The following is a 194,356-nucleotide window of genomic DNA, read 5'->3' as shown; positions in this document are numbered from 1 at the left end:
ACGAAGTTGCATGGTGGATGCCTCTTGCCAGGACACAGGTCATCTCCTTGATGATGAGCAATGTGCCTATTAAAAAGTGTCCACCATGTCTCCGAACACCTGTCCACCATGTGTCCGGTACATACACTCCCAGAGGGAGAGGGGACTGACCGAGTTGTTCAGGCGAGGTACGCCGACGTGAAAGTCCGAGTCGAACTCAGGATTTGCAAACCACACAAAATCGGCCCCCTCTCCCTCGGGAGAGGGCTGGGGTGAGGGGCAGTGCAGCGAAGCAAACCGGAGCCGCTGCGCCCGGATCAGTCCCGGAGCGAAGGGACCCGAGCCTGCGAGGGCCGAACGTAGGAGCAAGCCTTTTCGGTTACCTTTTTGCTGGGCCGGCACTCCGGCGTTTGAAAAAGGTGACTCGCCGTAAGGGCGAAACCGCCAGCCGCAGCACCCGCAGCAACGGATATTCACCAAAATCAAAACAAAACCAAGACCAACAAAAAACCCGCAGACAATCACTCATCTGCGGGTCTCCCGTTCAAGCAGCAAAGAAGATCAGAAATCCTCCAGCCGCCACACCTCATAAGCCGGCGTCTCATACGGATGACTGAGCTTCAACGCCGCCACAACAGCCACAATCAACTCATCCGCCACGACAAGCTCAACCTTCCATTCCTCGACACGCTCAACCTGCCCCGCCTCGCCAATAAACGGCTGACTGCCATCCAAAGGCCGAAACTGACCAGAGCCAAGCACCTGCCAGGCACAGTGGTCATAGTCACCGATCCGCCCACCACCGGCAGCGAACACAGCCCCTTTGACCACCTCGACATGACTGTCAGGAACAAAAAACGCCAGCTTGTACACAGGCCTCAATTCACCCAGACGCGAGCATTACGGAACATGCGCATCCAAGGTGCGTCCTCGTTCCAGTCTTCGGAACGCCACGAGTTCTGCACCGCGCGGAACACACGCTCCGGGTGCGGCATCATGATCGTCACGCGACCGTCACGGCTGGTGAGGCCGGTGATCCCGCGCGGCGAGCCGTTCGGGTTGGCCGGGTAGGCTTCGGTGACCTTGCCGTGGTTGTCGACAAAACGCATCGCCACGCAACCGGACAGATCGGCTTCCAGCAGTGCTTCTTCGCTGGCGAATTCGGCGTGTCCTTCACCGTGGGCGATAGCGATCGGCATGCGCGAACCGGCCATGCCCTGCAGGAAGATCGAGTTCGATTCCTGGATCTGCACCATGGCCACGCGCGCTTCGAACTGCTCGGAGCGGTTGCGCACGAAGTGCGGCCAGAACTCGCTGCCCGGGATCAGCTCGTGCAGGTTGGACATCATCTGGCAACCGTTGCACACGCCCAGCGTGAAGCTGTCGTTACGCTCGAAGAAGCCCTGGAACGCATCGCGGGCGCGGCTGTTGAACAGCGCCGACTTGGCCCAGCCTTCACCGGCGCCGAGCACGTCGCCGTAGGAGAAACCACCGCAGGCCACCAGGCCTTTGAACTCGTTGAGGTCGACACGACCGGCGAGGATGTCGCTCATGTGCACGTCGATCGCGCTGAAACCGGCGCGGTCGAACGCGGCGGCCATTTCCACCTGACCGTTGACGCCCTGCTCACGCAGCACGGCAACCTGTGGGCGGATGCCTTTCTTGATGTAAGGCGCGGCGATGTCCTGATTGACGTCGTAGCTGAGCTTGACGCTCAGGCCCGGGTTGTCTTCTTCCAGCAGCGCGTCGAATTCCTGCTCGGCGCAGTCGGCGTTGTCGCGCAGACGCTGGATCTGGTAGCTGGTCTCGGCCCACTGACGCTGCAGCAGACGACGCTGGCCTTCGAACACGGTGTCACCGTTGAAGGTGATGTTGATCTGGCCATTGTTGATCGGCTGACCGATCACCGACACGCAGTCGCCCAGACCGGCGGCGCTGAATTGCGCGAGGATGTCCGGGGTGGCGTCCTGACGAACCTGGATCACCGCACCGAGTTCTTCGTTGAACAGGATCGCGGCGATTTCCGAAGCGGATTCGGCAACGCTGTCCAGGTTCAGGCTCAGACCGCAGTGGCCGGCAAAGGCCATTTCCACCACGGAGGTCAGCAGACCACCGTCGGAACGGTCGTGGTAGGCCAGCAGATGACCGTCGGCGTTGAGGCCCTGGATCACCGCGAAGAAGGCCTTCAGGTCTTCGGCATCATCGACGTCCGGCGCATGCTGGCCGAGTTTGCCGTGGACCTGCGCGAGGATCGATGCACCCATGCGGTTCTGGCCGCGACCGAGGTCGATCAGGATCAGGTCGGTGGTGCCCTTGTCCATGCGCAGTTCCGGGGTCAGGGTCTGACGGATGTCAGCCACTGGCGCGAAACCGGTGACGATCAGCGACATTGGCGAGGTGACGGTCTTGTCTTCGCCGTTGTCATTCCAGCGCGTGGCCATGGACATCGAGTCCTTGCCCACCGGAATGGTGATGCCCAGCTCAGGGCACAGCTCCATGCCGACCGCTTTCACGGTGTCGTACAGACGCGCGTCTTCGCCCGGGTGGCCGGCAGCGGACATCCAGTTCGCCGACAGTTTGATGTCGGAGAGCTTGTTGATGCGCGAGGCAGCAATGTTGGTGATGGTTTCGCCGATGGCCATGCGGCCCGAGGCCGGCGCGTCCAGCAGAGCCAGCGGAGTACGCTCGCCCATCGCCATGGCTTCACCGGTGTAGACGTCGAAACTGGTGGCGGTGACGGCAACGTCGGCCACCGGCACTTGCCATGGGCCGACCATCTGGTCACGGGCAACGAGGCCGGTGATGGTGCGGTCGCCGATGGTGATCAGGAAGCTTTTGCTGGCCACGGCCGGGTGATGCAGAACGCGTTCGATGGACTCGCTGATGTCGAGGTTCGACGGATCGAAGTCATCGCCCAGCTCGGCTTCGCGAACCACCGAACGGTGCATGCGCGGCGCCTTGCCCAGCAACACTTCCAGCGGCATGTCCACCGGGTTGTTGCCGAAGTGGCTGTCGGTCACGGTCAGTTGCGGTTCGGCAGTGGCTTCCCCGACTACGGCAAACGGGCAACGCTCGCGTTCGCAGATCGCCTGGAAGCGCTCGAAGTCTTCCGGGCCGACTGCCAGCACGTAACGTTCCTGGGATTCGTTCGACCAGATTTCGTGCGGGGCCATGCCCGGCTCGTCATTCGGGATGTTGCGCAGTTCGAAACGACCACCGCGATCGCCGTCGTTGACCAGTTCCGGGAAGGCGTTGGACAGACCGCCCGCACCGACGTCGTGGATGAAGCTGATCGGGTTCTTGTCACCGAGTTGCCAGCAACGGTCGATGACTTCCTGGCAACGACGCTCCATTTCAGGGTTTTCACGCTGCACGGAAGCAAAATCCAGATCCGCCGAGCTGGTGCCGGTGGCCATCGACGAAGCCGCGCCGCCACCGAGACCGATCAACATCGCCGGGCCGCCGAGCACGATCAGCTTGGAGCCGACGACGATCTCGCCCTTCTTGACGTGTTCTTCGCGGATGTTGCCCATGCCGCCAGCGAGCATGATCGGCTTGTGATAACCGCGCACTTCGTCACCGTGCGGAGTGGTGATCGACTGTTCGAAGGTACGGAAGTAGCCGGTCAGCGCCGGACGACCGAATTCGTTGTTGAACGCCGCGCCGCCGAGCGGGCCTTCGATCATGATGTCCAGCGCGGTGACGATGCGCTCAGGCTTGCCGTACGGCACTTCCCACGGCTGTTCGAAGCCCGGGATCTGCAGGTTCGATACGGTGAAACCGGTCAGGCCAGCCTTTGGCTTGGCGCCGCGACCGGTTGCCCCTTCGTCACGGATCTCGCCGCCGGAACCGGTCGATGCGCCCGGGAACGGGGCAATCGCGGTCGGGTGGTTGTGGGTTTCAACCTTCATCAGGATGTGCACCGGCTCCTGCACCGCGCCGTACTGGCGGGTTTCAGGATTCGGGAAGAAGCGGCCGGCGACGTTGCCGACGATCACCGAAGCGTTGTCCTTGTAAGCGGACAGCACGCCTTCGCTGTGCATCTGATAGGTGTTCTTGATCATGCCGAACAGGCTTTTTTCCTGGCTCTGGCCGTCAATGTCCCAACTGGCGTTGAAGATCTTGTGGCGGCAGTGCTCGGAGTTGGCCTGGGCGAACATCATCAATTCGATGTCGTGCGGGTTGCGCTTCAGACCGTTGAAGGCGTTGACCAGATAGTCGATCTCGTCTTCGGCCAGGGCCAGGCCCAGCTCGGTGTTGGCCTTTTCCAGCGCGGCGCGGCCGCCACCGAGGATGTCGATGGCGGTCAGCGGCTTCGGCTCGGCATGGCTGAACAGACCGGCGGCCTGCTCGAGGTTGGCCAGCACGATCTGGGTCATGCGGTCATGCAGCGCGTCCGAAATCAGTTGGGCTTCGGCTTCGCTGAACTGCCCTGCCACATAGAAAGCGATACCGCGTTCCAGGCGCTGGATCTTGCTCAGGCCGCAGTTGCGGGCGATGTCGCTGGCCTTGCTCGACCACGGCGAGATGGTGCCGAAACGCGGCAACACCAGAAACAGACGGCCGGTAGGCTCTTGAACCGGAACACTTGGGCCGTACTTCAGAAGGCGCGCTAGCACCTGCTGTTCGTCGCCGGTCAGGACGCCGGTGACTTCGGCGAAGTGAGCGAATTCAGCATACAGGCCACTGACAGCTGGAACCTTCTGGCTCAGTTGCTCAAGGAGTTTGCTGTGGCGAAAGGCAGAAAGGGCAGGAGCGCCGCGCAGGATCAACATCTTCGGGACAGCCTCGGGAAGGGGTGTGCTTTGAGGCCGTGCATTCTAGCCTAAACCGACCTCAACATCACCCGAAACGCTACGCACGGTTGCACTCGGGTAGCAATCTGTGTTTCTGCCTTCGGGGTCAGGTAAATCGAGCGTTTCAGCATGGCTTATTTTTACTGTAACAAAATGCCCTGAAGGCCCGTATTCAAGGGATTTCGCTCGGATTTGTGATCGCTAGCAGACTAGTCCTACGCTGTCGAGATATGGCGCTCGTGGCCGTTTGCGTATACTGCGCAGATGTTTTTCCCAACGGCTTTGCGTCCGCGATACGCCAAATGGCTGATCGCAACCGGACTCTTCCTGGTGCTCGGTGGCTGTGTTGATAAACCCAACACACTCGAGCGCGTAAAGGAGGATGGTGTGCTGCGCGTGGTTACCCGCAACAGCCCCGCCACCTACTTTCAGGATCGCAGCGGTGAAACCGGCTTTGAATACGAGCTGGTGAAGCGCTTCGCCGACGATTTGGGCGTCGAATTGAAGATCGAGACCGCCGACAACCTCGATGACCTGTTCAACCAGGTCGGCAAGCCAAACGGCCCGGTACTCGCGGCCGCCGGTCTGGTCAGCAGCGATGAACGCAAGAAGCAGGTGCGGTTCTCCCACTCCTACCTCGAAGTCACCCCGCAGATCATCTACCGCAACGGCCAGTCGCGCCCCACCGATCCGGCGGATCTGGTCGGCAAGAAGATCACCGTGCTCAAGGGCAGCACCCACGCCGAGCAACTGGCCGCGCTGAAACAGAAATATCCCGGCATCGAGTACGAAGAATCCGACGCGGTTGAAGTGGTCGATCTGCTGCGCATGGTCGATGAGGGCCAGATTGATCTGACACTGGTCGACTCCAACGAAGTGGCGATGAATCAGGTGTACTTCACCAATATCCGCGTGGCCTTCGACCTCGGTGACGCGCGCAGTCAGAGCTGGGCGGTGGGCCCGGGCGAAGACAACAGCCTGCTCAATGAAATCAACGCCTATCTGGACAAGGTGCAGAAGAACGGCACCCTGCAACGCCTGAAGGACCGCTACTACGGCCACGTCGATGTGCTTGGCTACATGGGCGCCACCACCTTCGCTCAGCACTTGCAGCAGCGCCTGCCGAAATACGAACAGCACTTCAAGAACTACGCGAAGAAAGAGAAAGTCGACTGGCGCCTGCTGGCGGCCATCGGTTATCAGGAATCGCTGTGGCAGCCGACGGTGACCTCGAAAACCGGCGTACGCGGCTTGATGATGCTGACCCAGAACACCGCGCAGGCGATGGGCGTATCGAACCGCCTCGATCCCAAGCAGAGCATCATGGGCGGCGCCAAGTACCTGGCTTATATGAAAGATCAGCTCGACGATTCGATCCAGGAACCGGATCGCACCTGGTTCGCCCTGGCGGCGTACAACGTCGGCAGCGGCCATCTGGATGACGCGCGCAAACTGGCGGCGAAGGAAGGCCTGAATCCGGACAAGTGGCTGGACGTGAAAAAGATCCTGCCGCGCCTCTCGCAGAAGCAGTGGTACAGCAAGACCCGCTACGGTTACGCCCGTGGCGGCGAGCCAGTGCACTTCGTAGCGAACATCCGTCGCTACTACGACATCCTGACCTGGGTGACCCAGCCGCAGCTTGAAGGCGATCAGGTGGCCGAGGGCAACCTGCATGTGCCAGCCATCGACAAGTCAAAACCCGCGCAAGAACCTGCCCCGCTCTAACCCACACCTCAAATCCAACTGTGGGAGCGAGCCTGCTCGCGAAAGCGTCGTGTCAGTCGACATTATCTTTGACTGATACATCGTTTTCGCGAGCAGGCTCGCTCCCACAGGAGTTTTGTGTAGCTGCTCAGGATTTGGCGGCAGCCAGAATCAGCGCTTTCATTTCCGATACGGCAGACTTGAAGCCAACGAACAACGCGTGCGCCACCAGCGCGTGGCCGATGTTCAGCTCGTTGATGCCTTTGATCGCAGCCACGGCTTCAACGTTGTGGTAATGCAAGCCGTGACCGGCGTTAACGATCAAGCCTTGGGCCAGACCAAACGCAACGCCATCCGCCACACGCTTCAATTCCTCGGCCACTTCAGTCGGGGTTTCGGCATCGGCGTAGCGCCCGGTGTGCAGCTCGATGGCCGGTGCACCGACGCGCTTGGAGGCGGCGATCTGGCGCTCGTCGGCGTCGATGAACAGCGACACTTCGCTGCCGATCTTCGACAAGCGCTCGACCGCAGCCCTGATGCGTTCTTCCTGCCCCGCCACATCCAGGCCACCTTCGGTAGTCAGTTCCTGACGGGTTTCCGGGACCAGGCAGATGTGCGCCGGGCGAATACGCTCGGCGAACGCCATCATTTCTTCGGTGACGCCCATTTCGAAATTCATGCGCGTTTGCAGCACATCCTTTAGCAGCAACACGTCGCGCTCCTGGATGTGCCGGCGGTCTTCGCGCAGGTGCACGGTGATGCCATCGGCGCCCGCCTCTTCTGCATCCAGCGCCGCCTTGACCGGATCCGGGTAGCGCGTGCCACGGGCCTGACGCAGGGTGGCGACGTGGTCGATGTTCACGCCGAGAAGAATGCGATTGCTGCTGGTCACGGATGCGCTCCTGAATTGAGAGGTTCGGCGCACAGCATATCAGGGCTTGCGAAACAGCTCGCGACTGACAAGCGGACGCCCGCCCAAATGCACCGCCAGGGCCTGGCGCATCAGACGCTTGGCCGCCGACAGCGCACCGGGCGCCGACCAGTCGGCTTCGGCCATGGCCAGCAGTTCGGTACCGTTGAACAAGCCTGGTTGCAGCAGATAAACCCGCTCGAGTCCGGCGTCCACTTGCAAGCGATAGAGGCCGTCAGCAGCGACGGGCTCACCGTGGATGTCAGTGTTCATCGAGAAGCCGTAGCCGAGATCATCCAGCAATCGCCATTCGAAGGAGCGCAACAAAGGCTCCAGCGGTCGACCTTCGGCCAGCGCCAGCAAGGTCGCGGCGTAATGATCAAACACTGCGGGATGCGGATCTTCGGCAGGCAACAGGCGAATCAACAGTTCGTTGAGGTAGAGACCGCTGAACAGCGCCTCGCCGTTGAGCCACGCAGAGGAGCCAGAACTCTCCATGCGCCCGACATTCTTCAGCTCGCCCTTGCCACGGAACTCGACCTCCAGCGCCACGAACGGCCGCGCCAGCGTCCCGGCCTTGCCTCGCGCACTGCGCAACACCGCCCGCAGCCGACCTTGCGGCGTGAGGAAATCGACCAGTGCGCTGGTTTCGCGATAGGCGCGCGAATGCAGGACGTAGGCGGGTTGGGCGGGAGGCGGGTTTTGCGACATTGAGTTCTCGATGAAGAAACGCGGTTTTACATACAACCCAAAACCACTGTGGGAGCGAGCCTGCTCGCGAAAGCGGAGTGACAGTCAACATCAATGCTGAATGTTACGTCCTCTTCGCGAGCAGGCTCGCTCCCACAGTGAGTAGCGGTGTTTTCGAGATCGCTGCTTACAGATCGCCATAACCCAGCGAACGCAGCGCGCGCTCGTCATCGGACCAGCCGCCCTTCACCTTGACCCACAGGTTGAGCATGATCTTGGAGTCGAACAGCAGCTCCATGTCCTTGCGCGCTTCGGTGCCGATGCGCTTGATGCGCTCGCCCTTGTCGCCAATGATGATTTTCTTCTGGCCGTCACGCTCGACGAGAATCAGCGCGTGGATGTGCAGGGTCTTGCCCTGCTGCTTGAATTCTTCGATTTCGACGGTGATCTGGTACGGCAGCTCGGCGCCCATCTGGCGCATGATTTTCTCGCGCACCAGTTCGGCGGCAAGGAAACGGCTGCTGCGGTCGGTGATCTGGTCTTCCGGGAAAAAGTGATCATTCTCCGGCAAGTGATCGGCGATGACCTTTTCCAGCGCTTCGAGGTTGTGCCCGTGCTGCGCGGAAATCGGGATGATCTGCGCGTTTGGCAGCTGTTCCTGCAACCAGCTCAGGTGCGGCATCAGCTCGGCTTTGTCTTCGATACGATCGGTCTTGTTCAGCGCGACGATCAACGGGCCGGTCACGTATTGCACACGCTCCAGAACCATCTGGTCTTCGTCGGTCCACTTGGTGCGGTCGACGACGAAGATCACCACATCGACGTCTTTCAACGCCGCCGAAGCGGTTTTGTTCATGTAGCGGTTCAGGGCCTTTTCGCCACCCTTGTGCATGCCCGGGGTGTCGACGTAGATCGCCTGCACGTCGCCCTCGGTCTTGATCCCGAGCATGTTGTGGCGGGTGGTCTGCGGCTTGCGCGAAGTGATCGCGAGCTTCTGGCCAAGGATGTGGTTGAGCAACGTCGACTTGCCGACGTTGGGACGGCCGACGATGGCAACGTAGCCACAGCGAGTTGCGTTTGTATCAGTCATTGCCATTCTCCACGCCCAGGGCAATCAGTGCTGCGGCGGCCGCTACCTGTTCGGCAATACGACGGCTCACACCCTGACCTCGGCTTTTTTCATTCAGTAAGACCACTTCGCATTCGACGAAGAAGGTTCGGCAGTGCGGTTCGCCCTGGATATCCACCACTTCGTAGCGTGGCAGTTCGCAACCGCGCGATTGCAGGTGTTCCTGCAAGCGGGTTTTCGGATCCTTGTTGGTGTCGACCAGCGTCAGCCCTTCGAATTCGCCGGCCAGCCAGGCCAGCACGCGCTCGCGGGCGACGTCCATGCCGGCATCGAGGTAGATCGCACCGATCAGAGCTTCGAGGGCATCGGCCAGAATCGATTCACGGCGGAAACCACCGCTCTTCAGTTCACCCGAACCCAGGCGCAGATAATCGCCGAGGTCGAAACCGCGAGCGAGTACGGCCAGCGTCTCACCTTTTACCAGCCGTGCGCGCAAACGTGACAACTGGCCTTCGCGGGCCAGCGGGAAGCGATCGAACAGCGCCTCGCCAGCGACGAAGTTGAGGATGGCATCACCGAGGAATTCCAGACGCTCGTTGTTGCGCCCGGCAAAACTGCGGTGCGTGAGGGCCAGCAGCATCAGCTCCTGGTCCTTGAAGGTGTAACCGAGCTGGCGCTCGAGACGGCTAAGAGAAACGCTCACGGTTTACCCACGCTGAGTTCGTGGCTGGTTTCCACTGCCATCGCCGGGGTACGGCGCAGGCCTGGGACAATTAGCGCTGTGTTCAAAAAATAAATCCTGGCGATTGCGAAGCCGATTGTGCCGGCTCCAGAAATGCATTCGGCGCTGTGGTCAACAGCGCCGTGTTTGATTACTTGATCAGGCCAACCCGCGAGAAATTCGGCAGGTGGCTGAGTTTCGGCTCCGGCCAGCTCATCCAGACCGCGAAGGCCTTGCCGACAATATTCTTGTCGGGAACCATGCCCAGCAGATCCTTGGGAATGTTCGGATCATCCCAGTAGCGGCTGTCATTCGAATTGTCGCGGTTGTCGCCCATCATGAAGTAGTGCCCGGCAGGCACTGTCCACGAACGGTCCGGGGTGGCGCGGTAACGGCTCATTTCCTTGCGGATCAGGTGCTCGGCTGCGCCGAGTTTTTCCTGATAGAGCTCCGCGCTGCCCAGCGAACCCGCTTCAGCGCCGACCATCTTCTCGGCAATCGATTCGCCGTTGACGAACAGGCGCTTGTCGGCGGTGTAACGCACCGTGTCACCCGGCAGGCCGACCACACGCTTGATGTAGTTGACGTTCGGGTCGCTCGGGTAGCGGAACACCATCACATCGCCGCGCTGCGGGTCACCGACTTCGATGATCTTCTTGTCGATCACCGGCAGACGGATGCCGTAGGAAAACTTGTTCACCAGAATGAAGTCGCCGACATCCAGGGTCGGTTTCATCGAGCCGGACGGGATCTGGAACGGCTCCACCAGGAACGAACGCAGCACCAGCACGATGAACAGCACCGGAAAGAACGACTTGCCGTATTCAACCAGCAGCGGCTCTTTGTTCAGCTTCTCGACCACCACAGGCTCGGGCTGGCTGACACTGCCTTGATAAGAGGCAATGGCAGCACGCCGACGCGGTGCCAGGAACAGCAGATCAAGCAACGCCAACAGGCCGCAGACGAACACGGCGATGACCAGCAACAGCGGGAAATTTAGCGACATAGGACCTGATTATTCCAACCTGAGCACGGCGAGGAAGGCTTCCTGTGGATTTTCCCCGTTGCCGCCCTGTTTCATGCGTTTCTTCCCGGCCTTCTGCTTCTCGAGCAGCTTCTTCTTACGACTGACGTCACCGCCGTAGCATTTGGCCAATACGTTCTTTCTGAGCGCCTTGACGGTTGTCCGCGCCACGATCTGACCACCGATGGCGGCCTGGATCGCCACGTCGAACATCTGACGAGGAATCAGTTCTTTCATCTTCTCGGTCAACTGGCGACCTTTGAAGTGCGAATTGTCACGGTGCACGATCAATGCCAGGGCATCGACCTTGTCGCCGTTGATCAGCACGTCCAGTTTCACCAGATTAGCCGATTGGTAACGATCGAAATGGTAGTCCAGCGAAGCATAGCCGCGGCTGGTGGATTTGAGACGGTCGAAGAAGTCCAGGACCACTTCGTTCATCGGCAGGTCGTAGGTCACTTGCACCTGATTGCCGAGGAACAGCATGTCGACCTGAACGCCGCGTTTCTCGATGCACAGGGTGATCACGTTGCCCAGGTGTTCCTGCGGTACGAGGATATTGGCGCGCACGATTGGCTCGCGCATGTCCTCGATCGCCGACACGTCCGGAAGCTTCGACGGGTTGTCGACGTAAATCGTTTCACCGGTTTTCAGCAACAGCTCGAAAATTACCGTCGGCGCGGTGGTGATCAGGTCCAGGTCGTATTCGCGCTCGAGGCGCTCCTGGATGATTTCCATGTGCAGCATGCCGAGGAAGCCGCAACGGAAGCCGAAGCCCAGGGCGTCGGAGCTTTCCGGGGTGTACTGCAGCGACGAGTCGTTCAGGGTCAGCTTCTGCAGCGCTTCGCGGAAATCCTCGAAGTCGTCGGAACTGACCGGGAACAGACCGGCGTAAACCTGTGGCTGAATGCGTTTGAAGCCCGGCAGCACCGGCACGTCCGGCGTTGAGCTCAAGGTCAGGGTGTCACCGACCGGCGCACCGTGAATGTCCTTGATGCTGGCGATGATGAAGCCCACTTCGCCGGCCTTCAGATCAACGGTGGCGGTGTGTTTCGGGTTGAACACGCCTACGCTGTCGACCAGGTGCACCTTGCCGGTGGACTTGACCAGAATCTTGTCGCCCTTCTTCACACGGCCGTGGCGCACGCGTACCAGGGAAACAACGCCCAGGTAGTTGTCGAACCAGGAGTCGATGATCAACGCTTGCAGCGGATCTTCGATGTTGCCGGTCGGCGCAGGAATGGTGTGCACCAGACGCTCGAGCACTTCGTCGACACCCAGACCGGTCTTGGCGCTGCAGGTGACGGCGTCGGTAGCGTCGATGCCGATGATCTTCTCGATCTCGTCCTTGACGCGATCCGGCTCGGCCTGTGGCAGGTCGATCTTGTTCAGGACCGGCATGACCTCCAGGCCCTGCTCGATGGCGGTGTAGCAGTTGGCCACGGACTGGGCTTCGACGCCCTGCCCCGCATCGACCACCAGCAAGGCACCTTCGCACGCGGCCAGGGAACGGCTGACTTCGTAGGTGAAGTCGACGTGGCCCGGGGTGTCAATGAAGTTCAGTTGATAGGTGATGCCGTCTTTGGCTTTGTAATAGAGGGTAACGCTGTGGGCCTTGATGGTGATCCCGCGTTCACGCTCAAGATCCATGGAATCCAGTACCTGGGCTTCCATTTCACGCTCGGCCAGGCCGCCGCACATCTGGATGAAACGGTCAGCCAGCGTCGACTTGCCATGGTCAATGTGGGCGATGATGGAGAAATTGCGGATATGACTCAAATCACTCACGGATCAACACTCAAAAAGGCTGCAGGCTTGGCCCGCCGAAAAATAGCCGGGAATTGTACCTGATACACGGCGCAAGCGTCACGTTCGCCTGTCACCCGGATCGCATGCAAAAACGCCCCGGTCTGGCGACCGAGGCGTTTTCCGGGTTCAAGCGCTCAATGAAAGCTTGTTCATCAGCCCGCGCGTCTGAGCAGCCAGACACCCGCCAGCGCACACACGCCGGCCGGCACCAGCACCGCAAACAGCGGCGAGAAACCGAACACCAGACTCGATGGCCCCAGCAGATCCTGGACGATGCGGAAGGTGAAGCCCACCAGCACGCCGGTGAAAACACGCTGACCGAGGGTCACCGAACGCAGCGGGCCGAAGATGAACGAGATCGCCATCAGGACCAGCGCGGCGGTCACCAGCGGCTGCAACACCTTGACCCAAAATGCCAGCCAGTAACGGCCATTGCTCAGGCCCTGCTCGGCCAGATAATGGATGTAGCCCCACAGACCGCTGATCGACAGCGATTCCGGCGCCATGACCACGGTGCTGAGCAGCTGCGGGCTCAACGCCACGTCCCACTCCTCGGTCGGGGCATTGACGACCTCGGTGCTGCGCTCGTGGAACAGCGTGGTGGCAACGTCAGTGAGCTGCCACTTGCTGCCGTCAAACTCAGCCTTTTTGGCGAAGCTGGAGCTGAGCAGATGGCGCTCCTTGTCGAAGTGATAGCGCGTCACGCCGTACAACAGACCGTTCGGCTGAACCGCGTTGATGTGGATGAATTCTTCACCCTGACGGTGCCACATACCGTGCTTTGCGCTTTGCGCGTCGCCGCTGCCCTGGGCCAGCGAGCGATTGGCCTGGGCCATGCTCTCGGTGGCCGGGGCGACGTATTCGCCGATCAGCACGCCGGCGAGCATCAGCACCAGCATCGGCTTCATGACAGCCCAGACGATACGGCCGATCGACACGCCAGCAGCGCGCATGACCGTCAGCTCACTGCTGCTGGCCAGACTGCCGAGACCGATCAGGCAGCCGATCAATGCCGCCATCGGCAGCATTTCATAGAGCCGGCGCGGTGCGGTCAGCAATACAAAACCGAGCACGTCGACCAGGGTGTAGGTGTCGCTGACGTCACCCATTTCATCGATGAAGGCAAACAGCGTCGCCAGGCCGAGGATGATCGCCAGCACGGCGATGATCGCCATGAATACGCTGCTGCCGATGTAGCGGTCGAGTTTAACCACGGGCCACCTCCAGCGCGGCGCTGCGACGGCTGGCCAGCTTCAGGCGCAGCGGCTCCCAATACAGCAGGCCGAGGCCGATCACCAGGAAGATCGCGTGCACCCACCACAGGCCGAGGGCCGGCGGAATCTTGCCTTTTTCAAGGGCGCCGCGAGCGGCAATCAGGATGGTCAGGTAAGCCATATAAAGAAGAATCGCCGGCAGCAGCTTGAGGAAACGCCCCTGACGCGGATTCACCCGCGACAGCGGCACCGCCATCAGGGTCACGATGAATACCAGCAACGGCAGCGACATACGCCATTGCAGTTCGGTTTTCGAACGGATGTCGTCGCTGCCCCACAGGGACGAGGTCGGCATCGCATCGCGATCGGTGACTTCTTCGCTGACGTCCGGCTTGGGCAGCAGCACGCCGTAGGTTTCGTAATGAATGGCGCGGTAATCGGCCTGCCCCGGGCTGCCGTCATAGCGATAGCCGTTGTCGAGAATCAGGTAACGATTGCCGTCGGGGCGAATTTCCTGACGGCCCGACTCGGCCACCAGCACGGAAATCCCGCGGTCCTTTTTATCGGCGCCGAGGTTCTTCTGCGAGATGAACACGCTGCCGAGATTGACGCGGTCGTCGCTCAGGGTTTCGGTGTAAGTCACTCGGGTGCCGTCGCGCAAGGCCTGGAAGCGTCCCGGTTCGAGGGTATCGAACTCGGTCAGCGCGTCCTGCTTGTTCAGCAGCAGCTGGAACTGGTTGGCGCCCTGCGGAGCAAGGCCGAGGCTCAGCCACGCCACCACCAGTGCCACCAGCGTTGCCGGAAACAGGGTCATGCGAAACAGCTTCTGCTGGCTCATGCCGGTGGCCGAGAGCACGGTCATTTCGCTTTCGAGGTACAGGCGACCGTAGGCCAGCAGGATCCCGAGGAACAGGCCCAGCGGCAGAATCAGTTGCAGGAAACCTGGCAGACGAAAGCCCATGATCAGGAACAGCGAGCCCGGATCGAGCTGACCGGCCGCAGCCTGCGCCAGGTATTTGATGAAGCGACCGCTCATGATGATGACCAGCAGCACGGCACTTACGGCGCTGAGGGTCAACAGGACTTCGCGGGACAGATAACGGAAGACGATCAAACCAGACACTCCAGGGTTGTCAGGCTAAGGCGGCCAAACAAGCAAACACATCGACCGGCCCGCCATGCAGAGCGGTCGAAAAAAGATGCGGCATTATCCTGTGATTGGGTGCGCCTGTCACTGCGCACACTCATCCATCGCTGTAATCCTTTGCTGAGGGTTGTCAGGCGCGGGGAGCGAGGTTCAAACTGCGGCCCTTGTCGCAGGCTTTGGCCTGCGCTTCTTCTACCTATAAGCAGGCGACTGCGGACAACGTCGAACGCCTGCGTGTTGACCATTCATTCAGGGATCCGGACATGGAACTGGTTGTAAAAAGCGTTAGCCCAGAAACGTTGAAAACCGCCACCCTGGTGGTTGCCGTCGGCGAAGGCCGCAAACTCGGTGTCGCCGCCAGACTGGTCGACGAGTCGAGCGGCGGTGCGATCAGCGCCGTGCTCAAGCGTGGCGACCTGGCTGGCAAGGTCGGTCAGAGCCTGCTGCTGCACAGCTTGCCGAACCTGAAAGCCGAGCGCGTGTTGCTGGTCGGCGTGGGCAAGGACGAAGAACTGGGCGACCGTCCGTTCCGCAAAATCGTTGCTGGCATCCTCAACACCCTCAAAGGCCTGGGCGGCGGTGATGCCGTGCTGGCGCTGGATGAAGTCATCGTCAAAGGTCGCGACAGCTACGGCAAGACTCGCCTGCTGGCAGAAACCCTGGTCGACGGCGGCTACACCTTCGACCAGTTCAAGAGCCAGAAAGCCGAACCGCGCGCTCTGAAGAAAATCACCCTGCTGACCATCAAGGCTGCGCAAGCCGAAGTGCAGCGCGCCGTGAGTCACGCCACCGCGATTGCCAACGGCATGGCCTTCACCCGCGATCTGGGCAACCTGCCACCGAACATCTGCCACCCGACCTTCATGGGGGAACAGGCGAAGAACCTGGGCAAAGAGTTCAAGGATCTGAAAGTCGAAGTACTCGACGAGAAGAAGATCAAATCCCTCGGCATGGGCTCGTTCTACGCCGTGGGCCAGGGCAGCGCCCAGCCACCGCGCCTGATCGTCATGCAATACAACGGCGGCAAGAAATCCGAGAAGCCATACGCGCTGGTCGGCAAGGGCATCACCTTCGACACTGGCGGCATCAGCCTGAAGCCGGGCGCCGGCATGGACGAGATGAAGTACGACATGGGCGGCGCTGCCTCCGTGTTCGGGACCTTGCGCGCAGTGCTTGAGCTGAAACTGCCGATCAATCTGGTGTGCATCCTCGCCTGCGCCGAAAACATGCCGAGCGGCAATGCTTCGCGGCCGGGCGATATCGTCACCACCATGAGCGGCCAGACCGTGGAAATCCTCAACACCGACGCTGAAGGCCGTCTGGTGCTGTGCGATGCGCTGACCTACGCCGAGCGCTTCAAGCCACAAGCGGTGATCGACATCGCCACCCTGACCGGTGCTTGCGTAGTGGCCCTGGGCGCACACACGTCTGGCCTGCTGGGCAACAACGACGAACTGATCGACCAGTTGCTCAGCGCCGGCAAGGCTGCCGATGACCGCGCCTGGCAACTGCCGCTGTTCGATGAGTATCAAGAGCAGCTGGACAGCCCGTTCGCCGACATCGCCAACATTGGCGGGCCGAAGGCCGGCACCATCACTGCCGCCTGCTTCCTGTCGCGCTTCACCAAGAACCTCAACTGGGCGCATCTGGACATCGCCGGCACCGCGTGGACCAGCGGCGGCAAGGACAAAGGCGCCACTGGCCGCCCGGTTCCACTGCTGACCCAGTACCTGCTCGATCGCGCCAAGGCCTGAAACCGCTGAAAGGTGGCGTCACTCTCGGGTGACGCCACTTGCCGCTCTGGAACCGCAATGACCAAAGTCGACTTCTATATCCTGCCCAGCGCCGATCCTTCAGCGCGTCTGGATTTTGCTTGCAAACTCACCGAGAAAGCCTGGCGCATGGGCCACCGCATCTACCTGCATTGCAGCGATGCGGCCCAGCGTGATGATCTCGATGCGCGTCTGTGGGCATTCAAGGGCGAAAGCTTCGTGCCCCACGGCCCGGCCGACAGCGAACCGGACGGTTTGATCGTGCTGGGACTTGGAGACGACTGCGGTGAGCATCAGGATCTGCTGGTCAATCTCGACCTGAAAGTCCCGGCTTTCGCCAGCAAGTTCGCCCGCGTGGCGGAAGTGGTAGTCGAAGATCCAGCCATCCGCGCAGCGGCGCGGGAGAGTTTCCGTTTCTACCGCGAACAGGGCTATTCTCTGCAAGACCACCGTTTACAGCGACTCTGAGCACTCCAATGGACACTCCGAAACCGCAACAGAAGTCCGCACATCTGCTGGACGATCTTGAATCGATCCGCCAGTTGCTCGGCGACGACAACCTGCACCCGCCGCTCTTGACCGATACGGTCGATGACGGTGAACAGGAACAGATTCCGATGCTGTTCGACTCCGTCGGCAATCCGCCGGCGGCCGTCGAGCCGCCACCAGCGCCTCCGGCTGCCCCGGCTGCCGCACCGGTCGATAAAGGCCCGGACGCTTTGCTGCACCTGGACAGCGAACTGCGCGCCGCCGCGCAATTGATCATGCAAGACGTGATCGACGACTTCGCCCCGCACATCGAAACCGAAATCAAACGCCGCCTCGATGCGCGGATGGAGCGGCTGCTCAGCCAGTACGAGTAAGCCGCTGGTGCAGGAGCTGCCGAAGGCTGCGATCTTTTGACTTTGCTTTCACAAAAAACAAGATCAAAAGATCGCAGCCTTCGTCAGCTCCTGCATTTAGATCTCCGCCAGACCTCCCCCGCTCGCCCTCGGCACCATGCCCCGCTATACTTCCCGGCTTTTCCTGAATAAATGCCAATAGGGTCCCGCCGCGCATGGATAAGACCTACCAGCCGCACGCCATTGAAACTTCCTGGTACAAGACCTGGGAGTCCGAGAACTACTTCGCCCCGCAAGGCGCGGGCGAGTCCTACACCATCATGATCCCGCCGCCGAACGTCACCGGCAGCCTGCACATGGGTCACGGCTTCAACAACGCGATCATGGACGCGTTGATCCGTTTCCGCCGCATGCAGGGTCGCGACACCCTGTGGCAGCCGGGCACCGACCACGCCGGTATCGCCACGCAGATGCTGGTTGAGCGCCAACTCGAAGCCCAGGGCCAGAATCGTCACGATCTGGGCCGGGAAAAATTTCTCGAGAAAGTCTGGGAGTGGAAAGATCAGTCCGGCGGCAACATCAGCCGGCAGATCCGCCGCCTCGGCTCGTCCGTTGACTGGAGCCGCGAGCGCTTCACCATGGACGACGGCCTCTCGGAAGCGGTCAAGGAAGCCTTCGTGCGCCTGCATGAAGACGGCCTGATCTATCGCGGCAAGCGTCTGGTCAACTGGGACACCAAACTGCACACGGCGATTTCCGACCTCGAAGTGGAAAACCACGAAGAGAAAGGCTTTCTGTGGAACCTGAAATACCCATTGGCCGATGGTGTGAAAACCGCCGAGGGCAATGACTTCCTGATCGTCGCCACCACCCGTCCGGAAACCATGCTCGGCGACTCCGCCGTCGCGGTTAACCCGAACGACGAGCGCTACAAAGCGCTGATCGGCAAATTCGTCGAGCTGCCACTGGTTGGCCGGCGCATCCCGATCATCGCCGACGATTATTGCGACCCTGAATTCGGCACCGGCTGCGTGAAAATCACCCCGGCCCACGATTTCAACGACTACGAAGTCGGCAAGCGCCACAACCTGCCGCTGCTGAACATCTTCGACAAGAACGCCAACGTGCTGCCTGCCGCCCAGGTGTTCAACCTCGACGGCACGCTGAACGAGAGCATCGACGGCAAGATTCCGGCGGAGTTCGCCGGCCTTGAGCGTTTCGAAGCGCGCAAGCAGATCGTCGCCGCGTTCGACGCCGCCGGCCTGCTGGTGAGTGTCAACGATCACAACCTGAAAACGCCGAAAGGCGATCGCTCCGGCACGGTCATCGAGCCGTGGCTGACCGACCAGTGGTACGTATCGACCAAGCCTCTGGCCGAGCCGGCGATTGCTGCCGTTGAGGACGGTCGCATCCAGTTCGTGCCCAAGCAGTACGAAAACATGTACTTTTCGTGGATGCGCGACATCCAGGACTGGTGCATCAGCCGTCAGCTGTGGTGGGGCCACCGGATTCCGGCCTGGTACGACGAGTCGGGCAAGGTCTACGTCGGTCGCGACGAAGCCGAAGTGCGTGCCAAGCACAACCTCCGCCCGGACGTTGCGCTGCAACAGGACAACGACGTACTCGACACCTGGTTCAGCTCCGGGCTGTGGACCTTCTCGACCCTGGGCTGGCCTGAGCAGACCGAGTTCCTGAAGAAATTCCACTCCACCGACGTGCTGGTCACCGGTTTCGACATCATTTTCTTCTGGGTTGCCCGGATGATCATGATGACCATGCACCTGATGAAGAACGAAGACGGCACGCCGCAGGTTCCGTTCAAGACTGTGTACGTACACGGTCTGGTACGCGACGGCCAGGGCCAGAAGATGTCCAAGTCCAAGGGCAACGTCCTTGACCCACTGGACATCATCGACGGCATCGACCTGGAAACCCTGGTGCAGAAGCGCACCTCGGGCCTGATGCAACCGAAACTGGCGAAGAAGATCGAGAAAGCCACCCGCGAAGAATTCGCCAACGGCATCGACAGCTACGGCACCGACGCCCTGCGCTTCACCTTCTGCTCGCTGGCCTCGACCGGTCGCGACATCAAGTTCGACATGGGTCGCGTCGAAGGCTATCGCAACTTCTGCAACAAGATCTGGAACGCCGCGCGTTACGTTCTGGACAAGGGCGAAGACTGCGGCCAGAACGGCGAAGCCTACGAGCTGTCGCTGGCAGATCGCTGGATCATCTCGCAGCTGCAACGCACCGAAGCCGAAGTGACCCGCCAACTGGATCAGTTCCGTTTCGACCTCGCCGCACAAGCGCTGTACGAGTTCATCTGGAATCAGTACTGCGACTGGTATCTGGAACTGTCCAAGCCTGTGCTGTGGGACGAGAACGCGCCGGTCGAACGTCAGCGCGGCACTCGCCGGACGCTGGTACGCGTGCTGGAAGTGGCGCTGCGTCTGGCGCATCCGTTCATGCCGTTCATCACTGAAGAAATCTGGCAGCGCATCGCGCCGCTGGCCGGTATTCAGGGCAAAACGATCATGCTGCAGCCTTGGCCGGTGGCCAACGAAGAGCGCATCGATCCGGCGGCGGAAAACGATATCGAATGGCTCAAGGAACTGATGCTCGGCACGCGTAACATTCGTGGCGAGATGAACATCGGCCCGGGCAAGCCACTGCCGATCTTCCTGAAGAACGTCAGCGCTGACGACCAGCGCCGCCTGAGCGAGAACGAAGCGCTGCTGAAGAAGCTGGCGCGTCTGGAATCGATCACTGTTCTGGCGGCAGGCGAAGAGGCACCGCTGTCCGCCACCGCGCTGGTCGGCGAGATGGAGGTATTGGTGCCAATGGCCGGTCTGATCGACAAAGGCGCCGAACTGGCGCGTCTGGACAAGGAAATCCTGCGTTTGCAGGGTGAAGTCCAGCGGGTTGGCGGCAAACTGTCCAACGCAGGTTTCGTCGACAAGGCCCCGGCCGAAGTCATCGAAAAGGAACGCGCCAAACTGGCCGAGGCCGAACAGGCCCTGGGCAAACTGGCCGAGCAGCATGCGCGGATTGCCAGCCTTTAACGGCAGATCGCATTGAAAGAGGGAGGCCGCAATGGCCTCCCTTTGTTTCATCCTGCTTTCAACCCTTCACTTTCCTGGTACTCCTTCGCAATCTTCCCCCGCATTATTGATTAACTTCACGTGAACGCTCTCGTGCTGTGGATTGCCGCGATTAAGCGTGAAAGTCACTTTTCCCCATCCTATTCGAATGGGTCTGATGTGAAGAAAATAATCGCCAATCGTTCTTTTTAAGCCTTCGGTCGTGTCTGTTTCCGTGACAAAGTCTTTGAGCGGTGGTGTCTGCGTTCCCTCTACCGGTTGCGTAAGTTCTGCATCTCTAAATCCCTCCCATACCAGCTCCCACGGCGAGCCGACCTGAGCTCCTGGCAAGGCGACTTTGACCTCGATTCCCTTTTGCGGATTCGATTTGCAAGTGATCATCCCGAAATCTGCACCGGGAAATGTAATTGATTGTGTCATGAGTGTTTTCCTTAACTTTAAAATGATAAGTTTTGGACGACTGCGTTGATTAGGATTGCCCTGACAGTAAACTTGAATAAAACGACAATACACACTGTCAAATATGACAGTGTTTTAGACCATTTAGGCATAAGCAATCGCTATCGCTGAACATGTGGGACAATACCCGCCACTTTCAGCCATACCCGAATCGACCACGCCCATGACCGCCCCCCGCACACCCAAACCTGCGCGCAAGAAGCCTGACGCCGTGTCCCCGAACAAAGCCGTCGAGCCGCGCGAAAAGGCCAGCCTGCATCCGCGCAATCGCCATCAGGGTCGTTATGACTTCCCGGCGCTGATCAAGACCACGCCGGAACTGGCCAGGTTCGTGATCACCAACCCGTACGGCAAGGAAAGCATCGATTTCGCCAGCCCCGATGCGGTGCGCGTGTTCAACCGGGCGCTGCTCAAGGCGTTCTACGGCATTCAGCATTGGGATATCCCGGCGGACTACCTCTGCCCTCCGGTGCCGGGTCGTGCCGATTACGTGCATTTTCTCGCGGATCTGCTGGCGAGCATGAACGACGGCAAGGTGCCGCGCGGCGCGATCGTCAATGTGCTGGACATCGGCATGGGCGCCAACTGCGTTTATCCGCTGATTGGCAACAGCGAATACCGCTGGCACTTCCTCGGCTCGGAGATCGACCCGACGGCAGTGGCGGCTGCCCGAGCCATCGTGCAGTCCAACGATCTGAGCAAGGTCATCCAGCTGCGTCAGCAGGAAAACCGCAAGCACATCCTCATCGGCTTGCTGGAGCCGGGCGAGCGTTTCGACCTGACCATGTGCAACCCGCCGTTCCACGCTTCGATGGAAGAAGCGACCAAGGGCAGCGAGCGCAAGTGGCGCGCCTTGGGCAAGGCCGACCCGAAACGCAAGCTGCCGGTGCTGAACTTCGGCGGGCAATCGGCGGAGCTGTGGTGTGAAGGCGGTGAAGCGCGCTTCGTGACGCAGTTGATTGCCGAGAGCGCGAACTTCCAGCACAAGGTGTTGTGGTTCAGCACCCTGGTGTCGAAGGCCTCGAACCTGCCGGCCATCGAGACGGCACTGAAGAAGGCTGGCGTGCTGGAGAGCCAGGTCGTGGAGATGTCGCAGGGGCAGAAGCAGAGCCGCTTTGTCGCCTGGACCTTCCAGACCAAGTCCGAGCAGCAGATCTGGCGGCGCGAGCGCTGGGTGCGCTAAGACACAGCAGATCCCCCTGTGGGAGCGAGCCTGCTCGCGAAGGCAGCGTGTCAGTCAGCTTCAATATCGACTGACCCACCGCTTTCGCGAGCAGGCTCGCTCCCACATTTGCCCGCGACTTGACCGTCAAATCGCAGACACAAAAAACCGTGCCCCGGATCACTCCGAAGCACGGTTTTTTTTATCGCTGCGTCTTACTTGTTCACAGCGTCGGTCAGGCCTTTGGCCACAACCAGCTTGATCACTTTCTTTGCAGGGATTTCGATGGCAGCGCCAGTCGAAGGGTTACGGCCGGTGCGGGCAGGACGCTCGGTCACTTTCAGCTTGCCGATACCTGGCAAGGTGATTTCGCCGCCGTTTTCCAGCTGATCGGCAACGATTTGGCCCAGTTGGTCCAGAGCGTTACGCGCGGTGGTTTTCGGCGCGTCGATAGCTTCAGCGATGTCGGCGATCAGTTGGTCTTTAGTAAGAGCCATGTAGTGTTCCTTCCCTATCAAATTCATATGGATTGCAGAGTGCAGTGTCAGCCATCGAGCCCGATCTTCTGGATCTGGCACCCTCGGCGATAACCACGACGAGTCGGGTTATAGATGCCGAAATCAGGGTTTGGTTCGACCTGACAAATGCTGAATGCACGCTTAACGCAGTGACTTCGCGTAAGACCGGGCAAAACTAGCACAGCGACAAGGAAATATCCGCCTCTAGCTACCCATTTGGTCAGCTTTATTGCGCTAAATCGGTAAAAAACCGCATAAGGCCGGCCTCTTGCCCCGGTTTTGCCCTTCGCCCCCCGCCAAAACCAGTGGTTGCGGTACACTGAGCGCTTTTTCGGGGGAGCCTGCCCTCCTCCCTTCCAACAGCCGAGAAGCCCATGCCGATCCGCCATTGCATCGTCCACCTGATCGACAAAAAACCCGACGGCACGCCCGCAGTTCTGCACGCCCGTGACTCTGAACTGGCCGAGTCCGCAGCCATCGAAAACATGCTCGCCGACCTCAACGAAAGCTACAACGCCAAACAGGGCAAAGCCTGGGGCCTGTTCCATCCGGAATCCGGCGCGTTCCCCTTCAGCGGCTGGCTGAAGGAGTACATGGACGGCGGCCGTGACTTCACCGCGTTCAGTAAAGTGGCGGTCGAGCATCTGCAGAAGCTGATGGAAGAATCCAACCTGTCGGTGGGCGGCCACGTGCTGTTCGCCCACTATCAGCAAGGCATGACCGACTACCTGGCGATCGCCCTGCTGCACCACAGCGAAGGCGTGGCGGTGACCGATGAGCTCGACGTAACGCCTTCGCGCCATCTCGACCTTGGCCAATTGCATCTGGCCGCGCGGATCAACGTTTCCGAGTGGCAGAACAACAAGCAGTCCAAACAGTACATTTCGTTCATCAAGGGCAAGAATGGCAAGAAGGTCTCGGAATACTTCCGCGACTTCATCGGCTGCCAGGAAGGCGTCGACGGCCCCGGCGAGACCCGCACCCTGCTCAAAGCCTTCAGTGACTTTGTCGAGAGCGAAGACCTGCCGGAAGACTCGGCCCGCGAGAAAACCAAGACTCTGGTCGACTACGCCAGCAGCCAGGCCAAGCTCGGCGAACCGATGGGCCTTGAGGAGCTGTCGGAACTGATCGACGAAGAACGCCCGAAGGCCTTCTACGATCACATTCGCAACAAGGACTACGGCCTGTCGCCGGAGATCCCGGCAGACAAGCGCACCCTCAATCAATTCCGCCGCTTCACCGGCCGCGCCGAAGGCCTGTCGATCAGCTTCGAAGCGCACCTGCTGGGTTCGAAGATCGAGTACGACGAAGAGAACGGCACCCTGATCATCAAAGGCCTGCCGACTTCGCTGACCGATCAGCTGAAGCGGCGTAACTGATGCTTGGCAATGTGCTGAAAAAGGTCGCCCTGGTACTGCTGGTGGTCGTGGTCTATCAAAACTGGGGCAAGATCGAGCGAGTGTTCAATCCCTCGCAGATGGTCACGCAGCAGACCCGGGCGCAAGCCAATGTCGTGCTCTATGCCACCGACTGGTGCGGCTACTGCAAACAGACCAAACGCTTTCTCGACAGCAAGGGCATACCGTTCAAGGAGTACGACATCGAGAAGGATGCCGATGCGCGCAAGGCGTATGAGGCATTGGGTGGACGCGGGATTCCGCTGATCGATGTGAACGGCACCTTGATTCGCGGGTTCGATCCGGAAGAAATCCTCGCAGCCCTGAAATAATCAACTGTTGGAGCGAGCCTGCTCGCGAATGCGGCGGATCAGTCAACTTTTCAGCGACTGACACAGCGCTTTCGCGAGCAGGCTCGCTCCCACAGGTTTAGCTGGCGATTCCAGCGATCAGTGTGCTTCGATACGGAAACCAAAGCGCGGGAAGTGCACGTGCACCACGCCGCCACGCTCGTCTTCACGACGAATGATCAACTCTTCGCTACCGGCAAACAGCAACTCACCGACCACCGGGTCGACGCCGTAATCGATGGCGGCAATCGCCACTTGCTGACCTGCCTTGAAGCCGTTCGGATCAACGAACCGCTCATCCGGCAATGCCGCTGGCGTCGCGTTATGCGCGACCTCCAGTGCCTCGGCGGAAGACATCTCGCTCGCCGCGCCATGGCCGAACCCCAGCACCCGACCCAGCCACGCCGCGACCGCCGGATATTCATCCACCAGCGGCGCCGTGACGTGGGTCGCCTTGAGGAACCACAGCGGATGCGCCAGGGCGAAGTCGGCAATCGATGGCTCGCCGAAGAGGAAGTCGCCCTGCTCGCGCTGCAACTGCTGTTCCAGTCGCGCCATGATCGTCGGCCACTGATGTTTGGCCTGCTCGGCGGACAGACGCGTGGCGCTGCCACCGCTGAACAAACCGGCGCGGTCGGCCAGGAATGCCTTGATCGCTTCCGGCGGCAATTTGCCGAAACGCACCGCCACCGATTCCGGCTGGAACACCAGGCTCACCGCGTGCTGGAACACCACCGAATCGGCCCACGCCGCAAAACTGGCGCTGGTCATTTCCTGACCTTCGGGGAAGAACGCCGGCAGGGCTTTTTCCTGTTCCAGGCGTCGAGCGATCAGTGCGGTGTCGCAATAGATGTCAGCACCGATCTGCAACACTGGAGTCTTGCGATAGCCACCGGTCAACGCCGTCAGATCCGGCTTTGGCATCACCGGGGAAATATGCACCGAACGCCAGGACAGGCCTTTGAAACCCAGCAGCAGGCGGGCCTTCTCGGCGAATGGAGAGGTCGGGTAATGGTGCAGAATCAACTCGGACATGCTCGGCTCCGCCGCTCAGATAGTGAGCTGGCAGCTTAGCGTGCATTTGCTTAGCAGCCTACAGATCTGCCTGATGGGAACCAATCAGTCAAATTGATAAGACGCCACCAGGCATTCCTTGGCGCTCTTCTTGAGCTTTTTGATCAGCCGTTCCTGGCGCAAAGCATCACTTTTGTCGCGGCACAGTTCGGTGTAGACCAGCGCCATCGCCGGGCTGGAAAGAAAGAACCGCGCGCCCTTGCCGCTCTGATGCTTGGCGAAACGCCGCACCGGGTCGTCGCTGATTCCGCAGTACAACGAGCCGTTGGCGGCACGCACGAGGTAGACGAACCAGGATTTGCTCACTGGTTCGGCAACATCGACGGTTTTTTCGCTAAGGCTGGTCACTTGGGTGATCTGAACGTGTAGGAAAACAGGCTGCGATCTTATCAGCGCCCGGCCTGAAATGCCTTCAGTCCCTTGCGCGCCTGGGCACGTACGGCGTTGCGCACCAGCGGCGTCCAGCCCAGCAGCAGGCCTTTGAAACCGAGCGCCTGCCGCGACCAGCGCCACAGATCGAAGTGGTCGTGATGCTCGCAGATCTTGCCGTCACGGAACACGAAGCGCGCCTGGATATCGTTGATGACGATGTTGCCGGTCTGGCTGAACAGGTAGGTCGCGACCCAGTGTGCGCCGCCGCTACGTTCGTCGGCGCGGACGTCGTCGAAGGTCAGGGAGAAATCCTTGGCGCGGGTAGTCAGCATGCGCCACATGTCGCCGGCATCGCGCCCGCGCAGTTCACCAAAGGCCGGATCGCTGAAGACCACGTCATCGGTGTAGCAGGCGGCCATGGCATCGGCGTCGAGGCGCTGAAAAGCTTGGTAGAAGCGGGTGATCAGGGCGCTATGGGCTTCGCTCAAGGCAGTCTCCAAAGAAATAGGTACAGATTGCCAGCACCATAATCTGCCGCGCGCAGAAACACTATCGGCAATACGCAAAACCCTTGTGGGAGCAAGCCTGCTCGCGAAGGCAATTCAACATTCAACATCTTTGTTGACCGAACACCGCTTTCGCGAGCAGGCTCGCTCCCACATTTGCAGCCAGTGCATTCAGATCTTTTCGCTTTGCACCTGCACATAGAGCGCACGCCCGGCACCCAGCCCGGCGAGGATTGCACCGGCGCCGATAATGCCGAAAATCCAGCCCAGAGCATTCCAGCCGCCGGTCCAGTCATGCACCACGCCCACGGCAAACGGCCCCATGGACGCCAGGGTGTAGCCAAAACCCTGGGACATGCTCGACAGATTCGCCGCGACATGGGAATCACGCGAGCGCAGGACGATCAGGGTCAGGGCCAGACTGAACGTACCGCCCTGCCCCAGCCCGAGCAGAATCGCCCAGCCCCATAGACCTTCGATCGGTGCGTACAGGCAGCCGAACAGGCCGGCCAGGGTCAGCGCCATCACCACGACGATCGCCAGACGCTGATCCTTGCCACGGGTCGCCAGCCACGGCGCGGCCAGCGAACTGGCCAGTTGAATGATCACCGAACCGGACAGCACCAATCCGGCCTGAGTCGGTGTCAGCCCGCGACCGATGAGGATTGACGGCAACCAGCCAAACACAATGTAGGCCAGCGACGATTGCAGGCCCATGTACAAGGTCACCTGCCAGGCCAGCGGATCACGCAGCAACCCGCGCACGCGATAGGCGACGTTGTGTGCGCCATGTTTGGAGCCGACTTGTGGCAGCCAGAAAACCGCCGCCACCAATGCCGGAATCACCCAGAAGCCCAGGCCCATCGCCCAGCTGTTGCCGAAGTGTTCACTCAGCGGCACGGTCGAACCCGCCGCCATCGCTGCGCCCAGGCACAGCGCCATGGCGGAGACGCCGGTCATCGTCCCGGCGTGTTTGGCGAAGTCGCGCTTGACGATGCCCGGCAACAGCACGCCGACGATGCCGATGCTGGCGCCGCCAAGGACGCTGCCGGCGAACAGGCCGATCTCGCCGAAATTGCTGCGCAGGATGATGCCGCCGGCCAGTGTCAGCAGAATCCCCAGCACCACGCGCTCAGCACCGAAACGCCGCGCCAGAATCGGCGCCAGCGGTGCGAACAAGCCCAGGCACAGCACCGGCAACGTGGTCAGCAATCCCGCCTGCGCCGCAGACAGCCCGAGGCTTCTGGAGACCTCGCTGAGCAATGGCGCCATGCTCGACAACGCCGGGCGCAGGTTGAGCGCTACCAGAATCAGCCCGAGCAGCAGCAACCAGGGACGTTTCACCAACGGATGGCTTTGCTGCACCTGCTCGTCATCAGCCTCGGCATCGATCAGCAGCTCTTCAAGTTCGGGGGTGCGTTTCGACGCTGTGGATAACTCACTGCGGGACATGGCTTTCTCGGTTTCAAGGTTCATTGATCAACTGCCTCGACAAGGCTTTGGCCCGTTCCGGGTCGCGTTGCTCGACCGCATCGAGCAAGTCGATGTGCAGATCGAACACTTCCTGACGGCGCGGGGAGATATTCAGGGTCTGACGCAATTGCGCGCCGACGATGCTGGAGAAGTAGCGATACAACTCGCTGAGGGTCGGGTTGTGCGCGGCGTCGACCAGTCGGCGATGGAACACCAGATCGCAGGCGATGTAGGTGTCGAGATCGCCGTGGTAGTGGCTGCCGCTGGTGCCGAGCGCTTCACGCAGCGCCGCCAGATCCTCATCGGTACGGCGCAATGCCGCCAGGCCGATGGCCTCGACTTCAAGGATGTGTCGGGTCTCCCGGGCCTGCTCCAACGAACAACGCGATAGCGCTTTAAGTGTGTCGAGCGGGTCGACCACCGCACGAAGATAACTGCCGTCGCCTTGGCGAATTTCGATCAACCCCGAGAACGCCAGAACACGCATCGCCTCACGCACCGTGTTGCGGCTGATGCCCAGCTCGGCGCACAGCTCAGGCTCGGTCGGCAGCCGCTCGCCGACCTGCCACGCACCGCTGTTGATGCGCTGACGCAGTTGATCCAAAGCCTGATCGACCAGGGATCGCTTGATCAAAGGGGAAATTTCGGACATGAGCCTCGCCTTTTCATCCAATCATAGGATGAATTTTCCGACATGTTAGTCAGACCCATGTAGGACGGCAACCACCTAGGGTCAATCGGAGACACATGGAGCGGCATTTTCGATTGGTCAAAATTACCCTTTAAGGGTAGTTTCAGGGACAGGGTTTTGGCTTCTTATGGAAAAGAACACACCCCATTACGACTTGGCAGTCGTGAAGGCCGAAGTAATTAGACGAGGCAAAGAAGCCTTTACACGTTATGCACTTGAGACAGGTCGGGACATGGGCATGTCCTGGAAAGTGATGATGCAGGTTGTGGCAACGCTTGAGCGGCGGATGCTCTACAAATCCATGACCTCTTATTCCAACCATCGGAACTGGCACGACGTCTATCACGTATCGTTTCGAAATCGGGAGATCTACATCAAAGTGACCTACTGCACCAGCGGTGGTTCTCCGGTGATCTCCTTCAAGGAGAAAAACACATGAGCAAGAGGCAATGCCTGAGTTGCGGCACCGAACACGCAATGCACCACTTTCAAGATCGCAGTCTCGACGTCAATTACAAACAGTTTTCGCGGCCCGTACACCTTCTCGCCGGCTGGGAGTGCAGGGTCTGTGGCGAAATCATTTTTGACAGTGGTACCGACAGTGCCGAGCGCTACGTAGATGCCGGCGATCAATTACTCGAAGACGTACTTGGGCTGATCGGTACCGAAATGAAGCGTATACGCCGAAAGCTCCATCTCACTCAAAGAAGTGCGGTGAAGTGGCTGTCAGGAGGTGGGCATAATGCGTTTTCACGATATGAACGCGGCGAACTGGCTCCGCCGCAGCCGTTGTTCACACTGATGCGGCTTCTGGATCGTCATCCCGATCTGCTAGAGGAAATTCAGGCACTTCACACAGACGACGGTCTCAAACAGCTTCTGGAAACTCGTTACCCGGAGCCGGAACCTGTTCTGGCCAGATGAGCCCAGATAAAACAAACCCGGAACTGAGTCCGGGTTTTTTTCAGTGCCTGACTGGCATCAATGCAAAATCTGACTCAAGAACAACTTGGTCCGATCATTCTGCGGATTATCAAAGAAGTCGTTCGGCGCCGCCTGTTCAACGATTTCGCCCTTGTCCATGAAGATCACGCGGTTGGCCACGGTGCGGGCGAAGCCCATTTCGTGGGTCACGCAGAGCATGGTCATGCCGTCTTCGGCCAGACCGATCATGGTGTCGAGAACCTCTTTCACCATTTCCGGATCGAGCGCTGAAGTCGGCTCGTCGAACAGCATGATTTTCGGCTTCATGCACAGGGCGCGGGCGATCGCCACACGCTGTTGCTGGCCGCCGGACAGTTGCCCCGGATACTTGTGCGCCTGCTCCGGAATGCGTACGCGTTCCAGGTAATGCATGGCGATTTCTTCGGCCTTGCGCTTGGGCATCTTGCGCACCCACATCGGCGCCAGGGTGCAGTTCTGCAGGATGGTCAGGTGCGGGAACAGGTTGAAGTGCTGGAACACCATGCCGACTTCGCGGCGGATCGCTTCGATTTGCTTGAGGTCGTTGGTCAGTTCCACGCCATCGACGACGATGCGCCCTTGCTGGTGTTCTTCCAGACGATTGAGGCAACGGATCGTGGTCGATTTACCGGAACCCGACGGGCCGCACAGGACGATGCGCTCTCCCTGTTTTACGTTGAGGTTGATGTCCTTGAGTACGTGAAACTGGCCGTACCACTTGTTCACGCCCTGCATCTGGATGATGCCTTCCGGACCCACAGGCTTTTTGATTGCTTCGCTCATTTACAGAGAACTCCTAACGCTTGTGGCCAGTGTCGAGCTTGCGTTCCAGATGCATGGAATAGCGCGACATACCAAAACAGAAAATCCAGAACACCAGGGCGGCGAACACGTAGCCTTCGGTGGCCATGCCCAGCCATTTCGGGTCGGCGGCGGCTTGCTTGACACTGTTGAGCAGGTCAAAGAGGCCGATGATGATCACCAGGCTGGTGTCCTTGAACAGCGCAATGAACGTGTTGACGATGCCGGGAATCACCAGCTTCAGAGCTTGCGGCAGAATCACCAGGCCCATCGAACGCCAGTAACCGAGGCCCATCGCCGCAGCCGCTTCGTACTGCCCTTTGGGAATCGCTTGCAGACCACCGCGCACCACTTCGGCGACGTAGGCCGACTGGAACAGGATCACGCCGATCAGCGCCCGCAGCAGCTTGTCGAAGTTCATGCCTTCGGGCAGGAACAGCGGCAGCATCACCGAGGACATGAACAACACTGTAATCAACGGCACGCCGCGCCAGAACTCGATGAAGGTCACGCAGACCACACGAATCGCCGGCATATTGGAGCGCCGTCCCAGCGCCAGCACGATGCCCAGCGGCAATGCTCCGGCGATGCCGACGGTGGCGATCACCAGGGTCAGCATCAGGCCGCCCCACTGGCTGGTCGGCACGGTGGTCAGACCGAAACCGCCGTGCAACAAGATGAAGGCGATGATCGGGTACAGCACCAGGAAGCTCAGGCCGTACACCGCTTTACGCGGCATGCGCGAGATGAACAGCGGTGCTGCGCCAATGACCGCCAGCCACACGGTCAGGTCGACGCGCCAGCGCAGTTCGGTCGGGTAGTAGCCGTACATGAACTGGCCGAAACGCTGCTGAATGAACACCCAGCAGGCGCCTTCCTTGGTGCAGTCGGCGCGGGTGGTGCCGACCCAGTTGGCATCGACGATCGCCCAACTGAGGATCGGTGGCACGACCAGGTAGATCAGGTAGAACGCAAACAGCGTCAGCAGGGTGTTGAGCCAGCTGGAGAACATGTTCGCGCGCATCCACGCCACCACGCCGATGCTGCTGTTGGGTGGGGGCATGTCGGGTTTGAAAGTATGAGTACTCATGCGCTTTTCCTTACCGCTCGATCAGCGCAATGCGCTTGTTGTACCAGTTCATCAGCAGGGAAATGCTGATACTGATCGCCAGGTACACGCTCATGGTGATGGCAATCACTTCGATAGCCTGCCCGGTCTGGTTGAGCACGGTGCCGGCGAACAGCGAAACCATTTCCGGGTAACCGATACCGGCGGCCAGCGAGGAGTTCTTCGCAAGGTTCAGGTATTGGCTGGTCAGCGGCGGAATGATCACGCGCAGGGCTTGCGGGATGATCACCTTGCGCAGGGTCGGGCCGTTGCGCAGGCCAAGCGAACGCGCTGCTTCGGTCTGGCCGTGGCTGACCGACTTGATCCCGGAACGTACGATCTCGGCGATGAACGCTGCGGTGTACACGGTGAGCGCCAGGGTCAATGCCAGCAGTTCAGGGATCAGCACCCAGCCACCGACAAAGTTGAAGCCCTTGAGCTCGGGCATTTCCCAGTGCAGCGGAGCGCCGAAGATCAGCGCGCACAGGGTCGGGATCACCAGCGCAATTGCCAGGCCGGTCCAGAACTTGTGGAACGGTACGCCGGTTTCTTCGAAGCGCTTGTTGGCCCAGCGGCACATCAGCACGATGCCGACAAAGGCCAGGACGATGCTGATCACGAGCGCCCAGAGGCCGTCGGCAGCGAGTGCGGCCGGCATGTTCAGGCCACGGCTGCTGACGAAGAAGGTGTCACCGAAGTTGTGGCTGTTACGCGGCCCCGGCATGGTCAGGAACACCGCGAAGTACCAGAACAGGATCTGCAGCAGCGGCGGAATGTTGCGGAATACTTCCACATACACCGTCGCCAGTTTGGCGATGATCCAGTTCTGCGACAGCCGCGCCACGCCGACGATGAAACCGAGAATCGTCGCCAGGATCACGCCGATAAAGGTCACCAACAGGGTGTTGAGCAGGCCGATGACAAACACCCGCGCGTAACTGTCCGCTTCGGTGTAGTCGATCAGGGTTTGAGCGATGCCGAATCCGGCACTGCGCTCCAGAAAGCTGAAACCGGAGGTGATGCCCCGGTGCTGAAGGTTGGTTTGCGTATTGTCGAACAGGTACCAGCCAAGCGAGACCACCGCCACAACCGTGATGATCTGGAATAGCCACGCACGCACTCGTGGATCGCTGAGGCTGAGCCTCTGCTTTGGTGCGCCGATTGAATTTTGCATGAAGTGCCCCGGAAGAAATGGAACAAGAACATCACCCGGCGGTTGGCCCGCCGGGCGACAGAACCATTAGCGCACTGGTGGTGCGTACTGAATGCCGCCGTTGTTCCACAGGGCGTTCAGGCCACGGTCGATTTCCAGCGGAGTGCTCTTGCCGAGGTTTTTCTCGAAGATTTCGCCGTAGTTGCCGACCTGCTTGACGATCTGCACAACCCAGTCTTTCGGCAGCTTCAGGTCTTTGCCGTACTCGCCGTCAGCGCCGAGCATACGGGCCACGTCCGGGTTCTTGGTGGACTTGGCTTCAGCTTCGACGTTCTTCGAAGTGATGCCGGCTTCTTCGGCATTGAGCAGCGCGTAGCCGACCCAACGCACGATCGCCAGCCACTCGTCGTCGCCGTTACGTACGACCGGGCCCAGTGGTTCTTTGGAAATAGTTTCCGGCAACACCACGTAGTCCTTCGGCGAAGCCAGCTTGCTGCGCTGGGCGAACAGCTGGGACTTGTCGGAGGTCAGCACGTCGCAACGACCGGATTCCAGCGACTTGGCGCTTTCATCGGAGGTGTCGAAGGTGATCGGGGTGTATTTCAGACCGTTGCCACGGAAGTAGTCGGAAACGTTCAGTTCGGTGGTGGTACCGGCCTGGATGCAGATGGTCGCGCCGTCGAGCTCTTTGGCACTTTTCACGCCCAGCTTGTTGTTCACCAAAAAGCCGATGCCGTCGTAGTAGGTGATGAAGCCCGGGAATTTCAGGCCCATGCCCGCGTCACGGGAACTGGTCATGGTGGTGTTGCGCGACAGGATGTCGATCTCGCCGGACTGCAGCGCGGTGAAGCGCTCCTTGGCGTTCAACTGGCTGAACTTGACCTTGTTGGCGTCGCCGAAAACGGCTGCGGCCACAGCGCGGCAGACGTCGGCGTCGATGCCGAGGATCTTGCCGGTCGCATCCGGTACCGAGAAGCCCGGCAGACCGTCGCTCACGCCACACTGCACGAAACCTTTTTTCTGTACCGCATCCAGGGTTGCACCCGCCTGAGCGAACCCGCTGACGCCGAGTACTGCTGCAGCAGTCACGACCGCCAGAGTGGATTTCAACATCTTCATTCAAACCTCCAGTTTTGCTCTTGTTGTGTCGGAGCTTGAGTCCTGTCGCACCCTTTTGAGGCGTTGTTGACCCGTGTTGGCTTTTTTTGGGGTCAACCGACGTAAGACCTTCGCTATGAGTCTAGTAGGAGAAAATCCACATCATGGATCACTCACTTCTCACCAATCGGCCGAACGGGCTGTAGCCCTTTCACGTTCGCTAAGCCCGTTGCGGCCATTGGCGAACATCCATCACCGGATTCGTTGCTGTCCCATCGCGCGACGTAGACTGATAGTGTTACCGCCACGCGTAAGACGCTTCGTACAGAAACCTCCGTAGCAAACGCCGTACCACACCGCTTGCGAAAGTGATTGCGCGACACGTCAATAGCTAAACTTGTAACCTTGCGACATCTTGTTAACGGATCAACCGGGCGCGCACTTCAATCACGCACTTAATGAGAGCGCCCGCACATTTTTGGAGCAGACATGACCGAGCCCTTGATTCTTCAGCCTGTTAAGCCCGCGGATGCCTGCGTGATCTGGCTGCACGGCCTCGGCGCCGACCGTTACGACTTCCTGCCGGTGGCCGAGGCGTTGCAGGAAAGTCTGTTGAGCACACGCTTTGTGCTGCCGCAGGCACCGACCCGTCCAGTGACGATAAATGGCGGATATGCCATGCCCAGCTGGTACGACATCAAGGCCATGAGTCCAGCGCGGGCGATCGACCGTGACCAGCTGCAAGCGTCGGCAGAGCGCATCATCGAACTGATCGAAAACGAGCGCGCCAGCGGAATAGACGCCTCGCGGATTTTTCTTGCCGGGTTTTCCCAAGGCGGCGCAGTGGTGCTGCACACCGCTTTTCTGAAATGGCAGGGACCGTTGGGCGGGGTGCTGGCGTTGTCGACGTACGCACCGACATTCAGCGACGAACTGGAGTTATCCGCCAGTCAGCAGCGTATTCCGGTGCTGTGTCTGCACGGGCAGTTCGATGGTGTGGTGCAGAACTCGATGGGTCGCAGCGCTTACGAGCATCTGAAGAAGCATGGTGTCACCGTGACATGGCAGGAATACCCAATGGAGCACGAAGTGTTACCTGAAGAGATTCGCGACGTCGGCGTCTGGCTGAGCGAACGCCTGCGCTGATTTGCGAGCAATGTCCGCCCATTGATCCCTCCTACTACGCCGCGCCCGATTCTTGCATTACACTGGCCGGCGTACATTCCTTAACCAACTGATGAGATGACCGTGCTCAAAGCACTCAAGAAGATGTTCGGTAAAAGCGAGGCTGAGCAGCTCGCGCCAGTTCCCAGTGCGCCGTCGCACGCCCCCGGTCATCGCACCGATGCCCCGCAGGCCGACCGCCCCGCTCCCGCAGCCGCACCGAAGCCAGAAGAAATACCCGCTGCGCCAGCGCCAATTGCCGTAGAGCCTGCAACCAGCGAAGCGCCGAAACCGGCCAGGTCACGTCGCGAACCGAAGCCCCAGGCACCGGTCATTCCATGGAAACTCGAAGACTTCGTCGTCGAGCCGCAGGAAGGCAAAACCCGCTTTCACGATTTCAAGCTTGCTCCGGAACTGATGCACGCCATCCAGGACCTGGGCTTTCCGTACTGCACGCCGATCCAGGCGCAGGTGCTGGGTTTCACCCTCGCCGGCAAAGACGCCATTGGCCGCGCGCAGACCGGCACCGGCAAGACCGCCGCGTTCCTGATCTCGATCATCACCCAGTTGCTGCAGACGCCGCCGCCGAAAGAGCGCTACATGGGCGAACCGCGCGCACTGATCATCGCGCCGACCCGCGAGCTGGTGGTGCAGATCGCCAAGGACGCCGCTGACCTGACCAAGTACACCGGCCTCAACGTAATGACCTTCGTCGGTGGCATGGACTTCGACAAACAGCTCAAACACCTCGAAGCGCGCCACTGCGACATTCTCGTTGCAACACCGGGGCGCCTGCTCGACTTCAACCAGCGCGGCGACGTGCATTTGGACATGGTCGAAGTGATGGTGCTGGACGAAGCCGACCGCATGCTCGACATGGGTTTCATCCCGCAAGTGCGGCAGATCATTCGCCAGACCCCGCCGAAGTCCGAACGCCAGACTTTGCTGTTCTCCGCGACCTTCACCGAAGACGTGATGAACCTGGCCAAGCAGTGGACCACCGACCCGTCCATTGTCGAGATCGAATCACTCAACGTCGCCAGCGACAACGTCGAGCAACACATCTACGCCGTGGCCGGTGCCGACAAGTACAAGCTGCTCTTCAACCTGATCAACGACAACGGTTGGGAGCGCGTGATGGTGTTCGCCAACCGCAAGGACGAAGTGCGCCGCATCGAAGAACGTCTGGTGCGCGACGGTGTGAACGCTGCGCAACTGTCCGGTGACGTACCGCAGCACAAGCGCATCAAGACTCTGGAAGGCTTCCGCGAAGGCAAGATTCGCGTGCTGGTGGCCACCGATGTCGCCGGTCGCGGCATCCACATCGACGGCATCAGCCACGTGATCAACTTCACCCTGCCGGAAGTGCCGGACGACTACGTGCACCGCATTGGCCGTACCGGTCGTGCCGGCGCTGACGGTGTGTCGATCAGCTTTGCCGGCGAGGACGACTCCTACCAGTTGCCGTCCATCGAAGAAAAACTTGGTCGCAAGATCAGCTGCGAAACCCCGCCGACGCATCTGCTGCGTGCGGTTGAGCGAAAGCGTCCGCAGTAAGCTCCGCTATATGAGAAAGCGCAGCCGGAAACGGACTGCGCTTTTTTTATGCTCGATGGTTGCTAGCCAGAACTAAAAGTCCATAATGGAAAAATAAGTTTAGTTTCGGAGCGCGAAATGTCCAGTACGCCTTATGTGATCGATCAAGCCCAGGCCCATGAGCTATTGGCGCGTATCGATGTTCCGCAAATCCTGCGCAAGCTGTTCCGCGATCTGGCGGCCGGTAACGCCGTACAGCCGGCGCAGCAATTGGTCGAGTTCGCCAAGGGCGCCGGCGACTTCATCAATTATCTGGGCGTGCTGGCCGAGGATGGCGTGTACGGAGTGAAGACTTCGCCGTACATCGTCCGTGAGCAGGGTGCGCTGGTGACGGCATGGACATTGTTGATGTCGATGAAAACCGGCCAGCCGCTGCTGCTCTGTGATGCCGGCGAGCTGACCACCGCGCGCACCGCCGCGACCACGGCAGTGGCGGTCGACGCCCTCGCGCCGTTGAATGCCCAGCGACTGGCGATCATCGGCAGCGGCAAGGTTGCTCAAGCGCATCTGCATTACGCCAAAGCGCTGCGCGACTGGCAGAGCATCAGCCTGTATTCGCCGTCGCTGCTGGAAGATGCGGAAACACAGACTGTGTTGAAGTCCATCGCGCCGTCACTGAAGTTTGCCGACAGCCGCGAGACCGCCATCTCCGATGCTGACGTGATCATGCTCTGCACCTCGTCGGCCGGGCCGGTGATTGATCCGGCGCAACTGCACAAACCGGCGCTGATCACCTCGATCAGCACCAACGCCCCGCGCGCTCATGAAGTACCGCCGCAAAGCCTCAACGACATGCAGGTGTTCTGCGACTATCGTCTGACCACGCCCGGTTCGGCAGGTGAGATGCTGATTGCCGCCGAACAGCATGGCTGGGACAAGGATTCGATTGTCGGCGACCTCGCCGACTTGCTCGGCGAAAAAGTGCAGCGCCCGGGTTACGACCGTCACGTGTTCTTCCGTTCAATCGGCTTGGGCCTGGAAGACATCGCCCTCGCCAATGCGGTTTATCACTTAACCCATTAACGCCAAAAATCCCCTGTGGGAGCGAGCCTGCTCGCGAATGCGGTCTGACATTCACCGAAGATGTCGACTGATACACCGCTTTCGCGAGCAGGCTCGCTCCCACAAGGGACTAGCGAACGCCTTGATATTGGTACCCACTGGAGACCTACATGAACCACGCAGATTTCATCATCATCGGCGGCGGGATTGCCGGCGCTTCTACCGGGTTCTGGCTGGCGCCGCACGGCAAAGTGATCGTGCTCGAGCGTGAAACCCATCCGGGCTATCACTCCACCGGTCGCTCCGCCGCGCTGTACACCGCCGCCTACGGCACCGCACAGGTCCGCGCACTGACTCAGGCCAGCCGCGCGTTTTTCGACAGCCCTCCAAGCGGCTTCTGCGAGCACCCGCTGCTGACCCCACGCGGCGAAATGACCGTCGACTTCATCGGTGATCCCGCCGAACTGAACAACCAATACCTCAGCGCCAAAGCCACCGTGCCGCAGATGCAACTGCTCAGCGCCGACGAAGCCTGCGCGCGCCTGCCGATCCTGCGCCGGGAAAAAGTCCACGGTGCGATCTACGATCCATCGGCCTGCGACATCGACACCGACGCGCTGCATCAAGGCTACCTGCGCGGCATTCGGCGCAATCACGGCGAAGTCCGCACCGATTGCGAGGTGCTCGGCTTGAGCCGCGATGCCGATGGCCTGTGGATCGTGCAGACCAACGGCGAGACATTCAGCGCACCGGTGCTCATCAACGCTGCCGGTGCCTGGGCCGACAAGATCGCTGCCCTGGCCGGAGCGCAGCCGCTGGGGCTGCAACCGAAGCGCCGCGCCGCATTTATCTTTGCCGGCCCGGAAGGCGTGGACACTCATCACTGGCCAATGCTGGTCAGCCTCGACGAATCCTTCTACATGAAGCCCGACGCCGGCATGTTCCTCGGCTCGCCGGCCAACGCCGATCCGGTCGAACCGCACGACGTGCAGCCGGAAGAACTCGACATCGCCATGGGCATCTATCAGATCGAAGAGGCCACCACGCTGACCATCCGCCGCCCGACCCGCACGTGGGCAGGCCTGCGCAGTTTCGTTGCCGACGGTGATCTGCTCAGCGGCTTCGATCCGCAAGTTCCGGGGCTGTTCTGGGTCGCCGCGCAGGGCGGTTACGGCATCCAGACGTCGCCAGCGATGGGCCAGGCCAGCGCGGCGCTGGTCCGCGGCGAGCCGTTTCCCGAGCACCTGCATCAATTCGGTCTGGACAGCGCCATGCTCTCCCCGGCCCGACTGGCTTGATCGCATCGACTCGTCGAAAAGATTGCGGCACACTCGCAGCGCCCCGGCACAAGGGGCGCTGACGCTGCCTGGAGCTCCACTGTCATGACTGCCCCCGAATTCGATCCGGCGCTGGATAACTTCCGCGCCATCGCCGACGCCATCGCCACGCTGTTCTTTCCCCACGCCGAGGTGGTGCTGCACGACCTGCGCACGCAGAAGGTCGACTACATCGCCAATAACCTGTCCAAGCGCGAAATCGGCGACGACTCGTCGCTGGAAGACATGCTCAGCGAGGATGTCAGCGACAGGAACATCGGCCCGTACGAAAAGCTCAACTGGGACGGTCAGAAAATTCGCAGCCTGAGCACTGTGCTGCGCGACAGCGAAAGTCGTCCGCTGGCGGTGCTGTGCATCAATCTGAATATCTCGCTGTTCGAGAACGCCAAGGCGGCGCTGGATCTGTTCCTGTCACCGAGCAAACTGATTCCGCAGCCGGACTCGCTGTTCCGTGATGACTGGCAGGAGCGCATCAACACCTTCCTCCACGCCTGGTTGCGCGAGCGGCAGTTGAGCCTGAATCTGCTGACCCGTGACCACAAACGCGAGCTGGTGCTGGCGCTGCACGCCGAGGGCGCGTTCAAGGGCAAGAGCGCTTCGAACTACGTGGCCAATGTGCTGAACATGGGACGGGCGACGGTGTACAAGCATTTGAAGGAACTGAAGGGCTGAAGATTTGCATCGCTAGCGCTGGCCTCTTCGCGAGCAGGCTCGCTCCCACATTTGGAATGCGTTACCCCTGTGGGAGCGAGCCTGCTCGCGAAAGCGCTTGATCAATCGCCGTAGATATCAGCTTTGAAATACTTCTCGGAAATCTTCTGGTACTCGCCATTCGCGCGAATCCCGTCGATGGCGCGGTTCAACTGGCTGACCAGTTCACCGTTGCCCTTGCGCACGGCAATCCCCGCGCCCTCGCCGACGTACTTCGGATCCTTCAGCTCCGGCCCGACAAACGCATAACCTTTGCCACGCGGCATCGACAGGAAGTCATTGAGCGGAATGGTGTCGGCAAAAATCGCATCAAGGCGCCCCGCCGCCAGGTCCATGTAGATTTCTTCGTTGTTGCTGTAGCGCTTGACGTTGATGCCCTTGGGTTCGAACACCTCGGTGGCGTAACGATCAGTGGTGGTCGCGCGCTGCACGCCGACGTTCTTGCCTTTGAGGCTGGCGTACTGATCATCCACCGTAGCGCCTTCCTTCATCACCAGACGCGAAGAAGTGAAGTAATACTTGTGGCTGAAATCCACCGACTTCTTGCGATCTTCGTTGATGGTCATCGACGACAGCGCCATGTCGATCTTCTTCACTTTCAGCGAAGGAATCAGCCCGTCGAACTCACCTTCAACCCACACGCACTTGACCTTCATCTGCGCACACAGGGCATTGCCGATGTCGTAGTCGAAACCGACGATTTCACCTTTGTCGGTTTTCGAAGCGAACGGTGGGTAAGCCGCTTCGATGCCGATGCGCAAGGTCTTCTCGGCGGCAAAGGTGCTGGCACAGGCCAGCAGGCTGAAGGCAAGGCCGGTGATGAGGGGGAGTTTCTTCATGTTCGTTCTCTCGCGGATTGTTGTTGGTTTGGCGAAGAAGAGCAGCTACAAGCGGCAAGCTGATAGCTGCAAGACAGAAGCTTTTTTGTACTTGGAAATCCATACTGGACTCTCAGGTACAAATCGTCAATCGGGTAGAAAGGGAAGGACTTTCGGTGTCGCAGATGACGCCTTCGCGAGCAGGCTCGCTCCCACAGGGGAACGCATTTCAAATGTGGGAGCGAGCCTGCTCGCGAAGACTGACTGGAGGGCGCTACAGAAATTACTTTTTCCAGCGATCGGCGGCGGCATGATCACTGTCCCGCCCTTCGACCCAACGTGGTCCATCGCTGGTGTTTTCTTTCTTCCAGAACGGCGCGCGGGTTTTCAGGTAGTCCATGACGAAGGCGCAGGCATCGAAAGCGGCCTGGCGGTGGGCGCTGGCGGCGCCGACGAAGACGATCGGCTCGCCCGGCTCCAGCGCGCCAATGCGGTGCAGCACTTCCAGCTTGAGCAGCGGCCAGCGCTGCTCGGCTTCGACAGCGATCTTGCCGAGGGCTTTTTCGGTCATGCCCGGATAGTGTTCGAGGAACATCCCGGCCACGTCGAGACCGTCGTTGAAGTCGCGCACGTAACCGACAAAGCTCACCACCGCGCCAACGCCGACATTGGCCGCGTGCATCGCATTGACTTCAGCGCCCGGATCGAACGGCGTGGCCTGCACGCGAATCGCCATGTTCAGCCTCCGGTCACGGTGGGGAAAAACGCCACTTCGTCGCCATCGACCACCGGCTCGTCGAGCTGGCAGAGGTCTTCGTTACGTGCGCACATCAGGTTCTGCTCGCTCAGCACTTCGGCGCCATCACGTTGCGCCAACAGTGCGCGAACGTCATCGACGGTGGCGAAATCGCCTTCAACCGCAACCGAATCCACGCCCAACGCTTCACGGTAACGGGCAAAAAACTTCACGGTCAGTTTCATGGCTGCTCCGCCTGGAAGTGGCCGCTCTTGCCGCCGACCTTCTCCAGCAGCCGCACGCTCTCGATGGTCATGCCACGATCCACGGCTTTGCACATGTCGTAAATGGTCAGGGCGGCGACGCTGGCGGCGGTCAGCGCTTCCATCTCGACACCGGTCTGCCCGGACAGCTTGCAGCGAGCGACAATGCGCACGCTGTCCTCACCCTCGGCGCTGAGTTCGACTTTGACGCCGGTCAGCATCAGCGGATGGCACAGGGGAATCAGATCGCTGGTTTTCTTCGCCGCCTGAATCCCGGCAATGCGCGCCACGGCGAACACATCGCCCTTGGGGTGGCCGCCGCTGACGATCATCTGCAGGGTTTCAGGGAGCATGCGCACCAGCGCTTGAGCGGTCGCTTCACGGAACGTCACGGCTTTTTCAGTGACGTCGACCATGTTGGCGCGACCTTGGGAATCGAGATGAGTCAGCACGGGATTACTCCTGATCAGGAGCGTGGATTGTAAACCTGTGGGTCAGATATCCGCATCACTGATTATGAAATCACCGTTGCCCCCTGTGGGAGCGAGCCTGCTCGCGAAAGCGGATTCAGATTCACTATAGATGTCGACTGATACACCGCATTCGCGAGCAGGCTCGCTCCCACAGGAGATATGCATTCATCCATAAAAAAACCGGGCGGCTTTAAGGGCCGCCCGGTCTTGTGGGAAGGGTTACAGATGCGATTCGGCGTATTCGGCCAGGATCGAGCGAGGCACCCCTTGCAGGGTGATGTGCACACCGTTGGGGAAATCCTTGAAGCGTTCGGTCAGGTAGGTCAGCCCGGAGCTGGTCGCGGACAGGTATGGGGTGTCGATCTGCGCCAGGTTGCCCAGGCACACCACTTTGGAACCGGCGCCGGCACGGGTGATGATGGTTTTCATCTGGTGCGGCGTGAGGTTCTGGCATTCGTCGATCAGGATCAGGCTCTGCTGGAAGCTGCGACCGCGAATGTAGTTGAGCGATTTGAACTGCAACGGCACTTTGCTGAGGATGTAGTCGACGCTGCCATGGGTGTTTTCGTCATCCATGTGCAAGGCTTCGAGGTTGTCGGTGATGGCGCCCAGCCAAGGCTCCATTTTCTCCGCTTCGGTGCCGGGCAGGAAACCGATTTCCTGGTCCAGGCCCTGCACGCTGCGGGTGGCGATAATGCGCCGATAACGTTTGCTGACCATGGTCTGCTCGATCGCAGCGGCCAGCGCCAGAATGGTTTTACCGGAACCGGCGGCGCCGGACAGGTTGACCAGATGAATGTCCGGATCAAGCAACGCATACAGGGCCAGACTCTGATAGATGTCGCGCGGCTTCAGGCCCCAGGCCTCCTGATGCAGCAGCGGTTCCTGGTGCAGGTCGAGGATCAGCAGGCGGTCTTCCTGGATTTCCTTGATCCAGCCGACAAAGCCCTGCTCGTCGATGATGAACTCGTTGATGTGCACGGCCGGCAGGTTGTCGATCAGTTGCACCTGATGCCAGGTGCGGCCGTGGTCCTGACGGGTTTCGACCTTGCTCACGCGGTCCCAGAAGGAGCCGGTCATGTTGTGGTAGCCGTTGGGCAGCAGGGACACGTCATCGACCAACTGGTCGGTGCTGTAGTCCTCGGCATCGATGCCACAGGCGCGCGCCTTGAGGCGCATGTTGATGTCTTTGGTGACCAGCACCACCGGTTTCTGCGGATCGCGGGTGTGCAGATCAATCAGTTGGTTGATGATTTTGTTGTCGTTCAGATGCTCGGGCAGAATCAGGTTCGACTCGGCCTGCTTGCTCATCAGAATTGACAGCAAGCCTTTCGGCCCGCCCTTGCCGCGCTGGATCGGCACACCCAGTTCGACGTCCTCGGGGGACGCATCGCCCAGGGTTTTGTCGATCAGGCGGATCGCCTGACGGCATTCGGCGGCCACGCTGTGATGGCCGCTCTTGAGCTTGTCCAGCTCTTCCAGCACGGTCATCGGGATGGCGACGTGGTGTTCTTCGAAATTCAGCAGGGCATTTGGATCGTGAATCAATACGTTGGTATCGAGTACATACAGGATTGGCTGGTTGGAGGAAGGGCTGCGTCCGTGATCATCCATACTCGGTCACCTTTGTGGGAGCCATTCGACGCAATACCTTGACAGTGCTGCGCCTCGAGGTGACTGCCGAATTCATCCACGAGGGCCTGGATGAACTGCACACAATAGGAGTCTGGGAAGACGCCACCTGTGTTGCAGGTTTCGGCGGTCTGTCTTCGTAATACTCCAAAACCGATGACATAAAAAAGCACTTTGACGGTTTTTTTAAGTTTATTTTGCAGAGTGACGAAAAGCCCTTGGCGGACTCCCCGTACCCCGCTAAAGTCGGAAGTCCGCCTGCATCGAATTCTTCCTGGAAATTACCCCAAGCCCAATGTTTACGGGCTTTTTGTCGTTTCTCAACGAAACGCGTCCTGACAGTCTTCCCAGCCAATGCCGCTCTGCGCAGTCTGTGTGATCAGCCACGGCAAGGACGTCTTCACCGCATCCTGTTTCATGTTGAAATTGATCACTCCATGACGCCACAGCAGCATCAGGGTCAACACTCGCTGCGCGCTCGCCGGGCCCTTGAGCTTGCCGGCACCGTCCTGAGCATCAATGTCCCACAGCGCCACTTGCAGGCCCTGGCTATTGAAAAAACCTTGCGCGTCACTGCGGCGCTGGCCATCCGGCGGACGGAACAGCGGCACGTAGTTTTCCGGCAGTTTGTTTTTCACCAGATCGGCGCTGCGCCGTACCGAATCCTGCCAGTCCTGCCAATGGCTGTGGGAGCGGAACTCCCAGCCCTGCACGCCCACGCACTGCCGGGAGAAACTCGCCTGCAGGCTGCTGACCGAACGGCCGGTGAGTCGCGCCTGAATATCCTTGCCCAGGACAAAGAATGTCCCGCTCAGATTGGACTTGCGCAAGTACTCGGTCAGCCAGTCGGTGTTGTCCGGTTGCGCGTTGGCGGCGCTGTCGAAGGTCAGCAGAAACAGCCGATCATGCATGTCGTCGCCGTTGCGCTCGTAGTCGCCAAAACGATCGAATTCGTTACTGGTTTGCGGTGACAGCGCGGCCTTGCGCATCAACTCGTCGAGGTACTGCAAATGGAAGATCCGGCTCGGCTCGGCCCATTTGGTGTAATAACTGTCGTCGCTGACGACGAACTTGGCCGCCTGCTCGCGCAGGGTCGGCAGGTCTTCGACGAGGAAGCAGAACGAGGCGTCCTGATCGCAGCTTTGCTGGGCCTGGTTGTAGTTGCTCAGCAAGCGCTGCCAGAGGCGCTGGCGCAGTTGATTGACCGCATCGATATTGACCGTGCGCAGGCCCAGGCGCTGGGCCAGTGCCGCCTCGTCGATGGACTCGGTGCCGAGCAGGCCGCGAGCGAACATGAGGATTTCCGCCCGCGACGCGACGTCGAACAGGGTCGGGTTGCTGAGCTGCTCCGGCCAGGTCGTGCGATCCAGCGTCGCCGCGTCACCGGGCGCCGCCATGGCCGCGAAGCTCAGCAGCCACGCGGTGAATAAAAGAACAATGCGCAAAGGGATGTCTCCATAACAAAACCCGCGCGGCACTATAGCTGATGTGCAAGATTCAAGGTCGTCACCCTCACCCCAGCCCTCTCCCAGAGGGAGAGGGAGCTGACCGAGCGGTTCTTTCGATATCCGTCTACCTGAGCTATCGAGTCGAACTCAAATATGAATCCAGCGAACATCGGCCCCCTCTCCCTCTGGGAGAGGGCTGGGGTGAGGGTAAAATCCACCAACCGTCGCAAATCCCGGCACTTGCACCGACCTATAACCCCCATAGCTGGAGTCAACAAGAACAACCCCCTAGAATCGCCCCCACGATTAAAGGAGACGACTTCATGCTGATGGTGATTTCCCCCGCCAAGACCCTCGACTACGAAACACCGCCGGCGACCCAGCGCTTTACCCAGCCGCAGTACCTCGATCATTCCCAGGAATTGATCCAGCAGTTGCGCGAGCTGAGTCCGGCGCAGATCAGCGAGTTGATGCACGTGTCCGACAAGATCGGTGGCCTCAACGCCGCGCGTTTCGGCAGTTGGACACCCGCCTTCACCCCGGACAACGCCAAACAGGCGCTGCTTGCCTTCAAGGGCGATGTGTACACCGGCCTGGATGCTCAGTCCTTCAGCGAAGCGCAATTCGATTACGCGCAAAAACACCTGCGCATGCTCTCCGGCCTTTATGGCCTGCTGCGGCCGCTGGACCTGATGCAACCCTATCGCCTGGAAATGGGCACCAAACTGGCCAACGCCCGTGGCAAGGATCTGTATGCGTTCTGGGGCACGCGCATCAGCGAGTGGCTGAATGAAGCGCTGGCCGATCAGGGCGATGACGTACTGCTCAACCTTGCTTCCAACGAATACTTTTCTGCGGTCAAGCGCAGCGCGTTGAAGGCGCGGATCATCAATACCGAGTTCAAGGATCAGAAGAACGGCCAGTACAAGATCATCAGTTTCTACGCGAAGAAAGCGCGCGGCCTGATGAGCCGTTTTGTGATCCAGGAACGCATCAACGACCCGGCTCAGCTCAAGCAATTCGATGTACAGGGTTATCGCTACAGCGCCGAGCAGTCGAAACCCGACAATCTGGTGTTTTTGCGCGACCACGCCCCGGAATAAAGCATGCCCTTTGCACGACTCTTTTCCTCAGGAGTCGTGCAGTCCGCCCGAAGTCAAAATCCCCCCGCGACATATCGCCAAATTCATGGCGCCAATAAAACCACACTCAATTTTCTAATTTTAGTTTCACTCGACACTGAAGTTTTTTTTCAGTAGTGGCACCTAAATTTTTTACCCGTAGTGGCACAAAACTATCGGCCCCGGTTCCGCCCCGATAACTAAAGGGCGAAATCGTTAGTGCTATCAATTTGCACCCAGTGCCATCTTCATCAATATTTCAAAAAATTTCGGCTGGCACGATGAGCGGGCTGGAACTATGTCCAAATGCGTTGCTCATACCACCGGTAACGATTCTCACCGAGTTTGTACGAGATAACTTACGCAGAGCTGATAGCCATGTAACCAAGTTGTCACAGCAACTTGCCTGAGTGACTAACGAGTCTCAAAACAATCGAAGGACAGGAGATACGCACCATTAATATCCCCTACAAAGGCCAAGGCCGCGCCCCTATAAACGTGCTCGCCTGAGCACCTAACTGCTTGATTTACCGGCTCCCTACCGGACGTCGAGCAGGCTACACGACTGCACTAGAGTCTTCCCGCACGGAAGATCGGCTGCATAACAGGGCAAGTCATAACAACAAGGCCTAGTTGCGCACATCTTGAGTGCACTTATTAGACACTCGGAACTTTGTATGCCTGCACACGGCATTGTGGCGCCTGTAAGCCGCACTTCCGAGTGCACTAGTGACCGCTGAACACCATTAACTCCGGCCTTCTAAGGCCTGATATATACAGAGGTAATTGCGATGCGCATCAGCATATTTGGTTTGGGTTACGTTGGCGCAGTATGTGCCGGTTGCCTGTCTGCACGGGGCCATGACGTAGTTGGCGTCGATGTTGCCAAAGACAAGATCGACATGATTAACGCCGGCAAATCGCCGATCGTTGAACCGGGCCTGGGCGAACTGCTGCAGCAGGGTATCCAGACCGGTCGTCTGCGCGGCACGACCAACTTCGCCGAGGCGATTCGTGATACCGACCTGTCGATGATCTGCGTCGGCACGCCAAGCAAGAAGAACGGCGACCTGGAACTTAACTACATCGAGGCCGTGTGCCGCGAGATCGGTTTTGTCCTGCGTGAAAAAACCACCCGTCACACCATCGTCGTGCGCAGCACCGTGTTGCCAGGCACCGTGGCCAACGTGGTCATCCCGATTCTGGAAGACTGCTCGGGCAAGAAGGCTGGCGTCGATTTTGGCGTAGCGGTCAACCCGGAATTCCTCCGCGAATCCACCGCCATCGCTGACTACGATCAGCCACCGATGACCGTTATCGGCGAGTTCGATACCGCCTCAGGCGACGTTCTGCAATCGCTGTACGAAGAACTCGACGCACCGATCATCCGCAAGGACATCGCCGTTGCCGAGATGATCAAGTACACCTGCAACGTCTGGCACGCGACCAAAGTGACCTTCGCCAACGAGATCGGCAACATCGCCAAAGCCGTCGGCGTCGATGGTCGTGAAGTGATGGAAGTGGTTTGCCAGGACAAGACTCTGAACCTGTCCCAGTACTACATGCGCCCGGGCTTCGCCTTCGGCGGTTCGTGCCTGCCCAAAGACGTGCGTGCGCTGACCTACCGCGCCGGCTCCCTGGACGTCGAAGCGCCGCTGCTCAACTCGCTGATGCGCAGTAACGAATCGCAAGTGCAGAACGCTTTCGACATCGTTGAAAGCCATGAAAAACGCAAAGTCGCCCTGCTCGGTCTGAGCTTCAAGGCCGGCACCGACGACCTGCGCGAAAGCCCGCTGGTCGAACTGGCGGAAATGCTGATCGGCAAGGGTTACGACCTGAGTATCTACGACAGCAACGTCGAATACGCCCGTGTCCACGGTGCGAACAAGGACTACATCGAATCGAAGATTCCGCACGTATCGTCCCTGCTCAACTCCGACTTCGACTCGGTGATCGACAACTCCGACGTGATCATCCTCGGCAACCGCGACGAGAAATTCCGTTCGCTGGCCCAGGAAGCGCCGCAGGGCAAGCAAGTCATCGACCTGGTGGGCTTCATGTCCAAGCCCACCAGCGCCGGTAGCCGCACCGAAGGCATTTGCTGGTAACGCAGCCCCAAGCGACAAGCGTCGAGCTGCAAGTCAACGCGATTGGCTTGCAGCTTGAAGCTTGCAACTTGCAGCTTCCCTTACCTTCGGATGACGGTTATGACCAAGCTCAAACATTTTTTTCTGCAATCAGCCGGCTGGCTTTTTTATCTCAGTCTGCTGATGGGCCTGGCCTTGATGCTGCCCACGTCCACATTCGACTCCGAGTCGAAGGACTTCATTTTCCTGATTGGCGCCGTAGGTATCTGGCGCTACTCGATGGGTGCAACGCACTTTGTGCGCGGCATGATTTTTCTCTACATCGTTTACCCGCACCTGCGTCGCAAAGTACGCAAGCTGGGTAAAGCGGCCGACCCGTCGCATGTGTTTCTGATGGTCACCAGCTTTCGTATTGACGCGCTGACCACCGCGCAGGTCTACAGCTCGGTGATCCGCGAAGCCATCGACTGCGAACTGCCGACCACCATTGTCTGCTCGATCGTGGAAATGTCCGACGAGCTGCTGGTCAAGGCGTTGTGGGCGCGGATGAATCCGCCGGAGCGGGTCAAGCTCGACTTCGTGCGTATCCCCGGTACCGGCAAGCGCGATGGTCTGGCCTTCGGTTTCCGCGCGATCTCCCGTCACCTGCCGGACGACCGTGCCGTGGTGGCCGTGATCGACGGCGACACCGTGCTCGGCGAAGGCGTCGTGCGCAAGACCGTGCCGTGGTTCCAGCTGTTCGGCAATGTCGGCGGCCTGACCACCAACGAGTTTTGCGAAGTGCGCGGCGGCTACATCATGAGCGAATGGCACAAGCTGCGTTTCGCCCAGCGCCACATCAACATGTGCTCGATGGCCCTGTCCAAGCGCGTACTGACCATGACCGGTCGGATGTCGGTATTCAAAGCCTCCGTGGTGACCAATCCGGAATTCATCGCCGACGTTGAAAGCGACTCGCTGCAACACTGGCGCCTGGGCCGCTTCAAGTTCCTGACCGGTGACGACAAGTCGAGCTGGTTCAGCCTGATGCGCCTGGGTTACGACACCTTCTACGTGCCGGACGCCGCGATCAACACCGTTGAGCATCCGCCGGAAAAGAGCTTCATCAAGGCCAGCCGCAAGCTGATGTTCCGCTGGTACGGCAACAACCTGCGCCAGAACTCGCGCGCACTGGGCCTGGGTATCCGTCGCCTCGGCGCGTTCACCTCGGTGGTACTGTTCGACCAGCGCGTGTCGATGTGGACCTCGCTGCTCGGCCTGACCGTCGCACTGATCGCCAGCTTCAAGTACGGCACCGCGTTCATCCTCGTGTACCTGCTGTGGATCGGTATCACCCGCCTGATCCTGACGCTGTTGCTGTCGTGTTCCGGTCACCGCATCGGCCCTGCTTACCCGGCGATTCTGTATTACAACCAGATCGTTGGTGCCCTGGTGAAGATCTACGTGTTCTTCCGCCTCGACCAACAATCCTGGACTCGCCAGCCCACATCCCTGACCCGTGATCTCGCCAGCTTTCAACGTTGGTTCAACACCTGGTCGTCTCGGACCATGACCTTCTCCGCCGGCAGCATTTTTGTCGCCGTGCTGCTGATGATGGTCTGACCCGCTCCTATTGAATTAACAAGGAAATCGCCCCTATGAATACCGCCGTCAACGTCAACGTAGTGCATGAATCCGAAGCCCAGCGCCAGCACGCTCGCGTGAAAATCCCGGCCAAGCTGCGTTTCTTCGGCCCTGACCGGACTCCGCTCGAAGCGCGGGTCCTCGATCTGTCGGCTGGCGGTCTGGCGTTCAACGCCGGGCAGATGCCGCTGACCATCGGCGAGGTGTACAAGGCGCGTCTGCAATTTGTCATCGACAATCTCGGCCTGGCCATGGACGTTGAACTGCAGGTGCGTTCCTTCGATCGCGCCACCGGCCGCGCCGGCTGCCAGTTCCAGAACCTCGAGCCGCAGGACATTTCCACCCTGCGCCACCTGATCACTTCGCACCTGGCTGGCGACATCGTCAGCATCGGCGAAGTGCTGGCGACCCTGCAGCGCGACAACTTCACCAAGGCGCGCAAGAACAAGACCAACGATACCGGCATGCCCCCGTTCGGCCGCCTGAAAGCCGTGACCTTCAGCGCCGGTATTTTCGCTGTTGGTCTGGTCGCTGCCGGTTTCATCTTCAAGTCGGTGTACGGCATGTACTTCGTCAGCCACGCCCAGGCCGGTCTGGTCAGCGTGCCGGGGATGAACATCACCATGCCGCGCGACGGCACCGTACAAAGCCTGGTCAAGTCCGACGGCGTTGCCGCCAAAGGCGCACCGCTGGCGACCTTCAGCACCAGCATGCTCGACGTACTCAAGGGCCATCTGGCCGAAGACCAACTGGCCCCGGCCAAGGTTGAAGAACTGTTCGGCAAGCAAATGACCGGCACCCTGACCTCGCCGTGCGATTGCACCGTGGCCCAGCAACTGGTGGCTGACGGTCAGTACGCGAGCAAGGGCGACGTGATCTTCCAACTGGTGCCGCGCAACACCCAGGCCAACGTTGAAGCACGCTTCTCCTATCGCCAGTTCGGTGACGTGCGTCCAGGCACTCCGGTGAGCTTCCAGATCGCCGGCGAAGACAAGACCCGCACCGGCAAGATCGTCAGCAGCACCAGCCTGAAGAGCGCCGACCTGTCCTCCGACATCCGCGTACAGATCCAGCCAGACGAGCCGCTCGACAGCAGCCTGGCCGGCCGCCCGGTGGAAGTGAACAGCGACCGTGGCCCGAATCTGAACTGGCTGATCGACAAAGCCATGGCTGCCGGTCTTTAAGTCGAGGACATGCCTGTGACTACGCATAACTTGAACACACCGCCGACCCTGTGGGAGCGAGCCTGCTCGCGAAAGGGCCAGCGCGGTTTGTCTGAAGTACCGAGTCGACTGCTTCGCGAGCAGGTCGGATCGCCGCACCGTCGCTCCCACATGGGATTGATGGTGTGCTCGCTGGCACTGGCAGTTTCTCTGGCCGGTTGCGCCGGGCTGCCCGATCAGCGTCTGGCCAACGAAGCGCTCAAGCGTGGCGACACCGCCACCGCTGCGCAGAACTACCAGCAACTGGCCGATCTGGGTTACAGCGAGGCGCAAGTCGGCCTGGCCGATATCCAGGTCGACAGCCGCGACCCGGCGCAGATGAAACAGGCCGAGGCGACTTACCGCGCAGCGGCCAGCGTGTCGCCGCGTGCCCAGGCACGTCTCGGTCGTCTGCTGGTGGCCAAGCCGGGCTCCACCGAAGCCGAGCACCACGAAGCCGAAACCCTGCTGAAAAAAGCCGCCGCCAATGGCGAAGGCAACACGTTGATCCCGCTGGCGATGCTGTATCTGCAATACCCGCACAGCTTCCCGAACATCAACGCCCAGCAGCAGATCGATCAGTGGCGCAAATCCGGTTACCCGGAAGCCGGTCTGGCGCAGGTGCTGCTGTATCGCACCCAAGGCACCTACGACCAGCACCTGGATGACGTGGAAAAAATCTGCAAGGCCGCGCTCAACACCACCGACATCTGCTACGTCGAACTGGCCACCGTCTACCAGAAACGTGGCCAGCCGGAGCAACAGGCCGAGCTGATCAAGCAGATGCAGGCCGGTTACAGCCGTGGCACCGTCACCGCGCAGCGTGTCGATTCCGTGGCCCGCGTGCTGGCCGATTCGACCCTGGGCAAGACCGACGAAAAAACCGCGCAGGCGCTGCTCGAGCCGATCGCTCCGGGCTACCCGGCGTCGTGGGTCACCCTCGCGCAATTGCTTTACGACTTCCCCGAACTGGGCGACGTCGACCAGATGATGAAGTACCTGGACAACGGCCGCGCCGCCGACCAGCCGCGCGCCGAACTGCTGCTGGGCAAGGTCTACTACGAAGGCAAAATGGTCCCGGCCGACGCGAAAGTTGCCGAGGAACATTTCCAGAAAGCCGTGGGCCGCGAAGTCGCTGCCGATTACTACCTCGGCCAGATCTACCGTCGTGGCTACCTGGGCAAGGTCTATCCGCAGAAAGCTCTCGACCATCTGCTGACCGCTGCGCGCAACGGCCAGAACAGTGCCGACTTCGCCATCGCCCAGTTGTTCTCGCAAGGCAAGGGCACCAAGCCCGACCCGCTGAACGCTTACGTGTTCAGCCAATTGGCCAAGGCGCAGAACACCCCGCAAGCCGATGAACTGGCAGCGACCCTCGAGGCTCAACTGCCGCCCGAGCGCCTGCCCGAAGCCCGCCGCCTGTTGCAACAGGAACAGGCCAGCCGTGGCGCCCTGAACTCGAACACGCTGCAACTGCACGCCCTGCAAGAAGAAGACGGCGAGGAAAAACTATGAAGCTGAACCCATTCGTGAAGGCCGGTATTGGCCTCACCTTCGCGCTGCTCTGGTCTTGCCCGACACTGGCTGCGATGACTGAAAGCAAGAACTTCGGTCTGGAAGTGAAACTCACCGGCCAGTCCGAAGACGACCGTGACCTCGGCACTGCCGGCGGCGGCGACGTCAATGGCGTGGGCCTCGACCTGCGTCCGTGGATCTACGGCGAAAGCGGCGCGTGGAGCGCCTACGCGATGGGTCAGGCCGTGACCTCGACCGACATCATCGAGACCGACACCCTGCAACAATCGGACGGCGAACAGGCCACCGACAGCGGTGATCGCGAAACCAAGAAAAACTACCTGGCGATGCGCGAGTTCTGGGTCGGCTACAGCGGCTTCACGCCCTACCCTGGCGAGATCCTCAAGTTCGGTCGTCAGCGTCTGCGCAATGACGACGGCCAATGGCGCGACACCAACATCGAAGCGCTGAACTGGACCTTCGACACCACACTGCTGCGGGCCAACGCCGGTGTTGCCGAGCGTTTCAGCGAGTACCGCACCGACTTGAAAGAGCTGGCGCCGAAAGACAAGGATCGCCTGCACGCCTACGCCGACGCCGCTTACCAGTGGACGCCGGGCCAGTGGGTCGGCATTCGCGGTCACCATACCCACGATGACGGCAAACTCGATTACGCCGAGCCGGGCGTCCCGCGCGACTCGCTGGACAAGACCGAGAACGGCGACATCAGCTGGATCGGCCTGACCGCCGACAGCGACGCCTACAACTGGCGCAACACCAACACCGTCAACTACTGGGGCAGCATCACCGGCATGAGCGGCGACCGCGACACGGTCAACGCGCTGAACGCCGACGGCACGCGCCCGACCCAAGCCAAGCGCAGCGATGACATCAGCGGCTGGGCAGCCGACGTCGGCGTACGTCTGCGCCTCGATCCGCAGTGGCAAGTCGGCGGTGCCTACGCCCGCGCCAGTGCCGATTACGAACAGAACGGTCTGGAGAGCAACCGCTCCAACTACACCGGTACCCGCTCGCGCGTGCACCGTTTCGGCGAAGCGTTCCGTGGCGAAATGAACAACATGCAGACCGCCACCCTGTTCGGTTCGTGGATGGTCAACGACGAGTACGACGCCAGCCTGATCTACCACAAGTTCTGGCGTGTCGACGGCAACAAGCCGGTCGGCAGCAACGGCATCAACGCGGTGGAAAACAACACCGACGACGTCACCGGCGCGATCCTCTCCAGCACATCCTTGCCGCTTGAAGATGGCAACAAGGACCTGGGTCAGGAAATGGACCTGGTCGTCACCAAGTACTTCAAGCAAGGCCTGTTGCCGGCGGCGTTGAGCCAGTCGATCGACGAGCCTTCGGCACTGGTGCGTTTCCGTGGCGGTGTGTTCAAACCGGGCGATGCCTATGGCAGCCAGGTTGATTCCTACATGCACCGCGCATTCATTGACGTGATCTGGCGCTTCTGATGCAAACCGCCAAGGGAGTGCCCGACATGATCAGCACCAGAACAGGCTCACTCAGCCTGCTGGCCGGCGCGATGCTGCTGGCCAGCGCCAGCGCCTTCGCCAGTGTTGAACCGGCCAAACCTGCGACCGTGGCCAAAGAACTGCAACAGGCCAAGACCTACACCGTCAGCAGCGCGCCGACCGACGCGCTGAAACTGGCCAAGCCGACGCTGCCCGACCTGTCCGGCTTCACCGCCGAAGCCGCTGCCGCGAAGATCGTGCGCAGCAAGCCGGGCAAGATCAGCGTGCGCCGGATGATGCAGGAAAACGCCCTGAAGGACTTCATCGGCGGCGATAACAAGATGGCCGAATGGGTGGTGCGTCAGCACGGCATCCCGCAGGCGATCTTCATCGACGACGGCTACATGAACCTCAAGGATCTGGCGAAAAAACTGCCCAAGCAGTATTTCAGCGAGACGTCCCCGGGCGTGTACCTGGCCAAATTGCCGATCGTGGTCGGCGAGAAAGGCATCCTCGAAATCGACGGCCAGACCCAGGAACTGCGCCTGTCCCAAGAGGCCGGTTCGTTCCTGGTCAACGACGGCAAACTGTTCGTGCGTGACACCAAAGTCACCGGCTGGCGCGAGAAGGACAACGGCCCGGCGACCTTCCGTTCGCCGAAGGAATTCCGTCCGTTCCTGCTCGCCTGGGGCGGCACCGAGACCTACATCGTCAACAGCAAGATGGCCAGCTTCGGTTACGCCAACAGTAAGTCGTACGGGGTGAGTATTTCCCAGTACACGCCGAACATGGCCAAGGTCCTCAAGCGCCCGGAACCGACCGGCTGGATCGTCGGCTCCGAGTTCTCGGACATGTGGTACGGCTTCTACTGCTACGAAACCAGCGACTTTGTGGTCAAGGGCAACACCTACAAAGACAACATCGTCTACGGCATCGACCCGCATGACCGCTCGCACCGTCTGATCATTGCCGAGAACACCGTTCACGGCACGAAGAAGAAGCACGGGATCATTATTTCCCGTGAGGTCAACGACAGCTTCATCTTCAACAACAAGAGTTTCGACAACAAGTTGTCGGGCCTGGTGATCGACCGTAACAGCGTCAACAACATCATTGCCTACAACGAGATCTACAAGAACCACACCGACGGCATCACGCTCTACGAGTCTGCCGACAACCTGCTGTGGGGCAACAAGGTCATCAGCAATACCCGTCACGGCATTCGTATCCGTAACAGCGTGAACATCCGCCTCTACGAAAACGTTGCCATGACCAACGGCCTGACCGGTATCTACGGCCACATCAAGGACCTGACCGACACCGACCGTGACATCAAGCTCGACCCGTTCGACGCGCAGGTCTCGCTGATCGTCGTCGGCGGCGAGCTGGCGGCCAATGGCAGCGGCCCGCTGTCGATCGACTCGCCGCTGAGTGTCGAGCTGTATCGCGTGTCGATGCTGGCGCCGACCAAGTCCAGCGGGATCAGCTTCAACGGCATCCTCGGCGAGCGCCAGGATGAAATTCTCGATCTGTTGGTGCGCCAGCAGAAAGCCGTGCTGATCGACCCTGTCGAACGCCAGACCGAATTGCAGGACTGAGGATAATTTTTATGCACCCACACATGATCAAACTGCTCAGCCTCTCGGCCCTGACCCTCGGCATTCTCGCTGCCGGTAACGCCCGCGCCGACGCTGACGGCGCAAGCGTCACGCCACCGAAGTTCACCGCCGAGCCGTGCTGCAACCTGTGCCCGGCGGCCCATGACGCGAAGAACTACACCACGCGTTATCAGCAGAACTTCACCACGCTGGTGCAGGCCCAGGGCGACTGGTTGTTCCGTACCCAGGAAGACCTGCGTACCGAGTTCAACACCACACCAGCCGGCTACAAGCGCTTGCAACAGTTGCACGATGCGTTCAAGAGCAAAGGCGTCGAGCTGGTAATCGTCTACCAGCCGACCCGTGGCCTGGTGAACCGCAACAAGCTCAACCCGCAGGAAAAAGCCGCGTTCGATTACGAGAAAGCGCTGGGCAACTACAAGACCATGCTCGGCCGTTTCGCCAAGATGGGTTACGTGGTGCCGGACCTGTCGCCACTGACCAACGAATCGCTGCCCGACACCCTGCCCGCCCACGACTTCTACTTCCGTGGCGACCAGCACTGGACCCCTTATGGTGCCCAGCGCACGGCAAAAATCGTTGCCGAGAAGGTCAAGCAAATCCCGGCCTTCGCCGACATTCCCAAGCGTGAATTCGAGACCAAGAAGTCCGGGCGCATGGGCAAGACCGGCACCCTGCACAACATGGCCGGGCAGCTGTGCGGCACCAGCTACGCGATCCAGTACATGGACCAGTTCACCACCGAGCCGAAAGGCGAAGCGGGTGACGGCGATCTGTTCGGCGATTCCGGCAATCCGCAGATCACCCTGGTCGGTACGTCGCACAGCGGCAAGAACTACAACTTCGCCGGTTTCCTCGAAGAAGCCATCGGCGCCGACATTCTCAACGTGGCCTTCCCCGGCGGCGGTTTCGAAGGCTCGATGCTGCAGTACCTGGGCAGCGAAGAATTCCAGAAGACCCCGCCGAAGATTCTCATCTGGGAGTTCTCGCCGCTGTACCGCCTCGACCAGGAAACCATCTATCGCCAGATGATGGCCCTGCTCGACAACGGTTGCGAAGGCAAAGACGCGCAGATGTCCGCCAGTGCCACGCTGAAGCCAGGCAGCAAGCAAGAACTGCTGGTCAACAGCAAGAACCTGAACCTGCAAAACGCCAACCATCAGGTCGACATCCGCTTCGCCGACACCTCGGTGAAAACCCTGCAAGCCACCCTCTGGTACATGAACGGTCGCCACGAGGACATCAAGATCGAGAAACCGGAAACCTCCGATACCGACGGTCGTTTCGCCTTTGAGCTGCGCACGGACGAAGACTGGGCCTCGCAAAATCTGCTGGCCGTTGAAGTTCAGGGTCCTGAAGCCGGACCTGACGCCGCGCCACAAAAAGTCGAAGCGAAAATCTGCAAACGCAACGTATTCCCGGGCGTCGGTCAACAGACCGCGCAGCTCGGGCAATGAGGTCTGCTATGCGAAATCCGAAACTGAAAAACCTGTTGGTACCGACCCTCCTGAGCCTGGCGATGTTCGCCGGGGCAACTCAGGCCGCCGCGCCATTGCGTCCACCGCAGGGCTACTTCGCCCCGGTGGATAAATTCAAGACCGGCGACAAGAGCGATGGCTGCGACGCCATGCCGGCGCCGTACACCGGTCCGCTGCAATTTCGCAGCAAATACGAAGGTTCGGACAAGGCTCGCGCGACGCTGAATGTGCAGTCGGAAAAAGCCTTTCGCGACACCACCAAAGACATCACCACGCTGGAACGCGGCACCGCCAAGCGCGTCATGCAGTTCATGCGCGACGGTCGCCCGGAGCAGCTCGAATGCACGCTCAACTGGCTCACCGCGTGGGCCAAGGCTGACGCGTTGATGTCCAAAGACTTCAACCACACCGGCAAGTCGATGCGCAAATGGGCGCTGGGCAGCATGGCCTCGTCGTACATTCGCCTGAAGTTCTCCGACTCGCATCCACTGGCCCAGCACCAGCAGGAAGCACAGGTGATCGAAGCCTGGTTCAGCAAAATGGCTGATCAGGTGGTCAGCGACTGGGACAACCTGCCGCTGGAAAAAACCAACAACCACTCGTACTGGGCTGCCTGGTCGGTGATGGCCACCGCCGTCGCCACCAACCGCCGCGACCTGTTCGACTGGGCCGTCAAGGAATACAAGGTCGGCGTCAATCAAGTCGATGCCGATGGCTTCCTGCCCAACGAGCTCAAGCGCCAGCAACGCGCCCTCGCCTATCACAACTACGCCCTGCCGCCGCTGGCAATGATCGCAAGTTTCGCCCAGGTCAACGGTGTCGATCTGCGTCAGGAAAACAACGGCGCGCTCAAGCGCCTGGGTGACCGGGTGTTGGCCGGCGTGAAGGACCCTGATGAGTTCAAAGAAAAGAACGGCAAAAAGCAGGACATGACCGACCTGAAAGAGGACATGAAATTCGCCTGGCTCGAACCGTTCTGCACGCTCTACACCTGTGCGCCGGATGTGATCGAGAAGAAGCGCGACATGCAGCCGTTCAAGACCTTCCGTCTTGGCGGCGACCTGACCAAGGTCTACGACCCGTCGCATGAAAAGGGCAACAAGGGTTCGTAAGGCCAGACGCAAAACCCTGTAGGAATCGGTGTCAGGTTTGAGATTTTTGAGTTGACCCTCCGGTTTTACGTGGGGGGTTTGGGGGGGCTTTGGCCCTTGACTGTTGGTTCAAACATGGAGAGATCGGGATGGTATTTTCATCCAACGTGTTCCTGTTTCTGTTCTTGCCGATCTTTCTCGGCTTGTACTACCTGAGCGGGCAACGCTATCGCAACCTGCTGCTGCTGATCGCCAGCTACGTGTTCTACGCCTGGTGGCGGGTGGACTTCCTCGCGCTGTTCGCAGCGGTCACGCTGTGGAACTACTGGATCGGCCTCAAGGTCGGTGCTGCCGGCGTGCGAACCAAACCGGCGCAGCGCTGGCTGCTGCTCGGCGTGGCCGTCGACCTGTGCATTCTCGGCTACTTCAAGTACGCCAACTTCGGCGTCGACAGCATCAACGAGATCATGACTTCGTTCGGTCTCGAGCCGTTCATCCTCACCCACGTGCTGCTGCCGATCGGTATTTCGTTCTACATCTTCGAATCGATCAGCTACATCATCGACGTGTACCGTGGCGACACGCCGGCGACGCGCAACCTGATCGACTTCGCGGCATTCGTGGCGATCTTCCCGCACCTGATTGCCGGCCCGGTCCTGCGCTTCCGCGACCTCGCCGATCAGTTCAACAACCGCACGCACACCCTCGACAAGTTCTCCGAGGGCTGCACACGGTTCATGCAGGGTTTCATCAAGAAGGTCTTCATCGCCGACACCCTCGCCGTGGTCGCCGACCATTGCTTCGCCCTGCAGAATCCGACTACGGGTGATGCCTGGCTCGGTGCGCTGGCGTACACCGCGCAGCTGTATTTCGACTTCTCCGGTTACAGCGACATGGCCATCGGCCTGGGCTTGATGATGGGTTTCCGTTTCATGGAAAACTTCAAGCAGCCGTACATCAGCCAGTCGATCACCGAGTTCTGGCGCCGCTGGCACATCAGCCTGTCCACCTGGCTGCGTGACTACCTGTACATCACCCTCGGCGGTAACCGTAAAGGCACGCTGATGACCTATCGCAACCTGTTCCTGACCATGCTTCTGGGTGGTCTGTGGCACGGCGCGAACATCACTTACATCATCTGGGGCGCCTGGCACGGCATGTGGCTGGCGATCGAAAAAATGCTCGGCCTGAACACTTCGCCGCGCAGCCTCAACCCGATCCGCTGGGCACTGACTTTCCTGCTGGTGGTGATGGGCTGGGTGATCTTCCGTGCCGAGAACCTGCACGTTGCCGGGCGCATGTACGGCGCGATGTTCAGCTTCGGCGACTGGTCGCTGTCGGAACTCAATCAGGCCAGCCTCACCGGTCTGCAAGTAGCGACTCTGGTGGTGGCTTACGTAACCCTGGCGTTCTTCGGCCTGCGTGATCTGTACACCAATCAGCCGCCAGCCAAGACCAAACCCGAAGTCAACGTCGAGGCCGATGGCCCTGCCACTGCGACCCCGGGAATGATCAAGGCAGCACCTGGTGAAAATCCAGCGAGCATCCATGAACCGGGCTACACCGTCGGCGTCGAAGCCCAGGTGCAACCGGCCTACTGGACTGCGGACTGGTCGCGCTACGTGATGCGCGGGCTGATCCTGCTGCTGTTCATCGCCTCGATTCTCAAACTCTCGGCGCAAAGCTTCTCGCCGTTCCTTTACTTCCAGTTCTGAGGGATCTGACATGACCCGCTCATTACGCATCTTCTACATCGCCCTGTTCCTGGTGACCCTGTTGGTCCTGGGTCTGTGGTCGGTTCGCAGCTTCTTCGGCTTCAGCACCAACGCCGACGCGACGGTGCTCAATGGCCGCTGGACCAAGGCGGTGGAAACCCACTACGACGATGAATTCCCGATCAAGCGTCTGGGCACCAACCTCTGGGCCGCGCTGGATTTCAAACTGTTCAACGAAGGTCGTCCGGGCGTCGTGCTCGGCCGCGACCAGTGGTTGTACAGCGATGAAGAATTCAACCCGATCGTCAACGAACAGCAGAACCTGCAAGGCAACTACGCGCTGGTCGAAGGCGTGCGCCAGACCCTGAAAGAGAAAGGCGTGAAACTGGTGATGGCGATCGTGCCGGCCAAGGTGCGTCTGTATCCGGAGCATCTGGATGAAGTGAAGCCTTCGAGCATTCACCAGAACCTGTATCAGGATTTCCACGCCCGTGTCGCGGCCGACAAGATCCTCGCCCCTGACCTGCTCGGCCCGCTGCAACAGGCCAAGCAGAACGGTCAGCAAGTGTTCCTGCGCACCGACACCCACTGGACGCCGGAAGGCGCCGAGATCGCCGCCAACACGCTGGCGAAAACCATTGTCGAGAAATTCCCGCTGAGCGGCGAGCCACAGCGCTTCGTTACCACGCCAGCAGAGAAGGTCACGCACAAGGGCGATCTGCGTCTGTTCCTGCCGCTCGACCCACTGTTTGAAAACATGATGCCGGCGCCTGAGCCGCTGCTCAAACGCAACACCGTTGCCGCCGAGCAGCCTGCCGGTGACGACGCCCTGTTCGCCAACAGCGAAGTTCCGGTCGCGCTGATCGGCACCAGCTACAGCGCCAACCCGAACTGGAACTTCGTCGGTGCGCTCAAGCAAGCGCTGCACAGTGACGTCGTCAACTACGCCGAAGACGGCCATGGCCCGATTCTGCCGATGCTCAGCTACCTGAAAAGCGATGACTTCAAGAACAGCCCGCCACAAGTGCTGATCTGGGAGTTTCCTGAACGATATCTGCCTGTGAACAACGAAATCGGCGACGCCGACCCACAGTGGGTCGCAGAGCTCAAACAAGCCGGCGCCCGCCAACAAAACGTAGCCATCAACACTAAATCCGAGACGCCCGATCGGGCGCAAAACTGAAAGAGAGGTACACCATGACTTTCACTACTACGCATCAAAGTCTCGTGAAAAGCTTCGCACTGGTTGCTGGCCTCAGCGTACTTTCCGTCCCAGCCTTCGCCGGCGGCGACGCCGCGCTGTACGGCCCGACCGCACCGAAAGGCTCGACCTTCGTGCGTGTCTACAACGCCAGCAACGCTGAAGTCAGCGCGACTGTCGGCAGCACCAACCTGAGCGACATCGCGCCACTGGCCAGCAGCGACTTCAGCTTCATGCCGGGCGGCGACTACAGCGCCAAGGTCGGCAGCCAGACCCTGCCGGTCAAACTCGCTGGTGACCACTACTACACCCTGGTCAACAACGCTTCCGGCGCGCCGCAACTGATCGAAGAGCCGCCGTTCAAGAACAAGCAGAAGTCCCTGGTGCGTGTACAGAACCTCAGCGACAAATCGCTGACCCTGAAAACCGCCGACGGCAAGACCGAAGTGGTGCCGAACGTGGCAGCCAAGGGCCGTGGCGAACGTGAAATCAACCCGGTGAAAGTCAGCCTGGCACTGTACGAAGGCGACAAGAAAGTCGGCGACGTGAAACCAGTCGCCCTGGAGCGTGGTGAGGCAGCGGTGCTGTACGTCACCGGCAACGGCAGCAACCTGTCGCCAGTCTGGGTGAAACGCCCGGTGTCGACTCGCTAATCCTTTTGTGAACTGACGCAGTACCCCTTGTGGGAGCGAGCCTGCTCGCGAATACGGTCTGACATGCAACATCAATGTCGACTGAGCCATCGCCATCGCGAGCAGGCTCGCTCCCACAGGGCTCTAACCAAATTGATTTTATGGAGTAAACATTATGATTCCGGTGATCTTGTCAGGTGGTAGCGGTTCGCGTCTGTGGCCTCTTTCGCGCAAGCAATTCCCCAAGCAATTTCTCGCCCTGACCGGCGAACACACACTGTTTCAGCAAACCCTCGAGCGCCTGGTGTTCGAAGGCATGGACACGCCGATCGTGGTCTGCAACAAGGAACACCGTTTCATCGTCAACGAGCAACTGGCCGCGCGCAATCTGGAATGCCAGCGCATCCTGATGGAACCGTTCGGCCGCAACACGTCGCCGGCCGTGGCCCTGACCGCGATGATGCTGGTCAATGAAGGCCGTGACGAATTGATGCTGGTGCTGCCGGCCGACCACGTGCTGGAAGACCAGAAAGCCCTGCAACGCGCGCTGGCCCTGGCCACCGTCGCAGCCGAGAACGGCGAGATGGTCCTGTTCGGCGTGCCAGCGACCAAGCCGGAAACCGGCTACGGCTACATCAAGTCCACCGCCGACTCGCTGCTGCCGGAAGGCGTCAGCCGCGTCTCGCACTTCGTCGAAAAACCGGACGTCAAACGTGCCACCGAATACGTTGAATCCGGCGGTTACTACTGGAACAGCGGCATGTTCCTGTTCCGCGCCAGCCGCTTCCTCGAAGAGCTGAAAAAACACGATCCGGACATCTACGACACCTGCCTGCTGACTCTCGAGCGCAGCCAGCAGGACGCCGACACCGTGACCCTGGACGAAGCCACTTTCGCCTGCTGCCCGGACAATTCGATCGACTACTCGGTGATGGAAAAAACCCAGCGCGCCTGCGTGGTGCCACTGAGCGCCGGCTGGAGCGATGTCGGTTGCTGGTCGTCGCTGTGGGAAGTCAACGAGAAAGACGCCAACGGCAACGTCAGCAAAGGCGACGTGGTCATCCAGGACAGCAAGAACTGCATGATCCACGGCAACGGCAAACTGGTCTCGGTGATCGGTCTGGAAAACATCGTCGTGGTCGAAACCAAGGACGCGATGATGATTGCCCACAAGGACAAGGTCCAGGGCGTCAAGCAGATGGTCAACACCCTCAATGCCCAGGGCCGCAGCGAAACCCAGAACCACTGCGAAGTCTATCGTCCGTGGGGCTCGTACGACTCGGTGGACATGGGCGGGCGTTTCCAGGTCAAGCACATCTCGGTCAAGCCGGGCGCGTGCCTGTCGCTGCAGATGCACCACCACCGCGCCGAACACTGGATCGTGGTCAGCGGCACCGCCGAAGTGACCTGCGACGAGAACGTGTTCCTGCTTACCGAAAACCAGTCGACCTACATCCCGATCGCCTCGGTGCATCGCCTGCGCAACCCGGGCAAGATCCCGCTGGAAATCATCGAAGTGCAGTCGGGTTCGTACTTGGGTGAAGACGATATCGAGCGTTTCGAAGATATCTACGGCCGCTCCACCCCGATCGAACGCGGCGTGTCGGTGAAGACCATCGCGCAGTGATCGATCACTAAAACGAGAAGCCCTCGTCCAGCCCGTTGCGTTCCCTATCCGCAGCGGGCTGGGCGGGGGCTTTTTTTCGTCTAGCCGAAGCCCGAGTTTCGGCGAGATCTGTTCATCCACTTGTCTTCGGCGGTTGCGCCATCAATCGCATGAACACCCTCCAACGGCGCGGTAAAACCGGCAGCCAAAAGTTGTTGCGTCCACAAGCTTGGGGCTGTGCGCTGCTCTGGGAGCTGCGCTTGATGCCGCGCAGACGATGGCTGGTTCAACGACTGAAAGTCTATTGCGGGCGTACTCAAAGGCGCTGACAAGGGCGCATTGACGGGGCTGCTGAGCACTCTATGTTGAATGCGCGTCTGCGCCTCTGAAATATGCATCGCATTGCCCATGGCTACACCCATTGCCCCAACCAACTGCGCGGCAGGATTGGAGGTGTGCATCAATAGCTTCCCACCGCCCTTGAACAAGTTGGCTACAGCCCCGCGTCGAGCAGCCAATACGTCGGGATCTTCCACAGGGCTATTGAAAGCAACAGACAAGGGACCCATTACTCGACTGGTAATCTGCTCACCCACCACTCGATTCATTGCTGACGAAACCAGCTCGCCGGAGTGATACAGCACGGCACCGGACGGCGATGCCGTGTTCGTCCGGGCGGCAGCAATAACGTGCGCCTGATGGGTGTTGAGCACAGACTTGTCCTTTGCACCCAACTCAGCCAGCACTATGGGTATTTCGTTGCGATAGGCCTGAACACCGGGGTTCGGATCGTTCTCGAAGTAAAGTCGGACAGGCTGCATGCCAGCAGCCTGGACCGTATTCACCAGTCCCTGATCCGCCATATCGTGATAGCGCCGATCCTTTGGCGCGCTTTGCGCCTTGTCCGGGTCAAGACCGTCACTGTCTCGATAGACCGCCGGGTTGTTGCGCATGGCCCGGTAGCGGTTATGGCCGTCAACGGGCCCAGCCGGATCGGGATTCAACCAGCGCTGGCGCCACGGCATGTAATAGCGATAGCCGTAGTAATAGAGCCCGGTCGCGTCGCGCTCCTTGCCTGAATAACGCACGGTTTTATAACTGACATCGGGCTCATCGACCCACGCAGTCGCACCGAACAGATAGAAATACTCGCGGCTGATCAGTTGTGCGTCAGCGTCCAGCTCAAGACTGATCGAGCCCAGATGATCGCTGAAACTGTATCGGTAGAGGTCGTTGATACCCATCGGGGGCGGGCTTTCCCAGTGCAGAACGCGGACGTTGTTGAGGCCGGTCTGCACGGTGATGACTTGCAGGTTCTCGCCCGTACCCATGTCGGTGCGCAACTCCAGCGCCGGCAGATAACGGACGTCCGTGAGCAGGTTGCGCGCGTTGGTCCGGGATGACCCCGATTTACGCACACGCTGACCGGCGCCGTCATAAAGATACCTTTCGCAATCATCAACGCCTGATCCGCGTTGCACGGCCGCTACTGAATCCAGCTGATTGCGCAGATTCCATTGCAACTGGCGTCCCTGATCCAGCAACAGCAAATTGCCTCGAGCATCGAATGCTGCGCCGATCTCTGCCTCGTCGGGCGGCACGCCATTGCGCCACGGCAGGCAACGATTGCTGTAGCGCGCGGCCTGTAGTTGATGCCCAGGACTTTGTGCGCCAACGTGAGTCAGCTTGAGCAGATTGCCGCCAGTATCGTAGTGATAGTCCTGCGTGTAATTGGCCACCGCTGTCGGCCCGCCACCGGCAGCGCCGGCCTCCCAGCCAGTGGCGTGGATCAATTGGTAAAGACTGTCGTAGCGATAACGACTGACCGGCTCGATGCGCTGGTTGGCGAACCAGCGCACGGGTAATGCCTGGTCGTGGATGCTCGTTACATTGCCCATCGGGTCGTAGGCATAGAGCAGATGCTGCAGCACATTGCCCTGCTCATCCTCAGCGTGACGCGTGAGCAGGCGGCCGTCTTCGGGTCGGTAGCTCAGCGCTGTCAATACGCCATTGCCTGCCAGTTCATGAGTGACTTGTCCGTAAGCGTCGTAGCGAATATCACTGACGACCGAATAGTCCTGAGTTTGAAGCTTGAGCCGTACGTCAGCCGAGCGTAAATGGCCGTGGAAAGTCAGTGCGAAGGCCTGCCGATTGCCACCGGCATCGAACTGTTCGAGCACAGGTCCCAGCGGCGCATAGCGCCATTGCGTGGTTGCCCCTTCGGGCTCGAGCAATTGCTGTCGATCGACGATGGCCTCGGGCCAATCCGCGGCAACCGGTTTAAGCGTGAAGTGACGGGTGTTTTCACTGCACTGCCCGGTGATTGCAAATTGCGTGAACAGAACACTGCCGCCCGGATCGTCATGGCGGATCAACTGACCGAGCTGATTGCGCAACGGATCACCCGCACCGGGACGGCCGTAGGCGAAACGCTCGGCACTGCGCCGAGGTACGCCAGCGCCTTCTTCGAACACCGCGAGCGGGCGCAGCAAATCATCGTATTCAATATGGCGGCATGTGCCGCGGCTGTCCCAACTGAACAGAATTTCGCCAGCCAAACCGGGTAACTGCACTTCAATGCCGGCATCACTGCTGTCCGAGCGCAGCGGGGTATCGTTGAGGGCGTAGACGCTGGTGACACTGGCGGGCGCCTGCGGATCAATCGCTTGCAGCGCCCACAATCGCGCATCCCATTGTTTGACCGCGCGCCCGGCGGCGTCGCGCAACGTCCGCTCGATCCGCGATTCAGCCTCGCGGGCTTCATCTGCCCGCCAGTAATTCACTGCCAGGATGGCCAAGCCGCGCGGATCGTTCACGGCAAGCATCGGCGTTTTGCTGTGGATGCCCATAGTGCGTCAACGCTCCTGAGTGCCTCTAACCATCAAAACAAACGCCCGCCGATAGGGCTACTGTCAGAAATTACAGTCTCGACCGACGGTATGATCGCCTTCGTCACCAATACCCATCGTGCGAGGCCTTCGGTAGGATGGAGCGCATTCCTCCAAGGAGCGTTCAAGCATGTTCATCGGCATCCTGCTGGTCATCACCTGGCTGATCCTGCTGCTGCGCTACCCGGCCAAGGCCTTGCCGGTGTCGGTGGCCGCTGCCATCGGCCTCGGCTTCGTGGCCATGTGGGTGGTGTGGCTGGACAACCGCGAGATCAGGCAACTGGCGCGTCTGGAACTGCGCATTGCCTACGCTCCCGAACAATGCCCGGCCGACCGTCCGCTGCAATTGAAAATGAACAATGGCAACGACGTGCCGCTGACCGAACTGCGTTGGCGCATCGCCGCTTATGCGCCGGGCGATACGGTCAACCTGGCCGATAATCAATACACCGCCCCGCGCTATCGCGGCCCCGGCGAATTGCAGGCCGGCGCGACCTGGGAAGATTGTTTGCCCTTGCCGCCGCTGCGTCCCGGCTATCGCCCGCAAACCCTGGAGTTTCGCGCCGAGCATTTGCAGGGTAGTTTCTCTGACTGATCCCCTCCCCCGACTTTTTTGCACAAGGAATGCGCCATGCCCGTTGCGTTGATTACCGGTTGTTCCAGCGGCATCGGCCGCGCCTTGGCCGACGCGTTCAAAGCGGCCGGCTACGAAGTCTGGGCCAGTGCGCGCAAGGCTGAAGATGTCAGCGCGCTGGGCGCTGCCGGTTTCACCGCTATCGAGCTGGACGTCAACGATGGCGCCGCGCTGGAGCAACTCGCCGAGCGCCTGAACCAGCAACACGGCGGCCTCGATGTGTTGATCAACAACGCCGGTTACGGCGCGATGGGGCCGCTGCTCGATGGCGGCGTGCAGGCGATGCAGCGCCAGTTCGAAACCAATGTATTTTCGATTGTCGGCGTCACCCGCGCGTTGTTTCCGCTGCTGCGTCCGGCCAAGGGGCTGGTGGTGAATATCGGCAGTGTGTCGGGTGCTTTGGTCACGCCGTTTGCCGGCGCCTACTGCGCGTCCAAAGCGGCGGTGCATGCGCTGAGTGATGCGCTGCGCATGGAACTGGCGCCGTTCGGTATCCGCGTAATGGAAGTTCAGCCAGGCGCAATTGAATCGAGCTTTGCGAAGAATGCCGGACATGAAGCCGAGCAGTTGATCAACGAGCAATCGCCGTGGTTTCCATTGCGTGAAGGCATTCGCGCACGGGCCAAGGCATCGCAGGACAAGCCGACGCCTGCCAATGAGTTTGCCGCCGAGTTGCTCAAGGCTGTGCAGCAGAGCCAACCGCCACGGTTGGTGCGCATCGGCAATGGCAGCCGCGCGTTGCCGTTGTTGGCGGCGTTGCTGCCGAAGGGATTGCTGGAATCGACGTTGATGAAGCGGTTCGGGTTGCGTGGAAATCTTTGATTACAACCGATCAAATTGCCAAGCGGATCAGTACACGTAGAATGCGCGTCACTTGAAGCCTCCAATGCTTGAAGTAACCCCAATAGCGCAAGGAGTCGCTCGGGCAAACATCGAAGCAAGGGAATTGCTGATCCTCTCCTCTCGCGACTGTTCCCGCCCGGAACAGTCGCTGCTTTGTTGACCTGCCTGACGCGAGCCCTGCATACACGCTTCAACTCAGATCAGGAAACAGCTTTTGAAACTCCTCCACGTATTGCCACTGGCACTGCTCACCTTGCTGGCTGGCTGCGCAACCAAAGAACCTTCCCTCAATGACACACTGCCCAAACTGACCCTGCAAAACGTGCTACCGGTCGTTGCCGCCAACGAGCACTGCAATGCGCAGATGGACAGCGACATTCTGTACGGCGTGGGCTACCAGCTATACGAAAACGGCGAGTACAAGGATGCCAAAACCTGCATGGTCATGGCCGCCCCAAAGCACACTCGCGCGTTCTGCTACCTGTCGATGACTACCCGTTACGACAGCACCCTCAGCGCCGACCAACGTAACACTGAAGCCTTCAACTACATGGCTTATGCGGCGATGCAGAACGACTGGTGCGCTGAGTACGGTATGTACGAGAGCTACAAATTCGGCACAGTCGGGGCCAAGAAAGATGTGGCGCTCGCCACTCGTTGGCTCGAGCGCTCCTCGCTGCACGGATATGCCGAATCCCAGCAGATATTGATCGAGCAATATGAGGAGCAGGGCAATCTGAGCGCCGCCTACGCCTGGACCAGAATCATGGCCAATGCCGAAGACACCGCGGCTGGCGATGACCTGAAGGCCAAGATGAACGCCGCTCAGATCGCAGAAGGCGACAAGCTCTACAGCGAGCTCCTGACCCAGGTCACCAGCAAGAAAGCATTGATCGAAGAAGCGCGTGAAGAAGACGTCGGACGATACTCCGCCGATATCTATCAGAACTATCCGGATACCTTCAAAGGAATGTCGTCAGTCGAGCGTTACGACTATGTGAAGCAAACCATGCTGACGGCTATCAAACAGCCGTTCACCAAAAGCCGTGGCGACGTAATGAGCTACATCGTGATCAATCGCGCCGCTCAGCTGAAATTACCTGACGCGAACATCGCGAATGACAAGCGAATCGTCTCGCTGATGGAAGATCAAGAGCTGTCGGTCGACGAAACCATCGAATCCGGATTACGGGTGGTCAGCAAGTTCTACTGATACATACCCAGCTGTGGCGAGGGAGCTTGTTCCGCCGGGCGGCGCGGCGGCCCGCAAAAGGTGAGCGCTGCGCACTCAAGCGGGAGCAAGCGCCCCTCGCCACACTACCCTTGTTGATACTCGCTATTTGATGTCGTCCTGCTTTACGACGACCGTGCAAGTAATTCCCGCCGCCAGCAACACGCCCTCCGGCACCTCATCAATATGAATCCGCACCGGCACGCGCTGCGCCAGGCGTACCCAGTTGAACGTCGGGTTCACATCCGCAATCAGCTCGCGGCTTTCCGGGTTGTCGCGGTCGTAGATGCCGCGGGAAATGCTTTCGACATGGCCCTTGAGCACTTCGCCGCTCATCAATTGCATGTCGGCTTGGTCACCCACTTTGACGTGAGGCAGTTTGGTTTCTTCGAAAAAGCCGTAAACCCAAAATGAATTCATGTCGACCACGGCCATCTTCGCCTCGCCAATGCGCGCGTAGTCGCCGCGATGCACATTGAGGTTGGTCACGTAGCCGTCCACCGCCGCACGCACTTCGGTGCGTTTGAGGTTGAGTTCGGCGGCTTCCAATTGCGCCTGGGCGTGTTGGTAATCGGCCAACGCGGCGTCAGCGATGTTGCTGGCGTCGTCGCGGTTCTCTTTGGAGATCACCAGATTGTCGAGGTCGGCGCGGCGGTGGGCGTTGACCTTGCGCATTTCCCAGGTCGACTTGCGCGAAGCCACCAGTGACTGCGCCTGCTTGACCGCGATGCGGTAGTGCTCGGGGTCGATGCGCATCAGCAGATCGCCCTTCTTCACCAATTGATTGTCGCGCACCGGCACTTCAACCACTTCCCCGGTGACGTCGGCGGCGACGTTGATGATGTCGGCGCGCACGCGGCCATCGCGGGTCCACGGCGTGTTCATGTAGTGCTCCCACAACGTGCGGCCGATCCACAGCGCCAGGGCCAGTACCAGCAGGGTCGCGAGCAGGCTGAAAAACTTTTTCATCAAGATGTTCTCAACGGTAGACAGTCAGCGCCATGGCGCCGAACAGACAGGTAAACAGGCTCAGACGCAGCAGCGCCGGGTGCCAGAAAAAGCGGTACAGGTCGAACCCCGAGAGGAAGCGGTCCACAGCCCAGGCCAATCCCGCAGCAATGAAAAACATCAGGGTCATGGTCGGCATGTACACGCCGTGGAAGGCAATTTCACGAGGCATGGGCGAGTCCTTCGGGCCTGGCGGGAGCGAATTGGGCGAGCGGTGATTGCGGGTCGAGCAGCGAGGTACGGATGAAGTGCAGGTAGCTTTTCACCCGCCGCAACGCCGAGGTATCGAAGTGCGGGGCAAACGGCTCATCGGTGGCGGCGACGCGGCTGATCGCATGATCGACCGCCACCAGTGCACGTTCGAGATTGCTGGCGTTCGGCTGCAGAAACAGGCGCACCAGCGCACGCCCCATCACCCGGATTGCCTGGCGCCACGGCTGCGATTCGGCATAGGCCGGATGCACCGGCAGGATCGCCTGCTCCTTGCGCAATTCGATGATCGCGTGGCCGACTTCGAGCACCACGAACATCCAGCGCAGCAGACTCTTCTGCACCTTCGGTTGCCCTGCCGCGAGGCCGTACGCCTGATGCAGCAGATCGCGGGTGCGGCTCTCGAAACTTGAGGCCAGGCCTTTGAGTCTGCCGCTGATCGCGTAGACCACTTGGCCACGCAAGTCCTGCTCCAGGCGCTGCCACAGCCAGCGACTGTTCGGCGGCAGAATGATCGCCCCCGCCGCCGCACACACGAGCATGCCCATGACCATGGCGATGTAGTCGTTGATGAAGGTGTAGGGGTTGTAAATCGTGAGGTTGTCCGGCACCGAACCGGTGCTGAAAAAGATCAACAACCCGAGGCCGACACCGGCGTATTGCGGTCGTGAGGCGAGGAACGAACCGAGCACGATCACCGGCGCGAGCATCACGCAGAGCAAGGGGAAACCGTCGATCAGCGGGAAGATGAAAAACATCTCGACGAAGCCGATCAGTGCGCCGAGAAACGTGCCGCAGGCCATTTGAAAGGCCATGCGTTTGGGGTTCGGTGTGGCGGCGGAAAGGCCGACGGTGGCGGCGGCGATCAGAGTCATGGTCGCCCCGCTCGGCCACGCGGTGGCCACCCAGTAACTGCCCAGCACAATCAGGATGAATGAGGCACGAATTCCCGACGCGGCTGCGGCCCACCAGTTGGTTTGCGGGGTGAAGGGCTCGTCCCAGCGCTCGCGTTCGTGGCGGTGCTCAGCCAGGGACGCGTGGGTCTGCGCATAGCTGTGCAGGTCATCGACGAAGCGGTAGAGCAATTCGTAGGCGGTGTGGAAATCCAGTTGTTCGGCTTCGCTCGGAGCAGTGTCCTGAAAGATCCCGCGCAGGGTTCGGACACGTGCCGGCAGACCTTCCTTGTAGGTGGCCAACGCGGTCGCCAAACGGGCAGCATCGGGGCTGGTCAGGGCGCGACCGCTGAAGCCGTCGAGCACTTCGGCAAGGTCCTGCAAGCCCGGTTTGATCGCCGCCACGACATGCTCTTCGCCATTGCCGCGCAGGCGTTCAAGCAATTGATGCAAGGCGTTAAAGCGCGTGGTGATGCCCATGAACTCGCTGTTCAATCGGCTCAGGCGGCCGTTGCGCCGGCGCATGTGCGGGTCTTCGAACACGGTCACACTGCGCAGCCCTTCCAAGCCGACGGCTTCGGCGATGAAGCGCACGTTGCTGGCTTCGAACGCCTCGGCTTTGCTGCGCCCGCGCAAGCCACCGGTGACGAACAAGGCGAATACACCGAAGCGCTGATACAAGGCATTGCGCATCGCCGCACTGGCGGTCTGCGGCAGAATCGCCGCGCTGATCAGGGTTGAGCAGAGAATCCCCAGCGAGATCTCCAGCACCCGCCAGACCGCGGCCATGAAGGCGCCGTCGGGATGCGCCAGCGCCGGCAGACCGACCATCGCTGCGGTGTAACCGGCAAGGACAAAACCGTAGGCGCGAAAGTTACGGCAACGTGCGGCACCGGCCGAGCAGATACCGACCCAGATCGCCAGCGAGCCGAGAAACAGCTCCGTGTTTTGTGCGAACAAAGCGATCAGCGTGACCATCATCGCCGACCCGGCCAGCGTGCCGAGCAAGCGATAAAAACTCTTGGCGAACACCTGGCCGCTCTGCGGCTGCATGACGATAAACACCGTGATCATCGCCGTGCGCGGTTGCGGCAACTCCAGACGCATCGCCAGCCACAGGGTGAGAAACGCGGCGAGCAACACCTTGAAGATATACACCCAGGTCACGCCATCGCTGCGTGCCCAGTCGAAAAAACCGCGACGCCATTCCAGGGAGTGGAGCCAGCGCAGGGGTGCGGGCAATGAGGTCATTGAAAATACTCCGGCATGCAATGCGGACTCGAAACCTGTGGGAGCGAGCCTGCTCGCGAAAGCGGCGTGTCAGGCAACATGTTCATTAACTGATACGCCCTCTTCGCGAGCAGGCTCGCTCCCACAATGGATGCTGTGTTCAACGTAAGAGAACCGGGGTTTTCGGGGCTTGGGTCTGCGCGGCTGTCGGCACGTCATCACCGGCACCGAGGCCGCCCCCCAAGGCAGTCACCAGCTCGGCATGCGCACTCAACCGCGCCGCCTGGACCTGCTGCTGCACTTGCTGCTGTTTGAACAGCAAGGTCTGCGCATTCAGCACATTGAGGTAATCGGTGAGGCCACGTTGATAGGCGATCATCGCGATGTCGTAAGTCTTCTGCGCTGCGGCCACGGATTCGGCGGCGAAGTCCTGCTGCTTGTCCATCGACTCGCGGCGGATCAACTGATCGGAAATGTTCTTCAGCGCGTTGATCAGGGTCTGGTTGTAGTGCGCCACAGCAATGTCATATCCGGCCGCCGCTTCACCCAGCTCGCCACGCAAGCGCCCGCCGTCGAAGATCGGCAACGAGATCGCCGGGCCGACGTTGTAGTTGAGTTTCTTGCCGGTCAGAAACTCCAGCGCACCGCCGCCAGTGGCCATGTAGCCGAGGGTGCCGACCAGATCGACATTGGGGTAAAAGCCGCCATGGGCGACATCGATGCCACGCGCCTGCGCCGCCACTTGCCAGCGACTGGCGACCACGTCCGGACGCTGGCCGAGCAGTTCGGCGGGCAATGCCGAGGGCAACTTCAACGGCGCCGCGAGGGACAGCGTCGGCCGTTGCAGTTGCGCAGCGGCGCCCGGGCCTTTACCGGCCAGCGCAGCAATCTGGTTGCGGCTCAGGGCAATTTCCTCGTCCAGCGCATCGAGTTGGCGATGGGTTTCCGGCAACGGCGTTTCGGCCTGGCTGACTTCGAAATGCGTGCCGATGCCACCGCTCAGGCGCTTCTGCGCCAGATTGAGAATCTGCTGTTGCTGCTGGAGCGTCGCGGCGACGATGTCGCGTTGGGCGTAATGCAGCGACAGTTCGATGTAGGCGCGGACGATGTTGCTCTGCAGTTCCAGCTGCGCCAGGCGCGCCTCGGCCACACTCACATGGGCCAGATCCACCGCCCGTTCACTGGCATTGCGCTCGCGGCCCCAGAGGTCGAGGGCGTAGCTGAAGCCGAGCGCGGCGTTGTTGTCCCACGTGGTGGTGTTGGCCAGATCGCCGGGGCCGTAGAACGGATCGGTCGGCCAGTTGTGGCGCTTGAGCGTCGATTCGCCGCTTACTTGCAACGATTCGGCAGCCTCGGCTACACCGGCCATGGCCTTGGCCTGACGCACCCGCGCGGCGGCCATGGCCATGCTCGGGCTGCCTTGCACGGCGAGGTCGATCCAGCGATTGAGTTGCGGGTCGCCAAATGCTTGCCACCAATGCGCAGTGGGCCAATGGGCGTCTTTGGCTGCGTCGGCAATGGCTGCATCGGTGGCCAGTGAATCGGCGGCAAGCGTTTCGCCGTGAGGGGCAATGCCTTGAGTTGAGATGCAGCCGCCGAGAGCCAGGGTTAAAGCCAGAACACTGAGCGGCAAAAGCGCTCTGTTGATGCGACGCGGCACAGCTGCGAATTCCTGAGAGAGGGACAGATCGAGGACCGTGCAGGAGCTGCCGCAGGCTGCGATTTTTTGATCTTGCTTCCCTTAAAACAAAATCAAAAGACCGCAGCCTTCGGCAGCGCCGGCACAGGATCGGCGCAATTCTATGGAGCTGCCTCTGCGGCGATAAGCTGGGATTTCTGTGAATCTTTGTTACGGTTAACGAGATAATCCCTTGGTCGGGGGTCTCAGCCCCTGAAACTTCGTGTCACAATTTGCCATCTCCCTTGAGAGCACCCCATGGACACTTTGCAAAACATGCGCGCCTTCAGTTGTGTTGCCGAAGCGGGCAGCTTCACCGCCGCCGCCGTGCAACTGGACACCACCACCGCCAACGTCTCGCGCGCGGTCTCCAATCTGGAAGCCCACCTGCAAACACGCCTGCTCAATCGCACGACCCGGCGCATCGCCCTGACCGAGGCCGGCAAACGCTACCTGCTGCGCTGCGAACAGATCCTCGCCTACGTCGAAGAAGCCGAAGCGGAAGCCAGCGACGCCCACGCGCGCCCGGCGGGACAGCTGAAAGTTCACACCATGACCGGCATCGGTCAGCACTTCGTCATCGACGCCATCGCCCGCTACCGCAAGACCCACCCCGACGTGACCTTCGACCTGACCCTGGCCAACCGCGTGCCGGACCTGCTCGACGAGGGCTACGACGTGTCCATCGTGCTGGCCAGCGAATTGCCCGATTCCGGCTTCGTTTCGCAACGCCTGGGCATCACCTACAGCATCGTCTGCGCCTCGCCGGCGTACGTGAAAGCCAACGGCGCTGCGCAGAAACCCAGCGACCTGCTCAACCACGCCTGCCTGCGCCTGGTCAGCCCGGTGATCCCCCTGGAGAAATGGGCCTTCGACGGCCCGGACGGCCAGGAAACGGTCACCATCAACAGCTCACCATTCCTGGTGAACTCCGCCGACGCCATGAAAACCGCCATCACCAGCGGCATGGGCGTCGGCGTGCTGCCGGTCTACGCCGCCATCGAAGGCCTGCGCAACGGCACCCTGGTGCGCGTGATGCCGAACTACCGCTCGCAGGAACTCAACCTCTACGCCATCTACCCGTCGCGGCAGTACCTGGATGCCAAGATCAAAACCTGGGTGGAATATTTGCGCGGATCGTTGCCGGAAATATTGGCGGCGCATCAGGCGGAACTGGTTGCTTATGAATTGACCGGGAGCCTGGCGGGCGTCCGCGTTGCGAACTGAGTTTTAAACACTCGCAGGTTTCGTGCAGGAGCTGACGAGTGCAACGAGGCTGCGATCTTTTGATTTTGCTGTTTAAAAATCAAAAGATCGCAGCCTACGACAACTCCTACATCGCGGTGTTTTCAAGGAACTTTCAGACAGAGTTTGCAGGTTGTCCGTCGGACGTGCGCTGGCTAGGATCTGGCGGTTGCTGACGAATCAGCGACCGGGCTTGGTCGTCCGGGTTTAGAATGGCGCACATTTTTAAGCATGCTTAATGGCGAGCTGTGCGTGGGAGGGCCTCGGCCCTGCCGGGTTTCCATTCCCTGGTCGACCAACCCGCGTACGGTTCGCCACCCGATTGCTTGGTCGCAGTCAGTGGCGAACTCCACTTCCAGAATGGAGTTTCACCATGTTCAAACCCACACCCAATCCCCCCGAATCCGAAAGCACCTCACCCTACCAATCCCCCGACTCAACGAAACTCCACGACGCCGCCGAACGCGCACTGGATCACTACCTCAAACCGGCCACCACCGCGCAGCAAAGCCACAAACCCAGCACCATGTTCCAGGTCGCCCCGGACCAGGACAACGAAAGCCTGCTGGCCCACGCCTGCGAATCCCTCGCCTCGGCGAGCATCATGAGCAGCGACATCGCCGCCCACGTCGACAGCCCACAGCGGCACACCATACTGGCCATCCAGCAGGTGATCATGCTGGCGGAACTGGCGGTGAATCGGGTCCTGGATAATTACGAAATACACCAATCCGCGACACACAACTGACCCCTGTGGGAGCGAGGCTGCTCGCGAAGGCTTTGGCATATTCAATATTCGTGTGTCAGATAAACCGCTTTCGCGAGCAGGCTCGCTCCCACAATTCTGGATCGTGTACATCAGCAAGATATGAGTCGGCTGCCAGGCCGCCATCGCTGGCAAGCCAGCTCCCACAGGGGCAGGGTGAATCTGGCAGAGATAGGTTGGCAGTGGAGACGCTTTCGCGAGCAGGCTCGCTCCCACAGTTTGAATCGAGTACATCAGCGAGAAACAGGTCGGCTGTCAGGCCGCCTTCGCTGGCAAGCCAGCTCCCACAGGGGCGGGGTGAATCTGGCAGAGAGAGGTTGGCAGTGGAGACGCTTTCGCGAGCAGGCTCGCTCCTACAAAAGCAAAGGCAAAGCAGCGCAGCTGCCCGCGGCGAAGCCGCCCCACTCAACAATGAGCGCAAGCTCGAGTGCTCTTGATCTTGCTTTTGATCCACCGGCGACGTCGGAAGGCTGAGTGGAGGGATTGATCCGGGCGTGGGAGCGCAGCGACCGTCTGGCGCAGCCAGACACAGCGGAAGGAGGTGCAGCGAAGCAAACCGTAGCCGCTGCGCCCGGATCGATCCCGGAGCGAAGGGACCCGAGCCTGCGAGGGCCGAACGTAGGAGCAAGCGTTTTTTTGCTTACTTTTTTTAGGCGTTTGTAAAAAAAGTGAGTCGCCGTAAGGGCGAAACCGCCAGCCGCAACACCCGAAGAAACGGATATTCACCCAAAACCCCAAGAACCTGGTCGGCCCAGAGGCCGCCAAGACAACCCGAGCGAGAAAATGTTAGCGTGCTTGCAATCAAGCCCCGACGAGCCCAAGCCCAATGAAAAAAACAGTCCTGGCCTTCAGCCGCATCACCCCGCCCATGATCGAACGCCTGCAAGAAGAATTCGACGTCATCGTCCCCAACCCCAAGACCGGTGACATCAACGCCCAGTTCAACGAAGCCCTGCCCCACGCCCACGGCCTCATCGGCGTCGGCCGAAAACTCGGCCGCGCACAACTGGAAAGCGCGACAAAACTCGAAGTGGTCTCCAGCGTCTCGGTCGGCTACGACAACTACGACCTCGACTACTTCAACGAACGCGGGATCATGCTCACCAACACCCCCGACGTGCTCACCGAAAGCACCGCCGACCTCGCCTTCGCCCTGATCATGAGCAGCGCCCGCCGCGTTGCCGAACTCGACGCCTGGACCAAGGCCGGCCAATGGCAAGCCAGCGTCGGCGCCCCGCTGTTCGGCACTGATGTGCACGGCAAGACCCTCGGCATTGTCGGCATGGGCAACATTGGCGCCGCCGTCGCCCGCCGCGGGCGCTTCGGCTTCAACATGCCGATCATCTACAGCGGCAACAGCCGCAAGACCGAACTGGAACAGGAACTCGGCGCACAGTTCCGCAGCCTCGATGAGCTGCTGGCCGAAGCCGATTTTGTCTGCCTGGTAGTGCCGTTGAGCGACAAGACCCGCCACCTGATCAGCCATCGTGAACTGGCGCTGATGAAGCCGAGCGCTATTCTGGTCAACATCTCGCGCGGCCCGGTGGTCGACGAACCGGCACTGATCGAAGCCCTGCAAAACAACCGCATCCGTGGCGCCGGGCTGGACGTCTATGAAAAAGAACCGCTGGCCGAATCGCCGCTGTTCCAGTTGAAAAACGCCGTGACCCTGCCGCACATCGGCTCGGCCACCACCGAGACCCGTGAAGCCATGGCCAACCGCGCACTGACCAACCTGCGCAGCGCCCTGCTCGGCGAACGGCCGCAGGATCTGGTCAACCCGCAAGTCTGGCGCGGCTGAAAAAAAGGCCGGCGCAACATTGCGCCGGCCTTCACCTTACATAACTTGCAACCGAACAAAAACGCCGGACCCAGCAACAGCAATATAAGCTCTCGCAACTTATCAACTTATTGATTAATTGCCATGGAGAGCCAATCCCGTGAACACCCTGACCACCGCCAAACTCATTCGTTACAGCAAAGTCATCTTGATGGCTTATATAAGTTTCTTTGGCTTGCTGGTGATGATTCATAACTTCACTGACTATGAGTCCAACTACACTTACGTTGCACATATCCTGAGCATGGACACCACCAACGCCAGTGAAAACATCATGTACCGCGCGATCGATTCGCCGATGATCCATCACCGGATCTACTGGTTCATCATCACCATGGAAGTCATCTATACCGTGCTTTGCCTGATCGGTACTTACCAGTTGTATCGCTACATCGATGCATCGCCAGCGGCATTCCATGAAGCCAAGAAGTTTTCGATCATGGGCATATTGGTCGCCATTTTCATTTATTACGTTTGTCTACAAACTGTAGGTGTCGAGTGGTTCGACATGGACACTTCGCTATCATGGAATGCCAAGGACTGGGCAAGGCATATTGTCGACTTCATCTTCCCGGTGATGATCTACATCACTTTGAAAGTTGAGCGCTGAAACCCAGCGCTCGCTTTATCAAGCCAACTTCCCTTGACCCGCAGACAACAGCACTTTCGGTTTACGAAACACCAGCACGTTGCCCAGCATCACCAACACCAGCCCGACCAGCGCCGGTGCGGTCCATTGATAACCTTCGGCAAACGCCGACACGTTCAGGGCCACCACCGGGAACAGCACCGTGCAGTAAGCCGCCCGCTCCGGGCCCATGCGCCCGACCAGCGTCAGGTACGCGGTGAAGCCGATCACCGAGCCGGGAATCACCAGATACAACAGTGCCCCGACGTAACGCGGCGACCAATCCATGTCGAAGGGTATGCCCTTGATCAGACACCACACCGTCAGCATCGCCGCGCCGTAGGCCATGCCCCAGGCGTTGGTGGTCAGCGGTCGCAATCCCGCTTTCTGTTGCAGACTCGAGAGCATATTGCCGGCGGAAAAACACAAGGTGCCGCATAACGCCAATCCAAGGCCGAGCAGGGTTTGCGGGCTGGCTTGATGCCCGGCCAGTTCCGGCCAGAACAACAGCCCCAGACCCGACAGCCCCAACGCACCGCCCAGCAACACATTGCGCGCAATGCGCTGGCCGAAGAACACCCGCGCATTCAAGGCGTTCCACAACGTTGCCGTAGAAAACACCACCGCCACCAGACCGCTTGGAATCCACTGACTGGCGGTCAGAAAACACATGAAGTTCACGCAGAACAGACATAACCCTTGAGCCACACAAATCAAATGCCCACGGCGGTTCATCGGTTGCAGGCGTCGGCTGAGCAGCAACAACGCAAACAACACCAACGCGGCGAGGCCGAAGCGATAGACAATCGACACCGGGATTTCGACCACGCCCAATTGCCATTTCAAGGCAATCCAGGTGGTGCCCCAGATCAGCACGGTCAGCAGGTACAACGACAGGTTCATGGCACACTCCTTAAACAGGCCTTGAGTGTCTGCCTCGGGCAGCCTCCGACGCTTGCACAATCTTGCGCTTTTGTCTGGCGGCAGGCTGGCAGGGCGGCGTCTACGGAGTAGGATGCAAGGCGTTGGAGAGAACCGAACATGGCCGCTATCGATACCCTGCAAGTCTTTCAAGCCCTCAACCGCTCGCCGAATGCACGCCTTGTGCACAGCGCCGAGCTCGGTGACGGCATGTCTGCGGCCTTGTGGACCAACCACCACGATGCCCAGGAATACGAAGCGCCAAGTCATCACACGCTGTCGTGCTACGTCGCCGGCGGCACCGGCACATTCCGTCGTGGCCAGCCGGGCCGCAAAGGCGGGCCGGACAAGTTGTGCATCCTGCCGGCCGATCACGAATCGGGCTGGGTGATCAATGGCGACATCCGCTTGGCGCACCTGTATTTCAGCGCCGAACAATTCGCCCTCGGTTGCGTGACTTTGCTCGATCGCGAACCGCGCGAGATGCAGTTGCGCGAGCAGACTTTTCTCGAAGATCCGCAGCAGGCGCAACGCTTCCGGCAATTGCTGAATCTGAACTGGCAAGAGCCGGCCGAGCGCTTGCTGACCAGCAGCCTCGCCCATGAACTGATCAGCCACACGCTGCTCAGCCAGGTAGGTGCGCGTCAGGGCTTGCGCTTGAAGGGCGGACTGGCGCCGCATCAGCGGCGGCAGTTGGTGGAGTTCATCGACAATCAGTTGGTCGAGCCGATCAGCCTCGGGCAACTGGCGGGATTATGTGCGTTGTCGGAATACCACTTCGCGCGCATGTTCCGCATCAGTTTCGGCCTACCGCCGCATCAATATGTACTCGCGCGGCGCTTGAGCCGGGCGCGGGAATTGTTGCGCGGCACGGCGCTGCCGCTGGGCGAGATCGCGCTGGCATGCGGGTTTGCCAGTGCGAGCCATTTTACCAATCGGTTCAGGCAGGTTTTGGGCGGGACGCCCGGCGAGTATCGGCAGGCATTTTTGCGTTGAGCCCTTTTCCCCTCACCCCAGCCCTCTCCCGGAGGGAGAGGTGGCCGACCGAGGTGTCTTGCGGTGTACATCGACCTGAAAAATCGCATCGATTATGGATTCCAAGCATTACTTTCAGGTCGGTGTAGCTCTCGAATATCCCACGGTCAGTCCCCTCTCCCTCCGGGAGAGGGCTAGGGTGAGGGGCTCTTGATCTTGCCTCAAAACTCCAGAGTGCTGGAAAGCGAAACCTGCCGCGAATCCCCCATCGACACAAAGAAGCGGCTCGCCGACGAGGTGTAATAGGTGCGATCAAACAGGTTCTTCACGTTCAACTGAAACTTGACCTTCTGCCCCTCAACCGTGGTGTCGTAAGTGGCAAACGCATCCGCCACGGTGTAGCTCGGCAGGTCAAAATCATTCACCGCGTTGCCGGCACGCTCGCCGACGTACCGGGCACCGGCACCGACACGCAACTGATCGCCGCCAAACACATTGCCGAAGTCATACACCGCCGACAGCGAGCCGGAATTCTTCGCTACGTTTTGCAGGCGCTTGCCTTTGTATTCCGGGTCTTCGGTGACTTCGGCATCGGTGTAGGCATAGCTGCCGATGAGGTTCCAGCGCTCGCTGAGCTGCCCGCCCAGGTCAACTTCAAGCCCGCGTGAACGCACCTCGCCTGCCGCACTGTAAATCGTTGTCGGGCCTTCGGAGTTGGCCACCAGCACGTTGCGTTTCTTGATGTCGAACAACGCGATATTGCCGGTGATGCTGCCGGGCATATCCAGCCGCGCACCCAGCTCCCACGACTTGGCTTCCTCTGGCGCGATGCTGCCGTCGAGCACGGTACTGCTGCCGCTCAGGGGGGCGATGGTCGAGTTGGGTTTGAACGATTCGGTGTAGCTGCCGTAGAACGACAAGGCGTCGGTGTAGCGATACACCAGCCCTGCGCGCGGCACCCACTTCTGCCCATTGCTGTCGGTATTGGCCTTGAACGGCACGCCTTTGCCGGCGTACTGGTCGTACTCTTGAAAACGTCCGCCGGCGACCAGAATCCATTGCTCGTTGAGGTGAATCGAATCCTGCAGGAACAGCGAGTCGCTGCGCAGTTTGTCAGTCTGCGCGCTGTCGGGCGCACTCACCGTAGTGCCCATCACTTCGCGACCATACACCGGGTTGAGATAGCTGAACGTGGTCAGGCTTTTCTGCCGGATCAGATCCTCGCGGTAGATCTTGCGATATTCGTCGTCGACGCCGAACACCAGATCATGCTGCATGCCCAGTACATTCACCTTGCCTTCGAGGCTGGCGGTGGTGAAACGGTCAGTGCTGATTGCGTTTTGCGTGCCGTCCATGCTCCGCGTCAGTGTGCCTTTGTTGGTGTCGATCGACGTCACGCGCACCTGGCTGGCGTCGTAGGTTTCGCGGTTCCAGCTGTAGCCGAAGTGGGCTTTCCAGTCGTCGTTGAGTTCATGGTCGGCTTCGAAATGGTAGAGGTCCGAGCGCCCTTCCATGTCGTTGAACGGCTCATCGAGACGCTGCTTGCGCGAGATATCCAGCGGATGATTGGTGCGCGGATCGATCAAGGTGCCACGGTCGAACGGTGTGAGAAACTCGCGGTGCTCGTAGGCGAACAGCAGCTTGGTGCGCTCGCCGTACCAGGCCAGCGACGGTGCGATCAGCGTCTCGCGATGGGTGCCGAAGTTGCGCCAGTAATCTTCGTCTTCATGATCGACAACCATGCGATAGGCGAAGCCGGAATCGCCCAGCGCGCCGGTGCTGTCGAAGGCGCCACCGCTGCCATTCTTGCCGTCACCGTAGGTCGAACCGCGTACGGTCACGGCGTTGTACTGGGTCAGTTCCGGCTTCTTGCTGACCAGGTTGACCACGCCACCCGGATCCTGAATCCCATAGAGCAACGAGGCCGGGCCCTTGAGCACTTCGACGCGATCTACAGTCGCGTTCATGCCACGGCCCTGCACCAGCGGCATGCCGTCGCGCATGATCGAGCCGTTGCGGTTGTCGCCGAAGCCGCGAGTCATCACCGAGTCCTGGGTACTGCCCAAGGTGTTGCCCTGGGTGATGCCGCTGACATTGGCCAGCGCGTCGTCGAGATTGCGCGGCGCCTGATCGCGAATGACCTGCGCCGGGATGACATTGACCGTCTGCGGAATTTCTTGCAGCGACGCCGATGAGCGCATCACAGAGCTGGATTCCGGCGGCTGATAACTCATCGATTCGTCGCGCGTGGACGTGATGGTAGTTGCGCCGAGGTTGAGCGCGCCTGCGGTCGGCATCGGCTCCAGCGCCAACGTGTGACTGTCGGTGCGGCGAAAGCTCAGGCCGGAGTTGCCGAGCAGGCGTTGCAGGGCCTGTTCGGCGCTCATCTGGCCGTTGACTGCCGGAGCATTGAGGCCGTACGGCGCTTCGTCGGTGTAGACCACGCTTTGCCCGGTCACACGGCTGAAGTCGCTCAGGGCTTGCGGCAGTGGTTTGGCGGCGAGGGCAAAATTGAATTGCTGTTGCGCCTGATTGCTCACCGCTTCTGCCGCCAGCGCGATACTCATCGGCAGCAATGCCAACGCGGAAAAACTCAGCGCCGACATGCCCAACCACTGTTTGACCGAACCGGATTTTGCCCTGGACTTCATTGCTCAATGACCTGTGTAGAACCGCAACGGATGCGAATGGCTCGCAGTTTCAGTCACTACACGGATGGCACTGGGGGTTACCTCACCTTTAATTTGAAAATATTTTTCGGGGAATTTGTTGCCTGGGCTGACGCCTTCGCGGGCAGGCTCGCTCCCACCTTTGGAATGCGTTCCCTGCTCGCGAAGAGGCCGGCAGCCTCAGCGCAAAATAATCAGCTGCCCCAACACCCGATGCTGGTCAAACCCCAACACCCCCTGCAACGAATTGAGCACCGCCTGCGGGTCCTTGCTCGGAAAGCTGCCGCTGACCTTGCGCGCCGCCAGCTCATCGTTGAGCAGCACAATCCGCCCCGGGTAATAGCGGCGCAGATCCTCGACGACATCGGCCAGCGTGGTCTTGTAGTAGGTCAGCCAACCCTGACGCCAGGCCAGTTGCGCTTCACTGTCCACGGCATGCAGTTTTTCCGCAGTGCCGTCGGCGTAGGCAACTTGCTGGCCGGCCGTGAGAATCTGTTGTTGGCCATGCTCATCCGCCGTCACCGCGACACGTCCGGACAATACCGTCACTTGCGCGCCATGAGGTTGCCGGCGCACTTCGAACTGGGTGCCGAGCACCCGCGCCTCGCCCTGCTCCGCCGCCACCACAAACGGATCGCCAGTGTGAGTGACGCTGAAGAAAGCAGCGCCGCGAATCAACTGCACGCGGCGCTGACCGTGGCTGAAATCCACGGCAATCGCGCTATCGGCATCCAGCGTCACTCGCGACTGATCGGCCAGTGTCACCGTGCGAATTTCCCCAGGCGCCGAGACGTGATCGGCGCGCAGATCGTCGAGCCAACGCTGCGCCTGCCACCCCGTGCCGAGACTGACCATCAACAGCAGACACGCGGCCAGCGCCAGCGCGCCTGACCAACGCAACATCGGCGAACGACGCGGGGCATCCATCGCCCGCAGATAACCTTGCAGCGCGAGCGCATCTTCATCGGCCAGCGTGCGCGCGGGGCTTTCGCTGAGTTCCCAGATCACCTGCGCCTGCGCATACGCTTCGGCATGGGCCGGATCGGCGCGCAGCCATTGGCTGAAGGTGAGTTGATCGCCAGTGCTCGGGCGGTCATGCAACAGGCTCAGCCAGGCCAGCGCGGCCTGTTCCTGGGTCGGCGTCGGTGTGATCGGATCGGATGGCTTCACGGTGCTTTCCCTGGCAGACGTGGCGCGGGATCGCGCAGGCTGGCCTTGCAGGCCTCGAGGGCGCGCATCATATGTTTTTCCACGGCACTTTGGGACAGGCCCATGGCCTTGGCGATGTCGGCGTACTTGCGCCCGTGAATGCGATTGAGCAGAAAGATCTGCCGCGTGCGTTCGGGCAAGGCGCGCAATGCTGCTTCGACGTGGCGCAGATCATTGCCGGCTTCGAGTGCGGCCTGGGGTTCGCTGCCATGGCTGTCGGGTTCGTCTGGCTGCCAGCCTTCGTTGACGCGCGTGCGCGTGCCTTCACTGCGCAAATGATCGATGGCGATGTTGCCGGCGCAGCGCAGCAGATAGGTGCTGAGCTCTTCGACCTGGACCAGCGGCCTCCGCCAGAAGCGCAAAAAAAGGTCCTGGACCAGATCTGCCGCCGTCGCCCGACAACCGACGCGCCGGTTCACCAGCGCCTCCATTTGCGCACGCTGGGACAGAAACACCTGGAGAAAATGCGCACGCGCGCCACGTGCTTCATCGTCACGCGATTCCGGTGGCAGACCGATCAGCACTTCAGCACTGCGCCCAGGCGGCAACCGGGCTGGCCAACAGGCTCAAGCCGGCCAGGGCCATGGCCAGACGCGGGCGATACGGCAGCAACAGCACCAATGCCAAAGCGCTGAGCATCAGCACCGCGAACCAGTCGACCAGACCGAAACTCCAGCCACTGGCCGCGACCGCTGCCCACAGCGAAAGCGCCAGCAACAGCCATCCCGCCAGCGCCAGACCCTGACGGCGGCGCGTCGACGGTTTGGCGCCGAGCAATTCGGCGTGATGACGTGGCATCGACAGGCACAACGCGGTGAAGCCGGCATAGGTGAGCAACAGGACCAGCAGCATCAGTTGGCCCCCTGTTCGACTGTGATCGAGCGAGGCGAAGGACTTGCTTTGCGAACGCTGACGGAGTCGCCCGTACGCTGCATCTTGCGCGCAGCCCAGCCGAGAAAAAGCCCCGTCGCCAGACACGTCAGATCAAATCCGGCCAGTGCCCAGTCGCGCTGCATCAGGGTCGCGCCAAGATTCCACGGTGTGGTCAGCGCATTGATCAGCGGCACCGCGATAAACAGCGCAGCGCCGAGCGTCAGCTGTTCGATCCAGGCCTTGCGCCCCGGACGGAAAACCGCGTGCACCACGCTCAAGCCCCAGGCTATGAAGAACGCATTCACTTCCCAGTCGGCCCGCCCCGCCAGACTCACCGGCAGCAGTCGATTGGCCAAAAAGAACACCGCCACCGCTGACACCAGCCCGGCCATGCTGGCGATATTCAGCACCTCGACCAAGCGCAATTCGAGAGGCAGCGCCGCACTTTTAGCGTGCTTGAGCTGCCGCTTGCCGAGCCAGATCACCAGCCCGGTGCCGATCATTGCCGTGCCAGCCAGTCCGCAGATGAAATACAGCCAGCGCAACAGCGGCCCGGCGAAATGGCCCATGTGCAAACCGTAAAACGCGCCACCCACCGCCATCGCCATGGGTTGATCGGGGGGGCTGCTCAGAAGCTGTCCGGTGACGCCGTTGAACGTCACCGCCCGGCCGAAATCATGCACCACCCGATCGCCCGCGCGGGACAGCACCACCGTGGCGCTGGCATCGCCCGGATTGCTCACCGACAGGCGCGCGGTGTGGCCGCCCGACCACTGCTCGCTGGCCTTGGCCAGTAGCGGCGCCATGGCGGTCAGCGGTGCGGCGACATCGGCGCGCTCGGGCGTCTTCGAGGCGGGAAAGACTTCGTCGTAGAACTTGCGCACGTCGCTGCCGTAAGAGGCAACGATGCTCGCCGGCATGACCATCGACATGAAAATCACCAGGCTGCTGTAAGTGATCATCAAGTGAAACGGCAGCACCAGCACACCCACGGCGTTATGCCCGTCGAGCCAGGAACGCTGGCCCTTGCGCGGGCGGAAGGTGAAGAAGTCCTTGAAGATTTTCTTGTGGGTGATGATGCCGCTGATCAGTGCAACGAACATCACCATTGCGGCGATGGTCGCCAGCCAGCGGCCCCACGGGTAAGGCATCTGCAACTGGAAGTGAAAGCGGTAAAAGAACTCGCCGCCCATGCTTTCGCGGCCCTGTACCTCGGCCCCGGTCTGAGCGTCGAGGGTTCTGGATTCGAAGCGGCCGCGCTCGCCGGGGTTGCCCGGCGCCTGTTGCCAGCGCACCGTCAGACCGGGGTCGCGGGCATCGGGCAAATCGATCAGCCAGCGCGAGGCACCGGCGGCGTGTTGCTGCAGATAATCTTGCGCCAGCGCCAGGCTCGCTTCGCTATCAAGCGAATGCGCCGCAATTTCCGGCTGCATCCAGTGGCTGATTTCGTCTTTGAAGTAAGCAAGCGTTCCCGTGAGAAAAATCGCGAACAGCAACCAGCCGAACACCAGCCCGGCCCAGGTGTGCAGCCATGCCATCGCCTGCCGGAAGCCCTCTTTCATGCCAGCCCCAGACCGCGCGCGGCACCGGAAACGGTGGCGAGAATCACGCTCGGCACCAACAGGCCGACCCACGCCGACCACGCGCTGCGGCAGGCAAAACACCAGAGCACCGCGACCAGATAGACCAGAAAGGACACGGTCATGCCAGTGACCACCGCTTCGGCGCGGTTCAGCGGCAGCCACAACGTCAGGGTGACACTGGCCAGCGCCGCCACCAGATAGCCGCCGAAAATCGCCGCCAGCACTCGCGAAGTGACGGCCAGACGATAGGACATGGGAAGGGTGGCGAGTTTGCCTTTCATGTTTCGACCCTGAAACGAAAAACGTTCGGCCGACAAGCCGAATCTACAGGCGAGCAATATTAATGATAAATATTCTCATACGCAAAAGCATCTGATTGCCGGACACTGTCGCCAGCCTCTACAATGCGAACCGTTCTTGTTCTCTAATGCACGTTCTCTACGCAAGTTTTGCGTCCGGAGTCATTTCGTTGCCGCCCGCCCATCCCGTCGAATCGCTCTACCATGCTCATCACAGCTGGCTCACCGGCTGGTTGCGGCGCAAGCTCGGCTGCCCCGACAGCGCGGCGGATCTGGCTCAGGACACGTTCATCAAGGTGCTGACCGCTCGCGAGCCAGCGGTGATCATCGAACCGCGCGCCTTTCTCACCACTTTGGCAAAGCGCGTGCTGTTCAATCATTACCGGCGCCAGGATGTGGAACGCGCCTACCTCGAGACACTGGCGCAGATGCCTGAGATGGTCGCGCCGTCGGAAGAGCACAAAGCGATCATCCTGCAGACGTTGATCGAACTCGATGAGCTGCTCGACGGCTTGCCGCGCCAGATCAAACGCGCTTTCCTGCTCGCTCAGGTCGATGGTCTGACTTATCCACAGATCGCCGCAGAACTGGGAATCTCGGTGGCCACGGTCAAACGCCATCTGAACAAAGCGGCCATGCGCTGCTATTTCGCTTTATGAATCGTGTGCCGGAATTTTCCGCGCAGGTCGCCGAACAGGCGGTGCACTGGCTGCTGGAAATGCAGCAGGGCACGCTGACCCCACGCCAGCAACAGGCCTGGCAACAATGGCTGGATGCACACAGCGAACACCGCCGGGCGTGGGAACACATGCAACGGGTCAACCAGCGCTTGCGCGGCGTGTCGTCGCCGTTGGCCCACGCGGCGTTGAACGGACCGAAGTCCGGCAGCCGCCGTCAGGCGCTGAAAATGTTGCTGATTCTCGGTGCCGGCTCAGCGGCGACCTGGGGCATGCGCGAGCACACGCCGTTGCCGTCGCTGCTCGCCGATTACCGCACGCCGGTCGGCCAGCGGCGCAAGATCGGCTTGGGCGGTGCCGATTCGTTACAGCTCAATACCGCCAGCTCGGTTGATGTTGATGGTGCGCAGCGGTTGATTCGTCTGCTCGAGGGCGAAATGCTGTTGAGCGCTGCAAATCCGTTCGAGATCCGCACGGCACACGGCGTGCTGAAAAGCCAAGGTGCGCGCTTCAATGTGCGGCAGTTTGTTGATCGCACACAGATCGCCCTGTTCGAAGGACGAGTCGAACTCATCGCCAGCCAGCGCGCGCCCCTGCTGCTGCCGGTCGCGCGGCAGTTGAGCTTCACTGCCAGCTCCGTCAGCGAACCCAGACCCCTGGACGCCAACAGCGGTGCGTGGACTGACGGCATGCTGGTCGCCGCCCATATGCGCCTCGGCGACTTCCTCGAGGAGCTTGGCCGCTACCGGCGCGGGCAGCTGCGGTGCGACAGCCAGGTTGCCGATTTGCTGATTTCCGGGACGTATCCACTGGATGACAGCGAGCGGATTCTCGACCTGTTGCAGATCAGTCTGCCGGTCAGAGTGAAGCGCTTTACCCGTTATTGGGTGAGCGTCGAAGCGCGGGTTTAGAAAGCAAGATCAATAGATCGCAGCCTTCGGCGGCTCCTACATTTGGAATGCGTTTTTTCTGTAGGAGCTGCCGAAGGTTGCGATCTTTTGATTCTGAAAAAATAAATGAGCCGTTTTTCAGATCTGGCGTGACAGAGAAGGAAAGCCCCCTTGATTCCACCTTCTCAGGATCATCCACATGCAGCCCACCCGTCTTACGCCACTGGCCCGCAGCCTGCGCAATCTTCTGCTCGGCGCCAGCCTGAGTTTCACCGCCCTGCCCGCTGCGCTGGGCGCCGAGACCAAGGTTTATCACATCGCCCCGGCGTCGCTGGAAACCGCGCTGAACCAGTTTGGCCGTGAAGCCGGCGTGCTGATTTCCTTTGGCTCGCAAGTCACCAGCGGTGTGCAGAGCCGTGGTCTGGAGGGCAATTACACGACGCAACAAGGCCTCGATGCCCTGCTCGAAGGCACCGGCCTGCAAGCCCGCGCCGAAGGCGACAATGCCTTCAGCCTGCAACCGCTGGCTGACGCGGCGCTGGAGCTGGGCACCTCGACCGTAGTCGGCGACTGGCTCGGCGATGCGGCGCAGATCAATGTCTTCGAACACCCCGGGGCGCGTGATGTGATCCGCCGCGAAGAATTCGAACGCCAGGGCGCGACCCAGGCCCGCGATGTGCTCAACCGCATCCCCGGTGTGAATGCGCCGGAGAACAGGGCACCGGCAGCCACGACATGGCACTGAACTTCGGCATTCGTGGTTTGAATCCACGCCTGGCCGCGCGCTCGACAGTATTGATGGACGGCATCCCGGTACCGTTCGCGCCGTATGGTCAGCCGCAGTTGTCGTTCGCGCCGATCAGCATGGGCAACATGGATGCGGTGGACGTGGTGCGTGGCGGCGGTGCGGTACGTTACGGCCCGCAGAACGTCGGCGGCGTGGTCAACTTCGTGACCCGGGCGATTCCGGACGAGCCAACGGTCAAGGGTGGTTTCCAGACCGAAACCAGCCCATCGTCGAGCCACGACGGTTTCAAGACCAGCGCCAATCTGCTGGCCGGCGGCACCAACGCCAACGGCCTTGGTGGTGCGCTGCTGTACTCCGGCACCCGTGGCGGTGACTGGCGCGAACACAGCGATACCGAGATCGACGACCTGATCCTCAAGGGCAAATATCAGCTCGACGAGGCCAACAGCTTCAACGCCATGGCCCAGTATTACGAAGGCAAGGCCGACATGCCCGGCGGTCTCAACGTCGCCGATTACGATGCCGATCCGTATCAATCGACGCGGCCGAAAGATCAGTTCTGGGGGCGCCGCACGATGTTCAACTTCGGCTATCGCTATCAGGAAGATCGCCGCGAATTCACCGCCAACACCTTCTTCACCAAAACCCTGCGCAGCGGTTATCTGGATCAGGGCACATTCCTTTCGCTGTCGCCGCGCGAGTACTGGGTACGTGGCCTGGAAACCCGTTTCGCCCAAGGCTTCGACCTCGGTCCGAGCAGCCACGAAGTCGGCGTCGGCTATCGCTACATCAACGAGGCCGGCCACGAACTGCGTTATCGCACGCCGATCAGCGCCAACGAATACCCGACCACCAGCAGCCGCAACGACCGCGACACTCGCGGTGGTACCGAGGCCAACGCATTCTTCGTCGATGACCGCATCGACATCGGCAAATGGACCATCACCCCGGGTATGCGCTACGAGATGATCGAGTCGCAACAGAACAACAACCTGACCTACGTCAAATACAAGGGCGACTACAACACCGCGCTGCCGGCGCTGAACGTGCTTTATCACCTCACCGACAGCTGGAACCTGTATGCCAACACCGAAGGCTCGTTCGGCAGCGTGCAATACAGCCAGATGCCCAACCGCGTGAGCAGCGGCGAAGTGAAACCGGAAAAGGCCCGCACCTGGGAACTCGGCACGCGCTATGACAACGGTGCCCTGCGCGCGGAAATCGGCGCGTTCCTGATCAACTTCGACAACCAGTACGAAAGCAACCAGACCAACGACTCGGTGATCGCTCGCGGCGAAACCCGCCATCAGGGCATCGAGACCAGCGTCAATTACGCGCTCGACGACTTGAGCCCGGCGCTGGCCGGTTTCGATGTGTACGCCAGTTATGCCTATGTCGATGCGACCATTCGCGAAGACGGGCCGAACAAAGGCAATCGCGTGCCATTTTCCTCCAAACACAAAGGCACGATTGGCGTCGGTTATACCGAAGGGCCATGGAAGCTGAATCTGGACAGCAGCTTCCAGAGCGACCAGTTCGCCGACAACGCCAACACTTCGAAGGAAAGCGCCGATGGCAGCACTGGCAAGATCCCCGGCTACATGCTGTTCAGCAGCCGCGCCGGGTATGACTTCGGACCGCAACTGTCGGATTTGAATGTGGCGGTGGGGGTGAAGAACATCTTCAACACGCAGTACTTCACACGCTCGTTCGATGACAACAACAAGGGCAAGTACGTGGGGGAGCCGCGGACGGTTTATGTGCAGACGTCGGTGGCGTTCTGACCGCAACCCATTGAAGATCAAAAGCCCCTCACCCTAACCCTCTCCCAGAGGGAGAGGGGACAGATTGGGGGATGCTCCAGCTCGCCGCCTACCTGCAAGTGCTTCGCCGAATCCGGATATTTCAAGTTGATGTCTTTCGCAAAGCCACTTGGCCGGATAGCCCCATTATCGACCTGGTAGACTGAAGCCATAATCGACTCGGTGATTCAGGTCGATGCATATCGCCAGACACCTCGGTCGGCCCCTCTCCCTCGGGAGAGGGCTGGGCGGGCGGCGTTCCGATGAGGGGCTACGGTCTTAAACCCTGCGAGCAATCACCAACACCACAAACAAAAAAACGGGCCTGCATCAGCAGGCCCGTTCTCCTTAGTCACTTGTGAAATCAGCGCATCAACTGTTGATCGCTGCCTGTTCATTCTCGTCAAATTCTTCCGCCAACAGCTTGTCGTTGGCCTTGCCGGTAAATGGCACTACAGCGGCGCGTGGTTTACCTCGCAGTTTGCCGAACAGATGATCCAGTTTGTGCTCGAGTTTCTCGGCGGCACCGTCGATCGCCTGTTCCAGCGAATCGGCTTTGTGGGTCACGGAAATCGGTTGGTGGCCTTTTGGCCGCGCTTCCAGTTGGCAGCGCAAGTCATGGGGACCTGGTTTCTCGCCGTTCTCGTCGCTCAGGTGGACTTCGACACGGGTCAGGTCTTCTTCATAACGGTCGAGCGTGCTCTCAATAGTTGTACGTACCCACTCCTCCAGTCGCTTACTGCTTTGAATATGGTTATCGCTGTTGACTTGGATTTGCATAGTTCATCCCTTATTTCAGCTAGCTCGCTGGAGGCCTTGAAGTGAATTTCCTGACCTCCTGGTTACAACAATCGGCCCGAGCGGCGAACATTTCAACCCCTGAAAAAAGAAAAATATTCATTCGCAAAAAAAGCCGGACAACCGAGCGAGGCGCTGTTAATGTCGGGAGTTGGGTCGACCCGCTCCGCAGAAAAATCTACTCACATCTGCTGCTCGTTCAGCGGGTGCAAACTGCGAAAAATCCCCGCCTCCTCCACCAGCCAATCATGCACAGCACGCACGCCCGGATGGCTCAACGCCCCCGGCGCATACAGCAGCACATAGCGTTTATGGTTGGGTACTGACAAGCCGAACGGCACGATCAACGTGCCGCGCTCCAGCTCATCGTTAAGCAACGTGCGCCGGGCAATCGCCACACCCATGCCGGCAATCGCCGCTTCGATGGTCAGGTGATTGCGGTTGAACGTGTGGCCGCGTCGCACATCGGCGCCCTCGAAGCCGATCGCATTCAAATAGAACTCCCATTCCGCATACTCGTAACTGCCACGCCAGGCGGTGATGTCGTGCAGCAACGGGAAATGCACCAGATCCGCCGGCCCGTGCAACGGCGGGCGCCCACGCAGCAGGCTCGGCGCGCACACCGGAAATATCTGCTCGTCGAGCAAGGCTGTGGATAACAATCCGGGATAGCTGCCGTCGTTAAGGTCGATGGCCAGATCGAAATCACCCTCATGCAATGGCACGCTGCTGTCCTCGGCCACCAGGCGCAACTGGATATCCGGAAAGCGTTGCTGCAGACGCGGCAGGCGTGGGGTCAGCCACTTGCCAAGAAACGACGGGATCGAACGCAACCGCAACGTCCCGCTGATCATCCCGGCGTCCAGCCGGCGCAATTCCGCATCGATGCTGCCGTACGCTTCATTGACGGTAATCGCCAGCCGCTGCCCCTGTGCACTCAACTCAACGCCACGCGCGCGCCGATGAAACAGGCGAAAGCCCAGGCGCTCTTCCAATTGGCGGATCTGCTGGCTGACCGCGCCCGGGGTGATGTGCAGTTCTTCGGCACAACGGGTGAACGACAGGTGCCGCGCGGCACAGGCAAACACCTGCAGCCAGACATAGGTCTGGGCATGCAATTGACGACTCATTGTTTAGTCCTGCTAAAGGCTGTCTTAGGAGGTTTCGTTGGTCACCTCGAACCGTGGCAGGCAGTATCGCCGACATTGCGCTTGTCCGACAAAAAATGGCAGCGATTCCTACTCCATTGCTTGTAAGGGTTTAGCATGGCTATCAGTGTTTTCGATCTATTCAAAGTGGGCATCGGCCCGTCCAGTTCCCATACCGTCGGTCCGATGCGTGCAGCGGCGACCTTTGCCCAGGCTCTGGTCGATCAGCATCTGCTCAATGATGTGCGACGTGTGCAGATCCGCCTGTACGGTTCGCTCTCGGCCACCGGCGTTGGCCACGCCACTGACCGCGCAACGGTCATGGGCCTGATGGGCGAGTGGCCGGACAGCATCGATCCTTCGACCATCGATCCACGCATCCAGCAACTGCGCGAGACCGGGCAACTGTCCCTCGCCGGTCAACGTTTAATTGCTTTCGATTGGCAGCACGATCTGCTGCTGCTCGACGAGAGCCTGCCCTACCACCCCAACGCCATGTCGCTGACCGCATTTGGCGAAAGCGCCGAGCTGTTCGCGCAAACCTATTACTCGGTGGGCGGTGGTTTCATCGTCGAAGCGGCTGAAGCCGAATCTGGCGTGGCGCCAACCAGCGACGTGGTGTTGCCCTATGATTTTTCCAGCGCCGCCGAACTGCTCGCCCTGTGCAAACAACACAAGCTGCGCGTGTCCGAACTGATGATGGCCAACGAGCGCGCCTGGCGCAGCGATGCCGAAATCCGTCAGGGCCTGTTGCACATCTGGTCAGTGATGCGCGAGTGCGTCGAACAAGGTTTACGCCACGAAGGCATCCTGCCCGGCGGTCTGAAAGTACCGCGGCGCGCGGCAAAACTGCATCGCAGCCTGTTGGAAATCGGCAAACCGAATGTGATCAGCTCGACCCTGTCGGCGATGGAATGGGTCAACCTGTTCGCCCTCGCCGTCAACGAAGAAAACGCGGCCGGCGGGCGTATGGTCACCGCGCCGACCAATGGTGCCGCCGGGATCATTCCGGCGGTTCTGCACTACTACATGAAATTCAATCCGGATGCGTCTGACGATGATGTCGTCGCGTTCTTTCTCGGCGCAGCCGCTGTCGGGATTTTGTGCAAGAAAAACGCCTCCATCTCCGGTGCCGAGGTCGGCTGTCAGGGCGAAGTCGGTTCGGCTTGCGCCATGGCCGCCGCCGGCCTGGCCGACGTCCTTGGTGCGACACCGGAGCAACTGGAGAACGCTGCCGAAATCGGCCTGGAACACAACCTCGGCCTGACCTGCGATCCGGTCGGTGGTCTGGTGCAAGTGCCGTGCATCGAGCGCAATGCCATCGCGGCGGTGAAGGCGATCAACGCCACGCAAATGGCCTTGCGCGGCGACGGCAATCACTTCATTTCCCTCGACCGGGTGATCCGCACCATGCGCGACACCGGCGCCGACATGCACGACAAATACAAGGAAACCTCGCGGGGCGGGCTGGCGGTGAACTGGGTGGAGTGCTGATCGGCCTGACTGCACTGTCAGCGATCATCGGCTCATTCCTGCCCTGAAAACGCGCCACAAAAAACGGCGAGCCCCGAGGCTCGCCGTTTTTTTTGCCGTGTTTATTGTTCGACAATTTTTCCGGCATGCCCCTTGCTATATCACCCTTGAGGCAAACGGACATTGCAAACCTCAGCGAACGAGATGCCAGTGGTCTGGTGTTGCGAACCAAATCGGATCATGGCCGGTCAACAACTGCACGTTCAATCAGGCGGTGACGCATCATGGACAACCCATTTCAAATCATTACCGATGCCTTCGCGCCGGACTATCAGATCAATCTGAGCATTCAGGGCCTGGACGGCAGCATCATGCTGACCCTGTCCAACGCCGGCCGCATCGTGGCCAAGCGCATGATCAGTGCCGAACAGCGCAACGATCCCGAGCGTTTGAAACGGCTGGTACAAAGCATCCAGTTCGGCATCGCCATCGAACAGGGCCACAGCGCCATGTCGATTCTCGAAGCCATGACCAGCGGCGCCGGGCTCACCCCGCCACCGCCACGGGTCAAAGGCCAGCCCGGCCAGGCGGCGGGCCTTTAGAGTTCGCCCTTCTCCACTTCAGGATGTTCGCTGGAACCCGTGCCGATCTTGCGCTGCGGGTTCTCGATCTTCACCGAAGGGAACTGCGACGAAGCGTAACGCACCACCAGGATCGCAAACGCCAGCAGCAGAATGCCGCCGCACAGGTAGATGATGCCCATGTCCGGCGGGTTGTGGTGCGAGACGTTGGAGATCAGCAGGCGCGTCAGTGCAGTGATCGCCACGTAGATCAGGAAGCGCACCGGCATGTGGTTGGTCTTGAAATAAATCCCGACCATCGCGCCCAATTCCAGATAGATGAACAGCAACAGAATGTCATCAATCTTGATGTGCCCGACTTCGAGCATGCCGAGAAACTCCATCACCGCCGCCCACGCCGTCACCGCACCGATGGCGAACAGCGCCAGATAGTGGAAGGTTTCGACAAACAGGTTGCCTAGGGACTCGGCCAGTTGATGCACGTTACGCCGCAGTTTCTCGGCCCAGTTTATTTTCACGATGAGTTTCCTTAGCCCGTTTCGGGCGGATGATGCGTATCGCACGTGACGGTTTTGCGCGCGCGCCTTGTTGCAACGGTTTTCATGCAGGTTCAGGGCCACGCATCATGGCGATCCGCCGCAAATCCCGCGCCGTGGCGTTTGGTCGCACCGCTGGAGTTTCTGTGGGAGCGAGCCTGCTCGCGAATAGCAGCCACCCCGTCCCCTGACAAACGCCAAATCCGGTCTACATTGAAAAGCCACTACCCATGGCGCAGGGATTCGCTTATCCTTTTCGCTGTATATGGATACAGTAGTCGTCAAGACAACTTAACGTGAAGGCATGTGAGGTGGTGAATGGCCGTCGAAGTGGTATACCGCAGCAGCCGAGATCTGGAGCGCTTGTTCATGGATAAAGCCGAAGCTGATCGTCATGACAAAATGCTCGAACTGGCCGAATATCTGGCCGATGTGCTGCAAAAAGCCGTTCCGTCCCTGACCGAACAGCAAGTGGAAGAAGCCGGGATCTACATGGCGAAGAATCGCGATGTGTTCGCCCGGGCATTCAAGAGCCAGCCCGATGCGCTGTCGGAGCTGATCAATGCGCCGGCCGAGCCTGTCGAAAAAGCTGAAGCGGCAGAACCTGACGAGGCGCCGGCGAAGCCCGCCAAAGCAGCGAAAGCGCCGAAGTAATCAGAAAGATCGTCCGATCGCGGCCCGAGCCTTCGGCAGCTACTGCATTTCGAGTGCAGGAGCTGCCGAAGGCTCGGGCCGCGATCGGACGATCTTTTGCTTTCAGCGATACAAAACCTTTTCCGCCAACTCATCCGCCACCCGCGCCGGCGAACGTTTTTCCGCCTGAGCATGGGCAAAGACTTCGGTCAGCCGCGAACTGATTTTCGACAGATGCGCCGTAATCGTCGGCAACTCCTCGCCACGATGTTTAAGCGAAACGTAAATAAGCCCGCCAGCATTGATCACATAATCCGGCGCGTAAAGAATCCCGCGCCGTTCCAGTTGATCCGCCACATCCAGATGGGAAAGTTGATTGTTCGCCGAACCGGCCACAGCGGAACAGCGCAGTTGCGACACCGAGTGACTGTTGAGCACACCGCCCAACCCACAAGGCGCGAGAATGTCGCACGGCGTGCTGAGCAATGCATCGTTGGCGATCGGGTGAGCATTGAGCTGCTCCATCGCCAGTTGCACCTTGCCGTGGTCGATGTCACTGACCAGCAACTCGGCGCCTGCCGCGTGCAGTTGCTCGGCCAGCGCATATCCGACATTGCCAAGGCCCTGAATGGCAATGCGCAAACCTTCGAGGTTGTCGCTGCCCAGACGCGCCATCGCCGTGGCGCGAATGCCGGTGAACACGCCCATGGCCGCGTGCGGTGCCGGGTCGCCTGCCGAGGTAGTGCTGGTGACATGCCGCGTCTGCTGGGCAATGCAGTCCATATCCGCCACTGACGTACCGCTGTCGATGGCGGTGATGTAGCGACCGTCGAGCTGCTCGATGCAACGGCCGAAAGCCTCGAACAATGCGGCGCGATTCTCGACATGGGCCGGGCGCACGATCACCGCCACCCCGCCGCCCTGCGCAAGACCGGCCAGCGCCGCTTTGTAGCTCATGTTTTGCGCCAGGCGAATGGCGTCCTCGACCGCAGATTCGTCGTTGGGATAGGCAAGGTAACGGCAGCCGCCCAGGGCTGGCCCCAGGCGACTGTCATGAATGGCAATGACCGCCTTCAACCCGGTGACCGGGTCCACGCTCAAGTGCAGCGATTCCAGGCGAGTGCTTTGCATGAGAGCGAACATCGACAGGCTCCCGAATCACTTCTTGTAGAACGCCAGTATAGGCTTGCCCCTGAAAATTGCTGGTGCGCACCGGCATGAGCCGCCGAGCGGACAATGTTGCGCCGCTATAACTCGCGCTCAACGCGCCCGGCACTGGACGAACAACCCGGACGGGGCTAAAACGAGGCATTGGAGGGAGATTCAGATGAGTGCGCGCCAACGCTTTTTCGAATGCCTGCATCGTTCACCGCCGGCCCTGCTGGAAGCTGCGCTGTGGATAAGCGCCGAGCACGACAAAACCCTCGAGCCCGAGGCATGGTTGCGTACCTTCAAGGATCTGCAACTACGCGTCAGCTATGGCTTGCCGATGCTGCCGGTCAGCGAACTGGCGCAACCGCTGTTGCGGCGCATGGTCGATCTCGGTTTCGCACAGGATGATTTCCTGCCGCTGCGCCCGCAGGCGGCGCTGCTGCATCGTGTGTTGCACACCCAGCGCGGTCAGCCGCTGGCATTGGCGTTGATCGCACTGGAGCTGGCGCATGGCCTCGAGATTCCTTTGGTCGGGGTCAACTTCCCCGGGCATTTCCTGTTGCGGGTACCCGGCGCCGACCACTTGCTCGACCCTTGCGGCGGTCGACGCTTGTACCCCAACGACTGTCGCGAACTGTTGCAACGCCAATACGGGCCGAACATGCAGCTCAGCGCCGAGCATCTGCTGACGGCCACGCCAGTGCAGATGCTGCAGCGTCTGTCACGCAACCTGCGCCAATTGCATCTGACCCACGACGATCACATCGCCGCGCTGATCGACGCAGAACGAGTGCTCGAACTGGGTGATGCGAAGGCCTCTGATTACATGGCCCGGGCCAGTCTGTATCAACGGCTGGATTGCCCGAACGCTGAACGCTTCGATCTGGAGCATGCGTTATTGCTCAGCGAAGACCCGATCCAGCGCCTGCGCCTGACCGAACGCCTCGGCCATCTGCCGCCCAACTCCGTCGTGCATTGACCGCTTTTTGCAGGTTTGCCCCCATCCTTGAGGCCCACACAAACCTGTGTGGGAGCGAGCCTGCTCGCGAAAGCGGTGTGTCAGCTGAATGAAAGGCCACTGACACGCCGTCTTCGCGAGCAGGCTCGCTCCCACAGGAATTACGGGGTGTCTGGTTGATTGGCAGGATGCGCCTTGATAAACGCCGGATGTTCAGCCGCCAACGCAGCCACACGGCAAATCTTCGGATACGCCTCCAGGCTGACGTTGAACCGCTCTGCCGCATACAACTGCGGAATCAAATACACATCCGCCACACACGGCCATTCGCCAAAACAGAAACCGCTTTCGCCGATCAACTGCTCCACCGTCGCCAGCCCTTGGCTGATCCAGTGACTGATCCACTCCACCACCTGCGTTTCATCCTGCCCCGCCTGGCGCAGGCGATTGAGCACGCTGACGTTGTGCAGTGGATGCACATCGCAGCCGATCACCGCCGCGACACCGCGCACCTGCGCGCGCGTCAGCAGATCATCCGGCAGCAACGGCACCTGTGGATAACGCTCTTCCAGATACTCGATGATCGCCGGCGATTGAATCAGCAGCGCACCGTCATCGGTGCGCAAGGTTGGCACCCGGCCCTGGGGATTGAGCGCCAGATACGCCGGCTGCCGATGTTCACCACCCGACGGTGCGATCAGGTTGACCGGCAGCGCCTGGTAATCGAGGCCCTTCAACGCCAGTGCGATTCGCACCCGGTACGATGAAGTGGAACGGTAATAGCCATAGAGATCCATAAGCCGCTCCTGTCAGCGCGCAGCGATCACGGTGCCGCGACATTCGCCGAAGCCGATCGAGGCAAAACCTTCGCGGGCGCAGCGAGCGCGCAGGATGATTTCGTCACCGTCCTCAAGGAACTTGCGCACCTCGCCGGAGGCCAGTTCGATCGGTTTCTTACCGCCCTCAGTGATTTCCAGCAAGCTGCCAAACTGGCCGTTTTCCGGGCCGGACAAAGTACCCGAACCAAACAGGTCACCAGCCTGCAACTGGCAACCGTTGACGCTGTGGTGCGCGACCATTTGCGCGACGGTCCAGTACATGTAGCGGGTGTTGCTCAGGGTCAGGCGATGGGCCGGAAGGTTCTGCTCGCGCATGGCTTCGGTACGCAGCAGCACTTCCAGTTCGATGTCGAAGGCGCCGCCGTCCTGATCACGCTTGTCGAGCAGATACGGCAACGGCTGCGGATCACCTTCAGGACGCGCCGGTTGTGCCGTGCGGAACGGCTCGAGCGCTTCGGCTGTCACCACCCAGGGCGAAACACTGGTGATGAAGCTTTTCGACAGAAATGGGCCGAGTGGCTGGTATTCCCAGGCCTGGATATCCCGCGCCGACCAGTCGTTGAGCAGGCAGAAACCGGCGATGTGCTCGGCAGCGTCACCGATGGCAATCGGCTCGCCCATCTCATTGCCCTGGCCGATCCAGATGCCCAGCTCCAGTTCGTAATCCAGACGCGCACATGGGCCGAAGACCGGGTCGGTCTGGCCGGCCGGCAGCGTCTGGCCTTTCGGCCGGCGCACGTCGGTGCCGGACGCTCGCACTGTGGAAGCGCGACCGTGGTAACCGATCGGCACGTGCTTGTAGTTCGGCAACAGCGGGTTATCCGGACGGAACAGTTTGCCGACGTTCTGCGCGTGCTCGATGCCGACGTAGAAGTCGGTGTAATCGCTGATTCGCGCCGGCAGGTGCATCTGGCAATCGGCAGCCAGTGGCAAGACTTTCGCGCCTTGCGCTTCGATGCTGCCGCGCAGGGTACTGCCTTCACTGAACAGTTCGATCAGGCGTTCGCGCAGGGCCACCCGCGCCTCACGGCCAAGTTCGAAGAACGCGTTCAACTGTCCGCCATGCATGGCTTCCACCGCACTGCGCGCCACGCCGTCAAACAGACCAGCCTCAAGCGCCACCTGCAAATCGAAGATGTGCTCGCCGATCGCCACGCCTGCGCGCGAACTGCAATCGTTGAGACTGAACACGCCCAGCGGCAGATTCTGCAAGGGGAAATCGCTGTGACCGTTGGCCGAAGCGACCCAACTGCGGGGGATGGAATTCTGTGTCATGTGTTATCTCCGGGTCGGGTCGAACGTGGCGGGCAGCGAGGCCCAGCAAGCGTCATAACTGGATTGCAATTGAGGGCAGTCGAGGGCGAAACGGCTTGGGCGCAGCACCTGGCTGGTCTCGAACATGAAGGCCATGGTGTTATCGATTTTTGCAGGTGCAAGCTCGGCGTTAATCGCCCGGGTGCAGGTCTCGCCGTCCGGGCCATGGGCGCTCATGCAGCTGTGCAACGAAGCGCCGCCGGGCACGAAGCCTTCGGCCTTGGCGTCGTATTCGCCCTGGATCAGGCCCATGAATTCGTTCATCAGGTTGCGGTGGAACCAAGGTGGCCGGAAGGTGTTTTCGGCGACCATCCAGCGCGGCGGGAAGATCACGAAATCGAGGTTGGCCAGACCGTGCACGCTGGTCGGCGAGGTCAGAACGGTGAAGATCGAAGGATCGGGATGATCGAAACTCACCGTGCCGATTGTATTGAAACGGCGCAGGTCGTATTTGTACGGCACGTTGTTGCCGTGCCAGGCGACCACATTGAGCGGTGAGTGATTGAGTTCGGTGGCCCACAACTGGCCAAGGAATTTCTGCACCAGAGTCGTCGGTTGCTGCAGGTTTTCGTAGGCGGCGACCGGGGTAAGGAAATCCCGGGGATTGGCCAGACCGTTGCTGCCGATCGGTCCCAGATCCGGCAGGCGCAGCGGCGCGCCATGGTTCTCGGCGAGGTAACCGCGTGCCTGCGGGTCGAGCAATTCGACGCGGAATTTCAGGCCACGCGGCAGCACGACGATTTCCAGCGGCGCCACTTCGAGTACGCCCAGTTCGGTGGCGATACGCAGGCGACCGAGTTGCGGCACCAGCAGCATTTCACCGTCAGCGTTGAAGAACACCCGCTCCATCGAACGGTTGGCGGTGTAGTTATAAATGCTGATGCCGGACGGTTTCTCGGCGCCGGCGTTGGCGGCCATGCTGACCAGGCCATCAATGAAATCCGTCGGTTCGGTCGGCAGCTCCAGTGGATTCCAGCGCAGGCGATTGGGCGTCACTTCACCCAACGGTCCGCCGGCCAGTTGCCGTTCCAGTTTGACGAACGCCGGGTGGTTGGCCGATGGCTGAATCCGGTACATCCAGGTGCGGCGCGCTTCGCTGCGCGGCATGGTGAACGCGGTGCCGGAGAACAATTCGGTATACAGGCCGTACGGGGCTTTTTGCGGGGAATTCTGGCCAACGGGCAGCGCGCCGGGCAACGCTTCAGTGCTGAATTCGTTGCCGAAGCCGGACTGGTAAACCAGGTTCTGCGCGGTTGAATCGAGGTTCATGGAGCCTCCTGAACAGGGAGTCGGCAATGGCCCATCGCTCAGGCTCAGAGGTCTCGGCACGCCGGGGTTGTTATTATCGTAATCTGATTACGCATAACGTAATTTGCTCGCTATCCAGCGTCAAGCTATAAAGACGCCCATTCGAACCGGAACCGCCAGCCCCATGGAAAAAACCAGCGACAGCAACGGCAAACAGAAAGTCCGCTCCGCCGAGGTCGGCACCGACATCCTCAAGGCTTTGGCCGAGTTGTCACCGTCGACTTCGCTGTCGCGTCTGGCTGAACACGTGCAGATGCCGGCGAGCAAGGTGCATCGCTATCTGCAGGCGTTGATTGCTTCGGGATTTGCCGAACAGAACGCCGCCACCAACCATTACGGCCTCGGTCGCGAAGCGCTGCGGGTGGGCCTGGCCGCACTCAACAGCATGGACGTGCTGAAAGTCGCCGCCCTGCCGCTGTCCGAGTTGCGCGACGAACTCAACGAAACCTGCTTCCTCGCAGTGTGGGGCAATCAGGGCGCAACCGTTGTGCACATCGAACCGGCGGTGCGCGCGGTAACTGTGGTGACGCAGTTGGGTTCGGTGCTGCCGCTGCTCAGTTCGTCTACCGGGCTGGTGTTCAGCGCTTACCTGCCACACCGGGAAACCGATGAATTGCGCGAGCAGGAAATCGCTGTCGCGGGGCATCCGCTCAAGGATGAAACAGCCTATGCAGCACTGTGTGAACAGATCCGCGAACGCGGTCTGCATCACGTGCATGGTTTGTTGATGCCGGGTGTGGATGCGCTTTCTGCGCCAGTGTTCAACGCGGTCGGACAGATCGCTGCGGTGCTGACCATCGTCGGCCCGACCTCGCTGTTCCACGCCGACGAAAACGGCCCGGCGGCGCAGCGGTTGTTGGCTGCGACGCGGGCCGTGAGTTGGCGCATGGGTTACGAAAGTTAAGTCATGCTAATGTGCGCTCGAAACGACTCACCGCACCGTGGTCTTGCTCAATGCGCTGTCACCCTCTTGCATCAGTGACTTGAAGAACCCGATCAGCTCATCGGCGGGGTCTTCATGGCCGGTGTAATACGTTACGAGTTCCGCGACCGTGCGGGCGTCTTCAAACAGACTTAGAAAGGAGCGTTGCGCACGGGTAAGTTCTTTAGCCGGCGCCCCCGCCGCTGCAGCCTGACCCAATGTCAGCAGTCCGCTCAATACATCCTGCACATGCCCCAGCGCGGCGGAATAATCACCCCGTCGGTGCGACTGCGACGCGTCGTAGATGCTTTTCATCACCTGCACAGCCACCACCACAGTGCCTACGGGGGGCACCAGCAGGCTGACAATGTTTGCGGCCTTCAACAGGTTTTCATAAACCACACCGGCGATTATTTCGTTGAGACTGGTGGTCCGTTCGTCGATGTCACTCAATACACGGCGCACTCGCTCGTCGTGGAAAGTGAACAGATCGGGCAGTAACGAACGCTGCTGCGTGCGAATGACCGGTCGAGCATCAACCGTTGCAACCAGATTATCGAAGTAATCATTGATCACTTTCTGGTCAATCAGCAGTATCCGATCGCTGTAGTAGGTCCTGAACGGGCCTTCTCGAAAACGAATCGAAGGAATGAACTCAGCGATCGGCCGGAAGCTGACTTGATCCGGCGCGTCAGGCGTATAGAGCAAGTCAAAGAAACCTGACGACAACCTCAATCGAAAAATATAAACGCCGCCAACTGTACGGTCCCCGGCAGCTGTCAGACCCAGCGTGCCGATGTTGAATTTATACAGCCCCATGTCGCCTTCGGCGGTGCTGGTCCCTACCGACTGATAACCGCCACTTTCTTTCAGGTTATCGATAACCCTTTGGACAGCAGAGAAAGACTCCGTCGATAATCTGCCGTTGGTAAAGTCGGCAAACGCATTGCGGTACATCTCACAGCGGATTTTCCGGGCGTGTACAGCGCGTTTGAATGAGTAATCAGGATGCGCCTTGTTCTGATATTGCTCTTTGAGCATCGCGGTATATCTGTCGCCGGGACGGAACGTTTTCGACAGCGAGGACAGGTCGCGGATATCCAGTTTTTCAACGATGGGATGGCCATTGACCAAATAGTATTTCGGGCTGAATTTCGTTTCATAGGACGGATGCGCCGCTTCAAAAGCGAGTCCTTCAAGCAAAACGTCGGTAACGCTCTTACGAAAGTCTTCGGTTTGCACAATGATCTGGTCGGGATTGACCGAAACGTTACTGCCACGCGAACGCAAAATGTCTTCGATCTGAGCTTTCACCGAGTCATAAGTGAATTGCTCGAATGTCGGAAAACCATTGTCTCGCGCATCAACCATGGACAGTGCCTTGAATTCGGTGCTCAAACGCGAATAGCGTTTGCGGCCCTCGAAGCCAAGCGCCCGATAACCGGCCGGTGCAATGGCCTTGTGCAAGGCAACTTCGGCGCGGTAAGCGGCATTTGCGTAATCAGCCAGCTGTGCTTTGGGATTCAGACCGAGATCAACCGGTCGACTATCGAGCGTATAGCGATAGCTCAGTTGTGTGCGAGCGCTGCCGAGCAACTCACCCGCTTCGTGCAGATAGTCCGGATGGATCAGCAATGCAGCGTACTCACGATCGGCGGACAACCCCGACTCCAGCCAGCGGTTTGCCGCATAGATATCGGCAAATTTATGCAGCTCGAATTCACCGGCAGGCGTTTTGATCAACATCAGCGACGGTACATATTCTCGGGCCGAAATGATCAGAACCTCTTTCAACGCCGGCACCTGGGATCGGATTCGCATTCCCTGAACGGTCACCGCAGGATCATTGGCCATGGCCCGCGCGATGATATTCGCATCAGTGGAATCCAGTTTCCCGGAGTGGCGAGCAACAAAAGCCGCGAACTCTATCTGACTGAAGAGATAGTTGCGATAAGCCTCTTGATAAGCCACCGAGGGCGAGTATGCAAGACTGCCGGTAAATTCCAGCCGCAGGTTACGATTTTCCAGCCACTGCTCAAGCGCTACTGCCGTCAGCCGACTTCCGGCGGGAGCGCCGATGATAGTCAGAGTCGCTTTGTAACCCGTGTCGTGCAGACCGAAAACAAGAAATTCCGTCAGCGTCCGGGTTTCTTCCTGTTCGATGGTCCGTCCGGCAATTTGCAGACTATACGAGCTATGGACACTGATTGATTCCGGATCCAGTTGTTCACCAAGTACCCTGTCCGCCCATTCGGCGAATGTGCGCACTACATAATCCTTGAATGAAAAACATTCATCGAACGTGTTTGAGTAGACAGCCTGGTATTGATCCCGCGACTCTTCAAGCTCGCTATAGCGTTGTTGCATATCGCTACCTGCGGCATGCAGCCATAGCGGCCAATCGGTGCGTTTCAATGCAGCCCAAAGCAGATAGAAGCGGGTTTCGATGCCGTAACGCAGCACGTGCAGGCCTTGATTGTCCTGCAGCATGGAAGTCAGCGGTTTGGCCAGTTGTTCCTGGCCACCGATCAAGACTGAAACACTTTCAAGCTGACCCTTGAGGTGAGTCTCGACACAAAAGACGTGAGGACTTTGCGCGGCTTTCAGATACCGGATCTGGTCTCCACCCAGGGACAGTCGCTGCTGAAGTTTGCTATGCAGATCGATATTTTTTTCAAAAAATTCAAAGCCGTTTTCCGGCGTATGCAGGAGATAAGAGGTTGACTCATTCACCAGCGGCATTTCTGCATCCGCACGCTCGGCGTTGTCCAGAACGAAACAAGGCTGACGGGACAGCTGGTAATCCTGTTCAGGTTGCAGCCTGACTTCAAACGCTGCGCGACCGCCATCTGCGTCGAGCAGATGAGCGAATCGCTCGCCCAACCAAGCGTCAAAATTGTTGGCCATGACCGACAGCGACAACTCTGCACCGGTGACCACCGCATAGGCTTCTATAAAAGCCTGTTTGTTCGACAGCGGTGCATTGTCGGCATGGACGGGTTTCGCTGGCGCAGCCCAGAACTTTGCGATCTCGGCTCGCAGTGTTTTGTCCAGTCCGGCAGTTACAGCAGCGATCAGATCTTCGACAACAATGGTATTGAGCGCCTGGACTCTGAATTGCTCACTGAACGTATCCGGCAGAAAAAACACTCCATCACCGCCCATGATGTAAGCGGGGCTGACATTGTTATTCAGACAATGGACCGTGACATCCCAAAGAGTGCCCGAGGGCCGATTTTCATCGGCAGGAAAAGCAGGATTCGTATTGATATAGACCTTGTCGATATCAACTGTTTTGCCCAGACGCTTCAATTCACCTTCAAGGATGTTGCGCAGAATATCCAGCACGCTCGGCATGGAATCAATGATCTTGAACAAATCTGTTTTTGCCTGCGTTGCCTTTTCCCACTCTTCGGGCCAGGTAACCTGCTCACCGAAAAAACCACGCATCAAACTTTTATATAACTTGACCACAAACCTTCCTTACTTGATTATCCAGAGCTGCAAGTGCAGCCACTGCTGATAATTGCAAGGTAGTTTCTTTTCCAGCCAACATGAAGCGCGAACAAATTACAAAACATGCCAACATATAATGAAAATAATTTATAGCCACTCCATCCCAGCAAACTAAACCAGTATCCCCATCAACTTGGCTTTCGCCACAGCCTGAGTTCTGCGCTCTACACCCAACTTACCGTTAATCCTCCTCGCATGGGTTTTTACTGTATGTAATGAAATAAACAGTTGCTCGGCAACTTGCTGATTAGAAGCCCCTTGAGCAATCAACATCAGCACTTCGCGTTCGCGCCGACTGAGGCCTGGCGCCTGATCATCGTTATCCCGTGGCCAGGCAGAAACCTTCTTGCCAGACCCAGTGCCGGCGCTGCCTCGGCGTAATTCCCACTCGCGCATGGCTTGCTGCAACCGGCAGCGCTCCGCCAGCATTGCGGCTCGCTGGAAAGCTTGCTGCGCCGCCACCGTGTCTCCGTGCAATTCGGCCAACTGGGCGATGGCCAGCAGCAACTCCGTTTCTGCCGCCAACATGCCCTTGGCCTGAGCGCGTTTCAGCAATCGTTCAATGGTGGGCAGAGCGGTTTCGTCAGGGACCGATTGCGCATTCGCGCAGGCCAGCAGGTATTCGATGCGAATAATCAGTTCGAACGTCGCGGGTGGCGCCTGCAATGCAGAAGGTCCCCGGTAATGCCGTAACAGTCGGCTCAACGCTTCTTGGACAAGATGCGGTCGGCCCTGCTGCAACCAGAACTGGCTGCTGACCTGCAACACAACACCGCGATAGACCGTATCGGGAATCTGCCGCTGCTGCATGACCCTTTCGGCCTCGCGCAGGCGTTCGAAAGCGCAGGCATAATCACCGCGATTGCCGGCCAGCTGCGCCTGCCCCAGATAACCATACAGGACCCGCTTGTCCTGGCTGCGCAAGCAGTCTCCGAGACCTTGGCTGAACAGCTGCGCAGCCTGCTCTTCAAGTCCCATGCACAGCGCCAGTCGTCCGCGTCGCAGGGCGATACGGCCGAGCAGCGGCGTGGGCACCATGCTGCGCTGACGCAGCAAGTGCTCGATCTCCACCAGCAGGCTTTCCGCACGCAAAGGCGCGCCTCGCTGCTCGAGCCATTGCGCATGATCAAGCTCAAGCAACCCTTCGAACAGCAAAGAGCCGTGAGCCCGCGCCAGGCACAGCGCTTCGCGGTTGAGGGCGTGGGCCTGATCGAGTTCACCGCACAGTAACGCCTGCTGGGTCAGTCCCGACAAGCACATCACACGGGCCTGCCAGGCATCGTCAGCCAGTGCGGACAACGCCTCCTGAAAGCAGGCGCGGGCCGGCTCCATTTGCCCTTGCAGGTGGCAAAGCCAACCCTGTTGCGCCTGCCAGCGGGCCAAGAGTTGCTGCTCCAGTTGCGCTGTCGGCTGCGGCATGAAGCGGCCGAGATGGGCCATGCATTGCCCGGCCTGTTGAAATCGCCCGGCAAACAATAAGGCGCCCGTGACCAGTCCGACCAGCTGCGGTGTCATCAGGGTCAGCTCCTGACTTTGCTGCTTGTGCAAGCGCAACAGCAGGACGACCGCCTGGTCCTCGAACAAGTCTTCGAAGTTGAAATGCTGCAACAGGCTGACGGCGGTTTCGTACTCCTCGGCCAACAACGCTTGCTCGAACGCTGCTCGCCAATCCTGCGCCGCAGTGAACCACTGACAGGCGCGCCGGTGCCAGGAGCGGGCACACGGCCAGTGCGACGCCTGCATGATTCGCGACAGCGGCTGGAAGACCTGCAACCAATCGGCGGACTCCTGCCATGGCTCGATAAAGCAGCCCAGCACTTGCAGATCATGCAGCAGCCGGGCGCCTTCGCCGGGGCCGAACAAATGCTCGCACAACGACGCATTGAACCGTGGCAGGTGTGCCAGAACACGCCATGCCTCGTCCTGCTCCGGCGTCAGGTTGCTGAAGAGTTCGTGCTGCAGATAATCCAGAAGAGTGTCGACACGCTGCTGTGGTTGCAGGTTTTGCGACCAGTCACATTTTTGCAGGAGTGCCATGCGCGCGCCCGCGCACCAGCCACCGGTACGCTGAATGATGCGGCCAGCAACACGGTCCGCCTGATCTGGCGGCAAATGGCGCAACACCGATACCACCTCATCGTGAGTCAGCGCCAGGCTGGCGTGTTCGGATTCGTAGAGTTCATCAGCGAGCAACAGGCGCGGCCAGTTGCACTGCGGCCGGCGGCGAGTGCTGATCCACCAGGTGAGCGCCGGGCTGCTGATTGCCAGCAAGCGATCAAACAACGCATCCAGAGCCGGATCCGGCAGACGACTGTAATCGTCGATAAACAGCGAAGTCGGCCTCGACCAATGGGCCAGCTCCGCCATCAGTTGCGTATCGTCAAGGCCTTCGACCAGCCCGAGCGCCCGCGTCAGACGCAGGCAGAATTCTTCAGTGCTGAGCGCCGCTCCCGCCAGCGGCAGCCAGATGGCCTCGCACTCTGCACGCGCCTGAAGAAGACATTCGGTGAGCAGTGCGGTTTTGCCACTGCCCGCGGGCGCGCACAACAGCTTCACCCGCGCGCTGGATGCCAGCAAAGGTGCGCTCAAACGGCTGCGAGGTTGATGATGCGAAGAAAGCCTGGGCAAAAATCCGGGTCGATCCAGGCACGGGGTCATGGCGGTCATCGGGTGAGCCTTCTTATCGTTGTGCGCTCACCCTAGCCCTCTCCCGCGCCCTTGTTGACGAGTATTCAGCACGCTGATTGATGGCCATAAAAAAGGCGACCGTGCGGTCGCCTTTTGTCCACCGGTACAGCAGACCCGTTACCGTACGCCCTCGGCGCGCAGAGCCGACGGGGTGTAATCGGCGGCCTTGGCTTCGAAGCCGAATTCGAAGCTGTGCTTCTCTTCGTTCTTCATGCCCAACGCAATGTAGCGGCCGGCGATGATGTCGTAGAGCGCTTCCAGCGTGTATGCCTGGGCCTGATGATCGTAGTAGTACTGCGCGTGACCTTCGGCAACGCGCCACAGTTGCCCGCGACCGTCGTAGTGATCGGCCAGTGCCACTTGCCAGCTGTCCTCATCGATGTACATGTGGCGCTTGGCGTAGATGTGCCGCTCGTTCGGTTTCACCGTGCCGATCACTTCCCAGACGCGGTGCAGTTCGTAACGGGTCAGGTCCTGATTGATGTGCCCGGCCTTGACGATGTCGTCGTACTTGAGCTTCGGCGAGTCGAGTTTGTAGCTGTTGTAGGGAATGTACATTTCCTTCTTGCCAACCAGTTTCCAGTCATAGCGATCCGGCGCGCCGGAGAACATGTCGAAGTTGTCGGAAGTCCTCAGGCCATCGGCCGCTGTACCCGGACCGTCATAGGCCACTTGCGGCGCCCGACGTACGCGGCGTTGACCGGCGTTGTAGATCCACGCCAGACGCGGTTCCTTCACCTGATCGAGGGTTTCGTGCACCAGCAGCACATTACCGGCCAACCGCGCCGGGGCGGTCACCGATTGCTTGAAGAAGGTCAGCACGTTGGCGGCTTTTTCCGGGTCGATGTCTTTCATCAATTGCGGCACGGCGATCTCTTCTTCGAAGCGGATCGGCGTGTAGCTGCCGTTGGTCTGCGGCGTGACCTGGGTGATGATCCGCCGCAGATTGCCACCGTGGTAGCGGGTGATGTGGTTCCACAGCACCTCGACGCCATTCTTCGGAATCGGGAAGGCGTAGTAGCGGTTGCCGGTGAAATTGGCCAGGCCGTTGCCGTCGTTGATCGCGTTGACGTTGAGCGCGCTGCGCTTGGCCGACTCGTAGATTTCCGCTGGCGCCCCCACGGTGCGGTGGGTCGGGTAGACCGGGATCTTGTAGGTTTCCGGGTAGCGTTTGAACATCGCCACCTGGCCATCGGAGAGCTTGCTTTTGTACTGCTCGACGTTCGCGGCGGTGATGGTGAACAGCGGTTTTTCGTTGGCAAACGGGTCGGCGAGGAAGCCCTTGCTGTCAACTGCGCCGGCGTTTTTCGGGATGCCGCCGGTCCAGGCCGGGATCGAACCGTCCGCATTGCCGGCCTTCTCGGCGCCGAGCGGGGTCAGGCTGGTGCCGAGTTTGTTCGCCTCATCCGGCGACACCGCCGCCATCACGTTGGCCGCCAGCAGACTCAAGGCCAGCACGCCACATTGCAGAATCGTTTTGCGCATTGCAGTCATCCTTCTCGGGCAGATCAGAAGTTCACGCCGAAGCTCAGGGCCACGAAGTCACGGTCTTCGAGGACGTTGTAGTCGCCACCGAAAAAGTCGGTGTAACTCAGGCTTGCGGTGTAGGTGTTGCGGTAGTCGGCATCGACGCCGAAGCTGATGGCTTTCGCACCTTCGTTGAACAGACCGTTGGGGCCGTAACCGGCGACGTCATGGGACCATGACAGGTTGGGCTTGAGGTTGATCCCGCCGATGACGTTGGCGTAATCGAGAATCGCCCGGGCGCGATAGCCCCACGAAGTCGAGGTGACGAAGCCGTCGGTATCGCCGCCGAATCCGTACTGACCGTAGACCGAATCACGGCCGTAACGCAGCTCACTGCGGGACTCCAGACCACCGACATGCACCACCGCCGCTTCGCCGACCACAGTCAAACGTTCGGCGCCGAGCACCTGATCGAAGAAGTGCGTGAGGGTGCTCTGGATTTGCGTGACTTCCTTGCGCCGGTAGCCTTTGTTGTCGGCACCCGGCGAAGTAGCGAGTGGCGATGCGGTGCCGCCGGCAATCGGGTTGACCAGCGCCAGGGTCAGGTCGTTGGTGTTGACCTGCACCGGCGCGTTCGGCCGGTAGCTGACCTCGCCGGTCCACGCGGTGCCGGTGGGCAGCGTGGTGGAGAAACTGGCGCCGTACAGGCGAATGTCTTCCGGATATTCGAGGTAATACTGACCGCGCCCGAGCATCACGCTCTGCGCCAGCCCCGCACCGCTGCCAGGCGCGAGGCCGTTGGCAATGCCGACCATGCCTGGCAACGCCGCCAGTGTCGACAGCCCCGCCGTGGTGGTGCCGACCGTCGGCGTACGGCTGTGGTAGTTCATGAAGTAGAGACCGTATTCGGTGTCTTCGCCGAGCCAGCGCAGCGCCGTGCCCCACTGCCCCGAATCGCGCGCATCGCGATCGCCGCCACGAGGGATCACCACGCCCTCGCGGGTGACCTGAATGCCTTGGCCGAACGCGGTGGTCAGCGGCACCAGTGGCGCCACCGCTGGGCTGCCGACGGTGTAGCCGTTGTTGCAACCGTCAGCCGCCACGTCGACGCCAAAGAACGTGCCGCAGTTATCGAGAACGGTCTGATCCCACTCCAGTTGGTAGAAGCCTTCGACCGAAAGTTTGTCGGTCAGGCTCTGCGAACCAAACAGCATGTTTACCGGAATCAGGCCTTCCTTGATCTCGGCTCCGGGACGGCGAAATGCCGAGACGTCAACCGGGTTGATGCTGTTGATCGAGTTGCCGATAAAGGTACTTTCGCCCCAGCTCACCACCTGCTTGCCGGCCCGCACGGTGCCGGGCAAATCAGCGATGGCGTAGTTGTGATAAACGAAGGCATCGAGGATCTGCGCGCCGGAAGACTTGGCGCCTTCCTTGCGGCCGCTGTCGCTGATCTGTTTGAACTCGCGGTCTTCGTCCTTGAGTTCGAAGTCGTACCAGTATTTGCCCCGCACGAACACGCCGGTATCGCCGTACTTCAGTTCGAGGTCGTGGATACCCTTGAAGATTTTCGAGAAGGTTTCGCCCTTCTTGAAATTCAGGCGCCCGTCATCACCGGTGGACGATTGTCCGCTGCCGCCATTGACCGTGCCGACCAGCGAACTGTCGGCATCGCGCAGGCCCCAGCTCGCGCCGACCGAAAGAGACGAGTCGAAGGTGCCTTCGATTTCGCCGATGTTGAAGGCGACCGCGTGCGCCTGGGCGCCGCAACCCAGAGCCACCGCAGCGGCCAGCGCCTGCGGTGTGAAGATGGCGCGCATTGTTGTTTTTGTCATGCGTCTTCCCCAGTGAGTGACAGAAGGCCCCACCCTACTGCCGGGCGCTGCGGTCGATAAGCGCACCAAGGAGGTATTTGCGTTGTCGCTCGAAAGGATGAATGGCCTTGCACGGCGGGGCCTTGAGCGGTTCATGGGCTGGCTGGATGGCGCATCATCAGCGCCATGCATGGGCACGCCACTGTTGCGCGCCCCGTAACAGTGCATGTCTGGAATCGGTATTTTTACTACACACTCAAGCCCGTATTCTGAGCGCGCTTTCCCGGCACACGCCGCAAAGCGCGAAGCCCGCTACGCTGAATCGCGAGCGACTGGCTACAGATTCTGGATAAATCGATGTTTTCGGTTTACCGCCCCGCTGTTCACTGACGTTGATTTGTAGCTCCTTGATCCAACGTCTTACCTTGGCCGCTGCGTTTGCAGCGGCCTTTTTTATGGGCGTTTAAAAAGGCTGGATAGCGGTTCGGCAAAGCTTGCGATCAGCGCGTCAGACATTTCTTCGAAGCTCGGATGAATACCCTCTGCATCGATAAAAACCCGTGAAAACCCTTTCGACATAACGCCCTGTTACTGACGGGCTTCTCGGATTTGATTACCGCCACTCTGAGGTAACTTGAAACACCTCAACCATTCGCTGGTGACACGGACGTCATCGCCACCCGTGCGCACTTTTCGAGCGAGTGAAAACGCACATTCAAAAGGACATGAATATGCCAAAGCCTCCACCTTTAGAACTGGATCCAGTACATATCAGGGAATTCGGTCCTGATGGCTTCGAACCATTCAAAGAACGCGACATGAATTACTCCTACAGCGGCATGTTCGGCCCTGCCGGCGCCAATCCGCAGACGCGTGAATTGATGCATGAAACGCAAGTCGCCGTGGAACAGGAATTCAACGCAAGAACCGCCTCTATTCCCCAAACCATTGAGGTCGAACTGGCGGCGACCAGGCTGGAAGGACCGACCAATCCTCTGCCACCGGCCGCAGCACTGGCCCGCGAAGTGGGCGTCAGGAACACGTTGATTCAACGCAAGAGCGCCGAGTTTCAACGGCAGACTGCCATCGCCAACCGCTTTTATGGCAGCGATCCACTGGGAAAAACCTTCAAGGATTACCTGAATCAGGCATCGGCCAATCGGCGCGCGCATGGCGCAGCGGTCCGCAGCAGAGCGTTGTGGAGCGAGTCCTTTCGGGCCGCCCACGAAGCGCGGCTGCTGGGCCAGACATTGGCGCTGCTCAACCAGCAACAGGCTGGCGTACTCAATTGGCTGGCCACCGTACAAGCCCAGGATCAGGCCCAGGCGGCAGCAGCAGAGGCACAACGCCAAGCTGCAGAACGTGCCCGCATTGCCGCTGAGCAACAGCGCCAGCGTGACGTTGCCGAAGCGGTGCGCCGGGAGCAGGAAGAAATTCGCGCACGCGAACAGGCGCGTCTGGCCGCGTTGGCGGAGCAACAGCGTCGGGATGCCGAACAGGCTCGATTGGCGGCTGAGACCGCGCGCCTGAATGCTGAGATTGAAGCTCGGGAGAAAGAGCGGCTGGCTGCGTTGAAAATCGCCCAGGCCGAGGCACAAGCCAAAGCTGAAGCACCGGCGCTGGCCCATGCGGCAGAACAGCCTCGGTTACAGGAGGACAGGAAGCATGTCTTTCCGTCCTCTGGAGCAATGGCCAGCAACGGCCCGGCCGTTTCTTTCGCTTCGACAGCCGTCCCGCTCAGCCCGGCTACCTCGGCGGTAATACTCAATGCGCTACGTACCGCAAAAGCGACCCTGACAGCGACGGGCACGGCGCTGTTCGGCAGTCCAGTATTGATGGGGTTCGCAGCGCTATTGATGCCGTCACCTCTGGGCAACGGCGAACGCTTCGCCATGAGCGTTCCACTGGCCGAGTTGTCGTCCGAACCGGCCGAGACGCTACATGAAATCGCGGACCGGCAGGGTAGTTTGGAAATGCAGGTCGGGCTAGGCGTCAGGCGACTCGGGGCTGGCACGCAAGTGTTCGTCGCTACGAGTGATGACTTCCATATTCGCTCAAGTGTGCTGGTCCTCAATGCCGCATACGATTTGCTCAACGACGTATACGAGGTCGCACTATCGGACTCGCCTACCGACTTCCTGACCTGGACGCCGGCAATCTCGCCGGGCGACCAATCGACCGCTTTGCCAATAGTGGATACCGGTTCGCCCGCCTATTCCGGCGCTTCCGTTGTTCCGGTTGAAGGGCGGCTGGATCTGAACCCGATCCTGATTGAAGGCTGGGATCGATTCATCATCGTGTTTCCGGTTGATTCGGGGATTGAGCCGCTTTATGTGGTGTTCAGCAGTCCTTATGAAGGGGCGACCGAAGAGGGGAAGCACAGCGGGCGTAGTTTCAACCCTGACGAGATTGGAGATGAAATATCAGATTTGCAGTGGGCAACAGCCGCTGTTTCATCGGAAGGAACGGACATCGTGAAGTTACACATTTCAAAGTTTCCGCAATCAGCTGCCAATGACGTAATGCTTGATCGCCTGGAGCGAATCGCTCGTGGAGAACTCGAAGCTTCCGACACTGACAAACGTTTCTACACTCACGAGATAAGGGAGTTCGAAAGATTCAGAGCTTTAGGCTTTGGTGATACCGAGATGCCAGAGATCGGGTCACCGATCTGGAATAACGTGCATACGGCAACGTTGGAAGATTTCCAGTTGAAAGACGATCCCGCACTTCTCTACACGCCCGAAGCACTGGCTGCAGCAATGGAGCAGGAAGAACGTGATTACCAGAAATTGCTGAAGGAGATGTGGCAATGAGCACCGTTGAGATGATTGTTAAAAATGAACCTCTGGATGACATAGTCACGGTGTTCGCGTTACTTCAGGCAACGCCACATCTGGACATGATGATCAGACGCCACAATCGAGACCTGATCGACGAGTATGGGACCCTGGAAGCATCGTACGCTCGGCTCTTCGCTGCCGGGATTTTGCTGGAGGGAGAAAAGGGCCTAGCTATCAAAGGACCTAACTGGAAGCCGCCCAAGTTCATGACAGAAAAAAGATACATTTGAAAACTGGAGCCACCCGCCGCGAGGGTTGGTGGCTCCGTTAATTTCAAATCGAATACTTCTGCAAATTCGCCATCATTTCCTTCAACGCTTCGATATTGTCCTTCGGGTGCGCCGCGCCTTCGAAATCGCAAATCTGCTGCCAGTGCGCCGCCACATCCTCTGGCGAGAACCCCTCGCGCGGATCGAAGCCGGCACCGAGACTGCGTTCCCAGCGCACCTTGCCCATCCAGCCGCCGCCGACTTCGAACAGGCCGGACGTTTCCTGGCATTGCTCGCTGGCCAGATACACCACCAGCGGGCTGACCAGTTCCGGCTTCAGTTGCTCGAATACTTGCGGCGGGATCAGGCCCTCGGTCATGCGCGTGCCGCCGGTCGGGGCGATGGCGTTGACCAGAATGTTGTTCTTGCGCCCTTCGATCGCCAGCGTTCGGGTCAACCCGTAAAGCCCGAGTTTGGCCATGCCGTAGTTGGACTGACCGAAATTGCCGTAAATGCCAGAAGTCGACGCAGTGAAAATCACACGACCGTAGTTTTGCTCGCGCAGATGCGGCCAGGCAGCACGGGTAACTTTGTAGGCGCCTTCAACGTGGACGCGATAGACCAGATCCCAGTCGGCGTCGTCCATCTTGTGAAATGACTTGTCGCGCAGGATCCCGGCATTGTTGACTATGACGTCGACGCGGCCGAAGGCATCGAGGGCGTTCTGTACCAGTTTGTCGCCGTCAGTCACCGAGTCGTGGTTGGCTTCGGCAATACCGCCAGCCTCGCGGATTTCCGCCACTACGCGGTCGGCAGCCGAAGCGTTGGCGCCCTCGCCCTGCGTCGAGCCGCCGAGATCGTTGACCAGCACTTTGGCGCCCTGTCTGGCGAACAACAGCGCATGGGCACGCCCGAGGCCGCCACCGGCGCCGGTGACAATCACGACTTTATCTTCGAAACGCACAGGTTCATTCATCGCGGCAACTCCAGCAGGCCAAGAGGTAATGAACCTGAGTGTCAGGCACGACGCTTTGGGTCACAACGAACACGGCTGCGGCTGAATGGTGCGCGATAAGGCTGAGGGATGATCGAGTGTCCGGTCGCCGAGAGCCTGTGCTCTCGGCGAGAATCAGGAGTACGCCACTTTGCGTGGAGGCAATACCAGACGATCGCGAAACGCCAGATAATGCTTGAGCACCAGCGCCGGCGCCTCGGTTTGCGGATAGTGGCCGATGCCTGGCAACAGCACGGTGTCTGCATCAGGGATCAATTCGCGATATCGCTCGACCATGTGCACCCCGGAAATCGGGTCAAATGCGCCGTCGATCACCCGCAAGGGAATGTCACCCTGCTGCATGGCCGTCACCCAGCGCTCACGCTGCATCCGGCGCTCGGGGATGTAAGTGATCAATTTATGCAGAATGCGCGGGCCATGGTTGCTGTCGACCAGACTCCAGTAATCATCCAGTTCGCTTTCGGTCGGCTGGGTCTGCGCGCCGAAGATCTGCCGGAAACCTTTGACCAGCGCCTCACGGCTGAATGCGCGGCCAAGCAGCCAGCCAATCGGACTGAGCAGCAGTTTCTGCATCAGCAGCGGACGATGGGTTTCCGGAAACAGACCGCCATTGAGGAACACGCAACTGGCAACTTCGATGCGTTTTTCGTAATGCCGCGCGAGCAGTTCCTGAGCGACGCTGTCGCCATAGTCGTGGGCAAGAATATGCACCGCTTGTTCAACCTGCAGATGGGCGAGCAGCGCCTGTTGCAGATCGGCCTGTTCCAGCAGGCTATAGGTGTGATTGCGCGGTTTTGCCGAATCGCCGAAACCGAGCATGTCGCAGGCAATCACCTGATAACGCTGCGCCAGCGGCTGCCACAGGTAATGCCAATCCCAACTGGCAGTGGGGAAACCGTGAATCAACAGCAACGGTTCACCCTGCCCGACTGTCCAGTAGCGGATCGACTGGCCATGAAAAACGAATGTCCGGCTGCGCTTGCGCCAGACACTCAGAGGAATCTCGGCGAGCGGCATTAGAATTTATACCCCGGATCCTGCAGGTCGAGTTTGCGCAGCAGCGCCGGCCACACCAGCGCGCCGCCCATGCCTTGAGCGCTCTTAGTGACGCCGGCAATCATTGCCTTGGCGCCGGCGAGAATCTGCGGTTCGATGGCGATCAGTTCGGCCCCTCCAGTCTGCGCCATGACCTGAATGTCGCAGGCACGCTGGAAGGTGAACATCATCAGAAAAGTGTCGGCGATCGTGCCGCCGCAGGTGAGCAGACCGTGGTTGTGCAGCATGAGGAAACTGTTGTCGCCGAGGTCGGCCTGCAGGCGCGCCTTTTCTTCATGATTCAGGGCCACGCCCTCGTAGGCGTGATAGGCCAGGCTCGACAACACGAACAGTGATTGCTGACTGATCGGCAACACCCCCTGCTTTTGCGCCGACACCGCAACGCCTGACGCGGTGTGTGTATGCAGCACGCAAACTACATCGTGGCGCACTTCGTGGACGGCGCTGTGAATGGTGTAGCCGGCGGGGTTGATTTCGTACGGGCTGTCCATGAGTTTGTTGCCGGCCTGATCGACTTTCACCAGGCTTGATGCGGTGATCTCGTGGAACATCAGGCCAAACGGATTGATCAGGAAATCTTCGGTGCCGGGCACCTTGGCCGAGATATGCGTGAAGATCAGATCGTCCCAGCCGTGCAGCGCGACCAGGCGATAACAGGCGGCCAGATCGACACGGGTCTGCCACTCGGCAGCGCTGACCTGATCTTTGACGTTCGGCGACGATTGGACGGGGGCTACGCTCACTGTATGCACCTCTGCGTTCTTCTTGTTCTGCTCGTGTCAGCAGTCTAGTCAGGCGCAGGGCATCGCGTAGTTGCATTGGCAGCCAGCTTGATGACTGAACGAGTCAGCCGGGCAAACAGCCTTGACCCGTTTCAACGCAACAACGCTTAGAAGGTGCAGCGATTATTGCGCGCGATCAGCCCTTGAGCGCTTCAATCAACTGCGCCAGCCACGGCTCGGCATCGGTTTCCGGCGTGACGCTTTCGCTGGCGTCGATGCGCAGCATTTCCTGAACCTCGTTTACCCCCAGTTCGGCAAACAGTTCGCGCATCTGCTCGCCACCGCCGCAGAAGGTGTCGCCGTAGCTGGCATCACCGAGGGCGATCACCGCGCCGGGCAGGCCGCGCAACGAAGCAGGCAACTGATCGCGCAGGGTCGAATACAACGGTTGCAGGTTGTCCGGCAGCTCGCCCATGCCAGTGGTCGAAGTCACAGCGAGAAGGGCCTCGGGACCGAACGCCTGAATATCGGCCAACGCGGCGCGCGAGTTGTAGAAGGTTTCAAAGCCGGCGGCTTTCAGCAGGTTCTGGGCGTGGAGGGCGACTTCTTCGGCGGTGCCGTAGACTGAACCTGAGAGGATGGCGACTTTCATCAATCTGATCCTGGAACTGAAAAAAAGAGCCGCGATAGTAACAGCCCATGCCGCGAAGTTGCGATTGGCTCTCAATGCAAGCGGATGGCCTATAGACAGTCCGCGGCTTTCTTCTAGAATGCCTGCCACTGACACAATGGAAGGGATTCTCGGATGATCAACGCCAGCCTGCTGCAAATGGTGATCAACGCGTCGAATGACGGAATCGTGGTCGCTGAAAAGGAAGGCGAGCAGGACAACATCCTTATTTACGTCAACCCTGCCTTCGAGCGCATGACCGGTTACAGCAGTGAGGAGATCCTCTACCAGGACTGTCGTTTTTTGCAGGCTGGAGACCGTGATCAACCAAGTCTGCAGCTGATTCGCGAGACATTGCGTGAAGGCGGTTCCTGCCGGGAAATCCTGCGCAACTATCGCAAGGATGGCACGCCGTTCTGGAACGAATTGTCATTGTCGACGATAAAAAACGCCGATGACGGGCAGACTTATTTCATCGGCGTGCAAAAAGATGTAACGCTTCAGGTCAAGGCGCAGCAGCGGGTTGCGCAGCTGGAAGCACAAGTGGCAGCGCTGCAAAGCGAGCTAGCGACGTTGAAAGCGACGAACGGCGCAAACAAAACCGCGAACTGATGGTCATTAACTACAATCACCAATGACTTTGTAACTATTCACTTCGAGTTAGCCATGCAGCGCGACGCCCTCCTCACCCAGGACGAGCTGGATTTCATCCAGACCATGCAGCACAACCCGCAACTTAACGTGCGGGATGCGACGTCGAGTCTGCTGGTTAATGGTGGTTCGCAGATCCGTGACCTGCTGACACGTCTGGCTGCTCACGAGCAGGTGACGATCCAGGCCAACTTCGAAAATCAGCAGATGACTTTCCCGCTGCATCTGGTGGAAGACGAGTTCCACGCGCTGCATCTGCGTCTCGGTGTGCCGAGCATCTACGAAGACGGCCCGATGGTGCGCCCATGGCGCCTGGTACTGGAAGAGCCGGTGGCGCTGGAAAACGCCAAAGGCCAGCCCGGCACGCTGTGGGTGCACGAGGTGTCGCACAAAGGCGTGTTGCTGGAAGTGCGCAACAAGACCAAACCACCGAAACATTTCGCCCTGTGGTTCAGCCCTTCCGGTTATGAGCGCATCTCGTTGCGCGGCCATTTCGAGCGTGAAACCGAGCAAGGTTTCTTCGCTTACGAACTGAGCCAGACCGATGCAGACGAAACCGAGCGCTTGCGCCAGTTCATCCTGCAACAGCATCGCCTGACCCACCCCGCCCTGCACGCCTGAGTTTCAGGTATCCAGTTTGCCTGCCATGAATTGTTTCATGCGCTGGCGCATTGTCGCGCCCTCGTTACCGAGGCAGGCCACCGAAGAACCGGCCAGGCTGTCTTCGGCCAGTTCCGAGGCATCGCCGGCCAGCATCAACTGACAGTCGAGGCTCAGTGCCAGACGATTCAGGCGTCGGGGCAGCTCTGTGCCGGGGGCATGATTGGAAAACAGCACAAGTGCGTCAGGCTTGACCTTTTCGCAGACCAGCGTCAATTCATCGAAAGGCTGGCCCGTAGTCAGCACCCGCACGCCAGAATCGTTGCCGCTGAGAAACAGCGCCGCGACCAGCAACTCAAGCTCTCTGCATTGCCCCGCAAGCGCACTGACGACCACCCGGCGCGGTTGAGCCCCCCGCAGCATGATGATGCGCTGCAGCACGCGCGCCCTGAGAAATCCGTCGAGAAACAACCATTCGCTGGTTTGCCCGAAAGCGTCCTGGCGCTGCAGCAATTGCCGCCACAACGGCATGATGATGGCTTCGAACACCACTGGCAGCGTGTACGACGAGAAAATCTGTCCGTAGACGCGATCCAGCTGCTGATCGTCGAACTCACTGACCGCCTGCTGAACCTGCTCCTGCCATTGCTTGTAATCGGCCTGCACATGATCATCGGGGATAAAGTTTGCCAGCACCTTCAGAGGCTCTGTTTTCGCCAGGATCTTGCCGACTTTGCTCACGGCCACGCCGCGATCGATCCAGTCGACGATGCTGCGAACACGCTCGATATCGTTCATGGAATACAAACGATGCCCACTTTCGGTGCGGGTCGGCTGGATGAGTCCGTAACGGCGCTCCCAGGCACGCAGGGTCACCGGGTTGACGCCCGTCAGGCGCGCTACTTCGCGGATGGGGAACAGCTCTTCGCGTTCGAGCGTGCCGGGTGCTGTTGAGGCCGGGCGAGTATCCGTGATTACAGGCATCTGGCGGTCAACTTCCATGTCGGTTTATTGGATCCCATTTTAAACATGATGGACTGGAAACCTTCAAGTAGTGATCTGCGACGAATATGGCTGGTTTAATCGACAAAATCAGGAATAATCCTTGCTTGTTGTAAAGCGCAGGCCTCTACCCCGGCCTGCGTCAGGCGAAGTTCCTACCCGGAACGACGCGCTCGAAATACGGAGATACAAAATGTCTACTTCACCCGTTACGTTGATGGTAGCGCGTCGCGTCGCTGATGGCCGCTATCACGATCTCATTGCATGGTTGCGCGAAGGCGAGCAACTGGCCACCGACTTCCCCGGCTACCTCGGCTCCGGCGTCCTTGCGCCACCGCCCGGTGACAACGAATTCCAGATTATCTTTCGCTTCGTCGATGAGCAGACCCTGCATGCTTGGGAATACTCGGCGTCGCGCACAGCTTGGCTGAACCGCGGCAGCGATTTGTTCGAACATCCTAAAGAGCACCGGGTCAGCGGCATTGAAGGCTGGTTTGGTGCTGCCGGCCAACGCCCGCCGCGCTGGAAACAGGCCGTGGCGATCTGGCTCGCGTTTTTCCCGGTGTCGCTGATTTTCAACTTTATCCTCGGCCCGCTGCTCGCTGAGTTGAGCCTGTTGCCGCGGATATTGATCGGCACGGCGTGCCTGACGCCGCTGATGGTGTATTTCTTCATCCCGTTGTCGACGCGCCTGCTGGCGAACTGGTTGAACAGCACGCCGACGCGGCCATTGGCTGGCGCACCGTCGGCGCAGAATCGCTGATCTGCAGCGGGCGGCGAGCCTGTTATAGTTTTGGCTTCAACCGCGATGCGAGCCGCCCATGCCAGATTCCGCAGCCCCGATCCTCATCACCGGCGCCGGCCAGCGTGTCGGTTTGCACTGCGCGCAGCGCTTGATCGAGGACGGCCACCCGCTGATTTTCACCTACCGCACCGAGCGACCGGGAGTGCAGGCCCTACGCGATCTTGGCGCGACAGCGCTGTTCGCGGACTTTTCCAGCGAGGCCGGGATTCTTGCCTTCATCGACGCGCTGAAAGCCCACACCGACAGCTTGCGCGCCGTCGTGCACAACGCCTCCGAATGGCTGGCAGAAACCCAGGGCAGCGAAGCACAAGCCTTCAATCGCATGTTCAACATTCACATGCTCGCGCCTTACCTGATCAACCTGCACTGCGCCGAGTTGCTGCAGCATTCAACGCCAGCCGACATCATCCACATCAGCGACGACGTCACCCGCAAGGGCAGCAGCAAACACATCGGTTATTGCGCCAGCAAGGCCGGGCTCGACAGTCTGACCCTGTCGTTTGCCGCGCGCTTTGCGCCGGCCATCAAGGTCAACGGCATCGCTCCGGCGCTGTTATTGTTCAACCCCGACGATGACGCGGCGTACCGCACCAAGGCGCTGGCCAAGTCCGCCTTGGGTATCGAGCCCGGCAGCGAGGTGATCTACCAGAGCCTGCGCTATCTGCTCGACAATCCCTATGTCACCGGCACGACCCTCACCGTCAACGGCGGACGGCACGTCAAATAGGCCGTCCCGCTTCGGCCGCGAGTCGAGTAAGATCCACCAGAACGCCTGCAATAGACTGGACGGAGCAAATCAATGCCACAACTTCAACCGGGAATGGCGCGCATCCGGGTCAAGGATCTGCGCCTGCGCACCTTTATCGGCATCAACGAGGACGAAATCCTCAACAAGCAGGATGTGCTGATCAACCTGACCATTCTGTACGCAGCGCAGGAGGCGGTGCGTGACAACGACATCGACCACGCGCTGAATTACCGCACCATCACCAAAGCGATCATCGCCCACGTCGAAGGTAACCGCTTCGCGCTGCTCGAACGCCTGACCCAGGAATTGCTCGACCTGGTGATGACCAATGCATCGGTGCTGTACGCCGAAGTCGAAGTCGACAAACCGCACGCCCTGCGCTTCGCCGAGTCGGTATCGATTACGCTCGCGGCGAGTCGCTAGCTTCAAGCCTCAAGCCGCAAGCTGTAAACTTTGCTCACAGACACCCATCTTGCAGCTTGAAGCTTGCCGCTCAAAGCTGTCTCGAAGAGACCCCCATGACTGATCAACAACGCCTGGAACTCGAAGCCGCCGCCTTTCGCCGACTGGTCGCCCACCTCGACAGCCGCAAGGACGTGCAGAACATCGACCTGATGAACCTCGCCGGGTTCTGCCGCAACTGCCTGTCGAAGTGGTACAAGGCCGAAGCCGATCAACGCCAGATCGAGGTCAGCCTCGATGACGCCCGCGAAGTGGTGTACGGCATGCCTTACGCCGAGTGGAAAGCCCAATACCAGCAAGAAGCCAGCGCCGAACAACAAGCGGCGTTTGCCAAAGGAAAACCCAATGACTGATCTGAACACCCTGCGCGCCAGCCTCAAGAGTGGCGAGCATGCTTTCGCCGACACCCTGGCGTTCATCGCCGCCGGTTACGACTACCAGCCGCAAGCATTCAACAACGGCGGCGTGGAAAACGCTGCCGGCCAGAATGAAGGCTCCTGCAAGACCCTGGGTCTGGCACTGCTGGAAGGTCTGAGCGATGAAGAAGCGCTGCTGGCGTTCGGCGAGCATTACCGTTCGGTACTGGCGACGCCTGAGGGCAGCGATCACGGCAATATTCGCGCGTTGATCAAGCACGGCCTGGCTGGGGTGAAATTCACCGCACACCCCCTGACCCGCCGCTGATCCCAATAGCCACACCTACCCCTGTGGGAGCGAGCCTGCTCGCGAAGACGGACTGACATTCGTCGATGATGTCGACTGATACACCGCTTCGCGAGCAGGCTCGCTCCCACATGGATGCGTGGCGACTGCGAATCTCGGGCATAAAAAAACCGGCCAATCTCTGGCCGGTTTTTTTGTGCCCTGCGGTCTTAGAACGTGGCGTTCTGCAGGCCGTCCAGGTAGCGTTCGGTGTCCAGTGCCGCCATGCAACCGGCGCCGGCCGAGGTGATGGCCTGACGGTAAACGTGGTCAGCCACGTCACCGGCAGCGAAGATGCCTTCGACGCTGGTGGCCGTCGCATTGCCTTCGCGGCCGCCCTGCACAACCAGGTAACCGTCTTTCAGGGTCAACTGGCCCTCGAACAGCGAAGTGTTCGGGGTGTGGCCGATGGCGATGAACACGCCGTCGACTTTGATTTCGTCGAAGCTGCCATCGTTATTGCGCAGACGCGCACCGGTGACGCCCATGTTGTCGCCGAGGACTTCGTCCAGGTTGGCGTTCAACTTGAGGATAATCTTGCCTTCAGCCACACGGGCGTTGAGCTTGTCGATCAGGATCTTCTCGGCGCGGAAGGTTTCGCGACGGTGGATCAGAGTCACGGTGCTGGCGATGTTGGCCAGGTACAGCGCTTCTTCGACAGCGGTGTTGCCACCGCCAACCACAGCGACCGGCTTGTTGCGATAGAAGAAACCGTCGCAGGTCGCGCAGGCCGACACGCCTTTGCCCATGAACGCTTCTTCCGACGGCAGACCCAGGTAGCGGGCGCTGGCACCGGTGGCGATGATCAGTGCATCGCAGGTATAGACGGCGCTGTCGCCGGTCAGGGTGTACGGCTTGGCAGCGAAGTCCACGGCGTTGATGTGATCGAAAACGATCTCGGTCTCGAAACGCTCGGCGTGCTCGCGCATGCGCTCCATCAGCACCGGGCCGGTCAGACCATGAACATCACCCGGCCAGTTGTCGACTTCGGTGGTGGTGGTCAGTTGACCGCCGGCCTGCATGCCGGTGATCAGCAGTGGCTTGAGGTTGGCGCGGGCCGCGTAGACCGCAGCGCTGTAGCCGGCGGGGCCGGAACCGAGAATGATCACTCGCGAATGACGGACTTCAGACATGAATCTGCTCCTGTTGGCCGGCCATGAAAAATCTGGCGCGGACGCCGGACGGCCGGCGGAATAAAAAAGGACCGTGGACACCTTGGGGAAGGCTTGAACTCGACAGTCCTGTAAAAAGTTGGGTGCAGCGTATCGAGGGGGGCAAGATTAAGGAAATACGGTTTAACAATCCAGCTCATAGGTGGTCTCTATGCCGAGACGCTGACGAGATAGACCTCTTTGTTACAGTGAATGTCGATTGCTCTGCCGCGCTTTCGCCGCTGTGGCAAAGCCGGTAACGTCGGCGCGTTTTCCCTTGCTTCGGAGCACCTTATGCCCGCCCCTGTTCTGTCCGGCCCGCAATACCTGCGCGAAGGCCTCAAACTGGTCCTGAGCCCTGGCCTGCGCCTGTTCGTGTTGTTGCCGCTGGCGATCAACCTGGTGCTGTTCGTCGGATTGATCTATCTGGCCGGCCACCAGTTCAGCCTGTGGGTCGACACGCTGATGCCGTCGTTGCCTGAATGGCTGAGTTTCCTCAGCTATATCCTCTGGCCGCTGTTCGTGGTCCTGGTGGCCTTGATGGTGTTTTTCACCTTCACCATGCTCGCCAACATCATTGCCGCACCGTTCAACGGCTTCCTCGCGGAGAAAGTCGAAGTGGTGGTGCGCGGCACCGATGATTTCCCGGCGTTCAGTTGGGGCGAACTGATCGCGATGATCCCGCGCACCCTATCCCGGGAAATGCGCAAGCTCGGCTACTTCCTGCCGCGCGCCATCGGCCTGTTCATCCTGTCGTTCATCCCAGTGGTGAATATCGTCGCCGCGCCGTTATGGCTGCTGTTCGGCGTGTGGATGATGGCCATCCAGTACATCGACTACCCGGCGGACAACCACAAACTCGGCTGGAACGAGATGCTCGCCTGGCTGCGGCAGAAGCGCTGGCAGAGCATGAGTTTTGGCGGGATCGTCTATCTGGTGTTGCTGATTCCGGTGGTCAACATCCTGATGATGCCGGCGGCGGTAGCCGGGGCGACGTTGTTCTGGGTGCGTGAACGTGGTGCCGAAAATCTGGTGATCCAGCACTGACCGCGTCACAAATCCATCATCCGACCGTAACAAGCTCGACATGGCCTCAGCCGACACTGAGGTCATGACGACAGCTCTACATATCACCCTCATCAGCGAAACCTTCCCACCGGAAATCAACGGCGTGGCCAATACCCTTGGCCGCTTGTGCGAGGGTTTGCGCGCACGTGGGCATCAGGTGGAGCTTGTACGCCCGCGCCAGGCCACCGATCCGCAACGCAGCGAAGACGATGCGCTGTTGCTGTGTCGCGGATGGCCATTACCGGGCTATCCGGGGCTGCAATGGGGCCAGTCGTCGATGCATAAACTGCTGCGGCGCTGGAAACGTCAGCGGCCGGATGTGCTGTACATCGCCACGGAAGGCCCACTCGGGTTGTCGGCACTGCGCGCCGCACGGCGCCTGGGGATTGCGGTGGTGAGCGGTTTTCACACCAACTTCCAGCAATACACCAGCCAGTACGGCCTCGGCCTGCTGACGCGGATGCTCACTCATTACCTGCGCTGGTTTCACAATCGTTCGGCAATGACTCTGGTGCCGAGCGTCAGTCAGCGCCTGGAACTGGAGCGGCGGCATTTCGAGCGGCTGGCGTTGTTGTCGCGGGGCGTGGACAGCCAGTTGTTTCATCCGAGCAAACGTCAGAGCGCGTTGCGTGAGCAATGGGGACTCTCTGATAAAGATATCGCGGTCATCCACGTAGGAAGACTCGCCCCGGAGAAAAATCTGGGCCTGCTCAAACGCTGCTTTGAAGGTCTGCGCGAAACTTATCCACAGCGCCATCTGAAGCTGATCGTGGTCGGAGATGGCCCGCAGCGTTCAGCGCTGGAAAAAGAACTGCCGGAGGCGATCTTCTGCGGCGCGCAGCGGGGAGAAGCATTGGCGGCGCACTACGCCTCAGGGGATCTGTTCGTATTTCCCAGCCTGACCGAAACCTTCGGCAATGTGGTGCTGGAAGCCCTGGCTTCGGGACTCGGCGTCGTTGCCTATGATCAGGCAGCCGCGGCGCAGCATATTCGCCACGGCTACAACGGCGTGTCAGCCATGCCCGGCGATGAGCAGGCATTTTGCGAGGCGGCGGCGTGGTTGCTGGAGGAGGATGAGCGGTTACGCTGTGTGCGGCTGAATGCGCGGCAGCATGGCAGTCGCCAGGGCTGGGCAGCGATTATCGAGCAGTTCGAGAGGTATTTGCGGGGGGCTTGTGCGGGGGAGCTGGTGGTGCCTGGGGCGCAGACACAACCTTAGATTTTCGGCGACATAGAAACAGCTTTCGCGAGCAGGCTCGCTCCCACATGGGTACTGCATTCTTTCAGATGGAATGCGGTCGAAGGTGGGAGCGAGCCTGCTCGCGAATGGTTCGAACTGGCGCCGCTTAGACCAGGGTCATCAACGCCTCACGACTGAACGGCAGAATGTCCTGCTCACGCCCTTCACGGACTTTCTGCGCCCAGTCCGGATCGACCAGCAGCGCGCGGCCCACTGCTACCAGGTCAAACTCTTCTTTGTTCAGACGCTCCAGCAGGTTTTCCAGACTGGCCGGTTGCGCAACTTTATCGGTGTTGACCATGAACTGCAGGAACTCGCCGTCCAGGCCGACGCTGCCCACGGTGATGGTCGGTTTGCCGGTCAGCTTGCGGGTCCAGCCAGCAAGGTTCAGATCCGAACCGTCGAACTCCGGCTCCCAGAAGCGTCGGGTCGAGCAGTGGAAAATGTCCACGCCAGCGTCGGACAGCGGCTTGAGAAACTCGCCCAGCGCTTCGGGAGTTAGTACCAGACGCGCGGTGTAATCCTGCTGCTTCCATTGCGAGAAGCGGAAGATGATCGGGAAACCCTCACCGACGGCTGCGCGCACCGCTTGAATCATTTCGATGGCAAAACGCGAACGATTGGCCAGGCTGCCACCGTATTCGTCGCTGCGCTGGTTGCTGCCTTCCCAGAAGAACTGGTCGATCAGATAGCCGTGGGCGCCGTGGATTTCCACGCCATCCATGCCGATGCTTTGCGCATCTTTGGCAGCCTGGGCGAACGCACCGATCACGTCCTGAATGTCCTGTTTGGTCATGCCGTGCACCACGACCTGACCGTCCTTGAGTTTCTCCGATGGACCGTAGCCCGGCACGCTGGCGTCCGGCTCGGTGCCGAGGCGGCGTACGCTGCCGACGTGCCACAGTTGCGGAACGATCTTGCCGCCCTCGGCGTGCACGGCGTCGACAACTTTTTTCCAGCCGGCCAGCGGCGCGTCACCGAAAAATTGCGGCACGTTTGGATAGCCGTTGGACGCGATGTGGCCGACGGTGGTGCCTTCGGTGATGATCAGACCAACCCCAGCGGCCGCACGACGGCGATAGTACTCAATGACTTTGGAATTCGGCACACCGCCCGGCGAAAACGAACGGGTCATTGGCGCCATGACCACGCGGGTCGGCAGTTCGAGGGCACCGAGGTGGAACGGTTTGAACAGGGCTTGAACAGGCATCGAGAGGCTCCACGAAAAACGTTGGCGACAGGCATTAATCGATATGACGGCGATAATATCCGCCACGTTCTTCGCGTGACAGCACTATTGATCTAAATGATTAAGGGTCAAAAGGCAGGCAAAAAAAATCGCAGCTCAACGCTGCGATTTTCTGATTCAGGCCAAGGCTTTTTCGATCGCGGCAATCACTGTCGGATCATCCGGCGCGGTGCGCGGCGAGAACCGCGCCAGCACCCGGCCATCCTTGCCGAGCAGAAACTTTTCGAAGTTCCAGGTGATGTCACCGGGAAACTCGGCGCCCTCGCCCGCCAGCAGGCGATACAACTGATGCCGCTCGTGGCCGTTGACTTCGAGCTTGCTCGACAACGGAAAGGTCACGCCATAGTTGAGGCTGCAAAACTCCTGGATTTCTTTCTCCGAGCCTGGCTCCTGACCGGCAAACTGGTTGCACGGCAGGCCCAGCACAGCAAAGCCTTTATCTTTGTATTGCTGGTAGAGGTTTTCCAGTGCCGCGTACTGAGGGGTCAAGCCGCATTTGGAGGCCACGTTGACCACCAGCACGACTTGGCCCTTGAACGGCGCCAGCGGTAGCTCCTGACCATCCAGGGCTGTCAACTTAAGGTCGTGAAAAGCACTCATGCCGAACTCCAGGATTCTCGTGTTCTACTCGAAACAGCCACTTGGCGAGGCCACCAAGGACAGCCGCGGACTAAAAAGGCGCCCACAGGCGCCTCTCCAGTACTCGAAGCTTAGCGCAGAAAATCAGTGGTGATGGCCACCTTCGCCATGGACGTGACCATGAGCGATTTCTTCCTGGCTGGCGTCACGGATATCAACGATCTTCACTTCGAAGTTCAGGCGCTGACCGGCCAGAGGGTGGTTGCCATCAACGGTGACGTCGTCGCCGTCCAGATCACGGATGGTGACGATCTGCATCTGGCCGTCCGGCGCCGAAGCGTGGAACTGCATGCCTACTTCCAGCTCGTCAACGCCTTCGAACATGCTGCGGCTCAGGGTGCTGACCAGTTCAGCGGCGTATTCACCGTAAGCATCTTCCGGCTCAACGGCTACTTTCAGCTCGTCGCCGACAGCTTTGCCTTCAAGGGCTTTTTCCAGGCCCGGGATGATGTTGCCTGCGCCTTGCAGGTAAACCAGCGGAGCGCCGCCGGCGGAGCTGTCGATGACCTCACCAGCGTCGTTGGTCAGGGTATAGTCGATGGAGACAGCCTTATTGGCGGCGATCAGCATGGGGCGAGACCTTTTGCATAAGAATATAGAAAGGCCAAGTTTAGCGAAGCAATCGCGTGAAAGCGACCACAACCCGGACAAACGGGTTTCGACCATCACCGGCTTCCATCAGGACGAAGATGGCCATTGGGTGGTCGAGCTTTCCTGTGGCCACACCCAGCACCTGCGCCACCAGCCGCCGTGGCAAACCCGTGCCTGGGTCCTGGATCCGGCGCAACGTATTGAAAAAACAGGTCAACCCTTTGCCTGCGGTTGGTGTGCACAAGGCTCGGTTAGCGCTAACCTTGGCGACTGAATTTCGGTAGTCGGCCAGACATAGGCTGACACCCTTGCATAGAGAATTCCCATGCAAACTTTTTTTATCGCCCCCACCGATTTTGGCGTGGGTCTGACCTCCATCAGCCTCGGGCTGGTGCGCACGCTTGAACGCGCCGGTCTCAAAGTCGGCTTCTTCAAACCGATCGCCCAGCCGCACCCGGGCGACACCGGCCCTGAGCGATCCACCGAACTGGTGGCGCGCACCCACGGCCTGAAACCGCCACAACCGTTGGGGCTGGCGCACGTCGAACGCATGCTCGGCGACGGTCAGCTCGACGAACTGCTCGAAGAAATCATCGCCCTGTATCAGCAAGCGGCGGTCGGCAAAGACGTGCTGGTGGTCGAAGGCATGGTGCCGACCCGCAGCGCCAGTTACGCCGCGCGGGTCAATCTGCATCTGGCCAAGAGCCTGGATGCCGAGGTGATTCTGGTCTCGGCGCCGGAAAACGAAGTGCTCGCCGAGCTTTCTGGCCGCGTCGAGCTTCAAGCGCAATTGTTCGGCGGCCCGAAAGACCCGAAGGTCCTCGGGGTGATCCTCAACAAGGTCAAGACCGACGAGAGCATGGACGCCTTCGCCACGCGTCTGAAGGAACATTCGCCGTTGCTGCGCAGCGGTGATTTCCGCTTGCTTGGCTGCATCCCGTTTCAGCCGGAACTCAACGCGCCGCGTACCCGCGACGTCGCCGACCTGATGGGCGCGCAAGTGCTCAACGCTGGCGACTACGAAACCCGGCGCATGAGCAAAATCATCATTTGCGCACGGACCATGCGCAACACCGTCGAGCTGCTCAAGCCCGGCGTGCTGGTGGTGACGCCGGGCGATCGCGACGACATCATCCTCGCCGTCAGCCTCGCGGCGATCAACGGTGTGCCGCTGGCCGGCCTGCTGCTGACCAGCGACACCCTGCCCGACCCGCGCATCATGGACCTGTGCCGCGGCGCCTTGCAGGCCGGTTTGCCGGTGTTGTCGGTGAGCACCGGCTCGTATGACACTGCCAATCTGCTCAATGGCCTGAACAAGGAAATCCCGATCGATGACCGCGAGCGCGCGGAGATCATCACCGATTTCGTCGCCAGCCACCTCGACGCCAACTGGCTGCATCAGCGCTGCGGCACGCCTCGGGAAATGCGCCTGTCGCCGGCGGTGTTCCGCTATCAATTGATCCAGCGCGCGCAAGCGGCGAACAAGCGCATCGTGTTGCCCGAAGGCAGCGAGCCGTTCACCGTGCAAGCAGCGGCGATCTGTCAGGAGCGCGGGATCGCCCGCTGCGTATTGCTGGCCAAACCCGAAGACGTCGAAGCGGTCGCCCGCGCCCAAGGCATCGTGCTGCCGCCGGGTCTGGAAATCCTTGACCCGGACCAGATCCGCGAGCGTTACGTCGAGCCGATGGTCGCCCTGCGCAAGAGCAAAAGCCTCAACGCACCGATGGCCGAGCAACAACTGGAAGACACCGTGGTGATCGGCACCATGATGCTTGCGCTGGACGAGGTCGACGGCCTGGTTTCGGGGGTGATCAACACCACCGCCAACACCATCCGCCCCGCCCTGCAACTGATTAAAACCGCACCGGGCTGCACGCTGGTGTCGTCGGTATTCTTCATGCTGTTCCCGGAAGAAGTGCTGGTCTACGGCGACTGCGTGATGAACCCGCACCCGAGCGCCACGGAATTGGCCGAAATCGCCCTGCAAAGCGCTGACTCGGCGGCCGCATTCGGCATCACCCCACGGGTGGCGATGATCAGCTATTCCAGCGGCGAATCGGCGCGCGGTGAAGAAGTCGAGAAAGTCCGCGAGGCAACTCTGCTCGCCCATGAGCAACAAAACTCGCTGTTGATCGACGGCCCGTTGCAATACGACGCCGCCGCCAACGCCGACGTCGCGCGGCAACTGGCGCCGAACAGTCAGGTCGCCGGGCGCGCCACGGTGTTTGTGTTCCCCGATCTGAACACCGGCAACACCACGCACAAAGCCGTACAACGCAGCGCCGATTGCGTCAGCCTCGGGCCGATGCTGCAAGGCCTGCGCAAACCGGTGAACGACCTGCCGCGCGGCGCGCAAGTCGATGACATCGTCTACACCATCGCGCTCACCGCGATTCAAGCCGCCAACCGACCTATGGATGTGTAAATGCTGGATTTTCTACCCGCACCCGTGCGCGGCGTGATCGCCTCGCTGCTGTTGGCGCTCAACACGGTTCTGCTGTGCTCGTTCCTGTTCTGCGTGGCGTTGGTCAAGGCTTTGCCGTTTGCCTTTACCCAGCGCATCGCCGGTTGGCTGATGAGCCACACCCACGAGGCGTGGATCAGCAATAACAAAGGCTGGATGAATCTGGTACGGCGCACCCGCTGGCACCTCAGCGGTCTGCAAGGCCTCGACTATCAGCACTCGTACCTGATCACCAGCAACCACCAGAGCTGGGTGGATATTCTGGTGCTGCAATACGTGCTCAACCGCAAGATCCAACCGCTGAAGTTTTTCCTCAAGCAGGAGCTGATCTGGGTGCCGGTGATTGGCCTGGCCTGGTGGGCGCTGGGCTTTCCGTTCATGAAGCGCTACTCCAAGGCGTATCTGGAAAAACACCCGGAGAAGAAAGGCAAGGACCTGGAAACCACGCGCAAGACCTGCGCGAAATTCCGCCATAACCCGGTGGGAATTTTCAACTTCGTCGAAGGCACACGCTTCACCGAAGGCAAGCATGCGCAGCAGCAGTCACCGTTCAAGTACCTGCTCAAGCCCAAGGCCGGCGGGATCGCCTTTGTGCTCGATGCGATGGGCGAACAGCTGGAGTCGATCGTCAACGTGACGATTCATTATCCGGCCGGGCGTCCGGGGTTCTGGGATTTGCTCTGCGGCAATGTGCGCGATGTGGTCGTGCACTTTGAAGAAATCAAGATTCCGCCGGCCTTCATCGGCAAGAACTACGACCAGGACGGCGAGTACCGTTTGCAGTTCCAGGGCTGGATCAATCAGCTGTGGCTGGACAAGGATGCGTTGCTGGAGCAGATGCACCGCGAATATCCAGGTCACCAATAACCCCCTGTGGGAGCGAGCCTGCTCGCGAAAGCGGTGGATCAGCATACAAAGATGTTGAATGAGATAAAGCTTTCGCGAGCAGGCTCGCTCCCACAGTTTTAATTGCAGCGCTCTGAAATAAAAAGCCCGCCGATGATCACTCACCGGCGGGCTTTTTCTTGCCGCCTGCAGCTAGAAGCCTGTCGCTGCTTCTACCTTAGATTGCGCCACGCTGACGCAACAGCTCCAGTACTTGCTTGACGCTTTCTTCCAGGCTCAGCGACTGCGTGTCGATCACCAGGTCGGCATTGAGCGGTACATCGTACGGGAAGGATTCGCCCGGGATGTTGTCGCCGCCAGCGGCGTACAGACCTTGCGGATCACGCTCGGCGCACACGGTTGGCGAGGCCTGCACATAGACCGTCAGCAAGCGATCCTTGCCGATCAGTTCCTTGGCCTGCTCGCGACCTTCGGCACTTGGCGCAACGAACGCCGCCAGGGTTAGCAAACCGGCTTCGTTGAATTGACGCGCAACATGCGCGGCACGACGCCAGTTCTCGGTACGCCCGGCGCGATCCTGCGGTAGCCCCTTGTTCAGATCCTGACGCAGATTCTGGCCATCGAGTACAAACACCGCGCGCCCCATGTCGAACAGCTTGCGCTCGACCGCATACGCCAAGGTGCTTTTGCCCGCACCGGACAGGCCGCTGAACAGCACGGTGGCTGGTTGCTGGCCGAAGCGCTGGGCGCGTTCTTCAGTCGCCACGTGCGCCAGTTTGCCGTGATGCGTGGCCGTGCCGTGCGTCACTGGCTGCGCGACGATCATGCCAGCGCCAACGGTGCCGTTGGTCAGGCGATCGATGACGATGAACGCGCCGGTGGTGCGGTTGCTTTCGTAACCGTCGAGGGCGATCGGCGCGTCGAGTGCGATCTTCACCTTGCCGATTTCGTTGAGCTGCAACGCGCTCGCCGGGCCTTCTTCCAGAGTGTTCACGTCGACCTTGTTGACGATGCTGGCGATCGAGCCCGGCACGTAACTGGTGGCGCGTTTGATGTCATATTTCTTGCCCGGCAGCATCGGCTCTTCAGCCATCCAAACCAGCATCGCTTCGAAGCTGTCGGTGACCGGCGGCACGTTGTCGGCATGCACCAACAGGTCGCCACGGGAGATATCGATTTCGTCTTCCATGGTCAGCGTTACCGCCTGACCGGGACCGGCGTGTTCCAGCTCACCTTCAAAAGTGACGATGGACTTCACCCGGCTGCTCTTGCCCGACGGCAGCACCACGACTTCGTCGCCCTTGTGCACGATGCCGCTGGCCAGGGTGCCGGCGAAACCACGGAAGTTCAGGTTCGGACGGTTGACGTACTGCACCGGGAAACGCAGATCGGTGAAGTTGCGATCGCCCGCCACTTCCACAGTCTCGAGGATTTCCATCAGCGACTGGCCGGTGTACCACGGCGAGCGCTCGGACTTGTTCACCACGTTGTCGCCTTTAAGGGCAGACATCGGCACGAAGTGCATGCTGGTCGGCTTCATCTTCAAGCCTTCCGCGAACTTCAGGTAGTCAGCCTTGATCGATTCGAACACGCCTTCGTCGAAGTCCTTCAAGTCCATCTTGTTGATGGCGACGACGATGTGTTTGATACCCAGCAAAGAAGCGATGAAGCTGTGGCGACGGGTCTGTGTCTGCACGCCGTAACGGGCGTCGACCAGAATGATCGCCAGGTCACAGGTGGACGCACCGGTGGCCATGTTGCGGGTGTACTGCTCATGGCCGGGGGTGTCGGCGATGATGAATTTGCGCTTGGCGGTGGAGAAATAGCGGTAAGCGACATCAATGGTGATGCCCTGCTCACGCTCGGCCTGCAGACCGTCGACCAGCAATGCCAGGTCGATGTCGTCACCGGTGGTGCCGACTTTCTTCGAATCGCGGGTGATCGCTTCGAGGTGATCTTCATAGATCATTTTCGAGTCGTGCAGCAGGCGCCCGATCAGGGTGCTTTTGCCGTCATCGACGTTACCGCAGGTCAAAAAGCGCAGCAGTTCTTTACGTTCGTGCTGGCCCAGGTAGGCGAGGATGTCCTCGCTGATCAAATCAGATGCGTGCGACATGACAGCCCCTTAGAAATAGCCTTGACGTTTTTTGTCTTCCATCGAGCCTGCGCCATCGTGGTCGATGACCCGGCCCTGGCGCTCGGAAGTTCGCGTCAGGAGCATTTCCTGAATGATGTCCGTCAGGCTTTCGGCCTCGGACTCCACCGCGCCCGTCAACGGGTAGCAGCCAAGGGTGCGGAACCGCACTTTCTTTTTCACGATGCGCGCTTTGTCTTCATCGGACAGGTGCTCGAGGATGCGCTCGTCGTCGATCATGATCAGCGTGCCGTTCTTCTCGATCACTTCGCGTTCGGCGGCAAAGTACAGCGGCACAATCGGGATGCCTTCGAGATAGATGTACTGCCAGATGTCCAGCTCGGTCCAGTTCGACAACGGGAACACACGGATGGATTCGCCCTTGTTGACCTTGCCGTTGTAGACGTTCCAGAGCTCTGGACGCTGGTTTTTCGGGTCCCAGCGGTGCTTGCTGTCGCGGAACGAGTACACGCGCTCTTTGGCGCGGGATTTCTCTTCATCGCGACGGGCGCCGCCGAACGCTGCATCGAAACCATGCTTGTCGAGTGCCTGTTTCAGGCCTTCGGTTTTCATGATGTCGGTGTGCTTGGCGCTGCCGTGGGTGAACGGGTTGATGTTCTGCGCCACGCCATCGGGGTTGATGTGGGTGATCAGGTCCAGGCCCAAGTCTTCGACCATCTTGTCGCGGAACTTGTACATTTCCTGGAATTTCCAGCGGGTGTCGACGTGCATCACCGGAAACGGCAGTTTGCCCGGGAAGAACGCCTTGCGTGCCAGGTGCAGCATCACGGCGGAGTCTTTACCGATGGAGTACAGCATCACCGGGTTATCGAACTCGGCGGCCACCTCGCGGATGATGTGGATGCTTTCCGCCTCCAGCTGTTTCAGATGCGTCAGTTTGTCGACCATGGCTACTCACGAAAGCTTTCTTATGAACGGCCAGCGGGCCGTGTTCGAGCGAGGAATCCTAGCACAGCGACCTCTTCTAATCAGGACGCCAACTAGATCGAAAGGGTATATGAATATGCCTGCCAGTTCGGCCCGTCAGGGCCGAATGTGGGAGCGAGCCTGCTCGCGAAAGCGGAGTGTCAGGCACCTTTGTATTGAAGGTCTGAGGCGTTCGCGAGCAGGCTCGCTCCCACAGGAGTTTGCGGCGAGCTCAGATCGGATTGGGGCAATCGATGAAGATGTGCTCAAGGGCAAAGCGCTTCGCCAGATACTCACCCAGCGCCTGCACGCCGTAGCGTTCGGTGGCGTGGTGGCCAGCGGCGATGAAGCTGATGTCGTTTTCCCGCGCGCTGTGGAAAGTCTGCTCGGAGGCCTCGCCACTGATGAACAGGTCGACACCCGCCGCCACGCCCTGGTCGATATAACCCTGGCCACCGCCGGTGCACCAGCCGACGCGGCGGATCATGCCGCTGCCTTCGATCAGCAGCGGCTCGCGGCCCATGACTTCCTGCACCTTGCGCGCGAAATCCCGCGCAGTCATTGGCTCATTCAGCGAGCCGACCAGCCCGACGACTTTCGGATTGCTCGGGTCGAGCGGCCCTTCGACAGTGATGTCGAGCTGACGCGCCAGTTGCACGTTGTTGCCGACGTCCGGGTGCAGATCCAGCGGCAGGTGATAGGCGAGCAGACCGATGTCGTGCTTGAGCAGGGTTTTCAAGCGGCGCTGTTTCATACCCGTGACGCAAGGATTTTCGCCTTTCCAGAAATAACCGTGGTGGACCAGGATCAGGTCGGCCTCGGCTTCGACGGCGGCATCGAGCAACGCCTGGCTGGCGGTGACGCCACTGACGATGCGCATCACCTGCGGGCGGCCTTCGACCTGTAATCCGTTGGGGCAATAATCGGCAATTTTCGCACTGCCCAGGTAACGGTCGGCTTCTTCGACGAGGGTGCTGAGGGCAACGGCCATGAAAGACTCCTAAATATCCCGTTCAGAGGCGCGCGCGGCCTCGTATAATGCGCGACATTATGGGCGGTCTGACCTCGCCTGCAACCTTTCCAGGAACGTGCTTAATGCTCAAGGCGCTGCGTTTTTTTGGCTGGCCGCTGTTGGCCGGTGTGCTTATCGCTCTGTTGATTATTCAGCGTTACCCCGAGTGGGTCGGGCTGCCGAGCCTCGACGTCAATCTGCAACAGGCCCCTCAGACCACGATCGTGCAGCAGGGGCCGGTGTCCTATGCGGATGCAGTGGGCATCGCCGCGCCGTCGGTGGTCAACCTGTACACCACCAAGGTCATCAACAAACCGGCGCATCCCTTGTTCGAGGATCCGCAGTTCCGCCGTTTCTTCGGTGACAACTCGCCGAAACAGAAGCGCATGGAATCGAGCCTCGGTTCCGGGGTGATCATGAGCCCGGAAGGCTACATCCTCACCAACAACCACGTCACCAGCGGCGCCGACCAGATCGTCGTGGCGCTCAAGGATGGTCGGGAGACGCTGGCACGGGTGATCGGCAGCGATCCTGAGACTGACCTGGCGGTCCTGAAAATCGACCTGAAAAACCTCCCGGCAATCACCGTCGGCCGCTCCGACAGTATTCGCATCGGCGACGTCGCGCTGGCCATCGGCAACCCGTTCGGCGTCGGCCAGACTGTAACCATGGGCATCATCAGCGCCACCGGCCGTAATCAGTTGGGCCTGAACAACTACGAAGACTTCATCCAGACCGATGCGGCGATCAACCCGGGCAACTCCGGCGGTGCGCTGGTCGACGCCAACGGCAACCTCACCGGCATCAACACGGCGATCTTTTCCAAATCCGGCGGCTCGCAAGGCATCGGCTTTGCCATTCCGGTGAAACTGGCGATGGAAGTGATGAAATCGATTATCGAGCACGGCCAGGTGATTCGTGGCTGGCTGGGCATCGAAGTGCAACCGCTGACACAGGAACTGGCGGAGTCGTTTGGCTTGTCCGGGCGCCCGGGGATTGTCGTTGCCGGAATCTTCCGTGACGGCCCGGCGCAGAAAGCCGGCCTGCAACTGGGCGATGTGATTTTGAGCATCGATGGCGAGCCCGCCGGCGATGGTCGCCGCTCGATGAACCAGGTGGCGCGGATCAAACCGACCGATAAGGTGACGATCCAGGTCATGCGCAACGGCAAGGAACTGAAGCTGACCGCTGAGATCGGCCTGCGTCCACCGCCGGCACCGGTGAAAGAAAAAGAAGAGTAAAAATTTTTTCGCACCAGCGGCGCGAATAGCAGACATTCTCAACAGGCATGTTATATTGTTTCAATTCTAGCAATTGGAACAACATAACATGTCGTCTCGCAAAAAGGCCTCGCTGTTGGGCCTGACTCTGGGTTTGCTCTGCGATCCCGCCTTCGCCGATGAGCCGCAGCCCGTTGAACTGGAAGCCATCAGCGTCACTTCCGACTATGAATCCCCCACCGGCCCGGTCAGCGGTTATCGCGCGACTCGCTCGGCCAGTGCGACCAAAACCGACACGGCGATTCGCGATATCCCACAAGCCATCAGCGTCGTTCCGGCCAGTGTGCTCTCGGATCTGGGCAGCACCAGCGTTGAACGCGCGCTGGATTTTGCCGGCGGCGTGTCGAAGCAGAACAACTTCGGCGGCCTGACCCTGTACGAATACAGCGTGCGCGGCTTCACCACCTCGGAGTTCTACAAGGATGGTTTCAGCGCCAATCGCGGTTACCCGAGCACGCCGGATGCAGCGAACATCGAGCGCATCGAAGTGCTCAAAGGCCCGGCCGCCAGCCTGTACGGCCGGGGTGATCCCGGCGGCACGGTGAACATCGTCACCAAGAAGCCGCAGCCCGAAGCGTTCGCCACTGTGCAAACCAGCGCCGGGAGTTGGGATCGCTATCGCACCGCGCTGGACGTCAACACGCCCCTTGATGATCAGGGCGATGTGCTCTCGCGCATCAACCTCGCCGTAGAAGACAACAAAAGCTTTCGCGACCACGTCGACAGCCAGCGGGTATTCGTCGCGCCCTCGATCAGTTGGCAGTTGAACCCGGATACCTCGCTGCTGGTGGAAAGCGAAATCGTCCGTCACAACTCGACGTTCGATCGTGGCGTAGTGGCGCCGAACAACAAGTGGAGCGGCGTATCGCGCTCGACCTTCCTCGGCGAGCCCGACGACGGCAACATCGACAACCATAACAACCTGCTCCAGGCCACCCTTGAGCACCATCTGAACGACAGCTGGAAGCTGCGCCTGGCCAGTCACTACAAGGAAGGCAAGCTCTGGGGCGACGCTTCCGAAGCACGACCGCTGAACGCCGACGGCCACACGGTCAACCGCCGCTTGCGCGAACGCGACACGAGTTGGCACGACAGCATCACCCAACTGGAACTGCGCGGTCTGTTCGACCTCGGGCCGTGGCAGCATGAATTGCTGATCGGCACCGAGTACGAGAATTACCGCAAGGACGAACGCGTCACCACCATTGCTGGCGGCCCCTACGCCATCGACATCTATAAGCCGGTCTACGGCCAGCCGAAACCCAATGGCGCACGCTCGGGCACCGACTTTTTCGAACACGTCGAAACTCATGCGCTGAATCTGCAGGACCAGATCATCTTCACCGACAAGCTGCGCGGCATGGTTGGCGCGCGCTTCGAGCACTTCGATCAACGCATCGACGATCACAGCCGCAACGCCAAAAGCCAGCAGCGCCACGACGCGCTGACTCAACGCGCCGGCCTGCTCTATCAGCTCACGCCGAACACCGGCCTGTTCGCCAACGCCTCGACCTCGTTCAAACCGAACAACGGCCTGGATGCCTCCGGCAAATCCTTCGACCCGGAAGAAGGTGTCGGTTACGAAGTGGGGATCAAAAACGAACTGTTCGATGAGCGCGTGAGCAGCACCCTCGCCTTCTTCCACATCGACAAGGAAAACGTTCTCGCCCTCGATCCGGGCACCGACACCAGCCGCGCCATGGGCAAGGCGCGCAGTCAGGGTTTCGATTGGCAAGTGAGCGGTCAGGTAACCGACGCAGTGCGGGTCATCGGCGCCTTCGCCTACATCGATGCCGAGGTGACCAAGGGCGACGCGACCATTCCCACCGGCAGCCGCATCCTCGGCGTGGCCAAACGCAGCGGCAGTCTGCTGGGTGTTTATGAATTTCAGGATGGCCGACTGCGCGGTTCAGACGTCGGTGCAGCGTTCACCTACGTCGGCGATCGCTCGGGCGAATCCGGCAGCGACTTCGAATTGCCGGCCTACCAGACCGTCGACTTGCTCGCGCATTACAAGGCCAGCGACAACGTCACGGTCGGCCTGAACCTGAACAACATCTTCGACGAGAAATACTACGAGCGCTCCTACAGCAACTACTGGGTCAATCCCGGCGAGCCACGCAATTTCACCGTCAGCCTGACACTCAACCTGTAAAAGGACGTCACCATGCACTACGGCAAATCCCTTCTGCTCATCGCTGCGCTGTTCACCGGTCAGGTGTCGGCGCACGGCCTGTGGACAGAGGAACGACGCGGCAACATCGAAGTGATCTACGGCCACGGCGCCGAAGACAACGCCTTCAAGGCGCAGAAAATCAGCGGTGCCTGGGCTTATGACGCAAGCGGCAAAATGATCCCGGTCAGCGTCGAGCGCCTGGCCGATCATGCCCGTTTGAAACCATTGAAGCCGCCGGCGGTGATGGCCGTGGCGCTGAACAACGGCATGTGGTCGCAGACGGCAGACAAGAAGTGGGTCAACGAAGGACGCAGCAAAGTGCCCGGCGCCACCGAGGCCACGCAGACGTTCAAGTACAGCCTGGCGATCTATCAGCCGGGGACGAAGTTGCCGAAACTGGAGCAGATCAAACTGCTGATCCTGCCGGAGGTTGATCCGCTGACGGTCGGGCCGGGTAAATCGTTACCGGTGCGGGTGCTGCTCGATGGCAAACCGGCGGCGGGGGTGAAGTTGTATGGCGACTATCGCAGCGCGCCAAACACCCTGAGCACCGAGACCGACAAGGATGGGCGTGCGCAGGTGCTGGTGCGTAATGAAGGGTTGAATGTGATTGCGGCGCAGGTCGAGGTGCCGGTGAGGGACAGCGCGGATGTGGACAGTCGTGGGTTGTTCAGTTCGCTGACATTCCTTGGCGAGCCGCATCACGAATAAAAGCACACCCTCACCCCAGCCCTCTCCCAGAGGGAGAGGGAGCCGACCGAGTTGTCTTGCGGGATACATCGACCTGAAAGACCGAGTCGATTATGGATTCGGTAAACCAAATTCAGGTCGGTGAAATTCTGCAATATTCCCCATTCAGTCCCCTCTCCCTCTGGGAGAGGGCTAGGGTGAGGGGCTTTTGCTTTTAGAGGTCGCCAAGGCCGTCGATCAACGCCTGATTCTGCTCCGGCGTACCCACCGATATCCGCAGGAACTGCGCAATCCGCTCCTGCTTGAAGTGCCGCACGATCACGCCCTGCTCGCGCAGCTTGGCCGCCAGGCCCGCCGCATCATGCTTCGGGTGGCGAGCGAAGATGAAGTTGGCCGCCGACGGCAGCACTTCAAAGCCTTTTGCCTGCAACTGCGCCACCACCCATTCGCGGCTCTCGATCACCTGACGACAGGTCTTGTCGAAATACTCGCGATCCTCAAAAGCCGCCGCCGCGCCGACAATCGCCAAACGATCCAGTGGATAGGAGTTGAAGCTGTTCTTGATCCGCTCCAGCGCCTCGATCAGGTCCGGATGCCCTACCGCCAGACCGACACGCAGGCCGGCCAGCGAGCGTGACTTGGACAGAGTCTGCGTCACCAGCAGGTTCGGATAGCGATCCACCAGACTGATCGCCGTGTCGCCGCCGAAGTCGATGTACGCCTCGTCAACGACTACGACCGAATCAGGACTGGCCTTGAGGATTTGCTCGACCGCGTCCAGCGCCATCAGGCACCCGGTCGGCGCGTTCGGGTTGGGAAAAATGATCCCGCCATTCGGTTTGGCGTAGTCGGCCGGATCGATCTGGAACTGCGCATCCAGTGGCACCGCATCGAATTCAATGCCGTACAGACCGCAGTAGACCGGATAGAAGCTGTAGCTGATGTCCGGGAACAGCAGCGGCTGATCGTGTTGCAGCAAGCCGTGAAAGATGTGTGCGAGCACTTCGTCCGAACCGTTGCCGAGGAACACCTGACTGGTTTGCACGCCGTAATATTCGGCCACGGCGTTTTTCAGCAGATCACTGTTCGGGTCTGGATACAGGCGCAGGTTGTCGTTGAGCTCGGCTTGCATCGCCGCCAGCGCTTTTGGCGACGGGCCATACGGATTTTCGTTGGTATTGAGCTTGACCAGTTTGGTCAGCTTCGGCTGTTCGCCCGGCACGTAGGGCACCAGATCCTTGACGAACGGGCTCCAGAATTTACTCATCGCTCAGTTCCCCTGCCCTTTCAGAAAGTCTTGGTCTTTGATGCGGTATTCGGCGCTGCGTGCGTGGGCGCTCAGCGATTCACCACGGGCCAGTACCGATGCTGTTTTGCCCAGCTCGGAAGCTCCGGCCTCGGAGCAGAAAATGATCGACGAGCGCTTCTGGAAGTCATAGACGCCCAGTGGCGAGGAGAAGCGCGCGGTGCCGGAAGTCGGCAACACGTGGTTCGGACCGGCGCAGTAATCGCCCAACGCTTCGGAAGTGTGGCGGCCCATGAAGATCGCACCGGCGTGGCGGATCTGCGGCAGCCAGGCTTGTGGATCGGCGACCGACAATTCCAGGTGTTCCGGGGCAATGCGGTTGGCGACTTCGATGGCTTGGGCCATGTCGCTCACCTGAATCAGCGCACCACGGCCATTGATCGAAGTTTCGATGATGGTAGCGCGGTCCATGGTCGGCAGCAGTTTGTCGATGCTCGCAGCCACCTTGTCGAGGAACTCGGCGTCGGGGCTGACCAGAATCGCTTGCGCGTCTTCGTCGTGCTCAGCCTGAGAGAACAGGTCCATGGCGATCCAGTCCGGATCGGTCTGGCCGTCGCAGACCACAAGAATTTCCGAAGGGCCGGCGATCATGTCGATGCCGACCTGGCCGAACACGTGGCGCTTGGCCGTGGCCACATAGATGTTGCCTGGGCCGACAACCTTGTCGACACGCGGCACGCTTTCGGTGCCATAGGCCAGTGCGGCAACCGCTTGCGCGCCGCCGATGGTGAACACGCGGTCGACACCGGCGATGCAGGCAGCGGCCAGCACCAGCTCGTTGATTTCACCGCGCGGGGTCGGCACGACCATGACCACTTCGGTCACGCCGGCCACCTTCGCCGGAATCGCGTTCATCAATACCGACGATGGATACGAGGCCTTGCCGCCCGGCACGTACAGGCCTGCGCGATCCAGTGGCGTGACTTTCTGACCAAGCACGGTGCCGTCAGCCTCGGTGTAGCTCCAGGAATCCTGCTTCTGTTTTTCGTGATAGCTGCGCACGCGGGCGGCGGCTTTTTCCAGAGCCTCGCGTTGCGGCACCGTGATGCGGGTCAAGGCCAGTTCGAGACGCTCGCGCGGCAGGATCAGGTCGGCCATCGAGGCGACTTCGAGGCCGTCGAATTTCTGGGTGAACTCGACCAGCGCCGCGTCACCGCGCTCGCGCACAGCCTTGATGATGTCCAGCACGCGCTGATTGACCGAGTCGTCAGACACACTTTCCCAGCTCAGCAGATGATCCAGATGATGCGCGAAATCCGGGTCAGCAGCGTTGAGTCGGCGAATTGCAGTGGTTGCGGTCATAGCGAGAGCCTCATAGGAATGGCAAATAACTCAGGCGCCCGAAACTAGCATTCGATCCGCTTGGGCACCTGAGAATTCTGGCTATGAGGCGGATAGACGGCGCGGCCTCGGGCCGCGCAGGTAGATCAGCCGCGGTGTCGCGATTCCACTGCGTTGCGCAGGGTATCGATCAACGCCTGGATTCGGGCGTGCTGCATTTTCATTGAAGCCTTGTTGACGACCAGACGCGAGCTGATCGTGGCGATCAGTTCCTGTGGCTCCAGGCCGTTGGCGCGCAGGGTGTTACCGGTGTCGACCACGTCGATGATCTTGTCGGCCAGCCCGATCAGCGGCGCCAGCTCCATCGAGCCGTACAGCTTGATGATGTCGACCTGACGGCCCTGCTCGGCGTAATAACGCTTGGCAACGTTGACGAACTTGGTCGCCACGCGCAGACGGCCCTTGGGCTCGGCCGCGCCGATCTTGCCGGCGGTCATCAGCTTGCACTGGGCGATCTGCAGGTCCAGCGGCTCGTACAGGCCCTGGCCGCTGTATTCCATCAGCACGTCCTTACCGGCGACGCCGAGGTCGGCCGCGCCATGCTCGACATAGGTCGGCACGTCGGTGGCACGCACGATCAGCAGACGCACGTCGTCCTGGGTCGTGGGAATGATCAGCTTGCGGCTCTTGTCCGGATTCTCGGTCGGCACGATGCCCGCTTCAGCGAGAAGCGGCAAAGTGTCGTCAAGGATGCGGCCCTTGGACAGTGCGATGGTCAACATGGGAAACGTCAGTCCTTATCAAGGTACTCATGCCCGGTCGCAATCGGCGCCGGACACACATCGAGGGTGCGTACACCCTCGACTCGAAACGAATTCAGTGGACACGTCCCTGTGTCCCGATGCAGCGATCAGCCCGGAACGCGGCGGATCTTGGCACCCAGCATTTGCAGTTTTTCTTCGATGCACTCGTAACCACGGTCGATGTGGTAGATGCGGTCGATCAGCGTGTCGCCTTCGGCAACCAGTGCCGAGATCACCAGACTGGCCGATGCGCGCAGGTCGGTGGCCATGACTGGCGCGCCCTTGAGCTTCTCGATACCGGTGACGATCGCGGTGTTGCCTTCAACCTGGATATGCGCGCCCATGCGGTGCAGCTCGTACACGTGCATGAAACGGTTTTCGAAGATCGTCTCGATCACCGCACCAGTGCCTTCGGCAATGGCGTTGAGCGAGATGAACTGAGCCTGCATGTCGGTCGGGAACGCCGGGTACGGCGCGGTGCGCACGTTGACCGCTTTCGGGCGCTTGCCGTGCATGTTCAGCTCGATCCAGTCTTCACCGCAGGTGATTTCCGCACCGGCTTCACGCAGCTTTTCCAGTACCGCTTCGAGGATGGTCGGATCGGTGTCCTTGACCTTGACGCGGCCACCGGTCACGGCAGCAGCGACCAGGTAGGTGCCGGTTTCGATACGGTCAGGCATGACCTTGTAGAAAGCCGAACCCAGACGCTCGACGCCATCGATGGTGATGGTGTCGGTGCCAGCACCGGAAACCTTGGCGCCCATGGCATTGAGGAAGTTCGCCAGGTCGACCACTTCAGGTTCGCGGGCGGCGTTCTGCAACACGCTGCGACCTTTGGCCAGAGCAGCGGCCATCATGATGTTCTCGGTACCGGTCACGCTGACGGTGTCGAAGAAGAAGTGCGCGCCGCGCAGGCCACCCTCAGGCGCCTTGGCCTTGATGTAGCCGCCTTCGACGTCGATGACCGCGCCCATGGCTTCCAGACCACGGATGTGCAGGTCGACCGGACGCGAACCGATGGCGCAGCCGCCAGGCAGCGCGACTTCGGCTTCACCGAAACGCGCGACCATCGGGCCGAGCACAAGGATCGACGCACGCATGGTTTTCACCAGTTCGTACGGCGCGATCAGGGTCTTGATGGTGCGCGGATCGATTTCAACGCTGAGCTTCTCGTCGATCACCGGCTCGATGCCCATGCGCCCGAACAGCTCGATCATGGTGGTGATGTCGTGCAGGTGCGGCAGATTGCCAACGGTGACCGGGCCATCGCACAGCAAGGTCGCGGCCAGAATCGGCAGGGCGGAGTTCTTCGCGCCGGAAATGCGGATCTCGCCATCAAGACGAGCGCCACCGGTAATAATCAATTTATCCATTAGTATCTCGACGCCCTAGGGCTCAGGTGCGCTCGGCCCAGGCCGCGCGGCTGAAAAATTTCATAGTGACCGCATGGATGCTGCCATCGGTGATCCATGGGTTCAAATGGGCATAGACCTGCTGCTGACGCTTCACCGGGCTCAACGCCGCCAGTTCATCGCTGATCACGTTCAGCTGGAAGTTGCAGCCTTCGCCTTCAACTTCTACCAGCGTTCCTGGCAGCTTTCCTTCAAGGAAGCTCTTCACTTCTACGGCCTGCATGCTCAACCTCAATCGGCGCCCTGTGCGCACGGGTCGGACATCATACAAAAAAGCCCCGCGCCTGCGAACCCCGCAACGCAGGACTCTGACGGGGGGCTTCTTTATAGATGATGGTTCAGGGTTGCGCCAACAACTCGGTCAGTTCACTGACCTGAGCGATTTCGCGCATGTCGTCAGGCATCGCGCGAATGCTGACGGCCTTGCCGGCCGCCTGCGCATCACGCATGAAGCACAGCAGCAACGACAGGCCGACGCTGCTGGACTTCTGCACCGCCGAACAATCGATGACCAGCGCCGACGCCTTGCTCGACTTGATCAGCGCCTGCCCTTCCTTGCGCAGGTCGGGCCCGGTGCGGTAATCCAGCACGCCACTGAGCAGCAGCTCGTCAACATCACTCATACGCACTGCCGCCTCACTCATTGCGCTGGCTTCGCGGCGGCTTTGTCGGTTTCCTGCTTGGCCTTGGCGACTTCACCGGCCCAGCCATCGATGGTCTTGTCCAGATCGTTGCCATTGCGCTGCATGGCGTCGGCGAACTGGTCACGGAACAGCTTGCCAATGTTGATGCCATTGATGATCACGTTGCGCAGCTTCCACTCGCCGCTGATCTTCTCAAGCGTGTACTGCACCGGATAGATCGCGCCGTTGCTGCCCTTGACGGTCATGTTGACACTGGTGCGCTCGCCCGATTCGTCTTTGGCCGGGTCAACGGTGATGCCCTGGTTGTTGTATTCCAGCAGCGCGTTGCCGTAGAACTGGAACAGACCGCGCTTGAAGTTTTCCTGAAAGCGCTGCATCTGCTCAGGCGTGGCCTTGCGCGAATACTTCACGGTCATGATGCTTTTGGAGATGCCCTCGGCATCCACCACCGGACCGACAATGTTGTTCAGCGCCGCATAGAAATCCTGCGGATCCTGCTTGTACTTCTCTTTGTTCGCCTGCAAATCGGCAAGCATCCGGTTCGTGGTGTCCTGAATCAGGTCATGAGCCGATTGCCCCGGTGCAGCGTTAGCCATCAACGGCAGGGCCGCGAGCAACACCAACAGGCCACGTCGCAAGATAGAGATCATTCAAAAGCTCCTCATTTGGCGTCTTTGCTAACGGTATTGAGCAGGAATTTACCGATCAGGTCTTCCAGTACCAGTGACGACTGCGTGTCGTGGATGGTTCCACCGTCTTTCAACTGGGTGTCTTCGCCGCCGACGCTGATACCGATGTATTTCTCGCCCAGCAGACCCGCGGTGAGGATAGACGCTGTGGAATCGACCGGCAGGTTGTCGACCTTTTTATCCACTTGCAGCGTGACCCGACCGGTGAAGCTGTCGCGATCCAGATCGATAGCGGTGACCTTGCCGATGGTCACACCGGCCATGGTCACTTTGGCTCTGACCGTCAGACCGGCGATATTGTCGAAATACGCATACAACTTGTAAGTGTCGGTGGACGAAGTCGGAGACAGGCCGCTGACGCGCAAGGCGAGCAGCAGCAAAGCCAGGATCCCTGCCAGCAGGAACAGGCCGACACCGATTTCCAGGGTGCGGTTTTGCATCAGAAATCTCCAAACATCAAAGCGGTCAGAATAAAGTCCAGGCCGAGCACTGCCAGCGAGGCAAACACCACGGTCTTGGTGGTGGCACGACTGATCCCCTCGGAAGTGGGCTCACAGTCATAGCCTTGGAATACGGCGATCCAGGTCACCACAAAGGCGAAAACAACACTCTTGATAACGCCATTGAGCACATCGCTGGTGAAGGTCACGCTGTTCTGCATGTTCGCCCAGTACGAGCCTTCGTAGACGCCCAGCCAGTCGACCGCAACCCACGAACCGCCCCAGATGCCGACGACGCTGAAGATCATCGCCAGCACCGGCAGGGAAATGAAGCCGGCCCACAGGCGCGGGGCAATGATGTACTTGAGCGGATCGACACCGATCATTTCCAAGCTGGACAACTGCTCGGTGGATTTCATGTTGCCGATTTCGGCGGTCAGCGCCGAACCGGCGCGCCCGGCAAACAACAACGCGGGGACCACCGGCCCCAGTTCACGCAGCAGCGTCAGGGCGACCATCTGCCCCACCGCCTGCTCTGAACCATAGCTGGAAAGAATGCTGAAGCCCTGCAACGCCAGGACCATGCCAATGAAAATGCCGGAGACCACGATGATCACCAGCGACATGACGCCGACCGAATGCAGCTGCTTGACCAGCAGGCCGAAACCACCGCTGATACCGCCACGGCCCAGCAGGGCGTGAAACAGGAACAGGGTCGCTCGACCAAACACCGCGACCGCGTCGATCGCCGATTCGCCGAACCGACGCACGCGTTCCATCAATGAAATTCTGCGCATCAACGCTTCCCCAGAAGATCTGCGCGGTAATCCGTCGCTGGAAAGTGATACGGCACCGGGCCATCGGGATCACCGGTCATGAACTGACGGATACGCGGGTCATCCGAATTCATCAGCTCATCCGGCGTGCCCTGCCCCAGCACCTGACCATCGCCCACGACATAGATGTAGTCGGCAATGCTCGCGGTTTCCGCCAGGTCGTGCGAGACCACGATGCTGGTGATTCCCAGTGCATCGTTGAGCAGGCGGATCAGGCGCACCAACACGCCCATGGCGATCGGGTCCTGGCCCACGAAGGGCTCGTCGTACATGAGAATCTGCGGATCGAGGGCAATCGCCCGGGCCAGCGCCACGCGGCGCTTCATGCCGCCGGACAGTTCGTCCGGCATCAGATCGATGGCGCCACGCAGCCCCACCGCCTGCAATTTCAGCAGGACGATGTCGCGGATCATGTCTTCCGGCAGTTGCGTGTGCACCCGCAACGGAAAGGCCACGTTCTCGAACACATCGAGATCGGTAAACAGCGCACCGCTCTGAAACAGCACGCCCATGTGCTTGCGCGCATCGAACAGATCGCTGCGCGACAGCGTCGGCAGGTTCTGCCCGTTGACCCAGACTTCACCGCCGGACGGCCGCAACTGCGCGCCCATCAGGCGCAGCAGCGTGGTCTTGCCGCAGCCGGAAGGCCCCATGATGCCGGTGACCTTGCCGCGCGGGATGCGGATATCGACGTTATTGAAAATGCTCCGCGCACCGCGCTTGAAGGAGACTCCCTTCAGCTCGACCGCGTAGGCGTTATCGGCACTCATCTAAACTCCTTGCGATGCAGCCTCTCACTGGGATGCCAGACTTTCCTCGGAAACACCTGCATCCCGGGCAGGCCGAACTGGCGGCGAACTATATCACTGCAAAGGCTGAGCGCCCAAGCGAGAACCCGGCCAGGATCGCCGACTGAAGAGGGCCCGAGCGAGTTTCAGAGGGTTTTGGTAACCAGTAATGACAAAGCACGTCGAACTTGCGTGAGGCTTTGCCACATAACCGCTATAATCGCCGCCTTTTCATCGGCCCATACGATTCTGACATGAGCAAAACCCGCGACCTGATTCAATCGGCACAACGCACCATCCGCCTCGAAGTGGAAGCCGTCCAAGGCTTGATGGCCCATATCGACGCCGATTTCGTACGCGCTTGCGAGATGATTCTGGCCAGCAAGGGCCGCGTGGTCGTGGTCGGCATGGGCAAATCCGGGCACATCGGAAACAAGATCGCCGCCACCCTGGCCAGCACCGGCACCCCGGCGTTTTTCGTGCATCCGGCCGAAGCCAGCCACGGCGACATGGGCATGATCACCCGCGACGACGTGATCCTGGCCCTGTCGAACTCTGGCTCGACCAATGAAATCGTGACTCTGCTGCCGTTGATCAAACGCCTGGGCATCCAGCTGATCAGCGTCACCGGTAATCCACAGTCGCCACTGGCGAAGGCTGCGGAAGTCAATCTCAATGTGCATGTCGAGCATGAAGCCTGCCCGTTGAATCTGGCGCCGACTTCTTCTACTACTGCAGCGCTGGTAATGGGCGATGCCCTGGCCGTGGCCCTGCTGGAAGCGCGTGGTTTCACCGCTGAAGACTTTGCCTTCTCGCATCCGGGTGGCGCCCTTGGCCGTCGCCTGCTGCTGAAAGTGGAAAACGTCATGCACGCCGGGCAGGAGCTGCCGCAAGTACAACGCGGCACCCTGCTCAAAGACGCGCTGATGGAAATGACCCGCAAGGGGCTGGGCATGACCGCTATCCTTGAAGCCGACGGCAAGCTCGCCGGGATCTTCACTGACGGTGATTTGCGCCGCACCCTGGATCGCGCCATCGACATCCGCAGCGCCACCATCGATCAGGTGATGACCGCACACGGCAAGACCGCCCGGCCCGACATGCTCGCCGCCGAAGCCCTGAAAATCATGGAAGACCATCGAATCAACGCCCTGGTAGTCGTCGACGAGGAGGATCGCCCGATCGGCGCCTTCAACCTCTCCGATCTGCTGCGCGCAGGAGTCATGTAATGAGCAACGATCTGCTGCAACGCGGCAAAGCGATCAAACTGGCAGTGTTCGACGTCGACGGTGTGCTCACCGACGGCCGCCTGTACTTTCTCGAGGACGGCAGCGAATTCAAGACCTTCAACACCCTCGACGGCCAGGGCATCAAGATGCTGATGAATGCCGGCGTACAAACCGCGATCATCAGCGGTCGCAAGACCCCGGTGGTCGAGCGCCGCGCGAAGAACCTCGGCATCCCGCATCTGTTTCAGGGGCGCGAAGACAAACTGGTGGTGCTCGACGGCCTGCTCGCGCAACTGGGCCTAAGCTATGAAGAAGTCGCCTATCTGGGTGACGATCTGCCAGACTTGCCGGTGATCCGCCGTGTAGGGCTGGGCATGGCGGTGGCCAACGCTGCCGATTTCGTCCGCGAACACGCCCACGGCGTTACCCGCGCCCGTGGCGGCGAAGGTGCCGCCCGCGAATTCTGCGAATTGATCCTGCGCGCCCAGGGCCGCCTCGAAGCGGCCAACGCCGCGTACCTGTGAGCCTGAACATGTTTAGCAAAAAGTTTCGCAACTTCCTGCTGTTCGGCTGCATCGCGGCAATCTTCGCTGCGGTCGGCTATTGGAACATCAGCCCGGAACGTTTCCTCGACAAACCGCCGGTCTCGACTGCCGAGAATCCGATCGACTGGTACGCGACCAACACGCATACCATTCAGTACCTGCCCGACGGTAAGGTGCAGTACGAGATGACTTCCGACAAGGCCGAGCACGTCAAGGCTACCGATATCACCCTGGTGACCAAGCCTGATTTGAACATGTACCGCGGCACCGACTTCCCATGGCACGTGACCAGTGAGCGCGGCGAAGTGAATTCGGGCGGTACCGAAGTGGAATTGATCGACTCGGTACGCGTACAGCGCACCGACGAGAAACAGCGCGGCACCCTGATCACCAGCACCCGCATGACCGTGTTCCCGCAGCAGGAATATGCGCAGACTGCGCAACCCGTTAGAATCGAGGGCGCTGGCGGTGTATCGACTGGCGTCGGAATGAAAGCGTACCTGAAGGACAGCAGGATACACCTGCAATCGAACGTAAGAGGACAGTATGAGGCTCGTTAAAACCCTCCCTATTTTGCTCAGTCTGGGCGCAGCACTGGGAAGCGCGAGCGCCTGGTCCCTGCCGAACGATCAGCAGCAGCCTATCCGCATTCAGGCCGACGACGCGCAACTGGACGACAAGAATGGCATCGCCACCTATAAAGGTGACGTGATCATTACCCAGGGTTCGATGATCGTCAAAGGCAATACCGTGACCATGACGCGCGCGCCCAATGGCGACATCGACGTGGTGACCTCGGTGGGCAACCTTGCTTACTTCGAGCAGCTGCAGACCCAGGGCGACGCCAACCCGGTCAAGGGCTACGGCGTGACGATTCAATACCACGCCCAGCAGAACCGGGTGGTGCTGATCGACAAGGCCAAGGTTATCGACAAGGATAACAACGTCACCCAGGGCGAAAAAATCGTCTACGACACCGTGAAGAAACTGGCCAGCGCCGGTCGCGCCACGGGCAGCAAGGTCACCGAATCGCGTCCGCGCATCGACATGGTGATCCAGCCGAAGAAGAAAACCGAAGAGAAATCCCAGTAATGGCAACTCTGAAAGCTCAGCACCTGGCCAAGGCCTATAAAAGCCGCCAGGTCGTGCGTGACGTCAGCCTGTCGATCGACAGCGGGCAGATCGTCGGCTTGCTCGGCCCGAACGGCGCCGGCAAGACCACGTGCTTCTACATGATCGTCGGCCTGGTGCAGGCGGATCAGGGCCGCGTGCTGATCGATGATCTGGACGTCAGCCACCAGCCGATGCACGGCCGCGCCAAGGCCGGTATCGGCTATCTGCCGCAAGAAGCGTCGATCTTCCGCAAACTGTCGGTCGCCGACAACATCATGGCGATCCTTGAGACACGCCCGGAGCTCGACAAGGCCGGTCGTCGCAAGGAGCTGGAAAGCCTGCTGCAGGAGTTCCACATCAGCCACATCCGCGACAACCTCGGCATGAGCCTGTCCGGTGGTGAGCGCCGCCGAGTGGAAATCGCTCGTGCCCTGGCCACTGCGCCGAAATTCATCCTGCTCGACGAACCGTTCGCCGGTGTCGACCCGATCTCGGTCGGCGACATCAAGCAGATCATCCATCACCTCAAGGCCAAGGGCATCGGTGTGCTGATCACCGACCACAACGTCCGTGAAACCCTGGATATCTGCGAAACCGCTTACATCGTCAACGACGGTCAACTGATCGCTGAAGGCGATGCCGAGACCATCCTGGCCAACGATCTGGTCAAGGAAGTGTATCTGGGTCACGAGTTCCGCCTGTAAGCGCGACAGCGCTGTATCGATTCAAGGCGCATTTATCCGCTTTAATTGTTACAGCGCTCTAGGCAAACACTTCAGTTTCAGGCATATAATTTGCTTAAGTTTGGCGCTTCGGCGCCCTGTAGTGGATGGCGCAAAGCGCCGGCGAATAAGGTGTTAAGCCCCTGCCATGAAACCATCGCTAGTCTTGAGAATGGGCCAGCAGCTGACGATGACACCGCAGCTGCAACAGGCCATCCGCCTGCTCCAATTGTCGACCCTGGACCTGCAACAGGAGATCCAGGAGGCTCTGGAATCCAATCCGATGCTCGAGCGCCAGGAAGAAGGCGACGACTTCGACAACGCCGATCCTCTGGCCGACAACGCCGAACAGAAGCCCGCCGAAATCCAGGAACCCTCCTACCAGGAAACCGCCCCGACGGTGGACAACCTCGAGGATGGCGAATGGAACGAGCGCATCCCCAACGAACTGCCAGTAGATACCGCCTGGGAAGACGTCTACCAGACCAGCGCCAGTAGCCTGCCGAGCAGCGATGACGATGAGTGGGATTTCACCACCCGCACGTCCGCCGGCGAGAGCCTGCAGAGCCATCTGCTCTGGCAACTGAACCTGGCGCCGATGTCCGACACCGATCGCCTGATCGCCGTCACCCTGATCGACTGCATCAACAATCAGGGCTATCTGGACGAAACACTCGAAGAAATTCTTGAAGCGTTCGATCCTGAACTGGACATCGAGCTCGACGAGATCGAAGCCGTCCTGCATCGCATCCAGCAATTCGAGCCCGCCGGTATCGGCGCCCGCAACCTCAGCGAATGCCTGCTGCTGCAACTTCGCCAGTTGCCAGCCAAAACACCGTGGTTGGCCGAGGCCAAGCGCCTCGTCGCCGATTACATCGACCTGCTCGGCAGCCGCGATTACAGCCAGTTGATGCGCCGGATGAAGCTCAAGGAAGACGAGCTGCGCCAGGTCATCGAACTGGTGCAGAGTCTCAATCCGCGTCCGGGCTCGCAGATCGAGTCGACCGAAGCCGAATACGTCATTCCCGATGTGATCGTGCGCAAGGACAACGAGCGCTGGCTGGTCGAGCTGAACCAGGAATCGGTGCCCCGCCTTCGCGTCAACGCCCAATACGCCGGTTTTGTGAAGCGTGCCGACACCAGCGCCGACAACACCTTCATGCGTAATCAATTGCAGGAAGCCCGCTGGTTCATCAAGAGCCTGCAGAGCCGCAACGAAACCCTGATGAAAGTGGCCACGCAGATCGTCGAACATCAGCGCGGTTTCCTCGAATACGGCGACGAAGCGATGAAGCCGTTGGTATTGCATGACATCGCCGAAGCGGTCGGCATGCACGAATCGACGATTTCCCGGGTGACCACGCAAAAATTCATGCATACCCCGCGCGGTATTTATGAGCTGAAATACTTTTTCTCCAGCCACGTCAGCACCGCCGAAGGCGGCGAATGCTCGTCCACGGCGATCCGCGCGATCATCAAAAAACTGGTCGCTGCGGAAAATCAGAAAAAGCCGTTGAGTGACAGCAAGATCGCTGGTTTACTGGAGGCACAAGGCATTCAGGTGGCTCGCCGCACCGTCGCCAAGTACCGCGAATCCCTCGGAATCGCGCCTTCGAGCGAACGCAAGCGGTTGATGTAAGCCACGTTACAGCGTTCCAGTGGCAGGCTTTTCGGCCTGCCGCTTTATGCACTGGCAACGAAGGAGAAGCTGTATGCAAGTCAACATCAGTGGACACCAACTGGAAGTGACCCAACCTCTGCGTTCCTACATCGAGGAAAAACTCCAACGACTGGAGCGACATTTCGACAAGATCACCAACGTGCAGGTCACGATGTGCGTCGAAAAGCTGAAGCAGAAGATCGAAGCCACCTTGCATATCCCCGGCAGCGAAGTGGTCGCCAACGCAGAAGATACCGACATGTATGCTGCGATCGACTCACTCACCGACAAGCTGGATCGCCAACTCAAAAAGCATAAGGAAAAGACCCAGAGCCTCCTCCAGGGCGCGACCGGTCGTTAACACCCCTATCCCATGATCCGACTTGAAACCATCCTGACCCCCGGCCGTTCCCAAGTGAACGCGCCGGGCGGCAGCAAGAAAAAAGCCCTCGAACAGATTGCCAACCTGATCCACCGCGAAGTACCGGATCTGGCGATGCAGGATGTCTTCGAGGCGCTGATCGCCCGTGAAAAACTCGGTTCCACCGGTTTTGGCAACGGCATCGCCATTCCCCACTGCCGCCTCAAGGGCTGCGCGGGGCCAGTGAGTGCCCTGTTGCACCTCGAAGCCCCGATCGATTTCGACGCCATCGACGGCGCCCCGGTGGACCTGCTGTTCGTGCTGCTGGTCCCGGAAGCCGCTACCGATGCGCATCTGGAATTATTGCGCCAGATTGCGAGCATGCTAGACCGCAAGGAAGTGCGCGAAAAACTGCGCAGCGCTCCGAGCAACGAAGCCTTGTACCAGGTTGTAGTGGACGAGCAGAACGGGCACTAATCATGCGTTTGATCATTGTCAGTGGCCGTTCGGGCTCGGGTAAAAGTACCGCCCTGAATGTCCTTGAGGACAACGGCTACTACTGCATCGACAATCTGCCGGCCGGTTTGCTGCCAGAACTGGCCGAGCGTGCGCTGATTCACACGGAGCTGGCGCAGCCGCTGGTCGCCGTGTCGATCGATGCACGCAACCTGCCCAGCCATCTGTCACGCTTTCCAGAATTGCTCGAAGACGTGCGTGCCAAGCATATCAAGTGCGATGTGTTGTACCTGGACGCCGACGAAGAAACCTTGCTCAAGCGTTTTTCCGAGACCCGTCGTCGTCACCCGCTAAGCAACGCCAATCGCTCACTGGCCGAGGCGATTCACGATGAAACCGCCCTGCTCGGCCCGATCGCCGATCTGGCTGACCTGAAAATCAACACCACCAACCTCAATCTGTATCAACTGCGCGATACCTTGAAGTTGCGCCTGTTGAATCAGCCTGAGCCCGGCACGGCGTTTCTGGTTGAATCATTTGGCTTCAAGCGCGGCATGCCAGTCGATGCCGATCTGGTCTTCGATGTGCGCTGCCTGCCCAATCCGTACTGGAAACCGGAGCTGCGCGCGCAATCGGGCCTTGATGCACCGGTGGCCGAGTATCTGGCGCAGCAGCCGGATGTCGAAGAAATGTATCAGGACATCTACGCCTACCTGAACAAGTGGCTGCCACGTTTCGCCGCCAGCAACCGCGCCTACGTGACCATTGCCATCGGCTGCACCGGCGGGCACCACCGCTCCGTCTACCTGACCGAACGTCTGGGCCAGGCCCTGCAGAAAACCCTGAAGAACGTCCAGGTTCGCCACCGCGACCTCACCTAAAGGATTCACACCGCGATGCCTGCTCGTGAAATCGAAATCATCAATAAGCTGGGTCTGCACGCTCGGGCATCGGCCAAATTTGTCGGCGTAGCGGGTCAGTATCCAGACTGCACGATCAGAGTGGGTCGCACGCCGGAGACGACTGTCGACGGCAAGAGCATCATGGCGATGATGATGCTCGCCGCCGGCAAGGGCACCAAAATTTATTTGAGCACCGAAGGCGAACACGCTCAGGAAGCCATGGACGCTTTGGTGCAGCTGATCAACAATTACTTCGATGAAGGTGGTTGAAAGTCAAAAGCAAAAAGATCGCAGCCTTCGGCAGCTCCTACATTGGAATACGTTCTCATGTAGGAGCTGCCGAAGGCTGCGATCTTTTGATCCTCTTTCACCCCAACGCCGTATCCATCACCATCATCAGACAAAACCCGACCAACAGGCCCAGACTGGCCAGTTTGTCATGCCCATGACGACGCGACTCCGGAATCACTTCGTGGGTCACCACCAGCAACATCGCCCCGGCCGCCAATGCCAGCCCCAGCGGCAACAGCACTTGAGCCAGACTCACCAGCCATGCGCATAACAGTGCAAATACCGGTTCGACCAGCCCAGACGCCGCGCCAATCAAAAATGCCCTGACCCGCGACATCCCTGCCCCGGCCAGCACCAACGCAATCACCAGTCCTTCCGGCACATCCTGCAACGCAATGCCCATCGCCAGACTGTCGGCGTCCGCCATCCCGCCGCCGGCAGATACGCCAACCGCCATGCCTTCTGGAATGTTGTGCGCGATGATGGCGAACACGAACAGCCAGATTCGCGGGGGAATCAGCGGATGCTCCAGCGTGCCGACGAGCATCTGCGGCGAGGCACCGCAAACGCGCCGATCCACCAGATACAGACCGAACGCGCCGAGCAGGATGCCGAAGCAGATCAGACTACTGGCGGCCCACGGCGTCAGACCAAGACTCTCCGCCGCAGCAATGCCCGGCACGATCAGCGAAAACGCCGTCGCCGCCAGCATCACCCCGGCACCAAATCCGAGCAAGGTGTCGCTGAGTGCCTGCGGCATGCGCCGGATCACCAGCACCGGCACTGCGCCAAGCGCCGTCCCCAACGCGCAGATGGCACCGCCCTGCAAGGCGCGCAACAGCCGCGGTTCCAGATTCAGCCACTGCAAACCGTGGGCGACCAGCAAAGTCACCCCCGCCAGCAGCAACAGCGAGCCCACCGCGTAACGAAACATGCGCCCGCTGCCAATCGCCAGTGTTTCCGTGCCCATAGTCAGCCCTGGATTGTTTTTATTGAAGGCTTAAACCAGTGCGGCCTGATAGCGCGCAGCAACTTCCGGCCAGTTGATTACGTTGTAGAACGCGTTGATGTATGCCGGGCGACGGTTCTGGTAGCGCAGGTAGTAGGCGTGCTCCCAGACGTCGAGACCGAGGATGGGGGTATTGCCGTTCATCAACGGGCTGTCCTGATTGCCGCTGCTTTCCACGACCAGTTTTTTCTCCGGTGTCACGCTCAGCCAGGCCCAACCGCTGCCGAAACGGGTCAGCGCGGCTTTGGTGAACGCTTCCTTGAAACTGTCGAGTCCGCCCAGTTGCTCGTCGATGGCCTCGGCCAGCGCGCCGTCGGGCTTGCCGCCTCCGTTGGGCACCATCACTTCCCAGAACAGCGAGTGATTGGCGTGACCGCCGCCCTGATTGATCACCGCCGCGCGAAGCTTTTCCGGCAGTTGCTGGACGCTGGCGACGAGTTTTTCCACCGGCCACTCGGCGAATTCGGTGCCTTCCACGGCGGCGTTGAGATTGTTGATGTAGGTCTGGTGATGCTTGGTGTAATGGATTTCCATGGTCTGCGCATCGATGTGCGGCTCGAGGGCATCGTAGGCGTAGGGCAAGGCAGGCAAGGTAAAAGCCATTTCAGTGGACTCCATACTGATGGGGATTTGAGGCGCGGCGGGCATTGCCGGTGTCCGGATGCAGCAGGCGCTGGGTGCGCGGGTACTCGCCGTGCTCGCTGATGAAATTCAACAGTTCGACGTAGGTCTTGCTGCTCTGGCGCAACGCCGCCTCACGCAGGGCCGGGCGCAGGCGTTCGTCCTGCATGGTCTGCAACAAACGTTGATGGATAGCGCACAGGTATTCGGCGCTCTCCTCCGGTTGGTTCAGGCGCAAATGCAGGTCGGCGAGGTTGTGATGAGAGACGACGCAGGCCGCCACCGCTTCGTCGGCATCCGCCCAGCGTTCGAACAACACTTGCGCCAGGGCCAGGGCTTGCAGGTAAGCCTCGCGGGCGTCGATCAGTTCGCCCAGCATGAAGCAGCGATTGGCCCGTTCGATCGTGCGTTTCCAGTGCTCCATGGTGAGCCTCCAAAGCGGTTACGGGGTTTACACGCCGCCGGCGGTGAGCTTCTCGGGGTTGAGCAACTCTTCCAGCTGGCTGCGCGACAGGTCGGTGTGTTCCAGGGCGACGTCGATCACCGCGCGGCCTTCCTTGTAGGCCTGCTTGGCGATTTCGGCGGCTTTCTGGTAACCGATGATGGGGTTGAGCGCGGTGACCAGAATCGGGTTGCGCGACAACGCTTCTTGCAAGCGCGATTCGTTGACCTTGAAAGTAGCGATTGCCTTGTCACCGAGCAGGCGACTGGAATTGGCCAGCAGTTCGATGCTGCTCAGCAGGTTCTGCGCGATGATCGGCAACATCACGTTCAGTTCGAAATTGCCGGATTGGCCGGCCACGGTGATCACCGAGTCATTGCCGATCACTTGCGCAGCGACCATCGCGGTGGCTTCCGGGATCACCGGGTTGACCTTGCCGGGCATGATCGATGAACCCGGTTGCAGCGCTTGCAGTTCAATTTCGCCGAGGCCGGCCAGGGGACCTGAGTTCATCCAGCGCACGTCGTTGGCGATTTTCATCAGCGACACCGCAGTAGCTTTGAGCTGGCCGGAGACAGAGACCGCAGTGTCCTGCGAGCCAATCAGCGCGAACAGGTCCTTGCCCGGGGTGAACTGCACGTCGGTCAGTTGGCTCAGATGCCGACTGAATCGCGCGGCGAACTCCGGATGCGCATTGATCCCGGTACCGACCGCAGTGCCGCCCTGCGCCAGCGCTTGCAGGCTCGGCAGCAGGTCCTGCAGATGCGCGATGTTGGCCTTGAGCTGCTGCGCCCAACCGTTGAGCACCTGGCTCATGCGCACCGGCATCGCGTCCATCAGGTGAGTGCGCCCGGTCTTCACATGGTGATGCACTTGCTCGGCCTTGCGCTCGATCACCTGGACCAGATGCAACAGCGCCGGCAGCAATTGTTCATGCAGCGCCAGCGCGGCGCTGACGTGGATGGTGGTCGGGATGATGTCGTTGCTGCTTTGCCCGCAGTTGACATGATCGTTGGCGTTGACCGGCTCGCCGAGCATGCGGCTGGCCAGCGTCGCGATCACTTCGTTGGCGTTCATGTTCGAGCTGGTGCCGGACCCGGTCTGGAAGATATCCACCGGGAAATGCTGCATGAAATCGCCTTCGAGCAGGCCTTGCGCGGCATCACTGATGGCTTTGCCCTGGGCCGCGCTGATCTGGTTCAGCTCAACGTTGGCCCGGGCAGCGGCGGCTTTGGCGAGGATCAGCACGCGGATGAACTGCGTCGGCATCGGCTTGCCGCTGATCGGGAAGTTGTCCACGGCGCGCTGGGTCTGCGCGCCATAGAGCGCATCGACCGGCACCTGCAGTTCGCCCATGCTGTCGCGCTCAATACGTGTCTTGGTCATGCGAATGTCCTTGCAGCAAATCAATGAGAGGAATCGACGGTTGCAACTCGCAAGTGGCGAGCTGCCAGGTGTAGCGTTGCCAGCGCCGCAAGCGGCATTGGCATAGCGACAGGCGCTCCATTTCACGCAAGGGACGCCAGGCTTGATCGAGACAGACGCTGCGCCAGTGCCACGGCAACGCGATGTCGGTGGCGGTATCGAGCAGCAGACGGAAAGACGTTTCGGCGACAGTCCAGGGCGAAGTGGCTGTGCAACAGGACAGATAGCGCCCTTCGGCGAGGTAGTGTTCGATCAGGCGCGGTTCGTCAGGATCCAGCGCGCAACGGATCTGGCGGCTCATCCAGCGCCAGCTTTCGAGGTAGGGCTGCTCGTGCAAGGCAGAACTCATGATCCGGGACTCGTTCGGAGATGAGATTTATTATTAGATGATAATGATAACCAACACAAGCACTCGAGTTTGCGCTGCTCACTTGTGGGAGTTAGCCTGCTCGCGAATGCGCTGTGTCAGTCAGCACATTTACAACTGATCCATCGTTTTCGCGAGCAGGCTCGCTCCCACAGGGGATTTGTGCGAAGCGAATTAAAAAGGCGCGCCATCCAGAACGGATGGCGCGCCTTTTTTTGTTGGCGGATTCGCGGCTTAGCTGCCGGCGACAGTCATCCGCTCGATCAATACCGAGCCGGTGCGGATGTTGCTGCGCAGCTCCCGATCATTACCCACCGCGACAATCTGCTTGAACATGTCGCGCATGTTGCCGGCGATGGTCACTTCCTGCACGGCGAACTGGATCTCGCCGTTTTCCACCCAGAAGCCTGCCGCACCGCGCGAATAGTCGCCGGTGACCATGTTCAGGCCGTGGCCCATCAATTCGGTGACCAGCAGTCCTCGGCCCATGCGCTTCAACAGCGCTGCCTGATCCTCGTCGCCATGGGTGACGAACAGGTTGTGCACGCCGCCCGCATTGGCGGTGCTCGGCATGCCCAGTTTGCGCCCGGAGTAGGTACCGAGAATGTACGAGACCAACTCGCCCTTTTCGACGAATGGTTTCGCGTAAGTGGCCAGGCCATCACCGTCGTAGGAAGCACTGCCCATGGCACGCATCAGATGCGGACGCTCATCGATGGTCAGCCATTCCGGGAACAGCTTCTGCCCGAGGGTGCCTTCGAGAAACGACGATTTGCGATACAGGCTGCCGCCCGAAACGGCCGAGAGGAAGCTGCCGAACAGACCGCCCGCCAGTTCGGCGGAAAACAGTACCGGCACCTCGCATGTCGGCACCGGCCGCGCGCCCAGACGGCTGGCTGCACGTTGCGCGGCACGCTGGCCGATGCTCACCGGATCGGCGAGCAGACTGCCCTGGCGATTGACGTCATACCAGTAATCACGCTGCATCTGACCGTCGGCTTCGGCGATCATCACGCAACTCAGGCTGTGCCGGGTCGATGCGTAACCGCCGATGAAACCGTGGCTGTTGCCGTAAACCCGGCAGCCCTGATGGGTGCTGAGGGTGGTGCCGTCGGCGTTCTTGATCCGCGCATCGGCATCGAACGCCGCGGCCTCGCAGAGCAAAGCCTTCTCGATGGCCTGCTCCGGGGTGATGTCCCACTCGTGGAACAGGTCGAAATCCTGCACATCCCTGGCCATCAGCGCCGCATCGGCCAGACCCGAGGCTTCGTCCTCGGAGGTGTGTTTGGCGATGGCCAGTGCTGCTGCGACGGTTTCACGAATCGCCTCCGGCCCGGTGGCCGAGGTGCTGGCCGAGCCTTTGCGCTGGCCGACGTACAGAGTGATGCCAAAACCCTGATCACGGTTGAATTCAACGGTTTCGACCTCGCGCTGACGCACCGAAGTCGACAGGCCTTGCTCCAGCGACACCGCGACTTCACAGGCGCTGGCGCCCTGGCGCTTGGCTTCGGCGATGATCTGCTCGACCTGTTCTTGCAGTGCCGGCAATGCCTGCGGGCCGACGCTTTGAACTGCACTCATGCTCATCTCCACTCAAATTCTGCTTTCGGCTGGGGTCATCGAGCGACCGGGCCGGACAAGCGGCCCCCGACTGGTTATCATGGCGGCGTTTCTTTGCGGACTGCCACCATGGTTGATTCTTACGACGACTCCCTCGATACGGGAGAAAAAAGCAAATCTCAGGTCAAACGCGAGTTGCATGCGCTGGTTGACCTCGGCGAGCGCCTGACCACACTCAAGCCTGATCTGGTCGCCAAACTGCCGTTGACCGACGCTTTGCGCCGGGCATTGGCCGATGCGCCAAGCACACCGCGAACATCGCGCGTAAACGGCATTTGCAGTTCATCGGCAAACTGATGCGCGACCAGGACACTGACGCGATTCTGACTCTGCTCGATCAACTCGATGCCTCCACTCGCCAGTACAACGAGCGTTTCCATAATCTGGAACGCTGGCGTGACCGCCTGATCGCGGGCGATGACGCCGTGCTGGAGAAATTCGTCATCGAGTATCCGGACGCCGATCGCCAGCAATTGCGTTCCCTGATCCGGCAGGCCCAGCATGAGGTTGCGCAAAACAAACCGCCTGCTTCGAGCCGCAAGATCTTCAAATACATTCGGGAGCTGGACGAGACTCAACGCGGCCTGCGTTGAAAATCGCCACCGGGTGGCCGTCCTGCGCGCCACCCGAAAGCCCCGCCTCTCTTATGCGCCCGTGCCACCCACGGTAATCGCATCGATTTTCAGCGTTGGCTGGCCGACACCCACCGGCACCGACTGCCCATCCTTGCCACACGTACCCACACCGCTGTCCAGCGCCAGATCGTTACCGACCATCGACACCCGGCTCATCGCCTCGGGGCCGTTGCCGATCAACGTCGCGCCTTTGACCGGTGCGGTGATCTTGCCGTCTTCGATCAGGTAGGCCTCGCTGGTCGAGAACACGAACTTGCCGCTGGTGATATCGACCTGACCGCCACCGAGGTTGGCGCAGTAGATGCCCTTCTTCACCGAGGCGATGATTTCTGCCGGATCGCTTTCGCCACCGAGCATGTAGGTGTTGGTCATGCGGGGCATCGGCAGGTGCGCATAGGATTCGCGACGACCGTTACCGGTGCGTGCTACGCCCATCAGCCGCGCGTTGAGCTTGTCTTGCATGTAGCCCTTGAGTACGCCGTTTTCGATCAGCGTAGTGCACTCGGTCGGCGTGCCTTCGTCATCGACGCTCAGCGAACCGCGACGGCCGCTCAAGGTGCCGTCATCGACGATGGTGCATAACTTGGAGGCAACCATTTCGCCCATGCGCCCGCTGTAGGCCGAGCTGCCCTTGCGGTTGAAGTCGCCTTCCAGACCGTGACCGACCGCTTCGTGCAGCAGCACGCCGGACCAGCCGGAACCCAGCACCACCGGCAAGGTACCGGCCGGCGCCGGAATCGCTTCCAGATTGACCAGCGCCTGGCGCAGCGCTTCGCGGGCATAACCCATGGCGCGGTCTTCGGCGAGGAAGTAGCGGTAATCGGTACGCCCACCGCCGCCGTGCCCGCCGCGTTCGCGACGGCCATTCTGCTCAACGATGACGCTTACGTTGAAACGCACCAATGGGCGCACATCAGCGGCCAGGCCACCGTCGGTGGAGGCCACCAGAATCCGCTCCCAGACCCCGGCCATGCTCACGCTGACTTGCTGAATCCGTGGGTCGAGTGCGCGGGTGGCGACGTCGATGCGTTTGAGCAACTCGACTTTTTCCGCGCGGCTGAGCACTTCCAGCGGGTTATCCGGCGCGTACAGTTGCGCGACGTCCTGGCTGGTGAATGCCTGCACGGTGCCGTTCTGCCCGGCACGTGAGATCGAACGCGCGGCGCGGGCCGCTGCACCGAGGGCTTCAAGGGTGATCGCGTTGCTGTAGGCAAAACCGGTCTTCTCCCCGGACTGCGCGCGCACGCCGACACCCTGATCGAGGTTGAAGCTGCCTTCCTTGACGATGCCGTCTTCCAGCGCCCACGACTCGGAAATCTGGCCCTGGAAATACAGATCGGCGGCATCGATGCCCGGCCCGGCCAGATCGCCGAGCACGCCTTGCAGGCTCTCGATCGTGACACCGCCGGGTGCCAACAGGTGATCACTGACTGAGGACAACAACTCGCTCATAGGTTTACGCCTTAAATTCGTGTTCTGAAGCAGGCCGCTGGGCGCCCTGCGAGAAAAACCGCCGATGACGCGTCACCGGCATGCGCGCCCGGATGGACGCTTGTTCATCACTGTCGCGGGCGGCCAGCAACACCGCCTCGCCTTGATCCTGCTGGGCCAGCACACGCCCCCACGGGTCGACAATCGCCGCATGCCCGAAGGTCTCGCGTGGCCCCGGATGACTGCCGCCCTGTGCGGCCGCGAGGATATAACACTGTGTTTCGATGGCCCGCGCGCGGATCAGTACATCCCAATGCGCGGCGCCGGTTACGGCCGTAAAGGCCGACGGCGCGGTAATCACCTCGGCACCGGCGGCACGCAATTCACTGTACAGCTCCGGGAAACGCAAGTCGTAACACACGCTCAGACCGACGCGCCCCACCGGCGTATCCGCCACCACTACATTACCGCCATAAGCATAGTCATCGGATTCACGGTACCGGCCGCGATTGTCGGCGACATCGACATCGAACAGATGCAGCTTGTCATAGCGCGCGACGATCTCGCCGTATTCATTGATCAACAACGAGCAGGCATTGGCTTTGGCCGTGGGTTGACCCAACGGTGGCAACGGCAAAGTGCCGGCGACTATCCATAAGGTGAGGTCGCGGGCGGTCTGTTTCAACCAGGGCAGGATCGGCCCTTCGCCCAAGGCCTCGGCGCGGCCGATATCGGCGACGTCACGACGGCCCATGGCGGCGAAGTTTTCCGGCAGCACCGCGAGTTTCGCCCCGCTGGCGGCTGCCTGTTGAAGCAGGCGTCGGGCCTGGGCCAGATTGGCCAGCACGTCGCTCTGGCTGACCATTTGAATCACCGCTAAAGACATGGCCGCTCCTCGGGATTTACATATGACGGTGTGGGAGCTGCCGAAGGCTGCGATCTTTTGATTTTTTTTAGAGCCAGATCAAAAGATCGCAGCCTTCGGCAGCTCCTACAGGGGTAGTGTCTGCTAGTTAAAAAGGCTTGTCGAAGGTGATTTTCGGCTCTTTCCATGGGCCTTTGACCGTGTATTTGACGCTGGCGAAGCGCGCCACGCGGTCGCCGATCAGCTTGTCGATAAGGAACAGCGCGCCGCCGACCGCCGGTGCGCCAACAAGCAGCGCGGCGATCGGCAGGTTGTTGGTCACCGGCAGTGTCACCAGCAATTTCGCATCGACCTTGTCGTCGACCAGATCAAGCGTGCCGTCCAGCTCAAGATTGCTCGAAGGCCCGGTCAGGCGAATCGGCTCACGGGTGACGTAGACACCGTTGTTCGCCACCAGCAAACCTTTGACCCGGTCGTAGCTCAGGCCTTTGCCGAACAGGTCGGAGAAGTCCAGACGCAGGCGCCGGCCGATCGAGTTGAAGTTGAGCAGGCCGAACACCCGCAGCGCCTGAGCACCGCCTTCCACTTCAACGAACTGGCCTTTGTTCAGCGAGGCGTCGAGGGTGCCGGAGAAGCGCTTGGTCGCCAGCCACGCCGGCGAGCCCGGCCAACGTCCATCGACGTCCATATGGAATTCTTCGCTGGTCACGCTCGGCGCGAAGCCCCAGCCTTTGAGCACGTCGGCCAGATTCTTGCCGCCAATGCGGCCCTTGTACCAACTGCTGGTCGCCCCCGGCGCGCCTTCCCAGCCGCCGTTGCCTTGCAGGAGGATGCCCTTGAGGCCCATGTCGAGGTTGTTCAGGGCGATGCCCTTGGCGGTCGGCCGCACTTTCAGCGACCAGCCACCGACCAGATCGGGGCCGAGGAACAATTGATTGAGGGTGATATCCAGCGCCGGGATTTTTGTCGGATCGACCGACGCCAATGGATCCGGCGCGTTCTCGTCAGCCTGCACCGCCGGGTCCGGCGCTGGCAGTTTCACGTATTGCAGATTCACCGCAATCGGCACGCCCTTGGCGTCCGGCAGGCTGGCCGTGCCCTTGGCCTGCTGACTATCGAGAGCGAGATTCCATGCGCCGGGCTTGCGATTGATCTGCACCGAGGCCTGATCCAGCGTGGTGCCGAGCGCGGTCAATTTGCCGACCTTGATGTCAGCGCTGCTGAGCAGTTGCTTGGCGCTGCCGCCCGGATCCCCGCCGGCGTATTTGTTGGCCAGATCCTGCCACGGCGCGACGTCCAGCTCTGACAGCACCCCACGAATGCGCAGGCCCTTGGCGCCCGGCAACACCGCTTCGCCAGCGCCGAGAAACAGTTCGCCACGGCCATCGGCGAAATTGCTCGGCGGCGCAGCAAAAGTGAAATTGGCCAGTTGATCGTAATTGAACCAGTAACGCCGCTCCTGCCCTTGCAAGGTCATGCGGAACACCGTGTCACGCCCGACATCGGCGGCCATGCCGAACGGCGCCGGCAAATCCACTGCCACGCCTTTGAGGCTGGAGCTGACCAGCAACTGGCTGTCGGCCCCGGAAAGATTCAGCTGCAACTGATAAGGAATCGTCCCGGACACCGGCAACGGCTGGGTCACGCCCAGCCAGTCAGTGAGCTTTTTCACTTCAACCTGTCCGGATGCGGCCACCCGAGTCTTGATCTGGTTGGGGCTGCCATCCGCGAAGATCTGCGCAGTGACCGGTTTGTCGAAGGCCCGCGCAGAGATGTTCTGGCCGCTGAGGCCTTTATTGCTGTCGAAACGGAAATCGCCCTTGAGCTGGCTCAGTTCCAGTTTCGGTTCGGCCAGTTTCAAGCGCGCGTTGGCGGTTTTGAAATCGACGAGGATTTTCGGCTGTTCGCCCTTGGCCAGCGGAATATCCAGCTTGAGCTTGCCATTCAGATCACCGGCGCCCTCCCAACCGGCAAAGGTCTCGCCAGTGCCAATCGGCGCGTCCTGAAGAATCTTCAAGCCATCGCCCAGGCCACCAGCAAATGCGCCATCAAGAAATAAATGCGAGTTCTGCCCGGCCCGTACGTGAGGAATATTGACGAAGACATCGCTGACTTGCGTATCGAGCAACTGGCCTTTGCTGGCCCAGATGCGCACGCCGCTGTCCTCGATGAACACATCGCCGCTGACCTTGCTCACATGGGGCCAGCCCGGCTGAAAGGCCAGTTCGGCGTCATGCACTTTGAAGAACAGGCTGATGCTGCGATCAGCCTCGCCGGCGTTCTTGCTCAGCGAGCCCTGATACTGGAAGAAGCCCTGATCCACCGCGCCTTTGAGGATCGCTGTGCGCAGCCACTCATCCAGCGCCGGGCTCAACACCGCCGGCAGATATTTCGCGGTATAGCGACCGTCGCCATCGACCAGGCCGACGCGCAGGTCCATGTAGTCTTCCTGGCTATGGTCGAAGTGCAGGCGGATGAGGAAGTCGCCGGCAATCTTGCCTTCTTCGCCCAGCACCTTCAGGTACGGCGCAATCAGGGTGAAGCCATCCTTGTCGAGCTTCCAGGTCAGCCGCGCATTGGCCTGCAGGTATTGCCATGGCTTGGCGAAAATCGGATCGAGGTGCAGGACGAAGTCCTTGCTGTCGAGGCGCAACTCGCCGCCGTCCAGATTGCCGCTGAGGCTGCCGCTGACATTTCGCGCCGCTGGGGCGCCGTGGTAGGCATCGAAACCGACATTATCGAGGTTGGCGGCAAAGCCGAATTTGTTGCCATCGGTGGCGGTCGGACGGAAATCCAGCAGGACGTTGCGCAGGCCGCCGGTTACCTTCAACCGCTCGACCACTGTGGCGAAGCTTTGCGGCAACGGCCCCAGCGCATTGAGCAGCGGCGTGATCGGGGTCAGATCGAGGCGATCGGCCTGCAAATGCCAGAGCTCTTCAGCCTTGGCGCTGGCGCGAGTCTGCTGCACCTGCACATGGGATTCCCAGCGGGTGTCGCCGAAGCTCATCGCCAGTGAATCAAGAGTGACCTTCGCGCCCTCGGCGGTGTTGCGGTAATAGGCGTTGAGCGCCAGATTGTTGATCTGGATCGGCTTGCGCTCGGCGTAGGCGCCGGTCACTTGCGGCGCATTCAGGCGCAACGCGGCGCTTTGCAACGCGCCTTCGGCCCAATCGACCCAGAGTTCACCGCCGGCCTTGATCTCGGAAAAATTCCATTGCTGGGTCAGGCGCTCGGGCAGCCATTTCGCCCAGTCGCTCTGCGGCAGGCTGGCATAACCCTCGATGACGCTGTTCTGCCACTGATCAGGACGCAACTGGCTGCGCAGGCTCAGCGCGACAGGTTGGCCGTCGGGCAAGGTCAGACGCGCGTCGAGACGCTGGCGGCTGGCGCCGGTGCGCAGATTCAGACCGACATAGGTGAGCGTCATGGGCGCGTGGTCGAGCGGTTGCAAGGTCACCTGGCTATCGAGCACCGACAGTTGCTTGATCATCTGCGAGCGCTGAAAAAGTTGCGCTGCATCGAACGGCTGGTCCTTCTGCACCGGCAGGCCTTCCAGCGCCCAGGTACCGTCGTCGGCTTCCTTGAGGCTGATCTTCAAACCGTTGAGTTCGATATGCGCGAGGCGCACTTCGCGGGCGAGCAAGCTGCCCCACATATCCGGCACTACCCGTACGCGGTCGAGGCGCAGCGCGTTGGCGCCGTCGCCGACCATCACGTCATGGGCCAGCAGGATCGGTGCGAAACCGCTCCAGTTGCCCTCCAGCTCACCGATCTGCAAGGGCATGCCGAGGGCCGCGCTGGCCTTGTCTTCGATGTCGGCGCGGTATTCCGCCACCAGTGGCGTCAGCTCGCGGCCGAGGCTGACGTACAACGCCATCAACACCAGAACCAACGCGCACAGGCCCAGCCCCCAGCGGGTGAGTGCGGCCAGAATGCGTGTCAGACGCTCCATGTCAGTTGGCTCCCATGGCAAAAATACTGCGAAAAGCTGAGGCCAGCCGCGTTGAATGAGTGGTGATGCAGGGCTTCAGAGCAGCACCACGTCATATTGTTCCTGGGAATACATGGTTTCCACCTGGAAACGTATGGTGCGACCGATAAAGCCTTCAAGCTCGGCGACGTTACCGGATTCTTCGTCAAGCAAGCGATCGACCACTTTCTGGTTGGCCAGTACCCGATAACCCTCGGCCTGATAGGCCCGCGCCTCGCGCAGAATCTCACGGAAGATCTCGTAACAGATGGTTTCAGCGGTTTTCAGCTTGCCGCGTCCCTGGCAACTGCTGCACGGTTCGCACAACACCTGTTCAAGGCTTTCGCGGGTGCGCTTGCGGGTCATCTGCACCAGGCCCAGCTCGGTGATGCCGATGATGTTGGTCTTGGCGTGATCGCGCTCCAGCTGTTTCTCCAGAGTGCGCAGGACCTGACGCTGGTGCTCTTCATCTTCCATGTCGATGAAGTCGATGATGATGATCCCGCCGAGATTGCGCAGGCGCATCTGCCGGGCAATCGCCGTGGCCGCTTCGAGATTGGTCTTGAAAATGGTTTCTTCGAGATTGCGATGACCGACGAACGCCCCGGTGTTGACGTCGATGGTGGTCATGGCTTCCGCCGGATCGATCACCAGATAGCCGCCGGACTTCAGCGGCACCTTGCGCTCGAGCGCGCGCTGGATTTCGTCTTCGACACCGTACAGATCGAAGATCGGTCGTTCACCCGGGTAGTGTTCCAGACGATCGGCGATTTCCGGCATCAGTTCGGCGACGAATTGCGTGGTTTTCTGGAAGGTTTCCCGCGAGTCGATGCGGATCTTCTCGATCTTCGGGTTGACCAGATCACGCAGGGTGCGCAGGGCCAGGCCGAGGTCTTCGTAGATCACGCTGGGCGCGGCAATGGTCTTGATCTGCTCGTTGATCTGGTCCCAGAGGCGCCGCAGGTAACGGATGTCCATGAGGATTTCATCAGCGCCCGCGCCTTCAGCGGCTGTACGCAGAATGAAACCGCCGGCTTCCTTGATGCCTTCTTTGGCTACGCAATCGCTGACCACCTGCTTGAGACGCTCGCGCTCGGCTTCGTCTTCGATCTTCAGGGAAATGCCGACGTGGGCGGTGCGCGGCATGTACACCAGATAACGCGAAGGAATCGACAGTTGCGTGGTCAGGCGTGCGCCTTTGGAGCCGATCGGGTCTTTGGTGACTTGCACCACCAGGCTCTGACCTTCGTGCACCAGCGAACTGATGCTTTCCACCGCTGGGCCTTCACGCAGGGAGATTTCGGCGGCGTGAATGAAAGCTGCACGATCGAGGCCGATGTCGACAAATGCCGCCTGCATGCCCGGCAGTACACGAACGATCTTGCCTTTATAGATGTTGCCGACGATCCCGCGTTTCTGCGTGCGCTCGACGTGGACTTCTTGCAGCACACCGTTTTCGACCACCGCCACGCGCGACTCCATCGGCGTGATGTTGATCAGAATCTCTTCACTCATGGCAGGATCTCGTTCAGGCATGTTCACGATAGTGGCCGCATCTGGATTCGTACGACGCTCAGGGCGTGTTCAGGTTTTGCCAACAGGGTATGCCGAAATGGCCCAACACCTCGCAGGTTTCGCACAGCGGCAGGCCGACCACCGCCGAATAGCTACCCTCGAGCCCGGCGACAAACACCGCCCCCAGGCCCTGAATGCCATAGCCGCCGGCCTTGTCGCGCGGTTCGCCACTGGCCCAGTAGGCGCTGGCCTCTTCGCGGCTGATGCTGCGGAAACGCACGCGACTGCGCACCACCCGCGACTCGCAGCGCTCACCTTCAAGAACGGCGATGGCGGTCAGCACTTCGTGTTCGCTGCCGGACAACATCATCAGCATGGCGCATGCGTCGGCTTCGTCCACCGGTTTGCCAAGTATTTTGCCGTCGAGTACCACAGCGGTGTCGGCGCCAAGCACGCAGAACGGCTGATCAGAGACGACCGAACGGCGACCGGCCTCAGCCTTGCCACGCGCAAGGCGTTCGACATAGGCCGAAGGGGATTCTTCAGGAAGCGGGGTTTCGTCGATGTCCGCGCTGATGGCGGAGAACTGCACGCCGATCTGCGTGAGCAATTCACGGCGACGCGGTGAGCCGGAGGCGAGGTAAAGCAGTTTCATCAAAACATCTCCCTGTTCAGTGCCCTGCTTCACCGGCTCAATAGATTCTGTAGCGTCGGCACATCCCGCGAAGGGCGAAACTGACCCACGGCCAGAGCAAGGCACTGACCAGCGCCGGCAAGACCAGCGCCAGGGTTGGCTGACGGTTGCCGGTCAGAGCGCTGAGCCACAGTTGCGCCAATTGTGCGAGGCCGAAGATCACCAGGATCACCAGGCACTGCTGCCACATCGGGAACATGCGCAGGCGCTGCTGCAACGACAACACGAGGAAAGTAATCAGGGTCAGGATCAGCGCGTTCTGCCCGAGCAGGTCGCCCTGCAGGACATCTTCGGCCAGCCCCAGACAGAACGCCGTGACCATGCCGACCGTGTGCGGCATGTACAGCGCCCAAAACGTCACGAGCAAGGCCAGCCACAGCGGGCGGAGGATTTCCATGAAGATTGGCAACGGCGATACGCTGAGCAGGATACCGACGAAGAATGTCAGCCAGATCATCCAGCCGTTTCCGGATTTTTTCGCGCCGACCATTATTCTCGTCCCCCGGTAGTCGCTGGCGGTTTCGCCGGTGGTTTGCTCGCGGCCGGCGGTTTGGCAGCGGCCGGAGCGGCAGCGGGCGGTTTGCTCGCGGCAGGCTTGGCAGGCGTGGCGGCAGGCGCTGCGGCTTCAGTGGCCGGCGCTGCGGTAGCGGTCGACGGCGTGGCAGGCATGATCAACGGTTTCGGCACGCTGGCCGGCAACATCGGGCCGCCGCCGTGAGCGTCGAGCTGTTCTTGGGCCTGGGCGGCGTCATTGGCGCGTTCTTCGGCAGTGCGGCTGTCGCTGAACACCAGCAGCAGATAGCGGCTGCGGTTCAGGGCGGCGGTTGGCACGGCGCGGACAATGGCGAACGGTTGGCCGGAATCGTGGATGACTTCCTTGACCGTGGCCACCGGATAACCGGCCGGAAAACGCTGACCAAGGCCGGAGCTGACCAGCAGATCGCCTTCCTTGATGTCGGCAGTATCGGCGACATGCCGCAATTCCAGGCGCTCCGGGTTGCCGGTGCCACTGGCAATCGCGCGCAGACCGTTACGGTTTACCTGCACCGGAATGCTATGAGTGGTGTCGGTCAGCAGCAGAACGCGCGAGGTGTACGGCATCAATTCGACCACCTGGCCCATCAGCCCGCGTGCATCGAGCACCGGTTGGCCGAGCACCACGCCGTCGCGCTCACCTTTGTTGATGATGATGCGATGGGTGAAGGGGTTGGGATCCATGCCGATCAGCTCGGCCACTTCGACCTTTTCATTGACCAGTGCGGAGGAATTGAGCAACTCACGCAGCCGAACGTTCTGCTCGGTCAGGGCCGCCAGCTTTTGCATGCGCCCCTGCAACAGCAGGTTTTCGGTCTTGAGTTTTTCGTTTTCGGCGACGAGCTCGGTGCGGCTGCCGAACTGACTGGCGACCCCTTCCCACAAGCGGCCGGGCAGGTCAGTGATCCAGTAGGCATCCATGAGCACCAGCGACGCTTGCTTGCGCGCGGGCTTGAGCAGCTCGAAACGTGCATCGACCACCATCAGTGCGACCGCAAGCACGGCCAGCACCAACAGGCGCACGCCCAACGAAGGGCCTTTGGTGAAAAGCGGTTTAATAAGCCGCTCCTCCCAGGCAAATGTTCTGTTTATTCATACGGCATCAAACCGGCCTGGATGAAGACTGACAGAAGATAAACGCCAACAGGCAGCACTGCAAAGTGCTGCCTGTGCGTTCACCCACGTATTGCATTCGGAGCTTATTCGCTCGAAAGCAGATCCATGGTGTGCTTATCCATCATTTCCAGCGCACGGCCACCGCCGCGAGCAACGCAAGTCAGCGGATCTTCGGCAACGATCACCGGCAGACCGGTTTCCTGGGCCAGCAACTTGTCGAGGTCACGCAACAGCGCACCACCACCGGTCAGCACCAGGCCACGCTCGGCGATGTCGGAAGCCAGTTCCGGCGGCGATTGCTCCAGCGCACTTTTCACCGCCTGAACGATTGTTGCCAGCGACTCTTGCAGAGCCTCGAGCACTTCGTTGGAGTTCAGGGTGAATGCGCGTGGAACGCCTTCAGCCAGGTTGCGACCGCGAACATCGACTTCGCGCACTTCGCCGCCCGGGTAGGCCGTACCGATTTCCTGCTTGATGCGCTCAGCGGTGGATTCACCGATCAGGCTGCCGTAGTTACGGCGCACGTAGGTGATGATCGCTTCGTCGAAACGATCGCCGCCGACACGAACGGATTCGGCGTAGACCACACCGTTCAGGGAGATCAGGGCGATCTCGGTGGTACCACCACCGATGTCCACTACCATCGAACCGCGCGCTTCTTCAACCGGCAGGCCGGCACCGATCGCAGCAGCCATCGGCTCTTCGATCAGGAACACTTCACGGGCACCGGCGCCAAGGGCCGATTCACGGATGGCGCGACGCTCAACCTGGGTGGACTTGCATGGAACGCAGATCAGCACACGAGGGCTGGGCTGCAGGAAACTGTTTTCGTGAACCTTGTTGATAAAGTACTGCAGCATCTTTTCGCAGACGCTGAAGTCGGCGATCACGCCGTCCTTCATCGGACGAATGGCGGCAATGTTGCCCGGCGTACGGCCGAGCATGCGCTTGGCCTCGGTGCCGACAGCGACGACACTTTTCTGGTTACCGTGTGTCCGAATGGCCACAACCGATGGCTCATTCAGGACGATACCGCGCTCGCGCACGTAAATAAGGGTGTTGGCAGTGCCCAGGTCAATGGAAAGATCGCTGGAAAACATGCCACGCAGTTTCTTGAACATGGGAAAGGGACCCTAGGCAACGCGTGGGTAAAAAAGTGCGGCAAACTCTAACAACGACAGGGATTTTGGGCAAGGCGCCAATATGTTAAATTGGCCGCTTTTCTGTGCACCAAGCCCCACAATCGCGGCCTTATGACCGTAGAAGTGCGGTAGTGTTCCGACAATCTAACACACGGACGCCGTCCGTTCTGTTTTCCACTGGAGAATCCCGATGGCGCTAGAACGCTCCGACGTGGAAAAAATCGCGCATCTGGCCTGCCTTGGCCTCAACGATGCCGATCTTCCGCACATTACTTCCGCCCTCAACAGCATTCTCGGGCTGGTCGACGAAATGCAGGCCGTTGATACCGACGGTATCGAGCCGCTGGCCCACCCCCTGGAAGCCAGTCAGCGCCTGCGCGCCGACGTGGTGACCGAGACGAATAATCGCGAGGCCTACCAGTCCATCGCACCAGCGGTCGAAAACGGCCTGTATCTGGTTCCGAAAGTCATCGACTAAAGGGAAAGAGCCTGCAATGCATCAAATGACTCTGGCCGAGATCGCCCGCGGTCTCGCCGATAAAAAGTTTTCCTCCGAAGAGCTGACCAAAGTCCTGCTGGCGCGTATTACCCAGCTCGATCCGCAGCTCAACAGTTTCATCAGCCTCACCGAGGATCTGGCCATCGAGCAGGCGAAAGCCGCCGATGCACGCCGGGCCAACGGTGAGAGCGGCGCCCTGCTCGGCGCGCCGATCGCCCACAAGGATCTGTTCTGCACCCAGGGCATCCGCACCAGCTGCGGCTCGAAGATGCTCGACAACTTCAAGGCTCCATACGACGCCACCGTAGTCGCGAAACTGGCCGCTGCCGGCGCCGTGACCCTGGGCAAGACCAACATGGACGAATTCGCCATGGGTTCGGCCAACGAGTCGAGCTGGTACGGCGCGGTGAAAAACCCGTGGAACCTGGAACACGTGCCGGGCGGTTCGTCCGGCGGCTCGGCGGCGGCGGTTGCCGCTCGTTTGTTGCCAGCCGCCACGGCCACTGACACCGGCGGTTCGATCCGTCAGCCGGCGGCGTTCACCAACCTCACCGGCCTGAAGCCGACCTACGGTCGCGTTTCGCGCTGGGGCATGATTGCCTACGCTTCCAGCCTCGATCAGGGCGGCCCGTTGGCGCGCACCGCCGAAGACTGCGCGATTCTGCTGCAAGGCATGGCCGGCTTCGACCCGAACGATTCCACCAGCATCGATGAGCCGGTTCCGGATTACTCCGCCAGCCTCGGCGAGTCGCTGCAAGGCCTGCGCATCGGCGTGCCGAAGGAATACTTCAGCGCCGGTCTCGACCCGCGCATCGCCGAGCTGATCCAGAACAGCATCCAGCAGCTGCAGAAGCTCGGTGCCGTGATCAAGGAAATCAGCCTGCCGAACATGCAGTACGCCATTCCTGCGTACTACGTGATCGCCCCGGCAGAGGCCTCCTCGAACCTGTCGCGTTTCGACGGCGTGCGTTTCGGCCATCGCTGCGAGAACCCGGAAAACCTCATCGACCTATACAAGCGTTCCCGTGGCGAAGGCTTCGGCGCGGAAGTGCAGCGCCGGATCATGGTCGGTGCCTACGCGCTGTCCGCCGGTTACTACGACGCCTACTACCTGAAAGCGCAGAAGATTCGTCGTCTGGTGAAGAACGATTTCATGGCTGCCTTCAATGAAGTCGACATCATCCTCGGCCCGACCACGCCGAACCCGGCGTGGAAACTCGGCGCGAAGAACAGCGACCCGGTCGCTGCCTATCTGGAAGACGTCTACACCATCACCGCCAACCTCGCCGGCCTGCCGGGCCTGTCGATGCCGGCCGGTTTTGTCGATGGTCTGCCGGTGGGCGTGCAGTTGCTCGCGCCGTATTTCCAGGAAGGCCGTTTGCTCAATGTTGCGCACCAGTATCAGCTCAACACTGACTGGCACACCCGCACCCCAACCGGCTTCTGAGGAGACACACATGCAATGGGAAGTCGTGATCGGGCTGGAGATTCACACTCAGCTCACCACCCGGTCGAAAATCTTTTCCGGTAGTTCCACCACCTTCGGTTCCGAGCCGAACACCCAGGCCAGCCTGATCGACCTTGGCATGCCCGGTGTGCTGCCGGTGCTCAACCAGGAAGCGGTGCGCATGGCGGTGATGTTCGGTCTGGCGATTGACGCCGAGATCGGCCAGCACAACGTATTCGCCCGCAAGAACTACTTCTACCCGGACCTGCCGAAGGGCTACCAGATCAGCCAGATGGAATTGCCGATCGTTGGCAAAGGCCACCTGGACATCGCCCTGGAAGATGGCACGGTCAAACGCGTCGGCATCACCCGCGCGCACCTTGAAGAAGACGCCGGCAAGAGCCTGCACGAAGAATTCAACGGTGCCACGGGCATCGACCTGAACCGTGCCGGCACGCCGCTGCTGGAAATCGTCTCCGAGCCGGACATGCGCAGCGCCAAGGAAGCCGTGGCTTACGTCAAGGCGATCCATGCGCTGGTGCGCTACCTGGGCATCTGCGACGGCAACATGGCCGAAGGCTCGCTGCGTTGCGACTGCAACGTCTCGGTGCGCCCGAAAGGCCAGGTCGAGTTCGGCACTCGCTGCGAGATCAAGAACGTCAACTCGTTCCGTTTCATCGAGAAGGCGATCAACTCCGAGATCCAGCGCCAGATCGAGCTGATCGAAGACGGCGGCAAGGTCATCCAGCAGACTCGCCTGTACGACCCGAACAAGGACGAGACCCGTCCGATGCGTTCGAAAGAGGAAGCCAACGACTACCGTTACTTCCCCGATCCGGACCTGCTGCCGGTGGTCATCGAAGAGTCGTTCCTCGGTGAAGTGCGTGCGACCCTGCCGGAACTGCCACCGCAAAAGCGCGAGCGCTTCCAGAGCCAGTTCGGTCTGTCGGCTTACGACGCCAACGTGCTGGCCACCAGCCGTGAACAGGCGGATTACTTCGAGAAAGTCGCGGCCATCGGTGGCGACGCGAAACTGGCGGCGAACTGGGTGATGGTCGAGTTGGGCAGCCTGCTCAACAAGCAGGGCCTGGACATCGAAGACTCGCCAGTCTCCGCCGAGCAACTGGGCGGCATGCTGCAGCGCATCAAGGACAACACCATCTCCGGCAAGATCGCCAAGGTGGTGTTCGAAGCGATGGCCAACGGCGAAGGCAGTGCTGACGAGATCATCGAGAAGCGCGGCCTCAAGCAAGTCACCGACACCGGCGCGATCTCGGCTGTGCTCGACGAAATGCTCGCGGCCAACGCCGAACAGGTCGAACAGTACCGCGCGGCAGACGAAGCCAAACGCGGCAAGATGTTCGGCTTCTTCGTCGGCCAGGCCATGAAAGCCTCCAAAGGCAAGGCCAACCCGCAGCAGGTGAACGAATTGCTGAAAAGCAAGCTCGAAGGCTGACCACCAATGGAGCCAGATCCAAAGCCTGGCTCCATCCCCTGTGGAAGGGACCTGTGGCGAGGGGATTTATCCCCGTTGGGCCGCGAAGCGGCCCCTATTGCTGAGCTTGATTTGCACCAGATAAACCGAGTTCTCAGTTTTGGGACTGCTGCGCAGTCCAACGGGGATAAATCCCCTCGCCACAGGTCACTCCTACATTTGATCCGGGATACCTTTGAATGAAGCGTCTGTTGCTGAGCAGCGCCCTGCTCTCTCTGCTGGCCGGTTGCGCCAGTACCGACACCATCGACCCGCACGGTTACGACCAGACCGGCGTCGCCTCCTACTATGGAGCCAAACATCACGGTAAACGCACCGCCAGCGGCGAAGCGTTCAACCAGCATTCCCTGACCGCCGCCCACCGCCAGTTGCCGTTCGGTACGCGGGTGAAGGTCACCAATCTGAAAAATGACGAATCAGTCGTGGTCCGCATCAATGACCGTGGCCCGCACACCCGTGGCCGGCTGATCGATCTGTCGCGCGAGGCCGCCGATGAAATCGGCATGCTGCGCAGCGGCACCGCACGGGTTCGCGTGCAGGCCCTCGACTGATGGAGCGCCGACCATTTTCGGACTAGCCGATCTGCCGCTGATCAACGTCATCGAACTGCTCAGCGGCCTGGTTCTTTTGCTCATCGGCGCCGAGCTGATGGTGCGCGCCGCCGTGCGTCTGGCCGAGCGCCTGCATGTGCGCCCGCTGATCATCGGCCTGACCATCGTCGCCCTCGGCAGCAGCGCGCCGCAGATGACAGTGAGCCTGCAAGCGGCGCTGACCGACAACCCGGACATCGCCGTCGGCAGCGTGGTCGGCAGCGGCATCTTCAACATCCTCGTAACCCTTGGCCTGTCGGCACTGATCATTCCGCTGCGCGTGTCGCGGCAACTGGTGCGCCTGGATATCCCGCTGATGATCGGCGCCAGCCTGCTGGTATTCATCCTCGCCTGGAATAAAGACCTCGGGCGTTTCGACGGCGTCCTGCTGCTCGGGGCCTTGGCGCTGTACCTTGGCTTGTTGTTCCGCCAGTCGCGACACTCGACGCGACCTCATACAGAACGACCCACCGAAACGCAGCAATCCTGGCTGATCAGTATGCTGATGATTCTCGCTGGCCTGGCCATGCTGGTGTTCGCCGGGCGTTTGCTGCTCGGCGCCGCCGTGGTCGTGGCCACCGACCTTGGCCTGTCCGAACGGGTCATCGGTCTGACCGTGGTCGCGGTCGGCACTTCGCTGCCGGAGCTGGCGACTTCGCTGATCGCTGCGTTGCGCGGGCAGCGCGACATTGCCGTGGGCAACGTGATCGGCGCCAACCTGTTCAACCTGCTCGGGGTGCTCGGCCTGACCGCCCTACTCGCACCGACGCCGCTTTCCGTCTCCCCCAACGCGCTGGATTTCGACTTGCCAGTGATGCTCGGCGTCGCTGCGCTGTGCCTGCCGGTGTTCTATTCCGGCTACCGCGTGACCCGGGCCGAAGGCTTGCTGCTGCTCGGTTTGTATCTGGTCTACGGGCTGCATGTGGTGTCGTTCACCACCGGCATGCCGCTGGCCGGAAAACTCGAGCGGTTGATGCTGTTTTATGTCCTGCCGGCGCTGCTGACGTTTCTGCTGTTCACGTCGATCCGCGCCTGGCGTCGCCAACACCACAAGAGAGATGTGCCATGAGCGAGTCGAAGCAGTCCGGGGTTGAAATCCGTCGTCAGGTCATGGGCGATACGTTCGTTGATCGCGCCTTGGGCAACGCCACCGAGTTCACCCAGCCGTTGCAGGATTTCGTCAATGAACACGCCTGGGGTGGCGTGTGGAATCGCGAAGGTTTGTCGCTGAAAACCCGCAGCCTGATCACCCTCGCCGCACTGACCGCGCTGAAGTGTCCGCAGGAGTTGAAAGGCCATGTGCGCGGTGCGCTGAACAACGGCTGCACGGTGGAAGAGATTCGCGAAGCGCTGCTGCATTGCGCGGTGTATGCCGGCGTACCGGCGGCGATTGATGCGTTTCGCGCGGCGCAGGAAGTGATCGACAGCTACCAGAAACCGCAGTGACCGCCTGCTCGCGAAGAGGCCCTGGCAGACACCGCAAATCCTTGGTCAGATCCACCCACCCCACTGCAACACAAAGATCCCGACATTGGTGGTGATCGCCGCCATCAACGTGGTCATCACGATAATCGCCGCTGCCAGCTCATGATTGCCCTGCGCTGCCCGGGCCATGACGAAACTTGCCGCCGCCGTCGGGCTGCCAAAGTAGAGAAACAGAATCCCCAGTTCCGCACCGCGAAAGCCCCACAACCACGCGCCCACGGTTGCCAGTAACGGCAGACCGACCATCTTCACCAGGCTGGAGCTGAGCGCCATCTTGCCGCTCTTGCGCAGCGCCGCCAGTGACAGCGTGCCACCGATACAAATCAGCGCCAGCGGCAACGTGGTCTGCGCCAGATACTGGCCGGAGGTTTCCAGCCAGCCCGGCAAACCGATCTTGAAATAGGCGAACGGCGCCGCCGAAATCACGCTGATGATCAGCGGGTTGCTGAACACGCTTTTGCAGATGCTCCACGGATCGGACTTGATCACCGGGCTGTACACCGCCAGCACGATGGTCGACAGCGTGTTGTAGAACAGGATCACCAGCGCCGCGAGAATCGCCCCGAGGGAAATGCCGTAATCGCCGTACATGCTCGCCGCCAGCGCCAGACCTATCACGCCGTTGTTGCCGCGAAACGCGCCCTGGGTGTAGATGCCGCGATCTTCACGCGGACACTTGAAAATCGCCCAGCCCCAGGCCACGGCGAAACTCACCAGGGTCGCGAGGGAAAAGTAGATGAATAGCGAGGGTTGCAGTGCGGCGTGCAGGTCAGCGTGGAGGATGCCGAGGAACAGCAGCGCCGGCATGGTCACGTTGAACACCAGCGACGAGGCGGTGTGGATGAAGTTGTCGTTGATCCAGTCGATGCGCTTGAGCAGCACACCGAGAAACAGCATGGCAAACACCGGCGCGGTGATGTTCAGGGTTTCAAGAAAGATTGCCAGCATGCCGGAGAGCCTTGGGTGAGCGTCGATAGGGGGCTAATGATAAGCCACTTTCACCCTGATCGTTCCCACGCTCTGCGTGGGAACGATCACAGGCACCGCAAGTCCTCCGGCGTCTGGCAGATCGCATTCGCGAGCAGGCTCGCTCCCACATTTGCAATGCATATCCCTGTGGGAGCGAGCCTGCTCGCGAAGAACGATGACGCGGTCTCAGGTAATCGGCGCCGGGTTGAACAAGGTGATGTCGTTATGCAGCTTGTGCTTCTCCGCCCAGGTCTGTTGCTTGCCACTGGCAACATCCAGGTAATAGTGAAACAACTCCCAGCCGAGTTCTTCGATGGTCGCGCGCCCGGTAGCAATGCGGCCGGCGTCGATGTCGATCAGGTCCGGCCAGCGCTGCGCCAGTTCAGTCCGCGTCGATACCTTGACCACCGGCGCCATGGCCAGCCCGTAAGGCGTGCCGCGACCGGTGGTGAACACGTGCAGGTTCATCCCCGCCGCCAGTTGCAGCGTACCGCAGACAAAATCGCTGGCCGGCGTCGCGCAGAAAATCAGGCCCTTGTGCTTGAAGCGCTCGCCCGGGCCGAGCACGCCATTGATCGCGCTGCTGCCGGACTTGACGATCGAGCCCAAGGACTTCTCGACAATGTTCGACAACCCGCCCTTCTTGTTGCCCGGCGTGGTGTTGGCGCTGCGATCGGCTTCGCCCTTGGCCAGGTAACGGTCGTACCAGTCCATCTCGCGCACCAGCTCTTCGGCGACGGTTTGCGTTTGCGCCCGTGAGGTCAGCAGGTAGATCGCATCGCGCACTTCGGTGACTTCGGAAAACATCACCGTCGCCCCCGCTCGCAGCAGCAAGTCCGAGGCATAACCCAGCGCCGGGTTGGCGGTGATGCCGGAGAACGCATCGCTGCCGCCGCACTGCATACCGAGAATCAGCTCGGAGGCCGGCACGGTTTCGCGGCGGCGCTGGTCGAGTTTCTTCAAGCGCACTTCGGCCAGTTCCATGATCTGTTCGATCATTTCGGTAAAGCCATGACTGGAATCCTGCAAGCGGTACAGCCACGGATCGCTGAGATCCACCGAGGCATCGTCCTCGTGCATCACTTGCCCGGCCTGCAATTTTTCGCAGCCCAGACCGATCACCAGTGCTTCGCCACCCAGGTTCGGGTTGCGCGCCAGATTGCGCACGGTACGAATCGGGATGTAGGCGTCGGTGGCGGTAATCGCCACACCGCAGCCATAGCTGTGGGTCAGCGCCACCACGTCATCGACGTGCGGGTACTTCGGCAGCAGCTCTTCCTTGATGCGCTTGACCGCATGATCAAGCACGCCGGTGACGCACTGCACGGTGGTGGTGATGCCGAGAATGTTGCGCGTGCCGACGGTGCCGTCGGCGTTGCGATACCCCTCGAACGTGAAGCCTTCCAGCGGTGCCTGCGCATCCGGCACATCGGTGGACAGCGGCAAGCTGTCCAGCGGCGGCGCGGTCGGCATGCGCAGTTGATCTTCCTTGACCCAACTGCCGCGGCGGATTGGCTGCAACGCGTAACCAATGATCTGCCCGTAACGAATCACCGGGCCGCCTTCGGGAATATCCTCCAAGGTGACCTTGTGGCTCTGCGGTACGAAATCCAAGGTGACCAGGCCGTCGGCGAACTCGGTACCGGCCGGTACGCCCTGATCGTTGACCACCACTACAACGTTGTCCCGCTCGTGCAGGCGGATGTAGCGCGGCGAGTCGGAATGTTCAATCAACTGCATGACGCCGCTCCTCAGGAATGCGCTTGAGACAAATTGCCGGTGGCTTCAACGCCGCCGCTGGTTGGCGGCTCTTTCAAGACCACACGCTTGATCGGGCCGACGATAACCAGATAGCTGAACACCGCGACCAGTGCGTTGGCGCCGACAAACACCAGCGCCCACTTGAACGAGCCGGTGGAGCTGATGATGTAACCGATGACGATCGGCGTGGTGATCGAAGCGATGTTGCCGAAGGTGTTGAACAGGCCACCGCTCAGACCGGCGATCTGTTTCGGCGAAGTGTCGGAAACCACCGCCCAGCCCAGTGCGCCAACGCCTTTGCCGAAGAATGCCAGAGCCATGAAGCCCACGACCATCCATTCCACGTCAACATAGTTGCACGCGACGATGCTGCTCGACACCAGCAGGCCGGCGATGATCGGCGCCTTGCGGGCGAAGGTCAGTGAATGGCCCTTGCGCAGCAGGTAGTCGGAAATCACCCCGCCGAGCACGCCGCCGATAAAGCCGCAGATCGCCGGCAACGAAGCGATGAAACCGGCCTTGAGAATGGTCATGCCACGCTCTTGCACCAGATACACCGGGAACCAGGTCAGGAAGAAATAGGTGATGCCGTTGATGCAGTACTGGCCCAGATACACGCCCAGCATCATGCGGTTGGTCAGCAGCTGACGGATGTAATCCCACTTCGGACCGTCGGACTTCTTGCCCTTCTGATCCATGTCGACCATGCCGCCGTTGTCAGCGATGTGCTTGAACTCGGCCTCGTTGACCCGTGGGTGTTCGCGCGGGCTGTAGATGACTTTCAGCCACACCAGCGAGAACACGATACCGAGGATACCCATGACGATGAACACGTGCTCCCAGCCGAAGCTGTAGACGATCCAGCCCATCAACGGCGCGAACAGCACGGTGGCAAAGTATTGCGCCGAGTTGAAGATCGCCGAAGCGGTGCCGCGTTCAGCGGTCGGAAACCACGCCGCCACGATTCGCGCGTTGCCGGGGAACGATGGCGCTTCCGCCAGGCCCACGAGGAAACGCAGCATGAACAGCGCAACCACTGCCGTGGACATGCCGAATTCACCGACAAAGCCTTGCAGCACGGTGAACAGCGACCAGGTGAAAATGCTCAGGGCATAGACTTTTTTCGAGCCGAAGCGATCGAGCAGCCAGCCACCGGGAATTTGCCCGGCAACGTAGGCCCAACCGAATGCGGAGAAGATGTAGCCGAGGGTAACGGCGTCGATGCCAAGATCCTTTTGCAGGCTGGAGCCGGCAATGGCGATCGTGGCACGGTCGGCGTAGTTGATCGTGGTCACCAGAAACAGCATGAGCAGGATCAAATAGCGGACGTGAGTCGGCTTGGAGGATTGCATGCAGATGTACTCCCACTGATTATTTTTATGCGGGTAAAACATTCTTTGGTCTTTGTGGGAGCTGGCTTGCCAGCGATGGCATCAGCGCGGCGTGCCTGCAGCACCGCGTTGCCTGAATCGCTGGCAAGCCAGCTCCCACAGGTATTGCGTGTATCAGGAACCGATGTAGGCAGTCTTCACGACCGTGTAGAACTCTTGTGCATAGCGGCCCTGCTCACGGGAGCCGTAGGACGAGCCTTTACGCCCGCCGAACGGTACGTGGTAATCCACACCGGCGGTCGGCAGATTGACCATCACCATCCCGGCCTGAGAGTGGCGCTTGAAGTGGTTGGCGTACTTCAGCGAGGTGGTGGCGATGCCGGCCGACAAGCCGAATTCGGTGTCGTTGGCCATTGCCAGCGCAGCTTCGTAATCAGCCACACGAACAATGTTGGCCACCGGGCCGAAAATTTCTTCGCGGCTGATGCGCATCGACGCTTCACTGTCGGCAAACAAGGTTGGTGCGAGGAAGTAGCCTTCGGTATCGCAGGTCACCACACCACCGCCGCTGACCAGACGTGCACCTTCGGACTGGCCGATGTCGATGTACTTCATGTCCTGTTCAAGCTGCGCCTGGGAAACCACCGGACCGATGTCGGTGCCGGCTTTCAGCGCGTGGCCGACCTTGATCGACTTCATGCGCTCGGCCATCGCTTCAACGAACTTGTCGTGGATGCCAGCGGTGACGATCAGACGGCTCGACGCTGTGCAGCGCTGGCCGGTGGAGTAGAACGCGCTCTGCACCGACAGCTCGACCGCTTGCTTGAGGTCGGCGTCGTCGAGAATGATCTGCGGGTTCTTGCCGCCCATTTCCAGCTGCACCTTGGCCTGGCGCGAAACGCAGTTGACCGCGATCTGACGACCCACGCCCACCGAACCGGTGAAGCTGATGCCGTCGACTTTCGGGCTGTTGACCAACGCCTCGCCAACCACGCGACCGCTGCCCATTACCAGGTTGAACACACCGGCCGGGAAGCCCGCGCGGGAAATGATTTCCGCCAGCGCCCAGGCGCAGCCCGGCACCAGATCGGCAGGCTTGAGTACGACGCAGTTGCCATAGGCCAGGGCCGGAGCAATTTTCCACGCCGGGATGGCGATCGGGAAGTTCCACGGGGTGATCAGACCGACCACGCCCAGCGCTTCACGGGTGACTTCGACGTTGACGCCCGGGCGTACCGACGGCACGTAGTCACCGGACAGGCGCAGGCATTCGCCGGCGAAGAACTTGAAAATATTGCCGGCGCGGGTCACTTCACCGATCGCTTCCGGCAGGGTCTTGCCCTCTTCACGGGCCAACAGCGTGCCGAGCTCTTCGCGACGGGCGAGGATCTCGCTGCCGACTTTATCCAGCGAATCGTGACGGGCCTGAATGCCCGAAGTGGAATACGCCGGGAACGCAGCGCGGGCGGCGTCGATGGCGGCGTTGACCTGGGTCAGGTCAGCCTTGGCGTAATCGCCGATGGTGTCGCTGAGTTCGGACGGGTTGATGTTGGCCGAGTAATCGGCACCGGCGACCCATTCGCCATTGATGTAGTTGTCGTAGCGTTTTGCAGTTGTCACAGGGCAGCCCTCAACTCTAAAAGCCATCACGCAAAAAGCCGCTGATTGCTCAGCGGCCTCGCTTTTCTCGTTTACTGCGCGCCTTGCTTGTCGATCAGCGCGGCGAGCATTTCGTACTCTTCGCCGGTCAGGTCGGTCAGCGGCGCACGCACCGGACCTGCGTCATAGCCGGCGATTTTTGCACCTGCCTTGACGATACTCACGGCGTAACCGGCCTTGCGGTTGCGGATGTCCAGATACGGCAGGAAGAAGTCGTCGATGATCTTGCCGACGGTGGCATGATCTTCGCGAGCGATCGCGTGGTAGAAGTCCATCGCGGTTTTCGGGATGAAGTTGAACACCGCCGAGGAGTAGACCGGCACGCCCAACGCCTTGTAGGCAGCGGCGTAGACTTCAGCGGTCGGCAGACCACCCAGGTAGCTGAAGCGATCACCGAGGCGGCGACGGATCGACACCATCAACTCGATATCGCCCAGGCCATCCTTGTAGCCGATCAGGTTCGGGCAGCGCTCGGCCAGACGTTCCAGCAGCGGCGCGTTGAGGCGGCAAACGTTGCGGTTGTAGACGACCACGCCGATCTTCACCGATTTGCACACGGCTTCAACGTGGGCGGCAACACCGTCCTGGCTCGCTTCGGTCAGGTAGTGCGGCAGCAGCAACAGGCCTTTGGCGCCCAGACGCTCGGCTTCCTGAGCGTATTCGATGGCCTGGCGGGTCGAACCACCGACGCCGGCGAGGATCGGCACGCTGGTTGCGCAGGTGTCGACGGCAGTCTTGATGATTTCCGAGTATTCGCTGGCGGCCAGGGAGAAGAACTCACCGGTGCCGCCGGCGGCGAACAGAGCCGAAGCGCCATACGGAGCCAGCCATTCCAGGCGTTTGATGTAGCCCGCGCGGTTGAAATCGCCTTGCGCGTTGAAATCGGTCACCGGGAAAGACAGCAGGCCGGCAGAGAGGATGGACTTCAGTTCTTGTGGATTCATTATTCGAACACCCTGGTAGCAACGTTTTATTGTGAGTGGACCGTTCAGCCTTCGCCGAAGTTGTAGGTCATCGTACAACTTAAAAAATAACCGTCAACTGCATTTCATCGTTGGCAGGGCTTTTTTGTCCGACAAAATCGCTGTCTATGCTTCTGGAAATCGCTGGAAGGCCCGTCCTTGAAGCATTTTCTCGCGGAAATATCTCGTCTGGATTCGTTTAATTCTGAGAGGACCAGCGGCTCGTAAAGTACGTCGACTGCCACGAAGGATCGTGGCGGACCACTCAAAGGAAGCCGCTATGTCGATTCCTTTTGCCGCCCCCACCCTCACCCACGTCGCCCCTGCGCAAGACGACTGCGTGACACTTCAGCTCTCGCAACTGCCGGACATCCTCACCGTGCAGGTGCCGGATTCCAGCGATTTCGCAGCAAACTGGAGCGTCTACGCGATCCTCGGCAGCGATGGTGAGGAACCCGAATGGGAAGGTGATGAGGTGGACACTGGCGCCTGGGACGACGCCGAGGATGAAATGGAAAAGCTGCTCGACATCGAGGTGCAGCTGCCCAAAGAAGCGCTGCAACCGTACCTGGGCCGCGAGGTGGAGCTGAGGTACAAGTTTCGCGATGAATCGAGTATGGAGCCGTATTCGCGGGCGTTGAGGTTGCGGGTTGAGGCGTAAGCATTTCCGCGTTTGAGGCCTGACCGTTGGTCGGGACTGGTATTTCTTACAGGTGCGGCCACGTATTCGTCAGTTCTTAAATGGTTGCGCATGGATGCTGTTGGGCGCCCGTGCCTTAACTATTCATTGCTGACCAAAAGGATCTTGAAGATGACAGCTAAAACAAGCTCGTTACCCGCCCCCCAATTTTCACAAGCGGTGAACGGCGTACTCAAGCTCAGCGAAATCCAGGAGTCGACCGAAGCCGTGGTCCCGGTATATACAGGGTCGGAGGTCGGAGACTCCATCAGGCTTTTGCTCAGGACCACTCACGGGGGTGAGCACACCTATACCCTCAGTGTATCGACCCCCCCTGGTGACGCCGCCTTTCTATTCCAAATCCCGAAGGACCATCTTGCCCTACTTGCAGTGGCGGGCGACCGCGCGTTTCTGAAGTATGAGGTCACCAAACAGAGCGGCAATATTGGACCTTCGGCTGAAATAGACGTCGGTCTGGAACCTTAACTCGTAACCTTATCCCTGCGCCTGCGCCTCTTCATGGGCCTGGCGCAGTCTTTCGCGGCTGTTGGTCAGGTGCAACCGCATCGCGGCGCGGGCAGCATCGGAATCCTGACGGGCAATCGCGTCGTAGATTTCTTCGTGCTCACGGCTCAGGCGGCCCATGTAGTGTTGCTGATCATCGTGGGCCAGGCGCGCCGAGTTCAGCCGGGTACGCGGAATGATGCTGGTGCCCAGGTGCGTCATGATGTCGGTGAAGTAGCGGTTGCCGGTGGACAGGGCGATTTCCAGGTGGAAAGCGAAGTCTGACGACACCGCATCGCTGGCATGGGAAGCGCTTTCGTTCAAGGCGTCGAGGGCGGCGCGCATGGTTGCCAGTTGCTCGGGGCTGCGGCGCTGCGCGGCGAGGCCGGCGGATTCGACTTCGAGGCTGATGCGCAATTCGAGAATCGCCAGCACGTCACGCAGGGTGACGACGGTGGCCGGATCGATACGGAAACCGCTCGGGCTTGGCGTGTCGAGAACAAAGGTGCCGATGCCGTGGCGGGTTTCCACCTGACCGGCGGCCTGCAGACGGGAAATCGCCTCGCGCACCACAGTGCGGCTGACGCCATGGGCTTCCATGATTGCCGACTCGGTGGGCAATTTGTCGCCACGCTTGAGCAGGCCATCACGGATCTGCTCGCTCAACACCGTCACCAATTCCTGGGCGAGGCTGCGGCGCTTGCGGGGGAGGCGCGGGGTGTCGATCAGCTTTTCCATGGTCTGCATCTTGTCTCGAAAGTTCGGCTTGGCGCCATCATAGCTCAAGCGGGTTGTACGATCACCGGGCAGATCACATTACCCCACTGTGGGAGCGAGCCTGCTCGCGAAAGCGGTGGTTCAGACGACAGATTCGTCGACCAAGACGGCCCCTTCGCGAGCAGGCTCGCTCCCACAGGTGAGTGTTCAGACAGTTATGGCCTGTTCGACCAGACGACCGCTGTCGATCCGCACATGCCGTGGATGGAATCGTTTCAAACTGCTTCGGTGACCGACGCTGACGATGCTCAGACCCGGAATCTCGTCGATCAACGCTTGATACAAGGTCGCCTCGTCCTCTTCATCCATCGCCGATGTAGCCTCGTCCATGTACAGCCATTGCGGTGAATAAAGGAGTGCGCGGGCGAAGGCCAGGCGTTGCTGTTCACCCGGCGAGAGCATGCGCTGCCAGTGATTGGCTTCATCCAGCCGCCCAACCAAGTGCGGCAGACGACAGGTTTCCAGCACCTGTGCATAACGCTCCGGCGTGTAAGTGTCGCCCGGTTGTGGATAACTCAACGCTTCACGCAATGTGCCGATCGGCAGATAAGGCTTCTGCGGCAGGAACAGATAACGCGCCGCCGGCAAACGAATATTGCCGTGCCCCGCCGGCCACAAATGCCCCATCGCACGCAGCAGTGTCGACTTGCCGCTGCCGGAACGGCCGCTGAGCATCACGCGCTCACCCGGTTCAACGGTCATGTCAGCGTCGGTCAGCAGGTGACGACCATCGGCCAGATCCAGGCCGAGGTTGTGCACCTGCAACTCACTGCCCTGATTCTGCACGTCGATGGCCGGGGTGCGTTGTTCGTTGTCGCTCATGGCCTGACGGAAACTCAGCAAACGATCACAGGTGGCGCGCCACGCGGCGAGATCCGAGTAGGCGGTGATGAACCAGCTGAAATTCTCCTGCACGTTGCCGAACGCCGAGTTGATTTGCATCAGCTCGCCCAGTTCGATCTTGCCGGACAGATAGCGCGGTGCGGCGACGACAAACGGGAAAATGATTGCGATCTGACCGTAACCGGAGGTGAAGAACGTCAGGCGCTTGGACACGCGCATGATGTCCCAGAAATTGTGCCAGACCAGCCCGAAGCGGTTGCTCAGGCGGCGGTTCTCATTCGGTTCGCCGTTGTACAAGGCGATGCTTTCCGCGTTCTCACGCACGCGCACCATGGAAAAACGCAGGTCTGCTTCGAAGCGTTGTTGCTTGTTGTTCAGACCGATCAGACGGCGACCGATCAAATGCGTCAGCCAACTGCCCACCGCCGCATACAACAGCGCACACCAGAACATGTAGCCGGGAATTTCGATGCCGAACACTTCGATACTGCCCGACACGCCCCACAAAATGATCGAGAACGACACCAGACTGACAATCGTGCGCAGCAGCCCGAGGCCCAGGCTCAGGGTGTTGGCGGTGTAAGTGTTGAGGTCTTCGGAAATCCGCTGGTCGGGGTTATCGGTATAACCGCCCTGCTCCAGCTGATAGTAATTCTTGTGGTCTAGCCAACGCTTGAAGTGCTTTTCGGTCAGCCAAGCCCGCCAGCGGATCGTCAGCATCTGCGTCAGATACAAGCGATACACCGCGCCGAGAATCGCCACCGTCGCGATGCCGCAGAAATACAGGATCAACTGCCAGAACGCGGCTTCATCCTTTCTCTGCAAAGCGTTGTAGAAATCCTTGTACCAACTGTTGATCCACACCGAGATCGCTACGCTGAACAGCGTCAGCGCAATTACGGCAATCAGCAACGTCCAGGCCTTGCCCTTCTCTTCGCTGCGCCAGTAAGGCGTGGTCATCGCCCAGACTTTGCGAAAAAACTGCCCGCGCACAGCATCGTTGACCGCGGAATATTCAGCGTTCTGATTCATGGATAAGGCTCGATAGTAAAAAGAACGGACACGCGCCGATCATAGATGATCGGCGCGTTTTATCGCGAGGGCTGGCGATAGTCGTTCAGCGCAGGTTCAGCGACGAACCGGACGCTTCTGCAATTTGCGCTGCAAGGTGCGGCGGTGCATGCCCAGCGCGCGGGCCGTGGCGGAAATGTTGCCTTCGTGCTCGGTGAGCACGCGCTGGATGTGCTCCCATTGCAGACGATCGACCGACATCGGGTTTTCCGGCACCAGACTGTCGAGGTCGGCATGCTCGGACAGCAGCGCGGCCAGCACGTCGTCGGCATCGGCGGGCTTGCACAGGGAGTTGCAGGCGCCACGCTTGATCGCCTCGACCGCCGTGGCAATGCTCGAATAACCGGTGAGGATCACCACGCGCATTTCCGGATCGAGTTCCAGCAGCTTGGGCAGCAGGACCAGACCGGAATCGCCGTCCATTTTCAGGTCCAGCGCGGCATAGTCAGGCAGATCGGCCTGGGCGATGGTCAGGCCTTCTTCCGCAGAACCGGCAGTGCTGACGCGAAAGCCGCGGCGGGCCATGGCGCGGGCCATGACGCGGGTGAAGGTCGCGTCGTCGTCGACCAGCAGCAGATGCGGCAGTTCTTCGCCTTCGACTTGGATTTCGTCACTCATGTTGGTCTCCTCGGGCGCCGTGGGGCAGGCGCAGCTCGGTGAGCGTGCCGCCTTCCTCATGACTATAGAGTTTCACTGAGCCGCCGGCGCGTGTCACGCTGGCCTTGCTCAAAAACAGGCCCAGGCCGAAACCTTTGCCCTTGGTGGTAAAAAACGGTTTGCCGATCTGCTCGGCGATGGCCAGCGGCACACCCGCGCCGTGGTCGCGAATGCTGATCGTCAAAGTCTCTGCGTCCCAGTCCAGCGTCACCTGGAGGTTTTCCGGGCAGGCGTCGGCTGCATTGTTGAGCAGATTCAGCAACGCCTGGGTCAGATCCGGCGGCGGCGCCATGCGCGGCACCGCACCCTGGCCGAGACGCTGGAAGCGATAACTGGCTTCCGGGCGCATCAGGTGCCAACGGTTCAACGCCTCGTCGAGCCAGTCGGTAACGTCCTGCATCTCCACCGCCAGACGCCGATTGGCCTCAGCGGCGCGGACCAGTTGCTGCAAGGTTTCCTTGCACAGCTTGACCTGATCCTGCAGCACTTTCAGATCGTCCTGCAGCAACGCATCGGGGTGATCCTGCTGCATTTCCTTGAGCAACACGCTCATGGTCGCCAGCGGCGTACCCAGCTCATGCGCCGCACCGGCGGCCTGGGTCGCAACGGCGAGCAGCTGCTGATCGCGCAGACCTTCTTCGCGGCGAATCGCGCGCAATTCTTCCTGCCGGCGCAGCTCTTCAGCCATACGCGCGGCGAAGAACGTGATGACCGCAGCAGCCAGGGCAAAGCTCAGCCACATGCCGTAGATCTGCAGATTCTCACGGGCGACCGGCAGGGTTTCCAGCGGATAGAAACGCGTCAGCATTACGGTGTACAGCGCCAGCGCGATACCGGACAGAATCACCGAATAACGCCACGGCAGCGTCACCGCCGCGATCGTCAGCGGCACCAGATAATAGGAAACGAACGGGTTGGTCGAACCGCCGGAGAAATACAGCAGCGCACTGTGAATCACCAGATCGCAGGCCAGTTGCAGCGCGTATTCGAGCTCGGTCACCGGCCACGATGTGCGCAGGCGCACGGCAGTGAACACGCAGAGCAGAATCGAACAGCCCAGGGTCATCGCCAATTGCACCCACGGCAATGGCAACAATTGCAGCCAGTAGGCCAGGCCCACGGACCCGGCCTGCGCGGCGAGCACCAGGGTGCGGATGAAAGTCAGCCGCCAGAGGTTCTGGCGAGTGGCGGAAGTCAGTTGTACGGGGGCGAGCATGAGCTCTCCTGATGAGCGCTCCAGGCGGATCGCACGGAGTATAACCAAGGCGCGGGGTTCAGAGGCGAAAGTGCGGCAAACGACCACATGGCGACGATGGAGAATTCATCTGAGTTGAAGAAGATGCCGAGGGCTATTGGAGATGAATTGTGGCGAGGGGATTTATCCCCGCTGGGTGGCGGAGCCGCCCCCAAATCATGCGACCTCATTTAACCAGACACACCGCATCAGCAGGATTTGCGACTGCTGCGCAGCCGAACGGGGATAAATCCCCTCGCCACAGAAGCAATCCCCACTGCGCGCAGGTATCTGTATAGAAGTTGTAACTGGGCGAACCGGATTATAGAAGTTAGAGTCTGATGGTTCACGCAGGCCGCGACCCATCACCTGCGCCTCATTCAAGGAGCCTTCATGCCACATTTCGCCGCAGCGCCGCCCTCCTCGCTCTGACCGTCGGCAGCGTCGCCAGCCTTCCGGCGCTGGCCGCCGATGAGCTGCACTACAACCAGAATTCCCTGCGCGCCGAAGTCAGCCAGGAAGTGGCCCGCGACCAGATGATCGTGACGCTCTATACCGAAGAGCAGAACACCGACCCGGCCAAACTCGCCGCCGCCATCAGCACCACCATGAACAAGGCCACCGCCCAGGCCAAACAAGTCAAAGACATCACCCTGCGCACGGGCAGCCGCAACAGCTATCCGATCTACGACACCAAAGGCCAGAAGATCACCGGCTGGCGCGAACGCGCCGAACTGCGCCTGGAAAGCACCGACTTCGCCGCCCTGTCCAAACTCACCGGCGAGTTGCTGACCGAGCTGAAAATGGGCGGCATGGACTTCGCCATCGCCGACCCGACCCGCAAGGCCAGCGAAGACCAGTTGCTCAAAGAAGCCGTCACCGCCTTCAAGACCCGCGCCCAACTGGCCACCGACGCCCTGGGCGGCAAGGGTTACAAAATCGTCAACCTGAATCTCAACAGCAACGGTTACCCACAACCGTACCTGCGCGCGCCGATGATGATGAAAGCCGCGGCCATGGATTCCGCGCCGGTGACGCCTGAAGTCGAAGGAGGCACCAGCCAGGTCAGCATGACCGCTGATGGCTCGATTGAAGTGTTGATGCAGTGATTTGAGCTTGGCTGAATGAAAGACCGGCAATCAGTAAATGGTTGCCGGTTTTTTTGTGCCTGGGTTTTGTAGTGAATGATCCACCGCTATCGCTGGCAAGCCAGCTCCCACAGGTTGAACGCATTTGAATGTGGGAGCGAGCCTGCTCGCGAAGAACGATAGCGCGGTTTCAAGCGTGCGGATCAACCCGATCCAGCGCCCGGTTCACCGCCAGCTCCGCCAGCATGATGATCTGCTGAATCGCCAGCGCCGTATTGCGCTGCGGCCGACCAAGCTGATCGGCGAAATCGCTGGCCAGCGTATTGGCTGAAGCAAGGGACTCACAGGCGTGAGCCAGCAGGCTTTCGGTGTCGATGTCGGGCTGGACCAGAAACATCGTGCTGGGCGGATGGGGTTTGCCGGGTGGCGGGCAGAGATAGAAATCGAGGGCACGCTTGATGGCTTCGCGGTTCTTCGCGAGATCGTCGGCGCGCAGCGCGGCTTCAAGGGGGGTTGAGGTTTCTTCGGGTGGGTCGGGGACTGGTTTGGTCATTAAATAGCCCTACTTTGCTAAATGAACGCCATCACCTGCCGTTTCTCACGCGGCGAAGTGGGTGGCAACTATGTGCGGGGTGAGAAACCGGAAAAATAGGAAAACCGGCCAGACCGAAGTCTGCCCGCACACAGTCGCCATATCGCTATTGCAGACAACTGAAGAGCTGGCGGCAATTATGCGGACATGCGCACTGAATCACTAATTTTCCGGGTTCTCACACCCGATCGCTGAACAACCAGCGACGACCCAAGCCTAGAGAGCGGACGTCCGACGGACAACCTGAAAACCTTGTGGGAAGGTTCGGGTTATTGGGCATCGGAATTAAACAAACTCAATCCCTCGGAGCCCTGGACGTGCCGCATCGCTAGCAGGCTCACTCCTACAAAAGCCAAGGCAAAGCAGCGCAGCTGCCCGCGGCGAAGCCGCCCCACTCCACAATGAGCGCAAGCTCGAGTACCGCTTTTGATCTTGATCCACCGGCGACGTCGGAAGGCTGAGTGGAGGGATTGATCCGGGCGTGGGAGCGCAGCGACCGTTCGACGAAGTCGAACACAGCGGAAGGAGGTGCAGCGAAGCAAACCGTAGCCGCTGCGCC

175 protein-coding genes and 3 pseudogenes are annotated in these 194,356 nt (G+C 60.3%); 81 read left to right on the top strand and 97 right to left on the bottom strand.

Translation table 11 applies throughout. The annotated features are described in order from the left end of the window. Positions 1 to 540: 540 nt before the first annotated feature. On the bottom strand, positions 541 to 852 hold the full coding sequence (locus tag OC605_RS21075) for a YqfO family protein (protein WP_095050948.1): 312 nt from the start codon (positions 850 to 852) through the stop codon (positions 541 to 543). Positions 853 to 857: 5 nt separating this feature from the next. After that, complete coding sequence (purL, locus tag OC605_RS21070; protein WP_073473626.1) at positions 858 to 4,754, bottom strand: phosphoribosylformylglycinamidine synthase; 3,897 nt, start codon at positions 4,752 to 4,754, stop codon at positions 858 to 860. A gap of 285 nt (positions 4,755 to 5,039) precedes the next feature. Here purL and mltF point away from each other — a divergent pair, with 285 nt between their 5' ends. Beyond that, positions 5,040 to 6,500: a membrane-bound lytic murein transglycosylase MltF gene (gene mltF / locus OC605_RS21065; protein WP_024011704.1), complete on the top strand. Its 1,461-nt coding sequence runs from the start codon at positions 5,040 to 5,042 to the stop codon at positions 6,498 to 6,500. Positions 6,501 to 6,627: 127 nt separating this feature from the next. On the opposite strand, the gene pdxJ is transcribed toward mltF, so the two are convergent. The 8 genes from pdxJ to lptF all read right to left on the bottom strand — a co-directional run bounded on the left by pdxJ (position 6,628) and on the right by lptF (position 15,030). Beyond that, positions 6,628 to 7,371 carry a pyridoxine 5'-phosphate synthase gene (pdxJ, locus tag OC605_RS21060; RefSeq protein ID WP_076566005.1) on the bottom strand — a complete coding sequence of 248 codons (744 nt, stop codon included), beginning with the start codon at positions 7,369 to 7,371 and terminating at the stop codon, positions 6,628 to 6,630. A gap of 39 nt (positions 7,372 to 7,410) precedes the next feature. Then, positions 7,411 to 8,100: a DNA repair protein RecO gene (recO, locus tag OC605_RS21055; RefSeq protein ID WP_262139248.1), complete on the bottom strand. Its 690-nt coding sequence runs from the start codon at positions 8,098 to 8,100 to the stop codon at positions 7,411 to 7,413. A gap of 166 nt (positions 8,101 to 8,266) precedes the next feature. Then, positions 8,267 to 9,169 carry a GTPase Era gene (gene era / locus OC605_RS21050; protein WP_016771562.1) on the bottom strand — a complete coding sequence of 301 codons (903 nt, stop codon included), beginning with the start codon at positions 9,167 to 9,169 and terminating at the stop codon, positions 8,267 to 8,269. Beyond that, on the bottom strand, positions 9,162 to 9,851 hold the full coding sequence (gene rnc / locus OC605_RS21045; protein ID WP_024011703.1) for a ribonuclease III: 690 nt from the start codon (positions 9,849 to 9,851) through the stop codon (positions 9,162 to 9,164). Before rnc ends, era begins: the two co-directional genes overlap by 8 nt. Positions 9,852 to 10,020: 169 nt before the next feature. After that, positions 10,021 to 10,875, bottom strand: a complete 855-nt coding sequence (gene lepB / locus OC605_RS21040) for a signal peptidase I (protein ID WP_016771563.1) — start codon at positions 10,873 to 10,875, stop codon at positions 10,021 to 10,023. Positions 10,876 to 10,884: 9 nt separating this feature from the next. Further along, positions 10,885 to 12,681, bottom strand: coding sequence for a translation elongation factor 4 (gene lepA / locus OC605_RS21035; protein ID WP_262139245.1), 1,797 nt, complete (start codon positions 12,679 to 12,681; stop codon positions 10,885 to 10,887). Positions 12,682 to 12,854: 173 nt separating this feature from the next. Next, a complete protein-coding gene (gene lptG / locus OC605_RS21030) occupies positions 12,855 to 13,916 on the bottom strand; it encodes an LPS export ABC transporter permease LptG (protein WP_262139243.1) in 1,062 nt (353 codons plus the stop codon). Then, a complete protein-coding gene (lptF, locus tag OC605_RS21025) occupies positions 13,909 to 15,030 on the bottom strand; it encodes an LPS export ABC transporter permease LptF (protein ID WP_016771566.1) in 1,122 nt (373 codons plus the stop codon). Before lptF ends, lptG begins: the two co-directional genes overlap by 8 nt. A 296-nt stretch (positions 15,031 to 15,326) precedes the next feature. On the opposite strand from lptF, the gene OC605_RS21020 reads away from it, so the two are divergent. From OC605_RS21020 to OC605_RS21005, 4 genes are all read left to right on the top strand, one after another. After that, entirely contained in the window at positions 15,327 to 16,817 is a 1,491-nt protein-coding gene (locus tag OC605_RS21020; protein ID WP_262139241.1) for a leucyl aminopeptidase, read from the top strand. Between the two features lie 57 nt (positions 16,818 to 16,874). After that, the gene (locus OC605_RS21015; RefSeq protein ID WP_130912778.1) at positions 16,875 to 17,303 is read left to right on the top strand and encodes a DNA polymerase III subunit chi; all 429 of its coding nucleotides are present in this window, start codon (positions 16,875 to 16,877) and stop codon (positions 17,301 to 17,303) included. Positions 17,304 to 17,311: 8 nt separating this feature from the next. Then, positions 17,312 to 17,698 (top strand): DNA polymerase III subunit chi, encoded by a 387-nt coding sequence (locus tag OC605_RS21010; protein WP_262139239.1) that lies wholly within the window; start codon positions 17,312 to 17,314, stop codon positions 17,696 to 17,698. A gap of 194 nt (positions 17,699 to 17,892) precedes the next feature. After that, positions 17,893 to 20,739 (top strand): valine--tRNA ligase, encoded by a 2,847-nt coding sequence (locus OC605_RS21005; RefSeq protein ID WP_262139236.1) that lies wholly within the window; start codon positions 17,893 to 17,895, stop codon positions 20,737 to 20,739. 66 nt (positions 20,740 to 20,805) lie between these two features. Here OC605_RS21005 and OC605_RS21000 read toward each other — a convergent pair whose 3' ends face one another. Next, on the bottom strand, positions 20,806 to 21,198 hold the full coding sequence (locus tag OC605_RS21000) for a hypothetical protein (protein ID WP_186569420.1): 393 nt from the start codon (positions 21,196 to 21,198) through the stop codon (positions 20,806 to 20,808). A gap of 202 nt (positions 21,199 to 21,400) precedes the next feature. Between OC605_RS21000 and rlmF the strand changes: the two genes are divergently transcribed. After that, positions 21,401 to 22,420 (top strand): 23S rRNA (adenine(1618)-N(6))-methyltransferase RlmF, encoded by a 1,020-nt coding sequence (gene rlmF, locus OC605_RS20995; protein WP_262139234.1) that lies wholly within the window; start codon positions 21,401 to 21,403, stop codon positions 22,418 to 22,420. 194 nt (positions 22,421 to 22,614) lie between these two features. On the opposite strand, the gene OC605_RS20990 is transcribed toward rlmF, so the two are convergent. Continuing rightward, positions 22,615 to 22,896, bottom strand: coding sequence for an HU family DNA-binding protein (locus tag OC605_RS20990; protein ID WP_003221909.1), 282 nt, complete (start codon positions 22,894 to 22,896; stop codon positions 22,615 to 22,617). 395 nt (positions 22,897 to 23,291) lie between these two features. Here OC605_RS20990 and yejK point away from each other — a divergent pair, with 395 nt between their 5' ends. Both yejK and OC605_RS20980 read left to right on the top strand, forming a co-directional pair. Continuing rightward, the gene (gene yejK, locus OC605_RS20985; protein WP_016771572.1) at positions 23,292 to 24,296 is read left to right on the top strand and encodes a nucleoid-associated protein YejK; all 1,005 of its coding nucleotides are present in this window, start codon (positions 23,292 to 23,294) and stop codon (positions 24,294 to 24,296) included. Beyond that, positions 24,296 to 24,646, top strand: coding sequence for a glutaredoxin family protein (locus tag OC605_RS20980; RefSeq protein ID WP_186569417.1), 351 nt, complete (start codon positions 24,296 to 24,298; stop codon positions 24,644 to 24,646). The genes yejK and OC605_RS20980 overlap by 1 nt, the downstream gene beginning before the upstream one ends. A gap of 117 nt (positions 24,647 to 24,763) precedes the next feature. On the opposite strand, the gene OC605_RS20975 is transcribed toward OC605_RS20980, so the two are convergent. The 5 genes from OC605_RS20975 to OC605_RS20955 form a co-directional block, all read right to left on the bottom strand. Next, positions 24,764 to 25,699 (bottom strand): glutathione S-transferase family protein, encoded by a 936-nt coding sequence (locus OC605_RS20975; RefSeq protein WP_186569416.1) that lies wholly within the window; start codon positions 25,697 to 25,699, stop codon positions 24,764 to 24,766. 84 nt (positions 25,700 to 25,783) lie between these two features. After that, on the bottom strand, positions 25,784 to 26,086 hold the full coding sequence (locus OC605_RS20970) for a GIY-YIG nuclease family protein (RefSeq protein ID WP_186569415.1): 303 nt from the start codon (positions 26,084 to 26,086) through the stop codon (positions 25,784 to 25,786). Between the two features lie 41 nt (positions 26,087 to 26,127). Continuing rightward, positions 26,128 to 26,598 (bottom strand): nuclear transport factor 2 family protein, encoded by a 471-nt coding sequence (locus tag OC605_RS20965; protein ID WP_133334853.1) that lies wholly within the window; start codon positions 26,596 to 26,598, stop codon positions 26,128 to 26,130. A gap of 189 nt (positions 26,599 to 26,787) precedes the next feature. Beyond that, positions 26,788 to 28,092 carry a CynX/NimT family MFS transporter gene (locus OC605_RS20960; protein WP_262139230.1) on the bottom strand — a complete coding sequence of 435 codons (1,305 nt, stop codon included), beginning with the start codon at positions 28,090 to 28,092 and terminating at the stop codon, positions 26,788 to 26,790. Further along, the gene (locus OC605_RS20955) at positions 28,082 to 28,741 is read right to left on the bottom strand and encodes a FadR/GntR family transcriptional regulator (protein WP_262139228.1); all 660 of its coding nucleotides are present in this window, start codon (positions 28,739 to 28,741) and stop codon (positions 28,082 to 28,084) included. Before OC605_RS20955 ends, OC605_RS20960 begins: the two co-directional genes overlap by 11 nt. Before the next feature lie 166 nt (positions 28,742 to 28,907). On the opposite strand from OC605_RS20955, the gene OC605_RS20950 reads away from it, so the two are divergent. Beyond that, on the top strand, positions 28,908 to 29,219 hold the full coding sequence (locus OC605_RS20950) for a type II toxin-antitoxin system MqsR family toxin (RefSeq protein ID WP_071174464.1): 312 nt from the start codon (positions 28,908 to 28,910) through the stop codon (positions 29,217 to 29,219). Then, on the top strand, positions 29,216 to 29,704 hold the full coding sequence (locus OC605_RS20945; protein ID WP_186569412.1) for a type II toxin-antitoxin system MqsA family antitoxin: 489 nt from the start codon (positions 29,216 to 29,218) through the stop codon (positions 29,702 to 29,704). Before OC605_RS20950 ends, OC605_RS20945 begins: the two co-directional genes overlap by 4 nt. A 57-nt stretch (positions 29,705 to 29,761) precedes the next feature. On the opposite strand, the gene OC605_RS20940 is transcribed toward OC605_RS20945, so the two are convergent. The 4 genes from OC605_RS20940 to OC605_RS20925 all read right to left on the bottom strand — a co-directional run bounded on the left by OC605_RS20940 (position 29,762) and on the right by OC605_RS20925 (position 33,924). Beyond that, complete coding sequence (locus tag OC605_RS20940; RefSeq protein WP_016771581.1) at positions 29,762 to 30,526, bottom strand: amino acid ABC transporter ATP-binding protein; 765 nt, start codon at positions 30,524 to 30,526, stop codon at positions 29,762 to 29,764. 13 nt (positions 30,527 to 30,539) lie between these two features. Beyond that, on the bottom strand, positions 30,540 to 31,634 hold the full coding sequence (locus OC605_RS20935) for an amino acid ABC transporter permease (protein ID WP_186569411.1): 1,095 nt from the start codon (positions 31,632 to 31,634) through the stop codon (positions 30,540 to 30,542). Positions 31,635 to 31,644: 10 nt separating this feature from the next. Next, positions 31,645 to 32,826 carry an amino acid ABC transporter permease gene (locus OC605_RS20930; RefSeq protein ID WP_262139224.1) on the bottom strand — a complete coding sequence of 394 codons (1,182 nt, stop codon included), beginning with the start codon at positions 32,824 to 32,826 and terminating at the stop codon, positions 31,645 to 31,647. Between the two features lie 66 nt (positions 32,827 to 32,892). Further along, complete coding sequence (locus OC605_RS20925) at positions 32,893 to 33,924, bottom strand: amino acid ABC transporter substrate-binding protein (protein WP_016771583.1); 1,032 nt, start codon at positions 33,922 to 33,924, stop codon at positions 32,893 to 32,895. A gap of 468 nt (positions 33,925 to 34,392) precedes the next feature. Between OC605_RS20925 and OC605_RS20920 the strand changes: the two genes are divergently transcribed. From OC605_RS20920 to OC605_RS20900, 5 genes are all read left to right on the top strand, one after another. Then, positions 34,393 to 35,049: an alpha/beta hydrolase gene (locus tag OC605_RS20920; RefSeq protein WP_186569408.1), complete on the top strand. Its 657-nt coding sequence runs from the start codon at positions 34,393 to 34,395 to the stop codon at positions 35,047 to 35,049. A 96-nt stretch (positions 35,050 to 35,145) separates the two neighbouring features. Next, a complete protein-coding gene (gene rhlB / locus OC605_RS20915) occupies positions 35,146 to 36,624 on the top strand; it encodes an ATP-dependent RNA helicase RhlB (RefSeq protein WP_262139221.1) in 1,479 nt (492 codons plus the stop codon). A gap of 117 nt (positions 36,625 to 36,741) precedes the next feature. Further along, positions 36,742 to 37,686: an ornithine cyclodeaminase family protein gene (locus tag OC605_RS20910; protein WP_262139219.1), complete on the top strand. Its 945-nt coding sequence runs from the start codon at positions 36,742 to 36,744 to the stop codon at positions 37,684 to 37,686. A gap of 149 nt (positions 37,687 to 37,835) precedes the next feature. Then, complete coding sequence (locus OC605_RS20905; protein ID WP_262139217.1) at positions 37,836 to 38,963, top strand: NAD(P)/FAD-dependent oxidoreductase; 1,128 nt, start codon at positions 37,836 to 37,838, stop codon at positions 38,961 to 38,963. A gap of 84 nt (positions 38,964 to 39,047) precedes the next feature. Then, on the top strand, positions 39,048 to 39,674 hold the full coding sequence (locus OC605_RS20900; RefSeq protein WP_016771588.1) for a transcriptional regulator: 627 nt from the start codon (positions 39,048 to 39,050) through the stop codon (positions 39,672 to 39,674). A 101-nt stretch (positions 39,675 to 39,775) separates the two neighbouring features. Here the strand turns inward: OC605_RS20900 and OC605_RS20895 are convergent, their stop codons facing one another. From OC605_RS20895 to OC605_RS20870, 6 genes are all read right to left on the bottom strand, one after another. Further along, positions 39,776 to 40,552 (bottom strand): ABC transporter substrate-binding protein, encoded by a 777-nt coding sequence (locus OC605_RS20895; protein ID WP_262139215.1) that lies wholly within the window; start codon positions 40,550 to 40,552, stop codon positions 39,776 to 39,778. Between the two features lie 262 nt (positions 40,553 to 40,814). Continuing rightward, positions 40,815 to 41,267 (bottom strand): molybdopterin synthase catalytic subunit MoaE, encoded by a 453-nt coding sequence (gene moaE / locus OC605_RS20890; protein WP_016771590.1) that lies wholly within the window; start codon positions 41,265 to 41,267, stop codon positions 40,815 to 40,817. A gap of 2 nt (positions 41,268 to 41,269) precedes the next feature. Further along, complete coding sequence (locus OC605_RS20885) at positions 41,270 to 41,512, bottom strand: MoaD/ThiS family protein (protein ID WP_016771591.1); 243 nt, start codon at positions 41,510 to 41,512, stop codon at positions 41,270 to 41,272. Then, positions 41,509 to 41,982 carry a cyclic pyranopterin monophosphate synthase MoaC gene (moaC, locus tag OC605_RS20880; RefSeq protein WP_008080206.1) on the bottom strand — a complete coding sequence of 158 codons (474 nt, stop codon included), beginning with the start codon at positions 41,980 to 41,982 and terminating at the stop codon, positions 41,509 to 41,511. The genes OC605_RS20885 and moaC overlap by 4 nt, the downstream gene beginning before the upstream one ends. Before the next feature lie 240 nt (positions 41,983 to 42,222). Further along, positions 42,223 to 43,617 (bottom strand): PhoH family protein, encoded by a 1,395-nt coding sequence (locus OC605_RS20875; RefSeq protein ID WP_024011685.1) that lies wholly within the window; start codon positions 43,615 to 43,617, stop codon positions 42,223 to 42,225. 338 nt (positions 43,618 to 43,955) lie between these two features. After that, on the bottom strand, positions 43,956 to 45,032 hold the full coding sequence (locus tag OC605_RS20870; RefSeq protein WP_410056014.1) for a polysaccharide deacetylase family protein: 1,077 nt from the start codon (positions 45,030 to 45,032) through the stop codon (positions 43,956 to 43,958). 374 nt (positions 45,033 to 45,406) lie between these two features. Here OC605_RS20870 and yaaA point away from each other — a divergent pair, with 374 nt between their 5' ends. The 13 genes from yaaA to OC605_RS20805 all read left to right on the top strand — a co-directional run bounded on the left by yaaA (position 45,407) and on the right by OC605_RS20805 (position 63,472). Beyond that, positions 45,407 to 46,186, top strand: a complete 780-nt coding sequence (gene yaaA, locus OC605_RS20865; RefSeq protein ID WP_186568172.1) for a peroxide stress protein YaaA — start codon at positions 45,407 to 45,409, stop codon at positions 46,184 to 46,186. Between the two features lie 809 nt (positions 46,187 to 46,995). Then, positions 46,996 to 48,312, top strand: a complete 1,317-nt coding sequence (locus OC605_RS20860) for a nucleotide sugar dehydrogenase (RefSeq protein WP_130900379.1) — start codon at positions 46,996 to 46,998, stop codon at positions 48,310 to 48,312. Positions 48,313 to 48,411: 99 nt separating this feature from the next. Further along, entirely contained in the window at positions 48,412 to 49,893 is a 1,482-nt protein-coding gene (alg8, locus tag OC605_RS20855; protein ID WP_162098720.1) for a mannuronan synthase, read from the top strand. 35 nt (positions 49,894 to 49,928) lie between these two features. Further along, a complete protein-coding gene (locus OC605_RS20850; protein ID WP_262139207.1) occupies positions 49,929 to 51,098 on the top strand; it encodes an alginate biosynthesis protein Alg44 in 1,170 nt (389 codons plus the stop codon). Between the two features lie 15 nt (positions 51,099 to 51,113). After that, positions 51,114 to 52,631 carry an alginate biosynthesis TPR repeat lipoprotein AlgK gene (gene algK, locus OC605_RS20845; protein WP_410056012.1) on the top strand — a complete coding sequence of 506 codons (1,518 nt, stop codon included), beginning with the start codon at positions 51,114 to 51,116 and terminating at the stop codon, positions 52,629 to 52,631. After that, the gene (locus OC605_RS20840) at positions 52,628 to 54,109 is read left to right on the top strand and encodes an alginate export family protein (protein ID WP_024011678.1); all 1,482 of its coding nucleotides are present in this window, start codon (positions 52,628 to 52,630) and stop codon (positions 54,107 to 54,109) included. Before algK ends, OC605_RS20840 begins: the two co-directional genes overlap by 4 nt. Positions 54,110 to 54,135: 26 nt before the next feature. Next, positions 54,136 to 55,707 (top strand): mannuronan 5-epimerase AlgG, encoded by a 1,572-nt coding sequence (gene algG / locus OC605_RS20835; RefSeq protein WP_262139205.1) that lies wholly within the window; start codon positions 54,136 to 54,138, stop codon positions 55,705 to 55,707. An 11-nt stretch (positions 55,708 to 55,718) separates the two neighbouring features. Continuing rightward, on the top strand, positions 55,719 to 57,185 hold the full coding sequence (locus OC605_RS20830; protein ID WP_262139203.1) for an alginate O-acetyltransferase: 1,467 nt from the start codon (positions 55,719 to 55,721) through the stop codon (positions 57,183 to 57,185). Between the two features lie 8 nt (positions 57,186 to 57,193). Further along, positions 57,194 to 58,318: a mannuronate-specific alginate lyase gene (locus tag OC605_RS20825; RefSeq protein WP_262139201.1), complete on the top strand. Its 1,125-nt coding sequence runs from the start codon at positions 57,194 to 57,196 to the stop codon at positions 58,316 to 58,318. Positions 58,319 to 58,446: 128 nt separating this feature from the next. Beyond that, entirely contained in the window at positions 58,447 to 60,012 is a 1,566-nt protein-coding gene (locus tag OC605_RS20820; RefSeq protein ID WP_024011674.1) for an MBOAT family O-acyltransferase, read from the top strand. Between the two features lie 10 nt (positions 60,013 to 60,022). Continuing rightward, the gene (locus tag OC605_RS20815; protein WP_262139200.1) at positions 60,023 to 61,195 is read left to right on the top strand and encodes an alginate O-acetyltransferase; all 1,173 of its coding nucleotides are present in this window, start codon (positions 60,023 to 60,025) and stop codon (positions 61,193 to 61,195) included. A 14-nt stretch (positions 61,196 to 61,209) separates the two neighbouring features. Next, positions 61,210 to 61,866, top strand: coding sequence for an alginate O-acetyltransferase AlgF (locus OC605_RS20810; RefSeq protein WP_262139198.1), 657 nt, complete (start codon positions 61,210 to 61,212; stop codon positions 61,864 to 61,866). A 154-nt stretch (positions 61,867 to 62,020) separates the two neighbouring features. Next, entirely contained in the window at positions 62,021 to 63,472 is a 1,452-nt protein-coding gene (locus OC605_RS20805) for a mannose-1-phosphate guanylyltransferase/mannose-6-phosphate isomerase (protein ID WP_186568165.1), read from the top strand. 80 nt (positions 63,473 to 63,552) lie between these two features. Here OC605_RS20805 and OC605_RS20800 read toward each other — a convergent pair whose 3' ends face one another. Beyond that, positions 63,553 to 66,300, bottom strand: a complete 2,748-nt coding sequence (locus OC605_RS20800) for an RHS repeat domain-containing protein (protein WP_262139196.1) — start codon at positions 66,298 to 66,300, stop codon at positions 63,553 to 63,555. Between the two features lie 169 nt (positions 66,301 to 66,469). On the opposite strand from OC605_RS20800, the gene OC605_RS20795 reads away from it, so the two are divergent. The 3 genes from OC605_RS20795 (at position 66,470) to OC605_RS20785 (ending at position 69,029) form a co-directional block, all read left to right on the top strand. Next, entirely contained in the window at positions 66,470 to 66,934 is a 465-nt protein-coding gene (locus OC605_RS20795) for a multidrug transporter (protein WP_262139194.1), read from the top strand. Between the two features lie 36 nt (positions 66,935 to 66,970). Continuing rightward, positions 66,971 to 67,795 (top strand): SDR family oxidoreductase, encoded by an 825-nt coding sequence (locus OC605_RS20790; RefSeq protein WP_262139192.1) that lies wholly within the window; start codon positions 66,971 to 66,973, stop codon positions 67,793 to 67,795. 235 nt (positions 67,796 to 68,030) lie between these two features. Then, entirely contained in the window at positions 68,031 to 69,029 is a 999-nt protein-coding gene (locus OC605_RS20785; RefSeq protein WP_262139190.1) for a sel1 repeat family protein, read from the top strand. A 123-nt stretch (positions 69,030 to 69,152) separates the two neighbouring features. Here OC605_RS20785 and OC605_RS20780 read toward each other — a convergent pair whose 3' ends face one another. The 4 genes from OC605_RS20780 to OC605_RS20765 all read right to left on the bottom strand — a co-directional run bounded on the left by OC605_RS20780 (position 69,153) and on the right by OC605_RS20765 (position 74,048). Next, positions 69,153 to 70,016, bottom strand: a complete 864-nt coding sequence (locus OC605_RS20780; RefSeq protein ID WP_262139189.1) for an HlyD family secretion protein — start codon at positions 70,014 to 70,016, stop codon at positions 69,153 to 69,155. 10 nt (positions 70,017 to 70,026) lie between these two features. Next, positions 70,027 to 70,227, bottom strand: a complete 201-nt coding sequence (locus OC605_RS20775) for a DUF1656 domain-containing protein (RefSeq protein WP_016771611.1) — start codon at positions 70,225 to 70,227, stop codon at positions 70,027 to 70,029. Next, the gene (locus OC605_RS20770) at positions 70,217 to 72,409 is read right to left on the bottom strand and encodes an FUSC family protein (RefSeq protein ID WP_262139186.1); all 2,193 of its coding nucleotides are present in this window, start codon (positions 72,407 to 72,409) and stop codon (positions 70,217 to 70,219) included. The genes OC605_RS20775 and OC605_RS20770 overlap by 11 nt, the downstream gene beginning before the upstream one ends. 139 nt (positions 72,410 to 72,548) lie before the next feature. After that, complete coding sequence (locus OC605_RS20765; protein WP_262139184.1) at positions 72,549 to 74,048, bottom strand: efflux transporter outer membrane subunit; 1,500 nt, start codon at positions 74,046 to 74,048, stop codon at positions 72,549 to 72,551. Positions 74,049 to 74,324: 276 nt separating this feature from the next. On the opposite strand from OC605_RS20765, the gene OC605_RS20760 reads away from it, so the two are divergent. From OC605_RS20760 to OC605_RS20745, 4 genes are all read left to right on the top strand, one after another. Continuing rightward, positions 74,325 to 75,293 carry a LysR family transcriptional regulator gene (locus OC605_RS20760; RefSeq protein ID WP_137215459.1) on the top strand — a complete coding sequence of 323 codons (969 nt, stop codon included), beginning with the start codon at positions 74,325 to 74,327 and terminating at the stop codon, positions 75,291 to 75,293. A 391-nt stretch (positions 75,294 to 75,684) separates the two neighbouring features. Continuing rightward, a complete protein-coding gene (locus tag OC605_RS20755; RefSeq protein ID WP_262139182.1) occupies positions 75,685 to 76,059 on the top strand; it encodes a DUF6124 family protein in 375 nt (124 codons plus the stop codon). Between the two features lie 844 nt (positions 76,060 to 76,903). After that, on the top strand, positions 76,904 to 77,878 hold the full coding sequence (locus OC605_RS20750; protein WP_262139180.1) for a 2-hydroxyacid dehydrogenase: 975 nt from the start codon (positions 76,904 to 76,906) through the stop codon (positions 77,876 to 77,878). A gap of 139 nt (positions 77,879 to 78,017) precedes the next feature. Then, positions 78,018 to 78,527: a DUF2165 domain-containing protein gene (locus OC605_RS20745; protein ID WP_262139178.1), complete on the top strand. Its 510-nt coding sequence runs from the start codon at positions 78,018 to 78,020 to the stop codon at positions 78,525 to 78,527. Between the two features lie 18 nt (positions 78,528 to 78,545). Here the strand turns inward: OC605_RS20745 and OC605_RS20740 are convergent, their stop codons facing one another. Next, positions 78,546 to 79,448, bottom strand: coding sequence for a DMT family transporter (locus OC605_RS20740; protein ID WP_122700000.1), 903 nt, complete (start codon positions 79,446 to 79,448; stop codon positions 78,546 to 78,548). Between the two features lie 138 nt (positions 79,449 to 79,586). On the opposite strand from OC605_RS20740, the gene OC605_RS20735 reads away from it, so the two are divergent. After that, complete coding sequence (locus tag OC605_RS20735; protein WP_186568144.1) at positions 79,587 to 80,462, top strand: helix-turn-helix domain-containing protein; 876 nt, start codon at positions 79,587 to 79,589, stop codon at positions 80,460 to 80,462. A gap of 200 nt (positions 80,463 to 80,662) precedes the next feature. Here OC605_RS20735 and OC605_RS20730 read toward each other — a convergent pair whose 3' ends face one another. From OC605_RS20730 to OC605_RS20705, 6 genes are all read right to left on the bottom strand, one after another. Then, on the bottom strand, positions 80,663 to 83,092 hold the full coding sequence (locus tag OC605_RS20730) for a TonB-dependent siderophore receptor (protein WP_262139174.1): 2,430 nt from the start codon (positions 83,090 to 83,092) through the stop codon (positions 80,663 to 80,665). A 198-nt stretch (positions 83,093 to 83,290) separates the two neighbouring features. Next, complete coding sequence (locus OC605_RS20725; protein ID WP_262139172.1) at positions 83,291 to 84,280, bottom strand: FecR family protein; 990 nt, start codon at positions 84,278 to 84,280, stop codon at positions 83,291 to 83,293. Continuing rightward, positions 84,277 to 84,843, bottom strand: coding sequence for an RNA polymerase sigma factor (locus tag OC605_RS20720; RefSeq protein ID WP_071174434.1), 567 nt, complete (start codon positions 84,841 to 84,843; stop codon positions 84,277 to 84,279). The genes OC605_RS20725 and OC605_RS20720 overlap by 4 nt, the downstream gene beginning before the upstream one ends. A gap of 1 nt (position 84,844) precedes the next feature. Continuing rightward, positions 84,845 to 85,171, bottom strand: a complete 327-nt coding sequence (locus tag OC605_RS20715) for a DUF3325 domain-containing protein (RefSeq protein WP_071174433.1) — start codon at positions 85,169 to 85,171, stop codon at positions 84,845 to 84,847. After that, complete coding sequence (locus tag OC605_RS20710) at positions 85,171 to 86,754, bottom strand: PepSY-associated TM helix domain-containing protein (RefSeq protein WP_186568136.1); 1,584 nt, start codon at positions 86,752 to 86,754, stop codon at positions 85,171 to 85,173. Before OC605_RS20710 ends, OC605_RS20715 begins: the two co-directional genes overlap by 1 nt. After that, positions 86,751 to 87,056, bottom strand: a complete 306-nt coding sequence (locus tag OC605_RS20705; protein ID WP_041479671.1) for a DUF3649 domain-containing protein — start codon at positions 87,054 to 87,056, stop codon at positions 86,751 to 86,753. The genes OC605_RS20710 and OC605_RS20705 overlap by 4 nt, the downstream gene beginning before the upstream one ends. 146 nt (positions 87,057 to 87,202) lie before the next feature. On the opposite strand from OC605_RS20705, the gene OC605_RS20700 reads away from it, so the two are divergent. The 3 genes and pseudogenes from OC605_RS20700 (at position 87,203) to fecA (ending at position 91,173) form a co-directional block, all read left to right on the top strand. Next, on the top strand, positions 87,203 to 87,733 hold the full coding sequence (locus OC605_RS20700) for a sigma-70 family RNA polymerase sigma factor (RefSeq protein WP_262139167.1): 531 nt from the start codon (positions 87,203 to 87,205) through the stop codon (positions 87,731 to 87,733). Next, on the top strand, positions 87,730 to 88,662 hold the full coding sequence (locus tag OC605_RS20695) for a DUF4880 domain-containing protein (RefSeq protein ID WP_262139165.1): 933 nt from the start codon (positions 87,730 to 87,732) through the stop codon (positions 88,660 to 88,662). Before OC605_RS20700 ends, OC605_RS20695 begins: the two co-directional genes overlap by 4 nt. Positions 88,663 to 88,840: 178 nt before the next feature. Continuing rightward, positions 88,841 to 91,173 (top strand): annotated as a pseudogene (fecA, locus tag OC605_RS20690) (TonB-dependent Fe(3+) dicitrate receptor FecA). Between the two features lie 390 nt (positions 91,174 to 91,563). Here the strand turns inward: fecA and OC605_RS20685 are convergent. Continuing rightward, on the bottom strand, positions 91,564 to 91,971 hold the full coding sequence (locus OC605_RS20685; protein WP_016771629.1) for an HPF/RaiA family ribosome-associated protein: 408 nt from the start codon (positions 91,969 to 91,971) through the stop codon (positions 91,564 to 91,566). Positions 91,972 to 92,171: 200 nt separating this feature from the next. Beyond that, the gene (locus tag OC605_RS20680; protein ID WP_016771630.1) at positions 92,172 to 93,119 is read right to left on the bottom strand and encodes a LysR substrate-binding domain-containing protein; all 948 of its coding nucleotides are present in this window, start codon (positions 93,117 to 93,119) and stop codon (positions 92,172 to 92,174) included. 135 nt (positions 93,120 to 93,254) lie between these two features. On the opposite strand from OC605_RS20680, the gene OC605_RS20675 reads away from it, so the two are divergent. Next, positions 93,255 to 94,631, top strand: a complete 1,377-nt coding sequence (locus OC605_RS20675) for an L-serine ammonia-lyase (protein ID WP_262139162.1) — start codon at positions 93,255 to 93,257, stop codon at positions 94,629 to 94,631. Between the two features lie 263 nt (positions 94,632 to 94,894). Continuing rightward, positions 94,895 to 95,212 (top strand): DUF3509 domain-containing protein, encoded by a 318-nt coding sequence (locus OC605_RS20670; RefSeq protein ID WP_016771632.1) that lies wholly within the window; start codon positions 94,895 to 94,897, stop codon positions 95,210 to 95,212. Here the strand turns inward: OC605_RS20670 and OC605_RS20665 are convergent. Next, complete coding sequence (locus OC605_RS20665) at positions 95,209 to 95,709, bottom strand: phosphate-starvation-inducible protein PsiE (protein WP_016771633.1); 501 nt, start codon at positions 95,707 to 95,709, stop codon at positions 95,209 to 95,211. The two genes, OC605_RS20670 and OC605_RS20665, sit on opposite strands and share 4 nt — an antisense overlap. A 336-nt stretch (positions 95,710 to 96,045) precedes the next feature. Here OC605_RS20665 and OC605_RS20660 point away from each other — a divergent pair. Next, positions 96,046 to 96,300, top strand: a pseudogene (locus tag OC605_RS20660) (YebG family protein); the annotation flags it as partial. A 183-nt stretch (positions 96,301 to 96,483) separates the two neighbouring features. Here OC605_RS20660 and OC605_RS20655 read toward each other — a convergent pair. Continuing rightward, a complete protein-coding gene (locus tag OC605_RS20655) occupies positions 96,484 to 97,503 on the bottom strand; it encodes a Glu/Leu/Phe/Val dehydrogenase family protein (RefSeq protein ID WP_016771635.1) in 1,020 nt (339 codons plus the stop codon). 184 nt (positions 97,504 to 97,687) lie between these two features. Between OC605_RS20655 and OC605_RS20650 the strand changes: the two genes are divergently transcribed. Next, complete coding sequence (locus OC605_RS20650) at positions 97,688 to 98,491, top strand: SirB1 family protein (RefSeq protein WP_024011653.1); 804 nt, start codon at positions 97,688 to 97,690, stop codon at positions 98,489 to 98,491. Positions 98,492 to 98,631: 140 nt separating this feature from the next. Here the strand turns inward: OC605_RS20650 and maiA are convergent, their stop codons facing one another. The 3 genes from maiA to hmgA are packed head-to-tail and all read right to left on the bottom strand — an operon-like array spanning position 98,632 to position 101,892. Continuing rightward, on the bottom strand, positions 98,632 to 99,267 hold the full coding sequence (gene maiA, locus OC605_RS20645; protein ID WP_016771636.1) for a maleylacetoacetate isomerase: 636 nt from the start codon (positions 99,265 to 99,267) through the stop codon (positions 98,632 to 98,634). 12 nt (positions 99,268 to 99,279) lie between these two features. Continuing rightward, positions 99,280 to 100,584, bottom strand: coding sequence for a fumarylacetoacetase (gene fahA, locus OC605_RS20640; protein WP_262139158.1), 1,305 nt, complete (start codon positions 100,582 to 100,584; stop codon positions 99,280 to 99,282). A gap of 3 nt (positions 100,585 to 100,587) precedes the next feature. Then, on the bottom strand, positions 100,588 to 101,892 hold the full coding sequence (gene hmgA / locus OC605_RS20635) for a homogentisate 1,2-dioxygenase (RefSeq protein ID WP_262139156.1): 1,305 nt from the start codon (positions 101,890 to 101,892) through the stop codon (positions 100,588 to 100,590). Between the two features lie 163 nt (positions 101,893 to 102,055). Between hmgA and OC605_RS20630 the strand changes: the two genes are divergently transcribed. Further along, positions 102,056 to 102,835 carry an IclR family transcriptional regulator gene (locus OC605_RS20630; protein ID WP_262139154.1) on the top strand — a complete coding sequence of 260 codons (780 nt, stop codon included), beginning with the start codon at positions 102,056 to 102,058 and terminating at the stop codon, positions 102,833 to 102,835. A 27-nt stretch (positions 102,836 to 102,862) separates the two neighbouring features. Here the strand turns inward: OC605_RS20630 and OC605_RS20625 are convergent, their stop codons facing one another. The 4 genes from OC605_RS20625 to OC605_RS20610 form a co-directional block, all read right to left on the bottom strand. Further along, positions 102,863 to 106,327 carry a dermonecrotic toxin domain-containing protein gene (locus OC605_RS20625; RefSeq protein ID WP_262139152.1) on the bottom strand — a complete coding sequence of 1,155 codons (3,465 nt, stop codon included), beginning with the start codon at positions 106,325 to 106,327 and terminating at the stop codon, positions 102,863 to 102,865. Positions 106,328 to 106,480: 153 nt separating this feature from the next. Next, on the bottom strand, positions 106,481 to 109,036 hold the full coding sequence (locus tag OC605_RS20620; RefSeq protein WP_262139151.1) for a LuxR C-terminal-related transcriptional regulator: 2,556 nt from the start codon (positions 109,034 to 109,036) through the stop codon (positions 106,481 to 106,483). A gap of 138 nt (positions 109,037 to 109,174) precedes the next feature. Then, on the bottom strand, positions 109,175 to 110,542 hold the full coding sequence (locus tag OC605_RS20615) for a DUF1329 domain-containing protein (RefSeq protein ID WP_039759308.1): 1,368 nt from the start codon (positions 110,540 to 110,542) through the stop codon (positions 109,175 to 109,177). A gap of 23 nt (positions 110,543 to 110,565) precedes the next feature. Then, a complete protein-coding gene (locus tag OC605_RS20610) occupies positions 110,566 to 112,359 on the bottom strand; it encodes a DUF1302 domain-containing protein (protein ID WP_038860649.1) in 1,794 nt (597 codons plus the stop codon). Positions 112,360 to 113,156: 797 nt separating this feature from the next. On the opposite strand from OC605_RS20610, the gene OC605_RS20605 reads away from it, so the two are divergent. Both OC605_RS20605 and OC605_RS20600 read left to right on the top strand, forming a co-directional pair. Continuing rightward, positions 113,157 to 115,154: an S-type pyocin domain-containing protein gene (locus tag OC605_RS20605; protein ID WP_262139147.1), complete on the top strand. Its 1,998-nt coding sequence runs from the start codon at positions 113,157 to 113,159 to the stop codon at positions 115,152 to 115,154. Beyond that, positions 115,151 to 115,411, top strand: a complete 261-nt coding sequence (locus OC605_RS20600) for a hypothetical protein (RefSeq protein ID WP_016771644.1) — start codon at positions 115,151 to 115,153, stop codon at positions 115,409 to 115,411. The genes OC605_RS20605 and OC605_RS20600 overlap by 4 nt, the downstream gene beginning before the upstream one ends. Positions 115,412 to 115,454: 43 nt before the next feature. Here the strand turns inward: OC605_RS20600 and OC605_RS20595 are convergent, their stop codons facing one another. The 4 genes from OC605_RS20595 to OC605_RS20580 all read right to left on the bottom strand — a co-directional run bounded on the left by OC605_RS20595 (position 115,455) and on the right by OC605_RS20580 (position 118,835). Beyond that, positions 115,455 to 116,366: an SDR family oxidoreductase gene (locus OC605_RS20595; protein WP_186568114.1), complete on the bottom strand. Its 912-nt coding sequence runs from the start codon at positions 116,364 to 116,366 to the stop codon at positions 115,455 to 115,457. A 153-nt stretch (positions 116,367 to 116,519) separates the two neighbouring features. Further along, the gene (locus OC605_RS20590; RefSeq protein ID WP_262139144.1) at positions 116,520 to 117,422 is read right to left on the bottom strand and encodes an alpha/beta fold hydrolase; all 903 of its coding nucleotides are present in this window, start codon (positions 117,420 to 117,422) and stop codon (positions 116,520 to 116,522) included. Then, entirely contained in the window at positions 117,422 to 118,204 is a 783-nt protein-coding gene (locus OC605_RS20585) for a class II aldolase/adducin family protein (RefSeq protein WP_262139142.1), read from the bottom strand. Before OC605_RS20585 ends, OC605_RS20590 begins: the two co-directional genes overlap by 1 nt. Before the next feature lie 175 nt (positions 118,205 to 118,379). Continuing rightward, entirely contained in the window at positions 118,380 to 118,835 is a 456-nt protein-coding gene (locus tag OC605_RS20580; protein WP_262139140.1) for a flavodoxin, read from the bottom strand. 153 nt (positions 118,836 to 118,988) lie between these two features. Between OC605_RS20580 and OC605_RS20575 the strand changes: the two genes are divergently transcribed. After that, complete coding sequence (locus OC605_RS20575) at positions 118,989 to 119,465, top strand: PAS domain-containing protein (RefSeq protein ID WP_186568108.1); 477 nt, start codon at positions 118,989 to 118,991, stop codon at positions 119,463 to 119,465. 54 nt (positions 119,466 to 119,519) lie between these two features. Beyond that, positions 119,520 to 120,125, top strand: a complete 606-nt coding sequence (locus OC605_RS20570; protein ID WP_024011639.1) for a hypothetical protein — start codon at positions 119,520 to 119,522, stop codon at positions 120,123 to 120,125. Positions 120,126 to 120,128: 3 nt separating this feature from the next. On the opposite strand, the gene OC605_RS20565 is transcribed toward OC605_RS20570, so the two are convergent. Further along, positions 120,129 to 121,088 carry a MerR family transcriptional regulator gene (locus tag OC605_RS20565; RefSeq protein WP_186568106.1) on the bottom strand — a complete coding sequence of 320 codons (960 nt, stop codon included), beginning with the start codon at positions 121,086 to 121,088 and terminating at the stop codon, positions 120,129 to 120,131. Positions 121,089 to 121,299: 211 nt separating this feature from the next. On the opposite strand from OC605_RS20565, the gene OC605_RS20560 reads away from it, so the two are divergent. From OC605_RS20560 to OC605_RS20540, 5 genes are all read left to right on the top strand, one after another. Further along, positions 121,300 to 121,869, top strand: a complete 570-nt coding sequence (locus OC605_RS20560; RefSeq protein ID WP_024011637.1) for an antibiotic biosynthesis monooxygenase — start codon at positions 121,300 to 121,302, stop codon at positions 121,867 to 121,869. Between the two features lie 58 nt (positions 121,870 to 121,927). After that, positions 121,928 to 122,638, top strand: coding sequence for a dihydromonapterin reductase (gene folM, locus OC605_RS20555; protein ID WP_262139136.1), 711 nt, complete (start codon positions 121,928 to 121,930; stop codon positions 122,636 to 122,638). A 72-nt stretch (positions 122,639 to 122,710) separates the two neighbouring features. Beyond that, positions 122,711 to 123,082, top strand: coding sequence for a dihydroneopterin triphosphate 2'-epimerase (folX, locus tag OC605_RS20550; RefSeq protein ID WP_016771653.1), 372 nt, complete (start codon positions 122,711 to 122,713; stop codon positions 123,080 to 123,082). A 95-nt stretch (positions 123,083 to 123,177) separates the two neighbouring features. Continuing rightward, positions 123,178 to 123,474, top strand: a complete 297-nt coding sequence (locus tag OC605_RS20545; protein ID WP_056782977.1) for a DUF1244 domain-containing protein — start codon at positions 123,178 to 123,180, stop codon at positions 123,472 to 123,474. Beyond that, entirely contained in the window at positions 123,467 to 123,805 is a 339-nt protein-coding gene (locus OC605_RS20540; protein ID WP_262139132.1) for a HopJ type III effector protein, read from the top strand. Before OC605_RS20545 ends, OC605_RS20540 begins: the two co-directional genes overlap by 8 nt. A 188-nt stretch (positions 123,806 to 123,993) precedes the next feature. Here the strand turns inward: OC605_RS20540 and trxB are convergent, their stop codons facing one another. Beyond that, the gene (trxB, locus tag OC605_RS20535; protein WP_016771656.1) at positions 123,994 to 124,956 is read right to left on the bottom strand and encodes a thioredoxin-disulfide reductase; all 963 of its coding nucleotides are present in this window, start codon (positions 124,954 to 124,956) and stop codon (positions 123,994 to 123,996) included. A 312-nt stretch (positions 124,957 to 125,268) separates the two neighbouring features. Between trxB and cysZ the strand changes: the two genes are divergently transcribed. After that, positions 125,269 to 126,021 carry a sulfate transporter CysZ gene (gene cysZ / locus OC605_RS20530; RefSeq protein ID WP_038861129.1) on the top strand — a complete coding sequence of 251 codons (753 nt, stop codon included), beginning with the start codon at positions 125,269 to 125,271 and terminating at the stop codon, positions 126,019 to 126,021. Between the two features lie 40 nt (positions 126,022 to 126,061). Beyond that, the gene (locus OC605_RS20525) at positions 126,062 to 127,261 is read left to right on the top strand and encodes a glycosyltransferase family 4 protein (RefSeq protein WP_262139129.1); all 1,200 of its coding nucleotides are present in this window, start codon (positions 126,062 to 126,064) and stop codon (positions 127,259 to 127,261) included. Positions 127,262 to 127,388: 127 nt separating this feature from the next. Here the strand turns inward: OC605_RS20525 and OC605_RS20520 are convergent, their stop codons facing one another. The 3 genes from OC605_RS20520 to OC605_RS20510 form a co-directional block, all read right to left on the bottom strand. Continuing rightward, positions 127,389 to 128,492, bottom strand: coding sequence for an NADH:flavin oxidoreductase (locus OC605_RS20520; protein WP_262139127.1), 1,104 nt, complete (start codon positions 128,490 to 128,492; stop codon positions 127,389 to 127,391). A gap of 156 nt (positions 128,493 to 128,648) precedes the next feature. Then, positions 128,649 to 129,131, bottom strand: coding sequence for a glutathione peroxidase (locus OC605_RS20515; RefSeq protein WP_016771660.1), 483 nt, complete (start codon positions 129,129 to 129,131; stop codon positions 128,649 to 128,651). Between the two features lie 123 nt (positions 129,132 to 129,254). Beyond that, complete coding sequence (locus OC605_RS20510) at positions 129,255 to 129,740, bottom strand: peptidylprolyl isomerase (protein ID WP_016771661.1); 486 nt, start codon at positions 129,738 to 129,740, stop codon at positions 129,255 to 129,257. On the opposite strand from OC605_RS20510, the gene OC605_RS20505 reads away from it, so the two are divergent. From OC605_RS20505 to OC605_RS20495, 3 genes are read left to right on the top strand one after another with little or no spacing between them, the layout of a single operon-like run. After that, positions 129,709 to 130,035: a DUF3565 domain-containing protein gene (locus tag OC605_RS20505; RefSeq protein ID WP_073473919.1), complete on the top strand. Its 327-nt coding sequence runs from the start codon at positions 129,709 to 129,711 to the stop codon at positions 130,033 to 130,035. The genes OC605_RS20510 and OC605_RS20505 overlap by 32 nt on opposite strands. Before the next feature lie 51 nt (positions 130,036 to 130,086). After that, the gene (gene pta, locus OC605_RS20500) at positions 130,087 to 132,186 is read left to right on the top strand and encodes a phosphate acetyltransferase (protein ID WP_262139124.1); all 2,100 of its coding nucleotides are present in this window, start codon (positions 130,087 to 130,089) and stop codon (positions 132,184 to 132,186) included. Further along, on the top strand, positions 132,187 to 133,092 hold the full coding sequence (locus tag OC605_RS20495; protein ID WP_186568095.1) for an acyltransferase: 906 nt from the start codon (positions 132,187 to 132,189) through the stop codon (positions 133,090 to 133,092). A 196-nt stretch (positions 133,093 to 133,288) separates the two neighbouring features. On the opposite strand, the gene cysN is transcribed toward OC605_RS20495, so the two are convergent. The 3 genes from cysN to OC605_RS20480 all read right to left on the bottom strand — a co-directional run bounded on the left by cysN (position 133,289) and on the right by OC605_RS20480 (position 137,123). Next, the gene (cysN, locus tag OC605_RS20490; protein ID WP_123443399.1) at positions 133,289 to 135,187 is read right to left on the bottom strand and encodes a sulfate adenylyltransferase subunit CysN; all 1,899 of its coding nucleotides are present in this window, start codon (positions 135,185 to 135,187) and stop codon (positions 133,289 to 133,291) included. 9 nt (positions 135,188 to 135,196) lie between these two features. Continuing rightward, positions 135,197 to 136,114, bottom strand: a complete 918-nt coding sequence (gene cysD, locus OC605_RS20485; RefSeq protein WP_016771664.1) for a sulfate adenylyltransferase subunit CysD — start codon at positions 136,112 to 136,114, stop codon at positions 135,197 to 135,199. Between the two features lie 250 nt (positions 136,115 to 136,364). Next, the gene (locus OC605_RS20480) at positions 136,365 to 137,123 is read right to left on the bottom strand and encodes a Nif3-like dinuclear metal center hexameric protein (protein ID WP_262139121.1); all 759 of its coding nucleotides are present in this window, start codon (positions 137,121 to 137,123) and stop codon (positions 136,365 to 136,367) included. Between the two features lie 104 nt (positions 137,124 to 137,227). Between OC605_RS20480 and algW the strand changes: the two genes are divergently transcribed. The 3 genes from algW to OC605_RS20465 all read left to right on the top strand — a co-directional run bounded on the left by algW (position 137,228) and on the right by OC605_RS20465 (position 141,311). Beyond that, positions 137,228 to 138,385, top strand: coding sequence for a Do family serine endopeptidase AlgW (algW, locus tag OC605_RS20475; protein ID WP_016770590.1), 1,158 nt, complete (start codon positions 137,228 to 137,230; stop codon positions 138,383 to 138,385). 88 nt (positions 138,386 to 138,473) lie between these two features. Continuing rightward, positions 138,474 to 140,579, top strand: coding sequence for a TonB-dependent siderophore receptor (locus tag OC605_RS20470; RefSeq protein WP_262139119.1), 2,106 nt, complete (start codon positions 138,474 to 138,476; stop codon positions 140,577 to 140,579). A 12-nt stretch (positions 140,580 to 140,591) separates the two neighbouring features. Beyond that, entirely contained in the window at positions 140,592 to 141,311 is a 720-nt protein-coding gene (locus tag OC605_RS20465) for a DUF4198 domain-containing protein (protein WP_262139117.1), read from the top strand. 193 nt (positions 141,312 to 141,504) lie between these two features. On the opposite strand, the gene hisC is transcribed toward OC605_RS20465, so the two are convergent. The 10 genes from hisC to OC605_RS20415 form a co-directional block, all read right to left on the bottom strand. Next, positions 141,505 to 142,557 carry a histidinol-phosphate transaminase gene (hisC, locus tag OC605_RS20460; RefSeq protein WP_262139115.1) on the bottom strand — a complete coding sequence of 351 codons (1,053 nt, stop codon included), beginning with the start codon at positions 142,555 to 142,557 and terminating at the stop codon, positions 141,505 to 141,507. 3 nt (positions 142,558 to 142,560) lie between these two features. Continuing rightward, positions 142,561 to 143,898, bottom strand: coding sequence for a histidinol dehydrogenase (gene hisD / locus OC605_RS20455; protein WP_016771667.1), 1,338 nt, complete (start codon positions 143,896 to 143,898; stop codon positions 142,561 to 142,563). Positions 143,899 to 144,023: 125 nt separating this feature from the next. Beyond that, the gene (gene hisG / locus OC605_RS20450; protein ID WP_016771668.1) at positions 144,024 to 144,659 is read right to left on the bottom strand and encodes an ATP phosphoribosyltransferase; all 636 of its coding nucleotides are present in this window, start codon (positions 144,657 to 144,659) and stop codon (positions 144,024 to 144,026) included. Between the two features lie 128 nt (positions 144,660 to 144,787). Beyond that, the gene (gene murA, locus OC605_RS20445; RefSeq protein ID WP_016771669.1) at positions 144,788 to 146,053 is read right to left on the bottom strand and encodes a UDP-N-acetylglucosamine 1-carboxyvinyltransferase; all 1,266 of its coding nucleotides are present in this window, start codon (positions 146,051 to 146,053) and stop codon (positions 144,788 to 144,790) included. Between the two features lie 22 nt (positions 146,054 to 146,075). Beyond that, the gene (locus OC605_RS20440; RefSeq protein ID WP_016771670.1) at positions 146,076 to 146,315 is read right to left on the bottom strand and encodes a BolA family protein; all 240 of its coding nucleotides are present in this window, start codon (positions 146,313 to 146,315) and stop codon (positions 146,076 to 146,078) included. Between the two features lie 115 nt (positions 146,316 to 146,430). Further along, on the bottom strand, positions 146,431 to 146,736 hold the full coding sequence (locus OC605_RS20435; protein WP_186568088.1) for a lipid asymmetry maintenance protein MlaB: 306 nt from the start codon (positions 146,734 to 146,736) through the stop codon (positions 146,431 to 146,433). Continuing rightward, complete coding sequence (locus OC605_RS20430) at positions 146,733 to 147,386, bottom strand: phospholipid-binding protein MlaC (protein WP_110603726.1); 654 nt, start codon at positions 147,384 to 147,386, stop codon at positions 146,733 to 146,735. The genes OC605_RS20435 and OC605_RS20430 overlap by 4 nt, the downstream gene beginning before the upstream one ends. A gap of 11 nt (positions 147,387 to 147,397) precedes the next feature. Further along, entirely contained in the window at positions 147,398 to 147,865 is a 468-nt protein-coding gene (gene mlaD, locus OC605_RS20425) for an outer membrane lipid asymmetry maintenance protein MlaD (RefSeq protein ID WP_016771673.1), read from the bottom strand. Further along, a complete protein-coding gene (gene mlaE / locus OC605_RS20420) occupies positions 147,865 to 148,662 on the bottom strand; it encodes a lipid asymmetry maintenance ABC transporter permease subunit MlaE (protein ID WP_262139110.1) in 798 nt (265 codons plus the stop codon). The genes mlaD and mlaE overlap by 1 nt, the downstream gene beginning before the upstream one ends. Further along, positions 148,662 to 149,471 (bottom strand): ATP-binding cassette domain-containing protein, encoded by an 810-nt coding sequence (locus OC605_RS20415; RefSeq protein ID WP_056782943.1) that lies wholly within the window; start codon positions 149,469 to 149,471, stop codon positions 148,662 to 148,664. The genes mlaE and OC605_RS20415 overlap by 1 nt, the downstream gene beginning before the upstream one ends. A gap of 272 nt (positions 149,472 to 149,743) precedes the next feature. Between OC605_RS20415 and OC605_RS20410 the strand changes: the two genes are divergently transcribed. The 10 genes from OC605_RS20410 to OC605_RS20365 all read left to right on the top strand — a co-directional run bounded on the left by OC605_RS20410 (position 149,744) and on the right by OC605_RS20365 (position 156,747). Beyond that, the gene (locus OC605_RS20410; RefSeq protein WP_039759372.1) at positions 149,744 to 150,718 is read left to right on the top strand and encodes a KpsF/GutQ family sugar-phosphate isomerase; all 975 of its coding nucleotides are present in this window, start codon (positions 149,744 to 149,746) and stop codon (positions 150,716 to 150,718) included. Continuing rightward, positions 150,718 to 151,242: a KdsC family phosphatase gene (locus OC605_RS20405; RefSeq protein WP_016771677.1), complete on the top strand. Its 525-nt coding sequence runs from the start codon at positions 150,718 to 150,720 to the stop codon at positions 151,240 to 151,242. The genes OC605_RS20410 and OC605_RS20405 overlap by 1 nt, the downstream gene beginning before the upstream one ends. A gap of 8 nt (positions 151,243 to 151,250) precedes the next feature. Then, the gene (lptC, locus tag OC605_RS20400) at positions 151,251 to 151,823 is read left to right on the top strand and encodes an LPS export ABC transporter periplasmic protein LptC (RefSeq protein WP_133334732.1); all 573 of its coding nucleotides are present in this window, start codon (positions 151,251 to 151,253) and stop codon (positions 151,821 to 151,823) included. Next, positions 151,810 to 152,355 (top strand): lipopolysaccharide transport periplasmic protein LptA, encoded by a 546-nt coding sequence (gene lptA / locus OC605_RS20395; RefSeq protein WP_016771679.1) that lies wholly within the window; start codon positions 151,810 to 151,812, stop codon positions 152,353 to 152,355. Before lptC ends, lptA begins: the two co-directional genes overlap by 14 nt. Further along, on the top strand, positions 152,355 to 153,080 hold the full coding sequence (gene lptB, locus OC605_RS20390; RefSeq protein ID WP_024011621.1) for an LPS export ABC transporter ATP-binding protein: 726 nt from the start codon (positions 152,355 to 152,357) through the stop codon (positions 153,078 to 153,080). The genes lptA and lptB overlap by 1 nt, the downstream gene beginning before the upstream one ends. A gap of 166 nt (positions 153,081 to 153,246) precedes the next feature. Beyond that, a complete protein-coding gene (locus OC605_RS20385; protein ID WP_186568086.1) occupies positions 153,247 to 154,737 on the top strand; it encodes an RNA polymerase factor sigma-54 in 1,491 nt (496 codons plus the stop codon). Positions 154,738 to 154,810: 73 nt separating this feature from the next. Beyond that, a complete protein-coding gene (gene hpf / locus OC605_RS20380; RefSeq protein WP_007912419.1) occupies positions 154,811 to 155,119 on the top strand; it encodes a ribosome hibernation-promoting factor, HPF/YfiA family in 309 nt (102 codons plus the stop codon). Between the two features lie 12 nt (positions 155,120 to 155,131). After that, a complete protein-coding gene (gene ptsN / locus OC605_RS20375) occupies positions 155,132 to 155,596 on the top strand; it encodes a PTS IIA-like nitrogen regulatory protein PtsN (protein ID WP_133334730.1) in 465 nt (154 codons plus the stop codon). 2 nt (positions 155,597 to 155,598) lie between these two features. Continuing rightward, positions 155,599 to 156,456, top strand: a complete 858-nt coding sequence (rapZ, locus tag OC605_RS20370) for an RNase adapter RapZ (protein ID WP_076565860.1) — start codon at positions 155,599 to 155,601, stop codon at positions 156,454 to 156,456. 15 nt (positions 156,457 to 156,471) lie between these two features. Continuing rightward, on the top strand, positions 156,472 to 156,747 hold the full coding sequence (locus OC605_RS20365) for an HPr family phosphocarrier protein (RefSeq protein ID WP_262139104.1): 276 nt from the start codon (positions 156,472 to 156,474) through the stop codon (positions 156,745 to 156,747). Positions 156,748 to 156,844: 97 nt separating this feature from the next. Here the strand turns inward: OC605_RS20365 and OC605_RS20360 are convergent, their stop codons facing one another. The 6 genes from OC605_RS20360 to pmbA form a co-directional block, all read right to left on the bottom strand. Then, on the bottom strand, positions 156,845 to 157,738 hold the full coding sequence (locus OC605_RS20360; RefSeq protein ID WP_262139103.1) for a ZIP family metal transporter: 894 nt from the start codon (positions 157,736 to 157,738) through the stop codon (positions 156,845 to 156,847). A gap of 30 nt (positions 157,739 to 157,768) precedes the next feature. Beyond that, on the bottom strand, positions 157,769 to 158,380 hold the full coding sequence (locus tag OC605_RS20355; protein ID WP_262139101.1) for a superoxide dismutase: 612 nt from the start codon (positions 158,378 to 158,380) through the stop codon (positions 157,769 to 157,771). A gap of 1 nt (position 158,381) precedes the next feature. Continuing rightward, entirely contained in the window at positions 158,382 to 158,822 is a 441-nt protein-coding gene (locus OC605_RS20350) for a hypothetical protein (RefSeq protein ID WP_016771688.1), read from the bottom strand. 27 nt (positions 158,823 to 158,849) lie between these two features. Further along, entirely contained in the window at positions 158,850 to 160,226 is a 1,377-nt protein-coding gene (locus OC605_RS20345) for a class II fumarate hydratase (RefSeq protein WP_262139099.1), read from the bottom strand. Then, complete coding sequence (locus OC605_RS20340) at positions 160,207 to 160,614, bottom strand: hypothetical protein (RefSeq protein ID WP_016771690.1); 408 nt, start codon at positions 160,612 to 160,614, stop codon at positions 160,207 to 160,209. Before OC605_RS20340 ends, OC605_RS20345 begins: the two co-directional genes overlap by 20 nt. Before the next feature lie 252 nt (positions 160,615 to 160,866). Beyond that, complete coding sequence (gene pmbA / locus OC605_RS20335; protein WP_410056011.1) at positions 160,867 to 162,213, bottom strand: metalloprotease PmbA; 1,347 nt, start codon at positions 162,211 to 162,213, stop codon at positions 160,867 to 160,869. A 108-nt stretch (positions 162,214 to 162,321) separates the two neighbouring features. Between pmbA and yjgA the strand changes: the two are divergent. After that, positions 162,322 to 162,845: pseudogene (yjgA, locus tag OC605_RS20330) on the top strand (ribosome biogenesis factor YjgA). A gap of 51 nt (positions 162,846 to 162,896) precedes the next feature. On the opposite strand, the gene tldD reads toward yjgA, so the two are convergent. From tldD to mreB, 8 genes are all read right to left on the bottom strand, one after another. Next, entirely contained in the window at positions 162,897 to 164,339 is a 1,443-nt protein-coding gene (gene tldD / locus OC605_RS20325; RefSeq protein WP_016771693.1) for a metalloprotease TldD, read from the bottom strand. A gap of 4 nt (positions 164,340 to 164,343) precedes the next feature. Continuing rightward, a complete protein-coding gene (locus OC605_RS20320) occupies positions 164,344 to 165,204 on the bottom strand; it encodes a carbon-nitrogen hydrolase family protein (protein ID WP_262139095.1) in 861 nt (286 codons plus the stop codon). 127 nt (positions 165,205 to 165,331) lie between these two features. Continuing rightward, positions 165,332 to 169,135 carry a YhdP family protein gene (locus OC605_RS20315; protein WP_262139093.1) on the bottom strand — a complete coding sequence of 1,268 codons (3,804 nt, stop codon included), beginning with the start codon at positions 169,133 to 169,135 and terminating at the stop codon, positions 165,332 to 165,334. A 75-nt stretch (positions 169,136 to 169,210) separates the two neighbouring features. Continuing rightward, the gene (gene rng, locus OC605_RS20310) at positions 169,211 to 170,668 is read right to left on the bottom strand and encodes a ribonuclease G (RefSeq protein WP_016771696.1); all 1,458 of its coding nucleotides are present in this window, start codon (positions 170,666 to 170,668) and stop codon (positions 169,211 to 169,213) included. Positions 170,669 to 170,726: 58 nt separating this feature from the next. After that, a complete protein-coding gene (locus OC605_RS20305; protein WP_262139090.1) occupies positions 170,727 to 171,323 on the bottom strand; it encodes a Maf family protein in 597 nt (198 codons plus the stop codon). A gap of 37 nt (positions 171,324 to 171,360) precedes the next feature. Next, positions 171,361 to 171,852 carry a rod shape-determining protein MreD gene (mreD, locus tag OC605_RS20300; protein WP_024011608.1) on the bottom strand — a complete coding sequence of 164 codons (492 nt, stop codon included), beginning with the start codon at positions 171,850 to 171,852 and terminating at the stop codon, positions 171,361 to 171,363. Further along, entirely contained in the window at positions 171,852 to 172,955 is a 1,104-nt protein-coding gene (mreC, locus tag OC605_RS20295; protein ID WP_262139253.1) for a rod shape-determining protein MreC, read from the bottom strand. Before mreC ends, mreD begins: the two co-directional genes overlap by 1 nt. Before the next feature lie 140 nt (positions 172,956 to 173,095). Then, positions 173,096 to 174,133 carry a rod shape-determining protein MreB gene (gene mreB / locus OC605_RS20290; protein WP_002555108.1) on the bottom strand — a complete coding sequence of 346 codons (1,038 nt, stop codon included), beginning with the start codon at positions 174,131 to 174,133 and terminating at the stop codon, positions 173,096 to 173,098. Between the two features lie 211 nt (positions 174,134 to 174,344). Between mreB and gatC the strand changes: the two genes are divergently transcribed. The 6 genes from gatC (at position 174,345) to OC605_RS20260 (ending at position 179,631) form a co-directional block, all read left to right on the top strand. Further along, entirely contained in the window at positions 174,345 to 174,632 is a 288-nt protein-coding gene (gene gatC / locus OC605_RS20285; protein ID WP_024011606.1) for an Asp-tRNA(Asn)/Glu-tRNA(Gln) amidotransferase subunit GatC, read from the top strand. 16 nt (positions 174,633 to 174,648) lie between these two features. Further along, complete coding sequence (gatA, locus tag OC605_RS20280) at positions 174,649 to 176,100, top strand: Asp-tRNA(Asn)/Glu-tRNA(Gln) amidotransferase subunit GatA (RefSeq protein WP_262139087.1); 1,452 nt, start codon at positions 174,649 to 174,651, stop codon at positions 176,098 to 176,100. Positions 176,101 to 176,110: 10 nt separating this feature from the next. Beyond that, on the top strand, positions 176,111 to 177,556 hold the full coding sequence (gene gatB, locus OC605_RS20275) for an Asp-tRNA(Asn)/Glu-tRNA(Gln) amidotransferase subunit GatB (protein ID WP_016771702.1): 1,446 nt from the start codon (positions 176,111 to 176,113) through the stop codon (positions 177,554 to 177,556). A 218-nt stretch (positions 177,557 to 177,774) separates the two neighbouring features. Continuing rightward, positions 177,775 to 178,146, top strand: a complete 372-nt coding sequence (locus OC605_RS20270; RefSeq protein ID WP_024011604.1) for a septal ring lytic transglycosylase RlpA family protein — start codon at positions 177,775 to 177,777, stop codon at positions 178,144 to 178,146. A gap of 97 nt (positions 178,147 to 178,243) precedes the next feature. Next, positions 178,244 to 179,254 (top strand): calcium/sodium antiporter, encoded by a 1,011-nt coding sequence (locus OC605_RS20265; protein ID WP_410056013.1) that lies wholly within the window; start codon positions 178,244 to 178,246, stop codon positions 179,252 to 179,254. Beyond that, entirely contained in the window at positions 179,251 to 179,631 is a 381-nt protein-coding gene (locus OC605_RS20260) for a carboxymuconolactone decarboxylase family protein (RefSeq protein WP_262139084.1), read from the top strand. The genes OC605_RS20265 and OC605_RS20260 overlap by 4 nt, the downstream gene beginning before the upstream one ends. A 45-nt stretch (positions 179,632 to 179,676) precedes the next feature. On the opposite strand, the gene OC605_RS20255 is transcribed toward OC605_RS20260, so the two are convergent. From OC605_RS20255 to kdgD, 5 genes are all read right to left on the bottom strand, one after another. Next, a complete protein-coding gene (locus OC605_RS20255) occupies positions 179,677 to 180,618 on the bottom strand; it encodes an AEC family transporter (RefSeq protein ID WP_262139082.1) in 942 nt (313 codons plus the stop codon). A 207-nt stretch (positions 180,619 to 180,825) separates the two neighbouring features. Next, positions 180,826 to 182,379 carry a galactarate dehydratase gene (gene garD / locus OC605_RS20250; RefSeq protein WP_016771706.1) on the bottom strand — a complete coding sequence of 518 codons (1,554 nt, stop codon included), beginning with the start codon at positions 182,377 to 182,379 and terminating at the stop codon, positions 180,826 to 180,828. Between the two features lie 11 nt (positions 182,380 to 182,390). Beyond that, on the bottom strand, positions 182,391 to 183,752 hold the full coding sequence (locus OC605_RS20245) for an MFS transporter (protein ID WP_262139080.1): 1,362 nt from the start codon (positions 183,750 to 183,752) through the stop codon (positions 182,391 to 182,393). Between the two features lie 153 nt (positions 183,753 to 183,905). Continuing rightward, on the bottom strand, positions 183,906 to 185,378 hold the full coding sequence (locus tag OC605_RS20240) for an aldehyde dehydrogenase family protein (RefSeq protein WP_410056010.1): 1,473 nt from the start codon (positions 185,376 to 185,378) through the stop codon (positions 183,906 to 183,908). Between the two features lie 44 nt (positions 185,379 to 185,422). Then, positions 185,423 to 186,334: a 5-dehydro-4-deoxyglucarate dehydratase gene (kdgD, locus tag OC605_RS20235; RefSeq protein WP_016771708.1), complete on the bottom strand. Its 912-nt coding sequence runs from the start codon at positions 186,332 to 186,334 to the stop codon at positions 185,423 to 185,425. A 298-nt stretch (positions 186,335 to 186,632) separates the two neighbouring features. Here kdgD and OC605_RS20230 point away from each other — a divergent pair, with 298 nt between their 5' ends. Both OC605_RS20230 and OC605_RS20225 read left to right on the top strand, forming a co-directional pair. After that, positions 186,633 to 187,013 carry a hypothetical protein gene (locus OC605_RS20230; RefSeq protein ID WP_262139077.1) on the top strand — a complete coding sequence of 127 codons (381 nt, stop codon included), beginning with the start codon at positions 186,633 to 186,635 and terminating at the stop codon, positions 187,011 to 187,013. Between the two features lie 150 nt (positions 187,014 to 187,163). Further along, complete coding sequence (locus tag OC605_RS20225; RefSeq protein WP_262139075.1) at positions 187,164 to 187,517, top strand: hypothetical protein; 354 nt, start codon at positions 187,164 to 187,166, stop codon at positions 187,515 to 187,517. 9 nt (positions 187,518 to 187,526) lie between these two features. On the opposite strand, the gene OC605_RS20220 is transcribed toward OC605_RS20225, so the two are convergent. The 4 genes from OC605_RS20220 to OC605_RS20205 form a co-directional block, all read right to left on the bottom strand. Further along, the gene (locus OC605_RS20220) at positions 187,527 to 188,273 is read right to left on the bottom strand and encodes a FadR/GntR family transcriptional regulator (RefSeq protein ID WP_024011597.1); all 747 of its coding nucleotides are present in this window, start codon (positions 188,271 to 188,273) and stop codon (positions 187,527 to 187,529) included. Positions 188,274 to 188,459: 186 nt separating this feature from the next. Continuing rightward, positions 188,460 to 190,187, bottom strand: coding sequence for an ABC transporter ATP-binding protein/permease (locus OC605_RS20215; protein ID WP_262139073.1), 1,728 nt, complete (start codon positions 190,185 to 190,187; stop codon positions 188,460 to 188,462). Between the two features lie 96 nt (positions 190,188 to 190,283). Continuing rightward, the gene (locus OC605_RS20210) at positions 190,284 to 190,844 is read right to left on the bottom strand and encodes a response regulator transcription factor (protein WP_262139071.1); all 561 of its coding nucleotides are present in this window, start codon (positions 190,842 to 190,844) and stop codon (positions 190,284 to 190,286) included. Then, a complete protein-coding gene (locus tag OC605_RS20205; protein ID WP_212615312.1) occupies positions 190,837 to 192,099 on the bottom strand; it encodes an ATP-binding protein in 1,263 nt (420 codons plus the stop codon). The genes OC605_RS20210 and OC605_RS20205 overlap by 8 nt, the downstream gene beginning before the upstream one ends. A 359-nt stretch (positions 192,100 to 192,458) precedes the next feature. Here OC605_RS20205 and OC605_RS20200 point away from each other — a divergent pair, with 359 nt between their 5' ends. Next, positions 192,459 to 193,226, top strand: a complete 768-nt coding sequence (locus OC605_RS20200) for an SIMPL domain-containing protein (protein ID WP_262139066.1) — start codon at positions 192,459 to 192,461, stop codon at positions 193,224 to 193,226. Positions 193,227 to 193,395: 169 nt separating this feature from the next. Here the strand turns inward: OC605_RS20200 and OC605_RS20195 are convergent, their stop codons facing one another. Together OC605_RS20195 and OC605_RS20190 are read right to left on the bottom strand one after the other, a co-directional pair. Continuing rightward, on the bottom strand, positions 193,396 to 193,758 hold the full coding sequence (locus OC605_RS20195) for a DUF6124 family protein (protein WP_016771715.1): 363 nt from the start codon (positions 193,756 to 193,758) through the stop codon (positions 193,396 to 193,398). A 382-nt stretch (positions 193,759 to 194,140) separates the two neighbouring features. Beyond that, positions 194,141 to 194,356 (bottom strand): hypothetical protein (locus tag OC605_RS20190; RefSeq protein WP_262139064.1); only part of this gene is annotated, 216 nt, incomplete at its 5' end.

It is taken from the genome of Pseudomonas sp. Marseille-Q5117, from assembly GCF_946901175.1.
Taxonomy (GTDB): Bacteria; Pseudomonadota; Gammaproteobacteria; order Pseudomonadales; family Pseudomonadaceae; genus Aquipseudomonas; species Aquipseudomonas iranensis.
This window is presented reverse-complemented; position numbering and strand designations above follow the sequence as displayed.

Bases quoted from the DNA above. Each gene is read 5' to 3' on its own strand.
- OC605_RS20215 (WP_262139073.1), bottom strand. From the start codon at position 190,187: ATGAATCAGAACGCTGAATATTCCGCGGTCAACGATGCTGTGCGCGGG.
- OC605_RS20590 (WP_262139144.1), bottom strand. From the start codon at position 117,422: ATGCCGCTCGCCGAGATTCCTCTGAGTGTCTGGCGCAAGCGCAGCCGG.
- hisG (WP_016771668.1), bottom strand. From the start codon at position 144,659: ATGTTGACCATCGCACTGTCCAAGGGCCGCATCCTTGACGACACTTTG.
- tldD (WP_016771693.1), bottom strand. From the start codon at position 164,339: ATGAGCGAGTTGTTGTCCTCAGTCAGTGATCACCTGTTGGCACCCGGC.
- OC605_RS20505 (WP_073473919.1), top strand. From the start codon at position 129,709: ATGGAGACAGCCTTATTGGCGGCGATCAGCATGGGGCGAGACCTTTTG.
- OC605_RS20435 (WP_186568088.1), bottom strand. From the start codon at position 146,736: ATGAGTGAGGCGGCAGTGCGTATGAGTGATGTTGACGAGCTGCTGCTC.
- lptA (WP_016771679.1), top strand. From the start codon at position 151,810: ATGAGGCTCGTTAAAACCCTCCCTATTTTGCTCAGTCTGGGCGCAGCA.
- OC605_RS20630 (WP_262139154.1), top strand. From the start codon at position 102,056: ATGGAAAAAACCAGCGACAGCAACGGCAAACAGAAAGTCCGCTCCGCC.
- gatC (WP_024011606.1), top strand. From the start codon at position 174,345: ATGGCGCTAGAACGCTCCGACGTGGAAAAAATCGCGCATCTGGCCTGC.
- OC605_RS20415 (WP_056782943.1), bottom strand. From the start codon at position 149,471: ATGAGTGCCGATAACGCCTACGCGGTCGAGCTGAAGGGAGTCTCCTTC.
- OC605_RS20430 (WP_110603726.1), bottom strand. From the start codon at position 147,386: ATGATCTCTATCTTGCGACGTGGCCTGTTGGTGTTGCTCGCGGCCCTG.
- OC605_RS20875 (WP_024011685.1), bottom strand. From the start codon at position 43,617: ATGGATGATCACGGACGCAGCCCTTCCTCCAACCAGCCAATCCTGTAT.
- OC605_RS20480 (WP_262139121.1), bottom strand. From the start codon at position 137,123: ATGGCCGTTGCCCTCAGCACCCTCGTCGAAGAAGCCGACCGTTACCTG.
- OC605_RS20565 (WP_186568106.1), bottom strand. From the start codon at position 121,088: ATGCCTGTAATCACGGATACTCGCCCGGCCTCAACAGCACCCGGCACG.
- OC605_RS20695 (WP_262139165.1), top strand. From the start codon at position 87,730: ATGAATCGTGTGCCGGAATTTTCCGCGCAGGTCGCCGAACAGGCGGTG.
- OC605_RS20910 (WP_262139219.1), top strand. From the start codon at position 36,742: ATGTCCAGTACGCCTTATGTGATCGATCAAGCCCAGGCCCATGAGCTA.
- OC605_RS21005 (WP_262139236.1), top strand. From the start codon at position 17,893: ATGGATAAGACCTACCAGCCGCACGCCATTGAAACTTCCTGGTACAAG.
- OC605_RS20510 (WP_016771661.1), bottom strand. From the start codon at position 129,740: ATGCTGATCGCCGCCAATAAGGCTGTCTCCATCGACTATACCCTGACC.
- mltF (WP_024011704.1), top strand. From the start codon at position 5,040: ATGTTTTTCCCAACGGCTTTGCGTCCGCGATACGCCAAATGGCTGATC.
- OC605_RS20650 (WP_024011653.1), top strand. From the start codon at position 97,688: ATGAGTGCGCGCCAACGCTTTTTCGAATGCCTGCATCGTTCACCGCCG.
- cysN (WP_123443399.1), bottom strand. From the start codon at position 135,187: ATGTCGCACGCATCTGATTTGATCAGCGAGGACATCCTCGCCTACCTG.
- maiA (WP_016771636.1), bottom strand. From the start codon at position 99,267: ATGGATCTCTATGGCTATTACCGTTCCACTTCATCGTACCGGGTGCGA.
- OC605_RS20270 (WP_024011604.1), top strand. From the start codon at position 177,775: ATGAAGCGTCTGTTGCTGAGCAGCGCCCTGCTCTCTCTGCTGGCCGGT.
- OC605_RS20595 (WP_186568114.1), bottom strand. From the start codon at position 116,366: ATGAATGAACCTGTGCGTTTCGAAGATAAAGTCGTGATTGTCACCGGC.
- OC605_RS21010 (WP_262139239.1), top strand. From the start codon at position 17,312: ATGGACACTCCGAAACCGCAACAGAAGTCCGCACATCTGCTGGACGAT.
- OC605_RS20560 (WP_024011637.1), top strand. From the start codon at position 121,300: ATGTCTACTTCACCCGTTACGTTGATGGTAGCGCGTCGCGTCGCTGAT.
- ptsN (WP_133334730.1), top strand. From the start codon at position 155,132: ATGATCCGACTTGAAACCATCCTGACCCCCGGCCGTTCCCAAGTGAAC.
- OC605_RS20465 (WP_262139117.1), top strand. From the start codon at position 140,592: ATGCACTACGGCAAATCCCTTCTGCTCATCGCTGCGCTGTTCACCGGT.
- cysZ (WP_038861129.1), top strand. From the start codon at position 125,269: ATGCCCGCCCCTGTTCTGTCCGGCCCGCAATACCTGCGCGAAGGCCTC.
- lptC (WP_133334732.1), top strand. From the start codon at position 151,251: ATGTTTAGCAAAAAGTTTCGCAACTTCCTGCTGTTCGGCTGCATCGCG.
- hisC (WP_262139115.1), bottom strand. From the start codon at position 142,557: ATGAGTAAATTCTGGAGCCCGTTCGTCAAGGATCTGGTGCCCTACGTG.
- OC605_RS20800 (WP_262139196.1), bottom strand. From the start codon at position 66,300: ATGGGCATCCACAGCAAAACGCCGATGCTTGCCGTGAACGATCCGCGC.
- algG (WP_262139205.1), top strand. From the start codon at position 54,136: ATGATCAGCACCAGAACAGGCTCACTCAGCCTGCTGGCCGGCGCGATG.
- OC605_RS20675 (WP_262139162.1), top strand. From the start codon at position 93,255: ATGGCTATCAGTGTTTTCGATCTATTCAAAGTGGGCATCGGCCCGTCC.
- OC605_RS20670 (WP_016771632.1), top strand. From the start codon at position 94,895: ATGGACAACCCATTTCAAATCATTACCGATGCCTTCGCGCCGGACTAT.
- OC605_RS20385 (WP_186568086.1), top strand. From the start codon at position 153,247: ATGAAACCATCGCTAGTCTTGAGAATGGGCCAGCAGCTGACGATGACA.
- OC605_RS20315 (WP_262139093.1), bottom strand. From the start codon at position 169,135: ATGGAGCGTCTGACACGCATTCTGGCCGCACTCACCCGCTGGGGGCTG.
- fahA (WP_262139158.1), bottom strand. From the start codon at position 100,584: ATGACACAGAATTCCATCCCCCGCAGTTGGGTCGCTTCGGCCAACGGT.
- rng (WP_016771696.1), bottom strand. From the start codon at position 170,668: ATGAGTGAAGAGATTCTGATCAACATCACGCCGATGGAGTCGCGCGTG.
- OC605_RS20990 (WP_003221909.1), bottom strand. From the start codon at position 22,896: ATGGCTCTTACTAAAGACCAACTGATCGCCGACATCGCTGAAGCTATC.
- OC605_RS20980 (WP_186569417.1), top strand. From the start codon at position 24,296: ATGCTTGGCAATGTGCTGAAAAAGGTCGCCCTGGTACTGCTGGTGGTC.
- OC605_RS20680 (WP_016771630.1), bottom strand. From the start codon at position 93,119: ATGAGTCGTCAATTGCATGCCCAGACCTATGTCTGGCTGCAGGTGTTT.
- OC605_RS20360 (WP_262139103.1), bottom strand. From the start codon at position 157,738: ATGGGCACGGAAACACTGGCGATTGGCAGCGGGCGCATGTTTCGTTAC.
- trxB (WP_016771656.1), bottom strand. From the start codon at position 124,956: ATGTCTGAAGTCCGTCATTCGCGAGTGATCATTCTCGGTTCCGGCCCC.
- OC605_RS20710 (WP_186568136.1), bottom strand. From the start codon at position 86,754: ATGAAAGAGGGCTTCCGGCAGGCGATGGCATGGCTGCACACCTGGGCC.
- OC605_RS20540 (WP_262139132.1), top strand. From the start codon at position 123,467: ATGACTGATCTGAACACCCTGCGCGCCAGCCTCAAGAGTGGCGAGCAT.
- OC605_RS20605 (WP_262139147.1), top strand. From the start codon at position 113,157: ATGAATTACTCCTACAGCGGCATGTTCGGCCCTGCCGGCGCCAATCCG.
- lptB (WP_024011621.1), top strand. From the start codon at position 152,355: ATGGCAACTCTGAAAGCTCAGCACCTGGCCAAGGCCTATAAAAGCCGC.
- OC605_RS20515 (WP_016771660.1), bottom strand. From the start codon at position 129,131: ATGAGTGCTTTTCACGACCTTAAGTTGACAGCCCTGGATGGTCAGGAG.
- OC605_RS20700 (WP_262139167.1), top strand. From the start codon at position 87,203: ATGCACGTTCTCTACGCAAGTTTTGCGTCCGGAGTCATTTCGTTGCCG.
- OC605_RS20905 (WP_262139217.1), top strand. From the start codon at position 37,836: ATGAACCACGCAGATTTCATCATCATCGGCGGCGGGATTGCCGGCGCT.
- kdgD (WP_016771708.1), bottom strand. From the start codon at position 186,334: ATGAATCCACAAGAACTGAAGTCCATCCTCTCTGCCGGCCTGCTGTCT.
- OC605_RS20495 (WP_186568095.1), top strand. From the start codon at position 132,187: ATGCTGGATTTTCTACCCGCACCCGTGCGCGGCGTGATCGCCTCGCTG.
- OC605_RS20525 (WP_262139129.1), top strand. From the start codon at position 126,062: ATGGCCTCAGCCGACACTGAGGTCATGACGACAGCTCTACATATCACC.
- OC605_RS20470 (WP_262139119.1), top strand. From the start codon at position 138,474: ATGTCGTCTCGCAAAAAGGCCTCGCTGTTGGGCCTGACTCTGGGTTTG.
- moaE (WP_016771590.1), bottom strand. From the start codon at position 41,267: ATGGCGATTCGCGTGCAGGCCACGCCGTTCGATCCGGGCGCTGAAGTC.
- OC605_RS20730 (WP_262139174.1), bottom strand. From the start codon at position 83,092: ATGAAGTCCAGGGCAAAATCCGGTTCGGTCAAACAGTGGTTGGGCATG.
- OC605_RS20620 (WP_262139151.1), bottom strand. From the start codon at position 109,036: ATGACCGCCATGACCCCGTGCCTGGATCGACCCGGATTTTTGCCCAGG.
- rhlB (WP_262139221.1), top strand. From the start codon at position 35,146: ATGACCGTGCTCAAAGCACTCAAGAAGATGTTCGGTAAAAGCGAGGCT.
- OC605_RS20240 (WP_410056010.1), bottom strand. From the start codon at position 185,378: ATGGCTTTTAGAGTTGAGGGCTGCCCTGTGACAACTGCAAAACGCTAC.
- yaaA (WP_186568172.1), top strand. From the start codon at position 45,407: ATGCTGATGGTGATTTCCCCCGCCAAGACCCTCGACTACGAAACACCG.
- OC605_RS20195 (WP_016771715.1), bottom strand. From the start codon at position 193,758: ATGACCAAACCAGTCCCCGACCCACCCGAAGAAACCTCAACCCCCCTT.
- OC605_RS20365 (WP_262139104.1), top strand. From the start codon at position 156,472: ATGCCTGCTCGTGAAATCGAAATCATCAATAAGCTGGGTCTGCACGCT.
- OC605_RS20575 (WP_186568108.1), top strand. From the start codon at position 118,989: ATGATCAACGCCAGCCTGCTGCAAATGGTGATCAACGCGTCGAATGAC.
- algW (WP_016770590.1), top strand. From the start codon at position 137,228: ATGCTCAAGGCGCTGCGTTTTTTTGGCTGGCCGCTGTTGGCCGGTGTG.
- OC605_RS20350 (WP_016771688.1), bottom strand. From the start codon at position 158,822: ATGGAGCACTGGAAACGCACGATCGAACGGGCCAATCGCTGCTTCATG.
- OC605_RS20925 (WP_016771583.1), bottom strand. From the start codon at position 33,924: ATGAAGATGTTGAAATCCACTCTGGCGGTCGTGACTGCTGCAGCAGTA.
- OC605_RS20885 (WP_016771591.1), bottom strand. From the start codon at position 41,512: ATGAAACTGACCGTGAAGTTTTTTGCCCGTTACCGTGAAGCGTTGGGC.
- OC605_RS20950 (WP_071174464.1), top strand. From the start codon at position 28,908: ATGGAAAAGAACACACCCCATTACGACTTGGCAGTCGTGAAGGCCGAA.
- OC605_RS20840 (WP_024011678.1), top strand. From the start codon at position 52,628: ATGAAGCTGAACCCATTCGTGAAGGCCGGTATTGGCCTCACCTTCGCG.
- OC605_RS20685 (WP_016771629.1), bottom strand. From the start codon at position 91,971: ATGCAAATCCAAGTCAACAGCGATAACCATATTCAAAGCAGTAAGCGA.
- folM (WP_262139136.1), top strand. From the start codon at position 121,928: ATGCCAGATTCCGCAGCCCCGATCCTCATCACCGGCGCCGGCCAGCGT.
- alg8 (WP_162098720.1), top strand. From the start codon at position 48,412: ATGACCAAGCTCAAACATTTTTTTCTGCAATCAGCCGGCTGGCTTTTT.
- OC605_RS20715 (WP_071174433.1), bottom strand. From the start codon at position 85,171: ATGCTGCTGGTCCTGTTGCTCACCTATGCCGGCTTCACCGCGTTGTGC.
- OC605_RS20805 (WP_186568165.1), top strand. From the start codon at position 62,021: ATGATTCCGGTGATCTTGTCAGGTGGTAGCGGTTCGCGTCTGTGGCCT.
- OC605_RS20810 (WP_262139198.1), top strand. From the start codon at position 61,210: ATGACTTTCACTACTACGCATCAAAGTCTCGTGAAAAGCTTCGCACTG.
- pta (WP_262139124.1), top strand. From the start codon at position 130,087: ATGCAAACTTTTTTTATCGCCCCCACCGATTTTGGCGTGGGTCTGACC.
- rapZ (WP_076565860.1), top strand. From the start codon at position 155,599: ATGCGTTTGATCATTGTCAGTGGCCGTTCGGGCTCGGGTAAAAGTACC.
- OC605_RS20735 (WP_186568144.1), top strand. From the start codon at position 79,587: ATGGCCGCTATCGATACCCTGCAAGTCTTTCAAGCCCTCAACCGCTCG.
- OC605_RS20345 (WP_262139099.1), bottom strand. From the start codon at position 160,226: ATGACCAAGACACGTATTGAGCGCGACAGCATGGGCGAACTGCAGGTG.
- OC605_RS20600 (WP_016771644.1), top strand. From the start codon at position 115,151: ATGAGCACCGTTGAGATGATTGTTAAAAATGAACCTCTGGATGACATA.
- garD (WP_016771706.1), bottom strand. From the start codon at position 182,379: ATGCAGTTGATTGAACATTCCGACTCGCCGCGCTACATCCGCCTGCAC.
- OC605_RS20580 (WP_262139140.1), bottom strand. From the start codon at position 118,835: ATGAAAGTCGCCATCCTCTCAGGTTCAGTCTACGGCACCGCCGAAGAA.
- OC605_RS20815 (WP_262139200.1), top strand. From the start codon at position 60,023: ATGACCCGCTCATTACGCATCTTCTACATCGCCCTGTTCCTGGTGACC.
- OC605_RS20655 (WP_016771635.1), bottom strand. From the start codon at position 97,503: ATGTTCGCTCTCATGCAAAGCACTCGCCTGGAATCGCTGCACTTGAGC.
- OC605_RS20780 (WP_262139189.1), bottom strand. From the start codon at position 70,016: ATGAAAAAGTTTTTCAGCCTGCTCGCGACCCTGCTGGTACTGGCCCTG.
- hpf (WP_007912419.1), top strand. From the start codon at position 154,811: ATGCAAGTCAACATCAGTGGACACCAACTGGAAGTGACCCAACCTCTG.
- OC605_RS20895 (WP_262139215.1), bottom strand. From the start codon at position 40,552: ATGAAGAAACTCCCCCTCATCACCGGCCTTGCCTTCAGCCTGCTGGCC.
- OC605_RS20265 (WP_410056013.1), top strand. From the start codon at position 178,244: ATGGTGCGCGCCGCCGTGCGTCTGGCCGAGCGCCTGCATGTGCGCCCG.
- OC605_RS21020 (WP_262139241.1), top strand. From the start codon at position 15,327: ATGGAACTGGTTGTAAAAAGCGTTAGCCCAGAAACGTTGAAAACCGCC.
- OC605_RS20705 (WP_041479671.1), bottom strand. From the start codon at position 87,056: ATGAAAGGCAAACTCGCCACCCTTCCCATGTCCTATCGTCTGGCCGTC.
- OC605_RS20975 (WP_186569416.1), bottom strand. From the start codon at position 25,699: ATGTCCGAGTTGATTCTGCACCATTACCCGACCTCTCCATTCGCCGAG.
- OC605_RS20920 (WP_186569408.1), top strand. From the start codon at position 34,393: ATGACCGAGCCCTTGATTCTTCAGCCTGTTAAGCCCGCGGATGCCTGC.
- OC605_RS20340 (WP_016771690.1), bottom strand. From the start codon at position 160,614: ATGAGTTCTGCCTTGCACGAGCAGCCCTACCTCGAAAGCTGGCGCTGG.
- OC605_RS20545 (WP_056782977.1), top strand. From the start codon at position 123,178: ATGACTGATCAACAACGCCTGGAACTCGAAGCCGCCGCCTTTCGCCGA.
- OC605_RS20750 (WP_262139180.1), top strand. From the start codon at position 76,904: ATGAAAAAAACAGTCCTGGCCTTCAGCCGCATCACCCCGCCCATGATC.
- OC605_RS20200 (WP_262139066.1), top strand. From the start codon at position 192,459: ATGGTTCACGCAGGCCGCGACCCATCACCTGCGCCTCATTCAAGGAGC.
- OC605_RS20770 (WP_262139186.1), bottom strand. From the start codon at position 72,409: ATGACCTCATTGCCCGCACCCCTGCGCTGGCTCCACTCCCTGGAATGG.
- rlmF (WP_262139234.1), top strand. From the start codon at position 21,401: ATGACCGCCCCCCGCACACCCAAACCTGCGCGCAAGAAGCCTGACGCC.
- OC605_RS20230 (WP_262139077.1), top strand. From the start codon at position 186,633: ATGTCGATTCCTTTTGCCGCCCCCACCCTCACCCACGTCGCCCCTGCG.
- OC605_RS20870 (WP_410056014.1), bottom strand. From the start codon at position 45,032: ATGGCGGCGCCCGGTGACGCGGCGACGCTGGATCGCACGACCTGGCCG.
- OC605_RS20850 (WP_262139207.1), top strand. From the start codon at position 49,929: ATGAATACCGCCGTCAACGTCAACGTAGTGCATGAATCCGAAGCCCAG.
- OC605_RS20405 (WP_016771677.1), top strand. From the start codon at position 150,718: ATGAGCAACGATCTGCTGCAACGCGGCAAAGCGATCAAACTGGCAGTG.
- mreD (WP_024011608.1), bottom strand. From the start codon at position 171,852: ATGGTCGGCGCGAAAAAATCCGGAAACGGCTGGATGATCTGGCTGACA.
- OC605_RS20940 (WP_016771581.1), bottom strand. From the start codon at position 30,526: ATGAGCGAAGCAATCAAAAAGCCTGTGGGTCCGGAAGGCATCATCCAG.
- OC605_RS20795 (WP_262139194.1), top strand. From the start codon at position 66,470: ATGTTCATCGGCATCCTGCTGGTCATCACCTGGCTGATCCTGCTGCTG.
- OC605_RS20260 (WP_262139084.1), top strand. From the start codon at position 179,251: ATGAGCGAGTCGAAGCAGTCCGGGGTTGAAATCCGTCGTCAGGTCATG.
- OC605_RS20355 (WP_262139101.1), bottom strand. From the start codon at position 158,380: ATGGCTTTTACCTTGCCTGCCTTGCCCTACGCCTACGATGCCCTCGAG.
- hisD (WP_016771667.1), bottom strand. From the start codon at position 143,898: ATGACCGCAACCACTGCAATTCGCCGACTCAACGCTGCTGACCCGGAT.
- OC605_RS20225 (WP_262139075.1), top strand. From the start codon at position 187,164: ATGACAGCTAAAACAAGCTCGTTACCCGCCCCCCAATTTTCACAAGCG.
- OC605_RS20245 (WP_262139080.1), bottom strand. From the start codon at position 183,752: ATGCAATCCTCCAAGCCGACTCACGTCCGCTATTTGATCCTGCTCATG.
- yejK (WP_016771572.1), top strand. From the start codon at position 23,292: ATGCCGATCCGCCATTGCATCGTCCACCTGATCGACAAAAAACCCGAC.
- OC605_RS20790 (WP_262139192.1), top strand. From the start codon at position 66,971: ATGCCCGTTGCGTTGATTACCGGTTGTTCCAGCGGCATCGGCCGCGCC.
- OC605_RS20615 (WP_039759308.1), bottom strand. From the start codon at position 110,542: ATGCGCAAAACGATTCTGCAATGTGGCGTGCTGGCCTTGAGTCTGCTG.
- cysD (WP_016771664.1), bottom strand. From the start codon at position 136,114: ATGGTCGACAAACTGACGCATCTGAAACAGCTGGAGGCGGAAAGCATC.
- OC605_RS20305 (WP_262139090.1), bottom strand. From the start codon at position 171,323: ATGAAACTGCTTTACCTCGCCTCCGGCTCACCGCGTCGCCGTGAATTG.
- recO (WP_262139248.1), bottom strand. From the start codon at position 8,100: ATGTCGCAAAACCCGCCTCCCGCCCAACCCGCCTACGTCCTGCATTCG.
- OC605_RS20205 (WP_212615312.1), bottom strand. From the start codon at position 192,099: ATGCTCGCCCCCGTACAACTGACTTCCGCCACTCGCCAGAACCTCTGG.
- OC605_RS21000 (WP_186569420.1), bottom strand. From the start codon at position 21,198: ATGACACAATCAATTACATTTCCCGGTGCAGATTTCGGGATGATCACT.
- mlaD (WP_016771673.1), bottom strand. From the start codon at position 147,865: ATGCAAAACCGCACCCTGGAAATCGGTGTCGGCCTGTTCCTGCTGGCA.
- mreB (WP_002555108.1), bottom strand. From the start codon at position 174,133: ATGTTCAAGAAACTGCGTGGCATGTTTTCCAGCGATCTTTCCATTGAC.
- OC605_RS21015 (WP_130912778.1), top strand. From the start codon at position 16,875: ATGACCAAAGTCGACTTCTATATCCTGCCCAGCGCCGATCCTTCAGCG.
- OC605_RS20945 (WP_186569412.1), top strand. From the start codon at position 29,216: ATGAGCAAGAGGCAATGCCTGAGTTGCGGCACCGAACACGCAATGCAC.
- mlaE (WP_262139110.1), bottom strand. From the start codon at position 148,662: ATGCGCAGAATTTCATTGATGGAACGCGTGCGTCGGTTCGGCGAATCG.
- lepB (WP_016771563.1), bottom strand. From the start codon at position 10,875: ATGTCGCTAAATTTCCCGCTGTTGCTGGTCATCGCCGTGTTCGTCTGC.
- era (WP_016771562.1), bottom strand. From the start codon at position 9,169: ATGACTGATACAAACGCAACTCGCTGTGGCTACGTTGCCATCGTCGGC.
- hmgA (WP_262139156.1), bottom strand. From the start codon at position 101,892: ATGAACCTCGATTCAACCGCGCAGAACCTGGTTTACCAGTCCGGCTTC.
- OC605_RS20820 (WP_024011674.1), top strand. From the start codon at position 58,447: ATGGTATTTTCATCCAACGTGTTCCTGTTTCTGTTCTTGCCGATCTTT.
- OC605_RS20320 (WP_262139095.1), bottom strand. From the start codon at position 165,204: ATGTCTTTAGCGGTGATTCAAATGGTCAGCCAGAGCGACGTGCTGGCC.
- purL (WP_073473626.1), bottom strand. From the start codon at position 4,754: ATGTTGATCCTGCGCGGCGCTCCTGCCCTTTCTGCCTTTCGCCACAGC.
- OC605_RS20610 (WP_038860649.1), bottom strand. From the start codon at position 112,359: ATGACAAAAACAACAATGCGCGCCATCTTCACACCGCAGGCGCTGGCC.
- folX (WP_016771653.1), top strand. From the start codon at position 122,711: ATGCCACAACTTCAACCGGGAATGGCGCGCATCCGGGTCAAGGATCTG.
- OC605_RS20755 (WP_262139182.1), top strand. From the start codon at position 75,685: ATGTTCAAACCCACACCCAATCCCCCCGAATCCGAAAGCACCTCACCC.
- OC605_RS20520 (WP_262139127.1), bottom strand. From the start codon at position 128,492: ATGCCTGTTCAAGCCCTGTTCAAACCGTTCCACCTCGGTGCCCTCGAA.
- OC605_RS20410 (WP_039759372.1), top strand. From the start codon at position 149,744: ATGAGCAAAACCCGCGACCTGATTCAATCGGCACAACGCACCATCCGC.
- OC605_RS20570 (WP_024011639.1), top strand. From the start codon at position 119,520: ATGCAGCGCGACGCCCTCCTCACCCAGGACGAGCTGGATTTCATCCAG.
- OC605_RS20210 (WP_262139071.1), bottom strand. From the start codon at position 190,844: ATGAGTGACGAAATCCAAGTCGAAGGCGAAGAACTGCCGCATCTGCTG.
- gatB (WP_016771702.1), top strand. From the start codon at position 176,111: ATGCAATGGGAAGTCGTGATCGGGCTGGAGATTCACACTCAGCTCACC.
- OC605_RS20440 (WP_016771670.1), bottom strand. From the start codon at position 146,315: ATGCAGGCCGTAGAAGTGAAGAGCTTCCTTGAAGGAAAGCTGCCAGGA.
- gatA (WP_262139087.1), top strand. From the start codon at position 174,649: ATGCATCAAATGACTCTGGCCGAGATCGCCCGCGGTCTCGCCGATAAA.
- OC605_RS20955 (WP_262139228.1), bottom strand. From the start codon at position 28,741: ATGTCCGAAATTTCCCCTTTGATCAAGCGATCCCTGGTCGATCAGGCT.
- pmbA (WP_410056011.1), bottom strand. From the start codon at position 162,213: ATGAGTGCAGTTCAAAGCGTCGGCCCGCAGGCATTGCCGGCACTGCAA.
- OC605_RS20760 (WP_137215459.1), top strand. From the start codon at position 74,325: ATGGACACTTTGCAAAACATGCGCGCCTTCAGTTGTGTTGCCGAAGCG.
- OC605_RS20935 (WP_186569411.1), bottom strand. From the start codon at position 31,634: ATGAGTACTCATACTTTCAAACCCGACATGCCCCCACCCAACAGCAGC.
- OC605_RS20255 (WP_262139082.1), bottom strand. From the start codon at position 180,618: ATGCTGGCAATCTTTCTTGAAACCCTGAACATCACCGCGCCGGTGTTT.
- OC605_RS20860 (WP_130900379.1), top strand. From the start codon at position 46,996: ATGCGCATCAGCATATTTGGTTTGGGTTACGTTGGCGCAGTATGTGCC.
- OC605_RS20900 (WP_016771588.1), top strand. From the start codon at position 39,048: ATGACTGCCCCCGAATTCGATCCGGCGCTGGATAACTTCCGCGCCATC.
- murA (WP_016771669.1), bottom strand. From the start codon at position 146,053: ATGGATAAATTGATTATTACCGGTGGCGCTCGTCTTGATGGCGAGATC.
- OC605_RS20740 (WP_122700000.1), bottom strand. From the start codon at position 79,448: ATGAACCTGTCGTTGTACCTGCTGACCGTGCTGATCTGGGGCACCACC.
- OC605_RS20825 (WP_262139201.1), top strand. From the start codon at position 57,194: ATGCGAAATCCGAAACTGAAAAACCTGTTGGTACCGACCCTCCTGAGC.
- OC605_RS20930 (WP_262139224.1), bottom strand. From the start codon at position 32,826: ATGCAAAATTCAATCGGCGCACCAAAGCAGAGGCTCAGCCTCAGCGAT.
- OC605_RS20830 (WP_262139203.1), top strand. From the start codon at position 55,719: ATGCACCCACACATGATCAAACTGCTCAGCCTCTCGGCCCTGACCCTC.
- OC605_RS20960 (WP_262139230.1), bottom strand. From the start codon at position 28,092: ATGAACCTTGAAACCGAGAAAGCCATGTCCCGCAGTGAGTTATCCACA.
- OC605_RS20775 (WP_016771611.1), bottom strand. From the start codon at position 70,227: ATGCCTCGTGAAATTGCCTTCCACGGCGTGTACATGCCGACCATGACC.
- OC605_RS20220 (WP_024011597.1), bottom strand. From the start codon at position 188,273: ATGGAAAAGCTGATCGACACCCCGCGCCTCCCCCGCAAGCGCCGCAGC.